The 230,686-nt window shown below is 42.5% G+C and carries 246 protein-coding genes, 4 pseudogenes and 3 riboswitches (1 of these 253 cut by a window edge); of the genes and pseudogenes, 222 read left to right on the top strand and 28 right to left on the bottom strand.

The window, feature by feature from the left end; all coding sequences use genetic code 11:
* Positions 1-307: the 3' portion of a response regulator transcription factor gene (locus tag DEAC_RS08825; protein ID WP_242847108.1), read on the top strand. Its footprint begins 14 nt before the window's first position; the window shows 307 of its 321 coding nt (coding positions 15-321); its start codon lies off the left edge, out of view; it ends in the stop codon at positions 305-307.
* A 293-nt stretch (positions 308-600) separates the two neighbouring features.
* On the opposite strand, the gene istB is transcribed toward DEAC_RS08825, so the two are convergent.
* Both istB and istA read right to left on the bottom strand, forming a co-directional pair.
* A complete protein-coding gene (gene istB / locus DEAC_RS08820; RefSeq protein ID WP_047809665.1) occupies positions 601-1,368 on the bottom strand; it encodes an IS21-like element helper ATPase IstB in 768 nt (255 codons plus the stop codon).
* On the bottom strand, positions 1,352-2,155 hold the full coding sequence (istA, locus tag DEAC_RS08815) for an IS21 family transposase (protein ID WP_282434442.1): 804 nt from the start codon (positions 2,153-2,155) through the stop codon (positions 1,352-1,354). The genes istB and istA overlap by 17 nt, the downstream gene beginning before the upstream one ends.
* 145 nt (positions 2,156-2,300) lie before the next feature.
* Between istA and DEAC_RS08810 the strand changes: the two genes are divergently transcribed.
* From DEAC_RS08810 to DEAC_RS08785, 7 genes are all read left to right on the top strand, one after another.
* Positions 2,301-3,518, top strand: a complete 1,218-nt coding sequence (locus DEAC_RS08810) for a transposase (protein WP_242847107.1) — start codon at positions 2,301-2,303, stop codon at positions 3,516-3,518.
* Between the two features lie 550 nt (positions 3,519-4,068).
* Positions 4,069-5,376, top strand: a complete 1,308-nt coding sequence (locus tag DEAC_RS08805; protein ID WP_047809664.1) for a VTT domain-containing protein — start codon at positions 4,069-4,071, stop codon at positions 5,374-5,376.
* A 47-nt stretch (positions 5,377-5,423) separates the two neighbouring features.
* Positions 5,424-5,846, top strand: a complete 423-nt coding sequence (locus DEAC_RS22160; protein WP_053006347.1) for a hypothetical protein — start codon at positions 5,424-5,426, stop codon at positions 5,844-5,846.
* A 13-nt stretch (positions 5,847-5,859) separates the two neighbouring features.
* Positions 5,860-6,075, top strand: coding sequence for a hypothetical protein (locus DEAC_RS22155; protein ID WP_161796432.1), 216 nt, complete (start codon positions 5,860-5,862; stop codon positions 6,073-6,075).
* A 110-nt stretch (positions 6,076-6,185) separates the two neighbouring features.
* Complete coding sequence (locus DEAC_RS08795; RefSeq protein ID WP_047809663.1) at positions 6,186-7,079, top strand: class I SAM-dependent methyltransferase; 894 nt, start codon at positions 6,186-6,188, stop codon at positions 7,077-7,079.
* 593 nt (positions 7,080-7,672) lie between these two features.
* Positions 7,673-8,881, top strand: a complete 1,209-nt coding sequence (locus DEAC_RS08790) for an efflux RND transporter periplasmic adaptor subunit (protein ID WP_047809662.1) — start codon at positions 7,673-7,675, stop codon at positions 8,879-8,881.
* Positions 8,878-12,012 (top strand): efflux RND transporter permease subunit, encoded by a 3,135-nt coding sequence (locus DEAC_RS08785; RefSeq protein ID WP_047809661.1) that lies wholly within the window; start codon positions 8,878-8,880, stop codon positions 12,010-12,012. The genes DEAC_RS08790 and DEAC_RS08785 overlap by 4 nt, the downstream gene beginning before the upstream one ends.
* A 79-nt stretch (positions 12,013-12,091) precedes the next feature.
* Here the strand turns inward: DEAC_RS08785 and DEAC_RS08780 are convergent, their stop codons facing one another.
* Positions 12,092-13,303 carry an MFS transporter gene (locus DEAC_RS08780; protein WP_047809660.1) on the bottom strand — a complete coding sequence of 404 codons (1,212 nt, stop codon included), beginning with the start codon at positions 13,301-13,303 and terminating at the stop codon, positions 12,092-12,094.
* A 530-nt stretch (positions 13,304-13,833) separates the two neighbouring features.
* Between DEAC_RS08780 and DEAC_RS08775 the strand changes: the two genes are divergently transcribed.
* Positions 13,834-14,397, top strand: a complete 564-nt coding sequence (locus tag DEAC_RS08775; RefSeq protein WP_242847106.1) for a Chromate resistance protein ChrB — start codon at positions 13,834-13,836, stop codon at positions 14,395-14,397.
* Positions 14,398-14,771: 374 nt separating this feature from the next.
* Here DEAC_RS08775 and DEAC_RS24675 read toward each other — a convergent pair whose 3' ends face one another.
* Positions 14,772-15,017 carry a cell wall-binding repeat-containing protein gene (locus tag DEAC_RS24675; protein WP_345788157.1) on the bottom strand — a complete coding sequence of 82 codons (246 nt, stop codon included), beginning with the start codon at positions 15,015-15,017 and terminating at the stop codon, positions 14,772-14,774.
* Between the two features lie 297 nt (positions 15,018-15,314).
* On the opposite strand from DEAC_RS24675, the gene DEAC_RS08770 reads away from it, so the two are divergent.
* The 17 genes and pseudogenes from DEAC_RS08770 to DEAC_RS08690 all read left to right on the top strand — a co-directional run bounded on the left by DEAC_RS08770 (position 15,315) and on the right by DEAC_RS08690 (position 35,652).
* Positions 15,315-16,394, top strand: a complete 1,080-nt coding sequence (locus DEAC_RS08770) for an ABC transporter substrate-binding protein (protein ID WP_047809659.1) — start codon at positions 15,315-15,317, stop codon at positions 16,392-16,394.
* The gene (locus tag DEAC_RS08765; RefSeq protein WP_242847105.1) at positions 16,348-18,159 is read left to right on the top strand and encodes an ABC transporter permease; all 1,812 of its coding nucleotides are present in this window, start codon (positions 16,348-16,350) and stop codon (positions 18,157-18,159) included. Before DEAC_RS08770 ends, DEAC_RS08765 begins: the two co-directional genes overlap by 47 nt.
* Positions 18,156-19,262 carry an ABC transporter ATP-binding protein gene (locus tag DEAC_RS08760; protein ID WP_047809658.1) on the top strand — a complete coding sequence of 369 codons (1,107 nt, stop codon included), beginning with the start codon at positions 18,156-18,158 and terminating at the stop codon, positions 19,260-19,262. The genes DEAC_RS08765 and DEAC_RS08760 overlap by 4 nt, the downstream gene beginning before the upstream one ends.
* Positions 19,263-19,356: 94 nt before the next feature.
* Positions 19,357-20,133, top strand: coding sequence for a COG4280 domain-containing protein (locus DEAC_RS08755; protein ID WP_047809657.1), 777 nt, complete (start codon positions 19,357-19,359; stop codon positions 20,131-20,133).
* Entirely contained in the window at positions 20,133-20,324 is a 192-nt protein-coding gene (locus DEAC_RS08750; RefSeq protein ID WP_047809656.1) for a hypothetical protein, read from the top strand. The genes DEAC_RS08755 and DEAC_RS08750 overlap by 1 nt, the downstream gene beginning before the upstream one ends.
* Positions 20,325-20,799: 475 nt before the next feature.
* A pseudogene (gene sigK / locus DEAC_RS08745) lies at positions 20,800-21,309 on the top strand (RNA polymerase sporulation sigma factor SigK); the annotation flags it as partial.
* A gap of 60 nt (positions 21,310-21,369) precedes the next feature.
* The gene (locus tag DEAC_RS23510) at positions 21,370-21,570 is read left to right on the top strand and encodes a hypothetical protein (protein ID WP_161796431.1); all 201 of its coding nucleotides are present in this window, start codon (positions 21,370-21,372) and stop codon (positions 21,568-21,570) included.
* A gap of 116 nt (positions 21,571-21,686) precedes the next feature.
* A complete protein-coding gene (locus DEAC_RS08735; RefSeq protein WP_047809654.1) occupies positions 21,687-22,139 on the top strand; it encodes a hypothetical protein in 453 nt (150 codons plus the stop codon).
* Positions 22,140-22,331: 192 nt separating this feature from the next.
* The gene (locus tag DEAC_RS08730) at positions 22,332-22,589 is read left to right on the top strand and encodes a type II toxin-antitoxin system prevent-host-death family antitoxin (protein WP_047809653.1); all 258 of its coding nucleotides are present in this window, start codon (positions 22,332-22,334) and stop codon (positions 22,587-22,589) included.
* Positions 22,582-22,917 (top strand): type II toxin-antitoxin system RelE/ParE family toxin, encoded by a 336-nt coding sequence (locus DEAC_RS08725; RefSeq protein ID WP_047809652.1) that lies wholly within the window; start codon positions 22,582-22,584, stop codon positions 22,915-22,917. The genes DEAC_RS08730 and DEAC_RS08725 overlap by 8 nt, the downstream gene beginning before the upstream one ends.
* A 543-nt stretch (positions 22,918-23,460) precedes the next feature.
* Positions 23,461-25,380 (top strand): sensor histidine kinase, encoded by a 1,920-nt coding sequence (locus DEAC_RS08720; protein WP_047809651.1) that lies wholly within the window; start codon positions 23,461-23,463, stop codon positions 25,378-25,380.
* Positions 25,377-26,240 carry a response regulator gene (locus DEAC_RS08715; protein WP_047809650.1) on the top strand — a complete coding sequence of 288 codons (864 nt, stop codon included), beginning with the start codon at positions 25,377-25,379 and terminating at the stop codon, positions 26,238-26,240. Before DEAC_RS08720 ends, DEAC_RS08715 begins: the two co-directional genes overlap by 4 nt.
* Before the next feature lie 164 nt (positions 26,241-26,404).
* On the top strand, positions 26,405-26,767 hold the full coding sequence (locus DEAC_RS08710) for a LytR/AlgR family response regulator transcription factor (RefSeq protein ID WP_047809649.1): 363 nt from the start codon (positions 26,405-26,407) through the stop codon (positions 26,765-26,767).
* Between the two features lie 51 nt (positions 26,768-26,818).
* A complete protein-coding gene (locus DEAC_RS22150; protein ID WP_053006345.1) occupies positions 26,819-32,713 on the top strand; it encodes a cell wall-binding repeat-containing protein in 5,895 nt (1,964 codons plus the stop codon).
* Positions 32,714-32,904: 191 nt separating this feature from the next.
* Entirely contained in the window at positions 32,905-33,138 is a 234-nt protein-coding gene (locus tag DEAC_RS08700; RefSeq protein ID WP_047809648.1) for a hypothetical protein, read from the top strand.
* Positions 33,139-33,581: 443 nt separating this feature from the next.
* Positions 33,582-34,907, top strand: a complete 1,326-nt coding sequence (locus DEAC_RS08695) for a cation:proton antiporter (protein WP_047809647.1) — start codon at positions 33,582-33,584, stop codon at positions 34,905-34,907.
* Between the two features lie 253 nt (positions 34,908-35,160).
* Positions 35,161-35,652 carry a hypothetical protein gene (locus DEAC_RS08690; RefSeq protein WP_047809646.1) on the top strand — a complete coding sequence of 164 codons (492 nt, stop codon included), beginning with the start codon at positions 35,161-35,163 and terminating at the stop codon, positions 35,650-35,652.
* Between the two features lie 17 nt (positions 35,653-35,669).
* On the opposite strand, the gene DEAC_RS08685 is transcribed toward DEAC_RS08690, so the two are convergent.
* A complete protein-coding gene (locus DEAC_RS08685; RefSeq protein ID WP_053006344.1) occupies positions 35,670-36,734 on the bottom strand; it encodes a glycosyl hydrolase family 18 protein in 1,065 nt (354 codons plus the stop codon).
* A 649-nt stretch (positions 36,735-37,383) separates the two neighbouring features.
* Here DEAC_RS08685 and DEAC_RS08680 point away from each other — a divergent pair.
* The 15 genes from DEAC_RS08680 (at position 37,384) to DEAC_RS08610 (ending at position 54,192) form a co-directional block, all read left to right on the top strand.
* Positions 37,384-38,709: a DedA family protein gene (locus DEAC_RS08680; protein ID WP_047809645.1), complete on the top strand. Its 1,326-nt coding sequence runs from the start codon at positions 37,384-37,386 to the stop codon at positions 38,707-38,709.
* Between the two features lie 298 nt (positions 38,710-39,007).
* Positions 39,008-39,802 (top strand): COG4705 family protein, encoded by a 795-nt coding sequence (locus DEAC_RS08675; protein ID WP_047809644.1) that lies wholly within the window; start codon positions 39,008-39,010, stop codon positions 39,800-39,802.
* Positions 39,803-40,184: 382 nt separating this feature from the next.
* Positions 40,185-41,015: a sialate O-acetylesterase gene (locus tag DEAC_RS08670; protein WP_047809773.1), complete on the top strand. Its 831-nt coding sequence runs from the start codon at positions 40,185-40,187 to the stop codon at positions 41,013-41,015.
* A gap of 10 nt (positions 41,016-41,025) precedes the next feature.
* Positions 41,026-41,550, top strand: coding sequence for a PadR family transcriptional regulator (locus DEAC_RS08665; RefSeq protein ID WP_047809643.1), 525 nt, complete (start codon positions 41,026-41,028; stop codon positions 41,548-41,550).
* A gap of 207 nt (positions 41,551-41,757) precedes the next feature.
* Positions 41,758-43,188, top strand: a complete 1,431-nt coding sequence (locus tag DEAC_RS08660; RefSeq protein WP_161796430.1) for a sensor histidine kinase — start codon at positions 41,758-41,760, stop codon at positions 43,186-43,188.
* A gap of 1 nt (position 43,189) precedes the next feature.
* Positions 43,190-43,882: a response regulator transcription factor gene (locus DEAC_RS08655; RefSeq protein WP_047809641.1), complete on the top strand. Its 693-nt coding sequence runs from the start codon at positions 43,190-43,192 to the stop codon at positions 43,880-43,882.
* 230 nt (positions 43,883-44,112) lie between these two features.
* Positions 44,113-44,904, top strand: coding sequence for a COG4705 family protein (locus DEAC_RS08650; RefSeq protein WP_242847104.1), 792 nt, complete (start codon positions 44,113-44,115; stop codon positions 44,902-44,904).
* 163 nt (positions 44,905-45,067) lie between these two features.
* Positions 45,068-45,889: an undecaprenyl-diphosphate phosphatase gene (locus tag DEAC_RS08645; RefSeq protein ID WP_047809640.1), complete on the top strand. Its 822-nt coding sequence runs from the start codon at positions 45,068-45,070 to the stop codon at positions 45,887-45,889.
* Positions 45,890-46,447: 558 nt separating this feature from the next.
* Positions 46,448-48,958, top strand: coding sequence for an ABC transporter permease (locus tag DEAC_RS08640; protein WP_047809639.1), 2,511 nt, complete (start codon positions 46,448-46,450; stop codon positions 48,956-48,958).
* A 47-nt stretch (positions 48,959-49,005) separates the two neighbouring features.
* Positions 49,006-49,695: an ABC transporter ATP-binding protein gene (locus DEAC_RS08635; protein ID WP_047809638.1), complete on the top strand. Its 690-nt coding sequence runs from the start codon at positions 49,006-49,008 to the stop codon at positions 49,693-49,695.
* Positions 49,671-50,690, top strand: a complete 1,020-nt coding sequence (locus DEAC_RS08630; RefSeq protein ID WP_053006343.1) for an HlyD family secretion protein — start codon at positions 49,671-49,673, stop codon at positions 50,688-50,690. The genes DEAC_RS08635 and DEAC_RS08630 overlap by 25 nt, the downstream gene beginning before the upstream one ends.
* Positions 50,691-50,922: 232 nt before the next feature.
* Positions 50,923-51,112, top strand: a riboswitch (cobalamin riboswitch).
* 179 nt (positions 51,113-51,291) lie between these two features.
* The gene (locus tag DEAC_RS08625) at positions 51,292-52,044 is read left to right on the top strand and encodes an energy-coupling factor ABC transporter permease (protein WP_047809637.1); all 753 of its coding nucleotides are present in this window, start codon (positions 51,292-51,294) and stop codon (positions 52,042-52,044) included.
* Positions 52,044-52,370 carry an energy-coupling factor ABC transporter substrate-binding protein gene (locus tag DEAC_RS08620; RefSeq protein ID WP_047809636.1) on the top strand — a complete coding sequence of 109 codons (327 nt, stop codon included), beginning with the start codon at positions 52,044-52,046 and terminating at the stop codon, positions 52,368-52,370. The genes DEAC_RS08625 and DEAC_RS08620 overlap by 1 nt, the downstream gene beginning before the upstream one ends.
* A gap of 12 nt (positions 52,371-52,382) precedes the next feature.
* A complete protein-coding gene (gene cbiQ, locus DEAC_RS08615; protein WP_047809635.1) occupies positions 52,383-53,165 on the top strand; it encodes a cobalt ECF transporter T component CbiQ in 783 nt (260 codons plus the stop codon).
* Positions 53,166-53,337: 172 nt separating this feature from the next.
* The gene (locus DEAC_RS08610; RefSeq protein WP_047809634.1) at positions 53,338-54,192 is read left to right on the top strand and encodes an energy-coupling factor ABC transporter ATP-binding protein; all 855 of its coding nucleotides are present in this window, start codon (positions 53,338-53,340) and stop codon (positions 54,190-54,192) included.
* A gap of 216 nt (positions 54,193-54,408) precedes the next feature.
* Here the strand turns inward: DEAC_RS08610 and DEAC_RS08605 are convergent, their stop codons facing one another.
* Complete coding sequence (locus DEAC_RS08605; protein ID WP_047809633.1) at positions 54,409-54,792, bottom strand: hypothetical protein; 384 nt, start codon at positions 54,790-54,792, stop codon at positions 54,409-54,411.
* A gap of 114 nt (positions 54,793-54,906) precedes the next feature.
* Positions 54,907-55,095: a helix-turn-helix domain-containing protein gene (locus DEAC_RS08600; RefSeq protein ID WP_047809632.1), complete on the bottom strand. Its 189-nt coding sequence runs from the start codon at positions 55,093-55,095 to the stop codon at positions 54,907-54,909.
* A gap of 332 nt (positions 55,096-55,427) precedes the next feature.
* On the opposite strand from DEAC_RS08600, the gene DEAC_RS24520 reads away from it, so the two are divergent.
* From DEAC_RS24520 to DEAC_RS08580, 4 genes are all read left to right on the top strand, one after another.
* Complete coding sequence (locus tag DEAC_RS24520; RefSeq protein WP_282434440.1) at positions 55,428-55,958, top strand: helix-turn-helix domain-containing protein; 531 nt, start codon at positions 55,428-55,430, stop codon at positions 55,956-55,958.
* Positions 55,959-56,143: 185 nt separating this feature from the next.
* Positions 56,144-59,236, top strand: a complete 3,093-nt coding sequence (locus DEAC_RS08590) for an efflux RND transporter permease subunit (RefSeq protein WP_047809630.1) — start codon at positions 56,144-56,146, stop codon at positions 59,234-59,236.
* Positions 59,226-60,455, top strand: a complete 1,230-nt coding sequence (locus DEAC_RS08585) for an efflux RND transporter periplasmic adaptor subunit (protein ID WP_053006342.1) — start codon at positions 59,226-59,228, stop codon at positions 60,453-60,455. Before DEAC_RS08590 ends, DEAC_RS08585 begins: the two co-directional genes overlap by 11 nt.
* 281 nt (positions 60,456-60,736) lie before the next feature.
* The gene (locus tag DEAC_RS08580) at positions 60,737-60,985 is read left to right on the top strand and encodes a hypothetical protein (RefSeq protein WP_047809628.1); all 249 of its coding nucleotides are present in this window, start codon (positions 60,737-60,739) and stop codon (positions 60,983-60,985) included.
* Between the two features lie 71 nt (positions 60,986-61,056).
* On the opposite strand, the gene DEAC_RS08575 is transcribed toward DEAC_RS08580, so the two are convergent.
* A complete protein-coding gene (locus DEAC_RS08575; RefSeq protein ID WP_047809627.1) occupies positions 61,057-61,437 on the bottom strand; it encodes a response regulator in 381 nt (126 codons plus the stop codon).
* 133 nt (positions 61,438-61,570) lie between these two features.
* Positions 61,571-61,658: riboswitch (cyclic di-GMP riboswitch) on the bottom strand.
* A gap of 348 nt (positions 61,659-62,006) precedes the next feature.
* Between DEAC_RS08575 and DEAC_RS08570 the strand changes: the two genes are divergently transcribed.
* The 11 genes from DEAC_RS08570 (at position 62,007) to DEAC_RS08520 (ending at position 70,122) form a co-directional block, all read left to right on the top strand.
* The gene (locus DEAC_RS08570; protein WP_047809626.1) at positions 62,007-62,537 is read left to right on the top strand and encodes a YqeG family HAD IIIA-type phosphatase; all 531 of its coding nucleotides are present in this window, start codon (positions 62,007-62,009) and stop codon (positions 62,535-62,537) included.
* 98 nt (positions 62,538-62,635) lie between these two features.
* On the top strand, positions 62,636-63,469 hold the full coding sequence (gene aroE, locus DEAC_RS08565; RefSeq protein WP_047809625.1) for a shikimate dehydrogenase: 834 nt from the start codon (positions 62,636-62,638) through the stop codon (positions 63,467-63,469).
* A gap of 20 nt (positions 63,470-63,489) precedes the next feature.
* Positions 63,490-63,924 carry a prepilin-type N-terminal cleavage/methylation domain-containing protein gene (locus tag DEAC_RS08560; protein WP_047809624.1) on the top strand — a complete coding sequence of 145 codons (435 nt, stop codon included), beginning with the start codon at positions 63,490-63,492 and terminating at the stop codon, positions 63,922-63,924.
* 167 nt (positions 63,925-64,091) lie between these two features.
* Complete coding sequence (aroC, locus tag DEAC_RS08555; protein ID WP_047809623.1) at positions 64,092-65,240, top strand: chorismate synthase; 1,149 nt, start codon at positions 64,092-64,094, stop codon at positions 65,238-65,240.
* Between the two features lie 27 nt (positions 65,241-65,267).
* Positions 65,268-65,795 (top strand): shikimate kinase, encoded by a 528-nt coding sequence (locus DEAC_RS08550; protein ID WP_047809622.1) that lies wholly within the window; start codon positions 65,268-65,270, stop codon positions 65,793-65,795.
* Complete coding sequence (aroB, locus tag DEAC_RS08545; protein WP_047809621.1) at positions 65,773-66,867, top strand: 3-dehydroquinate synthase; 1,095 nt, start codon at positions 65,773-65,775, stop codon at positions 66,865-66,867. The genes DEAC_RS08550 and aroB overlap by 23 nt, the downstream gene beginning before the upstream one ends.
* A 283-nt stretch (positions 66,868-67,150) precedes the next feature.
* The gene (locus DEAC_RS08540) at positions 67,151-67,510 is read left to right on the top strand and encodes a competence type IV pilus major pilin ComGC (protein ID WP_047809770.1); all 360 of its coding nucleotides are present in this window, start codon (positions 67,151-67,153) and stop codon (positions 67,508-67,510) included.
* A 78-nt stretch (positions 67,511-67,588) separates the two neighbouring features.
* Entirely contained in the window at positions 67,589-68,062 is a 474-nt protein-coding gene (locus tag DEAC_RS08535) for a hypothetical protein (protein WP_345788155.1), read from the top strand.
* Between the two features lies 1 nt (position 68,063).
* Positions 68,064-68,582 carry a PilW family protein gene (locus DEAC_RS08530; RefSeq protein ID WP_242847103.1) on the top strand — a complete coding sequence of 173 codons (519 nt, stop codon included), beginning with the start codon at positions 68,064-68,066 and terminating at the stop codon, positions 68,580-68,582.
* Between the two features lie 80 nt (positions 68,583-68,662).
* Positions 68,663-68,938, top strand: a complete 276-nt coding sequence (locus tag DEAC_RS08525; protein ID WP_083996014.1) for a hypothetical protein — start codon at positions 68,663-68,665, stop codon at positions 68,936-68,938.
* A 2-nt stretch (positions 68,939-68,940) separates the two neighbouring features.
* Positions 68,941-70,122 carry a GspE/PulE family protein gene (locus DEAC_RS08520; protein WP_083995991.1) on the top strand — a complete coding sequence of 394 codons (1,182 nt, stop codon included), beginning with the start codon at positions 68,941-68,943 and terminating at the stop codon, positions 70,120-70,122.
* On the opposite strand, the gene DEAC_RS08515 is transcribed toward DEAC_RS08520, so the two are convergent.
* From DEAC_RS08515 to DEAC_RS08505, 3 genes are read right to left on the bottom strand one after another with little or no spacing between them, the layout of a single operon-like run.
* Positions 70,111-71,700 (bottom strand): recombinase family protein, encoded by a 1,590-nt coding sequence (locus tag DEAC_RS08515; RefSeq protein ID WP_047809619.1) that lies wholly within the window; start codon positions 71,698-71,700, stop codon positions 70,111-70,113. The genes DEAC_RS08520 and DEAC_RS08515 overlap by 12 nt on opposite strands.
* Positions 71,701-71,737: 37 nt before the next feature.
* The gene (locus tag DEAC_RS08510) at positions 71,738-72,394 is read right to left on the bottom strand and encodes an ImmA/IrrE family metallo-endopeptidase (RefSeq protein ID WP_047809618.1); all 657 of its coding nucleotides are present in this window, start codon (positions 72,392-72,394) and stop codon (positions 71,738-71,740) included.
* 22 nt (positions 72,395-72,416) lie between these two features.
* Positions 72,417-72,776 carry a helix-turn-helix domain-containing protein gene (locus DEAC_RS08505; RefSeq protein ID WP_047809617.1) on the bottom strand — a complete coding sequence of 120 codons (360 nt, stop codon included), beginning with the start codon at positions 72,774-72,776 and terminating at the stop codon, positions 72,417-72,419.
* A 122-nt stretch (positions 72,777-72,898) separates the two neighbouring features.
* Here DEAC_RS08505 and DEAC_RS08500 point away from each other — a divergent pair, with 122 nt between their 5' ends.
* From DEAC_RS08500 to DEAC_RS08485, 4 genes are all read left to right on the top strand, one after another.
* Positions 72,899-73,144 (top strand): helix-turn-helix transcriptional regulator, encoded by a 246-nt coding sequence (locus tag DEAC_RS08500; RefSeq protein WP_047809616.1) that lies wholly within the window; start codon positions 72,899-72,901, stop codon positions 73,142-73,144.
* Between the two features lie 129 nt (positions 73,145-73,273).
* Entirely contained in the window at positions 73,274-73,459 is a 186-nt protein-coding gene (locus DEAC_RS08495; protein ID WP_047809615.1) for a hypothetical protein, read from the top strand.
* A gap of 10 nt (positions 73,460-73,469) precedes the next feature.
* Positions 73,470-74,255: an ORF6N domain-containing protein gene (locus tag DEAC_RS08490; protein WP_047809614.1), complete on the top strand. Its 786-nt coding sequence runs from the start codon at positions 73,470-73,472 to the stop codon at positions 74,253-74,255.
* A gap of 43 nt (positions 74,256-74,298) precedes the next feature.
* Positions 74,299-74,541 (top strand): hypothetical protein, encoded by a 243-nt coding sequence (locus tag DEAC_RS08485; RefSeq protein WP_047809613.1) that lies wholly within the window; start codon positions 74,299-74,301, stop codon positions 74,539-74,541.
* A 515-nt stretch (positions 74,542-75,056) separates the two neighbouring features.
* Here the strand turns inward: DEAC_RS08485 and DEAC_RS23505 are convergent.
* Positions 75,057-75,233, bottom strand: coding sequence for a hypothetical protein (locus DEAC_RS23505; RefSeq protein ID WP_161796429.1), 177 nt, complete (start codon positions 75,231-75,233; stop codon positions 75,057-75,059).
* A 249-nt stretch (positions 75,234-75,482) separates the two neighbouring features.
* On the opposite strand from DEAC_RS23505, the gene DEAC_RS08475 reads away from it, so the two are divergent.
* Together DEAC_RS08475 and DEAC_RS08470 are read left to right on the top strand one after the other, a co-directional pair.
* Positions 75,483-75,683, top strand: coding sequence for a hypothetical protein (locus DEAC_RS08475; RefSeq protein ID WP_047809611.1), 201 nt, complete (start codon positions 75,483-75,485; stop codon positions 75,681-75,683).
* Positions 75,684-75,704: 21 nt separating this feature from the next.
* On the top strand, positions 75,705-75,956 hold the full coding sequence (locus DEAC_RS08470) for a hypothetical protein (protein WP_047809610.1): 252 nt from the start codon (positions 75,705-75,707) through the stop codon (positions 75,954-75,956).
* Positions 75,957-76,001: 45 nt separating this feature from the next.
* Here DEAC_RS08470 and DEAC_RS08465 read toward each other — a convergent pair whose 3' ends face one another.
* The gene (locus tag DEAC_RS08465; RefSeq protein WP_047809609.1) at positions 76,002-76,349 is read right to left on the bottom strand and encodes a hypothetical protein; all 348 of its coding nucleotides are present in this window, start codon (positions 76,347-76,349) and stop codon (positions 76,002-76,004) included.
* A 92-nt stretch (positions 76,350-76,441) separates the two neighbouring features.
* Here DEAC_RS08465 and DEAC_RS08460 point away from each other — a divergent pair, with 92 nt between their 5' ends.
* The 8 genes from DEAC_RS08460 to DEAC_RS08425 all read left to right on the top strand — a co-directional run bounded on the left by DEAC_RS08460 (position 76,442) and on the right by DEAC_RS08425 (position 84,022).
* Positions 76,442-77,290: a radical SAM protein gene (locus DEAC_RS08460; protein ID WP_083995989.1), complete on the top strand. Its 849-nt coding sequence runs from the start codon at positions 76,442-76,444 to the stop codon at positions 77,288-77,290.
* Between the two features lie 146 nt (positions 77,291-77,436).
* Complete coding sequence (locus DEAC_RS08455) at positions 77,437-77,676, top strand: hypothetical protein (RefSeq protein WP_047809608.1); 240 nt, start codon at positions 77,437-77,439, stop codon at positions 77,674-77,676.
* A gap of 121 nt (positions 77,677-77,797) precedes the next feature.
* Entirely contained in the window at positions 77,798-78,562 is a 765-nt protein-coding gene (locus tag DEAC_RS08450; RefSeq protein WP_047809607.1) for a DNA cytosine methyltransferase, read from the top strand.
* Positions 78,563-78,761: 199 nt separating this feature from the next.
* Complete coding sequence (locus DEAC_RS08445) at positions 78,762-80,063, top strand: AAA family ATPase (RefSeq protein ID WP_047809765.1); 1,302 nt, start codon at positions 78,762-78,764, stop codon at positions 80,061-80,063.
* 2 nt (positions 80,064-80,065) lie between these two features.
* Complete coding sequence (locus tag DEAC_RS08440) at positions 80,066-80,809, top strand: hypothetical protein (RefSeq protein ID WP_047809606.1); 744 nt, start codon at positions 80,066-80,068, stop codon at positions 80,807-80,809.
* A gap of 12 nt (positions 80,810-80,821) precedes the next feature.
* Positions 80,822-81,934, top strand: coding sequence for an ATP-binding protein (locus DEAC_RS08435; protein ID WP_047809764.1), 1,113 nt, complete (start codon positions 80,822-80,824; stop codon positions 81,932-81,934).
* Positions 81,935-81,977: 43 nt separating this feature from the next.
* Positions 81,978-82,439, top strand: a complete 462-nt coding sequence (locus DEAC_RS08430; protein ID WP_047809605.1) for a hypothetical protein — start codon at positions 81,978-81,980, stop codon at positions 82,437-82,439.
* 2 nt (positions 82,440-82,441) lie between these two features.
* A complete protein-coding gene (locus DEAC_RS08425) occupies positions 82,442-84,022 on the top strand; it encodes a DEAD/DEAH box helicase (protein WP_047809604.1) in 1,581 nt (526 codons plus the stop codon).
* A 106-nt stretch (positions 84,023-84,128) separates the two neighbouring features.
* On the opposite strand, the gene DEAC_RS08420 is transcribed toward DEAC_RS08425, so the two are convergent.
* Positions 84,129-84,479 (bottom strand): hypothetical protein, encoded by a 351-nt coding sequence (locus DEAC_RS08420; protein ID WP_047809603.1) that lies wholly within the window; start codon positions 84,477-84,479, stop codon positions 84,129-84,131.
* A 136-nt stretch (positions 84,480-84,615) separates the two neighbouring features.
* On the opposite strand from DEAC_RS08420, the gene DEAC_RS08415 reads away from it, so the two are divergent.
* The 13 genes from DEAC_RS08415 (at position 84,616) to DEAC_RS23240 (ending at position 95,490) form a co-directional block, all read left to right on the top strand.
* The gene (locus DEAC_RS08415) at positions 84,616-86,838 is read left to right on the top strand and encodes an AAA family ATPase (protein WP_047809602.1); all 2,223 of its coding nucleotides are present in this window, start codon (positions 84,616-84,618) and stop codon (positions 86,836-86,838) included.
* A 372-nt stretch (positions 86,839-87,210) separates the two neighbouring features.
* A complete protein-coding gene (locus tag DEAC_RS08410; protein WP_047809601.1) occupies positions 87,211-87,450 on the top strand; it encodes a hypothetical protein in 240 nt (79 codons plus the stop codon).
* A gap of 16 nt (positions 87,451-87,466) precedes the next feature.
* Positions 87,467-88,021: a putative metallopeptidase gene (locus DEAC_RS08405; RefSeq protein ID WP_047809600.1), complete on the top strand. Its 555-nt coding sequence runs from the start codon at positions 87,467-87,469 to the stop codon at positions 88,019-88,021.
* 25 nt (positions 88,022-88,046) lie between these two features.
* Positions 88,047-88,430 carry a RusA family crossover junction endodeoxyribonuclease gene (locus DEAC_RS08400; protein ID WP_345788154.1) on the top strand — a complete coding sequence of 128 codons (384 nt, stop codon included), beginning with the start codon at positions 88,047-88,049 and terminating at the stop codon, positions 88,428-88,430.
* The gene (locus tag DEAC_RS08395) at positions 88,427-88,774 is read left to right on the top strand and encodes a hypothetical protein (RefSeq protein WP_053006341.1); all 348 of its coding nucleotides are present in this window, start codon (positions 88,427-88,429) and stop codon (positions 88,772-88,774) included. Before DEAC_RS08400 ends, DEAC_RS08395 begins: the two co-directional genes overlap by 4 nt.
* Before the next feature lie 10 nt (positions 88,775-88,784).
* The gene (locus DEAC_RS08390) at positions 88,785-89,186 is read left to right on the top strand and encodes a hypothetical protein (protein ID WP_047809597.1); all 402 of its coding nucleotides are present in this window, start codon (positions 88,785-88,787) and stop codon (positions 89,184-89,186) included.
* A 158-nt stretch (positions 89,187-89,344) separates the two neighbouring features.
* Positions 89,345-89,695 carry a hypothetical protein gene (locus tag DEAC_RS08385; RefSeq protein ID WP_047809596.1) on the top strand — a complete coding sequence of 117 codons (351 nt, stop codon included), beginning with the start codon at positions 89,345-89,347 and terminating at the stop codon, positions 89,693-89,695.
* 370 nt (positions 89,696-90,065) lie between these two features.
* Positions 90,066-90,650 (top strand): terminase small subunit, encoded by a 585-nt coding sequence (locus tag DEAC_RS08375; RefSeq protein WP_047809594.1) that lies wholly within the window; start codon positions 90,066-90,068, stop codon positions 90,648-90,650.
* 287 nt (positions 90,651-90,937) lie between these two features.
* The gene (gene terL, locus DEAC_RS08370; protein WP_083995987.1) at positions 90,938-92,404 is read left to right on the top strand and encodes a phage terminase large subunit; all 1,467 of its coding nucleotides are present in this window, start codon (positions 90,938-90,940) and stop codon (positions 92,402-92,404) included.
* 21 nt (positions 92,405-92,425) lie between these two features.
* Positions 92,426-93,799 carry a phage portal protein family protein gene (locus tag DEAC_RS08365; protein ID WP_242847112.1) on the top strand — a complete coding sequence of 458 codons (1,374 nt, stop codon included), beginning with the start codon at positions 92,426-92,428 and terminating at the stop codon, positions 93,797-93,799.
* A 32-nt stretch (positions 93,800-93,831) separates the two neighbouring features.
* The gene (locus tag DEAC_RS22145) at positions 93,832-94,995 is read left to right on the top strand and encodes a minor capsid protein (RefSeq protein WP_161796428.1); all 1,164 of its coding nucleotides are present in this window, start codon (positions 93,832-93,834) and stop codon (positions 94,993-94,995) included.
* 1 nt (position 94,996) lies between these two features.
* Complete coding sequence (locus tag DEAC_RS08355; RefSeq protein WP_152671371.1) at positions 94,997-95,218, top strand: hypothetical protein; 222 nt, start codon at positions 94,997-94,999, stop codon at positions 95,216-95,218.
* 95 nt (positions 95,219-95,313) lie between these two features.
* Positions 95,314-95,490 (top strand): BC1881 family protein, encoded by a 177-nt coding sequence (locus tag DEAC_RS23240; protein ID WP_161796427.1) that lies wholly within the window; start codon positions 95,314-95,316, stop codon positions 95,488-95,490.
* Here the strand turns inward: DEAC_RS23240 and DEAC_RS08350 are convergent.
* Positions 95,487-95,699 (bottom strand): KTSC domain-containing protein, encoded by a 213-nt coding sequence (locus DEAC_RS08350; RefSeq protein WP_047809592.1) that lies wholly within the window; start codon positions 95,697-95,699, stop codon positions 95,487-95,489. The genes DEAC_RS23240 and DEAC_RS08350 overlap by 4 nt on opposite strands.
* A gap of 74 nt (positions 95,700-95,773) precedes the next feature.
* Here DEAC_RS08350 and DEAC_RS08345 point away from each other — a divergent pair, with 74 nt between their 5' ends.
* The 25 genes from DEAC_RS08345 (at position 95,774) to DEAC_RS22120 (ending at position 114,719) form a co-directional block, all read left to right on the top strand.
* Positions 95,774-97,093, top strand: a complete 1,320-nt coding sequence (locus DEAC_RS08345; RefSeq protein ID WP_053006338.1) for a phage protease — start codon at positions 95,774-95,776, stop codon at positions 97,091-97,093.
* A 20-nt stretch (positions 97,094-97,113) separates the two neighbouring features.
* The gene (locus DEAC_RS08340) at positions 97,114-97,740 is read left to right on the top strand and encodes a hypothetical protein (RefSeq protein WP_047809591.1); all 627 of its coding nucleotides are present in this window, start codon (positions 97,114-97,116) and stop codon (positions 97,738-97,740) included.
* Between the two features lie 13 nt (positions 97,741-97,753).
* Positions 97,754-98,755, top strand: coding sequence for a major capsid protein (locus DEAC_RS08335; protein WP_047809590.1), 1,002 nt, complete (start codon positions 97,754-97,756; stop codon positions 98,753-98,755).
* Positions 98,756-98,766: 11 nt separating this feature from the next.
* Positions 98,767-99,252: a phage protein Gp36 family protein gene (locus tag DEAC_RS22140; RefSeq protein ID WP_053006337.1), complete on the top strand. Its 486-nt coding sequence runs from the start codon at positions 98,767-98,769 to the stop codon at positions 99,250-99,252.
* Positions 99,249-99,878 (top strand): phage virion morphogenesis family protein, encoded by a 630-nt coding sequence (locus DEAC_RS08325; RefSeq protein ID WP_053006336.1) that lies wholly within the window; start codon positions 99,249-99,251, stop codon positions 99,876-99,878. The genes DEAC_RS22140 and DEAC_RS08325 overlap by 4 nt, the downstream gene beginning before the upstream one ends.
* 4 nt (positions 99,879-99,882) lie before the next feature.
* Positions 99,883-100,371, top strand: coding sequence for a hypothetical protein (locus DEAC_RS08320; RefSeq protein WP_047809588.1), 489 nt, complete (start codon positions 99,883-99,885; stop codon positions 100,369-100,371).
* Between the two features lie 4 nt (positions 100,372-100,375).
* Positions 100,376-101,764: a hypothetical protein gene (locus DEAC_RS08315; RefSeq protein WP_047809587.1), complete on the top strand. Its 1,389-nt coding sequence runs from the start codon at positions 100,376-100,378 to the stop codon at positions 101,762-101,764.
* Positions 101,761-102,069 (top strand): 4Fe-4S dicluster domain-containing protein, encoded by a 309-nt coding sequence (locus DEAC_RS08310; RefSeq protein WP_047809586.1) that lies wholly within the window; start codon positions 101,761-101,763, stop codon positions 102,067-102,069. The genes DEAC_RS08315 and DEAC_RS08310 overlap by 4 nt, the downstream gene beginning before the upstream one ends.
* Entirely contained in the window at positions 102,044-102,478 is a 435-nt protein-coding gene (locus DEAC_RS08305; RefSeq protein WP_047809585.1) for a hypothetical protein, read from the top strand. The genes DEAC_RS08310 and DEAC_RS08305 overlap by 26 nt, the downstream gene beginning before the upstream one ends.
* 30 nt (positions 102,479-102,508) lie before the next feature.
* The gene (locus DEAC_RS08300; protein ID WP_047809584.1) at positions 102,509-102,922 is read left to right on the top strand and encodes a hypothetical protein; all 414 of its coding nucleotides are present in this window, start codon (positions 102,509-102,511) and stop codon (positions 102,920-102,922) included.
* Between the two features lie 136 nt (positions 102,923-103,058).
* A complete protein-coding gene (locus DEAC_RS08295; protein WP_047809583.1) occupies positions 103,059-105,569 on the top strand; it encodes a phage tail tape measure protein in 2,511 nt (836 codons plus the stop codon).
* Positions 105,570-105,582: 13 nt separating this feature from the next.
* Positions 105,583-106,341, top strand: a complete 759-nt coding sequence (locus tag DEAC_RS23830) for a LysM peptidoglycan-binding domain-containing protein (RefSeq protein ID WP_053006335.1) — start codon at positions 105,583-105,585, stop codon at positions 106,339-106,341.
* Positions 106,223-107,458: a phage late control D family protein gene (locus DEAC_RS08285; protein ID WP_161796426.1), complete on the top strand. Its 1,236-nt coding sequence runs from the start codon at positions 106,223-106,225 to the stop codon at positions 107,456-107,458. The genes DEAC_RS23830 and DEAC_RS08285 overlap by 119 nt, the downstream gene beginning before the upstream one ends.
* A complete protein-coding gene (locus DEAC_RS08280; protein WP_047809581.1) occupies positions 107,458-107,811 on the top strand; it encodes a PAAR domain-containing protein in 354 nt (117 codons plus the stop codon). The genes DEAC_RS08285 and DEAC_RS08280 overlap by 1 nt, the downstream gene beginning before the upstream one ends.
* Positions 107,812-107,822: 11 nt before the next feature.
* Complete coding sequence (locus tag DEAC_RS08275) at positions 107,823-108,212, top strand: contractile injection system sheath initiator (protein ID WP_047809580.1); 390 nt, start codon at positions 107,823-107,825, stop codon at positions 108,210-108,212.
* Positions 108,199-109,275: a baseplate J/gp47 family protein gene (locus tag DEAC_RS22130; protein ID WP_083995983.1), complete on the top strand. Its 1,077-nt coding sequence runs from the start codon at positions 108,199-108,201 to the stop codon at positions 109,273-109,275. Before DEAC_RS08275 ends, DEAC_RS22130 begins: the two co-directional genes overlap by 14 nt.
* Positions 109,276-109,286: 11 nt before the next feature.
* The gene (locus tag DEAC_RS08265) at positions 109,287-109,847 is read left to right on the top strand and encodes a putative phage tail protein (protein ID WP_047809579.1); all 561 of its coding nucleotides are present in this window, start codon (positions 109,287-109,289) and stop codon (positions 109,845-109,847) included.
* Between the two features lie 16 nt (positions 109,848-109,863).
* Complete coding sequence (locus tag DEAC_RS08260; protein WP_047809578.1) at positions 109,864-110,520, top strand: hypothetical protein; 657 nt, start codon at positions 109,864-109,866, stop codon at positions 110,518-110,520.
* A gap of 3 nt (positions 110,521-110,523) precedes the next feature.
* The gene (locus DEAC_RS08255; RefSeq protein WP_047809577.1) at positions 110,524-111,258 is read left to right on the top strand and encodes a hypothetical protein; all 735 of its coding nucleotides are present in this window, start codon (positions 110,524-110,526) and stop codon (positions 111,256-111,258) included.
* A 13-nt stretch (positions 111,259-111,271) separates the two neighbouring features.
* Positions 111,272-111,913 carry a DUF4376 domain-containing protein gene (locus DEAC_RS22125; RefSeq protein ID WP_053006333.1) on the top strand — a complete coding sequence of 214 codons (642 nt, stop codon included), beginning with the start codon at positions 111,272-111,274 and terminating at the stop codon, positions 111,911-111,913.
* A gap of 44 nt (positions 111,914-111,957) precedes the next feature.
* Positions 111,958-112,455, top strand: coding sequence for a C40 family peptidase (locus DEAC_RS08245; protein WP_047809576.1), 498 nt, complete (start codon positions 111,958-111,960; stop codon positions 112,453-112,455).
* A gap of 15 nt (positions 112,456-112,470) precedes the next feature.
* Positions 112,471-112,722 (top strand): hemolysin XhlA family protein, encoded by a 252-nt coding sequence (locus DEAC_RS08240; RefSeq protein WP_047809575.1) that lies wholly within the window; start codon positions 112,471-112,473, stop codon positions 112,720-112,722.
* A gap of 56 nt (positions 112,723-112,778) precedes the next feature.
* Complete coding sequence (locus tag DEAC_RS08235) at positions 112,779-113,153, top strand: hypothetical protein (protein WP_053006332.1); 375 nt, start codon at positions 112,779-112,781, stop codon at positions 113,151-113,153.
* Positions 113,154-113,212: 59 nt separating this feature from the next.
* A complete protein-coding gene (locus DEAC_RS08230) occupies positions 113,213-114,082 on the top strand; it encodes a DUF1906 domain-containing protein (RefSeq protein WP_053006331.1) in 870 nt (289 codons plus the stop codon).
* A gap of 136 nt (positions 114,083-114,218) precedes the next feature.
* Entirely contained in the window at positions 114,219-114,719 is a 501-nt protein-coding gene (locus DEAC_RS22120; RefSeq protein ID WP_053006330.1) for a hypothetical protein, read from the top strand.
* Positions 114,720-114,795: 76 nt separating this feature from the next.
* Here DEAC_RS22120 and DEAC_RS22115 read toward each other — a convergent pair whose 3' ends face one another.
* Complete coding sequence (locus tag DEAC_RS22115) at positions 114,796-115,869, bottom strand: hypothetical protein (protein ID WP_053006329.1); 1,074 nt, start codon at positions 115,867-115,869, stop codon at positions 114,796-114,798.
* A 183-nt stretch (positions 115,870-116,052) separates the two neighbouring features.
* Positions 116,053-116,247, bottom strand: coding sequence for a helix-turn-helix domain-containing protein (locus tag DEAC_RS24775; protein WP_427846260.1), 195 nt, complete (start codon positions 116,245-116,247; stop codon positions 116,053-116,055).
* 236 nt (positions 116,248-116,483) lie between these two features.
* Between DEAC_RS24775 and DEAC_RS08210 the strand changes: the two genes are divergently transcribed.
* The 61 genes and pseudogenes from DEAC_RS08210 to DEAC_RS07910 all read left to right on the top strand — a co-directional run bounded on the left by DEAC_RS08210 (position 116,484) and on the right by DEAC_RS07910 (position 173,314).
* On the top strand, positions 116,484-116,681 hold the full coding sequence (locus DEAC_RS08210; protein WP_047809573.1) for a helix-turn-helix transcriptional regulator: 198 nt from the start codon (positions 116,484-116,486) through the stop codon (positions 116,679-116,681).
* A gap of 362 nt (positions 116,682-117,043) precedes the next feature.
* Positions 117,044-117,574 carry a GspE/PulE family protein gene (locus tag DEAC_RS24515; protein ID WP_083995981.1) on the top strand — a complete coding sequence of 177 codons (531 nt, stop codon included), beginning with the start codon at positions 117,044-117,046 and terminating at the stop codon, positions 117,572-117,574.
* A 14-nt stretch (positions 117,575-117,588) separates the two neighbouring features.
* On the top strand, positions 117,589-118,638 hold the full coding sequence (locus DEAC_RS08200) for a type IV pilus twitching motility protein PilT (protein ID WP_047809571.1): 1,050 nt from the start codon (positions 117,589-117,591) through the stop codon (positions 118,636-118,638).
* Complete coding sequence (locus tag DEAC_RS08195) at positions 118,635-119,834, top strand: type II secretion system F family protein (RefSeq protein ID WP_047809570.1); 1,200 nt, start codon at positions 118,635-118,637, stop codon at positions 119,832-119,834. The genes DEAC_RS08200 and DEAC_RS08195 overlap by 4 nt, the downstream gene beginning before the upstream one ends.
* Before the next feature lie 82 nt (positions 119,835-119,916).
* On the top strand, positions 119,917-120,429 hold the full coding sequence (locus tag DEAC_RS08190) for a type II secretion system protein (RefSeq protein WP_083996009.1): 513 nt from the start codon (positions 119,917-119,919) through the stop codon (positions 120,427-120,429).
* A gap of 69 nt (positions 120,430-120,498) precedes the next feature.
* The gene (locus DEAC_RS08185; RefSeq protein ID WP_047809750.1) at positions 120,499-121,248 is read left to right on the top strand and encodes a prepilin peptidase; all 750 of its coding nucleotides are present in this window, start codon (positions 120,499-120,501) and stop codon (positions 121,246-121,248) included.
* 15 nt (positions 121,249-121,263) lie between these two features.
* Positions 121,264-122,712: a type IV pilus biogenesis protein PilM gene (locus DEAC_RS08180; protein ID WP_047809569.1), complete on the top strand. Its 1,449-nt coding sequence runs from the start codon at positions 121,264-121,266 to the stop codon at positions 122,710-122,712.
* A 32-nt stretch (positions 122,713-122,744) separates the two neighbouring features.
* Positions 122,745-123,227: a hypothetical protein gene (locus DEAC_RS08175; RefSeq protein WP_047809568.1), complete on the top strand. Its 483-nt coding sequence runs from the start codon at positions 122,745-122,747 to the stop codon at positions 123,225-123,227.
* 78 nt (positions 123,228-123,305) lie between these two features.
* Positions 123,306-123,824, top strand: coding sequence for a LysM peptidoglycan-binding domain-containing protein (locus DEAC_RS08170; protein WP_053006328.1), 519 nt, complete (start codon positions 123,306-123,308; stop codon positions 123,822-123,824).
* 298 nt (positions 123,825-124,122) lie between these two features.
* The gene (gene aroQ / locus DEAC_RS08165) at positions 124,123-124,569 is read left to right on the top strand and encodes a type II 3-dehydroquinate dehydratase (protein ID WP_047809566.1); all 447 of its coding nucleotides are present in this window, start codon (positions 124,123-124,125) and stop codon (positions 124,567-124,569) included.
* A 195-nt stretch (positions 124,570-124,764) separates the two neighbouring features.
* The gene (locus DEAC_RS08160) at positions 124,765-125,826 is read left to right on the top strand and encodes a M24 family metallopeptidase (RefSeq protein ID WP_200903113.1); all 1,062 of its coding nucleotides are present in this window, start codon (positions 124,765-124,767) and stop codon (positions 125,824-125,826) included.
* Between the two features lie 118 nt (positions 125,827-125,944).
* Positions 125,945-126,502, top strand: coding sequence for an elongation factor P (efp, locus tag DEAC_RS08155; RefSeq protein WP_047809565.1), 558 nt, complete (start codon positions 125,945-125,947; stop codon positions 126,500-126,502).
* 79 nt (positions 126,503-126,581) lie between these two features.
* Positions 126,582-128,255, top strand: a complete 1,674-nt coding sequence (locus tag DEAC_RS08150; protein WP_047809564.1) for a ribonuclease J — start codon at positions 126,582-126,584, stop codon at positions 128,253-128,255.
* 172 nt (positions 128,256-128,427) lie between these two features.
* Entirely contained in the window at positions 128,428-129,450 is a 1,023-nt protein-coding gene (spoIIIAA, locus tag DEAC_RS08145) for a stage III sporulation protein AA (RefSeq protein WP_053006327.1), read from the top strand.
* A complete protein-coding gene (locus DEAC_RS08140) occupies positions 129,450-129,959 on the top strand; it encodes a stage III sporulation protein AB (protein WP_047809562.1) in 510 nt (169 codons plus the stop codon). The genes spoIIIAA and DEAC_RS08140 overlap by 1 nt, the downstream gene beginning before the upstream one ends.
* A 20-nt stretch (positions 129,960-129,979) precedes the next feature.
* The gene (gene spoIIIAC, locus DEAC_RS08135) at positions 129,980-130,177 is read left to right on the top strand and encodes a stage III sporulation protein AC (protein WP_047809561.1); all 198 of its coding nucleotides are present in this window, start codon (positions 129,980-129,982) and stop codon (positions 130,175-130,177) included.
* 11 nt (positions 130,178-130,188) lie between these two features.
* Positions 130,189-130,575, top strand: a complete 387-nt coding sequence (gene spoIIIAD, locus DEAC_RS08130) for a stage III sporulation protein AD (protein WP_047809560.1) — start codon at positions 130,189-130,191, stop codon at positions 130,573-130,575.
* Positions 130,576-130,582: 7 nt separating this feature from the next.
* Positions 130,583-131,761: a stage III sporulation protein AE gene (gene spoIIIAE / locus DEAC_RS08125; RefSeq protein WP_047809559.1), complete on the top strand. Its 1,179-nt coding sequence runs from the start codon at positions 130,583-130,585 to the stop codon at positions 131,759-131,761.
* Between the two features lie 12 nt (positions 131,762-131,773).
* Positions 131,774-132,349 carry a stage III sporulation protein AF gene (locus DEAC_RS08120; protein ID WP_047809558.1) on the top strand — a complete coding sequence of 192 codons (576 nt, stop codon included), beginning with the start codon at positions 131,774-131,776 and terminating at the stop codon, positions 132,347-132,349.
* A gap of 29 nt (positions 132,350-132,378) precedes the next feature.
* Positions 132,379-132,942: a stage III sporulation protein AH gene (locus DEAC_RS08115; RefSeq protein ID WP_047809557.1), complete on the top strand. Its 564-nt coding sequence runs from the start codon at positions 132,379-132,381 to the stop codon at positions 132,940-132,942.
* 1 nt (position 132,943) lies between these two features.
* On the top strand, positions 132,944-133,513 hold the full coding sequence (locus DEAC_RS08110) for a SpoIIIAH-like family protein (protein WP_053006326.1): 570 nt from the start codon (positions 132,944-132,946) through the stop codon (positions 133,511-133,513).
* Between the two features lie 124 nt (positions 133,514-133,637).
* Positions 133,638-133,997 (top strand): response regulator, encoded by a 360-nt coding sequence (locus DEAC_RS08105; RefSeq protein WP_047809556.1) that lies wholly within the window; start codon positions 133,638-133,640, stop codon positions 133,995-133,997.
* 355 nt (positions 133,998-134,352) lie between these two features.
* Positions 134,353-136,269: an acetyl-CoA carboxylase biotin carboxyl carrier protein gene (gene accB, locus DEAC_RS08100; protein WP_047809555.1), complete on the top strand. Its 1,917-nt coding sequence runs from the start codon at positions 134,353-134,355 to the stop codon at positions 136,267-136,269.
* 11 nt (positions 136,270-136,280) lie between these two features.
* The gene (accC, locus tag DEAC_RS08095; protein WP_047809554.1) at positions 136,281-137,627 is read left to right on the top strand and encodes an acetyl-CoA carboxylase biotin carboxylase subunit; all 1,347 of its coding nucleotides are present in this window, start codon (positions 136,281-136,283) and stop codon (positions 137,625-137,627) included.
* A gap of 230 nt (positions 137,628-137,857) precedes the next feature.
* Positions 137,858-138,253: an Asp23/Gls24 family envelope stress response protein gene (locus DEAC_RS08090; protein ID WP_047809553.1), complete on the top strand. Its 396-nt coding sequence runs from the start codon at positions 137,858-137,860 to the stop codon at positions 138,251-138,253.
* Positions 138,254-138,304: 51 nt separating this feature from the next.
* Positions 138,305-138,820 (top strand): alkaline shock response membrane anchor protein AmaP, encoded by a 516-nt coding sequence (gene amaP / locus DEAC_RS08085; protein WP_047809552.1) that lies wholly within the window; start codon positions 138,305-138,307, stop codon positions 138,818-138,820.
* Positions 138,817-139,062, top strand: coding sequence for a DUF2273 domain-containing protein (locus DEAC_RS08080; protein WP_047809551.1), 246 nt, complete (start codon positions 138,817-138,819; stop codon positions 139,060-139,062). The genes amaP and DEAC_RS08080 overlap by 4 nt, the downstream gene beginning before the upstream one ends.
* Positions 139,063-139,077: 15 nt before the next feature.
* Positions 139,078-139,584: a transcription antitermination factor NusB gene (gene nusB / locus DEAC_RS08075; RefSeq protein ID WP_047809550.1), complete on the top strand. Its 507-nt coding sequence runs from the start codon at positions 139,078-139,080 to the stop codon at positions 139,582-139,584.
* A gap of 150 nt (positions 139,585-139,734) precedes the next feature.
* Positions 139,735-140,577, top strand: coding sequence for a sulfide/dihydroorotate dehydrogenase-like FAD/NAD-binding protein (locus DEAC_RS08070; RefSeq protein ID WP_047809549.1), 843 nt, complete (start codon positions 139,735-139,737; stop codon positions 140,575-140,577).
* Positions 140,577-141,968, top strand: a complete 1,392-nt coding sequence (gltA, locus tag DEAC_RS08065) for an NADPH-dependent glutamate synthase (protein ID WP_047809548.1) — start codon at positions 140,577-140,579, stop codon at positions 141,966-141,968. The genes DEAC_RS08070 and gltA overlap by 1 nt, the downstream gene beginning before the upstream one ends.
* Before the next feature lie 160 nt (positions 141,969-142,128).
* Positions 142,129-142,980, top strand: a complete 852-nt coding sequence (locus DEAC_RS08060; RefSeq protein ID WP_047809547.1) for a bifunctional 5,10-methylenetetrahydrofolate dehydrogenase/5,10-methenyltetrahydrofolate cyclohydrolase — start codon at positions 142,129-142,131, stop codon at positions 142,978-142,980.
* Positions 142,980-143,615, top strand: a complete 636-nt coding sequence (locus tag DEAC_RS08055; RefSeq protein ID WP_047809546.1) for a cyclodeaminase/cyclohydrolase family protein — start codon at positions 142,980-142,982, stop codon at positions 143,613-143,615. Before DEAC_RS08060 ends, DEAC_RS08055 begins: the two co-directional genes overlap by 1 nt.
* A gap of 298 nt (positions 143,616-143,913) precedes the next feature.
* Entirely contained in the window at positions 143,914-145,119 is a 1,206-nt protein-coding gene (xseA, locus tag DEAC_RS08050) for an exodeoxyribonuclease VII large subunit (protein ID WP_047809545.1), read from the top strand.
* Between the two features lies 1 nt (position 145,120).
* On the top strand, positions 145,121-145,393 hold the full coding sequence (gene xseB / locus DEAC_RS08045) for an exodeoxyribonuclease VII small subunit (RefSeq protein ID WP_047809544.1): 273 nt from the start codon (positions 145,121-145,123) through the stop codon (positions 145,391-145,393).
* 7 nt (positions 145,394-145,400) lie between these two features.
* Positions 145,401-146,267, top strand: a complete 867-nt coding sequence (locus DEAC_RS08040; protein ID WP_047809543.1) for a polyprenyl synthetase family protein — start codon at positions 145,401-145,403, stop codon at positions 146,265-146,267.
* 14 nt (positions 146,268-146,281) lie between these two features.
* Positions 146,282-146,722 carry a divergent PAP2 family protein gene (locus DEAC_RS08035; RefSeq protein ID WP_047809542.1) on the top strand — a complete coding sequence of 147 codons (441 nt, stop codon included), beginning with the start codon at positions 146,282-146,284 and terminating at the stop codon, positions 146,720-146,722.
* A gap of 31 nt (positions 146,723-146,753) precedes the next feature.
* Positions 146,754-147,368: a hypothetical protein gene (locus tag DEAC_RS08030; protein ID WP_047809541.1), complete on the top strand. Its 615-nt coding sequence runs from the start codon at positions 146,754-146,756 to the stop codon at positions 147,366-147,368.
* Positions 147,343-149,253 (top strand): 1-deoxy-D-xylulose-5-phosphate synthase, encoded by a 1,911-nt coding sequence (gene dxs, locus DEAC_RS08025; protein WP_047809540.1) that lies wholly within the window; start codon positions 147,343-147,345, stop codon positions 149,251-149,253. Before DEAC_RS08030 ends, dxs begins: the two co-directional genes overlap by 26 nt.
* 18 nt (positions 149,254-149,271) lie before the next feature.
* Complete coding sequence (locus tag DEAC_RS08020; protein WP_047809539.1) at positions 149,272-150,081, top strand: TlyA family RNA methyltransferase; 810 nt, start codon at positions 149,272-149,274, stop codon at positions 150,079-150,081.
* Positions 150,082-150,084: 3 nt separating this feature from the next.
* Entirely contained in the window at positions 150,085-150,909 is an 825-nt protein-coding gene (locus tag DEAC_RS08015; RefSeq protein WP_047809538.1) for an NAD(+)/NADH kinase, read from the top strand.
* 69 nt (positions 150,910-150,978) lie between these two features.
* Positions 150,979-151,431 (top strand): arginine repressor, encoded by a 453-nt coding sequence (gene argR / locus DEAC_RS08010; RefSeq protein WP_047809537.1) that lies wholly within the window; start codon positions 150,979-150,981, stop codon positions 151,429-151,431.
* A gap of 10 nt (positions 151,432-151,441) precedes the next feature.
* Positions 151,442-153,112: a DNA repair protein RecN gene (gene recN / locus DEAC_RS08005; protein ID WP_047809536.1), complete on the top strand. Its 1,671-nt coding sequence runs from the start codon at positions 151,442-151,444 to the stop codon at positions 153,110-153,112.
* Positions 153,113-153,363: 251 nt separating this feature from the next.
* On the top strand, positions 153,364-154,629 hold the full coding sequence (spoIVB, locus tag DEAC_RS08000) for a SpoIVB peptidase (protein ID WP_047809535.1): 1,266 nt from the start codon (positions 153,364-153,366) through the stop codon (positions 154,627-154,629).
* A gap of 132 nt (positions 154,630-154,761) precedes the next feature.
* On the top strand, positions 154,762-155,586 hold the full coding sequence (spo0A, locus tag DEAC_RS07995; RefSeq protein WP_047809534.1) for a sporulation transcription factor Spo0A: 825 nt from the start codon (positions 154,762-154,764) through the stop codon (positions 155,584-155,586).
* Positions 155,587-156,011: 425 nt separating this feature from the next.
* Positions 156,012-157,412 (top strand): ATP-binding protein, encoded by a 1,401-nt coding sequence (locus DEAC_RS07990; RefSeq protein ID WP_047809533.1) that lies wholly within the window; start codon positions 156,012-156,014, stop codon positions 157,410-157,412.
* A 239-nt stretch (positions 157,413-157,651) separates the two neighbouring features.
* Complete coding sequence (locus DEAC_RS07985; protein ID WP_053006325.1) at positions 157,652-159,382, top strand: sigma-54 interaction domain-containing protein; 1,731 nt, start codon at positions 157,652-157,654, stop codon at positions 159,380-159,382.
* A 271-nt stretch (positions 159,383-159,653) separates the two neighbouring features.
* Positions 159,654-160,721 (top strand): Glu/Leu/Phe/Val family dehydrogenase, encoded by a 1,068-nt coding sequence (locus tag DEAC_RS07980; RefSeq protein ID WP_047809532.1) that lies wholly within the window; start codon positions 159,654-159,656, stop codon positions 160,719-160,721.
* Positions 160,722-160,774: 53 nt separating this feature from the next.
* Positions 160,775-160,996: a 4Fe-4S dicluster domain-containing protein gene (locus tag DEAC_RS07975; protein WP_047809531.1), complete on the top strand. Its 222-nt coding sequence runs from the start codon at positions 160,775-160,777 to the stop codon at positions 160,994-160,996.
* Positions 160,989-162,062: a 3-methyl-2-oxobutanoate dehydrogenase subunit VorB gene (locus tag DEAC_RS07970; RefSeq protein WP_047809530.1), complete on the top strand. Its 1,074-nt coding sequence runs from the start codon at positions 160,989-160,991 to the stop codon at positions 162,060-162,062. The genes DEAC_RS07975 and DEAC_RS07970 overlap by 8 nt, the downstream gene beginning before the upstream one ends.
* Complete coding sequence (locus DEAC_RS07965) at positions 162,059-162,808, top strand: thiamine pyrophosphate-dependent enzyme (protein WP_047809529.1); 750 nt, start codon at positions 162,059-162,061, stop codon at positions 162,806-162,808. Before DEAC_RS07970 ends, DEAC_RS07965 begins: the two co-directional genes overlap by 4 nt.
* Positions 162,808-163,356 carry a 2-oxoacid:ferredoxin oxidoreductase subunit gamma family protein gene (locus DEAC_RS07960; RefSeq protein ID WP_047809528.1) on the top strand — a complete coding sequence of 183 codons (549 nt, stop codon included), beginning with the start codon at positions 162,808-162,810 and terminating at the stop codon, positions 163,354-163,356. Before DEAC_RS07965 ends, DEAC_RS07960 begins: the two co-directional genes overlap by 1 nt.
* A gap of 173 nt (positions 163,357-163,529) precedes the next feature.
* Positions 163,530-164,066 carry an NUDIX domain-containing protein gene (locus DEAC_RS07955; protein ID WP_047809527.1) on the top strand — a complete coding sequence of 179 codons (537 nt, stop codon included), beginning with the start codon at positions 163,530-163,532 and terminating at the stop codon, positions 164,064-164,066.
* Positions 164,066-165,229, top strand: coding sequence for an endonuclease Q family protein (locus DEAC_RS07950; RefSeq protein ID WP_047809526.1), 1,164 nt, complete (start codon positions 164,066-164,068; stop codon positions 165,227-165,229). The genes DEAC_RS07955 and DEAC_RS07950 overlap by 1 nt, the downstream gene beginning before the upstream one ends.
* A 39-nt stretch (positions 165,230-165,268) precedes the next feature.
* Positions 165,269-165,868 (top strand): stage II sporulation protein M, encoded by a 600-nt coding sequence (locus tag DEAC_RS07945; RefSeq protein WP_047809525.1) that lies wholly within the window; start codon positions 165,269-165,271, stop codon positions 165,866-165,868.
* 364 nt (positions 165,869-166,232) lie between these two features.
* Positions 166,233-167,348 (top strand): annotated as a pseudogene (gene ald, locus DEAC_RS07940) (alanine dehydrogenase).
* Positions 167,349-167,519: 171 nt separating this feature from the next.
* Positions 167,520-167,744 carry a hypothetical protein gene (locus tag DEAC_RS07935; RefSeq protein ID WP_047809524.1) on the top strand — a complete coding sequence of 75 codons (225 nt, stop codon included), beginning with the start codon at positions 167,520-167,522 and terminating at the stop codon, positions 167,742-167,744.
* Positions 167,745-167,843: 99 nt separating this feature from the next.
* Complete coding sequence (xerD, locus tag DEAC_RS07930) at positions 167,844-168,752, top strand: site-specific tyrosine recombinase XerD (protein ID WP_047809523.1); 909 nt, start codon at positions 167,844-167,846, stop codon at positions 168,750-168,752.
* Between the two features lie 41 nt (positions 168,753-168,793).
* The gene (locus DEAC_RS07925) at positions 168,794-169,966 is read left to right on the top strand and encodes a phosphopentomutase (protein WP_047809522.1); all 1,173 of its coding nucleotides are present in this window, start codon (positions 168,794-168,796) and stop codon (positions 169,964-169,966) included.
* A gap of 32 nt (positions 169,967-169,998) precedes the next feature.
* On the top strand, positions 169,999-171,300 hold the full coding sequence (locus tag DEAC_RS07920) for a pyrimidine-nucleoside phosphorylase (protein ID WP_047809521.1): 1,302 nt from the start codon (positions 169,999-170,001) through the stop codon (positions 171,298-171,300).
* A gap of 109 nt (positions 171,301-171,409) precedes the next feature.
* A complete protein-coding gene (locus DEAC_RS07915; protein WP_047809520.1) occupies positions 171,410-171,895 on the top strand; it encodes a CoA-binding protein in 486 nt (161 codons plus the stop codon).
* 270 nt (positions 171,896-172,165) lie between these two features.
* Positions 172,166-173,314, top strand: a complete 1,149-nt coding sequence (locus DEAC_RS07910) for a D-alanyl-D-alanine carboxypeptidase family protein (RefSeq protein ID WP_047809519.1) — start codon at positions 172,166-172,168, stop codon at positions 173,312-173,314.
* A gap of 47 nt (positions 173,315-173,361) precedes the next feature.
* Here DEAC_RS07910 and sigF read toward each other — a convergent pair whose 3' ends face one another.
* From sigF to spoIIAA, 3 genes are read right to left on the bottom strand one after another with little or no spacing between them, the layout of a single operon-like run.
* The gene (gene sigF / locus DEAC_RS07905; RefSeq protein WP_047809518.1) at positions 173,362-174,162 is read right to left on the bottom strand and encodes an RNA polymerase sporulation sigma factor SigF; all 801 of its coding nucleotides are present in this window, start codon (positions 174,160-174,162) and stop codon (positions 173,362-173,364) included.
* An 11-nt stretch (positions 174,163-174,173) separates the two neighbouring features.
* Positions 174,174-174,611, bottom strand: a complete 438-nt coding sequence (spoIIAB, locus tag DEAC_RS07900; protein WP_047809517.1) for an anti-sigma F factor — start codon at positions 174,609-174,611, stop codon at positions 174,174-174,176.
* Positions 174,612-174,956 (bottom strand): anti-sigma F factor antagonist, encoded by a 345-nt coding sequence (gene spoIIAA, locus DEAC_RS07895; protein WP_047809516.1) that lies wholly within the window; start codon positions 174,954-174,956, stop codon positions 174,612-174,614. It abuts the gene before it with no gap.
* A 227-nt stretch (positions 174,957-175,183) separates the two neighbouring features.
* Between spoIIAA and spoVAC the strand changes: the two genes are divergently transcribed.
* The 8 genes from spoVAC (at position 175,184) to lysA (ending at position 183,594) form a co-directional block, all read left to right on the top strand.
* Positions 175,184-175,651 carry a stage V sporulation protein AC gene (spoVAC, locus tag DEAC_RS07890; RefSeq protein ID WP_047809515.1) on the top strand — a complete coding sequence of 156 codons (468 nt, stop codon included), beginning with the start codon at positions 175,184-175,186 and terminating at the stop codon, positions 175,649-175,651.
* A 74-nt stretch (positions 175,652-175,725) separates the two neighbouring features.
* Positions 175,726-176,733 carry a stage V sporulation protein AD gene (gene spoVAD / locus DEAC_RS07885; protein WP_047809514.1) on the top strand — a complete coding sequence of 336 codons (1,008 nt, stop codon included), beginning with the start codon at positions 175,726-175,728 and terminating at the stop codon, positions 176,731-176,733.
* Between the two features lie 13 nt (positions 176,734-176,746).
* Positions 176,747-177,109, top strand: coding sequence for a stage V sporulation protein AE (gene spoVAE, locus DEAC_RS07880; protein ID WP_047809513.1), 363 nt, complete (start codon positions 176,747-176,749; stop codon positions 177,107-177,109).
* A gap of 48 nt (positions 177,110-177,157) precedes the next feature.
* Positions 177,158-178,654 (top strand): spore germination protein, encoded by a 1,497-nt coding sequence (locus DEAC_RS07875; protein ID WP_047809512.1) that lies wholly within the window; start codon positions 177,158-177,160, stop codon positions 178,652-178,654.
* A gap of 22 nt (positions 178,655-178,676) precedes the next feature.
* Positions 178,677-179,738: an acyl-CoA dehydratase activase-related protein gene (locus tag DEAC_RS07870; RefSeq protein WP_047809511.1), complete on the top strand. Its 1,062-nt coding sequence runs from the start codon at positions 178,677-178,679 to the stop codon at positions 179,736-179,738.
* Positions 179,680-180,831: an acyl-CoA dehydratase activase-related protein gene (locus DEAC_RS07865; RefSeq protein WP_047809510.1), complete on the top strand. Its 1,152-nt coding sequence runs from the start codon at positions 179,680-179,682 to the stop codon at positions 180,829-180,831. Before DEAC_RS07870 ends, DEAC_RS07865 begins: the two co-directional genes overlap by 59 nt.
* Entirely contained in the window at positions 180,815-181,840 is a 1,026-nt protein-coding gene (locus tag DEAC_RS07860; RefSeq protein WP_047809509.1) for an acyl-CoA dehydratase activase, read from the top strand. Before DEAC_RS07865 ends, DEAC_RS07860 begins: the two co-directional genes overlap by 17 nt.
* A gap of 117 nt (positions 181,841-181,957) precedes the next feature.
* Positions 181,958-182,148: riboswitch (Lysine riboswitch) on the top strand.
* A 111-nt stretch (positions 182,149-182,259) separates the two neighbouring features.
* Positions 182,260-183,594, top strand: a complete 1,335-nt coding sequence (lysA, locus tag DEAC_RS07855) for a diaminopimelate decarboxylase (protein WP_047809508.1) — start codon at positions 182,260-182,262, stop codon at positions 183,592-183,594.
* Positions 183,595-184,099: 505 nt separating this feature from the next.
* Here lysA and DEAC_RS07845 read toward each other — a convergent pair.
* Positions 184,100-184,402: a hypothetical protein gene (locus DEAC_RS07845; protein WP_047809506.1), complete on the bottom strand. Its 303-nt coding sequence runs from the start codon at positions 184,400-184,402 to the stop codon at positions 184,100-184,102.
* A gap of 170 nt (positions 184,403-184,572) precedes the next feature.
* Here DEAC_RS07845 and DEAC_RS07840 point away from each other — a divergent pair, with 170 nt between their 5' ends.
* The 16 genes from DEAC_RS07840 (at position 184,573) to DEAC_RS07765 (ending at position 198,628) form a co-directional block, all read left to right on the top strand.
* A complete protein-coding gene (locus tag DEAC_RS07840) occupies positions 184,573-185,655 on the top strand; it encodes an LCP family protein (protein ID WP_047809505.1) in 1,083 nt (360 codons plus the stop codon).
* Positions 185,656-185,770: 115 nt separating this feature from the next.
* Entirely contained in the window at positions 185,771-186,112 is a 342-nt protein-coding gene (locus DEAC_RS07835) for a hypothetical protein (protein ID WP_047809504.1), read from the top strand.
* Between the two features lie 176 nt (positions 186,113-186,288).
* A complete protein-coding gene (locus tag DEAC_RS07830) occupies positions 186,289-188,838 on the top strand; it encodes a CBS domain-containing protein (RefSeq protein ID WP_047809503.1) in 2,550 nt (849 codons plus the stop codon).
* A gap of 61 nt (positions 188,839-188,899) precedes the next feature.
* A complete protein-coding gene (locus tag DEAC_RS07825) occupies positions 188,900-189,517 on the top strand; it encodes a site-2 protease family protein (protein ID WP_047809746.1) in 618 nt (205 codons plus the stop codon).
* Between the two features lie 43 nt (positions 189,518-189,560).
* On the top strand, positions 189,561-190,535 hold the full coding sequence (trpS, locus tag DEAC_RS07820; RefSeq protein WP_047809502.1) for a tryptophan--tRNA ligase: 975 nt from the start codon (positions 189,561-189,563) through the stop codon (positions 190,533-190,535).
* Entirely contained in the window at positions 190,536-191,303 is a 768-nt protein-coding gene (locus DEAC_RS07815) for a segregation and condensation protein A (protein WP_047809501.1), read from the top strand. It begins immediately after the preceding gene.
* Between the two features lie 5 nt (positions 191,304-191,308).
* Entirely contained in the window at positions 191,309-191,872 is a 564-nt protein-coding gene (gene scpB / locus DEAC_RS07810) for an SMC-Scp complex subunit ScpB (protein ID WP_047809500.1), read from the top strand.
* A 50-nt stretch (positions 191,873-191,922) separates the two neighbouring features.
* On the top strand, positions 191,923-192,465 hold the full coding sequence (gene thpR, locus DEAC_RS07805) for an RNA 2',3'-cyclic phosphodiesterase (RefSeq protein ID WP_047809499.1): 543 nt from the start codon (positions 191,923-191,925) through the stop codon (positions 192,463-192,465).
* A 25-nt stretch (positions 192,466-192,490) separates the two neighbouring features.
* The gene (locus DEAC_RS07800) at positions 192,491-194,332 is read left to right on the top strand and encodes an ABC-F family ATP-binding cassette domain-containing protein (protein WP_047809498.1); all 1,842 of its coding nucleotides are present in this window, start codon (positions 192,491-192,493) and stop codon (positions 194,330-194,332) included.
* A 63-nt stretch (positions 194,333-194,395) separates the two neighbouring features.
* Complete coding sequence (gene ytaF / locus DEAC_RS07795; RefSeq protein ID WP_047809497.1) at positions 194,396-195,055, top strand: sporulation membrane protein YtaF; 660 nt, start codon at positions 194,396-194,398, stop codon at positions 195,053-195,055.
* A gap of 11 nt (positions 195,056-195,066) precedes the next feature.
* Positions 195,067-195,678 carry a dephospho-CoA kinase gene (coaE, locus tag DEAC_RS07790; RefSeq protein ID WP_047809496.1) on the top strand — a complete coding sequence of 204 codons (612 nt, stop codon included), beginning with the start codon at positions 195,067-195,069 and terminating at the stop codon, positions 195,676-195,678.
* Between the two features lie 42 nt (positions 195,679-195,720).
* The gene (locus tag DEAC_RS07785) at positions 195,721-196,299 is read left to right on the top strand and encodes a lytic transglycosylase domain-containing protein (RefSeq protein WP_047809495.1); all 579 of its coding nucleotides are present in this window, start codon (positions 195,721-195,723) and stop codon (positions 196,297-196,299) included.
* Between the two features lie 55 nt (positions 196,300-196,354).
* A complete protein-coding gene (locus DEAC_RS07780; protein ID WP_047809494.1) occupies positions 196,355-196,633 on the top strand; it encodes a metal-sensitive transcriptional regulator in 279 nt (92 codons plus the stop codon).
* Positions 196,634-196,773: 140 nt separating this feature from the next.
* Positions 196,774-197,256 carry a DUF134 domain-containing protein gene (locus DEAC_RS07775; RefSeq protein ID WP_047809493.1) on the top strand — a complete coding sequence of 161 codons (483 nt, stop codon included), beginning with the start codon at positions 196,774-196,776 and terminating at the stop codon, positions 197,254-197,256.
* Between the two features lie 29 nt (positions 197,257-197,285).
* The gene (locus tag DEAC_RS07770) at positions 197,286-197,660 is read left to right on the top strand and encodes a NifB/NifX family molybdenum-iron cluster-binding protein (RefSeq protein WP_047809492.1); all 375 of its coding nucleotides are present in this window, start codon (positions 197,286-197,288) and stop codon (positions 197,658-197,660) included.
* A gap of 113 nt (positions 197,661-197,773) precedes the next feature.
* Positions 197,774-198,628, top strand: a complete 855-nt coding sequence (locus DEAC_RS07765) for an Mrp/NBP35 family ATP-binding protein (RefSeq protein WP_047809745.1) — start codon at positions 197,774-197,776, stop codon at positions 198,626-198,628.
* A gap of 120 nt (positions 198,629-198,748) precedes the next feature.
* Here the strand turns inward: DEAC_RS07765 and DEAC_RS07760 are convergent, their stop codons facing one another.
* Positions 198,749-199,234, bottom strand: a complete 486-nt coding sequence (locus tag DEAC_RS07760; RefSeq protein WP_242847099.1) for an HAD family hydrolase — start codon at positions 199,232-199,234, stop codon at positions 198,749-198,751.
* Between the two features lie 130 nt (positions 199,235-199,364).
* Between DEAC_RS07760 and DEAC_RS07755 the strand changes: the two genes are divergently transcribed.
* Positions 199,365-199,766: an iron-sulfur cluster assembly scaffold protein gene (locus DEAC_RS07755; protein WP_047809490.1), complete on the top strand. Its 402-nt coding sequence runs from the start codon at positions 199,365-199,367 to the stop codon at positions 199,764-199,766.
* 56 nt (positions 199,767-199,822) lie between these two features.
* Positions 199,823-200,251, top strand: coding sequence for a MerR family transcriptional regulator (locus tag DEAC_RS07750; RefSeq protein WP_047809489.1), 429 nt, complete (start codon positions 199,823-199,825; stop codon positions 200,249-200,251).
* A 199-nt stretch (positions 200,252-200,450) separates the two neighbouring features.
* Here DEAC_RS07750 and DEAC_RS07745 read toward each other — a convergent pair whose 3' ends face one another.
* Positions 200,451-200,666 carry a hypothetical protein gene (locus DEAC_RS07745; protein WP_047809488.1) on the bottom strand — a complete coding sequence of 72 codons (216 nt, stop codon included), beginning with the start codon at positions 200,664-200,666 and terminating at the stop codon, positions 200,451-200,453.
* A gap of 337 nt (positions 200,667-201,003) precedes the next feature.
* On the opposite strand from DEAC_RS07745, the gene DEAC_RS07740 reads away from it, so the two are divergent.
* The 10 genes from DEAC_RS07740 to DEAC_RS07695 are packed head-to-tail and all read left to right on the top strand — an operon-like array spanning position 201,004 to position 209,906.
* On the top strand, positions 201,004-201,912 hold the full coding sequence (locus tag DEAC_RS07740; protein ID WP_047809487.1) for a hypothetical protein: 909 nt from the start codon (positions 201,004-201,006) through the stop codon (positions 201,910-201,912).
* Positions 201,913-202,443 carry a YeeE/YedE thiosulfate transporter family protein gene (locus tag DEAC_RS07735; protein ID WP_047809486.1) on the top strand — a complete coding sequence of 177 codons (531 nt, stop codon included), beginning with the start codon at positions 201,913-201,915 and terminating at the stop codon, positions 202,441-202,443.
* Position 202,444: 1 nt separating this feature from the next.
* The gene (locus DEAC_RS07730; protein WP_152671368.1) at positions 202,445-203,035 is read left to right on the top strand and encodes a YeeE/YedE thiosulfate transporter family protein; all 591 of its coding nucleotides are present in this window, start codon (positions 202,445-202,447) and stop codon (positions 203,033-203,035) included.
* 33 nt (positions 203,036-203,068) lie between these two features.
* Positions 203,069-205,288, top strand: a complete 2,220-nt coding sequence (locus tag DEAC_RS07725) for a molybdopterin-containing oxidoreductase family protein (RefSeq protein WP_047809485.1) — start codon at positions 203,069-203,071, stop codon at positions 205,286-205,288.
* An 11-nt stretch (positions 205,289-205,299) separates the two neighbouring features.
* Positions 205,300-205,875, top strand: a complete 576-nt coding sequence (locus DEAC_RS07720) for a 4Fe-4S dicluster domain-containing protein (RefSeq protein ID WP_047809484.1) — start codon at positions 205,300-205,302, stop codon at positions 205,873-205,875.
* Between the two features lie 21 nt (positions 205,876-205,896).
* Complete coding sequence (gene nrfD / locus DEAC_RS07715) at positions 205,897-206,793, top strand: NrfD/PsrC family molybdoenzyme membrane anchor subunit (protein ID WP_047809483.1); 897 nt, start codon at positions 205,897-205,899, stop codon at positions 206,791-206,793.
* 56 nt (positions 206,794-206,849) lie between these two features.
* Complete coding sequence (locus tag DEAC_RS07710) at positions 206,850-207,302, top strand: QcrA and Rieske domain-containing protein (RefSeq protein WP_047809744.1); 453 nt, start codon at positions 206,850-206,852, stop codon at positions 207,300-207,302.
* On the top strand, positions 207,299-208,024 hold the full coding sequence (locus DEAC_RS07705) for a cytochrome b N-terminal domain-containing protein (RefSeq protein ID WP_047809482.1): 726 nt from the start codon (positions 207,299-207,301) through the stop codon (positions 208,022-208,024). The genes DEAC_RS07710 and DEAC_RS07705 overlap by 4 nt, the downstream gene beginning before the upstream one ends.
* Before the next feature lie 14 nt (positions 208,025-208,038).
* On the top strand, positions 208,039-208,410 hold the full coding sequence (locus tag DEAC_RS07700) for a hypothetical protein (protein WP_047809481.1): 372 nt from the start codon (positions 208,039-208,041) through the stop codon (positions 208,408-208,410).
* On the top strand, positions 208,407-209,906 hold the full coding sequence (locus DEAC_RS07695) for a hypothetical protein (RefSeq protein WP_047809480.1): 1,500 nt from the start codon (positions 208,407-208,409) through the stop codon (positions 209,904-209,906). The genes DEAC_RS07700 and DEAC_RS07695 overlap by 4 nt, the downstream gene beginning before the upstream one ends.
* Positions 209,907-209,982: 76 nt before the next feature.
* Here the strand turns inward: DEAC_RS07695 and DEAC_RS07690 are convergent, their stop codons facing one another.
* Positions 209,983-210,873 (bottom strand): helix-turn-helix domain-containing protein, encoded by an 891-nt coding sequence (locus DEAC_RS07690; RefSeq protein ID WP_047809479.1) that lies wholly within the window; start codon positions 210,871-210,873, stop codon positions 209,983-209,985.
* A gap of 376 nt (positions 210,874-211,249) precedes the next feature.
* Between DEAC_RS07690 and DEAC_RS24135 the strand changes: the two are divergent.
* From DEAC_RS24135 to DEAC_RS07665, 5 genes and pseudogenes are all read left to right on the top strand, one after another.
* A pseudogene (locus tag DEAC_RS24135) lies at positions 211,250-211,357 on the top strand (FmdB family zinc ribbon protein); the annotation flags it as partial.
* A gap of 159 nt (positions 211,358-211,516) precedes the next feature.
* A complete protein-coding gene (locus DEAC_RS07680; protein WP_047809477.1) occupies positions 211,517-211,720 on the top strand; it encodes a DUF362 domain-containing protein in 204 nt (67 codons plus the stop codon).
* Complete coding sequence (locus tag DEAC_RS07675; protein WP_152671367.1) at positions 211,710-211,922, top strand: hypothetical protein; 213 nt, start codon at positions 211,710-211,712, stop codon at positions 211,920-211,922. The genes DEAC_RS07680 and DEAC_RS07675 overlap by 11 nt, the downstream gene beginning before the upstream one ends.
* An 83-nt stretch (positions 211,923-212,005) precedes the next feature.
* A complete protein-coding gene (locus tag DEAC_RS07670) occupies positions 212,006-212,392 on the top strand; it encodes a DUF302 domain-containing protein (RefSeq protein ID WP_047809475.1) in 387 nt (128 codons plus the stop codon).
* A 261-nt stretch (positions 212,393-212,653) separates the two neighbouring features.
* The gene (locus tag DEAC_RS07665; protein WP_047809474.1) at positions 212,654-213,547 is read left to right on the top strand and encodes an NAD(P)/FAD-dependent oxidoreductase; all 894 of its coding nucleotides are present in this window, start codon (positions 212,654-212,656) and stop codon (positions 213,545-213,547) included.
* 39 nt (positions 213,548-213,586) lie between these two features.
* Here DEAC_RS07665 and thrB read toward each other — a convergent pair whose 3' ends face one another.
* Entirely contained in the window at positions 213,587-214,483 is an 897-nt protein-coding gene (thrB, locus tag DEAC_RS07660) for a homoserine kinase (protein WP_047809473.1), read from the bottom strand.
* The gene (locus DEAC_RS07655; RefSeq protein WP_047809472.1) at positions 214,480-215,775 is read right to left on the bottom strand and encodes a homoserine dehydrogenase; all 1,296 of its coding nucleotides are present in this window, start codon (positions 215,773-215,775) and stop codon (positions 214,480-214,482) included. The genes thrB and DEAC_RS07655 overlap by 4 nt, the downstream gene beginning before the upstream one ends.
* 364 nt (positions 215,776-216,139) lie before the next feature.
* Between DEAC_RS07655 and ilvE the strand changes: the two genes are divergently transcribed.
* From ilvE to DEAC_RS07615, 8 genes are all read left to right on the top strand, one after another.
* Complete coding sequence (ilvE, locus tag DEAC_RS07650) at positions 216,140-217,039, top strand: branched-chain-amino-acid transaminase (RefSeq protein WP_047809471.1); 900 nt, start codon at positions 216,140-216,142, stop codon at positions 217,037-217,039.
* 17 nt (positions 217,040-217,056) lie between these two features.
* A complete protein-coding gene (gene ilvB, locus DEAC_RS07645) occupies positions 217,057-218,745 on the top strand; it encodes a biosynthetic-type acetolactate synthase large subunit (protein ID WP_047809470.1) in 1,689 nt (562 codons plus the stop codon).
* A 5-nt stretch (positions 218,746-218,750) separates the two neighbouring features.
* Positions 218,751-219,230, top strand: a complete 480-nt coding sequence (ilvN, locus tag DEAC_RS07640) for an acetolactate synthase small subunit (protein WP_047809469.1) — start codon at positions 218,751-218,753, stop codon at positions 219,228-219,230.
* A 69-nt stretch (positions 219,231-219,299) separates the two neighbouring features.
* A complete protein-coding gene (ilvC, locus tag DEAC_RS07635; protein WP_047809468.1) occupies positions 219,300-220,298 on the top strand; it encodes a ketol-acid reductoisomerase in 999 nt (332 codons plus the stop codon).
* A 128-nt stretch (positions 220,299-220,426) separates the two neighbouring features.
* Complete coding sequence (gene leuB / locus DEAC_RS07630; RefSeq protein ID WP_047809467.1) at positions 220,427-221,494, top strand: 3-isopropylmalate dehydrogenase; 1,068 nt, start codon at positions 220,427-220,429, stop codon at positions 221,492-221,494.
* Between the two features lie 510 nt (positions 221,495-222,004).
* Positions 222,005-222,814, top strand: coding sequence for a pyrroline-5-carboxylate reductase (gene proC, locus DEAC_RS07625; protein WP_047809466.1), 810 nt, complete (start codon positions 222,005-222,007; stop codon positions 222,812-222,814).
* Positions 222,811-223,935, top strand: a complete 1,125-nt coding sequence (gene proB / locus DEAC_RS07620) for a glutamate 5-kinase (protein ID WP_047809465.1) — start codon at positions 222,811-222,813, stop codon at positions 223,933-223,935. The genes proC and proB overlap by 4 nt, the downstream gene beginning before the upstream one ends.
* A gap of 28 nt (positions 223,936-223,963) precedes the next feature.
* On the top strand, positions 223,964-225,214 hold the full coding sequence (locus DEAC_RS07615; RefSeq protein ID WP_047809464.1) for a glutamate-5-semialdehyde dehydrogenase: 1,251 nt from the start codon (positions 223,964-223,966) through the stop codon (positions 225,212-225,214).
* Positions 225,215-225,233: 19 nt separating this feature from the next.
* On the opposite strand, the gene DEAC_RS07610 is transcribed toward DEAC_RS07615, so the two are convergent.
* The gene (locus DEAC_RS07610) at positions 225,234-225,584 is read right to left on the bottom strand and encodes a hypothetical protein (protein ID WP_047809463.1); all 351 of its coding nucleotides are present in this window, start codon (positions 225,582-225,584) and stop codon (positions 225,234-225,236) included.
* A 181-nt stretch (positions 225,585-225,765) separates the two neighbouring features.
* Positions 225,766-226,308 (bottom strand): NAD(P)H-dependent oxidoreductase, encoded by a 543-nt coding sequence (locus DEAC_RS07605; RefSeq protein WP_047809462.1) that lies wholly within the window; start codon positions 226,306-226,308, stop codon positions 225,766-225,768.
* 204 nt (positions 226,309-226,512) lie between these two features.
* Between DEAC_RS07605 and DEAC_RS07600 the strand changes: the two genes are divergently transcribed.
* The 4 genes and pseudogenes from DEAC_RS07600 (at position 226,513) to DEAC_RS07590 (ending at position 230,487) form a co-directional block, all read left to right on the top strand.
* Positions 226,513-227,205 (top strand): HlyD family secretion protein, encoded by a 693-nt coding sequence (locus tag DEAC_RS07600; RefSeq protein WP_083995978.1) that lies wholly within the window; start codon positions 226,513-226,515, stop codon positions 227,203-227,205.
* Between the two features lie 13 nt (positions 227,206-227,218).
* Positions 227,219-228,943, top strand: a complete 1,725-nt coding sequence (locus DEAC_RS07595; protein WP_200903111.1) for a DHA2 family efflux MFS transporter permease subunit — start codon at positions 227,219-227,221, stop codon at positions 228,941-228,943.
* A gap of 192 nt (positions 228,944-229,135) precedes the next feature.
* A pseudogene (locus tag DEAC_RS24770) lies at positions 229,136-229,312 on the top strand (zinc ribbon domain-containing protein); the annotation flags it as partial.
* Between the two features lie 5 nt (positions 229,313-229,317).
* On the top strand, positions 229,318-230,487 hold the full coding sequence (locus DEAC_RS07590; protein WP_047809460.1) for an amidohydrolase family protein: 1,170 nt from the start codon (positions 229,318-229,320) through the stop codon (positions 230,485-230,487).
* Positions 230,488-230,686 lie beyond the last annotated feature (199 nt).

Raw genomic sequence — 230,686 nt, 5'->3', positions numbered from 1 at the left:
TCTACTGTTCATCATAAGGAAATTCCCTCCAAGAGCAAACTGGCGGAAAACCGCAGTGGATAATAGCAGGAAACTAAACGACCACGACCTAAAAGGAGTATCGTTCGACAAGAAGGAGCTATCGATCCTTAAAGAAGTTGCCAGAGGTAAGGGTAACAAGGAAATTGCAGATTATTTGTTAATAAGTCAGCGTGCCGTTGAATATAATTTGACTCGGATTTTTGGGAAATTGAATGTTCGATCGAGATCAGAAGCAATATTTGAAGCTAAACAACTTGGGGTTATTCCAAATGAGGACTTCATATAGATAACGTAAAAATATTCAAGAGCCGCGAGGTTCTTTTTAAGTGTAAGCTCTATAAATTCAATTGAGGGATACCGCAAAAATAATTGTGGTATCCCGTAACATTTTTTCGGTGCAAAAGTATTTTGATTATAGTAAAGTAATATTGGCTATAAGGATAAAAATAACAAATATAGTCTAAATTGGGGGGGTGAGTAAGATTTATTTAATCATTTGACAAGTAGTAGTGTCAAGCGAAAAGTTGACCACCGTGACAGCCGAAAAATTGACCACCCCAAGGCGGTTCTTTTCGTTACTTAATTTCCTAGTTCAAGTTTTTCCTTGCTTTCCTTAAACCGATAGGATTCACCGATGAACGGGATAACATGAGCATGATGAGTTATCCGATCTAGTAATGCCACAGTTAAGGCATTATCTCCAAACACTTCCCCCCAACGACCAAATTCTAAATTTGTGGTTATGACAAGGCTGCCATGCTCATAACGCTCCGAGCAGAATTGAAAAAGTAATGGACTGCCCGAACCAAGGTTAATGTAGCCTAATTCATCTAAGATCACGAGGTCAAACTTGTTCCAAGTTTTAAGATAGCGGGGTAATCGGTACTCACTTTCAGCTTTTAATAGTTCCTGGATCAGGTCGCTCACTTTAATGAAACGAACTCTATAACCTTGTTGAATGGCTGAAACACCGATGGCTACGGCTATGTGAGATTTTCCTGTTCCCGATTGACCGACACAAATAAGGTTTTCCCGGCTTCTAACGAATTTGCACTCAGCTAGTGAAATGATCTTGTGCTTAGGGACCTTCGGGATACTTGTAAAGTCGAATCCTTCGATTGTTTTTATCTCGGAGATTCTAGATTGTTTTAATCGAGTTGTTAGTCGTTTCTGGGCTCGTATCTCCACTTCTTTAGCTAATGCTGCTGCTAAAAAGGAGATTGGAGTTTGGTTTTCGGTCATGGCATCTCGGGTCAAGTCTCGAAAATGGGTCTTTAACCCGGGAAGCTTAAGTTGTTTGCAGTAGATGTCCACCACGGCTTCCTTAGCATCAAGCAGCTCCGTCATGTGTCATCCCTCCCATTAGATGGTTGAATTTAGAAGGTGTGTCCACAGGAACATCAAGCGTCGCTAGAGGAGACTCGGAGGACTTCTTTGCTGAAACGTTGGAGATTGAGAGTCGCACATTAAGTAATTGTCGTATCGATTCTTGAGTCGGTGTTTGTTGTTTTAGGCATTCTTCTACCGCTGAGAGAACATCTTCAAAGTTGTATTCCAGGTTGAGCAAGAGTATCTTAGTGACAGCAGTCTTCGGATTGTCATAAACGAGACGTTCCGGAACCCCGCCTAACCATTCAAATGCCCTTTTATGGCCTTCAAGAAAAGCCTCTAGTTTTTCGGTTGGGGCAGCCCATACGAAGGGGACTAGGCTCGCTTTCATCCGGAGGCAAAATAGCGAAACCTCAGTTAACTTGCCATGAAGATAGACTTTGGCTCGTCCCCAATCGACTTGAGCTTGTTCGCCCCAATCGGCACTTAAAGGCATGAACATTTCAAGATGTTGATTCTTTTCTTTCTGGACAAACGATCTAACCGTGGATTCACCACCGGTAAAACCATAGTCATCTCTCAGGCGGCTATAAATTCTCCTTGCCGTGTGACGTTGTTTAGGAGGTGCAGTTTGATCTTGAGTTAACCATTCTCGGATAAGTTCTTTATAGGGCTCTAAAACGGGTGAGGTCCTTTTCTTAGTAAGGTTGTATTGCGGTATATTAGAATCTTTGAGGGCTTTGCGTACAGACTGGCGGGAGACGTCTAAATTTCGACTGATCCTTCGAATTGACCATCCTTCAATATAGTGCTTTTTTCCAGCAGTTTAGCCTCTGCCACAATTAAACTATTGATCTCACTGGTAATATTAAAGATTTCAGAAGTGTATCAAATTCGGACTTTTTCTCTCTCTTGCTTCCTGCTAAAATCAGATTGGAAGAGAGGATGAAATGCGAAAGAATTACTTTGTAAAATTAGTGAGATACATGAAAAATGTTTATCATCTCGAACATGGTTTAAATAAACTTTCTGACGGAAGAGTTAACCCGACTTACAGAACTAGTCAGGTTATTCTACCGGTACTTTTGGGCTTCTTACTCAGGATAAAAAGCTTTAATGAACTGAATTTCATGATAAAGAATAATGAGTTCAGCAAACTGTTTCCCCGGGGGACAAAATTGCCAAAGATTGATGCTATTAGAGATACACTTAAAGTAATGGATATAGATGGACTAAAACAAGTCAATCAGAATATCGTAAAAACAGCCGTTGAGAATAAAGTTTTCGATAATGGAACGATTGATGGATATACTGTGGTTGCCATCGATGGCACAAAATTCTTCGGTAGTAATAAGAAAAGCTGTCCAGAATGCTTGAAAAATACCAAAGGCAATAAGATCCATAGTTTCCATAGTGGCGCTGTCATATCAACAGTAGGTAAAGGTCCCAAACTGGTGATTGGCTTTGAAATGTACAGGCCCGGAGAAGATTCTGCTTCAAAGGATGAGGGTGAGCTGAACGTTGCGAAAAGGCTGCTTTCAAGCATCATGAAAAGCCAAAAACGATTAATGGATGTTGTCGTTTATGATGCCCTTGCCTGTAATTCAGTTTGGATTAACCACTGCAAAAATCTCGGCATCGGTACAATTGTCCGAGCAAAAAACAATAATAATAAGAGTTTGCGGTCAGCAAGAAAGAAGACAAATAAGTCCAAGACAGTTGATGTATGGGAAGATGAAAGAGGATTTGAGAAAGTTGAAGTTTATGAGTCAATATTTACGATGGACAATGTTGAGCAACCCTTGCGCTTTGTAAAATTTGCAATGAAACATAAGGACAAGAAGCGCACACAGATTATGATCGTAACGACATGTAATGATATGGCGCTTAAGACCTTGTTCAAAATAATTAGAGCACGTTGGGATATAGAGAACTCAATCTTTAACAACCTGAAAAGTGAATGTGGCTTAGAGCATTGTTTTGTGCACGATGGGAATGCCGTAGAAGCAGTGCTCAATTTGATCTTTATTTCATCGAATATTACGCAGCTGTTCTTAGTAAGGCGGCTGAGAGATCATTTTACAACTCAACGAGAAATGGTAAGGCTTTTATTAAAAGGCCTATATCTAATGAAGTATAAAGATGAACTGGTTTTTAGCAGCTCATAAAGATTAGGCAATTAGAAATGAAGTGTAATTTTGGGGTAAGGGGAGACGTATCCTCGGAATAGTTAAAATAAGTAAATAGTGTAGATATAATACATACTAAGAGAATACTTCAATTAAGATCGGTTGGAATCCTACAAAAGCTAAATCGCTGGTGTTAGATGGCTTAGTCAAAGCGGGGACGATTAATCAGACTCAGGAAATAGCCGTTTTAGGTTCCTAAGGTCGATGTTTACTCCAAGGGACATTGACACTTACTTTTAGAAATTTGTATTCAATAAAAACGAGGCTATAGCAGCAAATGCTTTGGCCTCGTTTTCTTTATGACTTCATAAGACTGAAATAGTTATGAATAAGGAAATATTATTTTCATGGTCTTTTAATCTTGTTAGGATAAACTAGTGTTATTAATGAGCTTTTTCGTCATATTATGCATGTTCGTGATTATCGGACAAAAAACCATCTTAATAAAAGAGGAGATTTTAAACATAGGGACCGTTGCAAATCTGTAATTTGATAAGGCGCAGAATGTGCCACAAGGAAGGAGTTACCCATGTCTTCGACATTATTAATTCATATCGTTACGCAATATGGTTATTTAGGATTGTTTATAATTCTGTTGGTTTCAATATTAGGCCTGCCGCTTCCAGATGAATTCCTTCTGACATTTATTGGTTATATGAGTTTTTCAGGTAAGATCAATCCACTTTTAGCAATTATTTCATCAGCTATCGGAAGTATAACAGGGATTACTATTGCTTATTTTCTGGGACGATTTTTCGAAGCAAACGTATTGGTATATCTAAGAAAACATGCGGGAAGTCAGCGCTTGGAAAAGGTGCTTAGTTGGTACCATCAACATGGTGGTAAACTTCTGACGGCAGGATATTTTATACCTGGAGTACGTCATCTGTCTGGCTATATTGCCGGTTTAAGCCGCTTAAATTATCGGGATTTTGCACTATATTCCTATATCGGGGCAATTTCCTGGGCAAGCGTATTTATCCTGTTAGGCAGGACTCTGGGCAGTCAATGGAAAACTATTCTTCCGATCATCCATCGTTATTCTATCCTGCTTGGAGTGATTGCAGCTGTTCTCTTTTTAATCTTTTATCGGTTGTATAAGAATCATGAACGATGGGGAGCTTGGCTGTCTGGGGAGTTTTTGCGTCTAACCAGTAATTATCGTTCGTTAGGCAAGCTGCGATTATTTATTATTATAGGTTCTGTAACATTTGTGGGACTTTTTGTCTTTTTAATGAGTCTAATTCAAGATTTTGTGACGAACGACGTTGCTGAATTTGATCAAATGGTCGCTTCCGGCCTGGAACTGGCTTCTCCACTCTGGATGATCCACTTAATGCAGCAAATTAATGCTTTGAGTACTCATATTGTGATATTAAGTGTCTTTTTAGTTGCTTTATTTGGCTTTTGGTATAAAACTAAGCAATGGATTCATGTTCTTCCCCTTAGTCTTGCCTGGGGCGGAGGAACTTTGGTTGATTATTTTTTTCGATTCATTTTCCGGGGTGAGAACGTAAGTATCTTTGAAAACCTCATACCCTTTCAAGCTCCAAATACTGGTTTTTTACTGGGTAGTTTATCATTTTATGCAGTTCTTTGCTATGTTTTAGCACGAAAAATAACCTGGTACCATCGACTTTGGATTCTGATTGCAGGGTTTCTGCTAGTATTTTTCTTAGGACTAAGTCCTGTTTATCTGCGGATTCATACACCAAGCGCCATGGTCACAGCTTTAACAGTCAGCGGCCTGTGGACATATACTTGTATATTCGTTTATGAGTTCCTGCTATATAGGAATATGCCGGGCAATAAAACACGGAAAATTAAATTAAATTAAATTATAGCTTCTTTTACTGAAGAGATTCGATTGAGGAGGTATTTCCTATGAAGAAGCAATATTCGATCCTCATAGGGGGAAGTATGATAATTGCTTTAATTCTGCTTTTACCGCATAAAGAGATTCAAAGCGTTATACCCGTATCGGCTCCAGGTAATACTCAAGCTCCGAAAGTTATAAACAAGATTCAGGTTAACAAATCACTAAAAATAAACGCTTCTGAAGTCTATTTAAATAAAAAACTGTATGACTATCTATCTAAAGAAGCCAATCGGCAGAAAGTAATGAAAAGGGCATTGAAGCTAAACAATGGGCAGTATAGGAATGCATGCGTTTACTTTGTTGCCGAAGCACTGAGGCAAAACGGAGTTAAGTTACCCGACACTACCTGTAATACCAGAGGACTTATTAATCAACTGGAGCTGAGAGGCTGGGCGCGCAGCTCCACATACAAAAATGCAGCCAGGTGACATCTGTTTTACGATGGATCAGAATAATTGCAGCCTGGGTGACCCTGCTCATTCCTACATCTTTATGGGCTGGGTTTTACCGAACAATTATGATTATGCTTATGTTTGTGACAATCAGGCGGATAGATATGGGAAAATATATCACCAAAGAAATGTAGCTAAACTGTCGATCTATAACGGTGAAGAAAAGGAACCCTTTCGCTTCTTTATGAGAATGAAGGGCAGTTGAGCAATGATAACCATTTTTTAACTTTCTTTTAATAAATATATGGTAATCTTAGGATGAGAAGATTCTCTGCGAAAAGAATTCCTGAAATCATTAATATTGGAGTTTTTAGAATGAATACAGTTTGGTCCAAAAATATTTTTGGAATTGAGACATTGATTAAAATTCGCGATTTTCGCTTTAACGTTAGATTTTCAAGATTATATTTAGAAGCCTTGCCAATACGATGTGGCATGAAGTTGCTTGACTTGGGATGCGGTCCAGGTTCATTTACAAGATGTGTCTGCGACTGGTTTGGCGGGGATTTACAGGTTGAAGGAATTGATTTGGACAGTGGTTTTATTGATTTTTGCATTGAAACAGCCGCCAAGAATCACTACAATATTGCCTACAATGTATGTGATGCCTGTAATACGCCATTTCCTGACGAGAGTTTTGATATTACAACTTCATACACAGTCGCACAACATGTAGAAAATACATCTTTCTTTCAAGAACAATATAGACTCTTGAAACATGGCGGATATATTGTCGTTATGGATGTCGGAGAATACGTTGAAAATATTGAGAGTCAGTTAGAAGTGATTCCAATGGCTCAGGAGGAACTTTACATTCTGCTGGCACTTCAAATTATTGACGAGCATAATAAACTAAAGGCCGAGCGATTTAACAAACATAAACATTCTGATGATGAGACGAAGAAACTCTTGAAAGATATTGGTTTTACAGACATTCAACATAGAAAGATTAAAATAAGTGGTAGTCCCGATAATCAACAATCCAATGACTTTTCGAGACTAATTATTGACAACTTTTATTGTAGTTATATTGATTTAGCAATTTCGGTATTGAATAATGATAACAGTGAAGCTATAAAGCAACTAGCGAACCGATATATCGATTTAGTAAACGAGCGGAAAGCAAAACGCATTGAAATGTATGAAAACAATAAAAAAGTATGGGATAGCATCGAAACAGAAGTAAATATCATTGTTGGGAAAAAATAGCAGCGGTGTTTTTGATATTTTCCCCCTTTCCTGACTCATGCAAACTGAAGAGGCAAGAATTTGGGTTGCTTCCAATTTAATTTGGGGAGGGGAGCTTTTCCGAATATGAAGATGGAGGTGTTACCAACTACTTTACGATAGTTTTCAACACCAAATATGTTTCCTTGGACGGTATATTGAGACTGTGGTTCATTTAAGAAAACAGACACCTCTAAACAAGCCTATGGTGCGGGTTATAGGCAGGATTATTCGGAATTGAATCAAAAACAGGTGCAATGTTTTCTTGCTTTGTTCGCAGAAACATGTAGCCTATTTTATTTTACATAATGTAGTGATATGGGTAATAAATAACTGTCACCGTGAAACGGAAAACTTTTTAAAAACCTACCTTGAAAATTCTGTTCGGTTTCTTAACAAGATCTTGACTTAATGATGACACTATTTTCACAAAAGCATTGTAAACTAAAAGTAGTTGCGACCAATTTACTGTTATATTTTGGAAAAGACCTTAAATAGAGTGTTCTCATTTAAGCATATAACACTATCAGACTATTCATTTCTGGAAAATTCAAGTGATGCTAGGAGGAATAAATTTGCTTTCATCTGAAACTATTAAAAGGCATTCTAAGGTATTAATAATTGGGTTGCTCATTACATCTTTAACCGGTTGTGGGACAAAAACCGCTGCTTCGCCAAATTCCCGTGGACAACAGGCGATACCGGTGCAAACGGCACCTGTTCAAACTGGTGATTTAAATAGCATAAACACTCTCACAGGGACGGTAGTATCAAACTTACAAACTAACATTGGCTCAAAGTCTTCCGGACGTGTCCTTTCTGTAGATGTTAATATGGGTCAGGACGTACATAAGGGGCAAGTACTGGCAACATTGGATCCTTCGGATTTGCAAAGACAATTGTCGCAAAACCAAGCCCAGCTTCAGGTAGATCAAGCGCAGTTACCCAGCGATCAAGCTACATATCAACAAGCTCAGTCAGATTTTCAACGTTACCAGACATTATTTAATAATGGAGCGGTTTCAAAGGCAGATCTAGACCAATATCGCCTTAAAATGACTACAGCCAGTGCTAAGATTCAAATGGATGAATCGGTCATAAACAAAGACCAAGCTGCTCTCTCAATAACTCAACAACAAATTGATGAGCTAACCATTACTTCCCCGGTGGATGGGACGGTGTCCACTAAAAACGTAGAAATTGGCGAACAAGTTTCAACGTCTTCAAATCTATTTTCTATTGTTCAACCTAGTTCATTGAATGTATCTGTAAACGTACCGGAGCAAATGATTGGTAGTATCAAACAAGGGACAGCCGCATCAATCACACTCGACGGTCAAAGCTCAAATGCAATTCAAGGGAAAGTAAGTAAAATAAGTCCTGCGATGGATAGCGTAAGTCGGGCCTATCCAGTGCAAATTGATATTGCCAGCCAGAATCAAACTATTAAGCCCGGCATGACTGTTACTGTGCAATTTAACGGTTTAAAGAGTCAACCAGGTATCATTATCCCAGTGCAGGCAGTAGTTGAAACAACACAGGGGAGTGAAGTATTTGCAGTTAATAATAGTGTTGCACACATGCATCTGATCCAACTAGGAGCTGTAAACAGCGATAAGGCTGTTGTAACGAGCGGTTTAAAGGCCGGAGAGAACTTGGTAATTGCCGGGCAAGACTTGCTTTCTGATGGATCTAATGTAAGGGTTGTTCAAAGTGCTGATCAAGCTGGGGTCAATGGACTAATCAATCAGCAGAAGCAATCTGCGCAGGGGGCCAAAAAATGAGAATTGCGAATCTTTCAGTCGATCGACCCGTCCTGATATCTATGCTTATCGTGGTGTTGGTCTTACTGGGTGCAATAACTCTTCCATTATTACCTGTCGATCTGTACCCTAATATGGACATACCAGTCGCCATTGTATCTGTTTCCTGGCCTGGTTATTCTCCTTCAGTTGTTGAGCAGCAGCTTACACAACCTTTAGAGTCTGCTATGAGCACGGTATCCGATGTATCTGAAGTAGACTCCAGATCCCGCAGTGGACAATCTACCGTCATCCTGCATTTCAACTATGGGGCAGATTTGGATCAGGCTGTTGCCAATATGCGTGACAAATTGAATCAGGTTGCCAAGAGGCTGCCTACAGATGCGGGCGTGCCTTCACTCATGAAGGTTGATCCTAATAGCCAGCCAATTATTAGCCTTGCCTTGTCCGGCAAAAATGTCGATGTGGAACAATTAAATCAGCTCGCAAATGACGTAGTATCGCCGGAAGTGCAGCAGGTGAATGGTGTTTCAGCTGTGAACGTAAACGGTGGAAAGACTCGTCAAATTCAGGTTATTGTTGATCCGAACAAATTGTATACTTATAATCTGGCAGCAACTTCGGTTATTTCCGCATTGCAAAACGATAATATGCAATCCGATGCGGGAGTGGTTAATAAGGGGAATCAGACGATTAACCTGCATGTTAACGGTCAATTTATTACTCCTGGAGACGTGCTTAACGTGCCGGTTCACCTTCCTTCGGGCGGCACGATTAAGATTTCGGATGTGGCTCAGGTTAAAGATGCTTATGCAGACGAAACTTCGCAATCTATCTTGAATGGGGTTCCTTGTGTATCCCTCGATGTCATGAAGGTATCGGGAGGTAATACAGTTCAAGTTTCAGATGCTTTACAAAAGGTTTTGCCTGCTATTAATAATAGCCTGCCCATGGGGATAAAACTGACGGTTGTCAGTGATCAGGCTGTTTTTATTAAGCAGTCCATCAATACGGTGATTGACCATACTTTATGGGGAGGATTGTTCGCCCTTGTCATCTTATGGTTGTTTTTGAGAAAGATCCGCACAACTGTTGTAATTGGAATTGTGATTCCGATAGCCGTAGTTTCCACCTTTGCTGCTCTTTATTTTGCCCACCAGACGATCAATACAATATCTCTAGGTGGTTTGTCTGTGGGGTTAGGTTCGTTAGTGGACTTTGCGGTTGTTGTTATTGAGAGTATATTCCGCTATAGGGAGTCTGGCTATGGTCCGAATGAAGCAGCTAAGCTGGGTACGGGGGAAGTAGGTACGGCTGTAATGGCCAGTGCTCTTGCTCAAATCAGTGTTTTCACACCTGTAATTTTTATCCAGGGGTTAGCATCTCAGATGTTTATGCCTATGGCCTTAGCGGTTATTTTCTCTCATATAGCGGCGCTTTTTGGTGCTCTTACCCTAGTACCCATGTTATCAGCCAAGTTGATGAGAGGCAAAGGATTTGCTGTCAACGAGGGGAAAGGAAGTCGATGGAACCCAGCATATGTTTTTTCAGCCAGTATTAATAAGTTGAAACTCGTTTATGCAAGACTATTGCGCTGGTCGCTAAATCATCGTAAAACAGTTTTGATAGCTACAGTTTTACTCCTCGCTGGCAGTCTAGCGATTTATCCCCTTATTGGTTTTGAGTTGACACCAAGTTTAGACCAAGGCATGTATTCTGTTAATATAAATCTGACTCAGGGAACCAACTTGGACGTAACTAACAAGGTAACAAGTCAAGTTGAAAATTCAATTATGAAAATGCCTGAAACAGATACTATGTACACTGTTGTAGGAAGCGGTGGCGGAACTTTTAGTTCGGCATCAACAAATACAGCAAGTATTAAAGTTAACCTCAAGCCACTAGCCCAACGTCAACGCAGTGTCTTTACTATCATCGAAGATTTGCGCAAGCAAGTAGCGAATATCCCAGGAGCTCAAATTTCAATGCGTGCCACTCAACAAACGATTGGTCGGTCAAGCGGTTCAGGCGTCGATATTGATATTAAAGGTAATGATTTAAATGTTTTAAATAAACTTGGGGATTTAGTTGTTAATCAAGTCAGTCAGGTGTCTGGTACAAGAAATGTCTTAAATGGTGCATCAAAGACTTCGCCGGAATATGATATTAACATCGACCGTCAAAAAGCAGGTTATTACGGTATAACAATAGCTCAAATCTTAAATACTCTGCGGGCAGATTATGGCGGAACCAAGGCCACCAGCTATATAGCAGGATCTACGGCCGTTGACGTTGTGGTTCAAATGTCCGAAGGATATACCCGTGATTTCTCCCATGTCAACGATATTATGTTATTGGGTTCAGGAAATCAGCAAGTGCCTCTCACTGCGGTAGCAACGGTAAAGCCGGGCGTCGGCCCTGCAACCATTGAGAGGGTAAACCAGATGAACCAGATAACGGTGTCGGGAGATATTTATGGTCGAACAATTGGGGAAGTGCAAAATGATATTCAAGCTAAATTGGACCAAATAAGCTTTCCCTCTGGTTACAGCTGGTCTTTTGGAGGACAGTCCCTTGATATGGCCTCATCCTTTAAAAGTCTCGGTATGGCAATGCCATTGTCCATCATATTGATGTTCATGGTGATGGCTGGGCAGTTCGAATCCCTTATTAGCCCTTTCATTATTATGTTTTCTCTGCCGCCAACTTTTGTGGGAGTCATGTTAGGTTTACTGGTAATGAAACAAACCCTAAGCATGAACTCCTTGATTGGGATCATTATGTTAATAGGTATAGTAGTAAATAATGCGATTGTCCTCGTTGATTATACCAATCAACTACGCCAAAAAGGGTTATCTGTTAAGGAAGCTCTTTGCGAGGCTGGACCGATTCGTTTGCGCCCGATTTTAATGACTACATGCACTACTGTAATGGCTATGTTACCTGTAATGCTGGGCCATGGCGATGGCGCCGAAGCGCAAGCCCCCATGGCAACTGTTGTTGTCTTTGGGCTGACAATTTCTACTCTGGTTACATTGGTTCTCGTACCGGTCATGTATACAATCATACATGATTTTCGTGAACGTTTACATCGTTTTCCGTACAAAAAGGCTAGCTCCGAAGTGGAGGCAAATCAGATTGTAACAGGTTAAGTAGTAAGTAAAAGTATGTTAATATCGGTTCCGGAGCACGTTGATTTTTACCACTTGTCCTTTTTGAGCAACAGAGGTTTTAACAAAGAAAAGCAACGGACAGGAGAGCTATTAATAGAGAAAAGATACAGACGACAATGATACCGGTCCAAGATGCTTGAATCCAAATAATAGCATTGACAGAAGTTCCTATCCCAGCACCGATATAATAAAAGAATGTGTACAAGGATATTGCTGTTCCTCGGTTTTTGTTGGCCCAATCCCCAATTAATGAAGTAGCCGTAGATTGTATCGAAAAAAGTCCCAAAATTGTCAGGGTGATTCCGAAAAGGATAAGGATTAGGGATGATGAAATCGTTATCCATAGCCCTATGAGCATTAGAGATAGTGCTAAAGCGAGAACGAAACGCCGCCCAATGGAATCGGATAAACGACCGGCTTGCGGAGCTGCGACTGCTCCCAGTAGATAAAGCACATAGACGAGACTTATTTGTGAGGGGTTTAGGCAGTAGGGTGCTCTGCTCAGCCTAAATGGCAAATACGTTAACACACTTATAAAACTGGCATGCATTGCAGCTCCTACTATATAAGCTCCCGCCAAATGCCGGTTACGCAGGTGATCATAAAAGGAGTTAAGAGTAATTTTGAAGTTTTCTTTGGGAGACGAGTCCCTGACAACTAAGGAGACATTTGCTGCTGGATTTATTTCGTTGGGCAAGACTCTGTCAATGAGAATCCACGCTATTAACGTATCGAAAGCGGCACTGAAGAAACCGGCTTTCCAATCTAAGAATTGACTAAACGTACCTATCTCGATTCTCCCGAGCGGTCCCGCTATTGCTGATGCAGCAGCGAAAATCCCCATACCTGCACCCCGTTCCGTTGGCAGAAAAATATCATTGACATATGAAACAACCGTTGTCATATATCCGGGCAATAAAAGCCCCTGCAATGCGCGTAAAAGGAGTAAAACGCTGAAATTTGGAGCTATAGTTAATAGGAGAGTAGGAATGATTAATCCTATAGTACTCCAACGCATAACTGTCCATCGTCCATATCGGTCTGAAATACATCCGTACATAAGAGAAAATAAAGCAATTAAAATTAAGGGCAAAGATATTATCAAACTGACTGTTTGAGGAGTTTGATTATAGACTCGTGTCAAAGAGGGAAGAATTGGCTGTGGACTATAAATATTAGCAAATACAAAGAGGGTTGAAAAGAAGAGTGCTATTTTTTGTTTGGGCGTCAATCCAATCAAATAAGTTTCATCGGAATTTATTAAGTTCAAGAACAATTCCTCCTTGGGTAGTTCAGATGAAGTTAATATGTCCGTCAAATGAGTCACCTATATTAAAGAATGATTAAAAATAAGACATTAAAATGAAACTTTCAAATTTTTAAGTGCTTGAGTTTATCCGGTTTTTATGACCCCCACTTGTATAATTTAAGTGGGGTGGGTCTTTCGTTAACTTCAGGTGTGGTAGAGTCCTCCTTCGCCGCAAAGTATTCGTATTGGGAAAGGCGGCTCGGCAAAAATGTCCACTGGACATTTTTGTATCTGAAGCCCCAATGTTCAGCTTTAGCTGAACAAGTTCACTGATCTATGGATTCCTAAAGGGATATTGGACAGAAATTGAACCCTCTGATAGGATTAAATGATAAAAGGAAATCGGTAAAACTTGTAGAACATTAAGAAAGGCAGAAATGAGCGAAAAGTTACCAGGTGACGAAATGAAACTAATAACGACCGGATGATGAACTATACCGCAGAATTTCTTTTGGTAAAGAAGTGACAAAGCGGTTCAGGAGGGTGATATTTTGCTGAAATGGCTTATCATGAGTTACAATTTGCCGTCAGAGCCATCAAGGTTAAGAGTAGGCACTTGGCGAAGTCTGAAAAAGTTGGGAGCTGTTAATATTCACCAATCGTTATGGCTGCTGCCCTTTAACGATGAGAATTATTCGGCTTTGTCAACGGTAGCTTCAAATATCAGCGAGAATCATGGAGAAGTTCTCTTGATGCAGACCATAGCTATGGAAGAAAGCTATGAAAAGGCTATGATCTCCCGCTTTAATAAAGCAAGAGAAATCGAATATGAGGAAATCATTGATAAATGCAATGATTATTTTGCTGAAATTAATAAAGAACTCGAGCGGAAAAATTTTACCTTTGCCGAAGCCGAAGAGAATGAGGAAGAACTGGAAAAGCTTCTATCATGGTTTGAAAAAGTAAAATTAAGAGATGTATTTTTCTCGCCTTTGCGCGAAGCAACAGAAAAGAAACTTGAAGAATGTCGGAAGTGCTTTGAGGATTTTAGCAGTAAAACCTTTGAAAATGAAAAGAACGACCCGCCGCCAGAGATAAAGATCTTTAAAGACTGAAAATTAATGATGTTATAACGCTGCCTTGTTTTGCAAATTTATAAAAGGCCAAAAGGAGAAAGGACTTTCGGAGTTCATTTTTCTTTTGGCCTTTTCTAACGAGGACAAAAATATACACTGTACTAAAACTGAAGACGAGTCATCAAACAGCCTTGGTCCTTATGAACCAAGGCTGTTTTTCTCAGTGCTTAAGAAAGTGCAGATTATAGATTAACGCATTGCCCCTTGAATACGTCGGGTTAGTTGCTGATTGGGATCTGTATAGTACTGCCGGAAAGGGCATCGGCAAAATCAAAACCATTAGCTAAATAGATCTGCGACGGATTTGGGTGAAATTTATACAAAATCTGTGATAATGTCCCAAAGCGATCCTGTCAGCCAAATCTTTGGATTTGAGCGGTAGGTGCAGTAGTTTGCAGTTCCGTTTGAATGGCATCATGCAAGACAAATGTTCCGTCGACAATATAAATGTTGGATGGTTGATCTGATGTGACGAAATCCTTCACACTCTGAGGCAGCCGGTTCGGTCCGCTTAAAAGGAAAGGCCAGACCTTGCTGGCAGCAATTGAAGCAACACCTAAAGCATCCGGAAAACTATAGGCAGAGGCAAAGCTGAGGATTTACTGAGAATGAACAAAGAAATTTTTAGCAGTGAATTACATTGAGGTATTTACCTAAATTTAACATTCAGTTTACAGAAAATGAATTGTAACGCCTGTCACATTAAACTATAATCCATGTAACTGGTATTACATTTCTAAAAAGCGTTAAAAGAAGGAGTGCCTATGTAACTTATAAATGATTTCTGTGCTTAAAGAATCATTACATAACTATTTATGGACCATGACTAAGAATAGATAATATTAGCCACAATTCAGCGCAATTATTTCATAATAACTGAAAGGAAGGTTAGAACTATGAATCGATATAGTTACAAAAAACTGTCTATCGTACTGATGTCTATTGCGGTATTAGGCAGCGTACTGACAGGCTGTGGTACTTCTTCCAAGGTATCCGCCGGCACTTCGCTTACCAATACAGCATCTGCTTCACCTAAACAACTCGTATTTTACTCGGCCCAGGGTTACGATGATGCTATGGCTAAGGCATTTCAGGCTAAAACCGGCATCAAAGTTCAGCTTGTCGACATGTCGACCGGACCTTTGGCAGCTAAAATTGAAGCGGAGAAGTCCAACTCTCACTGGGATGTAGCCTGGTTCGACGGTGACGCCACCATGCAGGCCTTAGATAACGAGGGTTTGCTTATGCAGGGCTGGGCACCAAAGGATGCTTCTAATTTAACACAGCTTGGGCAATCACTGGTTCCTGCCGATAAAGCTTACTATCCGACAGGTGTCACAGCTGCGGCAGCCATCGGTGTTAATTCAAAGCTGCTGCCTCGTTCAGAGTATCCGAAGGATTGGAACGATCTTCTTAAGCCAACCTTTAAGAATGCTCTGGCTATGAATAACCCCAGTGTTTCAGGACCTACTTTTCCTTATGTCGCGGGTATGCTTAATCTGATGGGCGATACCCAGGGGAAACAGTTTTTCACCTCATTGAAAGGCAACGGCATGAAAGTGGGGGAAACTAATGATGTGGAAATTAAATCGTTATTGAATGGGCAGGTAAAGGCTGTAACAATTCAGGACTCAGCTTTGGTTGCAGCGAAAGCAGATGGCAATCCCATTGATATTATTTATCCCTCTTCCGGAGTGTTCACATTACCCGGCGTCATTGCTATAAACAAAAAAGCTCCCAATGCGCAAACCGCTAAACAATTTGTAGAATTTGTCCTTTCACCCGAAGGACAAAAAGTTATGCTTGATCCTAAGAATGGCGGCGGTGACTCCTATTTTAATCCTATCATAAACGGCGTTGAGGGCAGTTCTCTCCGTCAGAGCGATGGTATCAATTGGCTAAAGGTTGATCCTGTCAAATCTGCGCAGAATGAAAATGATATTAAGAAGTGGTTTAACGATGCAATTATTCACTAAACTTAAGTTTAAAAAGCTGGGAACGTCATTGTACGACATTTTAGGTGTGGCGTTTCTTGCCCTCCTCATTGGTTACCCCATATTAGCTCTCTTATTACAAATTGTTTTTCCAAATCTGTACAGTGTGCATATGAGTTTGGCGCCTTCCCTGGCCTCCTTGAAGGAAGTCTTTACTGACAAGGAAAATCTTAACGCAGTGCTTAACTCTATTTTTATTGGAGCCGCGGGAACCCTGGCAGCTTCAATCATAGGGACCTTAATCGCTTTTGCTGCAGAAGAACAGTCCGGTTTTATGCGCAGCTTTATAGACGCTCTGGTCTGGTTAATTTTCTTCCTGCCTTCCTATATCGTTGCGGAGGGTTGGGTAATGTTTATGCAGGATGGCGGCATTCTTGCCCAGCTGCTGAAGCTGTCTAACGGCTGGTCCTCTTGGTTCTTCTCCCGTTGGGGCGTGATCTTGATTATGGGTTTTAGCTATTTTCCCTATGTCTACTTCAGCATGCAGCAGGGTATCAGAAACGTGAATAGTGATTTAATTAAGGCCGGACGTTTGGCAGGCGGAAGCCGTGTCCAAGTCTTTCGGAAAATTGTTTTGCCCCTGCTGACGCCGTCTTTGCTTGCTGGGGCTTCTATTGCCTTTGCCGAGGCCTTCGGTGATTTCGGACTGCCTGCCGCCCTAATGGACCAGACTCAATTATCTCTGCTTCCTTATCAAATTTATGTTTCACTTGGCCAGTCTCCCGTAAATTATCCGGCAGCGGCCTGTTTGTCCTTTTTGGTTATCATAATTTCGGCAGGAGCGATTCTGCTTCAGTTTTTTTGGATGCGCAGAAAAGACTACAGCACAGTTTTAGCTCGTAAGGATTCGGTTAATTTTGTGAAAAGGAAGAATCTGCTGCTGACTACCGGTTCGTTCTTTATCTTGAGTATTAGTTTGCTCGTCCCCCTTGGAAGCACTGTTATCGCTTCCCTTTGGAAAGTTTGGGCCAATGGACTAAGCTTTGGCAATTGGACCTTCGAAAATTACAGCAAAGCGCTTAAAATCGGCAGTGCAGGGGTAAACGCTCTCGGAAGTTCTCTGGAATATGCCCTTGTCGTGGCCGTTCTGACAATGATTTTAGGTGTAATCTTGGCTTACCAGATGTCCTTTAAAAAGTCCGCTGTCACTTCCTTTCTCAATATTTTAACCATGTCTGTTATCGCTGTTCCCGGTATCGTTCTTGCAGCAGCATTTGTCTTTGCTTGGAACGGTGTCTGGCTTATTCCCTTAAACCTTGTGCTTTATGGAACGCCTATTTGTCTCGGTTTAGCTTTTATGGCAACCTATTTGCCTTACTCGATCAGACTGCAGTTAGGGGCTATGGGTCAGCTGCCGCTCAATCTGATTAAGGCTGCTCGAGTGCAAGGGGCCGGCGAAATCGTTGTCCTGCGTAAAATTATTCTTCCCTTGGTAGCTGGGACAGCTATTTCCACCTTTTTTATGACTTTTACAAAGATTATTTTCGAATTACCGGCATCGATGCTGCTCTATCCGCCTGGGAATCCAACCTTTTCGGTAACCATTCAGCATTACTTTAGTGAATCTCACTGGTCAAAGGGAAGTGCCTTGTCTGTGATTGGTTTAGTCATTCTGTTGGCTGCCTACAGCCTGGGACGCTATTTGATGGAGCATTTCAGCAAAAAAGGTAAAGGGCTGGAAGAAAACCCGGAATTGGAATCGGCCCAGGATCCGGTCCTGCTTAGTAATGGGGAGGTAATCTTATGAACCTAGTGCTTGAAGATGTAACAAAACATTACGGAAGCAAATTAGTCCTTGACAGGCTTTCACTATCAATTTCTGAAGGCAGCTGTGTGGCTTTACTGGGCCCTTCGGGCTGTGGCAAAACCACTCTCTTAAATGCTTTAGCCGGTTTAACAGACATTGATGGCGGCAAAATTCGCTCTGAAGAACTGACATGGTCAGCTAAGGGCTATACGATGGTTCCTGAAGAGCGAAATATCGGCATGGTCTTCCAGGACTTTGCACTTTGGCCGCATATGAATGTTTTCGAAAATATTGCCTTTAGTCTGCGCTTAAAGAAGTATCCCGCTAAAAAGATCAAAGAGCAGGTGACTGAAGTTCTTGAGGCTGTGCAGATGAATGGCTTTGAAAAACGATACCCGAATCAATTGTCAGGAGGTCAGAGGCAGCGGGTGGCAATAGCCCGAGCTTTGGTTATTCATCCGTCGATAATGCTGATGGATGAGCCCTTGTCCAGCTTAGATGCCCAGTTGAGGGAAAAAATGCGCTGGGAAATTATGCGGATTGTACGCGGGGCTGGCATTACAACGGTTTATGTGACCCATGACCAAGCTGAGGCTCTAAGTCTGGCTGATCACGTGGTCCTGTTGAATCAGGGGAGAATTGAACAAGCCGATAGCCCAACTAGGCTCTATCGTGAACCGGCTACGGTTTTTGCTGCCAATTTCCTGGGATGTCCCAATATACTTCGTGGTCGGGTTGTTGAACGATGCGGTGAGCATTCTTTAGTCAACTGTCAGGGACTTAACATTTATACTGTGGGAAAGCTAATTCCGGGGCAAGAGGCTAAAGTCATGATTCGCTCGGGAGATATATTCATCAACTCACAAAGTCAGGGCCCAGGGACTCTTCTCGAGGCTAAAGTTCTTCAGCGATCCTTTCAGGGAGTCACTTGGCAATACAAAGTGGCATTAGAAAATGCACATGATATACAGCTTGAGGTATGGGACACTCAAGAAATTGAAGTTACAGAATCTATCCAACTTTGGCTGCCAGCAGAAGGATGCCGGGTTCTAAGAGATATGTCGGATAATGGGGAGCCGGCCGTTAATTATAGAGTTAGTTAACGAATAAAATAATGTCTTGTTACAGGTGATATGATGTAGTAAGATAGCAATGTAACGAATGTTACATTGCTATCTTACTGAAAGGAGAATGCAAATGTACTGGTCTTCAATTTTACCGTCTTTTCTGGCCTCAATGGTCGAATTTGTTGAAGCTCTTACGATTGTCTTAGTTGTTGGAGTGACTATTAATTGGAGGAGCAGTCTCCTGGGCGCCGGGGCAGCAGCTTTGACCCTGGCAGTTTTGGTGGCTGTTTTCGGTTCAACTTTAGTTATGTTTATTCCCATTGAGGTTTTGAGGCAAGTCATTGGGACCATTCTGATTCTCTTTGGCATGCAATGGCTTAAAAAAGCGTTGCTTCGTTACAGCGGTCTAAAATCCATGCATGATGAAGCAGCGATTTATGAAGAGCAAATGCAAAAACTTCGGGCCCACGGGGAAGCTGAACCTTCGAAGTTTAACGGTTTTGGTTTTCTCACGTCTTATAAAAGTGTTCTTTTGGAGGGGCTGGAAGTTGCTTTTATTGTTATTACCTTTGGGTCTTCTGTATCTGCGGATAAGTTTAGTGGGATTTGGACAGCTGCGGAGGGAGCTTTATTAGCATTAATCATTGTTGTGATCCTGGGATTGTTAATTCGAGGCCCGCTCACAAAGATTCCGGAAAATACCTTAAAATTTTCTGTTGGAATAATGCTGGTTACTTTCGGGACTTTCTGGACCGGAGAAGGTTTAGGAATTCAATGGCCCTATGCTGATTTGATATTATTAGCTTTGATTATTTTCTATTTAGCCTTAAGTTTAATAGTTATTAAATGGCTTACGCCATATGGAATTGAGCAGAAGAGAAAACTCATGGCAGGGGGAAACAGCTGATGAATATATTCAAGAAGATATTTGATTTCTTCTGTGGTGATTGGAGAATTTTCTGGGGTGTTGCTGTCACGATTATCGTTGTCAAACTTTTAGAAAAGTGGGAGGTCCCCAACCTGGTTTCGCTGGTCGTTTTTGTGCTGGGGATTTCGTTTAGTTTAGGATTTTCTCTCAGACGGGAAAGATTATCTTAATATTAATGATAGTCGTAAAATTTCTTTAGCCATGATTAAACTTTAAGAAGTCATAGGATACATAGCAGTACCTGTTAAAGGTGCCGTCGACTTAGACTTATATAGTTCGGAGTTTAACCGCGAGAATAATCGTGATACCGTAACTTTTTCCAAAGAAAGAACATTTACCCCTGAGGTGGATTAATTTTGGCAAATAATAATGTGGGAAACTAAACTCGACCAGCACTTTAGCTTCTGCTATTTTCTATCCATTGGTATCCCTGGCTATATCCTCTTTCTTTCTATTTCAAATGATAAGAAATTCTGTAAGCGGTGGAACAAAAAGTAGTATTAAAATTTGCCCTGACTTTCAGTTGTTGAAAATCGGGGCAAATTTACATGTGAGGTGCAAATTCTAGACATTGGTATTGAATAAAAAGGTACAAGTATGGTAGATTTAAATTTAGATTGAACGGGAGACTCTATTTGCGTTTATTTCGTCAAAAAATTTGACGGAACGGGAGAGGATGGGGATGATCTGATCTCCATTGGAACCATTGGTTTAATTAAAGGCATCAACACCTTTGATCCCGGGAAGGGGACCAAGCTGGCAACTTATGCGGCCCGGTGTATTGAAAACGAAATTTTGATGCATCTGAGATCCTTGAAGAAATCCCGAGGGGAAGTGTCTATATACGATCCTATCGGGATGGATAAAGAGGGAAACGAGATTTCACTCATTGATGTTCTGGGTTCTAATGAAGAGGATATTTCTATTAGAGTTGAAAATGCTTCGGAGCAAAAGGCCTTATTGGAGCTTGTCAAAAAGTTGACCAAAAGAGAGAAAATGGTGCTTCAGTTGCGCTATGGGCTCATGAACAGCCCGAAGCGGACCCAGCGTGAAATTGCTAAAGTTCTTGAGATTTCCCGGTCTTATGTGTCGAGGATTGAAAAGAAGGCGATTCAAAAGCTGATGGAAGAGATGAAGAGGATTGATCCGAAATAATAATATCACTATGATTCACTGGAAATTGAAGAACTGAACTTAATTAACTCTGCATTGATAGTGCGAGCTTTCTTATGGGCAAATGAGCACCTTATTGACTTATTGCCAATGAGGAAGCCTTTAATAGAGGAAGCAAGAATTTGTGCAGGAAGTTCAAAGATAACCGACACCGAACAGCTGGTGCTAAAAGGATATATGGAAGCAAGCGGTATGGCAGGGCTTGAAATATATAACAAAGTCGCGAAAACCGTTGAAATATAAGGCTTTGAGAGAAGTGGCCTATAGGAAAATCATTCCTATAGGCCACTTTTGATTTAGGGTTCATTTAGGGTGATTGTTTTAAGATAAGAAAGATTCTGCGGAGGTGGGAGTTATGCATGAACTATATCATTGCTGATCCGGATAGTCAAAACAGCTTGGAGCTAAAGAAACTGTTGGATGGCTGTGAAATCTTGGATTTTAAGGGAAGTTATCCAACATTCAGCGCAGCGGAAAAAGACAGCTTTGAACATCCGCCCGATATCGCCTTTATCCTGCTGGGCAAAGCGGAGCTGAATGGTTTCAGGCTTGCCGCGGTAATCCGGGAACGAAACCCGCTCTCCCAAGTTATTTTTATCAGCAGTCAGAGAGAAGACGCTGTGGATGCCTTTGAGTACGAGGCTGATGGTTTTTGTCATGATATTACCGTTCTGGTAGGCGTAAATCAACTGGTCTATGCAGCCGGTGGAAACTCCGGCGCGGCAGGTTTCACGTTCAACGCTTATTCTGACGGGGTGCGCATTCGCTTTTGTGGTGGGAGAGGAATTAGTTTGCATGAATGTGTTTGCTAACCTGACTTATCTAGCACCCACAGCACTTTGGCATTACTTCATCGTAAGTTAAGTTAAGTTAGTTTTCATGGACCTCATATTCAGAAATGGATTGCATGTTGGCGTGGACCCGCAAGACTTGTATAATTAATTGCTGTTGAATTCTACGATTAATATGCATATAATAATATCAGCAAAAAGGAGCTGATATTGATGCCGAAAATAAAGCCCGTTTCAGATCTAAGAAATTACAACGAGGTTTTGCGCGATGTTTCCGTGGGCGAGCCAGTTTTTTTAACTAAGAATGGTCGTGGAAGATATGCAATTGTCGATATTGCGGATTTCGAAAAAACACAGGCGACAATTAAGCTGATGAGCGAGCTTACTAAGGGACAAAAGTCTGGCGAGGAAAAAGGGTGGCTTCTGCATGAAGATGTGAAAGCTCGTTTCGCTGGAAAGGTTCATGAATAAACTACTTTATTCAGTCGAGGCACTGAATGATCTTGACAGGATATGGGTTTATATAAATAATGAATTACAAAATCCCGCAGCCGCTAAAAAGATTGTGTTAGAAATATTGGACACCATTGAAAAGTTGCGGAATTTTGCTGAATTAGGGCCTCCTTTGTCTTCAATTATCGAATTTGAAAGTGATTACCGGTTTCTTGTTTGCGGGAAATATATCGCTTTTTACCGCGTCACGGGCATCGAGGTACATATAGACCGCGTGTTGTACGGGAGACGTAATTATTTGTGCGTTTTATTTTATACATTAAAAAATGACGATGATGCAGAATAGCTGCAAACGGAGACTGTTTGCTTTTTTGCAGAGACAGGGTGTTGTTGGGGAATGTAATATTTAGGTAAATTAAAGGGCATCTGCTTAGAGCAGGGTCTATTAATTTTGGCTAAAAATAATTATAATGCATTAAACTAAAGTGGAATATCTTTGAACGTAATTGTCAAATCCTAAGCACTTAAACAAGAAAAAGCCAAATGAAGGCTGATCCCAGTTAACTCCGCATTGATAGAGTAAGCTTCCTTGTGGGCCATAAACAATTTATTGCCCATAAGGAAGCTTCTTTAATTTGGGAAGTAAGAATTTGTGCAGAATGCAGAGGAAGCACGGCTGAGCTTAAATTTTGGCAAAACGTGGTGTATTTTGACGTATTTTTTATATATTGACTACTTTATGCAGGAAATTGGGGATAATGATTGAATTAGATATGAAAGCGCGGGTTGCATCACTTCCATTTTAGCAAAGTGGAAAGGTGTTTCTGCCAACGAGCAAAATGAGTAACAGTTGCCTAAAAAAATAAGTTGAAAGTGAAATGGTTAAATTGTGGATCTGAAAACGGTATGGACAAAAATCAGTTCTAAATATCGGATAATGCTCGTTATAATAGTTCCGGCAATAATGATCTATACCTTGATCAACGTGTTATTATTTAGTTCAGCAATCATTGTGCATGATGGCAAGGCAGATTTATCAGGCATCGATTTTAGTCACAATACATTAGTTGCATTAGATGGGCAGTGGGAGTTCTATTGGAATAAACTGCTGATGCCGGAGGATTTTAAACCCGGACATAGGCCGCAAATGGATTCGTTCATGAAAGTTCCAGGCGTCTGGTCTGATAATGCTGGTACTCATTATGCCTGTCAGGGTATTGCCACCTACAGGTTGTCACTTTATTATCCGTCGACATTGAAAGACCCTGCTCTCCGCATTCAGAGTGTCGCTAATGCTTATAAATTATACGTCAACGGGCAATTAATGGCAAAAGTTGGCAGCGCATTGAACAGCAAGGCGAACTTCAAAAACGATGATGAAATCGTCATTATTGATCTGCCGAAGGATACACAGAAGATTGATCTGGTTTTTCAGGTAGGCAATTTGAATTGCGCCACAGGAGGGCTTCGCTTTGCCCCTGTGTTTGGATCAAAGCAGGTATTGGAACAGCAGAGAATGATGATGTTAATCCTGCAGCTGCTCTTAATGGGCGGTGTCTTAATATTTGGCATTCATTATTTTTTCCTCTTTCTCCTTCAGACCAAAAACAAGACAGCCCTGTTTTTTGCTGTTTTTTGTTTTCTAACAGCTGTGCGGTCCCTGATATGGGGCGAAATACCTCTGGTGATTGTATTTCCCAATGTTTCTCCTAACCTAAAAATGTATATCAACTATTTAACGGGCTATAATTATGTGGCGATGGTAATTTTGTTTGTTTACAGCATCTATCCTTTGGAATTTAATAAAAAAATAATGAGCTTAATCCTCCTTCCCAGTCTTGTTTTTGATGTATTCCTTATGATTGCAATTCCTGAGATTATGTCGTTTTATACGAATTATCTATACATTCTTTTGCTTTTGCAAATGCTTTATATTATGGGTGTACTGATGAAAGCCGTTCTTCGAAAGAGAGACAATGCTGTTTTAATGTTCACCGCCATCTGCATTTTGATTTGGGCTATGAATGAAGATATCGCTAATTTTATATTGATTGGCAGCACCAATTTATCATGTGTGTTCTTATTAGGGAATTTTGTCGTTATTTTGGCGATGTCCTTTGTTCAGGCGAGACAGCAGGCCATGAATCATAAAAAGCTTATTTTGTATAATGAAAAGCTGCTCGAAGCGGACAGACTGAAGGACAAAATAATGGCAACGGAAATGTCGTTTTTGCAAGCTCAGATCAAGCCCCATTTTCTCTACAATGCGCTCAGTGCCATTGCCAATGTGTGTGAAAAAGACGCGAAGCAAGCAGGCAAACTGATTATTGATTTGGCGATCTATTTAAGAGGCAGCCTGGGATTTAACAACCTGGATAAAATGGTGACCATAGAAAAGGAGCTGGAGTTTGTCGATACGTACTTCAATATTGAACAAGCGCGTTTTGGGCAGAAAATACAGCTGTGTAAAAAGATTGAGATATCTCTTGATTTTCAAATGCCGGTGCTTATCCTCCAGCCTTTGGTCGAAAATGCCGTCCGGCATGGCATTTCAAAAAAGCCTGAAGGCGGTACTGTAACTGTGCAAATGATGCAGAAGGATGGCAATATTTACATAAAGATCGAAGATGACGGTGTCGGTATCAACGGTGATAAACTGGCGGCGATATTAAGCGGACATGATAATATCCAAGGTGTTGGATTTCTTAATATACACAACCGGCTCCTCAAATTATACGGGAGAGGTCTTGAAATCAGCAGTGAGCCGGGATATACCTGCGTAAAATTTTCGATACCGGAGGTTGCATGAAATTGAGGGTTGCAGCAGTTGATGATGAAGTACATGTTCTGGAAAGATTTCAAAGGATGGTTTCAGGTATAAAAGAGCTTAATTTATGTGGCTTGTTTGAAACAGGAGAGCAGCTTCTCGGCTACTTAAAGGAGAATCCACTTGACGCTGTTTTTCTAGATATCGAAATGCCGGGAGTGAATGGCCTTCAATTATCAGAGCAAATACAAAATCTCAATGAAACTATCGATATAATTTTTGTCACCGCTTTTAATCAATATGCTGTTGAGGCTTTTGAATTACAGGCTATGGATTACATTATGAAGCCTCTGACGGAGGAAAGGCTGGGTAAAACCATAAGGCGATTATTAAAAGCCGATCGAACAGCGACACGTTCCAAAAAACCATTTATTCAATGTTTCGGCGGCTTTGAGGTGTTTTTAAACGGAAAAGCTATGACATGGAAGAACTCTAAGGCAAAGGAAGTATTAGCGTTTTTGGTACATAAAAATGGAGTGCCGTTGGACTGGGCAAAGATAGCGGATGCTATTTGGCCGGACTTTAATTCTGAAAAGGCGCAAACGAATTTCCATGCCACTACCTATTTGCTGCGGAAAAGATTAGCAGAAGCCGGACTGTCTCAGATCCTTGAAAGTGCACGCGGCAATTATAGAATTGTGACGAACAAAGTCGACTGTGACATTTATCAGCTTGAAGAGATGATTAGAGAAAATCAGATAAAAAGAAAGGAAGACCTCCATCATCTTGAGCAGCTTATGCAAAAAGGATATATGGAAGCCAGTGGATATGACTGGGCCTACCCGAGAGCTGCTGAACTTGATGCTCTGTGCAGGAGTGTCATAACCAGGTTGAAAAAATAAATTTTTTTTGCAAATATAAACAAAAACGCGAAAATCGATGAAATATAAGGCTTTAAGAAAAGTGGCTTATAGGAAAATCATTCCTGTAGGCCACTTTTGATTTAGGGTTCATTTAGGGTGATTGTTTTAAGATAAGAAAGATTCTACGGAGGTGGGAGTTATGCATGAACTATATCATTGCTGATCCGGATAGTCAAAACAGCTTGGAGCTAAAGAAACTGTTGGATGGCTGTGAAATCTTGGATTCTCAGGGAATGTATCCCACATTCAGCGCAGCGGAAAAAGACAGCCTTGAACATCCACCCGATATCGCCTTTATCCGGCTGGGCAAAGCGGAGCTGAATGGTCTCAGGCTTGCTGTGATGATCCGGGAACGAAACCCGCTCTCCCAAGTTATTTTCATCAGCAGTCAGAAAGAGGATGCAGTGGAAGCCTTTGAGTACGAGGCTGATGGTTTTTTATTGATGCCATTTAGCCAGCAGACAATTGGCCAATTGCTGCGACAGGCTTTCGGAAGGAAGAAATGAATCAATGGTATCAGAAGAGGTTTGTAGGGAAAAAGAAAGGAGAATGAATTTGTGAGAAAGAAAAAGTTATTGAGTCTTGCGATGGTTTTTGTCATGATATGTACCATTCTGGTGGGCGTAAATCAACCGGTCTATGCAGGTCCTGGATTATCCAGCGCAGCAGGTTTCACAGTTAACGCTTATCCTGACGGGGTGCGCATAAACATGATGCCCGTGTCCGGCGCTGCAGACTACAAAGTTTATATGAGCACGGACGGGACGCTGACAACTGACTTCAGCTCGGCGTCCTGTCTGTACAGCAGCAGTTCATATCAACCTTACGCCTATTTTACAAACGGAGATATGGACAAGATTAGCACAACTACGGCGGTCACCATTAACCCTGCAACGACGTATTTCTTTTACTATGTAACAAACGGTCCGACAATCACCGCGGAATATGAAGCTCAGACTGAAGCCTCCGGAACAAGCTGGACAAGCAGCGGCAATTACGACACATCCTGGTACACATCGGGAAGCTCGTCTTACACAATTTCCTCGGCAGCTCAGCTGGCCGGGCTTGCGTATCTTGTCAACAGCGGAACTGACTTTACCGGAAAAACAGTTAATCTCGGAGCGTCCGTTGATGTTTCGGCTTATCCGTGGACTGCCATTGGTAATACAAATCTATTTAATGGCATATTCAACGGGCAGAACAACGTTGTGGAAGGAATTTATATCAACTCAGCTGAGGCCTTCCAGGGCTTGTTTGGTCGAACAGGCAGCGGAAGTATCGAAAATCTCGGCGTTGTCAACGGATTTGTTAAAGCCAGCGGTGTTGCTTATTGTGTCGGTGGTGTTGTAGGATATACTAATTCTCTCTTTATTCAAGACTGCTACAACACAGGTTATGTGACAGGTTCGGGGCCTGGCGTAGGTGGTGTTGTGGGGCAGACAAATTCCGGTTCTGTTGAAAATTGCTATAACACCGGCAGCATAACAAGCTCAAATAGCGATGTCGGCGGCGTTGTGGGTTCTGCCGGTACCAATAATGTTAAAAACTGCTATAACACCGGCAGTGTGACGGAGACGGGCGCAAGCAACAATGTTGGTGGCGTTGTGGGTGTTGGTGCTGGTTCTGTACAGAAGTGCTATAACACCGGCAGTGTGACGGCGACGATCACCAGCGCTGCTGTTGGCGGTGTTATAGGTCAAGGTTCTATACAGGACTGCTATAACACTGGCAACGTGACGTGCTTGGGGACTTATGTCGGCGGTGTTGTGGGTGAAAATTATGATACTGTTCAAGACTGCTACAACATGGGCAATGTGACGGGCGGTTCTCATGTCGGCGGTGTTGCAGGCTACGGCACTATTGAAAACTCTTATGCTGATTGCAATGTTAATTCAGCCCTCACGCAAATTTATTACGACTCATCCGATTCTCAACACACATTTACCGGCGTAGCCGATTCTAATTTGTTAACAAACATCGGTGCGGATTTTTGCGCGGCGCCGACGCAATACGCAACCGGCGGGGTATTCAGCAGCACGAACGAGGTAAATAACGGTTATCCTGTCCTGAAGGCCTTTGGCTACACGGGGGACGACACCAGCATTGACAGAGAATTTAACGTAAGCGGTTCGACCTATCCTATTTCCAACGCTTATCAACTGGATTTGGTAAGGAATTATGAAGGCCAAGCAAATAACACGAAAATCTTTCAACTGACCGGAAATATTGACATATCCCCTGCAGAGTATAATCAGCAGATAACGGGCGCTGCAGACGGGGCTGACAGTTGGAAGCCGATCGGCACAGACACAAGTACTACGATGTTTTATGCAACCTTTGACGGTGCTGATTATTCTATCAGTGGGTTATATCTAAATTCTGCCAGTATGGGTCAAGGCTTGTATAATGCTGTCGCAGAACTTGGCGGCAGCGGAGGCGTAATAAAAAATGTCGGCATTAGCGGTACGGTTGTGTCGAGCAGCGGCTATGTTGGCAGCATTGTCGGGGGGACTAATGGCAGTGTTCTTGTTCAAAACTGCTACAATACCGGCAGCGTGACAGCCTCGGGAGATCGTGTCGGCGGCGTTGTGGGTTCTGTTGATTTTGGCAGTTCTGTACAAAACTGCTACAACGCCGGAAATGTGACAGGTGCAGGAAGTTATGTCGGCGGCGTTGTGGGTTCTACTCTTGGCTCTGTACAAAACTGCTACAACATCGGCAGTATGTCTGGCACGGGGTCAGAGTCTTTCGGCGGTATTGTGGGATTTACTGACTTTGGTGCGACTGTACAAAACTGCTACAATACCGGCAGCGTGTCGGATTCAAGGAATGGTAGTGCAATTATCGGCGGTATTACGGGTTATGCCGAGCCCGGATCTTCCGTCCAAAACTGCTATAATACCGGCAGTGTGTCGGATTCAGGGTATAATAGCCGATGCATCGGAGGTCTTGTGGGTTATACTGCCGGTGCTGTTCAATCCTGCTATAATACCGGCAATGTGTCGGATACGGGAAGCGGCGCCACCTATGTCGGCGGTGTTGAAGGCATGGGTGGGTCCGCGGCAACGATTCAAAGCTGCTATTACAGTGGATACAATGGCGGGGTTGGGAATAGCAGCGGTACTACCGCAATCGATACCATGGGGGAAACCACCCCGTTCGCGAAGCTGGCATCGTCATCCATCGCGGCCGGCAGTCAAACCCATGTGATAGAAGATACCGCCGCTGTATTACAGGGGGCTTCGGAACTTGGCGACGCCTTTGCCGTAAGTTTTGGCCCCTATTCATCTTCAGATCCCTCGGCGGCCACTGTTTCAGGCACAACCGTAAACGGCGTCGCAGTGGGTAACACAAATATTACCGGCACAATCACTATAACCCAGAACAATCTTAATATGGCCTCTGCTTCAACGGGCTGGCTCAGCACCACCCAAAGGATCACGGCTCAGGTTTTAATGCCTTTGACCGTTACTCCTTCTTACACAGCAACTATAAACTTGAAAAAAGACGGAAGTGCGTGGGCAGGTTCCGGCAAGACCATAAGCTTACAGCAGGCCAGCGAAACACCAACCCCGACAACCGAAACAAGTGGTGTATTTACGGCCAATGTGGCAAACGGCACATGGAAAATATTAGATGGTGGAGTTGATACCGGCGCGACGGTCGTCATCAATAATGCGGCTGTGTCACAAGACCTCGACTACTACACCGTTCAATTTGCAGTCACTGATGCGGGTACGACAAGCAGCAGCGCTATATCGGCAACCTATAATTCAGCGCCTATAACTTCAGGAACGGCTGTACTTGGCGGACAACAGCTCGTTATCACAGCAGCAGGACAAGGTGCAAACAGTTATACCTATGCCTGGAGCGGAGCTGGTACAAGCGGCGAAACAACTTCTGCGGCCTTGACAATTCCTGCTCTTAGCTCTTCAGTAAACGCTACATGTATTGTAACAGGCAGCGGCGTCAGCACCCCATTTAGTTATTCCGTGAGTATTGCTGCTCTAACAGGGGGGAGTATCACAGCCAACCCGACCTCGGCAACGTCGGGAACAGCCATAAATCTGACCATAACTTCTGATGCAGGGAACCAGTTGACTCCCGGGACACTTGAATACAACGACGGCATCACGAATTACCCGATTACCGGCACGAGTTTCACCATGCCGGCGGCTAACGTCACCGTATCGGCCCAGTTTGAACCGGTACCGGCAAACCATTACACCATCAGTATTGATACCCTGACAGGCGGAACAATTACCGCCAGTCCAACCAGTGCCACCTCCGGTTCAGCGATAAACTTGACCATAACTCCAGACTCAGGGATGCAGCTAAAGCCAGGAACACTGGAATATAACGATGGAAGCGATCACCCCATCACCGGCACGAGTTTCACCATGCCCGCGGCTAATGTGACAGTAAGTGCAGAGTTTGAGGCCATACCGTCTGTTTCCACTCTCACCACCCTCACCTTAAGCGGAACCATTCCGGACCTCACTGCGGGTGAGGCAGCCTATGATCTCAATAATCTTAGCTTGAGCGGAACGGATCAGTATGGTGACGCCTTCAGTCTGAGCGGACAGACCGTACAATGGAATCTGGCTTCAGGGAATTCGTTTGCCGGCTTGTCGGGGAGTACCCTGGCACCTTTGGCTGCCGGTTCCGGTACGGTGACCGCTACGATCTGCGGCGTTACGAGCAACGATCTTGGATTTACCGTTGTTCCAAGCTATTCGGGAGGCGGCGGTGGCGGAGGCGGAGGCGGAGGCGGCAGTGCTTCAAACACTTCATCATCCCCGTCAACCTCACCAACTTCGTCAAACTCAGTGACAGGCAACGTTATAGACGGTGCGACAGGAACCGATATTTCCCAGATTACAGGTACTGTAACGAAGGATGGCAGCGGCAATGATACCGTTTCCCTGACTACAGCACAACTCGCGGTGCAGGGAGAATCGGACGGAACGATGAGTCCCTTCGGCGATCCCGCTCAAGTGAGTATTGCCGATTCGGCAGGAAATCCAGTGCCAATTTCCGCGGACGGGACAGTTCAGGTGGCGAATCTGGCCAAGGGAAGCGACAACAACTACAATATTACCTATGATTTGGGGAACGGCCAAAAGATTGCGATCAGCACTCTGGAAATCAAAATTGACGGCAGTGGGACGGCTAGTCTGACTGAAGTTTTAATCGATCCTTTTGGCTTGATCACGGATGCCGCGACAGGCAAGGCTATTGCCGGAGCAAAGGTCACTTTGTATTATGCCAACACAGAACGCAACAAGGCCAACGGCTTAACTCCGGATACCGTTGTTGCCCTGCCCGGTATATCCGGATTTAAGCCGAATAACAACCAGAACCCACAGACCAGTGATGGGAATGGAGCCTATAGCTTTATGGTCTTCCCGGACAGGGATTACTATATCGCAGCCTCCAAGGACGGGTATGAACCCTATACAAGCCCGACTATTTCTGTAAGTCAAAAAATGATCCACTGGGATTTTAAGATGAATGCAGGTTTAACGGGAGTTAATCGATTGGCGGGCTTGAACCGGGTCGATACTGCTTTAGCTATTGCCCAAGCCAATTATAAAGGAACGCTTTCCAACGTGGTCTTAGCTACAGCTAACAACTATCCGGATGCTTTAGCCGGCAGTGTGCTGGCTTATAAACTCAATGCTCCGATCCTTCTGGTTGGAAGCTCGGAAGTGGATCAAGAAAAAGTTTTGGACTACATGAAGTCGAATCTTGACCCGTCAGGACATGTTTATATTTTAGGCGGAACAGCGGTAGTCAGTGCTGATATGGAAGCCCAAGTCCAAGCCGATGGCTTCAGTCAGATCACCCGGCTTGGCGGAACAGACCGCTATGAAACCGCCGTTAAAATCGCCGATCAATTAAAGGTCGAGAGCGGAACCCCCATAGTGCTGGTCTATGGCGAAAATTATCCGGATGCCTTATCCATCGGCAGTATAGCAGCGGAAATGCAATACCCTATCCTGTTAGTTCAAAAAGACGGGCTCAGTGAAGAAGTCAGGAACGAAATAACGGCCATTAACCCCAGCAAAGTCTATATTATTGGAGGAGAAGGGGTTATCAGCTCAGCGGTGGAAAGTCAAGCAGCACAGTTAACTTCGCTGGAGCCAACCAATATAGTGAGGATTGCCGGCGAAGACTGCTACGCAACATCCCTGGCAATCGCCAAATACTTCAACTTATCCGGACAAAGCGTTTGTATCGCTACCGGCAATGTTTTTCCGGATGCTCTGGTCGGAAGCGTCTATGCGGCGAATCACAATACCTCGATTATTTTGGCAGACAGCAGCTTGTCCGATCAAGTCGTGAATTATCTGGAGAGCAAAAAGTTGACCGGAGCGACTATCTTTGGAGGAGAGGCCGTCGTGAATAAAGGGATCGAACAGCAGCTGGGCCAGTTGATTGGAAAATAGCCAAGATAAGTTTATTGGAACCAGATTAGTAAAGAGGGATTAAATTAAATCACCCCATGTGATTAGACGTTGATCAATCACATGGGGTGGGTATTTCACGAAATTGCGGCGTTAAACGAACGATAAGTAGTTAATGAACAGATTTGAGTGCTGAGCTTTTGAACAAATACTGAGATTGGAGAGACGAGAAAATGGGAATCCCAGAACAGTCTTTATCAGTTTTGATCGAAGAAGGCCTGAACCTTTTATCAGATAAAAGGAAGATAGAAGATAGTCAATCTATTTATTGGTATATAAGAAGTAAAACTGCCTTAGATCGTTTAAGGTTAAGCCAAGATATCTTAGATAAGTTTAGGTATAGTCTGGATATCAAAGTAAGGGTTATGATACTGCAGTCAATTTCTGAATTGGATTTAGAACATTAATGTAATAAACCAGAATAGAATCCATCATATGTCAAACGAGACACTGATTTAATTAGCTTAGCATTGATAGAGCGAGCTTTCTTATTGGCATTGAACTCCTTATTGGACTTATTGCCAATAAGAAAGCTTCTTTAATTGAGGAAACAAGAATTTGTGTAGAAGTATTATGCCAAGCCAGAATTCGTCATTAAGTATGAATCAGACTTCCTCTTATGAGAGAAGTCAATTGTTTTTTTAACAGCAAATGGGATATCAGACAACATTAATTGGGAATATAACGCCCACCTATACGGTTCCTATTTATGTATGTATAATTTACCAGTATTCCTCTGGGTCAAAACAAACTATTTTTAATGAAATTCTAATGATATCGCCTAATCCAAAAACATATATCCTCTAATGAGTATGTTAGATCAAATGAAAAATGGAAAGGAGTCTTTTTAATGTTTAGTTTAGGGGAAGCTGATCTGGCACATTTTTTATTAGGATTAGGTTTACTACTCTGCTTTGCTAATTTGTTGGGGTACTTTGCGGAACGGTTAGCAATTCCAAGAGTCATTGGTGAGGTGTGTGGAGGATTATTTTTAGGCCCCACTTTTTTGGGATTTTTTTATCCGCATGCCTTTCATTGGTTGTATCTTGGCTTTCCGGGGGAAGACAAATTGTTTGGGCTCATTTATCAACTTGGGTTAATTATGCTCATGTTTACCTCAGGCCTGAAGTTCCAAGCAAAATTTAAAAAAGACGATGGAAAAATCGGGATTGCGATTATCATTGGGTCGACGATAATACCCTTTATCATGGGGTGGTTGGCTACTTATATTTTTGATCCGACTCAATTTCTAGGGCCGGAAAATAATATAATCGCTTTAAAAATCGTTATTGCGATCTCTATTGCAGTAACATCAATCCCGGTAATTTCTAAAATCCTTTCTGATCTTGGCATTATGCATTCACGGTTTGCACGAGTTGTGGTAGGTATTGCAGGTGTTCACGATATTATTTTATGGGTTGCCTTGTCAATTGCTTCTGGAATTGTCAGTGCTCATCAAGGTATAAATACTGGAGTTATTCTCAAAAGTCTTACGGTGACATCTGCCTTTTTACTCGGTTGCCTTTTTGTGGTTCCTTGGATACTTAAGCGAATTAACTCCAAACGAGCGAATTTTCTATTCCGGGCGTCGTTTGTCGGTTATTTCTTATTTATTATGGTGATGCTATCGGATATTGCAAGTTACCTTAGAATTGATGTTATGTTCGGCGCTTTGCTAGCAGGCATTGCGACTAAATTAACGTTACCAGAGGGTTTGTTTAAGCGAATGGAAGCTAGTGTTAATGAAATCTCCTTTGCTTTCTTTATTCCACTCTATTTCAGTATTGTAGGGTTGGAACTCAATTTAGCCAAAAACTTTAATGTGGGTTTCTTCGTTCTCTATTTGCTCTTTGCGACGTTAGTCCAAAGTCTTGTCGTATATTTTACTTGTCGTTTCATTAAAATAGATAAATTAACAAGTGCTAATTTTGCAGCTGCGATGAATGCACGTGGAGGGCCTGGCATCGTATTATCAACGGTTGCCTTCTCGCTTGGGATCATTAACCAGAACTTTTTTGCTATTCTTGTCATGCTGGCACTGCTTACATCTTGGATGGCGGGATCATGGCTTCGTTTTATCTTGAAAAAAGGCAAACGGCTTATGCCCGGGGATGAAGACCTTACCATTATCAAACCTCAAGAAGAAGTTGTGCTTTTTTCTGATAAAGCTTGTTGAATTTTTCTATCCGCATTTTACCTTTAAGAATTCAATATTAAACCTCTATGTTAACGTAAATAAATGTCAGTATTTAATTGTAACAAATTCATAATGTCTAAAAACCGAATTGACACCACTATATACAGATTAAAATTCTAGACAGCTACTATATATAGCAATAGATACGTTGAAAAAGCTATTTTTTAAATTGATTCAATTGTAACAAGTTGAAAAACAGACGAGTGGAGGTCGATATTAGGAGGGATTTCGAATGATTTCAGTGGATCTTCCGATCATTGGAAAACGCCATAGTAAAAAAGTAGTTTTTTGCGACAACGATGAAACTACTTTATGTGATAGTAGTTTATTGGGAGAAACTATATCAAGCGCCTTATTTAAAACTAATATAATAAAATACGAACACGAAGAATCGGTTAAAGCCGGAAGGCAAATACTTACCGGACAACTGCAAAAAGGGAAATCTATAATAGCGCTAGATAATCATAAGGGACACAATAACTATGCAATTGTAGTTAGTGGAGGAAAAGCTGTATTGTGTCATCGCTCATATAACCCTGATGGCCATACTTGGTCAACTCCACCGGGAAATAATCAGGCTCAGCATTTTAATCTCTTAGATTCAAGAACGTATATTTTAGATATGGATATTCGTGAAAACTATAGTAAGCTAGATAAGGTATTTTTAATTAATCCTAATCTTAGAAAGCCGATTAATGTGGAGTATACTGTCTCTTGGGTGTGAGATATTTTTAAGTAAGGCTATTTATTTAACCGTGCAATTTCAACGACGGATGGGAATTTCGTATTAATCGCCGTATAAATTTTAGGATCTTCTCCCCCCAAACTCCAAATTGAAATACCGTTTAGGTTATACTTGTTTACTAGGTCGAGAAGAGGTTGGATAGATGATTCGTTTTCAAACCATACCGTATGATCACCTTTTTTGTCTGAGTAAGTATAATGAGGACCGCTATTTGGATCAATGGTAACTTTGCTGTTATAACGAGCGGCTGTATTTACTGCATGCAAATAATTTATTCCTATACCTTTAGAGCCCGACCAATTATAGCCATAGTCGGGAATGCCCAATTCGATTTTATTCGGATTAATAACCGATATCGCATAGGAAATTACATTATTGACCCAATTCACAGGAGCAATCGGACCGGGACTAGAGGTTGACCAAGAGTAATCATAGGCCATAATACGGACTTTATCGGCTGCTTCACCTATAGCTTTATAATCCTGTCCAGGGTGTTCAGTTGCTGTAGTTTTAGAAGTCAGGGTTACATAAAGAAGCTTATTTTTTTCATGAAGTGCATTTGCTAATTTTTGAACAAACAAAGTAAAAGCCTTTTTATCGGATGGTAAAACATTTTCGTAATCAAGGTCAATCCCAGAATAGTTCTGAGATATTACTATGTTGACTATATTTTGGATGTGATTTTGCATCAATACAGGATCATTAACAATGGCGGATATTAAACTTGAGCTAAATTCGTTACTGATTAAGGGCGTGAGAATTAATTTTTTATTCTGCGCGTAATTGATTATTTGAGGATCTTCCGAATTATTAAGTGGTTTAATATCGCCGTTCTTTGATGCGTCATACCAGAAGGGTGAGATCTCATTAAATACTTCCGGATTATTCTTAACAGAGGTAATAGCTGTTGCCTGATTCCAGTAAGGAATCCAACCGTTAATTGAACGACTTCTCTTAGGAGAGGTATTTTTAGAATTAGTAATAAAAAAAACCGCTGCCATTAGTATACAAAGGACTACAGTTGTAGATAAAAACAGTAAACGTTTATTTATTTTATACATAAGAATATACCTTTCTACGAATAAGCTGCATTTATCCAGTTTTTAAGACCCCCACTTCTTAAGTTGGGGCGGGTACTTCGTTAACTTCAGGTGGGGTAGAGTCCTCCTTCGCCGCTAAGTATTCCTATTGGGAAAAGCGGCTCGGCAATAATGTCCACTGGACATTATTGTATCTGAAGCCCCGATGTTCAGCTTTAGCTGAACGAGTTTACTGGCGGATTGCTTATAGGTAATTTACGATTAAAACTGGATAGCATTTCATTTTGGTTTAAGAAAATTATAACATTATAATTTGAAAAAGAATTTAAAAAAAGATTAAAATTGTATGAAATTAGCTATTTGGGTCGAATCCTTTACATTCATTGTTAGCGCTGCTGGTGGTTAAATATAGAACACAAGGATTAATGGCGGATTATTTATTAAACTGAATTACAAAGTAAAATCCTATGTAAAACTTGACTCTTAAAACCAAGAGCGGGTGAAAAAGTCGATTACTAAAACGAGGCTTTAGCTACAAATGCTTTAGCCTCGCTTTTCCATCTGACTTAAAATGGAGTTGAAGAGTTATGAAATAATAATATTTTCATGGTCTTTTAATCTTGTTAGGCTAAACTAGTGTCATTGAAGAGTTTTTTTTCACATATTACTCATGTTTGTGTATATCGTCCTGAAAACTGTTCCAAAAACATTGTTAATTCATATCGTTACGCAATATGGTTATTTAGGATTGTTTATAATTCTGCTGGTTTCAATCTTAGGCTTGCCGCTTCCAGATGAATTCCTTCTGACATTTATAGGTTTTATGAGTTTTTTAGGTCAGCTCAATCCGATATTAGCAATTATTTCATCAGCTATCGGAAGTATAACAGGGATTACTATTGCTTATTTTCTGGGACGATTTTTCGAAGCAAAAGTATTGGTATATCTAAGAAAACATACGGGAAGTCAGCGCCTGGAAAAGGTGCTCAATTGGTACCATCAACATGGTGGTAAACTTCTGACGGCAGGATATTTTATTCCGGGAGTACGTCATCTGTCTGGCTATGTTGCCGGTTTAAGCCGCTTAAGTTATCGGGATTTTGCTCTTTATTCTTATCTTGGGGCCTTTGTTTGGACAAGCGTATTTATCCTGCTGGGCAGGACTCTGGGCAGTCAATGGAAAACTATTCTTCCGATCATCCATCGTTACTCAATCCTGCTGGGACTAATTGCAGCTGTTCTCTTTATAATCTTTTATCTGTTGTATAAGAATCATGAACGATGGGGAGCTAGGCTGTCAGAGGAGTTTTTGCGTCTAACCGGTCATTATCGTTCGTTGGGCAAGCTGCGATTATTAATTATAATAGGTTCTGTAACATTTCTGGGACTTTTTATTTTCTTAATGAGTCTAATTCAAGATCTTGTAACGAACGACGTTGCTGAATTTGATGAAATGGTTTCTTCCAGTCTGGAACTAGCTTCTCCACGCTGGATGATGCACTTAATGCAGCAAATTAATGCTTTGAGTACTCACATTGTGATCTTAATTGTCTTTTTGGTTGTGTTATTTGGCTTTTGGCATAAAACTAAGCTATGGATTCATGTTCTTCCGCTTAGTATTGCTTGGGGCGGAGGAACTTTGGTTGATTATTTTTTCCGATTCATTTTCCGGGGGGAGAACGTCAGTATCTTTGAAAACATCATGCCCTTTCAAACCTCAAACACTGGTTTTTTACTGGGTGGTTTATCATTTTATGCTGTTCTTTGTTATATTTTGGCACGAGAAAAATCTTGGTCCTATCGGCTTTGGATTGTGATCGCAGGGTCACTGCTATTATTTTTCTTAGGACTAAGTCCCGTTTATCTGCGGATTCATACACCAAGCGCCATGGTTACAGCTTTAACAGTCAGCGGCCTGTGGACTTATATTTGTATCTTCCTTTATGAGTTCCTGCTTTACAGGAATATGCCAGGCAACAAAAACGCAGAGAATTAAATTGACTCATTAATATCTGGAGCAAAGAGGCTGGACATGCGGCTCCGTATACAAGAATCTGCAGCCAGGTGACATCTGGTTTACGATGGATCAGAATAATCGCAGCATGGGTGACCTATTTGAACATTGACAACCATTTTTTAAGGTTCTTTTAATAATCATATGTTAATCTTGAGAATGTGGAGATTCTCCAGTCCTCTAACTTCGGAGAAGTTAGAGGCGTCAGGTAGTTTAACAACGCTTTTGGCTTGCAATTTTCAGGGTGACAGAATTTATACGAAGGGAACGAGTAAATCCAATGAATCAATCATCATCCGTTACCAGAAATAGAGAGAAAGAGCTCTTAATAAAAGTTCCAGAAATCACGATATTTTTTTGGATCGTCAAACTGCTGACTACCGCCATGGGCGAAGCGACATCTGATTATCTGGTCAATACTATTAATCCATATTTGGCTGTAATCTTGGGGGCAGTAGGATTCGTTATCGCGCTAATCTTACAATTTTCAGTTCGCAAATATGTGGCGTGGATATATTGGCTTTTCGTGGTCATGGTTGCTATCTTTGGAACCATGGTTGCCGATGTCATACATATTGTTTTAGGTGTTCCGTATTATGCGTCCACCATCGCCTTTGCTATGATTTTGACCGTGGTATTTACGACTTGGTACAAGGTGGAAAAGACGTTATCTATCCATAGCATCTATACACGTCGACGTGAGGTGTTTTATTGGGCAGCAGTGCTTGCTACATTTGCCATGGGGACGGCCACGGGGGATATGACCGCAATGACCTTAAACCTAGGCTACTTAGCTTCTGGAATCTTATTTATAGTATTGTTCGTACTTCCTGCAGTGGGTTATTTTTTGTTTGGTCTGAACGAAATATTTGCTTTCTGGTTTGCCTATATCATGACTCGTCCCCTTGGCGCTTCTTTTGCAGACTGGTTTGGCAAACCCAAGAGCATTACGGGTCTGGGTTATGGCGACGGGATTGTCGTGTCGGTGTTGACGATAATCATCATCATATTGGTCGGTTATTTATCGGTGACACTCAGGGATGTCCAACGTGAGGCAGGTAGACCGCAAAGGTAAGGCAAATAGGTTCGTCGCACCTTTGTCACTCTAAGTTTAGTGGTCCTATTAATACTGGGAGTTTCCGGTTGTGGCAGCACTACCATGGCTTAGGGAACAGGTCAAGATTTTCAAAAACCTTATTGAAGTGATTTTTGGGCACGGCATGTTTTGTCGTTACTCCGGTAAATCAGTCCCTGAAGTCTACAGGGTGAGATCGCTCGAACCAATAAACCAATAAAGTTATATACGAAGTTAGTGCCCTCACTTCCAGTGGGGGTATTTTTTTGTTGACATATAGTCTAATCAGATTATAATGTGTCTATTGGTCTAATTAGACCATGAATTTAAAGATATAGGAATTGGTTACTGATTTTGAGTAACTCTTAGAAAGGAACGTATGATGATTAAATCTTTTTTAATGATTGGGCAATCCAATATGGCCGGTAGAGGCTTTTTGTCTGACGTACCTCCAATTATAAACGAACGAATACAAATGTTGCGCAACGGCAGATGGCAAATGATGATTGAGCCTGTGAACTATGACCGTCCTGTTTCAGGTGTAAGTTTGGCAGCTTCATTTGCAGATGCGTGGTGTTTAAAGTATCCGGAAGATACGATTGGCCTAATACCATGTGCCGAAGGCGGAAGCACGCTAGATGACTGGGCTGTTGATGGCGAACTTTTTCAACATGCTATCAGTGAAGCCAAATTCGCCATGAAACACAGCACCTTAACAGGTATTTTGTGGCATCAAGGTGAAAGTGATAGTTCAGGTGGCAAATACGAAGTGTATTATGACAAGTTATTGGGAATCGTGCAGGCGCTTAGAGATATCCTCAATGTTCCAGAAATACCGTTCATCATTGGCGGCTTAGGAGACTATTTAGGTAAAACAGGATTTGGGCAGTATTGCGTCGAGTATGAGCAGATAAACGATAGCCTTAAACAATTTGCTTTTGAACAAGCACATTGTTATTTTGTGTCTGCGCAAGGATTAACAGGGAATCCTGATGGAATTCATGTAAATTCAATATCTCAAAGATATTTTGGTTTGCGCTACTTTGAAGCCTTCGATAAAAAAACTCATGTTTTAGTACCGTTAAGCCATGAGGTTGAGCTTTTAGATAGACTTATTGCTAGAATGCATACACCAACTGAATTGATGTTTGTGAAACAGATGGACTTTGCACTTGGAAAACTCTCTTATGAAGAATTTATAAACGAACAGTGAGGCACCAATTATGATTCCATTGCTAATTTTAGGACTCTTAATCCAAAATCCAGGGGCCCATGGATATGAGCTTCTGGCAAAAATGGAAGAAAGGCACTACAAGTATATTGTGAATTTTACAAAGGGGTCATTTTACTATAATATTCAACAAATGGAAGAAAAAAACTTAATTAAGCAGGTTATTCAAACGGAACAAAGTCGGGAAAGTCATCATTATGTTATCACTGAACTGGGGAAAGCCGAGTTTCAAACGTTGATGTACCAGTATGGTGCAAAAACGGAGTATGTTAACCTGTCCTTTTATGCAGCTCTTTTATTTGCTAAGGAATACAAAAGAGATAACATGGTCAAGCTTATTAGAATTCAAATTGAGCAGACTGAAGCAAAAATTCTATTATTAAAGGATGCCTTAGAAGGAGACCATCAGCTCCCAATCTATTTTAGAAAGATGTTAGAGAACTCAGTTTCGCACCATTTGGTAAACTTAAAGTGGTTTAATTCGCTCTTAACGGATGCAGAGTGTCTATTAAATTAGTCCTTGTTTTTCATGGTGTGTCACAGATTCAACCAATGCTCCTAACTTTATTCAGGTATACTGTTAATTTCCTAACCCCAATGGAATGTTCTATCTTTTCCCAAGAGTGTTTACTTTGTTATGATAGGCAAGTTATCATAGTAAGATAGTAATCATTAAATCTTAAGGGAGAAGAGTGAATATCAGTTGCTGATTAAAAAACGAATTTTGTTATCCAATATTCTTATGATTATTATTCCTGCTGTATTAATTATGATTGTTACAGGAATTGTATATTTGTCGTACTTGAAAATATCTAAAGGAGCATCCGTTGATGACGCGGAAAAATATATTGCCGCGCAGAGTATGATTGCAGAGTATTCTAATCAGATGCAATACTCACAAACTATTTACGACTTTGATGCGGTACAGTCTGAGCTTCAAAAGCGACTTTTAGCGAGTGGTATATACAGCAAAATAACCCGCGATCATCAAATTGTCGCTTCCAATTTCACCAAGGAAGTTGATAGCCTATCAGCAACCATTGACGGCCCAAATAGTTCAATGCCGAAACCCTACGCAGTACAATCGGGTCATGCGTTGCTGATCAGTTACAGTTTCCCAAAAGATAGTTACCTATTCAAAGTTATAGCTATAGATCCAAACTTTAGGATAAGGTCGAATGAATGGGTGACTCGTATAAAGGTTATGGGCAGTTATATTACCATTACTTTTATAATTTCACTCATTATTATTGCACTGACCAATGGAGTTATTTCTTCAAATATTTTTAAAAACATTATTGTTCCCTTGGATATGCTGAATTATGGAGCGGAACAAATTAAAAACGGTAACCTTGATTTCGAGATAAAGTATGAGCGTATGGACGAATTTGGGGTTGCTATTGCAAATTTTGATGAAATGAGGACTAGACTACGCCAATCAATACAGACGCAGCTTAACTATGAAGAAGAACGTAAGGAACTTGTAGCAGGAATTTCACATGATTTAAGGACGCCTTTGACTGCAATTAAGGGATATGTAAAAGGGCTCAAAGACAATGTTGCCAATACACCGGAAAAGCAACAGCGGTATCATGATATTATATATAAAAAGACATGTGAAATGGATGTATTAGTCGATCGTCTCTTTCTGTTCTCCAAACTCGATACGGGCCATCTTCCATTTTATTTCGAAAAAGTCAAAAGCAAAGAATATTTTGGCGAGTTAGTTCGTCAAATCATTGAGGATTTCGAAGGAAGTGGGCTGAAATTATCCTATAGCAATCGTTGTTCCTCTAATTCAATCGTAACGATTGATCCTGATCAAATGAAACGTGTGTTTACTAATATTGTGGAAAACAGTTTAAAGTATAAGCAGTTAGAGAGTTGCCAGGTGGATTTCATGGTAAGCAGGCAAGGAAATGAGGTTGTAATCGAGATTTGTGATGACGGACAGGGCGTTCCGGAAGAAATTCTGCCAAAATTATTCACTAGTTTTTATCGAGGTGATGCTTCCCGCAACAATCCTACGCAAAGCAGCGGCTTAGGTCTGTCAATAGCCGAACGGATTGTCAAAGCGCATCATGGCAGCATTATCGCTCAAAACAAAAATGGGCTTGCAATAACGATAAAATTACCGGTGGTAGAGGTGGGATAAAGTGAAACATATTTTAATTATTGAAGATGATATAGCAATTGCTGAGCTTGAAAGAGATTATCTTGAAATTAACGGCTTCAAAATTGATATTGCTGTAGATGGTGATGAGGGCCTGAAACTTGCCAGCAGTAAGGATTTTGATTTAATTTTGCTTGATCTAATGTTGCCTGGCAAGAATGGTTTTGAATTATGCCGTGAAATAAGAACAAAGACAGAAATTCCAATTTTGATGGTAACTGCTAAAAAGGAATCCATTGACAAAATAAGGGGGCTGGGATTAGGCGCAGATGATTATATTGTAAAGCCGTTTGATCCAGCAGAGCTCGTAGCACGAGTGAATGCTCATTTATCACGTTATGAAAGGTTGACATCTTCCGATAAGCCAATGTCTCAGGAGGAGATTATTGTCGGTAAACTAAGAATTCTGCCAAAGGCATGGCGTGTTTATGTTGGTGATAAGGAAATAAAACTTACCACTAAGGAGTTTGAATTGCTCTTGTTTTTAGCGACGAATCCTAATATTGTTTTTACAAAGGAGAATTTATTTAGCCGTATTTGGGGTATGAATGCTATGGGGGACGTTGCTACGGTCATTGTACATATTAATCGGTTAAGAGAAAAAATTGAAGGGGATAGTGGTGAGCCCAGATATATTGAAACAATATGGGGCGCAGGATACCGGTTTAAGATCTAATTTTTACATAGAAAAGAAAATCTCATTGTAATTTTGCAATGAGGTTTTCTTTATATTCTAGTTTATTTAAAATTTATTTTTGCTTAACTAAAAGTTTATTTCTTCTTTATTCGAAAGTTATCTCTCTTTTGTACAATACAATTAAGCGTTTAAACAAACAGACTTAAGCATAAAAGGTAAATACTGACATTGTCAAATAGGATAACTATGTTGAATTGGAGTGAATAAATTTGTTTCTGAATAATTCGTTGGTTGGTACTAAGGATTTAGGCAGCAAAATACTTACTAAGGTTCCTGAAATCACGGTATTTTTCTGGATAGTCAAAGTGTTGACAACTGGAATGGGTGAGGTGTTCTCTGACTATCTCTTGACTCATATAAATCCTATAATAGGTATTGCTCTTGGGTTAATTGGTCTGATAGCTTCGTTGGTAATGCAGTTCTCTGCCCGTCGTTATTTACCATGGGTCTACTGGTTAACGGTTGTCATGGTAAGTATATTTGGTACCATGTTTGCTGATGTTTTGCACGTTGGTTTTGGGATTCCATATCAGGTTTCGACTATTTTCTTTTTGGCAGCGATGGCCATAATCTTTGTTGCTTGGTATACAAGTGAAAAGACTCTTGCTATACACAGTATCCACACACGTCGTCGGGAGGCCTTTTATTGGTCAATCGTGCTGGTTACGTTCGCGTTAGGCACTGCAACGGGGGATTTGACGGCGACAACTTTGAATTTAGGCTATTTCACCTCAGGTGTGCTTTTTGCGGTTTTAATTGCTGTCCCAGCGTTAGCTTATTGGTTGTTTGGCTTGAATGAAATTTTTGCCTTCTGGTTTGCCTATATAATGACACGACCGTTAGGCGCCTCGATTGCGGATTGGATGGGGATGCAACGCTTTCGCGGCGGCCTTGGGCTCGGTACAGGTCCAGTAAGTTTGGTTTTAACGATTATAATTATTGCTCTTGTCGGTTACCTGACTGTTACTCGTAGAGATGTTCAGAATGAACACGCCGTTTAAGGATGTTTTTTGTTATTATGCCTAGCTTGATGTATTGAGGTATTTACCGAATTTTAACACAGATTTAACAGAGTTAGACAAGTATTTCTTCATACGTAATATTATAATTAACAGGAAAAGCTAATGGCCTGAACATTAATAGATAGGGAGGCAAGCTCAAGTAATGACTTTATTACAAACGATTATTATTGCTATTGTCCAAGGTATCACTGAGTTGTTTCCGATTAGTAGTGTGGCTCATAATGTGTTTACCCCTTATGTTTTTCACTGGAATCTTAATCCTGAGTTCTTAAAGATGAATTTTTTACCTTTCGTAGTTATGCTTCATCTTGGAACTGCACTGGCCTTATTGATCTTTTTCTGGGACGAATGGATGGGAATAATCCGCTCAATTATTAATTCCAGCAAAGAGGTTTCTTTACGTTTGCTTTTATTACTTTTGGTTGGGACGATTCCGGCAGCTCTGATCGGATTTGTTTTCGAAAAACATATTACCAATATGTTCAGCAATGTAACAGCGGCCGCCATCTTTCTAATTATTAATGGTCTGTTATTATTTTTTGGAGAAAAAATGAAGAAGCGAGGCACGAAAAGTATCAATGACTTATCTTACGGACAGGCAGCAGTCGTCGGCTTATTTCAAGCTTTGGCTTTGGTTCCAGGCTTCTCTCGTTCCGGAGCCAGTATGACAGCAGGATTTTGGATGGGGCTTAAACACGAGGAGTCCGCTCGCTTTTCTATGTTGTTAGCCACTCCTATCATTGCTGGAGCCGGCATACTAGAAGTCCCCAAACTGATTAAACACAGTTCTCATGGCTTGTTTGTTAATTCCCTAATCGGCGGTTTGTTTGCTGGGTTATTTGCCTACATTGCTGTAACAGTTTTAATGCATTGGTTTAAGAGGAAAGAGATTAATGCCATGAAGCCTTTTGCCTATTATTGCTGGATTGTAGGTGCTTTAATTTTGCTATCTCATTTTATTTGAGTGTATAATTCTTAAAAATATTGATGAATCTTGCCCAAAACATAATTTTATTTATTGCCATTAGTGAAGATTAATATATAAAGATAAACTAGGCGCTTTAAGATGAGCGCCTAGTTTTTTTTATAACAAAGTCCGTCGAAAACAATAGATAGGATTTGTTGGTCTCTGGTAAGGAGATCAGTTAATGATGACTGAAAATCCAGCGTCATACTGGACGTTGCCACCTGAAAGCTTATTTATTTTTGGTTTATTTTTGGTTTATTAAAAGTTTATCTCTTCTTTATTAGCAAGTTATTCCTATCCTGTATTATATATTGAGCGGTTAAATTTTGGCATCAAATAGAATGTATCGTCACAGCAAAAACAATTGAAAAAGACTAGGAAGACAGCAAAAGCAGATTAGTAGATACCGAAATGGGCTAAGAAAGTGCTTGAATTTTTAATTTATTGATGGTTTGCATACATTTTTTTTTGCGATCAGTTCGTGGGCTTTTGAGAGGAAAGATAAGATCGTCATTCACAAGAGGCCAACCGCGGCCCAAAATGGGAGGTGAAAACTTGGGTCTGATTTTTAAATTTGTGTTGAAAAATATTAGTGAAAAGAAATCCCGAACGTTATTAATTATCTTATCAATATTGATTTCTTCAGGGCTCTTCTTTTCATCAAATGCTTTTGCTGCATCAATATCTAAAATGTATGATGAAATGCTAAGATTGTCCGTTGGGACATCAGACATAATTGTTAAGGCAACTATGAAATCTCCTTCGCAGTTTTTTAGTCTAAGATACGCTCAAGATTGTAGTGACCAAACCCAGTACGTTATTGGTACTATTAATGAATCTGCTGATTACAAACCAATGATTAATGAACAATCCGTTGCTATCAACCTTGAAGGAATCACTTTGGAAGATCTTCAAACGTGGAACCCTATTTCCTTTTCAGCAACCTATCATTTAAATTCTTTCGTGGGCAACAAAATTATTATCAGCCAAAATACTGCCTCGCAATATGGCTTAAAAGCTGGGGATACCCTGGATTTAACGATCAATTCCAATAAACAGAGGTTTTTAATATGTGGTATTGCAAATCCGGTAGGAATTTTTACTGATGAAAGCAAAGGCCTTAATGCTATTGTACCCAAAGATGTTCTCGGAAAGTTATATTCGGAGGAAGGCAAGGTTAATTGCGCCTACGTCAAAGTAAAAAAATCAGCTGATTTGCCGCAAGTGATTAATTCTCTTTCTCAAGCGTACAACAAATACGACGTTAAGGAAGCATTTTCACCGGAGCAGATCGCCAGTCTGACGAATCAGATCATTACTCCGTTTAAATTAGTTGTTGCCATCGTAACCTTTATGTGCATGTTTATCATCTATTCTTCATTTAAGGTGATCATCGCGGAGAGGCTGCCTGTCATCGGAACTTTACGCAGCGTTGGAGCTACGAGAAGAACAACGAATTTTATCCTTCTTCTCGAAAGCGCCTTATATGGTGCTATTGGAGGATTGCTTGGCTGTGGAGTGGGGATAGGATTACTTTACTTAATGTCATCCGCCATCTCAAGCGGTTTTGCCCAAGGTGCCGGTGTTTCTGTTCAGGTCAATCCGTTATTATTGCTAAGCACCTTAATTTTTGCATTTATCTTATGCCTATTCAGCTCTCTCTTGCCTATCATTCAGGTTTTAAGAATTCCTGTCAAGGATATTGTCTTAAATTCAGTTGAAAAAGTAAAAGACAAGAAGCTAATAAATGTCGTATTAGGCTTGTTTTTCCTTACGACGTCCATCGTTGTGCCAAAGTTCGCCTTCGGGAAAATGGCAATCGTTGCGGATACTGCTTGCCTTGTTATCTCGATAGCCGGAATTTTTTTGCTGGTTCCGTATCTAATCTCATGGTTTATTAAACTAACGGAAGGGATCTATACCTTGGTATTTGGAAATATAGGGACTCTTGCTTTAAAAAACCTGCGGGACAATAAAAGCATGATGACAAGTTTATCCCTTCTGATTATCGGGGGAGCAAGCCTCTTGATGGTCAATACATTTTGCAGTTCTTTAACAAAACAGCTGATGAGTATTTACGTCGATTACCAGAAATTCGATGTATTAATTGAAAAGATGGATAATAATGTGGATAAAAATCTTGAACACTTACTTTATAGTATTGATGGCGTGACCGGTGTGTACAGGTATTTTGAAAAGGACGATATAAAAATTACGAATAAAAATGGAAGTATTGCAACTATCGCTGGAATAGATATCACAAAACATTTAGATTATATGAGAATTGATTCGAACATGAACCTCACAGATGAGCTGAAGCAATTGGAATCGGAAAGAAGCATCCTGCTGACGTATACGTTGCGTGACAAATTTAACCTGAAGATTGGCGACGTACTTAACTTGAAAATGTCCGAAGATAAAGGGCCTATCCCCTATACGGTCATTGGCTTTTATAATACCGCAGAGAGCTTTGGCGATATGGCTTTGGTTTCTGAGAAATACTTTCAAGAGGATACGGGTGGACAATACAATGCAAGGATTCTTGTCAAGACCTCTAAAAATCCACGTGATGTGGAAAATGCCATTAAAAATGACTACGGTCAATATCATTTCAGTATAGAAACAAGACAAGAAGAGCAGGCGGGTATTTTGCATCAGATAAATCCAATTCTTAGCCTATTAATGGGCTTTTTAGTGTTGGCTATGTTTATCGGGCTTATTGGAATTTTCAACAACTTCATTATCGGTTTTATTTCGAGAAGGCGTTCATTGGGAATTTTGCGGTCTGTGGGCATGAATAAACTCCAAATGATGAAAATGATATTGATTGAATCTGCAACAGTGGGGATTTTGGGAGGCATCACAGGAGTCCTTGCTGGAATACTTCTGGCAAATAATATGACGTATATTTTGCAAGCGATCAGTATGAGGATTGTCATGCAATACTCCTTAAGTTATATGGCTGCATCAATTATTGTCAGCTTCGCTGTTGCAGTTATTGCTTCTGTATGCCCTGCTTTAAAGGCTTCCCAAAATAGCATTATTCAGTCTATTAAATTTGAATAGCTATAAGTCAACCTATTAATTTAAATAGCTACATTAGGGAGGGAAAGATGAATCAGGTCATTGTTACGCAGAATTTATTCAAGGCTTATACCATGGGAACTTTAAATGTTGAGATTTTAAAAGACATCAATATTTCTATTAATAAGGGCGAATTCGTATCGATCATGGGGCCTTCAGGTTCAGGCAAAAGCACACTGCTTTATCTGTTAGGCGGACTTGATAGACCCACTTCCGGCAGTATAAAAATTAATGACAAAGAGCTATCAAGCATGTCGGATAAAGCAGAGAGTGCCATGAGACGAAGAGATTTAGGGTTTGTCTTTCAGTTTTACAATTTGGTTCCGAATCTCAGTGTCGAAGAAAATGTATTATTGCCTATCTTATTAGACGGGAAAAAAGCCAAAAAATATCACGAACGTTTAAATGAGCTTCTTGAGTTGATTGGACTTGCCGATAGAAAAAATCACACCCCGAGAGAACTCTCCGGTGGGCAGCAGCAGAGGGTAGCTATAGCCAGAGCTTTAATTAATGATCCTGAGATTATCTTAGCGGATGAACCGATAGGGAACTTGGACAGTAAAACAGGAATAGAAGTTATGAAGCTGCTTAAAAGAATTAATTTAGAAAAGTCTAAGACAATCATTCAGGTTACCCATTCAAGTGAATCAGCGGAATACGGGAATAGAACGATTAATTTGCTCGATGGAAGGGTGTGTCAACAATCAAACGAAGAATAATATTAGCTCTTGTCGTGGCCTTGACTATGTCAGTTTCTGGATGTAGTAGCAATAATTCGGCCAAAAGCGTAACAGTCAATAGCGGAACTGTGAAATCAACGAAAACAGTCGATGGGTTTGGCGTTGTAAAAGCCATGGATATCAAGAATATCACGGTTGATTTTCCTGCGGCTGTAAAAACAATAAATGTTGTAGAGGGGCAAAAGGTGAAGAATCAGGATTCGTTGGTTTCTTTAAATTTGAAAGAGTTTGAAGATCAGATTAAAAGCAAGGAAATGAGCATAAGTTCCGAAAGCCATGATATCGAAGAAATTCAAAATGATTATTTGAGCACTAGTAATGCTCCTGATTTGCAAAAGCTCCTTAACGATTTGAAAAATGCCCAAGATTTATATAATCAAGTTCAGTCGGAATATGCTGCGGAGCAAACGCTTTTCAATTCAGGAGGTATTTCCAAATATGACCTTGATCAATCTAAAAAAACAGTTGATGCGAAGAGAAACGATGTTGAGGATATCAAATCGTCAATTGATACTCTGAAATATGAGAAACAACAGACTGTTGATTCCAAGAAAACAGATCTGGCGATTTTAAAATCAGATTTGGCTGCAATGAAGGACAAACTGAATAAGTCCTATATCAAAGGCAGTGATATTATATCCGATGTCAATCATGGGATCGTTTATGACATAGGATATGTGCCTGGAGATATAGTTAGCCCAGATAAAAAAGTCCTAAGTCTATTAAATTTAGACAGTTTAATTGTCGAAGCAAATATCCCGGAAGAATTCATAAAAAGTGTGAAGATGAGTGCAGATGTAGACATAATTCCTCAGGCAGACAAATCAAAAACAATTAAAGGAAAAGTTATCAGAATTTCAGATAAGGCTGTTGTGAATAACGGCGAGACGGATGTTTCCGTTGATATTTCATTTAACAATAGTGATGGTTTTTTACTGCCAGGGTTCAATGTGGATGTAAAAATCAATCAGTAAGGAATCGAATATTTGACCTCAAATGATATTAATGAGTGGAGCTTAGTTTTGGAAAGGCAGTGTATAGTTTCCGTGGTATCTTAACAAAGTTACCAGCGGTAGAACTAAGAAAAAAGTGGAATTAACTCAGTAAGTCAGGTACTATATGCCGAGCTAGATAGTGATGCACATTCTTTATAGAAGTAGGGCACTAAACTCTATACAAACTCTTTTCTTCTTGGTATAATAATTATAGTTAAATATTGGAATAAGTGATTCCTTCCAGAGGGGAAGGAATTGAAAAGGGAAGTCAGTTTAAGCTGACGCGGTGCCCGCCACTGTAAAAGGGAGCCAATTCACAAATGTCACTGGATATCGCTCCGGGAAGACGTGAGTTGATGATGATCTTAAGTCAGGAGACCTGCTTATTCCGAAGTTGAAACTACCTACGGGATGTTAGGGAGGTGTATACCTGTGTTTTTGGTAATTTTACCTGATACCGGTTGAGCTTTAAACCCTTCTGTTGGTGAAGGGTTTTTTTATTTGGCAGGGTAATTTGAACAAGCAGAAGTCTATTAAGAATAAGGAAGAGGTCTTTTAAGGGTTAGGGGAGGATACAATTATGAATTTAAGGGAAAAGAAAATAGTCAGCCTATTTGCGGTCTTTGCAGGGTTATTCGGAATAACTCCGACAGCTTATGCAATGCATATTATGGAAGGATACCTTCCGCCCAAATACTGTATCGCGTGGGGAGTAATCTGTCTGCCCTTTCTGGCAGCAGGATATTTTGCCATCAAGAAACAAGCAGCACAGAATCGCAAATCCATGACCCTGCTTGCAATGGCTGGTGCCTTCGTCTTCGTATTATCTTCTTTAAAGATTCCATCGGTTACAGGAAGCTGCTCACATATGACAGGTACCGGACTTGCTGCAATTTTATTTGGACCATTCGCAGTAAGCATTTTAGGTATTATCGTACTTATTTTTCAAGCAACTCTACTGGCGCATGGTGGACTTACTACGCTGGGCGCAAATACTTTCTCCATGGCAATTGCCGGCCCGATTTTATCCTATGGTATTTATATATTGTGTAAAAAACTAAAAGTCAATAATAATGCTGGGATTTTTCTGGCAGCTTCAATTGGAGATTTATTTACCTATTGTATTACCAGTTTTGAGCTGGCACTTGCCTATCCGTCAGCGAACGGCGGTGTTGTTGTCTCTGCTCTTAAGTTTCTTGGTGTATTTGCACCAACCCAGGTGCCGTTGGCAATTATTGAGGGTATTTTGACGGTTATTATTGTGATTGGTCTTGAGACGTATGCAAAATCAGAATTGATAGGTATCGGATATATGGATGGAGGCGTTAAATAATGTCGAAATCGAAAAAAACAGTTTTTATTCTCTCATTGATTGCACTATTAATTGCAGTTCTTCCTCTGTTTATGTTAAAAGGAGCAGAGTTTGGCGGCTCTGATGACGCCGGAAGCAAAGTCGTTGCGGAAATCACGGGAACAGACTATAAACCGTGGGTTGAACCGGTTATGAATCGATTAATTGGCGGAGAATTACCGGGCGAAGTAGAAAGTCTATTGTTCTGTGTACAGACCGGTATCGGCGTGGGAGTTGTGTTCTTCTTCCTCGGCAGATTTGTTGAAAGGAGTAAATGGGAAAAAGAAACAGGGAAAAAGTTAGGTTAGGGGGTTGTTTTTCTGAAACATGGAGAAAAATTGGAAATTGATCTTATATCCTACGCTTCGAAAATCAGAGGATGGAATGCCGCGTTCAAGGTTTCGTTTGCTGTATTATTGATGATTCTGTGCATTGGACTGAATAATCCCTATGTATCTGCTGCAGTTATCATTGGAATGGCCTATTTGATCGTGGTAAAAGGAGGCCTTTCAGTTCGGGAATATCTTTTGGTATTGGCGATTCCTATTTCCTTTATTCTCCTAGCAACTATAACAATTGCCGTTGATTTTGCCTGGAAGCCAATTGGACAATATAATTTACATCTTGGCTTTTTCTATATTTTTACTTCCCTGGAGAAGCTCGAAGAGGCAATTTTCATGATCTTAAAAGTGTTTGCTGCAGTTAGTGCCTTACAGATGATGACGTTATCAACACCATCTTCAGAAATTATCTCTGTTATGAGGAAAGCACATATTCCGAAACTTATAATTGAACTGATGAACATGATTTATCGTTATATTTTTATTATTTTAGATGTTTACTCCAAAATAAAGAATTCTGCAGACTCACGACAAGGGTTTTGTGATTTCAAGACATCCTTGCATACCTTTGGAGGAATTGCCAGCAATATGCTTGTTATTTCTGTGAAAAAGGCAAATGGATATTATGATGCGATGGAAGCTCGATGTTATGATGGCGAAATGATATTTCTGGAGGAAGACAAAAAGATTACCATGATCCAGTTTATATCGGCAGCAATGTTTATCTCTGTTTTGTTTCTGATCTGGGGATTTACCAAATGAGATTTCTTTGCCGCTAAAGCGTCCATCAAAGAGTGAACTCGTTCAGCTAAAGCTGAACGTCGGGGCTTCGTTGGGAGTCTCACGATTCGATGAAAACTGGTGAGCCGTAAACACTCCCTGTTGAGGGAGATCTAGAGTTTCTGGTCACTATTTAATTATTTGAGGAGAGTCTATGAAAGAACCAATTTTAAGTATCCGAGATTTATATTATGTCTACGGAAACGGACAAGCAGCATTAGAGGGGGTCAGTATTGATATTAATGAAGGCGAGAAGATTGCAGTTATTGGTTCGAATGGAGCTGGGAAGTCTACATTTTTCCTGAATGTTAATGGTGTTCTAACGTCGAAAAGTGGGGAAATTCGTTATAGGGGCACTATTATCAATAAAAAGAATCTCAAAGAACTGAGGAAAAATATTGGCATTGTTTTTCAGGATGCAGATAATCAGATTATTGCTTCTACGGTTAGAGCAGAAGTAGGATTCGGACCCATGAACTTAAAACTTCCGCAAGAGGAAGTCATTAGAAGGGTCGATGAAGCCCTAGCTTATATGAATATTCTGGATTTTGAAGATCGTCCGCCTCACTATCTAAGTGGTGGGGAAAAGAAAAAGGTCACTATTGCTGACATTATTGCTATGAAGTCTGAAATCATTATTTTTGATGAACCAACGGCTGCCTTGGACCCCTTAAATGCGGAGATGTTAGAAGAGATTTTATCCAAATTGAGTATGGAAGAGAAAACAATTTTGATTTCGACACATGACGTAGATTTTGCTTACCGATGGGCACAAAGAGTTCTTGTTTTTTGTCAAGGAAAGATTATTGCGGACGGAACGCCACTGGAAATATTCCAAGAAGAAGAAGTCCTAAAGAAAGCGAATTTAAAACGGCCAATAATGTTAGCTGTGTATGAAGCGCTGGTGGAGGAGCATCTTCTTGCCAATGAGAAAATATATCCCAAAAGTATCCGGGAGTTTCGAGAAATGCTCTCGAAGATGCGTAGGAGTACGCTTTTAAGTGGTTAAGAAATTCATGGGAGAATCTAGTGAGTAATGTCTTGAAGACAATTGGCAAAATTTGTGTCAAAGTGAAGTTATCCAATTGTTGATACATTGACACCGCTATCCTGTAAATGTTTTCCTCAACTAGAGGTTATCTTGATTGGCTCAGTAACTAATACAAAACGCCGTAAGGGTTAGAAATCCCTAATCGGCGTTTTGTTTGCTCAAAGCAGGATATTTTTAGAAAGCATAGTTCAAGACCAACCTAGGCCACTGGTTTTCCTCTCTGGTAATTATGATTATAAGTACCGATCCAACTTCCTCACTACTGGGCGCAGTAATCATTATTTGCTCTTGTTGTGAAGTGATGATAATTCCCGCCGCCCGAAAATCTATAGTATTGGTTGTGGCCGTAATATTTATCTTGCCATCGACATAGCTGGCAGACTTCACGCGCATAACGAATTCGTAACTGCGATCGTCTTGCGAATCTGAGTTAACATATAAATGCACAGTCATACCAATAAGTCTTTTCATAATCTGATTTAATAATTCTAGGTCTTTAGGGTCAAATAGCCTTTGGTTTAAATGGGCTTTAACCAGGTTATAGAGGTGGTCAAACAAGAATATCACTCCCGCGTTAATCGTTATAAATTGCCATGTATGAGGTAGAAAGCTAAAGTAAGGCAAAGATTTATAACTAATGAGGTAATAATAGATGGGTAAGGGCTCCAATTATTAGAACCTTTCTCCACGTTTTTGCTTTTCAATAAATTCGTTAAGATCTTCTTTTTTTACCCGCCAGCTGCGTCCAACTTTAAAGGCGGGGATTTTGTCTTCCTGAACCAAACGATAGGTGGTAACCTCGCTGATTTGCAGGTATTCTGCCACTTGGCGTAAGGTCATTATTTCTTTGAATTCAGCCATTGGACACACTCCTTAATCTATTTGCCACTAGAAATGATTAATGCTGATTAAAATTGATAACTAAATTATATAATACGTAACTAATGGAGGCAAACTTAAGCAAAAGATAGAATGTTTATCCTAATTGCCATTCATGACTATTTGTGATAATGTACTAAAGGCCCATTTGGGAATTGATGTTAATGAGTTAATCCATTATTATGTAATGGAATAGACAAATTATAGTAATATTGGCTTTTACTATTTGTGAATTATGTGCTATAATTCGGTGAATAGTGAAAAGGGGTTCATTTATGCAATATCTTAAGAATGAAGTTCGCAACAGGATAATTATGGAGGCAATGAAAGAATTTCAAGATAGGGGGTTTTTACATGGGTCAATGAGAACTATAGCTAATAATGCCGGAGTAGCTATAGGCAATGTCTACAGATATTTTAAAAACAAGGAAGATCTGTTCAATGAAATAGTAGAGCCGGTATATCAATGTTTTTTGAGGATGGAAGTACATAAGCAAGAGATATGTTCGTTTGAAGAAATCGTTAATTCTATTATGGAAGTTATGAAAGAGTATAAAATCCAGTTATTAATTATAGTCGATAAAAGCAAAGGGACAAAGTATGCGCGTTTCAAGGAAGAGCTAACTAAGTTCGCAGAAAAAAGTCTAAGAGAAAGTTTATGGCCTGAATTGCAAGAAAAAGGAATTGAAGTTAAAGATCCTTTTATTTTTTATGTTATTGCTTCAACGTTTATCGAAGGTTTATTTTTGATATTTAGAAAAGCTGAGGAGGAAGTGGCAACAAGATACTTGATTCATCAGCTGATGATTCTGTTTTTTGATAACCTAGACAAGCGGTTTGAGTAGTTATAAGTTTTATATAGGGCAGCATTTTCAGGGAATAAATGAAATTTATCACATTCTTTCTAACAAATAAGTATGAAGAGGCAATTTAGCTGTTAAAGCTAGTCGTCGATTATTTTCTTTGTCTATTTTGAAAGAGAGCGTAAACTAGTCAGTTACTAAATTTGAAATGAATAAGGAAGAAAAAAATGAATTTAACAGAGATATCGGTTAAAAAACCAGCGGCGATGTGGATGGTCGTCGTATTATTAGTGGCGTTAGGGATAATTGGTTATACCAATATGGGTGCCAATTTACTGCCTTCGATGAATATTCCGGTTATATCGGTAACAACAACCTACAGCGGCGCAAATGCTGAGGACATCAGGAAGGATATTATCAAGCCGATTGAAGATGCTGTCTCAGGTATAAGCGGGGTAGACACAATAAATTCCACGGCTAAAGAGGGATATGGAACTGTCACAGTTACTTTTAAAATGTCTGCTGACATGAATACCGCTTATTTGGATGTCCAAAAAGCTATTGACGGTATCTCAAATACTCTCCCGGCAAATGCTGATAAACCTGTTTTATTTAAGATGGATACCAACGCAATTCCAATCTTGCTGCTTTCTGTTAAAGGGGATAAGGTCGGCAGCGATGAGCTTTATAACGAATCAGATATTATCAAACAAAAGATAGAGAAAATTCCTGGGGTAGGTAATGTCACGCTCAGCGGCGGAGAAAAGAAAGAATTAATGATTAAACTGGATAAATCCGCCGTGGAGTATTATGGTATAACTGTTAATACCTTAATCAATAAGTTGAATTCCGTAAATATAAACATTCCTGGCGGAGAGCTGAAACAGGATAATGTTGATCAATCCGTCAGAGTTATTGGACAGTTCCAGAATATCGAGGATGCACAAAATTTGATGGTTCCTACGGCAAATGGAGGAACCGTACGTCTGGGCAACATCGCCCAAATTAGTCTTGAAGAACCGGAAGCGACTTCATTGGCACGGTTCAATGGCCATAAAACAATGACAATCATTGTGGGCAAACAAAGTGATGCCAATGTCGTTGAAGTGGCTAATAGTGTTAAAAAAGAATTAGAGTCTATTAAAAAGACCATACCCGCGGGAATACAAATGGACATCGCCTTTGACACGACTACATTTATTACAGACTCATTAACTGAGGTAAAAAACAACCTTATTGAAGGGATTATCGTTACGGCTTTAGTGCTGTTTGCGTTTTTCCGCAGTTTCAGATCCTCCTTGGTAGTTTTGGTTGCCATACCAACCTCTCTGATTGCTACCTTTTTTATGATGTATAAGCTTAATTTTACATTGAATATGATGTCTTTAATGGGACTATCTCTAGTTGTCGGTACCCTGGTTGATGATTCTATCGTTGTTATTGAAAGTATTCAAAGACATCTGACGATGGGTAAAGGGCTGGTTCAAGCGGCAATTGATGGCCGAATGGAAGTCGGAATGGCTGCCATAGCTATCAGTCTATGTGATATTGTTATCTTTGCCCCTATATCCATGATGTCTGGGATGATTGGTCAGTATTTCAAAGAATTTGGCTTGACTATAGTTGTTGCTACCTTATTCTCTCTCTTGGTATCCTTTACGATTACACCAATGCTTTCATCACGGTTATTAAAAACAGAGAAGAAACAAGTGACTCCCGAATATAAAAAGGACAGCATTTTCGGAAAAGTCACCCAGAAGTATCGAGACACACTTGTCTGGGCGCTTGGACATAGAAAAAGAGTACTGATTTTAGGAATTGCAGGCGTAATCCTAAGTATTGCTCTTGTGCCAATGGGAATATTGAAAACGGAATTTGTACCGACTACCGATCAAAGCAGTTTTACAGTCAATATGAAGCTCGCTCCCGGTTCGACTTTGGAGCAGACCAGCAACAAGGTCGCTCAGCTGGAAAACTATTTACACAATACGAAAGAAGTTAAGAGTTATTTTTCAATGATTGGCCAAAGCGGGCAATCGAACACGGACAAATCGGTCGCTCAGATATATGTTAATTTAGTCCCTAAAAACGCTCGCCAAAAAACTCAAAGCCAAGTTGCCGGTGAGGTTCGCAGCTTTGGAAAAAGCATGACCGGAGTGGATTTTGATGTTGAAGAGTCACAGAGCGGAGGCGGAGCATCGAAGCCTATTTCAATCAACATTAAAGGAGATGATCAGGCTACCCTTGCGACTCTGTCCAAACAAGTTGAAAATATCGTGAAATCAGTTCCCGGTGTTATAGATGTTGGTAATAGTGCAGATGTCAAAAGCAGCGAATTAAGAGTAACGATGGACAGTTTAGCTGCCTCACAGGCGGGAATTTCCACCTCGGATGTCGGCAGTACAATCAGGATGGCCTTGCAGGGCACAAAAGTGGGAGTCTACAGGTCCAATGACTCGGAAAATGATATTACACTTAAATTTATGGACGGACAAATAAAAAATGTCGATGATATCAAATCCATAAAGATCACTAATCAGGCAGGAGTACAAATTCCCTTAAGCCAAGTCGCAACAGTTGTGAGAGGAGAGAGTGAACCGTCTCTGTCCAGAGAGGATAAGCAAGATGTTGTTACAGTTGATGCTAATCTTCAGGGAAGAGTTCTTGGTGAGGTCACCCGGGATATTCAAACAAAACTTAGTTCTGTAACCTTGCCTTCAGGATATAGCATAAGCTATGGCGCAAGCCAGAAGAATATGGCAGACTCCTTCAGCTCTCTCGGCTTAGCCTTAGGTGCTTCCTTGGCGCTGGTCTATATGATCTTAGTAGTTCTTTATGAATCGTTTTTGACCCCGGCGATCAGAATGGTTTCTCTTCCCTGTGCTATTATCGGAGCGCTTCCTTTACTGGCCTTAACCGGGCAAACATTAAATATGATGTCTTTTATCGGTTTGATTATGCTGGAAGGGCTGTCTTCCAAAAACGGCACATTGTTAATTGACTATACGAATACCTTAATGCACAAAGGTCTGAGCTTAAAAGAAGCCTTGATTGAATCGGGTACAACAAGACTAAGACCAATTATTATGACGAGTGCGACTATGATTGTTTCCATGCTGCCTGTTGCTCTTTCCATAGGTGAAGGAAGCGAAATGAAAAAGAGTATGGCTATCGTAATCATCGGAGGCATGGTCATGTCTACGCTCCTTTCGCCCATTGTCTTGCCGGTAGTTTATACTTTAATGGACGATTTAAAGCATCGTATTTCAAAGAAAAGAAAAACAATAAATGCCGGGGAGGTTCCACAAATTGAAATTTAATCTTAGTAGAATCAGGCAGATTAAGAAACGAACTATAATTATCGGTCTACTGGTAATAGCTGCTGCCTTAGGTGGGAATTATGCTTTAAAGCATAGAAAAGTTGAAGTTCCAGCAGTTACTGTGAAAAATGTAAAAGCGCAAAAGGTCGCTCTTGGTTCTTTATCGACTATGGTTGACTACGCCAGTAAATTTGATCCTGTCCAGGAAGTACAGGTTTTTCCCAAGACCGGGGGAAGAGTAGCCAGTTTAAATGTTGATATTGGTTCCAAGGTTTCCAGCGGACAGGTTCTCTTTACAATTGATGCGTCTGATCTTCAAGCTCAGCTGCAAATACAACAGCAGTCTTTAGCTGTGGCAGAGGAAAACCTAGCAAAAACACGCTTGAGCTCACAACAAACCTTAGAGAAATCTCAAATCACTTATAACGATGCCCAAAAAGATTATAATAATGAAAAAGCCTTGTATGACGGAGGAGCTGCTTCTAAACAGGATTTAGACAGCGCCAAAACAAAATATGATAATGCTGCTATCGAGTTAAATGCCGCACAAGATGATTTAGCAGTGTCAGCAGCAGAAGCACAAGTCGAACAAGCGAAGGCAAGTGTTAATGCAGCTCAGGTCCAGCTTGATAATCTAACCGTAGTATCCCCTATCTCGGGAGTAGTTTCTGCCAAAGACGTTAAAGTTGGAGGAATGGTCAGCAGCCAATCAGGTTCCGTTACGGTTATTGATTCCAGCAGTATGGTGGCAGAAATTAGTGTTCCGGATCTTGTTATCGGTAAAATTAAGGTTGGCCAAACTGTACCTGTGAGCATAAATGCCCTGAAGGACAAAAAGGTCTCCGGAGTTATTACTACGATTAGTCCTAACTCAGATGCGAAGGACAATTCGTATTTAGTGAAAGTAAAAATTGATAATTCACAAAGTGGTTTAACTGCAGGTATGTTTATTAAAGTATCGCTGCCGGCCGAAAGTGAAAGTAACATATTGCTCGTTCCCAATCAAGCACTCAGCATAGAGAATAATGTAAATTATCTTTATGCAGTTGTTAATGGAAAAGTTAAAAAAATAGCAGTAACGGTTGGTATTTCTGATAATAAAAATACCGAAGTCAAAGGAAATATCACAAAGGGTATGGAGGTAGTTACAGAAGGACAGAGCTTTTTAAATGAGGGAGAAAAGGTGAATATTGTCGAAGGAAGTAGTAAGTCGGAGTGAATAAAGTCTATTGATATTAAAAAAAGGTTTTAGGTGAAATAAAAGGAAGCCCCTAGACATTAGAACTGTGTCTAGGGGTTTCGTCATGCTGGCAGTATTTTCGTTTAATGGTGAGCAAAATTATAGTGACTTTAAGACAGAACTGTGGTATAGTGGCCCTAGTGATAGTATTCACAATCACAAATAATAACTTCAATTGTGAATTATGTGACAAAACTATTTTTCGGTACTTATAAGCTACCAAAACGCTTTTAAGGTATATTTTAAAGGGGGAATTTAAAATGTGTCCATATATTAATGAAGGGATGAATGTTAACGGTTCGTATTATTATTGTGATGCTGCTGCTCTAGGTGTAAAGCTAAGCACAAGGGAATTAGAAGACATTGGCTGTACCGTGGCGCAAAGAAAAACATGCAAGAGTTTAATGGAAATGACTCTTGGGTACGCTTTGCTTCCAGATCCTGTCGAGAAGAATACAAATATAATTCTTAATTTTAACAGAGATAGCAAAAAACTTTGTGCCAAATAGATTTATCTCACTTAGCTCATAGCGTGTATAGCTAAAGCCCTCACAGATGAGGGCTTTAGCTATGACCAACATTACTGATGTTGGTCGTTTAATAATAAGGTATCAACAGCAATGCTGAGCTCTTCCAAATCAAAAGGCTTAGTCATTACATAATCGATAGCACCATTACGAAGTATTTCGTTGATCTCTTGTTGATCCGTGTAAGCGGACATTAAAATGACTCGAATGTTTGGATTATAACGATGTAGTTGTTCTCGAAGCTCTAAGCCGTTCAGGCCTGGCATCTTGATGTCAGATATTATTAAATCGGGCAACTGTGCTTTCGCCAATGACAATGCTTCGATTCCTGAAGTGGCAGTCAATACGGTGTACCCTTTCGAAGAAAAAAGAGCATTCAGGAGACTTCGAATTCCAAGATTGTCATCAACGATTAGTAAAGAACCTTGACTCAAGCAAATCCATCTCTCTTTCCATAGCTTTCCTACATATGTATGGGATTTATGGTATGTATATGACGCAATGTAAGTAAAATAACTGTTTTTGAAACTAAGAAATGTAAGCAACGAAAGCTGCTTACATTTCTTAGTTTGCAGCTAGGCTGTCATATTCCCAATGGAAGTTAGACCCTTTAGCTTTGCGTCTTGTCCTTTCGAACAATTTGCCCTAAATGTATATTATCTTGGTTCCGAGAAAATCAGAATTTTTCTTATATTATAGGATATTATAAGACAAAATATAACAAATTACAACATAATTTATACTTTAAGATAAGAAGCTACAGCCATGGATCTGCTTATGCTCGGAATCCTGTTCTATGATAGCCACTAATGATGATGCTTTTGGAATGTCTTATCTTTAAATTGACCATTCGTTGGCTGATTTTCCATAGGGAATTGGAATTATTGAGAAGTAACTCAAGAAAAGTTAGACACTAATTTAATTTAAATTAATAGCCTGTCGACTTGCTTGAAACGTATTATCTAAGGTATAATTATGAAAAGTTCTATACTTGGAGGGTTCAATGTTTGACTATTTTCGACCAACACTTCAAGCTCCTTCCATAGATCTCATTCTTGTTGAGCAACTTGTTCGAGATGGAATTAAGGGGCTCATTATCGATTTAGACAATACCATGACACCTTGGAATGATGTCGAAGTGGGTCCAAAGGTTAGAGAGTGGTTTATCAAAGTTAAGGCAGCTGGCATCTCTGCCTGTGTCGTGTCAAATAATAAGAAGCGGCAACGCGTGGCAGTTGTTGCGGAACGGTTAGGAATTCCTTTTGTTTTTGGGGCGACAAAGCCGCGCAGAAAGGCTTTCCGTGCGGGCCTGAAAATGTTAGGAACAGGGCAGAATGACACAGCAGTTATAGGCGATCAATTATTCACAGATATTTTAGGCGGGAATCGACTCGGCCTCTATACGATTCTTGTGACCCCCATTAATGATCGCGAATTTATTGGAACGCGGATTATGCGGCGAATGGAAAAGGTCCTTGTTTGGCTGATGAAACATTTTGCCCCTGCTAAACCGTATAGCCCTAAAATACATTAAGAAATATACCAACAAGGGAATGGGTCAGCCATTCCTTTTTCTCTATAGTCGTAACTCATTGTCAACAATATTTTAATCTTTGATAAGGGATGGATGCTATGGAAAAACACTTTGCTGTGATTGGGAATCCTATTGGACATTCTTATTCGCCGGGAATGCATAATGCGGGCTATAAATCTCTGGGTATTGATGCGCAATACCATCGTTTTCAAGTGCCCCCTGATCGCTTGGCAGAGGCTGTCAATGGGTTGTGTGCCTTAGGTTTTAGCGGTTGGAATGTTACACTTCCTCATAAGGAGACTATTATTCCGCATCTCGATACCCTTACGCCTCAGGCAAAGCGAGCTGGTGCCGTGAATACCGTAAAGATTGTCGATGGGGAAAAGATAGGTCATAATACGGATGGGGATGGATTTATCTGTTCCATTGAGAGTGAACTTCAGGAATTTGCGGACAAAAAGGCAGTTGTTCTAGGTGCTGGAGGCGCTTCCAAAGGGATTGCTTTAGCTCTTGCGGCCAAGGGCATGCGCGTACATATTCTTAATCGAACACCTGAAAAAGCATCAGAGCTCGTTAGGATTCTAGATTCTAAAGGTGGTCGAGGAAGTTTTGGCGAATTTAAGCCTGGAGATTGGCTGAAGGACGTTGACCTATTAGTACAAACAACCTCTTTAGGTTTACGAGGTGAACCATTTCCCTTTGCACTGGAAGGTATCTGTCCAAAGGCATTGGCCGTTGATATTATCGTAAACGCTCAAGAAACCTCATTTCTACAAGAAGCAAAAAAGTTAGGTTGTCGTGTTTTAGATGGAACTGGCATGCTTCTCCATCAAGGAGCATTGGCTTGGGAATTTTGGCTAGGCGGACAGGCGCCGATTGAGGTTATGCGTAAAGGCCTCCAAGACCAGATGCAGCAGCGGGAGAGGTTATAAACAATAGAAGGAAGAGAGCCATGTCACAGATAGGGGATAGAGAGTACGGATTTACCCTTCTAGAAATGTTGTTGGTATTGACACTCTTGGCGGGAGCGGGTTTTGCACTGCTCGTTAAGCTTCCCAATCGTTGGGAACAGGACCGGCTTTCCCTTGTGACAACTCAATTATTAGAAGAGATTCGTGATGTCCGCCAGGCTTCTTTGTCTGAAAATGATTGGTATCAGGTTAAGTTTTACACTCAAGGAGAACATCATTATCAGATTTTCAAAGAGGGAACTAGAATTGAAGATATTCCTCTGCTGAAGGGCATTCGATTTCTCGGACAGCCGGATAATCTTTTATTTAATGCTTCTGGCAGAGGTGCAGGTACAACCATTATTTTAACCAACTCTTTTGGAGAGCGTCGAAGTGTCGTCGTTGCTCCTGTAGGAATGAGAATTCGAGAGAAGTGAACTCGTTCAGCTAAAGCTGAACATCGAGACTTCGGCGGGGGACCCACTCCCACTTAAAGAAGTGGGAGTCTTACGATTGGATAAATGAATATAGTCTGTAATTAAGTGACAATTTCTATGAAATTGAGATTTAGCAATTTTTGCTTTAGTAAAGGGAAGGGATTAGAGTGCGCTTTTTAACCGCAGGGGAATCTCACGGCCAAAAGTTGATAGGGATAATTGAAGGACTTCCCTCAGGAATGACGATTTCTAAAGAATTAGTCGATCAGGCCCTAAAAAAACGGCAGCAAGGTCCGGGACGCGGGGGACGGATGGCTATTGAACAGGATCAAGTCCTTTTTATTTCTGGAATGCGGGGCGGATTGAGTACCGGCGCTCCTCTGGCTATGGAAATTTTGAACCGCGATTGGGAAAACTGGGAGAAAATCATGACCTCGGAGGAAAAGGCAGATTTAGAAAGCCGTAAAGTGCTGACCCCGCGTCCAGGTCATGCTGATTTGACAGGGGCTTTAAAATATCATACAGAAGTAAGGAACATCCTGGAAAGGGCGAGCGCTCGCGAGACGGCTATGCGAGTGGCAATCGGGAGTGTTGTAAGGCAAGGCTTGTCCCAATTAGGAGTGGAAATTCGGGGGCGAGTGACCGCTGTTAGTGGTGTTCATGCCAAATTATCGGAAGATGATGGGTATTGGCAGCGTGTTCAGCAATCAGAATGGTCGGTGGGAGACCCTGAGGCCGAACGCCAAATGGGGGAACGTCTTCGGGAAGCTCGTGAGCAAGGAGAATCCTTAGGAGGCCTGTTAGAAGTCCAAGTCCTTCATCTTCCGGCAGGACTTGGTTCACATGTACAATGGGATCGTAAACTTGACGGAAGATTAGCTCAAGCTGTTCTTTCCGTACAGGCTATCAAAGGAGTCTCCTTTGGTATAGGCTTTGATGCCGGAGAAAAAATGGGTTCCTTGGTGCATGATCCAATAGGATATCAGCCGGGTCAAGGCTTTTACAGGGAATCAAATCATGCCGGAGGAATTGAAGGAGGGATGAGCAACGGAGAGGCAATTGTCCTCCATGCTGTCATGAAACCAATTCCTACTCTCTATAAACCGCTAAATTCTGTTCATCTTGAAACAAAGGAAATCGTCAAAGCAAGTGTGGAGCGCTCTGATGTTTGTGCAGTTCCGGCAGCTTTGGTGGTTTTGGAACATGTCGTCGCATGGGTCATTGCAGAAGCAATTTTGGAAAAATTCCCAGCAGATAGTTTTCCGGAGTTAGAAACCGCTTGGCAGACTTATAAAGAATATCTAAAGAATATTTGAAAATACAGGGAGAGAGGAAGAAGCTCCATGAGAAACATCGTTCTCATTGGATTTATGGGAACCGGCAAAAGTACAGTTGGCCGGCGCTTAGCTCAGGCACTGGCATGGAATTTTGTCGATACGGATGCTGAAATCGGAGAAGTAACCGATTTAAGTGTGAGTGAAATCTTTCGGCGTTATGGAGAGACCCGCTTTCGATCCGAAGAAAAGATCGTCGTTGCACGGCTGGCTCAGGAGGAGGCACTTGTTATAGCTACAGGCGGGGGGACAGTATTGAATTCGTCAAATTGGGGGATTCTGGCGGAACACGGAGTTATCGTTAGCCTGCACGCCTCCTTGGACGTGATTTTAAACCGAATTGGCCATAAAAATGACCGCCCGCTTCTCAGAAGTTCTCATGAAGAAATTGAAAGATTATTTCTGGAGCGACAGCCGTTTTACGAAAAGGCCGATTTTACCATAGATACTACATTTAGAACTATTGATGAAGTGGTGGGCGAAATCCTGGCTCACCTGGGAAGGATGGCTATCCATGAATTTACCAGAAGAAATTGAGGTCGCGGCGAAACAGAGTTATCCGGTTTATCTAGGAGCTGCGCTGGAAGAGTTAGGAGATTATTTGCAGTCTCTGCCCGATAAAATCCAACATATTCTTGTCATCTCGCATAAGAAGGTCTCAGATCTTTATCTGGAACGGCTTGTGAAGGGGCTGGAAGATTACCGCGTTGATTTGTTAACCGTACCGGAAGGGGAAGAGGAAAAGTCTTTGGAACGTCTGAGCCGGCTGACAACAGCTGCTCTGGACTGCGGTGCAGATCGCAAAACCTTAGTTATTGCCTTAGGTGGTGGGGTTATCGGAGATTTAGCTGGTTTCTTTGCCAGTGCATTCATGCGAGGCATTCGTTTTCTTCAAGTTCCTACAACGTTATTAGCTCAGGTAGACAGCAGCATTGGTGGTAAAGTTGCCGTCAATCATCCGGCGGGAAAAAATATTCTGGGAGCCTTTTATCCGCCGCTGGCTGTTTGGACAGATTTTTCGACGTTAAATAGTTTGCCTTGGAATGAAGTCGAAAATGGCTTGGCGGAAAGTATTAAACATGCTTTGATAGATGATGAGGATCTTTTTGCTTTTTTTGAGACTCAGGCCGATAGTATCAGGCAGCGAGATCCCGCAATTTGGCGTGAGATGGTAACACGGTCCACTTCAATTAAAATCAGGATTGTATCTCAAGATGAACGGGAACAAGGTATTCGTCGTTTATTGAATTTAGGACATACTTTTGGACATGCTTTAGAAACGGAAATGAATTATCGAGGCGTGACTCATGGTCAAGGAGTCAGCATAGGTATTGTTGCAGCATCTTATCTGGCCAATGCAAAGGGATCTCTCACTTTGACTGAGGTCGAAAGAATTAAACAACTGCTTCAACGTTATGATCTGCCGACGTCGATTCAAAAACAAGATCCTCAAACCTTGCTGCGGCGAATGCAAACGGACAAGAAAAATCAGGGGGGCCGTAAAATCCTTGTTCTTCCCCAAGGAATCGGGCAGGCAGTGGTTTCAGAGGATTGCACGGATGAGGAGATTCTGGCGGCTTGGCATAAAATTATTGTGGAAAACAATTAGACCGTGAAAGTGAACTTGGGAACCACTCCCACTTGTAGAAGTGGGAGGAGATTCGGCTGGGATTTTAATTCCTAGTCGGATCTTTTTGTTTATTCTTGCTAAAATGTGACGCTAAATTGTAGATGTAGTAGGAAAATGAAAAAGAACCATTAATATACATATAATGGATAAAGATGTGTCGGCATCTAAAGGAGATTTAAAATAGATAGAGAAGTTTAAATGAAAATCGAGGTAATTTGAGGTAATCCTCGATCTGAAGGGACGAATAACTTTGAATAGAACTATGACACTAAAAAGAGTGAAGAATGTACAAATGGGTTTTACCCTTTGGGAACTGATGGCTGTTCTTTGTTTAATGGGAGTTCTCCTAGGTGCAGCTGTTCCTCACTTTTATTCGTCTTCAAACTTTGTAAGATCAGAGGCCGATCTGGCTAATCGAGAAGAAATTGAAGGTGCCGTTCAGTTATATCGAATTGATATCGGAACCTTTCCCGTCAGTGTATCTGATTTAGTCAATTTGCCTGATAACATAAAGGGATGGAGAGGGCCATATTTGCCTGAAATTCCCGTAAATCCGTTTGATCCTAAGGTGGACTATCAAATCGACAAACTTGGGCAGGTCGTAACTATCAGTAATTGGTGATAAATAATGAGTGATAATGAAACACGTAAGGTTTTAAGGGATATGATTAATTAGCAGTCGAGTTCGGAAAAAGAGAGTTTGCAGACTATAGGGAGAAGGAAGGTTGATAATGAAGTAACAAGAAAACTAAAGAAGGGAAAATACAAATCACGGGAAGGTGGTAAGACGAGAGATTATCGTTATTTTCAGGGTTATATTTTGTTGGATGTTTTATTGGCAGTATTCCTTTTTTCTTTAGGGTTTGCCACTCTTTATGGATTATATGAAAGAGCCTTAGCCGAAGCGCATCAGTCCTTATCCCTAATGGAAGCCGCAAATTTAGCTCAAATGAAGATGGAGCAGTTAGCGGCTCAAGGCTGGAGAGAAAATATCGACGCACAGCGTTGCCTGCCGGGAAGAACAGTAGAGGGAAATGAAGGAAACTTGCAGTGGCGGATCGATTCCAACTGGGATGATATCCCCCAATTATTGAGAGTTAAGGTGAACGTGCACTGGATCGAAAGAGAAACTTCAGAATACTACCAAATAGAGAGCTTATTTGAGGTTGAATGAAGTGAAAAAAGAAGACGGCTTCACCCTTTTGGAGGTCTTGAGCGGATTGCTGATTGCAGGCATAATTTTAATTACTGCCTTAAATCTTTTGGAAGGTATGTGGAAAGGATCACTTACTCTAAAAGGCCAATTAGAGGCCCAATATGCCCTTATGACAGCCGGTAGAACAGTGAGCGATGAGATTCGGCGGGCAAAAACTGTCCAATGGGACAAAAATGCTTGTGAATTGAAGGTTTTGCCGCCAATAGAGGAGGAGAATCCTTCACAAATTGCCGATTCCTATTTTGTGGCTGATTTGGATTACGACGGAATAAAGGATCTCTATTGGAAACATATGGGTGTACCTCAGCCAATTGCGAGCTTCGTGACCGGTTGGGAAAGCGTGGAGGTGGAACCGGGATTGTGGGAAATAATTCTAAAGGTGACTGTCGACAAGCAGAGTGTCACGTCGAGGCAGGTTATTCGGCAGCGTGTTTATCCCAGCGCATCTTCACAAAGTGCTGCTCCAGAGGCTTTGTAAGTCCACTTGTACTTTTGCTTTTAGTTTCCTTTTCGGGATTGGGAATGGAAGTGTATTTGAAAGCAAATTTAGAAAAGAGAATGGTCAGAAGAGATACCCAGAGCCGACAAGCGCTTTATATGGCTGAAGGAGGAATCGAGTGGGCGAAGGCTCATTTGCTGTCTGATTTCGGACTGCGCCGTGGAGAGGTAGTATTTGACATGGGGCGGGCGGCTATCTCCATCGAGAGCAGCGGAGGTGACTATAAAGTCATTTCCGAAGGGCGTTCAGGTCTAGCCGTTCGTAAAGTTGAGGAAATCCTGCAAGAGAAAACTGGGAAATGGATTGTTAAAAGTTATCAGGAGTTACATCAGTAATTATGAAACAAGCAAAGGAATTCGTTCGATATCTCAGGGGCTCTAGGAAATTCAATGCTTATTCAGCAAACAAAACTAACGATAACAACAATAGTGAAGAGTATCTTCAGAAAAAAGTTCTATCCCAGGAAATATTCAATGATGACTTGCGTCGATATTTGGGTATACCGGAGATTTCAATGACTCAAGTCGTAGTTGACCCTGAGGCTGTTAATTTAATTCCTGAAGAAATAGCACGCCGTTATACCCTTATGCCTTATCAGCTTCTGGAGAAAAGCTTAATGGTCGCAATGGCTGACCCAATGGATGAAGGGGCTCTTCGTACCATTCGTATCATTACCGGCATGGACGTTGCTCCGGTTTATGCTCGAGAAGAAGAGATTAGAGCTGCGATTCGCCAGTATCTTACCGTAGAACAATCTGTGGCTCAATTGACGTATTTAATAGGTCAGACAGATAATGAAGCGATTGCGGAAAAAGGATCAGGAGAATCCAACGGTTGGGAAGAAGATGCCCCAACGCTAAGATTTGTTTACTCAGTGCTTCAAGAGGCGGTGATCGAAGAGGTTAGTGATATTCATTGGGAACCACGTCAGAAGGATTTTGTCGTTCGTTATCGTATTGACGGTAAACTGCTTAAAAAACATGTTCTTTCGGGATCAACAGCGCGCACGATTATATCTTCACTGAAAGTAATGGCCAATATGGATGTTGCAGAACGACGGATTCCCCAAGATGGACGAATGACCTTCAGCGTCGGCACGCGGCGGGTAGATTTGCGCATGTCTTCCCTACCGACGGTCTACGGAGAGAAAATTGTCGTTCGCGTCTTAAATCCTGAAATGGCCCAACGTTCCTTAGAAGATTTGGGCATGCGTCCGGAGGTTAAAGCTGGGGTTCAAGGGTTATTAAAGTATCCCAATGGCCTGATCTTAGTCGTTGGACCGACGGGAAGCGGCAAAACGACAACCCTTTATGCTCTTCTTCGCGAGTTAAATGCGGAGGAGCAAAACATTATTTCTATTGAAGAGCCCGTAGAATATCAACTTCCGGGAATTAATCAAGTTCAGGTAAACCTGCCGGCAGGACTGACTTTTGCCGTCGGTTTGAGGCATATCTTGCGTCAGGATCCAGACGTGATTATGATTGGCGAAATTCGCGACGAAGAATTATCACGTATATGATGACACTGAAGAATATGCTTTTTCCTGTGGGAATTTTGGGAAAATCTTTAATTCAAAATCGTCCTCATGTTGACTCTTTGATTTATTGTAGACCACATAATCCAAAAGCAACTTTAGTAACTCATTTTTCTTAGTTGCATCAGCTGAGGAACAATAAATGTCAATGGCCCGCCTAGCTTCCGGAACAATGTCCTTTGGTAAACTAACTTTACTGCGGTCTTGTTCAAGCTGGCTAGTCAATTTCTCTATTCTAGCGCGTGATTCTTCCAACTTATCTAGTAGTACCCTCGAGCGTTCAAGAAAATCTTCCTTGGTATAGATGCCTTGTTCCAATAAATCATGCAAACTGCTTTTTTGTTTTAATAGTAAGTTGTGTTCCTTATTCAGCTTATCTAATGTTTTTTCAAGAAAGTCTACTTGTTTGGAACGCTTGGCGGTTTCGCTTTGCTGCTTTAATTTTACTTCATATTCTGCCAGCCATTTACTTAACGCGTCCATTACCTTCTCTTCAACATAACGGGTCTTTGCCGCTTTAGTTTGACAACCACGTGTTCTGCATTTCATATACTGATCTCTTTTCCCCTGAGCGGAAACCATAGTCTTACCACATAAGCCACACTTAACTAACCCTGCTAAGGGATTTGTGATGCCGTTGATAAGGTGATACGGCGGATGATGTTTCTTACCAATAAGTTCCTGAGCTATGCGAAATCGCTCAACTGTTACAAGCGGTTCATGTTTTCCAACGACAAAGACTATCTCATCGTCTTTGCGCTGAGTAGATTCTGTTTTAAACCCCGGCTTCGTTGATTTTCGCTTATCCTTTTTCCCCCAGCGCATGAATCCGGCATATGTCGGATTTCTTATTATATCTGATACTCTAGCGCTTGACCACAATTTACCGGTTGCAGATGGATACCCCATATCATTCAGGTAATTGGCAATCTTGCTGGATCCCATACGTTCGCTTAGATCTTCTCTCGTATAGATGTTGAAGATCATGCGCACTACAGCAGCCTGCTCCGAATGCGGAGTAAGGATACGACTACGGTCTATAATTGTAATCGTGTATCCGTAGGGGGGAATTGGGTTAATAAAGTTACCGCTTTCAACAGATGCCCTTCGTCCTCTCTGCATACGACGGGTTATGTATTTTAATTCCTTCGCCGCCATAAATTGCTCAAAATCAAAGAAATCCTCATCCCATTCATTGCAAAGATCATAAACCTTGCGCGGGGTTATGATCTTTGTTTTTGATTTTTTAAAGGTTTCTAAAATAATACCCTGATCTTGCTTATTTCCACGACCTAAGCGATCCACGTCCATGCAAAGAACTGCTGAATAAAGCCCTGCTTCAACCTCCCGGAGTGTTTCCATCATCTTAGGCCGATGTGATAGATGCTCTCCAGATTCTACTTCCCTGCGAATCTCAACAATATTCAATCCTTTTTCGCCGGCGTACTTAAGCAGATAGGCTTCATGCTTAGCAAGCGTCTCTCCCTCACCGCGTGCCTCAGCCTCTAGATCAGCGCGGGATTTACGTAGGTGCAATAGTACACGTTCATTTTGGATGGTCATCGGTCATTACCTCTTTTCGCGTCTGCTCAAAAAAGAACTAGAAACGTCCATTACCAATTACTGCATCCCACTCGAGTTCGTAGTTAAAATCTAGGTAGATGGAAAAATCAGGAATATTAATTCCTAAACGTTCTTGTTGTTTTTTTGATAGAATTCGAAGGTTATTCAATGGAACACCGTGCATATATTGAGTAAGCTCATATGATAAGCTTTTAATCCGAAGTTGAATAACTCTTTGAGTAACATGATATCTTTCCGCAAAATAGGTTAAATAGTCTATATGTAGGCGCTTATTGTTCATAATCCGATAAAATTGACAAACTTCTGGTATGAATTTATAGTACGGAACTAACATCTCAGCCGCGCCCTCATTTGCTTCCCATTCTAGATAAGTATCCCTAGGTATGGATAGGCATGTGTAAGTATTAATTGGGTGTTTCCAGAAATGCATTAATTCGTGCATGCAATCAAAATTTTGTTCACGTTCGTCCCTGCACGAATTAAGCCCTAAAATACTATGTTTTTCACCCTTCATTAAAATCCCACCAATTTTAGAGCTAGAGAAAACAAGCTCTTCGAGGGTAAGTTGATTATAATAACTTGCTATTATCTTCGAGTCAAGAGGATAGGAATCATAAAGATAAAGATTATTTCGTAAATTATTCACAAATGTATATAATTCAACTTTAGTCATGATATCTTCTATTTCCTCCTAGTTAGTCATTAGCTTTTTTAAAACGTTTATACATTTCGAATATAAGCTCCATATCCTCTTCAGGTATTCCCATTTCTTCGGCTTCTTTAGCCATTCGCATATATATGCCAGAAGGAATTTTATCTTGTATTTGATTAATTGAATCGCTTCTTCCCAAAAGATAGTCTGATGAAACACCAAAAATATCAGATAGTTCTTTGATGATATTTCCAGGTGGCATTACTCGCCCAGACTCATAATTAGCAATGTTAGATCGTTTCATATTAAGTTTTTCAGCTAATACATCCTGTGAGAACTGTTTTGCTTCTCTTTGCAATCGTATTCGCTTACCGGTAATTAGCTTTTGTTGTTCTTGATTCACGATTAATCACCCTTTTAAAGAATGTTCATTTTAAATGACGAAACACTATTGACGTTTGTTAAAATGACGTGTATTATAAATGTGTCAAATAAAATGACACTTCATAAAGAGGAGGTGAAAGTATGTCGCCTGAAAGCCGCAGAAGCAATTTCAAAAAACTTCGCAAACAGCTAAATGTATCTCAGAGAAAAGTCTCTATTGATCTTGGTGTCAGCGAAAATCACATTAGAAATATCGAAAGCGGGAGAGGTAACCCTGATATTAAACTCTTATTTAAAATGGCTATGTACTATAGAAAGACTGCCGAGGAACTATTTCCGGACCTTGTAGAAGAAGCAATGTCGCAAACAAAATTGAAAATTGGTTAATTACATTTTTTCCCTAACAGCAATATCATTATATACCGTCATTTAAAATAACGCAATACTAAATGATTATTTTTTTGCATTTTAACGTCATTTTAAATGACGCATCAAGCGATAAAGGAGGCGAATCTCATGTCACCCGAAGGAGCAATCCCTGATATGACGCTTAAAATTGGCAAAACAACGGTTTACGTCTTTGCTCCGGAAGATCAATCCCCAGAGCGGATCGCAAAGGTCAAAGCTGAATTCGAGAGGGCTTGTCAGCCCATCTTGTTGGAAATGGCAGAACGAAGCAATTTAAGTGAAAAAGTTAGTTAGGAGGATTTACATGAGTGATTTAATTCCAGTCGAATATCAAGGTCAAAGGATTTTACTTACATCCCAATTGGCTGAGTCGTATGGGACGGAAACAAGGAGAATTTCTGAAAATTTTAATGCCAATAAAGAACGTTACATCGAGGGGAAGCATTATTTTTTACTCCAGGGTGAGGAGTTAAAAGCATTTGGTAACCAATACGGAAATTCCGTATCAGTCGAAAGAGTATCCAAGCTATACCTTTGGACCGAAAAAGGTGCATGGCTCCATGCCAAATCACTCAACACTGACAAGGCATGGGAAGCTTATGAAATGTTGGTTGATGAGTATTACCGGATTAAGAAAAACCAAGTTAACACATCTATTCAAAACCTTAGCCCTCAACTTCAACTGCTCATCAATATGGAGCTGAAGCAAAAGGAGCTTGAAAAAGCAATCACCTCAACCAAAGAGGAAATCCAAGGAATTCGAGATGTGGTTGCCCTTAGTCCTAATAGCTGGAGGGAAGACAGTAAAAATCTAATCGTTAAAATAGCTCAAAAGCTAGGTGGCAATGAGTATATCAAAGATATTCGCTCAGAAAGTTATGAGCTGCTGAATACCCGCATGGGTGTGAGTGTAGAAGCCCGGTTAACAAATAAGCGTAGGCGCATGGCTGATGAAGGAATCTGTAAATCTAAACGTGACAAACTCAATGCCTTAGATGTAATTGCTGATGATAAGAAATTGATTGAGGGGTATATCGCAATTGTAAAAGAACTGGCAATCAAACACGGGATAACGCTTCAATCAGCTTAGTTTGTGAAAAAGCGGGTTATTCCATTGAGGGGAGGTGAAAAGCATGTATCGATCAGCTCAATTGGCTGGAATGATCATAAGACTACTTCAAAGTGAGAGCGTTTCGGATGCTAAGGAAGCTATAAAAGTTGCTGCTCAGATGATTGACCGATTCGCTCAAATTAACAACGAGGCCATAGAAAAAGGAATAGCCTCTTTGGAAAAAGAGGCCGAAACAAATTACTTATTGCCAAAGGATTTTATTTCTGAATTAGCACTTCACGTACGCGGGGAAGAAGAGTCTTAAAAGTTTCGATTGTTGATTCGTTGATAAGCTGATTTGGAACATTCATGGTCACGCTTGTGGTAGTCCTGATCGTCTGTTTTTGTACGGCTGCAACCGTCAAAATAGCAGCTACCACGGATGACGTGAAATCAATATCTTTTATTCCTTCCATATTATACACCTCCTCTCGTATGAATTGATGACCTTAGCAATCATCTCTTCGACATTTGGGACGAAAACCCTGTAGATAAAAGATGCTTAATAACTTTTTATGGGGTTGTGAAAACATTGATTTATCTCAAAACAAAAAAGCCTTTGCCACAAATGGCAAAAGCTCCAATGAAGGGAAGTGAGAACACGTCGAAATTAAATGCAGATGATCAGGTGCAGGGTGTCGGGATTTCGTGGGCAGGTTATTGGTATCGTCCTCACTGCCTATGCGTTGCACCGTCTGGGTTACACAAGCGAATTCACCCAGTTTGGCTCATAGTTGTCCTGGTGATGCAGGAGTTTCTATGAATTAACCCGATTTGCTACTATTGATTACTCAATAGTGGGGCAGTGCTACCCGATACCGCATGAAGTGCTGAAGTTGCTTTAACGGATTCAAGGATAGGTCCGATATTTTTAACCATATCAAGGGTCGGCTGAATACTCTTGAATAATTTAGCGGAGTCTTGGGCTGTCTTAAGAACTGATTGATTTAGATTCATGCTTGCCAACACTCCTTTGGGTTCTAGAACCGTCTCGCTTTCTGTACTAAGTAGGCCAACTGACTTCAGTGCGCTACTCATTTGTTACCGCACCGGCTTTTTGTCCGATACATCTGCACATTACTGTGCAGTTCAGCATATTTCTTCACCCTGCACCTGATCATCTGCATTTAGAAAAGTTTTCGACATAAAAGAGGGATTTCCTGTAAGTAGTTTGTGAAAACATTGGTATTGAGAGGAGGCGAAGTCTTGCAATTAGCGGCTTTCAAGGCGGTATGTGACATTGAACTTGGAGATAAAGTTAGGTTTGCTAGCACGATAATTGCCGAGGTCATAGACATTCGGACATTGCATTATCTAAGGTCAGGCAAGGTTGAGTTTGAATTTGAGTTGTCTCACATGCCTGGTTACTGGTTTAAGCGAGGAGATTTTGTTTATCCGATTAACTGAAATGGCATTCCGCGAAGGGAGGTGAGAGAGATTAGCAAAGAGTTTTACGGTGAGGTAAGCATCGTTGCAAGAATCCGCTTCGCTATTGAGGCGGAGAACGCTGAAGAAGCCGAGGAGAAACTGTTTAACGCTAACTGCCCAATGAGCTTGGTTGATGATAATAATAATCCTGTTTGCGAAATTTCTGAAATTGAATGGCATATGGTCGACAAAGCGTCGCAAGGAAATGTCCAAGAAAGTGATTTGGATGATTTCTATATCGAGGAAGAGTAATTTGTAAAAACGTTGGTATTGAAAGGCGGGGAAATAAGGTCAGTGTCATTGCAATTTGGTATTGGGATCTTGATAGGAGTTGTTGTCAAATTGATTTTCAATTATGTCAATAGCACACATAAAAGCAAATAGGGAAAGAACAAACAGAATTGTTGTAGAGGCAATAACAGCGACAGATAAAAAAGTTCCTGAGGGTATTTCCTTGCTGATTATTACTAAAAGTAGTGCACACGGAAAGCAGAAATAAAATTCACGTTTGATTTTATCAATTTGTTTCTTCGAATTATCAGATTCAATTTTAATATTATCACTACCTATAAAGATATATTGCAACCATTTGGCAACGTAGGTAGCAATCACACCGGAAATTATTCCAACAATCATATCATTCAAATGTTTATCCTCCCCGTACGAATTGATAGTCTGGACAACTACCAGCTTCGACACCGGAAAGGAAAACCCTGTAAATATATCACGAAAGTGAGGTGAGAGAAATAAAAATAGCGCGTGTATTTCCAAGAATAACAAAAGCAACTCCCACGGATGAACTGGTTTTCTATGGCTGCCCTCCAATGTTCATGCCGGATATAGACGAAGTTCACATTTCAGTGTCCTTCACATACGACATGAAGCAAGCAGAATGGTTAGCCAAACAATGGGAGATGACAGGGTTACCCGTGAAGATTGGTGGACCAGCCTTTGACGCTCCGGGTGGGGATTTCATCCCAGGAATGTATATCAAGCAAGGTTATGTAATTACGTCTCGTGGATGCCCAAATAACTGTTGGTTCTGCAGAGTGCCGGTCCGTGAGGGAGGGCAAATGAGAGAACTCGAAATTCACGAAGGCAATAACGTTCTTGATGACAATCTTCTAGCCTGTTCGGATAACCATATTAAAGCGGTATTTGAAATGTTAAAGCACCAGAAACTTGGTAGGCCAATGTTTACTGGAGGGCTTGAAGCAAAACGCCTTAAAGATTGGCACGTTAAACTCTTAAGAGACCTAAAGCCAAAAGAAATATTTTTTGCCTACGATACTCCGGATGATTACGAACCTCTTTTAGAGGCTGGGAAGAAACTTTTAGCGGCGGGATTTACAACAACCTCACAAACTCTTAGACCTTATGTTCTTATTGGATATCCTGCAGACACCTTTAATAAAGCAGAAGCTCGATTATTGGAAACAATCCGGGCCGGATTCGTGCCCATGGCCATGCTTTATAGAGACAAAGAGGGGAAAGTAAGTAAAGAATGGGAAAAATTTCAGCGGTTTTGGGCTAGGCCTGCAACAGTGAATTTAAAGATCAAGGAAATACAAAATTGTATGGTCTGAGTTGGTATTTCATTGAAAGGAGATGATCACCATGGACAAGCTCGGCATAGACAGCTTTCGCGGCAGTATATCCGATTTCAAACGCTATCTAAGAGCCCAGCGCATTCTCTTGGTAGCCGGAGTCATTGTATAAGGAGGCTTGATCAATGGTAGTTAAACAAGAAATCCCCGTGAAATGCCTGTGTGGACAAGCCTTGGAATTTCCCGATGGCCAGATCAAGTTGAAATGCCAGTGCGGGGTTGTTTGGAAACTTAGCTTAGGAGGTCGTTGGGAGGTTCGTAAAGTACCGTTTGTTACTCTTTTAATTTATTTGAAAAAGCGTGATCTTAACCATTATCAACGATTTATGCGGTGGAGATTAGGAAGGGCAGGATCAAAATGCTGAGAAAACTTCTGGCGATATTCCGCTGTGAAAAACAGAACTGTTTTGCGAAGCTGATGTGTTCAGGGAATACGGTGCGGGTTAATACTCGCAACGTCGTTTGGGGAGGGATAAGTTCAGAGATATGAGTCTAACGCACTTTTCCCTATTCACAGGAATAGGTGATTTGGATCTTGCGGCCGAAATGGCAGGATTCACAACGGTAGGGCAATGTGAGTTTGCAGATTACCCAACAAAAGTATTAGAAAAGCATTGGCCTAATGTACCGAGATGGAGGGACGTAAGAGATGTCACAAGAGATTCTGTTCGCAAACGTACCGGAGGGGATAAAATCACCGTCGTGTCAGGAGGATTCCCCTGTCAACCTTTCAGTATTGCCGGAGAAAAAAGAGGAACTGATGACGAGCGCTATCTCTGGCCGGAAATGTGCAGAATCATATCACAACTCAAGCCAACTTGGGTGCTTGGTGAAAATGTTGCTAACTTCGTCAACATGGCTCTCGAACAAACGTGTATTGACTTGGAAAGTTCGGGTTATGAAGTCCAACCGGTTATTATTCCAGCTTGTGCCGTCAATGCGCCGCACCAAAGAAAAAGAGTCTTTATTATCGGACATATTTCCGACACCGAGTGCAACGGACACCAGGGGCTTGAACGATTACAACAAGACGTTAGAACGATTGAAGAACGGAGAGCGAGCGCACTTAGGGCAGTTACCAAATTATTTGATGATGTTGATTGGAAGAAAAGGGCAGTCGAATCCGGTTTTCTGGGAGGAAATAATGGGATTCTCAATAGGGTGGACAGACTTAAGTGTTTAGGAAATGCAGTAGTTCCTCAGCAAGCCTACCCAATCTTTAAGGCTATAGCAGAGATAGAAAGGAGCTAGGTCTCCAGTTCATAACAGGATTAAGAGTTATGGGCTGAAGGGGATTAAAACAAAGGAGGAAAGAGCGATTGTGTAGTTGTCGAGAATGTAAAGGCGGTCTATGTAAGTGTAAACAGTGTGGGAATAAGGACCAATGCTTTTACTGGTATATCGATGTTTGCCGATGGCCGGAGATAAAGAAAAGACAGGAGGAAAAAGCGTGAGTATTAAGATAAATAAGCTCGAGATCGAAAATGTAAAACGTGTTAAAGCGGTCAAGATTGAACCGACAGCAAATGGTCTGACGGTAATTGGTGGTAAAAATCGGCAAGGTAAAACTTCAGTATTGGATGCTATCGCCTGGGCCCTAGGTGGTAACGCATATAAACCTTCAGAACCTCAGCGAGAAGGATCTGTGATCCCTCCTAATCTTCACATTGTTATGTCTAACGGTTTGATTGTCGAGCGAAAAGGCAAAAACAGCGATTTAAAGGTTATTGATCCTAGTGGTAATAAAGGCGGCCAGCAGCTCCTGAATGAATTTGCGGAAGAACTTGCTTTGAACTTACCAAAATTTATTCAAGCAAGTCCAAAAGAAAAAGCTAACACATTGCTTCAAATCATCGGAGTCGGTGACAAACTTCAAGAATTTGAGCGACAAGAAAAAGAACTTTACAACGAGCGCCAGGCCATCGGCAGGATTGCAGATCAAAAGAAAAAGTTTGCTAAGGAGCAGCCATACTTTCCAGAAGCACCGAAAGAGCTAATATCCGTTTCTGAGCTTATTAAACAACAGCAGGATATCTTAGCTCAGAACGGTGAGAACCAACGAAAACGGCTTAAAGTTGAACAACTTCGCAACGATCATAAATCATTAAGTGAAAGTATTAAGCGATTAGCAGATCAGCTAAGAGAACTTAAACAACAGCAAGACAATATTTACGCTGATCTAGAGATTGCCCAAAAGGACGCTCTTGATCTTCGCGATGAATCCACAGAAAAACTCGAGAGTAACATTGCCAACATTGAAGAGATTAACAGAAAGGTTAGGGCCAATCTCGATAAAGATAAGGCTGAAGAAGATTCCCGGGATTATTCTAACCAATACGACTCTCTCACAACTAAAATTGACGCTGTCAGAAAATCAAGAATTGATCTTCTTCAGAATGCAGACTTACCTCTCCCTGGGCTCTCTATAGTGGATGGAGAACTTACTTACAATGGGCGTAAATGGGATGGAATGTCCGGATCTGATCAACTCAGAGTATCGACTGCTATTGTTCGTAAGCTGAATCCGAATTGCGGATTTGTTTTGCTCGACAAGCTTGAGCAGATGGACCTCGATAGCCTTAATGAATTTGGTCGATGGCTTGAGCAGGAAGGACTTCAGGCGATAGCAACCAGAGTGAGTACCGGTGATGAGTGCAGCATCCTTATTGAAGATGGTTATGTCGTAGGCGCTGAGAAGGTAGCAGAAGAACCGGCTCCGGAAGCCCCAAAATGGAAGGTTGGTGAGTTTTAGAGATGATCGACCTCGATCATAAGGAAGTTATTCTTAGTCTTTTGGGATTTGTTAATAGACCAGGCATTGATAGGTTTATTAATTTTCTAAATGAATCCGATTTCTTTCAAGCACCATGTTCTACAAAGCATCATTTAGCAAAACCCGGTGGATTAGCTGAGCATAGCCTGCATGTTTACAATTTACTCTATGAAAAAATTAATCGCTTTGGATTAGAGGTGCCAAGAGATACGATAACCATTTGTGGCTTGGGACATGATCTATGCAAAGTTAATTATTATCAAGAAGGTGGAGACCCTTGCAGTGATGCTCAATATAACTATTTAAGTAATCTTTGGACTCAAAAGCAAAGTTTTTTTGAAGAAAGTAGCAAGGAAAAATTAGCCTCACTTCTCGATGAAAAAAATTTATTCGCTCGATCTATTCCCTCAGCTAAAGCAACAATTATAATCGATTGGCTTAAAAACAAACCGAATAATCCATTACCTGAATTGCCAGTTGTGTTTTCTGTAGCTGACAAGCTCCCCTTAGGTCATGGCGAAAAATCAGTTAGCATCTTACAAGATTTTATAAAGCTAACTGATAACGAAAAATTAGCAATCCGCTGGCATATGGGGGCTTGGGATCTTAGTGATTATTCCGGAAGATGGTCATTCAACAATGCTAATAAACTTACTCCATTAGTAGCTCTTTTAACTACAGCAGATTTTGAAGCAAGTAATATCCTGGAAAAGGAAGGAGAATAAATCTTGATTGATATGGAGATATCGCGCGGAAAGATTGTTAGTGCTCAAAAAGTTGTTGTTTATGGTCCAGAAGGTATTGGGAAATCAACTTTTGCATCATGCTTCCCGAATTCACTTTTTATCGATACAGAAGGAAGCACAAAGAAATTAGATGTTGCAAGACTTAAAAAGCCTACCAGTTGGTCTATGTTGCTTGAGGAAGTTAAGTTCATCAAAAATAATCCGCATAAATGCAATACTTTAGTTATCGACACTGCTGACTGGGCAGAAATTCTTTGCATCAATGAACTGTGTTCTAAATCTCATAAATCAGGCATTGAAGACTTTGGTTATGGTAAGGGCTATGTTTACCTGGCTGAAGAATACGGGCGCTTACTTAACCTCTTGGAAGAAGTCATTGAGGCTGGAGTTAATGTAGTATTCACAGCTCACGCTCAAATGCGGAAGTTCGAACAGCCAGACGAGATGGGAGCTTATGACCGATGGGAAATGAAGCTGCAAAAGAAAACAGCTCCCTTACTCCGTGAATGGGCTGATACAGTACTCTTCGCAAATTATAAAACTTACGTGGTTAATGTAGATGGTCAAGGAGTTCAGAGCGGTAAAAACAAAGCACAGGGCGGTAAACGTGTCATGTACACAACCCACCATAACTGTTGGGATGCTAAGAATCGCGACAATCTGAAGGATGAGCTATCATTTAGCTTTGATGAAATAGCTCATATTATCCCCGCGGGAGCAGCGATACAGAGTCCTAAACCTGCATTCGAAACACTACCTCCTAAGGACGAACCGGTTCAAGAACAACTCAAGGTTGATACTCCGCCAGTCGAGCCTCCAAAGCAGGATCCACCGAAAGAAGATCCTCCAAAACCAACCGAGCAGCCTAAAAACGATAAGCCGCAAATTGACCTAACTGGTGTTCCTAAGCCACTGGCTGACTTGATGGCTGCCAATAAGGTTACAGTCGAGGAAATCCAGCAGGCCGTATCTAGCAAGGGGTATTACCCACAAAATACACCGATCTCGAATTATGATCCTGAATTCATCAGTGGTGTTCTTGTGGGGGCCTGGCCTCAAGTGTTTAATATGATTGAAGCAATTAGGGATGATATTCCTTTTTAATTAACCAAATATCTTTCTAAACCAAAAAAGGAGCGAGAAACTAATGAATGAAGAACGCGAATTAGGATGGGACGATCAAATAGAACACGACGGTCCGGAGTTTGTAACATTGCCTGAGGGCGACTATGATTTCGAAGTTATTGAATTTGAAAGGGCTCGTCATGGGGGAAGTGATAAGCTGCCTCCTTGCAACAAAGCAGTTATTCATATCAAGATTCAAGGTCCGGAAGGCGTTGCAGTAATTAAGCATCAATTATTCTTACACTCAAAAACTGAAGGAATGCTCTGCGCTTTCTTCACGGCGATCGGCCAACGCAAAAAAGGTGAAAAAGTTAGCATGAATTGGAATGCCGTTGTGGGATACGGAGGAAGGGCGAAGGTCGGAATTAGAACCTGGAAAAAAGATGATGGCTCTGAAATGACTTTCAATGAAATCAAGAAGTTTTATGAGCCGCCTGAAGGTCCTCAGAATAGCCAAAAGGGATTTAAGGCAGGGAGCTTTTAGATATGGAAGATCGATTATATCAAACGGAAGCCATAGATGCTGTATTCGGGGAGTGGAATAGAGGTATACAAAAAACTCTCTTGGTAATGGTTACGGGTGGCGGAAAAACGATTGTCTTTGCAAAGATCACTGAGGGTTGCGTTCGTGAAGGTGAGCGAGTTTTGATACTCGCCCACCGGGGCGAACTCCTCGATCAGGCAGCAGACAAGATGAAGAAAGCTACAGGGCTAGGTTGTGCTGTTGAGAAAGCCGAAAACTCATGTCTTGAAAGTTGGTACCGGGTTGTCGTTGGATCCGTGCAAACCCTTATGAGAGAAAGCCGACTCAAGCAATTCCCGCCTGACTTCTTCGACAAGATTATCGTTGATGAAGCGCATCACTGTTTATCGGATAGCTATCAAAGAATCCTCAACTATTTTAATAAGGCCAAGGTGCTCGGAGTTACCGCAACTCCTGACAGAGGTGATATGCGGAACCTTGGGCAGTATTTTGAAACCTTGGCCTATGAATACACGCTGCCAAGAGCAATTAAAGAAGGCTATCTTTGCCCGATTAAGGCCCAGACCATACCTCTTAAACTTGATCTCTCCGGAGTAAGCCAACAGGCAGGAGACTTTAAATCCTCAGACTTAGGAAATGCCCTTGATCCATATCTTTATCAAATCGCTGAAGAGATGGCGAAGTGCTGCATGGATCGAAAAACTGTAGTTTTCCTGCCATTAATCAAAACTAGTCAAAAATTCCGAGATATCCTTAACTCCAAAGGTTTTAGCGCGGCGGAAGTTAACGGCAATAGTGATGACCGCGAGAAAGTACTTAAAGACTTCGAAGATGGTAAATACAATGTTCTCTGCAACTCCATGTTACTTACGGAAGGTTGGGATTGCCCTTCTGTGGATTGCATCGTCGTATTAAGGCCAACAAAGATTCGAAGTCTTTATGTTCAAATGGTCGGGCGAGGCACCCGTCTATTCGATGGCAAAGATTATTTATTGCTCTTAGACTTCCTATGGCATACAGAACGCCACGAACTTTGTCATCCAGCCCACTTGATCTGCGAATCTCAAGAAGTCGCTGAAATTATGACTAAGAACATCGAAGAAGCCGGTTGCCCGATTGATATACAAGAAGCTGAAGTGAAAGCCACAGAGGACGCGGTGGCCGCCAGGGAAGAAGCCTTGGCTAAACAGCTCCAAGAAATGAAGAACCGTAAGCGTAAGCTCGTGGATCCGCTGCAGTTCGAAATGAGTATTCAAGCTGAAGACCTCGTTGGTTATGTACCGGCATTTGGATGGGAATTAGGTCCACCTACAGAGAAGCAAATTCAGACCCTTGAGAAATTAGGCATTTTTCCAGATCAGATTGAGTCGGCAGGGAAGGCTGCAAAGCTTCTTGACAGGCTAGATAAACGTCGCAATGAAGGCTTAACAACACCAAAACAAATTCGATTCCTTGAGGGCAGGGGCTTTGAACACGTTGGAACCTGGCAATTTGAAGCAGCCAAAAAGCTTATTGACCGAATCGCTGCCAATGGCTGGCGAGTACCGCACGATATTTCACCACATGAGTATAAACCAGAATAATAAACCAATTTTCAATTCTGGAGGGACATTAACATAAAAACGACTTGCCCAATAATTTTAAGAGCAAGTCATTCTTAGTCGATTGATTTAGTCTAGATTACTTCCGTCAATAGCCACCGTGCTGCATAAAAAACTGCTTATATATATCTTCATATTTCTTAGAATCATTTTGCTTTAATTCTTCTAAACTTTGTCCTGTAGTTGAGGATAAATAGAGATCCAAATTTTGATTAAAGGAACGCATTTCATTGTTATCTAAAAAAAGAATATCCCAACCATCACTGTCGCTTAAGCATCTTCGATAAGAAACAACGGTTTGTCTAAGGTCATTAAATGCATGCATAGAAAAAGGAGATTCACAATTTGGACAACATAAACTCTTTTTAGTAAGCAAATTATGGACTTCCATTTGAAAAGTAGTTAGGCATTTTGGACATTTAAAACTTATTACCCGCATATATACCCTCCTAATTTTTTTAGTAATTCCTAATACTTCCATATATATAATAATAATTCCTTCAATACTTTAGATTTTCGGAGGATTAATATGTCGACCAAAACTAACTTTAGAACAAAGGTATTGGAGTCAAGCTATGAATACCAATAAGCAATATGATTTGCAAGAGATATTGCACCACATTGATCCCTCTTTACTTAATTATCAAGAATGGACAAGCGTCGGAATGGCCCTAAAAGAAGCAGGTCATACTGCTGCTGATTGGGATGCCTGGAGCAAGAGAGACATTAAACGTTATCACGCCGGAGAATGTTTTCGTAAGTGGGACAGCTTTCACGGAACAACTAAGCCGGTCACGGGTGGCACAATCGTTCAATTGGCAAAAGACCAAGGTTGGAGACCTGAGCGAAATACAGAAAGCTATGAACTTGAATGGAACGCTATTATTGGCAACAAAGATGAACTCGTGGTTATCAACAAAAACTGGATTGAAGGTCGAGAGATCAATGAACCCTATTCATGGAACCCAGTTGAAGAATTAATTAAATATCTCTCAATTTTATTTGAAGCATCTGAAAATGTTGGATACGTCACAGAAAGCTGGGAGAAGGATGGAAAATACTTACCTACAAAGGGATGCTGGGATCGTACAGCCGGGGAGCTAATCCAGCAACTAAACCAGTGTAACGGTGATATCGGTTCAGTTATTGGAGACTGCAAGCCAGAAGTTGGCGCCTGGATCCGGTTTAATCCTCTAGATGGAAGTGGAGTTAAAAATGAAAATGTCACAGAGTTTCGATATGCCTTAGTTGAATCGGATGACATGGAAATCGATAAACAAAATGCCATTATCCGGGAGCTTGAATTGCCGGTAGCCTGCCTTGTTCATAGTGGGAAGAAAAGCCTTCATGCCATCGTGAAGATTGAGGCTGCCAACTATGACGAATATCGGAAACGTGTCGATTACCTATATTCAGTCCTAAAGAAAAACGGACTAAATGTGGATACCCAGAACCGAAATCCTTCCAGACTTTCACGGATGCCCGGGGTTATGCGTAACGGTCAAAAGCAGTTTCTTGTTGATACCAACATAGGCAAAGAGAGCTGGAAAGACTGGCAAGAATGGATTGAAGGTATTAATGATGATTTACCGGAGCCCGAGAGCTTAGAAAGTGTGTGGGATGATCTTCCCAAGCTTTCTGATGAACTAATCGAAGGACTTCTTCGGCAAGGTCATAAAATGCTTATCGCTGGCCCTTCAAAAGCAGCTAAATCATTCTCGCTTATAGAATTATGCTGTGCTATTGCCGAGGGCAAGAAGTGGTTAAATTGGGCTTGTGCTCAAGGAAAGATCATGTATGTAAACTTAGAACTTGACCGGCCCAGTTGCCTTCATCGATTTAAGGATGTTTATCAAGCTCTGGGATGGGAACCTAAGAACCTAGGAAACATTGATATTTGGAATTTGCGCGGGAAGTCAGTTCCTATGGATAAACTAGCGCCTAAGCTTATCCGGAGAGCTACCAAGAAAAATTATATTGCTATCATCATTGACCCAATTTATAAGGTCATTACGGGCGATGAAAACAGTGCTGATCAGATGGCAAACTTCTGTAATCAGTTTGATAGGGTATGTACGGAGCTGGGAGCTGCCGTGATCTATTGCCACCATCACTCAAAAGGAAGCCAGGGTAACAAGCGAAGCATGGACCGTGCATCAGGCTCTGGAGTATTTGCCCGGGATCCGGATGCACTTATGGACCTCATTGAGCTTGAGCTTAATGAAGATATTCTCAAACAGGAAGAGAACAAAGCTGTCTGTAAGGTTTGTGAGTCATGGCTCAGGAAACATGTTCAACACTGGGAAAATGAAGTCTCTCAGGATGATTTATGCAGTGAAAAGGCCATGCTTGAGGTCTGTAAAAAGCTTTTAAATGCAGAGCTATATAAAGCCATGGAGAAGGAAGTAAGCTGCACCAGAAGGTCAGTTAAGCAGCGGACAGCATGGCGTATCGACGGAACATTGAGGGAGTTTCCAAAGTTCAATCCCGTCAATTTGTGGTTTGATTATCCAATTCATTATGTTGATGAGGTTGGTAGCCTCAAAGATGTCGATGCTGATGGTTCAGGTCCAGCATGGAAACGTGCCATAGGTAAACGAAAGTCAAGAGAAAGCAAATCAAATGACCGCAAAAGAGCTGTTGAAGTTGCCTATGAAGCATGTAGTTTTGGGGGACAAGTTACCATTCAGGCTATGGCTGAGTACATGGGTGTGACAGAAAAGACCGTTAGAAATCGAATCAAGGAACACGGAAGCTTTGTTATTGATGAAAGTAACGTAGGGAAGAAAAAAACGTAATTTACGTTATTTTCCCTAAAACTTTCCCTAGGGAAACGAGGGAAAAAATACGTTATTTCCCCTTTCTCTCATAGGGAAAAAATCAAGGAAAAAAACGCTATTACGTATTTTTCCCGATAAATTTTCCTAAGGCAGTTTGAGGGAAAAAATTGAGGGAAAAAAACACAAAACACGTTTTTTTCCGTAGGGAAAAAAAACAGGGAAAAAAACGTATATAAATATACATTTCTTTCTTTCCCTCACGCGGTCACGGGGGAAAGTAGTCGTCCGCCACATGCGCGGGCGACGACCTCCTTCCCCTGTCCGTGACTAAAAAGAATTTTCCTTAGAGTGACGACAGAAAAGTAAAAAAATGCAAGAAGGTTTTGTGGCATGGAAAATCCTAAAGTCAGTTCTAAATTGATGTGCGCGAAGCAAATGCCAGAATTGAAACATAGAGTTGGTGATGGTGAATTCGATATTACAAAAAGTGAAGTTTGTAAATGGTTAATGAGCCAGCCGGATATCATTGATTATATCTTTGATAAAATTCGTGGTAATAAATATCGAGAACCTTTGATTGTTTATGATCCGGAACGTGGGACATATCGGGGTGCCGAATTTAAGATTTAAGGGAGGTTCAAGGAAGATGGATGCTAATACAAAATTAATTGCCGTTGAAGAGTTCAATGGCAAATTCAAAATAAACGAAGATTACAGACCAATTGCTGAAGCGTTGCATGCGAAGTTTAAGGAGCTCGAATATGTGCCGGTCAAAAATATTCTATTCATCGAGAACATGGAGGATAAGCGAAAGAAAAATAATTCAGTGGTTTATGCTCAGATAAGCAAAATGCCGCCAAAGTTCGAAGAGATTATTTATCAGGTCACTGGGAAGTATTTCGAGTACATGCTGGAGATCTTCAAGGAAAACACCTACGCAATGAGTCGAGAACAGATTGTGGCATTGATCTATCACGAACTTAGGCATATCCAGCTGGTACAAAAGAAGGACGGTCCGGAAATTGATATTGTTGCCCATGAGGTTGAAGAATGGATTAATATGGTCGAAAAGCTTGGCCTTAATTGGCAAGGAACTATGAGTCAAATACCTAATCTGTTAGCTGATGGAGTCAACTGGGAAACCATCGAAGGACCAATGAATCTCTTTCCAGCTGAAACATCTTTGAAGCTGGTGAAGTAAGATGCGGACCGAGTTCTTCATGTCGATGATTCCTCCGACCGAAACGCATCAAGAGAAAAAAGTAAATATCAAAGCAAGTACCAAAAAAGGGAAACCAATATTTTATAACCCAACTGAGCTTAAGGCTGCCAGAGCTAAACTTGAAGCAAACCTCGCGGGACATAAGCCTGAGAAAAAATACACTGGTCCAATCAGGTTGATGGTGAAGTGGTGTTTCCCGATGACGGGTAAGCATCAGGACGGTGAATACAAAACAACAAAGCCCGATACTGATAACCTCCAGAAAATGCTTAAGGACGTTATGACAGACCTTGGTTTCTGGACCGATGACGCTTTGGTAGCCAGTGAAATAGTTGAAAAGTTTTGGGCAAAGATCCCGGGTATTTATGTCGTCATCGAGAGTCTTTGAAAGCTGGTGGGAAGATGCTGAAAGAATCTAAGCATCCAAGGGATCCAAGGCCAGACTTAGTAAGGGATCATCGGCTTTGGGAAATCGTGCTTTATAACTGCTGGCATCTTAAGGAAAACGATTTGTACTTTTTGCTTCATGGTATCAGGTGTGGTGGGGCTGAGATTACAAAAACTCAAACAAGCTACACATTGATGCCTGGTGAATGGAGTGATACAGAGTGGGACGAGATCAAGCGAAATAATTTAAGCCCGCTGAAGATTGATCTAATGCTTGTTTTCAAGCTTACTAGGGTTGGTAAGGTAACGGATGAGAAGCCGCCAGAGGAGTTTTTGAGAAAGTGAGGGAGAAATAATGCATTTCGAAGTAACGGGTGATGGTGCAAAAATAGTTTCCGACGTTTGCACAGAACTTCAAAAAACCATGACAAAATGGCCTTTGTTTAATTCACGACATGAGGGATACGGAGTCATCCTTGAGGAACTTGATGAGCTTTGGGATGAAGTGAAGAAACGTAACCCGGACGTTAAAAATATGCGATCCGAGGCGGTGCAAGTAGCTGCTATGGCGATGAAGTTTATTATGTCGATGGAGAATGAGTGGGAGCTGAAGGTACAAGAAATTGATCCCACTTTGATGGTTTGCGAAAACTGCAACAATAGGCCACTAGGAAACGATATTCCTGAGATATGTGAGAGATGTGAAGATAACGAATGGGGAAGACCGAGTAATTTTGTTCGGAGGAGAAAATCATGAGCGATAACAACACCTGCCAATGTTGCGGCAATAAATTGATCCACGAATCAGGATGCGTTCATTGCCCAGTGTGTGGATGGAGTGCTTGTGGATAAACTGCTGATAACTCTGTGGACAACCTGTGAGTTTAAGTGTGGATAAGTAAGAGGTGATAGAACATGGATTGCCCTAATGACTGGACAGATTGTAAACTTTGTGCCTATTGGGATGATCGAGATAAAATTTGCGCCTATGTTCCAGAAGAAGAACTATCTGAAAGTGAACTAGCAAAGGATCTTGGCATAAATATCCCATCCATCAGAGAAACGTGGTTTGAACGATTCTCGCGAATGAACGAGGATGAGCGATGGGAGGAGTATTATAAACATCATTCAGATGATCTTATTTCGAAAGAGCCGTATAAGGCGATGGCAGGAGCCGTGGAGCATGGTGGCGGGAGCAAGTCGGGGAAAAAACATAAGAAACCTAAAAAGGATTTACCAGAATATCTTAAATCATTTGGGCAATAACCTGTGTAATCACTTGCATAAAGTTGATAAAATATGCTATACTTGACGTATACAGTACGCCCTTCTGTGGGAAATCAGAAGGGCTATTTTCATGTCTATTTATAGGCGTTCCGAAAGGAGCGCCTTTTCTATTTGTTAAGGCGGGTGATTGCAGGATGGGCGAACAGGCTTTTTCGTGCGTGGGTTTTACGCCAAAGAGAAAAGGGGCTGCCGTTAATTGCGGTAACTGTGAAAACTGGAAGAATGCGAGTTGCTCGGTCCGGGCAATACTGGATGAGCTGTACGAGGAGAGCCCAAAGTTTAGGGCTTATGATATGATGATGCGAACAAATAGAGGAATTAATTATAGTTCGAGTTGAGGTGATGGGGTATGGAAAAAAATGAAGTACAGCAAGTCGAGAGTACGACTAAGCTTAGACCATTAACCCCAAAGCAACAACGTTTTGTCGAAGAATATTTGATTGATTTGAACGCGACTGCTGCGGCGATTAGGGCTGGGTATTCACCGGACACAGCAAAGGAAATTGGTTGCGAGAACTTATCGAAACTTAACGTTCGTGCGTACGTAGATATTGCCCTTGCAGAACGATCCAAACGCACAGGCGTTAATGCTGAGGTAGTAGTAAGGGAACTAGCTAGAATAGCCTTAGCGAACCCTGCAAGAGTTGTGGCTGAAGATGGGAGCATCATAGATGGAGCATCAGAAGATGACCTTGCAGCAATTCAAGCAATAAAAGTTAAGACTAAACAAACAAAAGCTGGCGTAGAAGTAGAAAGAGAAATACGCTTTAGCGATAAAAACAAAGCCTTAGAGCTACTTGGTAAGCATCTTGGCATGTTTATCGAACGAAAAGAACTTACCGGCAAAGATGGTGGGCCAATACAGCTTGAGGCCATGACAACCGAGCAGCGAGAGCAACGAATCAAGGAGCTAATAGACAAGCGTGAGGAATAAAAAATGTATTTCCTGCGTGGACTTTAAGCCTTAAATGTCTTCAAATAGGCAGTCAAGAAGTAGAGTAAAATAGAGTAATTCAGAGGTAACATGAGATCGCTTATGCTTGCCGAAACACTTAAAACTGGCTGTTATTTTAACTTATCAAAAACACTAAAACCGTCCAATTTGAAGGAATACGGCCTTAGATCAGGATTCGATGATTACGCTACTTTACATAGTGGCCATTATCGGACCCAAGTAAATTACTTGGGTTTATTTTGTTGCCAGAGTTTGAGGTGTCATAAATGGCATTATCATCACAAGAAGAAACCGAATTACTCCAATTGCTTGAGCTTAGCGAGCAGGAAAAAGAGAAAGAAAATAAATTCAAACCGCAACCCGGTCCGCAGGAGATGTTCTTGAACACGACTGCGGACATTGCTTTATATGGCGGGGCTGCAGGCGGCGGTAAGACGTATGCCTTACTGCTTGAGAATCTGCGCCATACTGATAATCCGCGTTTTGGTTCAGTGATATTCCGGAGGAATTCAAACCAGATCATGACTGAAGGTGGCCTGTGGGATAATGCTTGCGAGCTTTACCCGTTAAAGGGCGCTGAACCAAAGCTAACACCAAGGCCTGTCATGGTCTTCCCGACAGGCGCTAAAGTGTCTTTTGCTCACTTGCAGTACGAGGCAGATATTCACGGATGGCAAGGCAGTCAGGTCCCCCTTTTGTGCTTCGATGAATTAACTCACTTTACAAAAAAGCAGTTTTTTTACATGCTTTCTCGGAACCGTTCAACCTGCGGTGTTAAGCCTTATATAAGGGCTACAACAAACCCTGAAGCGGATTCATGGGTTGGTGAGTTCATTGATTGGTGGATTGATGATAATGGTTATCCGATACCGGAGCGCTCAGGCGTTATCCGGTATTTTATTGTCATTAACGATGAAGTCTTATGGGCAGATAGACGCGAAGAGTTAGCAGAGAACTATGGCGTAAGAGTTGAAGATACAAAGTCTTTCACGTTCATAGCTTCTTCGATCCATGACAACAAGATCTTACTCGAACAGGATCCCGGATACTTGGCAAATCTTAACGCTTTGTCTTCCGTGGAAAAAGGCCGATTGCTGTTTGGTAACTGGAAGATCAAGCCTTCAGCAGGTATGTATTTCAAGCGTGAGCAGGCTACAATAGTTACTTCCGTTCCTGGAAGAATCGTAAGAATATGCCGAGCTTGGGACTTAGCAGCCAGTATACCAACTCCAGAAAATCCTTCGCCAGATGCCACGGCTGGCGTTCTGATAGGGCGATTGGATGATGGAAGATATATTGTGCTTGATGTGATTAACGGCCGCTGGAAGTCCAATGACGTGCGCAAAAAGGTAAAAGATACTGCCGGTGCCGATTACTTTAGATATCCGGGTACTAAAATTCGATTGCCTCAGGATCCTGGGCAAGCAGGGAAAGAACAGGCAGAATCATACGTTAGTTTTCTAGCGGGCTATTCAGTAAAAGCAAAACCTGTCTCTGGTGACAAAATAACCCGCGCAGAGCCGTTTTCATCACAATGGCAAGCTGGAAACGTCTTAATCTTAGCAGGACCATGGAATGAGGCCTATTTTACCGAGTTAGAATCATTCCCCGATGGTGCTCACGATGATGACGTGGACGCTTCGTCGGATGCATTCTCAGCGGTAGCACCTAACGGTATCAGTCTAGTAGCCCGTGTTGTTGGTCAATCAGCGGCCAGTCAGATTAATTGGTAAAGGAGGCGATGGATATTGGCAGTGCCAAGTAAGATAGTCGGGCAGATCGGCTCACAGCTTTATACAACGTTTATTCTGTTTGACAAGGCCATCGCTAACCCAGACAGCGCAAATGTAGTTGAATACGAGAGGATGCTTGACTCGGATGAAACCGTTGCCGCAGGTATCGAGTTTATGATCTTATCGACACTGAATAAGCTCGATATGTACAGGAATGAGTCAAACCCGCAAATAGAAACGTTCATCAATGAGTCTTTTGAGGGTATGCGAGGAACGCTCGTTGAGACAGTTGCCGATATTCTTAGTGCTATTTGGGCTGGTTACAGCGGTTCAGAGATCGTGTATAAACCTGATGGGGCTAAAATGCGCTGGGATTACATTGCCACATATCATCCCCGAACAGTGTTTTTCAATATCGACAAAGAAACAGGTCGCTTGGATCAAGATGAACCGATAACCCAGTTTCGCTGGTTTGCGGGTTCTCCAGTCAAGATTCCCAAAAATAAGTGTATTGTTTATAGCCATAACATGAGGTTCGGCAATTGGTATGGGACTTCTCAGCTGAGAGCAGCACGGAAGAATTGGCTCTTAAAGGACCCGGTGCTTAAAATGTGGGTGAATGCGGTCGATAAATTTGGTACACCGCTAATTGCGGCTATGGTCCCGAACGATGATATTCGGGATCCAGATAAACCGTATAACGATGACGGATCTGAAAACCGCATTCAGCAGATTGACTATATGGCTCGGCTGCTTACGAATATTCAAAGCGGTACTGGTTTAGCTATGGGAAGCGGAACTGGCGACCAGAAGGTTGACATTAAAACGTTAACCGGAACCGGGGCAGGCGTTGGCGAGGCATTTACCGGGATTATTAGTTATCTTAACCGAGCTATTTTTCGTTCAATGCTTGTGCCATCACTTTTGTTCGAAGAAGGCCAGAATTCCGGTTCCTATGCTCTTGGCCAAGCACACTTTGACATGTATGGTATGATGCTCGACAGCATTTATAAACGGTTAACTGAAACACTCTTGGAATGGCTTGTGCGGCCACTCATTGAGATGAACTTTGGACCTCAGAAAAATTACGGTGAATTTCCCGAACGTGAAATGAGCGAAACAGACCGAAACGTGATCGCTGGTATTTTTATGCAGATGACTAATGCGGGCTACTTGGATGCTACTCACCAAGAAGATTTTGACCACGTTCGCGGATCTCTCGGCTTTCCGGAACGTAAGTTAGACCCTAAGCCAGATCCGAGTAAAGCGGCTGCACTCATGGGACAGTACAATCATTACGCACGCGGGGAACCAGGGCAAGACAAAACTGCCGGTTCTGCTAAGCCTCAGCCGGATATTCCAGAACTCGGAGCTGTTCAGGGGGCGCCGGTATGAACGAATGGGAACGCAACATCAAACAGCGCTTGATGGATAGCGAATATCATTTTTTGAGTGATTATGATCGCTGGTTGCATACAGCATTCACTCAGATCTCGATGGGGGGTGATGAACATGTTATTCACGGATTTCACATTACGGGCGTTGGTCAGCGCTTGTCGTCAATTCTTGCTAAGCATTCAGCGATGTCTTTCGCGATGGGCCAAGCTGATGCGGACGAAGATTGCAAACGCCTTAAAGTCCGCAAGTTGGCAGACCTTCCGAGGATTATCTTCTCGGCGGGGAAGGACTTTACCCCCCAGGACGCTATTAAGGTGTTACAAAATCGCTCCATTGCGCTTGCCGGTGACGTCGAAAGCAGTATTGTTTCCCAGGTCAAGGCGGTATTGCTAGGGCACCTAACAGGAGAGCTTACCAGGCCACAGGCTGAACAACAAATAGCTGACCTGTTACAGACCAATATGAACCGTGCTAGCCTTATTGTTACGACGGAAACGACGTATGCTTACAACCATGGCCGGCTGATGCAGTATCGAGGTAATGGTGTGGACTACGTTCAGTATCGAGCCGTTATGGACGGGCGAACCTGTAGCATATGTTCTAGCCGCAATGGGCTGATAGCGCCTATAGATGAGATAGGGGCCGATACTCCTCCAGTTCATGGGCGATGTCGCTGTGTATTATCTCCAGTGTTCAGCTCACTTCAGCCACAGCTAATGACTCCAGAGGCTTTGGATTGGTCAAATGTTGCGCCGCTGCCTAAAGGATGGGTTTCTGACGATGTGTCTAAGGCATCTGGTAGGGTATTTGATGCTGTAAAGCCCCACAATGCAAATGCGCTAATCAACTATGACAAAGTTATTATTGACCGTAACAAAATTACTGGATATACTTTAAATAAATTACATCCAGTAGGTACACATAAGGCTTTATTAATTGATCGTTTGTTAGGATATAACGAGAGTAATAGCGATGATTTTATTAGATTTATACGAAAACAATTGCCCAATTTTCCGGCGAAAGAAAAGTCATCGAATACTTATGGGACTATGTATGAGGTAGTTATGGTCGTACCCGATCTTAAAGGGCGTCCGGTTAAACTAGTTACAGCTTGGAATGTCGATAGCGGGGCAGATCCACGATTTAAGTATACCGGAGTACCTCGTTATATATCGGCGTATATTAAGAAATGAGGTGAGCAGAGTGGGTATCCGGGAGTTTGATGTGGTGGAAATTACAAAAGACGTAGTTGTGAAAAGCGATGGTGTAGTCATTACATATGCACCTGGAACACGCGCTGCTGTTCTCGAAGTTTTTCAGCCACCCCTACGGTATTTGATTGAGTTTGTTTCATCTGATGGCAGTGATGTAAATCAAGCGCTTGTTGGGCCATTGGATGTGAAACTTGTTCAATAATAAATTGCATATTTGATTAAGAAGAGTCGCCAAAAGGCGGCTCTTTTAATTTGCCAGAAAAGATGGGCATCATAAGTAAAGAGGTGGTGATAATTATGCCGGATTTAAGTAAAATATCAACAAAATCCTTGGTCGATGAACTGCGTAATCGTGAAGCAGTCCAAGAAATAACAGCAGAGCCCTATCAAGAATTTGAGGTCAGAGTTGAGTCTGAGAGAATTGATAGTATCCCTAAAAGTGGCCCTGCTGTTATTTTAGTTATTTGGGATTAGCGAATTTTTGTTGTCGGATATTTATTTTTAATATTAGCGTGAAAGAACTTTCCATGAGACGATGCTGTCATCAGTAATTGGTAAGTGGCGCTTGATACTCCTGTATATTGATATACGCCGCCAGAATTGAATTCGATTTCAAGTGTTGTGTATAACGTGTCGTACCCTATAGAACGAATATCTGTGGAATTTACGTATTGACGTTGCACTGTGCTCACCTCCTTTTGTGGTTAATAATTCCATAGAAGGAGGACAAAACCTTTCGAAAGGAGTTGAAATTCGATTGTTATGGTCAAAAGAATATGTAGACAAGCTGCCTGATTCGTCATTTGCCCATATCTCACCTGGCGGGAAGAAGGATTCTGAAGGGAAGACCACGCCGCGAAGTTTAAGACATCTACCATACAAAGATTCAGATGGAAAGCCCAATGAAGCTCATGTGAAAGATGCTCTTGCACGATTAGATCAGACTCAAATACCGGCGTCCGCTAAGGAAGAAGCTTTCGGAAAGCTTAAAGGTGCTGCGAAAGAGCTGGGAGTTGGCGTCGATACTACTCGGAAATTCAGCGATATGCGGCCGATGAAAATACCAGTCGGGCGAATCGGAGAATGGAAGCATCCCAAATATGGAGTACTTAAGATGTCACAGCAAACGTTTGACGATATGGTTCGAAACTTTAAAGACAAAACAATTGGTCGAGATCCGTTTGTGAGAATTGGTCACAACAAAGGAACCGGCGATACTTGGGGTGACGTTCCGTCCGAGGGATGGATTCAAGATCTCCAACAAGAAGGAGACGTGCTGTACGCTCTGGCAGATCCGACAAACCCGCAAGTCGTAGAAGCAGTCCGGAATGGACGCTTTAAGTACGCAAGCCCCGAATACGAAGAAAATTATCAAAGTAAAGAAGATGGCTCATTCAAAGGCGCAGTGCTTTTAGCATTAGCTCTCACGAATGAGCCTTTTCTAACCCATTTACCCGAGGCACGGGCTCTGGCAGATCCGCCAGACACATTCTATCTTGATTATGAGGAGGTAAAGCCAAAAATGGGAGAAGAGATGAAAGATTTACTGGATCAACAAAAAGAAACCAATGGTTTTTTACGAAAGCTTGCTGACTTTTTTACAGGTAAAAAGCCGGAAGATGTTACGCCCCCCGCTGGAGGAATTCCTGCGGCCGCGACGCCACCTACGCAAACGGCTGAGCAAGTTAAATTAGCAGAAATGCAGTTTCAACTTGCTACTACGCAATTCCAGCTTCGGACAGCAGAAGTGGAGCGCAGGTTGGCTGAGTATACAGCAAAGGGTATTCCCCCCGCTGTGCTGGAACAATATCGCCTCATCTTGTTATCTGATAACGGCGAAAAGGTTATCAAGCTGGCGGATGAAAAAGGGGCAGAGAAGACAGTTTCTGTTTCCGAACAGATCTATGCCTCTCTGGATGCGTTTCCAGAAGCCAGTCGCATTAAGTTGTCCCAAGTAGGAGAGCAGACCACGCCGCCCCCGGCTGATTCCCCTGAGGCTGTAAAGAAGCTGGCAGACGAAACCATGACTGAGCTTGGGTACTCGGTTGATGAAAAAGGCCACTATAAACTGGCCTAATCTTGAAGGAGGTATAACAAATGAGTTGGACAGAAAATTGGAATCCAGCGGTTCCTGGAGAAGTCGACGGCCTGCAGTATTCGGATAAGCAGATTATCCTTAATGCAGATCATCACATCAAAGATCGAATTACGGTGACGATTGCCCCCAATACCGGCGATCTAGACAAAGGAACTATCCTTGGAGCGGGTACCGCAGATGGATTATTCCGCCCGGTTCTTCGTACGACTGTTCCCGCAGCGGTTGCTCCTGCAAATCCTCAGGTCATTGCTGTAGCGGTTAACACCGGTAGCAAATTTAAATTAGGACAAACAGTTTCTGCAATGAGCTCAACAACGGGAGCAGTACAGGCCCTTGGGACAATTACTGCGATTAACGGCGATAATATCACTGTACAAACCGAATTGACTGCGGCTCTGGCTGCAAACGATTGGCTTTATGTTTCTGACGGATCTCAAAAAGCGCTTGCGATCCTGGCCGATGTGGTCATGGATGCGGCTGCTAATAAGATTTCCAACGCTTATGTAGCCGGGAAGTTTATTCAATCGCAGCTTGTCGGAGTTGATTCGATTGCCCTAAGCGATCTCAAGGCTCGGTCCATTCCCTACACCATCGGCGGTGTCGCGGATAACATTTTAGTGGTATAAGGAGGGGTAAACAATGCCAAACTTGACGTTCCCAACAACTCAGGAAATTAACCATATCGTCCGTAACATCATTACAGATCCGACAAAATACCGAGGCATGGAATTCTGCCCGGTTGTTTCGGCTTATGCTGCACGCATTCAGGTCGACGTAATCAACGCAACCTACGGCATCACACCGCCGCACGCTTTGAACGCCGAGCCGAAGGTGGCAACGCTAACCGGCCAGTCCGTCCGCGACTATGCGACAGGATACTGGCGTGAGACCTATCGCCTCAATGAGGAAGAATTACTCTATGCTCGACAAGAAGGTACGTACAACGAGCGTGCCGGACGGCTTCGTGTGATGCGACGTGCTACAGAGCTTAATACTCGGCTGGATACTCGCGTTGAGCAACTGCGCTGGTCTGCTTTGGTGAATGGTAAAGTCCAGGTCAACGACAATGGCGTAAACTACACCGTGGATATGAAGATCCCCAATAGCAACAAAGTCACACTGCCATGGATTAGTAACCCTGAACAAAACATAGCCCAGGATATCGCGGCACTTCAAGAGCTCTTTTTCGGTACGGGTGCTGTTCTTGATACCATCTATCTAAGCCATCAAGTGGCTAAAGCCCTTGCTCTCAACGCAACCTTAATGGACATGTTGAAGCAAAGTGTCTATGCGACTAACCTGTCTGCTTCTAATATTTCTAAAGCACTCCATCTTTTGTTCCCAGAGGTGAATTTTGAGGTATACGCTGAAGGGTATAGCCCGGATGGTAAAGCGTTCACTCAATTCTTACCGGCGGGTAGTTTTGTTGGCGTTGGCAAAGGCAATGAGGTCGGTATGGACTTCTGTACAACTCTTGCGCTTCAGAATGGTGGCATGGATAATCCTCAGCCGGGTAAGTTCTCAGCTATTGAAGACAAATCCGCAAATGAGAAAAATCCTTTCGTGGATGTTACTGTCGGCATCAATGGTTTGCCTCGTGTTCATCACCCGAACTGGTACATTAGCGGTACAGCTAGCTAGGAGGGGTAAATATGCCCTATTGTGTACCTTCAGACGTAACGGCTCTGAATAAGCTCTTTCAAGCATCACCAACGATATTTACAGATTCGTACGTTCAAACCTTTATCGATAAGGCTGTAGCAAGACTAAACAACTTGTTGCAGCCTCATTATGTTGTACCTTTGGAAGATCCGGTACCGCCGATCATTAACTCAATTGCGGCAGATATGGCCGCTGCGCTTCTTTGTCAGACGCATTTTTCTGGCGTGAATTACAGAGAAAATACGCCGATGGCTGAAGTCTATCGCAAGCGCGCGGAGTCGGACCTGGAGTATGTTCTGGAAAATTCCACCCTGGATGATTTTGAAAATGTAGTAAAACAGCAGCCGGATGCTCCTGAAATGCGTCGGGCGATTGCTTCGACAACACCTCATCCCAACCAACGCGTTCAAGGGCGTTTAAAACAGTTTGACTGGGCTACTCAATCGCCCCTCTCGAATGTGAGGGAATGGCCGTGAGTAATGTTGAGATCAAGATTGAGGCAAAAGGCATTGACACGGTTCAAAACGTTTTGGAGTCAATGGCCGTCCGTGGCGTTCGTCTAAGTCCGCTTATGGGTCGTATTGGAATTGCTTTAATTGCTTCGGTTCATGAGAACTTTGCAATGGAAGGTCGACCAAAATGGAAGCCGCTTAGTGCAAAGACGGCTGCGTCTTATCAAGCTTCGGCTGTTCAAAAAGCACAGAGTACGAAGAGATGGCAGAGTGCGAAAAAGGAATCAACAAAGCGGAGCATTGAGTCTTCAAGAGTAGAGAAGGACGTAGGCGGCCACAAGATACTGGTCCAGAGCGGAGAGCTGCGTCAGAGCATTGTTCTTGGAGAGGTAACAGACTCCAGTGTTGTGATTGGTTCCTCTCTCCCTTATGCCCGCATTCATCAGCTCGGGGGCACGATTGGGCCGATTACGATTAAGCCGAAGGATAAGCAAGCGCTAGTGATCCCAACGGCAAACGGTACTATTATCCGGCGCTCTGCGAATATTCCCGAACGCAAAATTCCAGCTCGCCCGTACCTCGCAATTCAACTTGAAGATATTGCCGTGATCGAGCGCTTAACGATGGCCTATATCCGAGAAGGAACGTGATTAAATGCTTGATGATATTCTTAATGCGATCACAGCGGCTATCCAAGCGGATACGTTGTTGCCTGAGCCTATAATAACCTTTCATAAGGTCGAGGGTATGATTCCTGGTCTCGAAACGACATGTAGTGTTTGGGTTCCCAAACAAAACTTCAAACCCTATACCAATGACGATGACGAAGTGGACGCTAAAATTCATATTGGTATTGGCCTTCAGGATATGGACCCTGAGAATGGAGAAGCCCGCATTCGCGCCTTGGCCGAGGAAATACGATTACTTCTTACGGCAGACACCCCAAGATTAGGAGGACTGCTTGACGATAGCTTTCTTTCTGAATGGGAGTTCGCGACAGTCAATGCGAGCCAAACTGAGGTTCTTCATCTTGGTGAAGCCGTATGGGAAGTAACGTATTATGGACCTCGTACACGATCCATTACGCCGTCTGAGCCGATGGAAGAACTTGATTTTACTGAAATTATGACGATAGGAGGTTAAGCCAATGCAAGAACCACAATATGTGGTGCCTCGAATAGATCTTATCGAGAAACCGCAAGCAACGAACCAGCAGCCGAATGTAAGCATGGGAAGCATCGGTCTGGTTGGGACGTTTAGCTGGGGACCTGTAGGGGTACCTATTCGAGCTTATGCTGAACAGTCATTCAAAGATATTTTTGGCGGTTATACAGCAGGATTAACCGGCTGGCTTTCATTACATGGAATTTATAAACAAAACAAGAGTGCAGATGTGACCGTAATACGTATCGCTGGAGCTTCCGCAGCGAAAGCGTCGTTAACGACGAACGACTCAACCAGTAAGCCTTCGGTTGTTGTTACTGCGTTGTACCCTGGGACTAAACCAATCTCAGTGTCATGGCAGGCAGGAACAGCTCCGAGTACGGTTAAGTTAATTGTCATTGCAGACGGCACTTCGCAGATCTATGACAATCTTACGCTAACCAACTTAAATACGGTTGTTGACTCGAATGTAAGTGTAGCTGCGGCATCAGGAGCAAATGCATTGCCGGTACCCATTAGCGCGACACCGTTAACTGGCGGGGATGACGGAGCCACTACGCAAGATTCGGATTATGTCACTGGCCTTAATGCCCTCTCGAATGTGCCGGTGCACATTGTTTTGTGTGCGCAACAGTCCAGTGCAACGATACAGGCTGCTCTTCTTGCGATGGGAGCCAACACAAACGTCGCAAATGGTCTGTGTTTCCCAGTTCTTAATATGCCAAGCGGTCAGGCCAAGATAGCTACAGTTACAGCCATGGCAAGCCTTCAGGGATTACGTGGGATTATGGCATCGCCTTGGGGGACGTTTGACGATTTGTCGGGTGTAGTGGTTGCTACGGACGGCCATTATGCCGGTGTGCTTTCGAATATCCTGGCGTGTGAAAGCCCATCGAATCAAGTTGTTCAAGGATTATCCAGTTTGGAGATTGCATATGACGATGACGACGTTTTCGATCTTACGAAGGCACGAGTAAGCCCGATTACGCTCGATCTGCTAACCGGTGATTTTGTTATCCGAAATGGCGTGAATATGTTTGTGATGCCGACGGATGGCAGCAGTGACGATTGGTCGCAGATCAACGTTCGCCGTGAATTCGATAAGCTTGAAACTGAAATTTATATTGGAACTCAGTGGGCAAAATCGAGCACGGATCCAAAGTTACCTCAGCAGTTAGCAACATGGATTGATAATCACCTCTTGACGGCCAAGACGAAAAATGAAGAGATTACTGATTATCAGCCAACGACGGCTTATCGCGATTCAAATAATCAGCGCCGGGTTGTTACTTCAATAAGCGTTCAACCGTTATTTGCGGCTGACTTTATTGATAACTACATTGCGCAGTGGAGCGGGGCGAGTTCATCATGAGCGTAACTATTCTTAAGCACTGTCCAGGCTGTGGGAAATGCGTCCGTCCTGGCGTTTGCCCGACAAACGCAATTGCAATTAATGATGGTAAAGCTGTTATCGGAGAAGGCTGTATTGAGTGCGGACTTTGTATTTCTGCTTGCCCGATAGGATTAATTAAAGCCGAAAAAAAGCCTGCGGAAGTTAAAAAATCTGATGGGCTTAAGGAGCCTGAGGAAATTAAAGAACCTAAATATCAAGAAGATTTAAGTACCGAACAGAACAGAGAGGAGGAACAGCATGAACAGACCAGTACAGGGTCATGACGTTTCTGCTAGTGTAATGGGTCCTAATGGCCCAGAGCTTGCCGGTGAGTGGCAAGAGGTTGATATTAACATTGCTAATGCAGTGGAGACCTATCAAACCCTCAACAGTCGGATGCCTATCTTATTGGATGGCGATATCACTCTTGATGGGACGCTTAAACGAGGCTGGTTGGATATGAACATCGTAGCGGCCACTGTGGGAACTGGCAATTTGCAGCCAGGACAGAACATCCCGGCGAGTCCCCGGTTTGTAATTACAACCACTATTAACGCGCCAGACAAAGGATTGAACGGGACATATCAGCTCACAGGTGTCATTATTGATAAAACCGCCCTTTCTATCAAGCAAGGTAAAGGCGTAGTGGAGAGCAACCTTTCGTTTAAAGCGGAAGGGCTTATTGAAGCGTAACTATTAAACAAAACCAAGGAGGAAAAGATCATGTCGCAAGTTTATGGACCCTTAACATTACCATCAGGGAAAGTTATTAAATTTCGAAATCCAACAGGTTTAGACCGGATGAATGTCACTCAGATGGTTCCAATGGATCAGGATAACGTTGTTACAGGTAGCTTACTGATTAATCTCTACGTTCAGGCGAAAGTCGTAACGGAGGTTGATGGGAAAGTTCCAGATCCCAACTATAAAAATCTGTTTAACGAATGGAACGATATGGATGTTCAGTACTATCAAGCTGTTCATTCTGAAATGTTCGGTATGACAGAAGCAAAAATGGCGGATGCAAAGGAGAAAGCAGCTTTTTTGCTCGGGAACTCGACCTCTACAGATGGGTTCAGCTCGCAAAGCCTTGCCAGTGCTCCATCGACCGATGGCTCAGCCTCAACAGCGATCTAAAAGAGGCTATGTGGGAGTCATTTGTTTGGTTGCAAGATGAGTTAAACAAAGATTAAGACGTACCTAGAAGTAAAGCTGCTCTCTATATGAGGGCGGTTTTGTTGTGGATACATCTGGAAGGTGAGGAGGGGTGATAATGGCCGGTGCGGATTTTACAGTATCTATGGTAATTAGGGCCGTAAACGAGATGGCTCCAGCTATCCAGCAGGCTGCAAGACAAGTTGAGACATTACAGACACAAATAAACACGATGAATGCCGCATCAAATAGAGGCTCTTGGTTTGATGGTGCTATTTCGGGACTTGATAAAGTCAGTGGCAAATTAAAATCTGCACAGGACGCTATGGATAAGCTGGTCAAATCCGGTACCCATGATCTGATAACTGGCGCCATCATGGCAGCTCCTCTTGTTGGGGCTGTCAAGGCGGCGGCGGGTGTGCAGGATACACAGATGCAGCTTAAGCTTACCGGGATGACAGATGGGCAAGTGAATAACCTTACTAGCCAAGCTCAGAACACAATGCGAAATACGAGGTTTAACACTGGACAAATACTCGGCATTGATCAGGCATTAACTCAGGCAGGGATGGATTATAACAAAATTCAGAATGTCGGAACAACTGCTACTTACCTTTCAGAGCTTGAGACAAACCGTAACGGTGCCGATCCGCAGACGACAGCAAAACAGTTCGCGCAGATGACGGAGCAGTTGCAAATTGCTATGGACCCCGCAAAAGTAAAACAATTGGCGGAGCAGGTTAACCGTATCGCAACCGTTACAAATTCGAATGTCGGGACGTTATCGGACAGTTCGCGATATTTTAATATGGTTGGAACTATTCAGGGCTTAACGCCGTCAGATATTATGCTTACCCAGGGGCTTGCAGCTCGTTATGGGCTGGAGGGTTCGATGGGGGGGACGAATCTTAAGGACTTCTTCCAGCGATTAAATCCAATGAGCCATATGGGTACGATGATGGGTAAACCTATTGTAAATGCTTTTGCGCAAATGGGTTGGCTTAAGGGGGCTACGTACGACAAAAAGGGGAATGTCGCGGGCATAACAGGCGACGTCTTTCACGACTCGAAAGGGAATCTAGTTGGTGCTAGCCAGATCTTTAGCGTTCTAGGACAAACCTATCAGAAGATGGGAAATAAAGAGCAGTTCAATGCATTAATGACGCGTGTCTTTGGCCAACAGGGTCAGGCTATCGCTTCAGCTGTAGCGCAAAACCCACAATACTTTGCTCAGATGCAACAGCAAATGGCGAAAGTTCCAACTATTGATCAGAGTGTTGATATAAACAAAGGGAAGGTCAGCCAACAATTCACGACATTCATTTCTACTCTCGAAGACTTTGGCCGTCAAGTAGGAACTATGCTTCTCCCGTCCCTTACAAACGATTTTGCTGCTCTAAACAAGGAACTCCCGAAATTCCAGAGTTTTATTGATAAGCATAAAGGACTCGTTGAAACTTTGGCTAAGATATGGGGAGGCTTAGCGGCTTTTAAGATTGGAAGCGGCATTGCTAAGATTGCTGTTGGTGCACCTCTCAGAGAATTATTCGGAGCTGGCCGTGGAATAGCGGGTGTTGTAAAAGGCGGTTTAAAGATCGGTAAGGGAATCTCTAATACGGGAAAAGTTTACTCTGAATTTCGCCAGCTTGGAGCAGGAAGGTTAACATCTTTATTTGCGGGTCTTGAGGATTCATCCCCATTAATTAAACGCATAGGAGGAATTGCCGGTAAGGGCTGGGGGGGTATTAAAAAAGGCGCTGGAATAGTTGGCGGAGGCATTAAAAGCTTAGGTACGATGGTCGGAAGCAAAGGCTTATCCACTCTAAAAACTGCAGGTGGTGCTATGAAGACCTTTGGCTCGAATGCCTTGAGTGCAGCAAAATCAGTTGGCCAGCTTGCGCTAGGTATCGGTAAATCAACTCTTGCAATGGCGGCCAATGCGGTTAAAACTGTAGCAGTAAAAGCGGCTCAGTTAGCAGTCGCAGCCGCGAGTAAAACATGGGCGGCAGTGCAATGGCTCGTAAATGCAGCTATGACAGCCAATCCAATCGGAATTGTCATTGTGGTCATCGCGGCGCTTGTTGCGGGTATTATACTTATGATTACTCACTGGAAGCAAGTAAGCGCCGTAATAGGCGTAGTGTGGAACTGGATGAAACAGTTTGCGTCAAATATTGGCAACACGTTTTCAAACCTTTGGCATCAAGCGGTTGATTGGGGCGGCAATATAGTAAAAGGACTTTGGCAAGGGATTACTAACTTCGCGGGTTGGATCGGAGGCCGAATAAGTAATTTTGCTAGTAAGTATATTGCCGGTCCATTCAAGTCTTTCCTTGGCATTCATTCGCCATCCGTTGTCTTTGCCGGTTATGGGATGAATATTGTCCAAGGCCTTGCGAACGGAATTGATAATAATTCTTCGAGAGCCGAAGCCGCGGCTAAGAGGATGTCTGGACGTACTGCGTCAGTCGGTTCATTTGGCAGTAGAGGCCACGGAGGAAACGCGCCGACTCAGATCATTCATAATTACAATGTTTCTTCGACGAATCCTAAAGGGGCAGCGAGGGAGATCAGAAATACACAGGATAAGTATTATCGATCAGCACTTCCTTTACAACCAACGAGATGAGGAGGCGAGATGATTGGCTTTGGTTAGTTTAGCGATAGGTAGCTATATATTCGCCTTGTCTCCTAAAGAGAGTTTAGACTTCGATTTCGTACGAAAGATTAACAAGATTGAAACGTCCGATACGCCGACATATCAGGATTTAGGAATCGATGAAAAGAAGCTATCGTTTTCCGGGTCCATCGTTACCAGTGATGCATGGACACAAGCGGAAACTATTGAATCCTTGATGGACCAAGGGTTGCCACAAACTCTCCTCTACGGACCTATTCAGAGAGAAGTAAGGATTGATTCTTTTCAGCCTAAATATATCCGTGATGATCGCGTTGACTATACCATTGATCTTATTATTATCCCGCCAAAGTCCGGATATAACGCTCCACAGCAACAAACGACAACGACAACTCTCCCTGCTCAAACTCCTCCAGCGACTACGAGCACAGAATCCATTGCTCAATACATGGATCAAACCTACACGGTTAAACAGGGAGATACGCTTTGGGGGATTGCTCAGAGGACTTTGGGAAGTAGTGCTTCGGCCAACGATATAGCGACAATGGTTAATACTATTGCGAAGGCTAATCAATTGTCAAACCCTAATGTTATCAACGTGGGGCAAGTATTAAACATTCCGTCTACGTCAACAAATCAGCAGAGTGCTAATTCCGCTTATACAACTCGTCAGACAGCCACTGTCACGGCTGCCGGAATTAATTATTTACAGTCCCAGGAAAATGCTGCTCGATTCGCTGCTGGAGGCGCTATTCCGGTTTAATTGGAGGTGCTTTGTAATGGGTGAACCACGCTGCATTGTAGAAGTAGATGGTCAAATTGTCATGCCGGAGGATATTAATGAGAGTGACGTGGATAACACGCTTTATATGGCAGCTGACACCTTTAACGTCACGATTACTAACGATGATTTAAAATCAGACTGGTTCCGGAAGAAACAGCAGGTCAAGGTCTATTACGGTTATGTCGACAATCCAGCCAAATGGTATCTTAGCGATTTAACTCATGTTCACACTGGCATGATTGATGGAGTACAACCTAAGTGGGGAAGGCAGAACGGTAAAATTGTGGAGATTATTGGCCGCGATTATTCGGCTCCGATGATTGACACCCAAAATAGCTATGCTTTTACAAACTGGGTTTCAAGCGATATTGCCAATTATTTTGCGGAAAAGTACAATCTTAAGCCTATAATTACTCCCACGAGCACTCCGGTAACAAGCGACGTGTATCAATCCAAGCAGGAGTGGGAGGCGCTTCAAACCTGCGCGGCACGTGAGGGCTTCGTTTGCTATGTTACGAAGGATCTTGAGCTGTACTTTGGTCCGCGGCAAGAGAGCGATGACAATATCGTTGATACGCTTTCCGTGATCGGTTTAGGATTATCCACAGATGATATGTCTTTCGATGATAGTGGTGTTGGCGTATATAACAAGGTAACCGTCCTCCATTATTATAAGAAGCAACTTATTCAGGGCAGTGCGCAAAATGATCAATTGATTAGTTCTATGGGCGGTCAAATCGTTGAAAAGGTAATGACTGATTCTAAGGCAACGACACCCGCCATAGCAAATCAATTGGCGGCTAACTTCCTGCATGAATATTCACGGCAGGCCATTACCTGCACCTTTAACAACCTCCCAGGTAATCCTCTGTACATAGCAGAGAAAAAGATTCAGGTTGTTGATGCTGGTCGCTTCTCTAGCCCGTATTATATTGAGGAAGCTAAACACACTTACGGAAAGCAAAGCGGGTATACGGTGTCAATTTCGGGAACCAATATCCGCCCGGATGACGCAGATCAGTACAAGCAGGATCTTTACAATAAAGATAAGTACGATGTGACTAGCGGAAGTTATGTACCAAAGGGGACGATTTAATGAGAATAGACCCGTTTCAATATTATCCACAGCGTGGGGTAGTAACGACGCTCAGTGGAAATTATCAGGCGAAAGTGAATCTACCTGAGGCACGTTTTGAGACAACGTTGGCAGATTCTTGCGTATATCTACCAGCAGAGGGTGTTGAGGTTTTAGTTATTTTCATTAATGGAGATCTTAACCGTCCGGTGATTACGAATCGCTTTCCGATGCCTGAGGAAGAAGGTGGCCCTCTCGTCGAGCTGGCCGGTAGTGGTGCTGCAGTGGCTCGTGTTGGAGATGCCGTTCAAGTGAACATACAAACCGGCCAAGGAACTATTACAAGCGGTTCAAGTAAGGTCACTTCTGGATAGGAGGGATAAGATTGGCAGACATATTTGGAACTGATATCGCTCAAACGACGAATCAGGACTGGCAGGTCACAGCGACAAGTGACGTTGCCACAGTGTCAGGATTAGAAAATTTACAGCAAGCCTTAGAACGCCGATGGGGTACCCGAATGGGTGCTCTTTTTTATGACCCGAGTTATGGAAATACGGTCTTCGACATGCTTTCTAAGCCAGTGAATCAAAACTGGATAAGCCAGGCAACGGTAGCAGCTAGAACATGCCTAATGGGTGATAGTCGTATTGCGGATGTTCAAGTCACAGTTACACCAAACCCGGCAACTCGCTCTGTACTGTTCGCAATGCTTTGGACAGCAAATGATGGTACCACGGGGATTTTGCAAAAAGAGGTGAATGTCGGTGTATAAGACTTATGACCAGATCGTTCAAGAACTTCAAGCCGACATGGTTGCTAATGGTTCTGTCGCTACAGACTTTTCAAGTGGATCACAGATTCAAACAATGATCAATGTAGCAGCGCGAGGTTATTATACACATTGGTACATGCTTGAATTATTAGTCGAGCTGTTCTTTGTGGCTTCCAGCGAGGGTCCTTTCCTGGATTTGAGGGTTGGAGAGCGAGGGATAACACGAAAGTTAGGTTCAGCAGCGACAGGATCTATCTCTTTTACACGGACTACGCCTTGTCCGGTTAATACGGATATTCTAGATGGTACAACTTTTTCAACGCTAGACGGAAGCGTTTCGGTTACGACGAACGCCGATACACCTTTAGCCTCTGGATGGACCTCGGGAAGTGTAGAAGTTACCTGTACAAAAGTTGGTGTTGCAGGAAACTTGGCCGCGGGAACACAGCTTCGGATTGTCGGTCCGACGCCTTCTGGATTACAAACGATCACCGTAGGTGCTGGGGGTTTAACCGGAGGAGTCGATGAAGAGACAGATGATCAGTTGCGCGCAAGGTATCTCTATACGATACAAAATCCTGCAGATGGAGGAACTCCCGGAGACTATCAAGTTTGGGCTAGTCAAGTTACGGGAGTTACGAACGAGCAGGTATTCCCATTGGCGAGAGGCAACGGAACCGTAGATGTAGTCATAGCCTCAAACGGTATTCCTTCGGCGGATTTAGTGGCTCAAGTACAGTCGGTCATTAGCGCGAATCGTCCGATCGGCGCAGACGCCCAAGTCAAGGCACCAACAGCAAATACGACGGATGTTACCGGAACGATAACACCCGCAACGGGTTATACATTTGCTACCTTGCAGCCTGTGGTATTCGAAGCCATAACAAACCACCTTAATTCCGTGTCGATAGGTGATGTGGTGCGCGTTTCAGGAATTACTAAAGCCATTATGAGCGTGCAAGGCGTGTTAGATTATTCTCTTTCAGCGCCAGCGGCAAATATCGTACTTACCCAGGAGCAAATGGCTGTTCCCGGTACAATAACAATCACGCAGGGCAATTAAGGAGGGAAGGTATGGCTTGGTATGATACTATGGCTGGTTGGTTGCCCCCATCGTTTTTTGGCGCCGATGCGGTCACTATGCGAGCATTCCTGAAAGCCCTTGGCCGTCAATCTGATGATCTCGACGCCGCGATCCAGGACGTACAAAATCAGCTATTCATGCAGTTGACAACATGGGCGATACCGACTTATGAATCTGAGTTTGCCATAAGGCTTGTTGACGGTGCAACAGATCAAGCACGACGCAATAATGTTATGGCGAAAAATAGAGCAGGCCAGGGCGCGACGCCTGCTGCCCTAAAAAATATTCTCTCAGCTTATGGCTATTCAACGGAAATTGATGAGGACTTTCCCAATTACCAATTCACGATTAAATTCACGGACTTTAAAGGCATCCCGCCAAATATGGGCGACCTGCAAACATTACTTACGTCCGTAACACCAGCCCATTTAAAAATGCTAATCGCTTATATGTATTATGTCTACTCGGATATTACAGGTAAATACACCTATGCTCAGCTCGCAAGCAGCGGGTTAACGTATGGCGATTTACCGACAAAATTACCTACTTAAGGGGTGAAAATTATAAATGAAGAGCACTCCTAATTATGGCCTTCAACAACCTGAGCCCAATGACACGATTGATCTTGTAACTTTGGAAACAAACAATATGAATGTTATTGATGCTCAAATGAAAGCAAACGCCAATGCTGTTGTAGCAGCACAGACTGCAGCTAATGGCTCTGTACCTCAGTCTAAACTTGGAGCCGCTGGCGGAGTAGCCACTTTGGACTCTAACGGTAATGTTCCGGTTTCTCAGCTTGGAAATGTGCCATTGCCTGCAAATGCAACGTCATCCGCTACAGGCTTAGTCGAAGTGGCCGCAGCGCCAGTAAGCGGCGCTCCGGTAGCGTCATCCCAGGTAGCAAGCGCAAAGGAGATGCAAATCACAAGCACTTCGGCACAAACAATAGCAAGCTATACTCCTGCAGCAAATGGAAACTTTGAAGCAAGAGTGTCTTTTCGGGTAGTTATAGCGGCAACAAACGTTACTATAACAATCGGATATACGAGTGTAGGGGGAGCACAAACTTATACAGCCTTAAATGCTCAAGCTTGTCCTGTTGGAGAATATTCCATTGTTCCATTTAGTTTTAATGCTATTGCAGGTCAGCCTATTACGATTAAAGTTACAGCCAGTGTCGCCAATCAAATTTATGCTTCCGGCGGCATAACGGGGGTGTAGTTTATGTCTCAATTAATTCTGCCCGGCACAGCAGGTCCGGGAGACGTTTCCAACCTAAAAACTTTTAGTAGCGGTATTTACTACAATGCGCAGGGCCAATTAGTTGATAGAAGAGGAACAGGCGTAGTCATAACTCCAGGTCCTTCAGATATCCCGATTACAGCCGGAATCTACGGCGGAGTCGTTGCTGACGGAAAAGTAGCCGCCGTTCCCGTTAACCCCGCGCATGTTCTTGCAGGCGATACCATAGCAGGAACAGCCGGAACAATGCCTAATCATACGTTTGCAACTAATAATAATAATTACACTTCAGCCGTTGGGCATCTGACTGATGGAAGCGGGAATTTATGCCTTGTGCCTCCAACAGGATATTATTTGAATGAAACGAATGGGGGAGGATTCGGAGAATTACTAATAAATGATCCTAATTTCATAGCATCAAATATTCCAAATTGGTTATCTATTTTTGGATTACAAGGTACCGGAGCATTTAAGCATTATGCAACTGGCTCAGGAACAACAAATAGTAGTGGTATTTATCAAGTCTCCGGTTTGGGGTTTAACCCCACGTTATGTTATTTTAGCAAAGGCGGATCGTGGTTCGCTGGAGGTATAACAGGAGCTAATTCAACGCAAGTTGGGGGCACAACCTTTTGTAGCTTTGAATTTTTAACAGGAGGTCTTTATTTCGGACCAACAGCAAGTAGTACCGCAATCACATGGTATGCTTTCGGATAAAGGGGGTTTATATATGCAAATTGGTAGACGCATTTATTATGAGATTGCAACAGGCAATGTCATAGTAGACACAGGAGAACGACAAGGGGATGTTGTTGAAACTACTGAAGATCAGGATTTTCAAATGTATGCACAATTACAGAAATATCAACAAAGTTCTGTAGGAGTTATACAGTGTGATTATGGATATCAATTAAGTAACTTTCAATCTTATCCTTTTCATGTCGATGTAACGAAAAACCCTATTGACCAAACAGCAATTGTTTGGGACACGTCTAACCCATTAGGAGCAACACTGGCGCAAGTTCAGCAAGCTAAAATTGATCAAATCAACGACCTTTACAACCAGAAGCTTACAGCCGGTTTCCCATCCTCGGCAACAGGAACAGCTTATACCTTCGGCTATGGCGCAACGGACCAGATGAAATTTATGCAATTAGCGATTATGGTCCTGAATACCATAGCTGTATGGCCTGTAAGCGTTCCTGCAAAAGATGGTACCCTAGTTTCTCACACTCAAGACCAATATAATCAACTCGTTAAAGACATTGCCGCATTCGCCCAGCCCCTTAACGACAAACAACACTCTTATATTAACCAGGTCAACGCCTGCACCACAATAGATCAAGTCAACGCCATAACAGTCCAGTTCTAAACGCCGAGAATGGCGTTATCTTTATACATAAAGGAGGAAGGAATATGAAACCTGGAAATTTTATTCTAGTTCAAGGTTCAGGCCCGATATCCGATGGGATTGCCTTTTTTGAGCGCAGCGGATTTACACACGCTGCGCTCGTTTCGGGAGAAAGTACCATACTTGAAGCGACGCCTAACGGAATAGAAGAAAATCCCATAAGCTACGAACGTTACGCTGTTTTTGAATTCATTGACGCAACTGACGAACAGCTTAAGGGAATGGTCGATTTTGGCCGGAGTCGATTAGGTGAAGGTTATAGCTATCGGCAGGATGCAGGCTTTGCGGTCAACGGAATTTTAGAGGAAATGGGATTCGAGCGAATACCTGGGCTATTGGCAGAGAAAAAGAAAATCGTCTGCTCTGCATTCGTTGACCTTTGCGCCAGGAGCCAAAGACTTGTTGCTCGGCCGGATCGGAAGCCTGGTGATGTCACGCCTCCCGGACTGAGTTATTCATCGAAAGTAAGATTTACAGAAAATCACAACCTTTGGGAACTGTAGAGATGAGGTGCATTAATGAGCGGCGAACATGAAGATGTACTTATTGATATACGAGAGCGCTTAGTTAGGGTTGAGACTAAAATTGACACTCAAAATGACCTTAGGAAAAAAGTCGATGATACCGAAGCAAAAGCAATTGATACTGAAGCCCGTTCAAAATCAAACACGAAGCGCCTCGATAAGCTCGAAGCCAATAACACTTGGCTCTGGCGCACAGTCGTTGCCGCTATTATTAGTGCAGTTGTATTAATGTACTTCAAGAAATAAGAATGAGATATTGTTATTCGTTCTGCTATAATGAGGTGAGAAAGGATGATTAAGTAATGAATATAAGGAAAATCAATGATTTTCTCGCTGAAAAAGCAACACTAGTATTCGGTACGATGTGGATGTTTTACGCATTCTTTATCTATGGATTATTACCTCTTATTCCAACGTTAGCTCCTTACCAAAATCAAATTTTTTACTGGTCGGGTTGGGTGCAGCTTTGGGCGCTGCCTTTACTTATGGTCGGGCAGAATGTTCTTGGCAGGGCAGGAGAAAAAAGAGATCAAGAGACACATGATGCGGTTATGCAAGAATTATCATTTGTTAAAGAGGAGTTGGCACTAGCCAGAGATGAGCGTGAGGAACTTAAAATGCTCTTGGCGCATTTACATGTAAAAATACCTGACGTAATACGACAATGTGATCTATAAAGAGTCACCTGACGGGCGGCTCTTTTCTTTTACCCATTTAATATGAAAGGAGAAAGCAAATGTACGGAATTGATTGCTCTACAAAAATAACAGCCCCAAACGCGATAGTCCTTAAAACCGCTGGCGTACTTGCTGTAGGGCGTTATCTCGGTAGAGGTCTTTGGAATGGTTTAACTTTGGATGAAGTCTCAGCTATCCATGACGCGGGATTACTATTATGGCTTATCCTGGAGCTGTCACCCACGGAAGAAAGTTATTTTACTTTTGCCAAAGGTATTTCGGACGCTCAGTACGCATTAGCCGAAGCCCAAGCTTTAGGCGCTCCAAAAGGATGCGCTATTTATTTTGCTGTCGATTATGACGCACAGCCTGGAGATATGGCAGCCATCAAAGAGTATTTTCATGGTGTACAAACAGTGTTAACGGGCAAATTCTTGGTTGGTGCCTATGGCTCTTATGCTGTTATGAATGCGCTCAAGGGCGCAGATTATCCTCCGGACTGTTACTTCCAAACCTATGCCTGGAGCTATGGCAAGCAGGCACCTAATCACATCTACCAGTACAGTAACGAAGTTCATGTGGCAGGAGTTGCCGTTGACCAGGATTACGTCAACGATGATGCTGGGCTTTGGGCGGCTGATGGCCTATATCAAGTAGAAGTTGTAAAGGGGAGCGAAGAAGATATGTTAAATGTGGCAGTTTTACTGGACACTAAAGATGACTTTTGGGCGGGGGCTGATGTGGCCGCAAAGAATGGCAACTGTGCCTTGTTTGTTCGGGGAGCTAATAACTCTATCCCGGCGGATGCTATGAGCTCTAAGCAGCTGATTGTCGTTGGCGGATCAAAGACAGGACACCCAAATGAGGTTCTTCTCAGTGGCAACGACAAATACGACACAGCCGCCGCAGTGAAAAAATATCTCGGGTAATTGTAAGCTTCCGTCGGCCAAGAAAAGTTTACATTAAAAAGTAATTCTTCCTGTCCCGGTAGACAGGATATATAAACTGAGCAGGTCAGAAATGGCCTGCTTTCCTATTGCCAAAAATTTTGAGGAGGTAATACTCATGGATTTTCAATCAGTTATTTATAATCCGCAATTCTTGCAAATTTCTATCGTTGTAATAGTGGTGGTCTTCGGGCTGATCAGCTATGTTTTGCACAATAAAGGTAAAATGATTACTATTGTACAGGGGCTTATGCTCCAAGCGGAAAAAGCAGCCGATCAATTTGTTCTGACCAACGGACCAACGACATTTAACTTTGTCGTTTCTCAGGCTTATCCGTTACTGCCGGCCATTTTTAGGGTATTCTTAACGTTTGAGGCATTTAAAAAGTACGCTCAAAAATTATATGACTTAGGTGTATTTTATTTCAATAAAGGAATTGCTCAAAGCCCTCCGAACGTGCTAACGACTCAAGTGTCAGTACCAGAGCAGGCAGTTTCTCCTTCAGCTGACGCAAGCACAAATACACCGGCAGTGGATACGACTGCACAACCAGCTCCACAAGTTCAACCTGTTCAGCCAGATCAGCAAGCTCAAGCTCCTGTACAACAACCTGCATAATAAAAGCGACGGTGCCGGCCGTCGCTGAAGATGACGAAGCCCTGGTTTAATCGCCAGGGCTTTTTTGTTATTTAAGTTAATTGTCCATAGGGTCGCTTGCACCAAATGTCAATCCTGTTACGTCACTTTGGGAGATGTTATATTTCACATTATTACGAATTACCGATTTATTAATCCCTTTCAGTGAGTTTGTAGAGTCCATAATGCCCAAATCTTGAAGGATTGATCCGCGCTGATCGGGAGTAAGATCGGGATTTGTTGCTTGTATAAGTAGTCCCCATGAAATAATTACCCCGGCTGCTTTTGAAGTGTCTGCTAAATCTTTTCCAGCGGCCAAAATCATAACATCTCTTATCGTACCGTCACTTTTATTTACCGTGCCCATTATCCCGTGACTATCGTTAAACATATAGGTGAAAGTATCCTGGACAGAACCGCTCTCAATTTTTAGATTGTTAATTTTTAAAGGAAAACTATCCGCATTGACTAATGCTTGATTCCATCTATCTGTAAACTCTTCAGGGGTAATACCTAAACTACCCGGTGTTTTTTGCGGTGTAGGAGCTGGCGCGGGAGCGGATGACGCGGCTGAAGCAGAAGTTTGAGTTGATGCTTGATCAGGTGCAGTCTGTGTGGGAGGTTTTTTTGCTTGCTCAGAAGTAGAAACGGGGGCACTTGTCGATGTAGTAGATCCATTACTACCGAAAGTCCCTACAACTTTACCAATCAAGAAAAGATAAACAACGATCGCGACTGCCATTTTCCATTTCGTTTTAGATCTAAAGCCAAGAATTTTTCCCCACCAAGGTCTAGGGAGAATGGTTATTTTCAGCTCCGTATTTGATTGTAACAGAGGTATTAAATCTTTACCTTTTTCCATTATATTAAGGGTTGTAGTGTGATTTTCGCCCTTGAAGATTATTGCCGTCTTTGCAAAAAAGTTATCAATAGTTGCTTCAGTGAAGTTTCCCCAGATATGATTTTGAGTAAGAACAGGCTTTGCCTTCTCTAACTTATAAATATTTATTCCTTCTGAGTGAAATGCTCCATAAAGGACTCCTGGGGAGCCTTCCATTTTTGCAACAAACCAGGCTTCAATTCCTGAATCTTTGCAAAAATTTTTTATGAGTTCTTCTTTCGAGTTGCCCATCGTTTGTGTCACCCTTCTTTCTAAGTCAAAAATATTTTTCTTAAAATTCTATAATCGTTTTTACTTTCCTGCTTTCCGACATTCTTAATGGTTCTGCGACAAATATGTAAGAAATAGTAAGACCCCGGCAGGAGTGCTGGAGTCAAAGTTTTGTCAGAACTGTTAGACAAAATAAAATAGACCCTAGCTTGGTCGCCATGGTCTATCATTATGAAAGTAATCAGGCCAAAGGTAATCTACTTTTTCACCCAGGGCAAGAGCTATATCTTGGGCGGTTGATAAGTAACAATCTTTTCCATTTAGTATCTGAGATAAATGAGATTTAGAATAGCCGGTTATTCCCTCTAAGTCTTTTAATCGCATACCCTTTTTAACCATAATGTCATAAGCCTTGCAATGCTTGTGTTGCTTCAAAATTATCACCGAAAGCTTATGTTCAACATAAATGACCGGCTTCCTTCGAAAAATGTGGCTTTCAGATAAGTTTATACTTAAGTTAAAAAATTGTGTCGACTTTATAGAAAATTTATCGTAAACTATGTAGTTATTAGAGGAGTAATTATTACATATTTCGACACAGAATTAGGTTTAAGCTTATAGGTAGCATCAAGGGAATGACATGGGTGATCGGGGAAAGAATAGCGCAGATCAGAAAGGAGAAGGGCTGGACGCAAAAGGATCTAGCTCAAGCCACGAGGCTAAGCAGGGGATATACTGCAGCTATTGAGGAGGGCAATCAACAACCAAAGATCAAAACATTAGCTTTGATTGCCAGTGCACTAGGGGTAACAATAGAAGAGTTATTGAGGTGAGTAAAAAAGGAAAGAGGTAACGAGAGATGAATGGATTAGAAAACGATGATTATATCAGTGAATTTATTACGGAAATGACAAAAGAAGTTAGGAAAGAATATCCCCAGGCAAATTGCACTGATGCGCTATTAAAAAAATAAGCCTAAAATCAATTGACATGGGATGGAAATGTTGCGCAGAAGCAATTATGGATTTGATTTCAAGAAGTATTTCTTAGCGAACTATTCTCCTATTAAAAAAGGAATTTGCTTTGATATTTTTTATTATAGGCGGGGATGAAGTGGAGGTTGATATAGTTTATAATGTAGCTTAAGATTTAGATTCCTGCTTTTCGACTATTCTTTTTTGCTTTGTAAAAAAGAATACAGTGTCATCATATACGCGATGAAGAAACCGCTCGTATAGCGATTACGGCTTCCCTTACGGGCCACTTAGTGTTAACTACACTGCATACGAATACGGCGGCCGAGGCTTTAGAACGCCTTTTGGACATGGGGATTGAGCCTTATCTTTTAGCGTCTGCTGTAAGAGGAATCTTATCTCAACGCTTGGTGAGGCGCTTATGTAACTCTTGCAAAAAGGTCTATGACATTTCTGAGACTGAAAAAAGAGTCCTCCGTTTACCGACGTCAATTAATCAATTATATCGCTCTCAAGGCTGTGCCCAATGCTTTGACATAGGGTTTAAGGGAAGGATCGGAATTCATGAGTTCTTGCTCTATAATCAGGAAATTAAGGAATTAGTACTTACGCGGCACAATTCCAGAGATATTGAACGACAAGCAATACTTTCAGGGATGTTAACGATTTATGAAGATGGTCTTTTGAAAGTCACCCAAGGTTTAACCACTATCGAAGAGGTGCTTTTTACAACGTCTGAGATAGAACGCTAAGAGGAGGGAACAAGATGCTTTCGATGGAAGAATTATTTCTCAATGCTGCAGAAAAGAAAGCTTCGGACATCCATTTAACAATCGAGAGTCCTCCTGTCCTCAGAGTGGATGGTTCATTAGTACCTTTGCTTATGGACAAGCTGTCTCAGTTCGATTTGGAAACTTTTGCCCTCTCTCTGATGAATGAGATTCAGAAAAAACGATTTACTGAATTCGGAGAATTGGATTTATCCTACAGTTTATCGCATGTTGGGCGATATCGAGTCAACATCTTTCGCCAAAGAGGATCTATGGGGGTCGTTATTCGCTTAATCCCCCACGATATTCCTACTCCGGAAAGCCTTGGCCTCCCGGCCGTAAGTCTTGCTTTAGCTAGGCTGACCAAAGGTCTGGTGCTTGTGACAGGTCCTACCGGGAGTGGAAAATCCACAACCCTTGCTTCATTGATTGATTATATTAACCGGACGAGAGCTTGTCACATTATGACTATTGAAGATCCGATTGAGTATCTGCATAAACACCAATTAAGTTTAGTGAATCAGCGTGAGATTGGCTGCGATACAAATTCTTTTGCTAATGCTCTGCGGTCAGTTCTGCGACAAGATCCCGATGTGATTTTAGTGGGTGAAATGAGAGATCTTGAAACAATCGCCACGGCTGTGACAGCAGCCGAAACAGGACATTTAGTTTTTAGCACATTGCATACCAATGATGCTACACAATCGGTAGATCGGATGATTGATGTCTTCCCCTCCTATCAACAGCAACAGATCCGAGTGCAGTTAGCGGCCGTATTACAGGGAATCCTGTCTCAACAGTTATTTCCAAGGGCAGATCATCAAGGGAGAATTGCAGCAATTGAGGTTATGCTCGCGACTCCTGCTGTTCGAAGTCTAATTCGGGAGGGGAAAACTCATCAACTACCTACAGTAATTCAAGTAAATAGCAAATTGGGTATGCAAACAATGGATAAAGCCATTCTTGACCTCGTTCAAAAAGGATGGGTAAGCTATGAAGTCGCTCAGGAAAAACTGCAAACAACAACTGACAATCTCCGCAGATGAGTAAACGCTGGTTTAAATGGAAAGCGGCGGATGCTCAAGGAACTTTGCAAAGCGGACGCTGCTTGGGAAACGACTCTTTGGAGGTTCAAACACTGCTGAAAAAAGAGGGATATTTACCGGTCAAGATTAAGAAACAATGGAATTGGTCCGCAGAGTTCCTCGTTCGTCCAAACGCTCAATGGGGTCATTTTGCAAACCGCTTGAGTTCATTATTAGAGGCCGGAATTCCTCTGCTTCAAGCTTTGGAGATCATGACCCAGTCTCGAGGGAATTTAACCTTTGAACAAAGTCAATGGTCAAGTGTCAAAAATTCTATATCTGCGGGATGTGATTTGTGGGAAGCACTTCTCCAACTTAAATCGCCTCCGAACGCTTATGTATTGTCGATGATCAAAGCGGGAGAGTATTCAGGAAACTTAGCGAAGGTTTTGAGTGAAGTGGCCGCAGAATTAGAGCAAGAAGGTAACTTCCGACAGAAAATGAAGGCTGCCTTAGCTTATCCAATCCTTTTACTGCTGGCTGTTTTTGTTGTTCTTTGTAGTCTATCTATAGGTGTGCTTCCCATGTATGAGAGGCTCTTTGAAAGCATGAACATTGAATTGCCCAAATTGACTCAAGTCATTTTTGCTGTCGGGCGAAAATTCCCTCTGACGTTACAAATACTAGGAGGACTAGCAGCGGCGATGGTGCTAATCTGCGTAATTTGGAAACCGAAGGATTGGCAGAGCTACCTCAACAACAAGATTAGACACTTGCCTTATCTTGGCAGGATTTATCGTCTCAGGGATTTGATTCAATTTACCAGTATCTTGGGTTACCTCTTAATGACGGGAATTCCCTTGCTAGAAGGGCTGCGTCTAACGGCTGGAACGCTGCAAACTATGGAAATGTTGGCCTTGACAGAGCGGCTTATTCAGAGTGTTAAACAAGGAAATCCCATGGCTGATTTGTTGTTTGAAAGCGAAATTTTTCCTAAAGAAGGGGCAGAGATGATCGCTGTCGCCGAAGAAAGCGGGAACTTAGATAAAATGTTCTTGCAAATTGCGTTCTCGCTTCACAAGGACTTGGAATTTAAACTCGATCAATTTACGCGTATGCTTGGACCGGCCTTAATTCTTATTATGGCTGGGCTGGTTGGTTTAGTAGCCGGAGGAGTAATGATTCCTATTTTTGATCTTAGTTCTCAGCTGAAGTAAGGCTTTCAGATGGGAACTAAGGAAGGGAAGCTTCAAGATGAGAAAGGAAATATCCGAGTAGGAGGATGAAACAATGAAACCGATGAAACCGATGAATGATTTTCAGCGGGAGAATGGATTTACACTCATCGAAGTTATGGCAGTCATCATAATAATGGGTATTATAGCTGCTGTGATCATTCCCAAAATGACGTCAAGTACGGCTTTGGCACGAAAAAAGGCCGACGTGGCGACTGCGCATCAGGTTAAAGCGGCTCTCGACCGTTTTCAAGTTGAAAATGGAGTGTATCCGAAACCTGGAGAACTAACGGCGGATACTAATGGCGAAGTGACATGCAGTGAGCTGATTCCCAAATATATCGGAAAATTGGATAAAACAACAACTCAACAAACAGTGGCAGATGGCAACAAAGGTTTTGGTGTAGCCCAATTGACAGCGGATGATTCCGATAAAAGCCATTATTCGATTCCAGAACCGGGAGATAAAGGTGACATTAAAACAATCATGATCTATTTGTCCTCTGACGGTCTGGCGGCAGAAGTTCGGGCCTATGATGACGATTTAAAGACTGTTCTTTGGACATCATCAAATTAACTATCTAAATTATTAACTCAAGTCGGTAAACTCGGAAAAGAGGAGACTTTTTTGTTAGGTATTAATTTGATGATAGGTGTTTTAGGCGTTATTATCGGCAGCTTCTTAAATGTTGTCATCTATCGTGTACCGAAAGAGGAATCCATCGTTTCACCGGGCTCGCATTGTCCTAAATGCGGGCAGGCTCTTCGCGCTTGGGAACTTATTCCCATTATTAGCTATTTAATTCAAAGAGGCCGATGCCGAAGCTGCCGGGCTAAGGTTTCTTGGCGCTATCCCATGGTCGAACTTCTTACGGGTTGTTTTTTTTACTTAGCGGGTACATTAGGTTTCTTAATGGGGCTTCACCCGGCCCGAGTTTTGTTAAATCTGGTCTTTATATCTTTTTTGATTGCTTTATCGTTTATCGATTTAGACACATACCGTTTACCGGATGTCTTGACGATTCCCCTATGGGGTCTGGGTTTGTTGGGGGCTTTTTTAATACCGGGGAGTCCGTCAGGATGGGAGAGTATTTTAAGTTCCCTGGGGGCTGGAGGCTTTTTTGGGCTGATAGCCAAATTCTATCCACAAGGTCTGGGCCTGGGAGATGTCAAATTGGTTGCTGCTTTAGGGGCCTTTTTGGGTTTTCATGGGATCTTTTTGGCAGTCTTTTCCGGAAGCCTTCTGGGAGCAATTGTTGGTTTAGTGTTTCTTGGGACGGGTCAGAAGGGCTTTCGCCAACAAATTCCTTTTGGCCCTTATCTTTCTTTAGGTGCTGTCCTGGCTTTATTGTGGGGAACGAGGATCTTTGATTGGTATTGGGCATGGGTTAAATAGCCCAGGAGGTGACGGATGCGCAAGAAACTAGTCGTATTTGAAATAACCGACAGTGAACTACGGGTCTTTAAAGCTTCTCTTCCCCTGATTTCGAAACTCAAACAAAGTCATAGCTCTGCGGCGGTCAAGTTTGACCGAATTCAAATTACGGGCGTAATTGAACAGGGGATTGTCCGTGATAAGGACGCCCTGCTTGACTGTTTAATGGATTATCAAAGGGAGAGCCCATGTGACGGACACTTGGCCTTTTTAGCAATGCCCATGCAAACAGGATTTGTTCGTTCCTATAAACTTCCCTGGCTTGCGAGATCTTATAGAGATTCCGCCATTGCTCTTTTAGTGGCTGAAGAAGTACCGAGCAGTGCAGATCTCCTTTACGATTACGTGATCCTTGGGGAAGAAAAGCATAAGAGTCTCACCATTTTGCTGGGGGCTTCCCGCCGTGAAGTCTTAGAACAGTATGCAGCTATTTTTAAACAAGCTGGACTAAGGGTGAGTGGGATTAATTTCTCATGGGCTGTAATAGGTCAGGGGTTAGAACTAAATCCTGATGAGGATACCCTCTATGTTCGTGAAGAGACCGATGGATTTCACTTCGCACTTTTTCGAGGGTTGATCCCTGAAAGAGTACGAACTCTGTTCGTCCAAGAAACAAACGTGGCTCTTGGTGACGCTGAGATTTGCAGTCAAGATATTAGGGGATATTCTAAGGAATGGGAAAATGAAATTCAGAGCTTTCTCTTGTATCTTAAGGCGCAAAATCCAGATTTGAGTCTAAAATGTCTTCTTTGGAGCGGCGGTTTATCTCTTGAATCCTTGGTCAAGCGTGTAACACTACCTGATCACATCACGGTTGCTCAAGCTGAATTCAAGTCAGTTCCTGACACCTGGTTATGGGTTCTTGGAGAAAATAGAGGTTTGGCAGAGGCTGCTATGGCCTATGGACTGGTCCTTCTGAAAAAGTCTGCGTCCCTTAATCTTTGGAGACAACCCAGCAAGGCAGGGAAGATGCGGAAAAGGTATCAAATAATAGGTGCTGCGTTACTTTCTTTCTTACTGCTTGGAAACGGCAGCTGGGTGTTCCTGAGGCAAGAGACATCAGCTCTGAAGAATGAGGTTCAGCAGCTTTTACATCAAGGTGCTGAACTTGAAACCCAATTAAGACAACAAAAGGACTTGACGAGATCTTGGAAAATGACACAAGCCCGTTCTGAAAAAGTAGCCGACATTTTGTGGCAAGTGCAGAACTTACTGGACTCGCAGCTAACGATCAAGAAATTGGTTTATAGGCAAGGCACTCTTTCTCTAACCGGCAGCGCAGGAGACGTCAAATCGATTCAAGCCTTGATCCAGGGACTTCGCAAATTAGGTTGGTACCGGCCTGTCTTGACAGGCTATTCCTCGACGTCATCTGAGCAAATTGAATTTTCTATAAGCGCGAAACGAAAAGATGTCAACAATTGACCGCGTTCAATTTTGAAATGGAGGGATAGGCTTTGGCATTTTTTAAGAAGAATATCAGAGCTTGTCTAGTCGCATTTGCATTTTTAAATCTTTTGGAGTTTTGCATATTCTGGAATCCGGCCTATCGAAACCTTCGGAATCTGCAAAAGGAAATAAAATACTGGAAAACAATGTCGAAGACAAGCTTAGACATAGCTATTCCCAAGGTTCCTACAAGAGATCAATTTCTGGATATCGTGGAAGGATGCCGAGCTGATTTTCTTCAAGCCGGGGTTAAGGTAACTGATCTGAAAGTCGAAGGATTTGGAATGCAGGAAAACCGGGCGATTTCCCGAGGAGCAGCCATTGATTATGCTTTGCTGCGTTTGCATTTGCAGGGGAATTGGGAAACTATCATTTCACAGCTTGAAGGACTTGAAGATTCTCATGAAGAGATTTATATTCAGGAAATTATGTTAGATCCCACGGGTGGAGAGGGCGTGCTGCGGATTTATTATTATTCGCCAAATGAGTAACGTATCTGCTGATTTTACGGAATAATCTGGAACAATACTTCCCTTCTCCAGCATATGTTAGCGAGAGGAGGGATTTCTGTGGTCAAAGATTACGTCCTTCAGCCTGGAGATAATTTTCATCGTCTGGCACAGCGCCTGGGATGCGCCTGCGACGATTTTATGCGGGTAAATCCAAATCTGGACCCTTGGAAACTTCAAATTGGACAAAAAATTGTTCTTCCCGAATTGAAAGCTAATTTGAAAGGAAAAGAACAATTTGCGGATATAGGGATTGATCGTGGTCAAGAATTTGCAGGGGATTATCTTGATGATGTAGAAATGGAAGTTGAAGGAGTCCAATTCCGTCTCAAACGAATTGGCGAGCCTAAAATTCCCCATGAAATTCACTTTATTCTTCCCCGAACTGAGATTCGTAAAGTTCAGCCCGCCGGCGAAGGCGGGCCCACTGAGGTGCAGATTATGATCAGTAACTTGGATATTGTCCTTTCTCCGCGTCTCGTCAGCGGCGACAGCGCCGAACAGATTAAAGCTACGCCTCAAACCACGGTTCAGATGAAAGAACAGCAAAGTCCTCAACCCTTTCAATCGTCTCCTTAGATGCAGGAGCGGCTTGGAACACTATCAAATAGATAACTATTAAACAACTATTAAATAAAAAAACAAATGCGTAAAATGGTAAATTTTGCCTCCGTATAGCGGAGGTTTTTGTTTGGAATAGTAACTTGTAGTGTTCCCATACTTGCTTTGGGGGAGAGTCCATCCTTCAGCGCGATCGCATTTGTTTTTCGTCATCGAAGCCTCGGTGTTCAGCTTTAGCTGAACGAGTTCATTTAAATACTTTGCTACGGTGCTAAATTATGATAATATTTTCAGTGAGGAATAAGGAAGTGATGAATTGGCAAGTATTTATGTGTTTCATGGTCCTAATTTAAACTTATTAGGGACACGTGAGCCGCAGCATTACGGCATGCGTACTTTAGCAGAGATAAATCAAGAGGTGCAAGGGCTTGCTGAACAAGCAGGACTTAATGTCGAATGCCGGCAGACGAATCATGAGGGAGATTTGCTTGATTGGATACAAGCGTTAATGACTGAGGATTTTCTGATTCTTAATCCTGGGGCATGGACTCATACAAGTTACGCCATTCGCGATGCCATAAGCGGTGTTAAGGTACCCACTGTAGAGGTTCATCTTTCCAATATTCATGCTCGGGAATCCTTTCGGGAAACGTCTCTGATCGCACCGGTTTGTCTTGGCCAAATATCAGGATTGGGTTCTGAGGGTTACAATTTGGCAATGCGCTTTGCCATTGATTATCAAATTAGACGGACAAAAGAGTGAACTCGTTCAGCTGAAGCCGAACATCGGGTTTTCGGTGACGAAAGTTTCCTGTGGACACTTTCGCCGAAAGCGCCTAGCCCATAACAAATGCGATCGCGCTGAAGGGTGGACTCTGCCCCCACCGAAGCAAGGTATGGGAACCACTCCCACTTATAGAAGTGGGAGTCTAACGATTGAACAGAGGGGGTTGAATCATTGACACGATTAGAACGGATGCGCCAGCGAATGCAGGAAGAAACCATTGATACCTATGTGGTTCTTCGTCCTGAGAACGGAAGGTATTTAAGCGGCTTTACCGGGGGCGAAGCGACACTGGTCATTACCTTGGAAAGGTCCTTTTTGTTGACAGATTTTCGATACATAGAACAGGCTAAAGAACAATCACCTGATTTCGAAATTGTTAAAACGGGACATGATCATTTTTTAGCCATGGGTGATATGGGCCTTCAATCGAAACGAGTGGGTTTTGAGGGAGACTTTATTACTTATGCGGATTACGAAAAGCTGAGGCAGTCTTTTGTCCAAAGTGAGCTGCTCTCTCTGCCGAGTCTTGTCAATAATCTTCGTTCAGTTAAAGATGAACAGGAGATACCTTTAATCCGGCAAGCTGTTCAAATTGCCGATAAGGCTTTTGCTGAAGTCTTAAAAGCCATTGAAGCTGGGCAGACAGAAGAGGAAATTGGACTGAATTTGGAGTTTTCCATGCGCCATCTAGGAGCCAGCGGAGGTTCTTTTGAATTTATCGTGGCTTCAGGACTTCGAGGTGCTATGCCTCACGGCACGGCTAGTTCGAAGAAGGTAGAAAAGGGAGAGTTTCTCACCATGGACTTCGGCGCAATTTATCAAGGATATTGTTCTGATATAACGAGAACAGTTTTCTTAGGAGAACCCGCTGAGAAACATCGAGAACTATATGCACTTGTTTTGGCGGCTCAACGGGCCGGTATCGCTGCCGTGGCACCGGGACGAACTGGCAGAGAGATAGATGCTGCGGCTCGTAATATTATTGAAGATGCTGGCTTTGGTGAATACTTTGGACATGGCTTAGGACATTCTGTTGGTTTGGCGATTCATGAGGGTCCATACTTTAATCAGCGGGAAGAATGTGTTATCGAACCCGGAATGGTTCTTACGGTTGAACCTGGTATTTATATTCCTGATTGGGGCGGTATCCGCATTGAAGATATGGTTCTGGTGACAGAAGATGGCTGTGAAGTCTTGACCCAGGCCCCTAAAGAATTAATTCTCTTAACTTAAATTCGAGCCGATTTTTTTACTTCCTGACCTTTAAGTTATAAGAACTAGTTGCACTCGGGCTATCCGGAAGGTATACTTTCGTTGGTACAAAAGAATATATAGGAGGAACGATTAATTTATGATTTCTTCGAACGACTTTAAGACAGGCCTCACCATCGAAATTGATGGAGACGTTTTTTCGGTGGTTGAGTTCCAACATGTTAAGCCGGGTAAAGGGGCTGCCTTTGTTCGCACGAAACTAAAAAACGTTAAAACAGGCGGGGTTGTTGAACGTAAGTTTAATGCCGGCGAAAAAGTTAATACGGCTCATGTTGAACGGCACGAAATGCAGTATCTTTACAAAGATGGAGATCATTACGTGGTTATGGATAATGAGACTTATGAGCAAGTTTCTTTAACAGAAGGACAAATTGGTGACGGCGTGAAATGGCTCAAAGAAAATATGAACTTAGGGGTTCTTTTCTTTGATACGGAGGTTATTGGTGTTGATGTGCCGAACTCAGTGCAACTCCTTGTGACAGCTACGGAACCGGGAGTGAAAGGTGATACGGCTACCGGGGGAACGAAACCTGCGACCTTGGAAACTGGTGCCATTGTGCAAGTTCCTTTCTTTGTCAATGAAGGAGACGTGCTTATTATTGATACCAGAACAGGAAACTATGTTCAAAGGGCGTAATTAAGTATAATCAAACATGTAATCACCTTCTATGGGACAAACTAAGAGTACTTAGTTGTTCTATAGGAGGTGTTTTTGTTTGTCTTCCAAAACTTCAAAACTTAGTGTAATTCCTCTTGGAGGAACCGGAGAAATAGGGAAAAACATAATTGCCTTTGAATATGAAGATTCAATTATTGTCATTGACGGAGGCGTGAAGTTTCCCGATGAGGAGTTGTTGGGGATTGATCTTGTCATCCCTGACATCGCCTATTTAGAAAAAAACCGTGAACGGATTAAAGGACTCTTTATCACCCATGGCCATGAAGATCATATTGGGGGCCTGCCCTTTATTTTGCCACAATTAAATATACCGATTTACGGAACAAAGTTAACTATTGGCTTGGTGATGGCGAAGTTTCAAGAGCGCGCCCCTTATCCGGAATCGCTGGTTCACACTATTGAACCTGGTGAACTTATCCAGGCTGGGGCGTTTCAGGTGGAAGCCTTTCGAGTGACCCACAGTATTCCGGATGCTGTGGGGTATTCCTTGCTTACTCCTATCGGCAGAGTAGTCTATACTGGCGATTTTAAAGTCGACTATACACCCATTGATGGGCAGAATATGGAACTGGGGAAACTAGCCGGTTGGGGAGAAGAAGGAATTCTGGCTCTGATTTGTGATTCAACGAATGCCGAACGGCCAGGGGTTACTATGTCGGAAAGGGTTGTTGGAAAAACCTTGCGGGAATGGTTTGAACGGGCAGAAGGAAAAATTATTTTGGCTTCCTTTGCCTCCAACGTGCATCGGATTCAACAAGCCATCGATGCTGCCGATGATATCGGCCGTAAAGTTTGTGTTGTCGGCAGGAGCATGGAAAGTGTTGTTCGGACAGCCATTGAGATGGGATATCTAAAAATGCCTGCTCAGGAGATCTTAATAGAAAGTTCGGAGGTAGATAAAATTCCTCGCTCAGGCTTACTGGTGCTTACTACCGGGAGTCAGGGAGAACCTCTGGCAGCTTTGACCAGAATGGCGACGGGGAGTCATCGTCAAATTAAAGTCGAGACCGGTGATATGGTGATTATCGCGGCAACGCCGATACCCGGAAATGAGAAACTCGTTGGCAAGACAATCAATCATCTCTATCAAATTGGGGCCGAAGTTGTTACCAAAGAGATGGGCCAGGTCCATGTATCTGGGCATGCCAATCAAGAGGAGCTCAAGCTAGTTATTCGGCTTGCCCGACCTCGTTTTTTGATACCTCATCATGGAGAAGTCCGGCATCAAGTAGCCCTGCGCAGAATAGGGCATATGCTGGGTTATGAGGATAAGGATATTGCCTTAACTCAACTTGGATCAAGAGTTGAGCTTTCGGCAGATCGGATGGAATTTGGAGCAAGTGTAGAAGCCGGGAGCGTAAATATCGATGGCTTGGGCGTGGGAGACGTGGGGCAGATTGTGCTTCGTGATCGTCAACAACTTGCTCAAGATGGTGTCGTTATTGTCGTGGCAGCTATTTCCAAAGCAAAACCCTGCACGCTCATATCCGGACCGGACATTATTTCCCGAGGGTTTACTTTTATGAAAGATGCAGCCGAATTGATTGAGGGAGCTCAAAAAGTAGGTAATAGTGCATTAACGGTTCAGCTGGAAAAGGATCAAATAGAGTGGGTGACGTTAAAAGGCGCTCTTCGAGATAGTCTCGGAAATTATTTTTGGGAGAAGACTCACCGCCGCCCAATGATTTTGCCAGTATTGGTTTCAATTTAAGAGCGCTTCGAGTTTTACTCACTTTGGAGCACAAAAACGGGGGTGTTGTAAAACGAACTACTTAAGTTCGTTTTACAACACCTCCGTTTTTATAAAGATAAATACTTTTTCCCTTTTGAACATGTCTAAAATTGCCTGAGAGGACATACCTTCAATTAAGGGGGGCAAAGGCGTGTCGCTGCATTATCAGTTATCTGTCATCCAAGCAAAAAACGTATCGCCTTCACGGTCTGAGCAAAAGTCAACGGGTTGGGGAGATATGGCGAGATGGTTTGGTGAAACAGTTTGCTCGATTTTTCATAAAATTCAAGGTTTTGAGTTCCTGGAGGCTGAAGAAATACGATTACGAGTTGGTCAACCCTTAATGCTCAGAACGTCGGATAAAGACCTGTTTCTTAACTGCGAAGGACAAACTACATCGCCGGACAAAGCCTATTGTATTACCATGGCCGATTTGACAGCGGCTTTGGAGAAGATGACTCAAAGTTCCGTTTATGCAGTAGAAGAAGATTTGCGGCAGGGCTTTTTAACCCTGCCGGGAGGAAATCGGGTTGGAGTCACGGGAGAGGCGGTCCTGCAAAAAGGTAAACTACTCAAGCTAAAGCATATTTCCTCTTTGAATATTCGCCTTGCCCGTGATATTCAAGGACAAGGGCTGAGGATTTTGCCCAAACTATGCCGTAAGGACGGCTTCATCTATCATACCTTGGTAATTTCTCCGCCGCGGGCCGGAAAAACAACTCTTCTGCGTGACCTTATTCGGTTAATAAGCAATGGGGTCCCCCACCTGGGACTTGAGGGGAAGAACGTGGGAGTTATCGATGAACGGGGGGAGCTTGCCGGAATGAATCAGGGGGCAGCCTCATACAATCTTGGTTATCGTACGGACGTACTCGACGGCTGCCCCAAGGCATACGGTTTATCAATGTTGATTCGTTCTATGGCTCCCCAAGTTGTCGTTATGGATGAGTTGGGGCATCTTGATGAGGTTGAAGCCTTAAAAGATGCCTTGCGTACAGGGGTGCGAATTTTATGTACGGCTCATGCGAGTTCTCTTGAAGAAGCTAAAACAAGACCAACCTTAGCTCAATTACTTGAGGAAGGAGTGTTTGAACGATTGGTTGTGCTGAATAGACAAACCGGACCGGGTACTATTGCAGGAGTTTATGACCTTAAAACGGGGAGGAGCCTTTAATGATCGTGTTCGGATGTATTGTCCTTATTGCCGGCTGTGGATCTATGGGACTCTGGCTTGCTCAGCGAGTTCGACGCAGACCGGAAGAACTTAGAGGATTTTTAGTCGCTCTTACTCTTTTGGAGACAGAAATTGTTTGGGGGTCAACCCCTTTACCTGAGGCATTTTGTGTCTTAAAGGAACGAACGAGTCCGCCATGGCAAGATTTTTTCTCTGCCCTTCAGCTGCGTTTAGAGAGGGGAGAATCGGCAGGAAAAGCCTGGAATGAAGAGATATCTCTGCAAAGATCCCGGTTTTGTTTAAAAGAAGAAGATTGGCGGGTGATTCGAGATATTGGCAGAGGATTAGGACGATCTGACAGTCAAGAACAGCAGAAGCAATTGCAGCTTGTCTTGCGCCAGCTTTCAATGCTGAAAGATCAAGTAGGATTATGGTCAGAAAAGCAAGCCAAAATGTGGTCCTATTTAGGGTTCCTTTGCGGAGTTGCAGGAGTGCTCATTTTAATATAACCAAGAGAGGAGTCGAAAGAATGAGCTTCAATTTAATTATTACAGTAGCTGGGATTGGGATTTTAGTTGGGGTTTTGGCTTCCGTTTTAAATCAATCCGGAAGAGGGGAAATGGCTCAAGGTGTAACCATTATCGGCGTGATTGTGGTTCTCTATATAGTGGTACAATCCATCGCAGAATTATTTACCTTAGTAAAAAGCGTTTTTAACCTATATTAGGGGGACAAGATGTGGAAATATGGCAAATCGTCGGACTAGCCCTTATTGTCACCATCATAAGTGTTGTTTTAAAACAGTTCCGTCCTGAAATAGCGTTACAACTTTCTATTCTCGCCGGTGCCACTATATTTATCCTGATTTTGAGCAAAATCAAAGTCATTATTGACCTGCTGCAAACGTTGGCGGATCAAGCCAATATAAGTTCTTATTATTTAATGATTGTCTTAAAAATTGTGGGTGTGGCCTATTTGGCCGAGTTTGGAGCCCAAATTTGTCGAGATGCAGGCGAAGGAGCCTTGGCGACAAAAATTGAGATTGCTGCCAAAGTTGGGGTTATAGTTTTAGCGTTGCCAATTATTGTTGCCATAACAGAATCCTTAGTGAGACTTGTTCCGTGAGGTGGTGATGCATTTGAGGGTAGCTATAATTAAAGTGATTCTTTTCCTTATTGTCTTATTGAGTGGGACAACTCCTAGCGTGTTTGCCGCTGAAATCCCCTCACAGCAGCTGCCTAAGGTGGAACTTTCCCGACAGATTGATTTAAGTCAACTGCGGGGCTTTCTGGACCAACTGGATCGGGATGCCCAAAGTGGAACCGGTTTTTCCTTAAGTCAAATGTTTGAGGATTTAAAGAGCGGAACATTAAACTTATCACCTGAGAAATTTGGTCAGTTACTGCTTGGAATTTTAGCTCGCCAAATATCTGCTAATGTTCCTTTAATTGGAAAACTGCTCGTGCTCGCAGCCTTAGGAGGAATTTTAAATCAACTCCAAACTGCCTTCAGCGGAAATGTTGGCAAAACAGCTCAAGTTATGACATATCTTGTTCTTCTGAGTATAGCGCTTACCTCTTTTCGTGAGGCCTTGACTATTGCATCGGGTGTTATTGATCAAATGGTAGGGTTAATGCAAACCTTGTTTCCGGTGATGATGACGTTATTAATTACTATGGGAAATCTCACCAGTGCAGCGCTCTTTAAACCGCTTATCTTGGGGAGTTTGACTGTCTTAGCAACAATTATTAAAACGGTTATTTTACCGCTCTTTTTTCTGGCTGCCGTATTAAAGCTTTTTAATCAAATCTCTAAGGAGTTCAAACTCAGTAAGCTGGCAGGACTCTTTGAATTTGTAGGAAAAATTTCCTTAGGTGTGATCCTGACAATATTTATCGGCATTATGACTGTTCAGGGAGTCACGGGAGGAGTAGCCGACAGTGTCGCATTTAGAACAGCCAAATATTCGGCTGATCTTGTTCCGGTGGTAGGGAAGTTTTTTAAGGATGCCGTAGAATTAGTCATAACTTCAGGGCTGTTGTTAAAAAATGCAGTGGGAATTGTTGCCTTGCTGGCAATTATCGTAATTTGCCTAGGTCCCCTGCTTCGGCTTTTAACCATGATCCTTGTGTTTCGAATTTCTGCTGCTTTAATAGAACCGCTTGGGGAAAAGGCCTTGGCAGACAGTCTTCAGGATATGTCTAAAAGTTTAATCTTTGTTTTGGTAACTGTTGCTTCGGTGGGAATTATGTTTTTTATGACAATTGCGGTGGTAATCGGAACAGGAACATTATCTGTAATGTTGCATTGAGGAGGAGATAGGGTGCAGACGCTGCAAAACCTGGTGCGGAATTTAGCGTTGATCTTGCTTATGGCAACCTTTCTGGAAATGCTTTTACCGAATAAATCCATGCGGGGATTTGTGCAAATGGTTATGGGGTTGTTTGTAATTTCAGCAGTACTTTCTCCTATTACGACCTTTTTACATACCCCGCTGGCAATGGGAGTGCCTGCTTGGAGTGCTTCAGTACCCCAAGACCTGCCAACAATCGCCGAAGGACAGGAGATGAATGTCGGGCGGGATGCTGTGCAGGGACAATACCAGCAAATTCTCGAAAACCAGATAAAAGCATTGGCCCTTGGGACAAAAGACGTTAAATCTGCCGTCGTGGTTATAAAATTTGCAGAGGGTGGAGGGGGTATGACCGATCAGCCAAAGATTTCGAACATTAATGTAACGTTATCGTTAGATAAAGCTGGAATACAACCCGTTCAACCCATAGAAATAGGATCACAGCCTGATGTCAAATCGCAATCTTCTCGATGTGAAGAAGTACGAGATAAAATTTCGGCCTTAATGAGCTTGCCGAAAGACCTAATTCATGTTCGAGAAACTTAAAATGTTAGTTTGGAAGGAGGCAGCAATTTGTGAATCTGACAAAATATATTTCTTCGGAAAAAACTTTAGTGGGGTTAGTAGCACTCGTCGCTATAGGCATGTCCTTTATCTATTTGGGCAAAGGTCCGGAAAATCCTATGTCCAAAACGCAAGCCGTGCCTACAAGCTCGTCGATAGCAGCCTCAGGTTCGAAAATCACTGCTTTGGAAAAAGAATTAGAGAACAAACTTCAAGCGAATTTATCATTAATGGATGGTGTAGGTAAAGTTCAGGTATCCGTAAGTTTAGCAACGGGACTGAAGACCGAATATGCCCGCAATCAAAATGTCACGAAGAACACATCTAAAGAGACGGATAAAACAGGAGGAACTCGAGAAACTACACAGGTTACGGAGAACAATCAAGTAGTTATGCCCAATGGTTCCTCTCAGCCGGTTATGGTGATGGAAGACCGTCCTGAGGTAGCTGGAGTACTAGTAATTGCCGAGGGGGCTCGTGATCCTAAGGTAAGGGAAGCGATTCATACGTCAGTTCAAACTCTCTTGAGTATTCCCAGCGCTAAAATTACTGTGGTTCCAATGGGGGGAGAATAATGTGAAGAGTAAACTGCGCAAGCCTCTAATTATCATAAATAATTTTCTGCAATTATGGAGAGTATTGGGATTGGCTGTTTGTTTAATCATAATTTTTGGGGCGTTATGGGTTTGGATTAATAGCCCACGGCATGTGGCTGCAGCGAAGCCGACAACCAAATCTTCTTCATCGCTTGTTGATTCGTCAATTAAAATCCAATATGAGACCATTCAGCCGAATGGAACCGGAGAAAACTATTTTGTAAATTATCGTTTAAAGAGAGATCAGTTTCGGCAGGAAACGAAATCAATGATCTCAGAATTGCTGGATTCAACGGTGGAAAAAACTAAAATTCAAGCTCAGGAACAATGGCTGGCACTTAGTTCGAAGATTGAAAAAGAAGATGAAATCGAAAATCTCTTAAAGATCAAGGGATTTAAAGATCTGGTTACAGATGTCTGCCCAGATAATGTAACAGTGATTGTTTATTCTTCAGGTTTAACGCCTAACGAAATCAGTCTTATTCAAGAGGTTGTTGTGCGAGTTACAAAAGTAAGTTTGGATAAGATTATGATATCAACAAAACAGTGAGTGAATAAATCCCTCAATAAAAATTCAAACTCATGAGCAGGAAAATCAACATTGAGCACGAATCTACTATAGATTGGGCTGAAGTCTCGGGGCTAAAGTCCTGGTTAAAGGAGAGAAACTCCGAATGAAAAGAATCTTAATTGCGGATGATGCTAGCTTTATGCGCTTAATGATCGGCGAAATTCTAGCACGTAAAGGTCTTCCCGAAACTTTGGAAGCTGAAAACGGTTTGCAAGCTGTTGAGCTCTTTAGAACTTATAGACCCATTTTAACGATTTTGGATATCACTATGCCGGAACTTGACGGTCTGGCTGCACTTGAGGAAATATTAAAGATTGATCCCTCAGCCAAAGTAATCATTTGTAGTGCCGTAGCCAGTGAAGCTACGGTATCTGATGCTTTACAGCGGGGAGCGGCAGATTTTATTTCAAAACCTTTCCGCCCAGATGAACTGTTGCGAATTGTGAAGAAGTACCTTGAGTGAATTTGTTCAGCCAAAGCTGAACATCGGGACTTCACTGGCGAAAGTGTCCTCTGGACTCTACCCCCCACTGAAGCAAGGTATGGGAACCACTTCCCCTTGTAGAAGTGGGAGTTTTACGATTGAATGAAAAAGTTTAAGCATTAAAAAGCTGCCACTGGCGTGACAGCTTTTTAATGCTGGATCATGCTGATATATAGCAACTGAATTTTTCCGTAGGGAAGTAAAATACAATATACTTTACATTCTTGCGTTGAAAATAGCAACGCTGCCCCATATAATAAGAGATATGTTTTACTTAGGTAAAGTATCGTCTTAAATAAGATAAAAAAAACAACTTAAGAGAGGGGCAACGGCAGTGAAACCGATTAAAATTACAGATACGACACTAAGGGACGCTCATCAAAGCCTTTGGGCTACTCGTATGCGTACAGAGGATATGCTGCCGATTTTAGAAGAGCTGGACGAGGCAGGGTATTTTTCTCTGGAAGTATGGGGAGGAGCCACCTTTGATGTTTGTCTGCGATTTTTAGGTGAAGATCCCTGGGAACGCCTGCGGGAGATTAAACGTCGGGTTCGTAAGACTCCTTTACAAATGCTGCTTAGGGGGCAGTCCCTAGTAGGTTATCAGCACTATCCCGATGATGTGGTACGAGAGTTTGTCTCTCTCAGCGTAAAAAACGGCATTGATATTATTCGGATTTTTGATGCACTCAATGATGTGAGAAATATGGTTGTTCCCATGGAAGCGGCTAAAAAGGCAGGAGCTCATGTTCAAGCATCTGTTGTTTATACCATGAGTCCTGTACACACCATTGATCATTATCTGGAAACTGCCACAGCCCTTGCGGAACTGGGCGCAGATTCCATTTGTATAAAGGATATGGCTGGACTTCTGACACCCTTTAAAGCTTACGAGTTAGTTTCCCTCCTGAAAAAGAAACTGGGAATTATGGTTCATCTGCACAGTCATTATATTGGCGGAATGGCTGTTGGAGCATATTTAAAGGCCGCAGAAGCCGGTGTTGATGTTATCGATACGGCGAGTGTTCCTTTAGCGTTTGGAGCAAGCCAGCCGCCAGTGGAAACAGTAGTTCGAGCTTTTCAAGATTCCGACTACGACAGCGGTTTGAATCTTAGACATTTGTTCCATATTTCGAAGTACTTTGAAGCTTTGCGCAAAAGCCGCGGTTTTGAACGTGGGATCACACGAATTACAGATATGAGGGTTTTCGAACATCAAGTTCCTGGAGGAATGATTTCGAATTTAGTCTCTCAATTGGAAGAGCAAAGGGCTCTTGACCGTATTCATGACGTGTTGGAGGAAATTCCTAAGGTTCGGGCAGAGTTGGGCTATCCGCCTCTGGTCACTCCTACAAGTCAAATTGTTGGAACTCAGGCTGTATTAAATGTTCTAAGCGGGGCAAGATATAAATTAGTGCCTGGTGAAGTAAAGGCTTATGTTCGCGGTTTGTATGGCCGTCCGCCGGCTCCAATGAATCTTGATATACAAAGAAAAATCATTGGTGACGAGGAGCCTATGACTATACGTCCGGCAGATAGTTTAGAACCGGGGATGGAGAAAGCCGAACGGGATAGTTTAGGGTTAGCTAATTCCCCCGAGGATGTTATGAATTTTGCTATGTTTCCTCAAATTGCTAAGAAGTTTTTTGAAGATAGAAAAAAGGGCATTCTTCCTAACAGGGAAATTCAAACTGGCACCAATGTGCCTAAGGATACAAAGGCTGCGAGTGAAATGTGGAAGATGGGATTATCTAAGGAGGATTTAAAAATGAACTTGAAGGAAATTAAAGAATTAATTAAGATAATCGACGATACGGAGATAAGTGAGTTAAATCTGGAAAGTGATGGGGTGAAAATAGCTATTCGCAAGGGGACAAACTCGCAATCTTGTGTCCCGGTTGCCGCACCTGTCCGGCAGGAAGTTAAAACAAGTGTTGCGGTGACCCCCAATGTCCAGGCTGAGGTAAGCAGCGAAGAACCTCTTGTTTCTTCAGATATAGCGAAGCGGGAAAATATCGAAACCATAACTGCTCCCATGGTAGGAACCTTTTATCATGCTTCAGCGCCGGATGCGGATCCTTTTGTTGAAGTAGGACAGCAAATCAGCATCGGGCAGCCTGTTTGTATTATTGAAGCTATGAAATTGATGAATGAAATCGAATCGGATGTAGAAGGAAAGTTAATTGAAATTCTTGTCGAGAACGGGCAACCGGTAGAATATGGTCAGCCGCTGTTTATCATCGAAAAATAAGGAGTAGAGGCATGTTTAAAAAAATCCTGGTTGCAAATCGAGGAGAAATTGCCCTTCGTGTCATTAGGGCCTGTCATGAATTGGATATTGAAACTGTCGCCGTGTTTTCTGAAGGAGATCGAGAAGCTTTACACGTGAAGGCCGCAGATGAGGCGGTGTGTGTTGGACCGGTTGCAAGCTCTAAAAGCTATTTGAATATTCCTAATATCATTAGTGCGGCCGAATTAACAGGTGTTGATGCGATTCATCCCGGTTATGGATTTTTATCTGAAAACGCTCGTTTTGCTGAGATTTGTGAGTCTTGCGGAATAACCTTTATTGGACCATCCTCGCAAGCCATAGAGATGATGGGCGATAAGGCCATAGCCCGAAAAACGATGATTGATTCAGGAGTACCGGTTGTTCCGGGATCAAAGGACATTATTAAAGACCTGCACACGGCCGAAACAGTTGCTGAAAGTATCGGTTATCCAGTTTTAATAAAAGCCTCAGCAGGAGGCGGGGGTAAAGGAATGCGAGTTGCTCAGAATGTTAAGGAGCTGAGTAAAGCAATTCAAGCTGCTCAAACAGAGGCTCAGGCGGCTTTTGGCAACTCCGATGTTTATCTGGAAAAATATGTCGAAGAACCCAGGCATATTGAAATTCAAATCCTGGGGGATAAATATGGTGAAGTTGTACATCTGGGAGAAAGAGATTGCTCTCTGCAGCGCCGTCACCAGAAGCTCTTGGAAGAATCACCGTCCAGCGCCTTAACTCCTGAATTGAGGGCTAAAATGGGTGCTGTTGCCGTGAAAGCTGCCAAATCGGCAAATTACTCCAATGCCGGGACCATTGAGTTTTTGCTTGATCGCCATGGGAATTTTTATTTTATCGAAATGAACACCAGGATCCAGGTTGAGCATCCGGTCACAGAACTTGTAACAGGTCTTGATTTGGTGAAAGAACAAATTCGTTTAGCGGCAGGAGAACCATTAGGCTATACGCAGGCGGATATTGAAATTCGCGGCTGGGCCATTGAGTGCCGAATTAATGCTGAGAATCCAGACAAAAATTTCATGCCTTCACCGGGTACGCTGAAACTGTATCATGCTCCCGGAGGGCCGGGAGTCCGAGTGGACAGCGCTGCTTATCAAGGTTATGCGGTCTCCCCTTACTACGATTCTATGGTTGGAAAGCTGATCGTTTGGGGGGCTACCAGACAGGAAGCTATCCAGAGGATGAAACGTGCCCTTGAGGAATTTGTAATTGAAGGAATTCATACCACCATACCATTCCATTTAAAAGTTTTAGAGAACGCCTTTTATCGGCGCGGGGAAGTTTATACGAATTTTATTCAGCGTCGTATTCTTGGAGAATAGGTCTAATGGATTTTACAAGCACAGATAAAACTTAATTATTGATTCTTAATCGAGGGTATCTTCAAAGATGTAAACAATAATCTTTGCCAGAATGCCCTTGATTTGTTATAATAGCAACGATTAGAGGATACTTGGGTTTATCTTTTTGCTGATCTGATCGAGGTCTTGGGTTAACTCTAACTCGGATTTGAACTTATATGAATATTGATTTGCAGCGGGAGGTGTAAATAGTGGAAAGTCTTGAAACGGAGAACTCCTTGGGGTCCATCCGTATTGCCGATGAGGTTGTGGAGGTCATTGCTGGATTAGCAGCTTCAGAAGTTGAGGGTGTCGTTGGTATGAGCGGAGGATTTGTAGGGGACCTTGCGCAAATGTTAGGGCGAAATAAAAATTTATCCAAAGGGGTTAAAGTCGAGGTTGGCGAACACGAGGTTGCCGTAGATCTTTTTATTGTTGTGGAGTATGGAGTATCGATTCCGGAAGTGGCTTATAAGGTTCAAGAGGCCGTTAAGGATGCCATTGAAAGTATGACCGGACTGAGGGTTGTGGAAGCAAATGTACATGTACAAGGGGTTAACTTCAAATCGGTATCGGAAAGCAAAGAAGAAGACTTCCGTCTGAAGTAAAAAAGGCCCCCCCTGGAATTCCAGGGGGGGTTTCTGAAAGGAGGACGACACTTGTTAGCCTTTATTTTGGGAGTTCTCATGGTTCTGGGGGCACTTTGGATATTTGCCATGGCCACTGGGTGGGGACTCCCTTATATGTTATTGCTTCAGGGACTCCACTGGCTTAAATGGAATCCTTGGGAGAGTTTAGCGGCGGCCGCTTTCTTGCTTTTAGGGGGATTGCTCCTGCTCCTAAAACCGCATGATAACTCTAATCGCACCTTCCAAACACCTTCAAGCGGAGGGGAGGTTCGAATTTCCCAGGAAGCACTTGAAGAGATTATTGCCCGCAGTGCGAAAGCGCTTACTGGTGTCATGGAGATTCAATCAAAGTTCAGGGAGCGTGATGCAGGTCTTCAAATTACTGTCTCATGCCAATATGAGCAAGGAGTTTTAATACCTCAGCTGTCAAAAGAGCTGAAAGAAAAAGTAAAAGAGGATGTTGAACTTTATACTGGAATCAGAGTAACAGAGGTGAAAGTGCTGGTGCGGCGCTTGGAAAAAGTGCACACGGCACGTGTTCGATGAGTAATTTTTGGCAAAGCATAGGAGAGAAAATCTCTGGGTTTGTCATGTGGGCCTTAGAACATCATCCTGGTAAATTTATTGGAACTGTTAGTGGCTTTGCGTTGGGGCTATTGATGGTGACTCTAGGTTTTTGGCGCACAGTGGTACTTGTATTTTTTGTTATTCTGGGATTTATAATAGGTAAACGCCAAGATGATCATCAGGATATTATGACTTGGCTGGAAAAAACAATAAACAAGTAGTAGGAGGAATAATCCTTGAGCCGTAGATTAGCTCGTGAAACGGCATTACAGGTGCTGTTTCAAAAAGACCTGACAAAAGAAGCTCTGAAAACTTCAGCAGAAGTTGAGCGCTGGGCGGAAGAATTTAAAGTACCGGAGATCAGTAAGATTTTTGCGCAAGAACTTGTCGATGATACAATTGCTCATTTAGAGGAGATTGATAAAACCATTGCTGCCTTTGCTCAAGGCTGGGCAATTGGGAGAATGGCCAATGTTGACCGCAATGTCATACGTCTAGCTACCTGCGAGATCCTTTTTCGATCCGATATACCAGGCAGAGTGAGTCTTAATGAAGCCATAGAATTAGCCAAATCCTTTGGAGGGGAAGAATCGGCGAAATTTGTCAACGGAATCCTTGATCGAATAGTAGACAGCGTGGCGAAAGGAAATGCTAAAGCGACTGATGGTGGATTGTCGATGCCAAAAAAATCCATGGACTCAATTGCTAATTCGAAGGATTTTAAATCACCGAGTGGCAGCTAATTATATTAATTTTCTTATGAGTTTAAATACTTTAATAAATGATTTTTTTATATACATTTTATTAAACTATTTTTGAAGGATATTGACCTGAAGATATCGAATAAATAACTAAATATAAGTTAATTACTATGGACATTGAGGAGGAGTCAAATGTACCGTATTGTTAAAAAAAGACTTTTGGCTCAAGGTATAGCCTTGCTGGAAGTTGAAGCTGCGGCTGTAGCTGCTAAGGTTGAGCCCGGACAATTCGTAATTGTCCGGGTTGATGAGGTTGGCGAGCGAATTCCGCTGACTGTCATGGATTATAATCGTGAAAAAGGAACAATTACTATTGTTGTTCAAGATGTGGGATACTCCTCGGCGATCATTACTACGATGAATGAAGGCGATGCGTTCCAAGATTTCGTCGGCCCCTTGGGAGTTGCTTCTGAAATTGAAAACTATGGTACAGTTGTATGTATCGGCGGAGGCCTGGGGATCGCTCCGATTCATCCCATTGCTAGGGGATTAAAGGCTGCCGGCAATCATGTAATTTCGGTGTTGGGTTCCAGGAGCGCAGATCTCTTGATTTTGGAAGAAGAAATGCGCGCCGTGAGCAATGAAGTAGTCATTGCTACCAATGATGGCAGTGCCGGTGTAAAAGGATTTGTGACCGATGGTTTAGCAAAAGTCTTAAGCGAAGGGCACAAAATTGCTGCTATTTGGGCAATTGGCCCAATGGTAATGATGAAGGCGGTTGTAGAGTATACTCGGCCTTTAGGTATAAAAACTATTGTCAGCATGAATCCAATTATGGTTGATGGAACTGGTATGTGTGGTGCTTGCCGTATCAGCGTTGGCAATGAGACAAAATTCGCTTGTGTCGACGGTCCTGAGTTTGATGGTCATTTGGTTGATTTTGATTTGGCTATGAAGCGCCTCGCCTTTTACAAAGATGAAGAAAATCGAGCTAAGGCTCGTTTAGAATGTCATCACGAAGGAGGGCATCATTAATGGCCGCGAACAAAATACCCCGTCACGAAATGCCCTGCCAAGATTCAAAGGCCAGAGCGCATAACTTTGAAGAGGTTGCTCTGGGCTATACTAAAGAGATGGCTGTCGAGGAAGCTCAGCGCTGCCTGCAGTGTAAAAAACCGTTATGCCGCACTGGCTGCCCGGTGGAAGTGCTAATTCCAGATTTTATTAAACAAATTGCTGAGGAAAACTTTGAGGAAGCTTCTAAAGTTTTAAAAATCAAGAATTCCTTACCTGCAATATGTGGCCGAGTTTGTCCTCAAGAAAGTCAATGTGAGAGTAAATGTATTCTGGGCATAAAAGGGGAGCCTGTAGCTATCGGACGTCTTGAACGTTTTGCAGCAGATTATGGTATGAAATCGAAAAAAGCTGAGATGGAAAAAACTGAACCGAGCGGAAAACGAGTTGCAATTATTGGTGCAGGACCAGCAGGCTTAGCCTGCGCCGGCGATTTAGCGAAAGCTGGACATGCTGTTACGATTTTTGAAGCGCTGCACGTTGCCGGAGGCGTTCTGATGTATGGTATTCCTCAGTTTCGTCTTCCTAAAGACATTGTGCAAACGGAAATTGATACCTTAAAACAAATGGGAGTTGAAATCCTCACCAATCAAGTTGTGGGAAAAGTAACTTCTGTAGATGAACTAATGGCAAACGGCTATGATGCCGTATTCATCGGCACAGGTGCAGGCTTGCCCTATTTTATGAATATCCCTGGAGAAAATCTCAATGGTGTATATTCAGCTAATGAATTTCTGACCAGAACGAATTTAATGAAGGGATATAAATTCCCGGACTATGCAACCCCTGTTAAAGTCGGAAAGAATGTGGCAGTTCTCGGCGCCGGAAACGTGGCCATGGATTCAGCGCGTACAGCGCTGCGTTTGGGTGCTGAAAATGTTTATATCATTTACCGTCGCTCACGTGACGAAATGCCGGCTCGGAAAGAAGAGCTTGAACATGCTGAGGAAGAAGGAATTCAATTCCGTCTTTTGACGAATCCTGTTTCCATTGAAGGGGATGAACGGGGCTGGGTGAAAAGTTTAACTTGCCTACGTTATGAACTGGGAGAACCGGATGCATCCGGACGACGCGCCCCGGTACCTATTGCTGGTTCGGAATTTGAGATTGAAATGGATACTGTCGTCGTAGCGATTGGACAAGGACCTAATCCGTTAGTAACGACATCGACACCTGGCTTAGAATTAAATAAGCGCGGTAATATTGTCGCAGATCCAGAGACACTAATGACTTCGAAATCTGGCGTTTTCGCCGGCGGAGACATTGTTACAGGTGCAGCGACAGTTATTCTGGCCATGGGTGCCGGTAAAAAGGCTGCTGCCGGTATTGATGCTTACCTAAAAACGAAATAATACTAAATTTTTAGGCTGAATTTTGTTTGTCAAACGAATTCAGCCTAAATTCGATTAAAAGATTTCAGTCTTTTTATAATATTACAACTAATAGGCCCGAATTAACTTGTGATGGGTGGTATACAAGGTATAGCCGAAATTAATGAGGGGAGTGTGTCAATTGGCGCAACTACTAGATGGAAAGGCAGTAGCAAAAGTTCTGAAAGAAGAAATTCGTGAGGAGATCGTTCAGTGGAAAGAAAAAGGTATCCGACCAAAGCTCGCAGTAATCTTGGTTGGAGATGATCCGGCATCCGTAGTTTATGCTCGGTCAAAGCAAAAAGTCAGTGAAAGTCTGGGCATGGCCTTCGAATTGTTTGTTATGTCTGGAAGTACGCCTGAAGCTGAAGTTCTGGCTCAAATCGAAAAACTTAACCAAGATCAGAATGTCCATGGGATAATGATTGAGCTCCCTCTTCCCAAAGGTATTGCCAAAGAAAAAATCATGGCAGCTGTTCGCCCGGATAAAGATGTTGACGGGGTACACCCGATTAATCGAGGTTATATTTTAAGCGGTGAGGAAGGATTGTTCCCGGCTACTCCACAGAGTTGTATTGAGCTGCTTATTCGTTCAGGTGTACAAATTGCGGGCAAGCATGTCGTCATCGTTGGCCGTGGAGAAACGGTTGGTAAGCCGTTAGTATTCTTAATTCTAAAACATAACGCAACCGTAACCATTTGCCATTCTAAAACACCGGATCTTGGTGCCTTTACTCGCCAGGCAGATATCGTCATCGCTGCAGTCGGACGTGCCAAATTAATTAAGAAGGATATGATTAAACAAGGTGCCATTGTTGTTGATGCAGGAATTAATGAAACACCGGAAGGAATTTGCGGAGACGTGGATTTTGAGGCCGTCAAAGAGGTAGCTGACCTGATTTCTCCTGTTCCCGGCGGAGTTGGCTCTTTAACAACAGCTTTGATCATGCGCAATGTTCTTAAAGGAATTGTCTTGCAAGGAGGTAAGCGATAATGGACTTGAATCAAATCTGGCAATGGACAACAGAGGAATTTTTAACGGTATCCGCCAGTTCTTCGCCAACGCCGGGTGGAGGAAGCGTTTCTGCGTATGTTGGCGCTCTTGCTGCTTCAATGACATGTATGGTCGCTAATCTTACCATTGGCAAGGAGAAATATAAAGAGGTTGAGCCAAAGGTAAAAGAGATTTTAGTACAGGCGGAAATGGTTCTGGACCTCTTAAAAAAAGGACTCAGTCAAGATATAGCCGAGTTCTCGAATTTTATGGCGGTATTAAAATTACCAAAGGGTACTGAAGAAGAAAAAGTTATGAGGGCTAATAAGCTGCAGGAAGTATTGGTTTCGGCTACCAATACCCCGCTGGGAATTGCCCAAAATTGTTTTAAAGTTTTACAATTGGCTCAAGAATTAGCGCCAATTGGAAATAAGGGCGCCATTAGTGATGTAGGAGTCGCTGCTTATTTGGCAGAAAACGCTCTGAAATCGGCGATGCTTAGTGTCGATATTAATCTGCCTCAGATAAAAGATCAGGAATACCAAGAAAGAGTTAAGGCCGAACGGACTCGGTTATTTGAACAGGCTGCTGCAATTTGTGCAGAAACTGTTGCCGTGGTACAAAGCAGACTTTAAGAGCGAAAATAAGTTAAAGGCACTACAGGTATTGATTTTCATATCTGACGCTTATGACTGACCAATAATGATTAATAAACAAAGCCATGCATTTAAGTGGATGATTTAAGCCACTATTTATGCATGGTTTTGTTTTGAGAGGGCGCTTAATGCATTTTGCAACGGCCGCTTTGTTTGTGGTAAGACCCAACAAATACGAAGTCATTCAGGTTTGAACTAATCTGTTGTTTTTAGTGAGGTCCGGAAAGCTTGACTCGATCCGCTTTTCTAATGGTATAATGATTTTGAGGTGAAGGTTGTGCCCAAAATATGGTCGGTATCTGAACTTGTGGGTCAAATCGGTCAAGTTCTTCAGGAACAAAAAGATTTTCAAAATTGTTGGATCAGCGGGGAGCTTTCGAACTTTAAGAATCATCGTGCCTCCGGGCATTGGTATTTCACCTTGAAGGACGAGTTTTCCAGTTTAAAAGCCGTTATGTTTAAAAGTCGTTCAGAAAGAGTTCGTTTTGCCCCGTCTGATGGATTGAAAGTCCTGGTACGCGGCAATCTGCGCATTTATGATCGTGAGGGAACGGTACAATTTTATGTTGAGGAAATGGAACCAAGTGGTCTAGGACAACTCTACTTAGCCTTTGAGCAGCTAAAAAAAAAGCTGGCCGCAGAGGGATTATTTGACCCTGCGCGAAAAAAAAAGATTCCTGCTTATCCTCGCAGTATTGGGATTGTAACCAGCCCAACAGGAGCAGTTATTCGAGATATAATAAATGTTATGGGGCGACGTCATCCAAAGCTTTCATGGGTTTTGGCACCTGCTGCTGTACAAGGTGAATTGGCTCCGCAAGAAATTGCCCAGGCAATTGATCGTTTAAACCGTTCAGAAGCAGTTGACGTTATTATTATCGGACGAGGCGGCGGCTCTCTCGAGGAATTGTGGGCCTTCAACACGGAAATTGTTGCAAGGTCAATAGCGGCCTCCCGAATACCCATTATCTCGGCAGTTGGACATGAGACTGATGTAACTATATCTGATTACGTGGCAGATTTGAGAGCTCCAACTCCCTCGGCAGCGGCTGAACTCGCTGTTCCCATACTGGTTGATTTGCAGCTGCAAGTCGAGCAATTGCGGACTCGTTTGAAGAATGGTTTAGAAGCGCAAATTGAGCGTAAACGCCAACAGCTTGCGGGGATCGCTAATAAGGGCCCGCTTAAGGATCCGTTTTGGAGAATAGACCAGAATCGCCAGCGTTTGGATAGCCTTCACATGCGTCTTCAGGAAGGCATGACTAGATTTGTCAATGATAAAAATGGTATACTAAATTTATTGGCGGCAAAACTGGATTTACTAAGTCCGTTGGCGATCTTAGGCCGAGGTTATTCTTTGGCCTATAATGAAGAAGGAAAACTTCTTCGTTCGGCTGCAAATGTCGAGTTACTGGAACAGATTCGCGTTCAGTTAAGTGAGGGACGGTTGGTCTGCAAGGTAACAGAGAAGGAGATTGAATAATATGGATGAGGAGCTTCTCAATTTTGATATATCAGAAGAAAGAGATGCTATTTCTTTGGAAACTGGATTTGAACGATTAGAATCCCTTGTTAAGGCCCTTGAACAGAAAGACCTTCCTTTGGAAAATGCTTTGAACTATTTTAAAGTTGGTGTTGCTCTCGTCCAACATTGTTCTAGGGTGCTAAATCAGGCGGAGAAACAAATGCAGGTTTTACTTGAAGATCCTGATGGACAACTTCAGATTCAGCCCATTAGTTTCGATGTGAAAGGATGAGAGAGAAGTGTTCCAGGAAACCTTTCAACAGTATCTAGCTGTGATTGAGAAGTATCTTGCTCAAATGCCCTGGGGCAAGGATAAACTAAGTGAAAGCATGTCCTATTCTCTGGTTGGAGGAGGTAAGCGTATCCGGCCAGTTTTAGCTTTAGCTTCGGCGAAAGCAGTGGGGGGAGATCCGGAAAAAATTTTACCCGCCGCTATAGCTCTGGAGTTAATTCATACGTATTCTCTAATTCATGATGATCTGCCGGCAATGGATAATGATGACTATAGAAGGGGAAGATTATCTAATCATAAGGTTTTTGGAGAGGCCAATGCAATTTTGGCAGGGGATGGGTTGTTAACCTATGCTTTTGAATTTCTCGCCGATCCAGTTCTTTGTCAACCCGAAAGGCAGCTTCGAGTTATCCGTGAAGTGGCTGTTGCGGCGGGAAAAAACGGTATGGTGGGAGGACAAGTTTTAGATATTGCTGGGGAAGGAAAAAAACTTTCTTTGGCAGAGATCGAAGAAATACATAAAGCGAAGACGGGTGCTTTATTGACAGTTTCTGCTCGTCTTGGCGGGATATTAGCGGGAGGCAGCGAGGAGCAGATTGAGGCTTTAACCAAGTATGCTCAAGCTTTAGGGCTGGCCTTTCAAATAAAAGACGATATTTTAGATGTAATCGGAGACAGCGAGACCCTTGGTAAACCCGCAGGCAGTGATCAACGTCAAGAGAAAGCAACTTACGTCTCGATATTGGGCCTTGAAGAAGCGAAACGCGTGCTGCATGCTCAAATTCAAGGAGCTCAATCCGCCTTAAAGCTGCTGGATAACCGCGCTGAGTTTCTTGGCGATCTCGCTGTTTATATCGAACAACGCCAGCATTGAAAGAGGGTGCTACCATGCCCATTTTTCCAGGAATTTTCTATAACGCGATACTTGTTTCGGCAGTAACGGCTTGGCTTGCTGCCCAACTTTTGAAAGTTGTTATAAACTTAATTGTGGCCGGTAAATTCAACCTTCAACTTATATTAAGTTCTGGAGGATTTCCAAGTTCTCATTCTGCTACGGTCAGTGCCTTAGCTTTGGGGATCGGGAAATATTATGGATGGAATTCTCCAATTTTTGCGGTCTCTGCTGTTTATGGTATGGTTGTTTTATATGATGCTGCGGGAGTCAGGCGAGCAGCTGGCAAACAAGCAGAAGTCCTTAATCAACTGGTTGAGCGATTGTCCCAAGGGTCAGATCTGTCCCAAGCCCGTTTAAAAGAATTAATCGGACACACGCCATTAGAGGTGTTTGGCGGTGTTCTCGTAGGGATTATTGTGGGGCTTTTAATCTGATCAGATATATATTGAGGAGGTTTACGGAACGTTGGCAGTTCGCAAACGTAAAAGCTTGAAGCATCTAAGCTTTGTCTTCATTGGAAGCTTTCTTATTGCAGCCGTTGTTGGGGTCAGTTCAGAGTTATTAATTCGCAAAACCTCATCCTTATGGGTTGCAGCTTTCTTGCTTTTAACCGTAATTGGAGTGCATATTGTTTTCGATATTATAGGGATAGCTGCCACCGCTGCTCAGGAAGCTCCTCACCATGCCAGAGCTGCCAACCGTGTCCAGGGTGCACGTCAAACGGTGTTCCTTGTACGGCATGCAGATTTGGTAGCCAATATGGCGAATGATGTTGTGGGAGATGTTACAGGAACTTTAAGCGGAGTATTGGCAGCGGCAATTGTTATAGATATAGTCCGGTTATATCCGAACTTTGGAACGAAAGAAATTTGGTTAACGACGATTATCTTGGCCTTGGTGGCGTCAATAACTGTCACCGGTAAAGCAATAGGTAAGTCACTGGCTATTCAAGAAGCAAATACAATTATTGCCTGGGTCGGGAGTGTTATTGCTGCTTTCGAACAAATTACGGGTTGGAATCTGACCGGAGCGAATAAACGAGGGGGCAAAAAGGATGGGACTACTCGAAAAAATCCATGAGCCAAATGACTTGGGTTCGTTGGATTTGGCCGAGCTTAACACTCTGGCTCAAGAGATTCGGAAACATATGATTGATGTGATCTCTAAAAATGGCGGACATTTAGCGCCTAACCTTGGAGTCGTCGAATTGACAATAGCACTGCATAGGGTATTTGACAGTCCTAAGGACAAGATTGTCTGGGATGTTGGTCATCAAACCTATGTTCATAAATTATTAACGGGTCGTTTTGACAGATTTTCTACAATACGTCAATATCATGGTATCTCTGGCTTTCCCAAACGCTCTGAAAGTGTACACGATTGCTTTGAAACAGGTCATTCCAGTACTTCTATCTCGGCAGCGGTTGGCTTTGCTAAGGCCCGTGATATTCTGGGTGAAGATCATCATGTGGTCGCAGTAATCGGAGATGGAGCTATGACCGGTGGGATGGCTTATGAGGCTTTAAATCATGCCGGCCATAATGAAACAAATATTATTGTCGTTCTCAATGACAATGAAATGTCCATTTCACCTAATGTCGGAGCAATGTCTTCCTATCTCAATCGTTTAAGAACAGACCCGCTTTATGACAAGCGTAAGGAAGAAATTGAGGAGTTATTGAAACGTATTCCTAAAATAGGTTCGAAAGTTGCTAAAATGGTTGCCAAAGCAAAAGACAGCTTGAAATATTTGTTGGTTCCCGGCTTGCTTTTTGAGGAATTAGGGTTTACCTACTTGGGCCCAATTGAGGGGCATGATCAGGCTCTATTAGAAGAAGTTCTCGATCAGGCTAAGCATAAAAAGGGACCTGTCCTTGTACATGTAGTGACATGTAAAGGAAAAGGATTTAAACCTGCTGAAGAAAACCCTGATGTATTTCATGGGGTGGCTCCCTTTGATCCAGAAACAGGCAAGATTATAAAAAAATCGTCACCACCAACCTATACCGCAATTTTTGGGGATACTCTCTGCCGATTAGCGAAGGATGATCCTAAAATCGTTGCTATAAGTGCTGCCATGCCAAGTGGGACAGGGCTAAAGACTTTTGCGGAAATATTTCCGGAACGTTTTTTTGACGTAGGGATTGCGGAACAACATGCTGTAACGTTTGCCGCTGGTCTAGCTTTTGGAGGACTTAAACCGGTTGTTGCCATTTATTCGACATTCTATCAACGAGCTTATGATCAGGTTCTCCATGATGTTTGTCTGCAAAATGCTCCTGTTGTCTTAGCTATTGACCGGGCAGGAGTCGTAGGCGATGATGGACCAACTCATCACGGTGTTTTTGATATTTCCTTTTTAAGGATTATACCTAATCTTGTTCTTATGGCTCCTAAGGATGAGGATGAATTACGCCATATGATTTTAACGGCCTTGAAGTATGATGGTCCAGTTGCTTTGCGTTACCCGAGATCGGCGGGTCAAGGTGTTTCCCTGACAGAACCCTTGCATGAGATTTCCATTGGCAAGGGGGAAGTGTTGCGAGATGGTAAAGATGTAACGTTGATCGGAATTGGTCCTACGGTACAAATTTGTCTTTCAGCTGCGCAAGAATTGCGTCATAGGGGCATCGAGGCTGCAGTAATCAACTTGCGCTTTATTAATCCGCTTGACCGAGAATTGATCTTATCCTATGCGCAAAAAACCGAAAATTTCGTGACAATTGAGGATCATGTCTTAAAAGGTGGTATGGGCAGCGCTATTCTTGAACTTTTAGAAGAAGAAGGAATTCAGGGAGTTAACGTTGAACGTCTTGGATATACTGGTTTTGTGGAACAGGGATCAATTTCCCAGCTGCATATGGCTCAAGGATTATCTGTTAAGGGAATTATTCAAGCCATTGAGCGTTTGAAAATAGTCGGATCCATCACCCAATCTCCGGATAGAGTGTCTACCGGCAAATGAAGGGACGAAAAGAAACTATTGTCTAAAGGAAAAGAACGTATTGACATTTTAATGGTGAAAAATAATTTGGCAGCTAGTCGGGAGAAGGCTAAAGCCATGATTATGGCCGGAATCGTCTTTGTAGACGGGCAGCGTGTCGATAAACCCGGAGCAGAATTGGCGAATAATTCTCGAATTGAAATAAAAGGAGAAATCTTGCCTTATGTTTCAAGAGGAGGATTAAAATTAGCCAAAGCTGTAGAAACCTTTTCACTTCAATTTACTGACCAAGTCATTGTCGATATAGGAGCTTCCACTGGAGGGTTCACAGATTGTGTCTTGCAAAATGGAGCCAAACGCGTTTACGCTGTAGACGTAGGCTATGGACAGTTAGATTGGAAACTGCGTACTGATCCTCGAGTAATCTCCATGGAACGAGTGAATGCTCGATATTTAACTAAGGATTCTTTGCCGGAACGAGTGGATTGGGTCGTTTCCGACGTGGCTTTTATTTCGATAACCAAGATTTTTACAGCAATGAAAGAAATCTTAAAGGAACAGGGCCAAGTACTCACTCTGATTAAGCCTCAATTTGAAGCCGGAAGAGAATTTGTGGGCAAAAAGGGTGTTGTCAAAGATATTATGGTCCATAAACAAGTTATTATGGATGTTCTCAGTCAAGCGGAAGTTTCAGGTTTCCGCATATTGGGCCTTGAATACTCGCCGATCCGTGGCCCGGAAGGAAATATAGAATATCTTGCTTGGTTAAAACTAGGGGCCTCGTCAGGAATCGATTGGAAGAATGAGCTGGAGTTTGTTGTTGAACATGCTCAGAAAGAGACGGAATAACAAATGGAAAGAGCCGTGGGTTTATGGCTTAATAAGAGCAAACCAGAAGCAACTGTATTGGCTCAGGAGATAAATGACTGGTTTCGGAAACGTTGCTGGGTCGTTTTATCGCAATGGGAAGATATAATTAAACATAAAACGGACTTTTTGATCTCTTTAGGCGGGGATGGTACCCTGCTGGAGGCAGCTCGGGAAGGTGCACCTCACGGAATTCCGGTTATGGGAGTTAATTTCGGGCGACTGGGTTTTTTATGTGAAATCGAGAAAATTGATGTATTTCAGGCTTTAGAAAAGATACTTAACCGGGACTATCAAATTCAGGAACGACTTATGTTAAGGGCTGTGGTTAAACGAAACGACGTTGAAGCATATACACAGCTTGCTCTGAACGATGTGGTTTTTTCACGTGAGAGTCCTGAAGGAATTATCACACTACAAGCTAATTTATCCGGTGAACCCTCTGTTAGCTATCCCGCAGATGGTCTGATTGTGTCAACACCGACAGGCTCTACTGCCTATTCCCTATCGGCAGGCGGTCCAATTCTTAGTCCAAACGTTCAAGCCGTTCTTCTTACACCTTTGGCTGCTCATGCCTTGTCCGCCAGGCCGATGGTTGTCTCGGATCAGGAGGAAATCGAAATTTTTTTGTCCAATGGGGAGCAATGCCTCGTTAGTTTTGATGGTAGAAATAGTATTAAACTTCGTTCGGGTGAATCTGTCATTATTCAAAAAGCTTCTATTCGGGCAAAACTTATTCGCTTAGGTAATCGGAGTTTTCCCCAAGTAGTTCGAGAGAAGTTAAGGGATCGTTGGCACGAAAAGACCTGAGTTGAGAGGTGCGGCAAAATAACGCGGCTCTATATTCTTGAATTGTGTAATGAAACAGGAGGCAAATTGATGAAAGCTCGTCGCCAGATGAAAATTCAAGAAATTATTACTAAGGAGATTATTCGGACGCAGGAAGACCTTGCTGATAAATTACATCAAGCTGGTTTTGAAGTGACTCAGGCAACCGTCTCTCGGGATATTAAGGAAATGGGTTTGACTAAGATTCCTACTGCCGATGATGATTATCGTTATGCGATTCCCACCGAAGTTCATCCGACTAATCTCCAAGACCGTCTTAAACGTTTATTACGAGAAACGGTAATCTCTATCAATGATACAGAAAGCCTGATTGTGATTCGAACGATACCAGGAAATGCACATGCTCTGGCGGCAGTTATGGATAATATGAGTTGGGAAGAAGTTATTGGAACGGTTGCGGGAGATGATACAATACTTCTTGTGATCAAGCCTAAAGAAGTTGTACCAGTAGTTTTGAAACGGCTGACGGACTTGCTCGGTTAGGAGGGATATTATGCTCGAGGAGCTGCATGTCGAAAATTTTGGTTTGATGGAAGATGTCCGTTTATCCTTTCAACAAGGTTTAACGGTATTTACCGGGGAAACTGGGGCCGGAAAATCTATGGTGATTGATGCTTTGGGGGTACTCTTGGGCGGGCGTGCGAGTTCAGATCTTTTGAGGCATGGTGAGAAACAGGCGAAAATTGAAGGGGTGTTCAGCGACTTAGCCCAGGAATGCCTTTTAAGACTGGAGGATGCCGGTTATTCGGCGGAAGATGGTCAACTGTTTCTGTACCGCGAAATCAATTCTTCAGGAAAGAATATTTGTCGTATTCAGGGTCGGACGATTCCCCTTACTCTATATCGCTCACTTTGTGAAGGACTTGTAGATATCCATGGGCAAATCGAAAATTTATCCCTCTTTAACTCCGACAATCACCGTAAACTTTTGGATGCCTTAGGCGGCCTTCAAGATGACGTCCGTCTTGTGAAAAATGCTGCAAGATCGTATCTGGCTGTCCTGCGTGAAGAAAGAGAATTGTCTGTTTCTGAAGCAGATCGGGCCAGCAGGGAAGAAATGCTGCAATATCAGATTGAAGAAATTAATACCATTAATCCCCAGCCTGGTGAGGAAGAAGAACTGGTTCAAGAGAAAAAGCGTTTGAATAATGCTGAACGTATTACGAGCCTGATTTCTGAAGTTTATTCCTTGCTATACGAAGGTTCTGCGGGAAAACCGGCTGCGATTGATTTATTGGCAAGCTCTTTGAAAGCCCTCCAGGAGTTAAAGCGTTGGGATGAGGAACTAAATCTTTCAGAAGTGATGGAGACCATCTATTATGCGGCAGAAGATTTAGCCCATCAAGTCCGCAGCTATAAGGACAACTTGGAATTTGAACCCGGCAGGTTGGACCAGATTGAGGAACGGCTTATTCAACTCTCCAAGTTAAGAAAGTATGGTGCAACCATTGATGAAATCGTAGCCAAGCGAGAAGAGTTGCTCGCAGAACTAGAGCAGATAACTCACTCTCATGAAAAGCAGGTACAAATTCAGGAAGAGAAGGAAAAAGCACGCCAAGCTTATGAGACCTTCGCTGGGAAGCTCAGTGCCAAGAGACGGGACATGGCAGAACTGATTGAAAAAGGTTTGATCGTGGAACTTTCGGATTTGGGTTTAGAAAGAAGTGCTTTCGAGGTGCGCTTTACAGCAATTGAAGAGCCCACCTTAGAGGGAGCGGAAACTCTTGAATTTTACTTTTCTGCTAATCCTGGAGAACCTCCTAAACCACTGAACAAAGTTGCTTCAGGGGGAGAAATGTCTCGTCTGATGCTGGCCTTAAAAAGTATGCTGGCCAAAGTAGAATCAGTAGGTACCTTTATCTTTGATGAAGTGGACAGCGGAGTTGGCGGGAGAACCATTTATAAAGTTGGTGAAAAGTTAGCGAAAATAGCTCAGGATAAACAAGTGTTTTGTATTACGCATGCAGCACAGGTAGCTGCTTTCGCCGAAGTTCATTATGGTATCGTGAAAGAGGTAGACAGCGAAAGAACTCGCACGAGGGTTAGCGTTTTATCAGAAACTGAAAGACTTAAAGAATTGGCCCGCATGCTTGGAGGGGACGAGGAAGATATTACACGCCAGCATGCACAGGAATTGTTTGAACGTTGCCGGAAACAGTCTTAATTTTTCAGTCAAATTAAGTAAAAGCGAGACAAAATGTTAGTGAAAAAAATAAAACAGACTACATAAAGTGGTCTGTTTTTAATTTTGTTGTCTAAGTTACCAATGTTTAAAAATATGGCACGAAATTTACAGGATGAAACATGAGCAATTTGGATAATTTAAGATTGGAATTCACTTCAAATCATTAAAACACTCTAAAACGAGGAAAAAGGAAGAAAATTGGGGAGACTAGAGTGGAGGGTGATAAGTGAGTGAGAAAAGCGAGGATTCTTGTTTTATTCAGTCTCATGTTCTGCACCTTCCTATGTCTGAATCCAGAGTTTCAACAGTTGGTGGAGTTTCCTGAGCAAAATCTTACTCTGAATTTACAAACAGAGCCTCAGTTTCGAGGGTTTTGGTCCAAAATCGTCAAAGAAGAAAAAGAAGTTGTTTCAAATCCAACAATTTCAGTTTCATCTGGTGGGTTAGATTCAAAGATATCGGAAAAAATCGAAGTCGTTTATAAACTGTTTGGGATTTTTCCGATACGATCCGGAGAAATAGAAGTTATGCCTCCTATGAAATTGATTCCAGGCGGTCAATCCATTGGTGTTTCATTACAGACAAAAGGGGTTTTAGTAGTAGGACAAGCAGCCATTGAAGACAAAAATGGTCAAAAAGTGTACCCTGCAAAAGAGGCGGGAATTGAAGTCGGCGATACACTCTTAAAGATTAACAATCAAGAGGTTCGTACAGATCAGGATGTATCTGATGCCGTTAATTTAGCAGGACAACAAAATGGTGTAGCACATGTATTGTTTAAACACCAAGGACAAATTTTAGAAAAACTAATAAAACCTGTTTTTTGTGTGGAAACTGGGCGTTATAGAGTAGGCTTATTTGTTCGGGACGAAGCAGCAGGCGTTGGAACACTTTCTTTTATTGATCCAGCAACAAATCAGTATGGAGCATTAGGGCATGTAATTACGGATGCTGATACTAATCAAAAAATTGAAGTTTATAATGGTAAAATCATGGCTTCAACGATTTATTCAATTCAAAAAGGTAAACGTGGTCATCCCGGCGAAAAGATTGGTTCCTTTGTAACGAATTCACCTTTTTCCGGTACAATTGAGAAAAATACGTTAACTGGAATATTTGGAAAATTGAGAGGCCAAATTGTGAATCCTTTTTATAAAGAGCCAATCCCAGTGGGGTGGGAATCTGAAGTAAAAGTAGGGCCGGCTAAAATTTACACTGTAATTCAAGGGGAAAAAGTTGAGGAATTTAGCATCAATATAGATCGCGTTATGCATAATCGTACCGATAGTAAAAACATGATTGTTCGTGTAACAGACCCACGGCTTCTAGAAGCAACAGGGGGCATTATTCAAGGCATGAGCGGCAGCCCAATAATTCAAAATGGCAAAATTGTCGGAGCAGTTACGCATGTTTTTGTTAATGATGCGCAACGTGGTTACGGAGTGTTTATTCAGAACATGATCAATGAAGGAATCAATAATAAAGTAGCTGCATAGTTCATCACTAGTAAAGAAGTGGCCAGACAGTCACTTCTTTTTTTCTATATTTATCATAATAAAGAAGGAGTCTAGAAAACAATTGTCGAAATTATAGTTACATAATTTATCGAGAATGAGGAGGATCCTGGGATGCAAAGGCCTATACGAGTCTTACTAGCAGATGACAACCGGGAATTTGTTGAAATTGTTAAAGAATTTATTGAACGACAAGAAGATATGACTCTTGTTGGAGTAGCTTATCATGGAAATGAGGCCCTTGAATTAATTGCTCGTGAAGAACCCCATGTAGTACTTTTAGATATTATAATGCCTCATTTAGACGGCTTAGGAGTTTTGGAAAAACTTCAGGTTCAAACTCCCAGACCGAAAATCATTATCTTAACTGCCTTTGGTCAGGAATCTATGACTCAAAGAGCGGTTAGTTTAGGAGCTAACTATTACATACTTAAGCCTTTTGATTTGGAAACCTTAGGAAAGCGCATTCGCCAATTGCAAGATGATTTTCCGGATACTCTTAGTTCTGCCCAACTTTTAAATCCGACTTCAAATAATAAAGTTGTTAGTACTTCCCAAATCTCCCCGAGTATCCTTCCGCCGACCTCCAAAAATCTTGAAGTGGAAGTTACTCGCATGATACATCAAATGGGCGTTCCAGCTCATGTTAAGGGTTATCAATATTTAAGAGATGCAATTGTGAGTGTGGTACAAGAAGTTTCATTACTTGGAGCTGTTACCAAAGAACTTTATCCGATGATTGCCGAGAAATACCAAACGACTCCCAGTCGTGTGGAAAGAGCAATCCGTCATGCCATTGAACTGGCTTGGGATCGGGGAAATGTAGATTTTATGAATCGCTTTTTTGGCTATACCATTAACATTGACCGTGGCAAGCCAACGAATTCCGAGTTCGTAGCGATGGTTGCTGATAAGCTCCGTATGTCGATGATGTATTAGAAGTTGCTTGTGGTAAGGGTTACAGGGTTTAATGTTGCGACAAACTTATTTAAATAGTTATAGAAATGGTTTGTAAACCTACAAACTAGTATAGTTTATTGCAATAAATTTTTTGTCCGCAAACATCTCTAGTTAATATTAATAACTTGGAGGTGTTTTTTGCATATAAAATTATATCAATTGGATTTAGTACTGAAGAACGTTTTGTGCTTTCCATTCTTAAAAACTGAATTAATGTATTATCTATTATTATTATAGGAATTTTTATGGGATCTTTTGATGCAATTTTCCTCGCCAACGAGTTAGAAAACTCGGCAAACCGTATCATTATCCAGGAGTTTATCTCCCATTCTCTTGTTTTAAAATAATTGCTTCTTTTATTAAAGAGGTAAACTCATAATTTGCGTTGAATATTCAGTTTGTAGATGGAGAAGAGGGAGCTGCAGCGTAATGGGGTTTTTAAATTGCAAACTATAAACGAACACTACAAGGATTCAATTGAAAGAGAAGTAACTTATAATAATTATAATCGTATAGGGAAGTTATCGTTAATCTTGTTTTTGGGAAGTTTTGTTCTTGTACTTATAGACCGAATCAATTGGGCTAAGGGTCTCTGGATAATTACAAATGGTTATAGGTATCTTTTTTTTGCTCATGTCGTTTTCGGTTTAGTATCACTCTTTTATTTTTTAGTTTTCTACAAAATTAAGATTCGTTTCCCCAATGAGGTAACTTATTTCCATGAATTTTATGGAGTATCGTTTGCTTTTATTATGCTAAGTCTTACCGCTGTAATATCGGGCTTTATTGACCAACAAATTCATGGAGAAATCACAGTTTATATCCTTGGATGTCTTACCATTGCTGTAATGTTTAATTATAACCTAAAGGTAACCTCAAGTTTGTACGGATTATCCTGGGTAATGGTGATGGCTTTTCTAACTATTAGTCAGAAGGACCTAAATATCCGTCAAGGGAATTATATAAATGCATCCTCAATTATTATAATAGCATTCTTTTTAGCAACAACTCTTTATAAATTCAAACGTTGTGAATTAATACATAATTACTATTTAGAGACGTTAGTTGCAGAGCGAACAAAGGAATTGCAAACGGCAAATGAATTACTTTCACAAGAAATTACCGAACGCAAACGAGCTGAGGTAGAGATGGTCCGGATGGATAGGTTAAACTTAATTGGTCAAATGGCAGCTAGTATTAGTCATGAAGTTCGAAACCCGATGACGACAGTAAAAGGATTTTTGCAATTGCTTAAATCTAAACAAGAGCTAAAAGATCAGGAATACTTTGATCTCATGATAGAAGAGTTGGACCGCGCAAATTCTATCCTTTCAGAATTCCTATCTATTAGTAAAACTAAGTCGAAGACGTTGGAAAGGTGTAATATAAATGATATTGTTAATTATACCTTGCCGCTAATTCAAGCTGACGCTCAATATAACGATAAGTTATTGATTTTAGAACTGAATAATGTGCCGTATTTACAACTTGACGCTCAGGAAATACGGCAACTTCTATTAAACCTTGTGCGTAATGGATTTGAAGCTATGGAATCTGGGGGGCAATTGAAAATAATTACTTATTCAGCCAACGATGAAGTAGTTCTGGCTGTAACAGATGAAGGTAAAGGAATCGAGCAGTCTGTACTTGAAAAGTTGGGTACTCCATTTTTTACGACGAAAGAACAAGGCACAGGTTTGGGATTAGCGGTGTGTCACGGTATAGTATCACGGAATAACGGAAGGATAAGTGTTGAAACTAGCCCTAAAGGTACTACATTTTACGTGTATTTTAAATCGAGTTAATATAAATGGCGTGTAATATAATATTTTTGAATTAAATAGCTTTTTAGTTAGTAAATCTGATTATACAAACATCTCTATGTTAAAGACTTAGAGGTGTTTTTTATTTGCTATTGTCTGCAACAACCTGCTAAGCAGGATTTTGCAGACAATTATCGAATATTTCAACAGTTACCAAGATACTGTTTTCTCTGATAAATAGCGCTGAAATTGCTGGTGGAAGGATTAAAAGGAGGTAGGGTATGTTCAGACGTCGTGAGCTTGAGAAAATGGCTGCCGAAATGAAACAAGCAATTATAGGAATAAACTTATTAAATGAAATTGTTATCTGTAATTCCCAAGCAGCCAACTTTTTAGGGTTTACCCCTGAAGAGATTATAGGTAAAGATTTATGGCAGATACTACCCGATGATCCTTTGCCTTCGATCAGAGATTCTCAGAGGATGGAGTTTAATAGATTTAGCCGGATGGGAAGCAAAATGTTTATAGCTAGTCGGGCCCCTTTTAAAGACGAGCAGGGAAGAGTTACCGGCGCTGTTGCTTTTTTGCAAGACATGACTGAACATGAAATTCTCAAGGCGAAGGTTCATTCTTTGCAGGAACTTAAGATTCTTTTGACTGCAATTATTGATTCTACGCAAGATGCTATTTCAGTCGTTGACGAAAATGGATTGGGATTTTTAATAAATCAAGCATATACTCGATTAACCGGATTTACCGCCGAAGAGATCGTAGGCAAACCTCCGACTGTTGATATTGCTGAGGGAGAAAGTATGCATCTTAAGGTAGCCAAAACTCGCCAGCCTGTCAAGGGAGTAATTATGAAAGTAGGCCCTAAGCGAAAAGAAGTAATTGTTAATGTTGCCCCAATTATGATATCGGGACAATTTCGAGGTACTGTGGGAGTTCTCCACGATATTTCCGAAATTCATAAACTCTCCGAAGAACTAGAGAGAGCAAAACGGATTATCCGGCATTTAGAAGCCAAGTATACCTTCACTGATATTGTTGGAGACAGCGAAGCCATTAGGGCGACGATTGCTCAGGCAGAACGTGCTGCTGCAACGCCGGCGACAGTGCTGCTGCGAGGAGAGAGCGGAACTGGGAAAGAATTGTTTGCTCATGCGATTCATCGTTCAAGTGACAGGCAGAAAGGTCAATTTATTCGTGTCAACTGCGCAGCTTTGGCGGACAACTTACTCGAAAGTGAGTTGTTTGGTTATGTCGAAGGCGCCTTTACCGGTGCTAAACGGGGCGGAAAAATAGGGCTGTTTGAAGAAGCTAATGGAGGAACTATTTTTCTGGATGAAATTGGGGAGATTAGTCTTAATCTGCAAGCTAAGCTGCTGAGAGTACTCCAGGAGCGTGAAATTGTCAGAGTCGGAGACAATCGGGCCTTTCATGTTGATGTCCGTGTTATTGCAGCGACTAACGCTAATCTTGAAGCCGAACTAAGAATTGGGAGATTCCGCGAAGATTTATACTACCGTTTAAATGTTGTTCCAGTTATTATTCCCCCTTTGCGACAGCGTAAGGATGACATTCCCTTGTTAGTTCATCATTTGATTGCCAGCTTTAATCAGGAATATGGCCGATGTGTTGAAAGAATCGGTGATGATGCCCTGCAAATTTTGTTAAATTATCATTGGCCGGGTAATATTCGCGAATTGGAAAATATTTTAGGACGTGCAATTATCAATATGAGGATCAATGAAACTGTTATTGAATTGTTGCATTTGCCGGTTTTGCCGCTTCCCAATAGCAATATCATGGATCTAAAGATGCTTGAGGTTCAAGATATTACAGTTGGGGAAGAAGATATAGGATTTGAGGCTTTGCAGAGACAGTGGGAACGAAATTTACTTCTGGCGACGTTGCAAAGAACCGGTGGAAATAAAACAAAAGCCGCTAAACTGTTGCAAATGTCAATTCGAAACTTTTATTATAAGTTAGAACGACATGCTCTGATTTAGAATATTGAAAAATATTGCAAAATATAGTTGAAGAAACATGCTTGCATATAGTTGCAAGCATGAATTTTTTTGCAGTCATTGGTTCTTGCCATGGGAAACTAATGTGCCTTAATCATAAGCATTCATGCGGTGTAATCCGTATCAATACTGAGTTTAAAAAAGATGTAAAATTAATTTAAAAATTTAAAATATTAACGCAGTTGTGGCATTTCTATTGCAAATCATTTAATCAGGTGTTTGAATGCGAAATGACATAAAGGAGGAAAAGACATTGGATATTTTTCGATATTTAGAAACGTATGATTATGAACAATTAATCGTTTGTCAGGATCGAACTTCGGGACTTAAAGCAATTATTTGTATTCATGATACGACCTTAGGCCCCGCACTTGGGGGAACAAGAATGTGGAATTATGCCAGCGAAGAGGAGGCAATCCTTGATGCTTTGAGACTCGCCCGAGGGATGACATACAAAAATGCTGCTGCCGGACTTAATCTTGGCGGCGGTAAAACCGTTATTATTGGGGATTCTCGCACTCAAAAAAGTGAAGAACTCTTTCGGGCCTTTGGACGATATGTACAATCTTTAAACGGCCGATATATCACGGCAGAAGATGTGGGTACAACAGTTCGAGATATGGATTGGGTACATCTTGAAACGGATTTCGTAACAGGGGTGTCCGCTTCAGGAGCATCGGGTGATCCGTCCCCGATGACAGCAAGGGGAGTATGGAGAGGGATGAAAGCCGCGGCGAAAGAGAAGTTTGGTAACAATTCACTTCAAGGGAAAAAGGTAGCTATCCAAGGGCTGGGGCATGTTGGGTACTATTTGGCCAAGCATTTACAGGACGAAGGGGCCAAACTCATAGTGACGGATATCCATGAGGATGCAATTAAACGAGTACTCAATGAGCTGGAAGCGACCGTCGTAGGGCCCGATGAAATTTTTGGCGTTGAGGCTGATATATTTGCCCCTTGCGCTATGGGTGCTGTTGTTAACGATGAAACAATACCTCGTTTTAAATTCGCAATTATTGCCGGGGCCGCAAACAACGTGCTTTTGGAAGAACGCCATGGCGATAAGCTTCACGAATTAGGGATTCTCTATGCGCCGGATTATGTCATTAATTCTGGTGGAGTCATAAACGTAGCTGATGAGTTAGAAGGATATAATCCTGAAAGGGCTTTGCAGAAGGTGGATATGGTTTACGATAATGTAGAAAAAGTTTTAAAAATAGCTAAGGAAATGAATATTCCAACCTATAAAGCCGCCGATCATTTGGCCGAAGAAAGAATACGGCGTTTAGGACAAATTCGTTCTACTTATTTAAGACAATAGGTAGATGTTTTGGATTACCAACCTCCCTTGAGGTTTCGTAAAGGAGGGAAACTATGCTTAAAGTTGAGTTCGATGAGGATCGTTGTAAGGGGTGCGAACTTTGTCTGGAGGCCTGTCCCAAACATATTGTGAGTATGGCGGGGCATCTGAACGCTATGGGTTTTCATCCTGCCACGGTACTTGATCAGGAAAAGTGTATTTCCTGTGGGTTCTGCGCCAGAATGTGTCCGGATGTTGTAATCACGGTACGGAAGGAGGAAAAGGAGAATGGTTAAAGTCCTTATGAAAGGGAATGAAGCCTTGGCTGAAGCGGCGGTTCGTGCCGGCTGCCGGTACTTTTTTGGCTATCCAATTACCCCACAAAATGAAATTCCTCATTATTTAGCCAAGCGGCTTCCTGAGGTAGGCGGGGTTTTTGTTCAAGCAGAATCTGAAATTGCGGCCATTAATATGGTTTATGGTGCCGCAGGGAGCGGGGCACGGGTTATGACTTCTTCTTCAGGACCGGGGATAAGTCTTAAACAAGAAGGAATATCCTACATTGCCGGAGCTGAACTTCCTTGCGTTATCGTCAATATGCAACGGGGCGGGCCGGGGCTGGGTGGTATTCAACCGGCTCAATCGGACTATTTTCAAGCAGTCAAAGGCGGCGGACATGGAGATTATCGCTTGCTGGTCTTAGCTCCGGCGACAATTCAAGAAATGGTAGATTTGATGGGCAAGGCCTTTGACTTAGCCGATGAATATCGCAATCCGGTAATGATTTTAGGAGATGGGATTCTTGGTCAAATGATGGAAGCTGTTGAATTACCGTCTGAAGATCTAAGCTTAAAAATACCTTCTAAGCCTTGGGCGACTACGGGAGCAAAGGGCAGAACCCCTAATATTATTAATTCACTTTATCTGGATCCGTTGGAATTAGAGAAACATAATCTGCATCTCCGCAACAAATATGAACAGATGCGTCAAGAATCTATGGGAGAAACTTATAAAACAGAGGATGCAGAATTAGTCCTTGTTGGTTATGGATCTGCTGCACGCGTGGCTAAAGCGGTTGTAGATCAAGGAAGAGCGAGGGGGTTAAAAGTCGGGTTGTTCCGACCGATTACGTTATTTCCATTTCCTAAAGATGATCTGCAAAAGGCCTGCCGCCAAGCCAATGATGTTATAACCGTCGAGATGAGTTTGGGGCAGCTTATCGAGGACGTTCGCTATAACTTGGAATTTAAAGTACCTGTTCATTATTGCGGACGTGTCGGAGGCATGATTCCGACAACCCGTGATATTTTAGCAAAAATTGAAGTCCTGGCGAACCTTCAAGGGGAGGGTGAAAAGGTATGATTACCGTTTTCGAACGACCGAAATCACTAACCTCTGCAAAGACTCATTATTGCCCAGGATGCACTCATGGGATTATTCATCGCCTCGTTGCCGAAGTTATCGACGAGCTTGGAGTACGTGAAAAAACCATTGGAGTATCTCCTGTTGGATGCTCGGTTTTGGCTTACAACTACTTTAATCTGGATATGCAGCAAGCCGCACATGGCAGGGCCCCTGCCGTTGCTACTGGAATAAAACGAGTCAATCGTGATAAGGTAGTTTTTACCTATCAGGGCGATGGCGATCTGGCTTCTATCGGAACTGCTGAAATAATCCATGCCGCCGCCAGAGGGGAAAATTTTACGACAATTTTTGTTAATAATGCGATTTACGGGATGACAGGAGGACAGATGGCCCCGACGACGTTGTTAGAACAGGTAAGCCAGACCTCTCCCCAAGGGAGAGATCCTTCGCTTCAGGGATATCCTATACGGATGTCAGAAATGCTTGCGACCATTGATGGGGCTGTCTTCATTGCCCGAGTTTCCGTGCATAACCCGCAAGAGGTCAGCAAAGCCAAAAAAGCTATTAAAAAGGCCTTCGAACTTCAGCAGGCAGGACGTGGGTTTACCTTGATAGAAGTTTTGTCAACCTGTCCTACCAACTGGGGTTTGAGTCCAAGAGAAGCGTTAAAATGGTTAGCTGATAAAATGATTCCTGTTTATCCTCTCGGTGTTAAAAAAACGCCTGAGGAGGGAGAAATCTAATGCTGCAAGAAATTATCCTAGCGGGTTTCGGTGGGCAAGGGGTTATGTCGATGGGACAATTGCTGGCCTATGCCGGGCTTGAAGAAAACAAATATGTCAGCTGGATTCCTTCATACGGACCGGAAATGAGAGGAGGAACGGCAAATTGCTCGGTTACAATATCTGATAAAGAAGTCAGCTCTCCGATCATTACAGAACCGAATACCCTCATCGTTCTCAATCGTCCATCCCTAGAAAAATTTGAAAAAGATATGCAGCCTGGAGGGTGGCTGCTTCTCAATTCTTCGCTTATTGACCTGGAACCACAACGACAAGATGTTAATGTTTTCAAGATCCCCTCCGTCGACATCGCCAGCGAAAAACTTAACAATTCTCGGGTGGCGAACATGATAATACTTGGGGCATATATTCAGTTAATAGGTGCTGTGAGCTTAGAATCAGTCGTTAAAGCCCTTAAAAAGGTCCTGCCGGAGTATCGGCATGATCTTCTTCCCCTTAACCGACAAGCCTTAGAATTGGGAATTGAGCTGGCTCGGAAAGTTTTATAAAGAAAAAGAGATGCCGTTGTGCAACGAACTATCAGTTCTTTCTGCAGCGGCATCTATTTATATCATTTTAACACTATAAATTTATAGAGTTGTGGATGTGTTGCCGTGTTGTTTTGTATTCCCTGCTGAGATGGCATAAAATAGTGTCAGATGAGCTGAAAGAAGGGTTAATTATGAACGATAAGCAAAAATTATCTGAAACACGTATCGCGGGAGAGGTGATCTTTGAGGGGCGTATGCTTCGCTTGGAACGAGATAGAGTTCTTTTGCCCAATGGAAGTGAGACATATCGAGAGGTTGTTAGGCACCCCGGAGCTGTTGCTGTTATCGCTTTACAGGATCAAGAAATCCTTATGGTTCGTCAATATCGATATCCTATTGCCCGTGAAACGTTAGAAATACCCGCCGGAAAAATTGATCCCCAAGAATCTCCTTTGAACTGCGCGATTCGCGAACTGCGTGAAGAAACCGGTTATAAGGGAACCATGGAATTAATGGGTACCTTTTATACAACGCCGGGCTTTACGGATGAGGTGATGCACATTTTTTTAGCTCGAGATTTGGTTTGGGATCCTTTGCCGACGGATGATGACGAGTTTTTAATGGTGGAGAAAATTCCCTGGAGTGAAGCATTAAGACGTGCTTGCCAAAATGAGTTTAGTGATGCCAAAACAATACTTGGAATCATGCTTGTCCAGGAGCATATATAATGATTTATGCGGATTTACATATTCATATCGGACAAAGTCTTGATAATAAGCTGGTAAAAGTCACAGCCTCAAAGTCTTTAACTCTTCCCAATATTCTGGAGGTTGCCCGGGATATCAAAGGCCTGAATATGATCGGTATTGTAGATGCCCATTCGGAGGGTGTGCGCAACGATTTCAGAACCTTGCTCACTTCGGGGGAGATCCATTCTCTGGCTGAAGGTGGATATGCTGCCAAGGGTTTAACAATTATTCCCGGACATGAAATCGAATTGCAAATTGGAGAAGGGAACGCACATTTTTTAGCCTATTTTCCTTCTCTCGGCCACATGGAAGACTATGTCCGGGAAATAAGAGCTGCTACAAAAAATTGGCAGTTGAGTACCCAGAAAGGCCATCTTCAAATTGAACAGTGGCTGGAGGCTGTCAGAAAAGCTGAAGGAATTTGGCTTCCAGCTCATGCTTTTACTCCCCATAAAGGAATCTATGGGAACTGCTGTCGCCGCTTGGCCGATGTCTTGCCCATTCTCCCACGGGGACTGGAAATTGGTTTAAGTGCGGATAGAGCTATGGCTAAAAGTATCAGTGAACTGGAGAATGTGGTTTTATTCAGCAATTCAGATGCTCACTCTTTAACTAATATCGCACGGGAATATAATCTGCTGGAGGGCGTCGAATCTTCTTTTCAAGGATTAGATGATTTATTGTTAATAAATTCCAAAGGAAGTGTGCGAAATTTTGGTTTGCCGCCGAAAGTTGGCAAGTATCATCGGACATACTGCTTGCATTGCGAACGGGTTGCTTTAACGTCTCCGCCCCAATTATCCTGTCCCGTTTGCGGAAGCCATCACATAGTGACAGGAGTTTTGGATCGTGTAGTAAGCATTGCCGACAAGACCTTAAATGATAATGATCCTTCACATTATGTATATCAGGTGCCCCTACAAAGGCTCCCGGGAATTGGACCTAAAATGTATCAGCGGCTGCTAAATCATTTCAAAACTGAAATGGCTGTTTTGCATGAAGTTTCTGAAGAAGAACTAATCCCGGTAGCCGGTGAGAAAATAACAGCTTGGATATTAAAAGCTCGGCGCAATGACTTAAAATTTATCTCTGGCGGCGGGGGTGTATTTGGTAAAGTTTTGGACATACTTTCCTTCGAATAGGAATAAAATTCCATATAGAAAGGGAGAGGGAGATTTTCTATGTGGAAAAAGCTAGGCCAACATATTTGTAAATACTGGGTTATCTATCTGACGCTTTCGAGCGTTTATTTGGCTGGTGTCGTGTTTGGCGCTTTGGGAGTCAAAGCTTTAGGAGCTTCGGCTTCCTCCCAATTGGGGGATTTTCTCAATACGCTTCTAAAAAATCAACCAGTTGATTTAAACCCGGTATTTCTCGGACAATTGGCGAGAGATGTATTTATAATCATGGCCGGAATATGGATTCTAGGACTTACCATCATTGGGGCCCCGTTAATTTATCTCATTGTTTTTACGCGAGGTTTTATTCTGGGCTTTACAGTTAGTTTTATTATTAGCTTTAAAGGGATGCTGGGCCTTGGCTTAATCCTTGTAACTGTTTTAGTACCTGCACTTATGGGGATCCCTTTATTGTTATTAGGGGCCGGCTTGGCAACTATATTTTCCTTTTTATTATTAAGGGGTAAAGCTAGAGGAGAATCGCTGCGCCGAGAGTTTTTGTATTATACTGTGGCTGCGGCGTTTGTTTCTCTTGGTGCAGTATTTGTAGGAGTTTCCCAAGGGTATTTTTCAGTGTTAGGTTCTCGAGTTTTGGGGTTGTAAGTTTAAAAACGTTGTAGATTACCTGCAAAAATTTGCATTGCAAAAATAAGCACGCAAAATAATGCAGGTTATTTACAGCAGCTAATTGTCATAAACATTTTAAAATTCAAACATTACAATCAGCGAACTCGTTCAGCTAAAGCTGAACATCGGGGCATCGGCAGGGGACTCTACCCCCACTGAAGCAAGGTATGGGAACTACTCCCACTTGTAGAAGTGGGAGTCTAACGATTGGATAAAGACAGCAAAGAAAGCTATTGAGAGAGTTAAAGCTTTTGCTATTTGGATCCGGCTTGCTTCTGGCATGATAATTGCATTATAATTAGCAAAGTTAGGAATAATGATTAAAATGGAGGTTTGCATTATGCTGATTGGAGTACCAAAAGAGATTAAAAACAATGAGAACCGTGTTGCCATTACTCCTGCGGGTGTCCATGCTTTTACTCTGACCGGACATCAGGTCGTTGTGGAAAAATCTGCTGGAGAAGGTAGTGGAATTACCGACGAAGAGTATGTCAAGGCCGGTGCCCAAATCTTAGATTCTGCAGCCGACGTTTGGAATGCGGATATGATTATCAAGGTTAAGGAACCGATAGAACCCGAATACGACTTTTTTAAACCGTGACAAATTTTATTCACTTATTTGCATCTTGCTAATGAACCGGAATTGACTAGGGTACTTATGGAAAAACACGTTGTTGGGATAGCCTATGAAACAATTCAGTTAGATAATGGCTCTCTGCCTCTGCTCGTTCCTATGAGCGAAGTGGCCGGGCGAATGTCAATTCAAATCGGAGCCCAATTTTTAGAGAAACATTATGGCGGAAAAGGAATGTTGTTAGGTGGGGTTCCTGGTGTGTCGCCGGCTAAAGTTACGATTATCGGCGGAGGAATTGTGGGTACAAATGCGGCTAAAATGGCTGTTGGAATGGGTGCCAATGTCATTCTAATTGAAAAAAGCGCTCAACGGCTTCGCGAAATTGATGATCTTTTTAACGGGCGAGTTAAAACTCTTATGTCGAACCCTTATAATATTGCTGCCAGTGTCGCTCGGGCCGATCTGCTTGTCGGAGCTGTGCTTATTCCTGGTGCACGTGCACCCCACTTGGTTACGGAAGAAATGGTAAAAACCATGACTCCCGGAAGTGTTATCGTTGACGTGGCTATTGACCAAGGAGGCAGCATAGAAACCATCGATCGAGTCACTACCCATAGTGATCCGGTCTATATTAAACACGGTGTGGTACACTATTCGGTCGCTAATATGCCTGGAGCAGTCGCCCGAACTTCGACTTTTGCGCTGACCAATGTTACTTTAGGTTATGCCTTGGATATTGCAAATAAAGGATATTTTAAGGCACTCCAAGAAAATCGCTCGCTGCGCAAAGGAATAAATGTTATTAACGGTAAATTAACTTACAAAGCTGTTGCTGAATCATTAAATATTATGTATACGCCTTTAGAAGAAGCTTTGCTCTAGCAGGTGTCAAGAACGGCATTGTTAAAGCAGACTATTCTGAGAAGTGACTTCGAGTGAAATCGTGATATGATTTCACTCTTTTTTTTAGGACCGACTAAAACACGGTCCTGATTTTTTGGGGGATAAGGACAATCGTGAGTTGCATAAGCTTTAAAGATAGGAGGTAGAGTCATGCCAAAAAAACATTGGGGAGACTTTTTCTTATATTTGGGACGGGTATTTCTCCTCCTGATTTTACTTGCGGTGTTGCTCCCGAAACTTGCAGTTGTCTGTAATATTTGGGTTTCATCATTGCTTCATAATGAAGATAAGCCTATGGGAAATCCGATGAAAGTTGAAGCGCCCGGATGGACAAAGTCTGTTTTGCAATTATTCCCTATCTCTCAGAAAGAGTAATAATTTTCCTCAAAATTCAGAGTAAACAAGGAAAAGTGCTTATCTATGTAGAATTTAGTAGAATTTAAATGCATTTTTGACTTTAAAAGGGGGGATTATATGATCTCCACAGAACAGCTTTTACAGCAATATATTACGTTTCTGAATGTCGAACGAGGGCTTTCCTTGAATACTCGTCAGGCTTACGAACGTGATTTGCGCCAGCTTGTTGTGTTCCTTGAGCAGAGGGAAACCGATCTTTTGAGATGCGAGCCTAATGATCTCTTCTTATTTCTGCTTTACTGGAAAGAACAGGGTAAATCACCTCGAAGTATTGCCAGGTGCAATGCGACCTTGCGAGGTTTTTTTGCCTTTTTAATGGAGGAAGGGAAACGAAGTGACAATCCCAGCACATATCTTGTTACTCCGAAGCTGAATCAATCTCTTCCCAAAGTGTTGTCTGAAGGAACAATGGCCAAACTATTAGAAACGAATGAGACAACGGATGCTGCTTCACGAGATTTGGCAATCTTGGAAATTCTCTATGGAAGCGGTTTACGCGTCTCAGAGTTAATTAATCTCCGCGTCGGAGATGTATCCTTGGATGTAGGGTATATACGCTGCCTGGGAAAGGGGAATAAGGAACGGATCGTGCCATTGGGAGAACCAGCGATACGGGCTATTACTCGTTATATAAACGGTGCAAGAAAGCGTATGTGCGGAAAGACCGCGAGTGATTTCTTATTCGTAAATGCGCATGGTCATACTCTAACTCGTCAAGGAGTAACCTTCATTCTGCAAAAATGGGGAGCGTCTCATGCTCTCGAGAAAAGGATTTCGCCTCATATGTTTAGGCATAGTTTTGCAACTCACTTGTTGGATCACGGTGCAGATCTGCGTTCCGTACAAGAGTTATTAGGCCACACTGATATTTCTACAACTCAGATCTATACGCATTTAACAAGAAAACGCTTGTTAGATGTTTTTAATAAGTCCCATCCGCGTGCTGAACGAAAAAATGATGAATAACAATGTTTGAAATTATTTAAAGTGTAGATGGAGGCCGAATTATGAAGCGCAGTATTATTATTGTCTTAGACAGTGTCGGTATCGGAGAAATGCCTGATGCCTGTAATTATGGAGACGCAGGAAGCAATACGTTGCATAATATTGCCGAAGCTGTGGGGGGGCTGGAACTCCCTAATCTGGAATCGCTGGGACTAGGAAATATTTACCGGATTAAAGGTGTGCATGCCCAATCAAACCCCAAAGGATGTTATGGCAAAATGGCAGAGGCTTCTCGAGGCAAGGATACCACCAGCGGCCATTGGGAAATGGCGGGAGTTATTTTAGAGAACGCGCTCCCAACCTTTCCTCAGGGGTTCCCGCAGGAGTTCATTGCTCGTTACGAGAAGGCAATCGGTCGCGGTGTACTCGGCAACGAAGTTGCTTCAGGAACAGAAATTATCCAGCGCTTGGGTGAAGAACATCTGAGAACGGGAAAACCTATTGTCTATACTTCTGCGGATTCAGTATTTCAGGTTGCGGCCCATGAAGAAGTTGTTCCCTTGCCGGAATTAATGCATTTTTGTAAGCTTGCTCGTGAAATGTTAACTGGTGATTTACAAGTAGGGAGGGTTATTGCTCGTCCATTTCTCGGACAAGTCGGCGAATTTTATCGAACTTCGCATCGGCACGATTTTGCCTTGGAACCACCTCGTAAAACGTTATTAGAATACATTTCAGAACAGGGTCTCGCAGTCAATGCTGTTGGAAAAATTCGCGACATTTACGCGGGTAAGGGGATTACCGATTTTTGTTCAACGAAGAGCAATATGGATGGCGTTGATAATACTTTGGCCTATATGACTAAGACGAACGTCGGTTTGATAATGACAAACCTCGTAGACTTTGATATGGTGTATGGCCACAGGAATAATGTGGAGGGTTATGTTCAAGCTTTGAAGGATTTCGACCAACGTTTGCCGGAACTAGTGGCGCTTCTGCGCCCGGAGGATTTGCTGGTCATAACGGCTGATCATGGCTGCGATCCAACATTCCCGGGAACTGATCATACAAGAGAATATGTTCCGCTGCTGGTTTATGGGCAAAGCGTCAAACATGGAGTGAATCTGGGAGTGAGATCAACGTTTGCCGATCTGGGGGCGACTGTCGCTGAGTATTTAGGCCTTGATCCTCTTCCAGTAGGAAAAAGTTTCTTGGCTGAAATTAGAAATGATTGAGAAACGGCAGTAAATGAGGTGATTTGATTTTTATGAGAATGGTTGATTTGATACAAAAGAAAAAACGTGGCGAAGCTTTAAATACCAACGAAATTTCCTATATAGTTCAGGGATATGTTAACAACGAAATTCCTGATTATCAAATGTCAGCATTTCTCATGGCTGTTTACTTTAAAGGAATGAATAAACGAGAAATCGCCGACCTGACGTTATCATTTGTGGATTCTGGAGATAGAAACGATTTATCGGCAATTCAGGGGATTAAAGTTGATAAACATTCTTCGGGAGGCGTAGGTGATAAGCTTAGTTTGGTTATTATCCCGCTTGTTGCATCTGCGGGAGTACCCGTTGCTAAAATGTCTGGAAGAGGATTAGGACATACAGGCGGTACTATAGACAAATTAGAGTCTATACAAGGCTTTAAGACAGAGCTGGATAGAGAGACGTTTGTAAATAATGTCAATAAATATAATATGGCCATTGTCGGGCAGAGTTCCAATTTGACGCCCGCGGATAAGAAGATCTATGCCCTTCGTGATGTGACGGCAACTGTTGACAGCATACCATTGATCGCCAGCAGCATTATGAGCAAAAAAATAGCCTCTGGTGCTGATTGCATAGTGCTGGATGTCAAAGTTGGTTCCGGGGCCTTTATGAAATCCGTTCCCGAGGCGATTGAATTAGCTGAGACGATGGTGGAAATCGGGAAATCGCTGAATAGAAAAACAATTGCCGTTGTTACAGATATGAGTCAGCCTCTTGGTCATGAAGTGGGAAATGCTAATGAGGTAAAAGAAGCTATTGAAATCTTGAAGGGACAAGGAGCAGACGATGAAACGACTATTGCGCTGACTCTGGCATCTTATATGACTGTTTTAGGAGGTGCCTTCAAGGATTTTGATGCCGCTTATTCGGAACTTAGTCATGTCATTAATTCCGGCAGAGCCGTTGAAACGTTCAAAGAGTTGATAGAAATTCAAGGCGGAAATTCAAAGGTTGTTGACGAACCCATGTTACTTCCCCAAAGCGGCTGCCATATTGAAGTTAAAGCCCCAGGTAAGGGATATGTTTCAGCCATTGATGCTGAAAAGATTGGTGTTACTGCTATGCTGCTCGGCGCAGGACGAAAGAAGAAAGAAGATGTCATAGATTTTTCGGCAGGAGTTACCATGGTGAAGAAAGTCGGGGATAAGGTTAGTTCGGAGGATACGATTTGCATTTTGCATACAAATCTGAAGGATTATCAAGAAGCTGTGGAAATGGTGAAACAGGCATATTCCTTCAGCAATATAAAACCGAAGCCCAGTAAGTACGTTTATGAAGTTATTCAATAAGAATTAGCTTGTTTTCCAATAGCGATGAGAATGAACGGCTTCAGGTGCATAATCATAAATTTCTCTTCCCGGCGTATATGATAGAGAGGGTATCGGGAGGGGGAATTTTATGGCTCGAGAGAAAACAATTTTTTCATTTCTCGAAGGTCTGACCACGGAGGATACATTTGCGGTTTTAGGGAATGCCCAAAAATTTAAAACTCACAAACATGCCTGGAAAGCTTGGCGGGCACTAAAAGAATTTGGCTGTTCAGCTTATCCTGTCGCTGAAGATTTGCAGCGAATTGATGGGAGCAAAGTATATTCGAGTGTCCAAGAACTAAAGGATAAAATAACGGTCATCGTACCTTGTTTGTTACCAGAAGAAATGCCATCACTACTCACGGAGGCCTCGTTTGCCGGAGTAAAAAAGATTTGGTTTCAAGAGCAGACATGGAGTCAAGGTTTTAAAGAGGGATGCGAGAAAATGGGAATTCAAGTCTTCCGAGGATGTGTCCTGCGGCATAAAAAATATCCTGCACTGAGTCTTTGTTATTTGAATCCTTGTTACTGGCATGGTTTAAAGGATTCGAAAGTTCCTTCGAAACGTTATTAAAATAGTGAACTCGTTCAACTAAAGCTGAGGAACCAATCCCCTCTGCAGAAGCGGGAGTCCTACGATTGGATAAACAAAAATAATAAACAGGAATTTTTAAAGCCTTTGGGATATCAAGCCTAAAGGCTTTTGCCATTTTGTGCGTCATTAGCCTTTGCAAGCTTTTTAGGTTTTTAGTAATACATATTTTAATGCTGCTTTCCATTCTCATTACAATATAATTTCTCTTTTCGGGAATAATAACATCAAATTTAATGAGGAGGAGTCAAGATGAGAAAAGGATTAGCAGTTGTTCTTGCTTTCATGCTTGTACTAGGTAATATAGCCTTTGCTAATGTTCCTTCTGTAATGGGAGCGGAAATTGAAACGGAGGCCGCGAGTGCTGTATTGATGGATGCTGCATCAGGACGAGTTCTTTATGAAAAAGATATGCATAAAGAATTGCCTCCGGCAAGCGTCACCAAGCTAATGACCTTGTTAGTGGCTGCAGAGGCTGTCGAATCTGGGAAGGTTAAACTAACGGATAAAGTTACGGCAAGCGAGAATGCCTGTAAGCTAGGCGGGTCACAAATTTATCTTGAACCTGGAGAGACCTTTACCTTGGAACAAATGTTAATTGCCATTGCTGTTGGTTCAGCAAATGACGGTTGTGTCGCTGTAGCAGAACATATTGACGGAACTCATGAAGCCTTCGTTGAGGAGATGAATCGCAAAGCTCAAGCATTAGGTTTGAAAAACACTCATTTCGCCAATGCCTATGGATTACCCGCTGAAGGTCATTATACCAGTGCCTATGATTTAGCCGTAATTGCCAGAGAAACTCTTAAATATCCTTTGATTCGAAAATTAACAAGTATCAAAGAATATGATTTGCGTGATGGAAAATTTAAATTATGGAATACGAATAAACTTCTCTGGTGGTATCCAGGAACGGATGGCTTTAAAACCGGTTGGACCAATGAAGCCAAATATTGTCTGGCGTCCACGGTTGAGAGAGATGGGCTGCGCTTAATTTGTGTCGTAATGGGGGTGCCTCAGGTTAGGGGGCATTTCGCGGAATCAATGAAAATCTATAATTATGGCTTTGCCAAATATCAATTTAAAACCTTTGCTCCAACGGGTCAAAAAGAGGGAGTTGTTAAAGTTGCCAAAGGAAAAGAAGATACTGTAAATGCAGTCACAGAGAAGGCCTTTGGCGCTACTATTGAAAAAGGAAATGATAAAAATTTCTGGGTCGAAACGAAGCTCAACCCAGAAATAAGTGCTCCTATTAAAAAAGGACAAAAACTTGGCGAAATTCTCTTATATCGGAATGATGTTTTACAAAGCAGCGTAAATCTTATCGCCGATCATTCTGTGGAAAAAGCAAGCTTAGCCGAACAGATAACACGTACTCTTAAAGGTGTTATCGGATATTAGCCTGGGTTCTTCTGGGCTCCTTTTTCGAAGCTGTTTCTCAGTCTGAATCAAGGGCAAGGGGTATGGTCAGAGCGTTCATCAATTTTGGATAATTCGCGGATTCTCATGAGGGCCGCTCTCTCAATTCTGGAGATTTGAACTTGTGAGAGATTCAGGATCGCAGCGATTTGACTTTGAGTTTTATCTTCAAAAAATCGCATTAAAAGAACATTTTTTTCTCGTTCAGGCAGTTTATCCAAAACCTCATTCAAGGCAATTTTATCAAACCAACCAGGGTCTGCACCTTTTTCTGTTGAAAGTTGATCAAGCACATAGATGGGATCGGAATCATCCTGGTAAAGTGTATCATAGATGGATGTAGGGCTTTGTATAGCCTCCAAAGCCGCAACAATCTCCTCTCGATCAACTCCGATATTGGCGGCAATTTCTCCGATTGTCGCCTCCCGGCCTAAGCCGGAAGAAAGTTCATCCCGCGCACGATTAACTTTATAGACCAATTCTTTGTAAGACCGAGGAACTTTTAAAGGATGATCATCGCGAAGAAAACGTCTGATTTCTCCAATAATCATTGGCACCGCGTAGGTAGAGAATTTGACACCATAGGAAAAGTCAAATTTATCAATTGCTTTAATTAGACCAATGGTACCAATTTGAAAAAGATCTTCAAGTTCGTAACCTCTATGGGCAAAACGCTGAACAAGGTTAAATATAAGTTTCAAGTTGCAATTGATTAACCGTTCTCTTGCTTCCGTATCTCCGTCCTTAGCAGCATGAAGATTCTCCATCATCTCTTCATCAGAGAGAAGGGGAAAATGAGGAAGATTCATATCCGTTAGTCGTTGAATCATGTCCGGCCCCCCTAATGAGAAGCATTGGAGGTTTGTTTCAGCTGCTTCTTCATGGTTACAGTAGTTCCGATGTCAACAGTTGAGTCAACCTGCAGGTCATCCATAAATGACTGCATAAAGACGAAGCCCAGCCCCATGCGTTCCGGATCAGTGCTAAAGGCGGGCTGCATGGCTTGCTCAACATTAGAAATCCCACAGCCTTCGTCCTTAACAACAATCTTAAGGGCGTCATCCATTATTTCTAATTCGAGAAAGACAATATGATTAGCTTTGTTGCGGTAACCATGGATGATGGCATTGGAAACTGCTTCAGAAACTGCGACTTTAAGTTCTTCAATGTCATTAAGAGGCAGATCTAATTGAGCTCCGACAGAAGCTATGAGCAACCGCGCAATTCCTACATTTTCAGCGATGCTCGAAAATGAAAGGGCTAATTGATTTGATTTCATTTATGCTCTCCTTCCTTCCTCATAGGCATGGGTCTCATCATCATAAAAGTTAATAATTTTCGGTAAGCCTGAAAGTTCCATGATTTTATAAACATTCGGAGGTACATTGGTAATTTTTAGTTTTCCACCTAAGGAGAGTAACTTTTTATATCGGCCTAAAATAACACCTAATCCGGAACTATCGATGAATTGAACGTTTTGAAGATTGAGAATTACTGTACGAATCCCCCTTTTCTCAATTTCTATGTCTATGGCTTGCCTTACAAGATCTGATGTGTGCATATCCAGTTCTCCGTCTAAACGTAAGAACAGGGTAAGGCGCTCTATCTTTTTTTCAAGGTTCAAGACCATCCCCCCTAAAATGTGTTCAAAAGGCACAAGCCTCATTGGGAAACTATAGTGAAATTAAAGGTGAAGTATGTTTTCGCTTAATAACCATAATTTTCCTGCATGCTTTTTAAAGAATTCTTGGCAAGCTCTGTCGAAATATCTGCATAAAAATGGAAATAATAAGTATAATTTATACTGTTTTCATTAATAATACAAATTAGTCTATAAAGGGAGGGAGCTGAATGCCTAATCAAACGCTGCGCAAACCCGCCATTTCAATCTCACCTGAAGAATACAAAGCACTAGCGCAAAAATACACTCCTAAACCAACGCTTACTAAGAATATTTTAAGGGCTTTTTTGGTTGGCGGTCTGATTTGTGCTTTGGGACAAGTGATTATAAATATTTTTTCCGGGATTGGGTTAACTCCAAAAGAGGCCTCAAATGCTGCCACTGCTGCGATGATTTTCTTAGGTTCCCTGCTCACTGGGCTTGGAGTTTATGATGAGATTGGAAAATTTGGGGGAGCCGGCTCAATTATTCCTGTCACAGGTTTTGCCAATTCCATTGTTTCACCGGCGATGGAATTCAAACGCGAAGGATACGTTCAGGGAGTGGGGGCGAAGTTGTTTACCGTTGCAGGTCCTGTCCTCGTATATGGTATTGCCGCCTCCATCATTATTGGCGTTCTAGCTTATTTCTTGCATTAAGACAAGAGGATTAATTGCTCTACGAAGATTTGGGATTATGGACATGAGTGAATGAATGGGGATGAACATATGACATGGGTTTAAAAAGAGCGGGTAATCAGACGGTGCTGTTTGACAATCCGCCGGTTATTTTATCGTCTTATGCCGTCGTTGGGCCGAAAGAAGGAAAAGGCCCCCTTGGCAAAACCTTTAACTCAATTTGGCAGGATCAACTGAACGGTGAAAAAACTTGGGAATTAGCAGAGAGCAAGATGCTTCAAGAAGCCTTGCAAGGGAGCATCAGTCAAGCAGGGATAGGAAAAGAACAAATTGACTTTATGTTGGCCGGCGACTTACTGAATCAGATTGTTTCTTCGAATTTTGCTGCTCGGCTAATGGCCTTACCCTTCATTGGAGTTTATGGAGCATGTTCTACCATGGCCTTAAGTTTGGCCTTGGGCAGTATGATGATTGATGGCGGATTTGCCGAGCACGTGCTTGTGGGAGTCTCAAGTCATCATGACACGGCAGAGCGCCAATTTCGTGCCCCAACTGAACAGGGGACACAAAGGGCCATGAGTGCTCAATGGACCGTTACCGGAGCGGGAAGTGTTCTCCTGGGCAAAAAGGGAGCTGGACCAAAAATCACTTCAGCAACGATTGGAAGAGTTATTGATTATGGAGAGACCGATGCCAGCAATATGGGTTCCGCAATGGCTCCGGCAGTCGCTGATACGATTCTTAATCATTTTCATGATTTGCAGTGTACAGGGCAGGATTATGATCACATAGCTTCCGGGGATTTAGGAACCGTTGGTCTAGCTCTGGCCAGTGAGGTTCTCAAACAAAGCGGTGTTGATACGGGGACGGAATTTACAGATTGCGGCGTCAGGATTTTTGATTCCACTCAGGATGTCCATGCCGGCGGCAGCGGATGTGCTTGTTCTGCCGTTGTTTTTGCCGGTGATTTAATGCAGAAGTTAAGGGCTAGAGCCTTGAAACGTGTTTTGCTTATAGGAAGCGGGGCTTTACACAGTCCCACTTCAGCGCTGCAGGGCGAATCGATCCCAGGGATAGGTCATGCCGTTGCTATTGAAGCATGAAAGGAGTCTTCTGATGTTTCATTTGATATTTCCAGCCTTTATCGTTGGCGGACTGATCTGTGTTATCGGGCAGTTAATGATGGATTTAACGAAACCATCTTTTACACCTGCTCATGTCTTGGTATCGTTTGTCACAGGGGGAGCTGTCTTGGGAGCTTTAGGTGTATATGAACCTCTCGTTAAGTTTGCCGGAGCCGGGGCGACGATCCCTTTATCTGGCTTTGGCTATAGTTTAGCTCAAGGCGCTATTGAGGGTGTAGGCAAACGGGGTCTGTTAGGAGCTTTGTCAGGCGGCGTCGAGGCAACGGCGGTCGGAATCGCTGCTGCAGTATTTTTCGGTTATTTGATGTCTGTGACCTTTAACCCCAAGGGATAAGCCCTTGTCTTTTGGCCTAGAAAAATATCCGGATAAAGGGAGGTTAGCATGAGCAATAATTCAAGTGAAAAAAACGTTCCTGTCAGTAAAAATTACCAGGAAAATGTAGATTACTTAAATAAGGAATTAGGAGTACCGGATAGTTTTGACGTTGTTGTTCGGGAAATGTCGATTGGCGGTAAAAAAATAGCGATTTATTCCATTAACGGTATGGTTGACACTCACGTTGCTAGTTATATTCTGGATGCCTTAATTGACTTGGAACGCTCTGATCTTATCGTTAATGCCCTGGACAAATTGGTGAAAGGCCGAATTGTTGATTTACAAGTTACAGAAGTTGAAACAATGGACAAGGTGTTCTATTTTGTTTTGTCGGGTCCCATGGCAATTTTTGTTGAAGGACAAGAAAAGGCAATTATCGTAGATTTGAGGACTTATCCTGCCCGTCAGCCCCAGGAACCGGATATCGAACGTGTTACTCGAGGATCACGTGATGGATTTGTTGAGACACTGGTGATGAACACTGCCTTAATTCGCAGGCGTTTGCGTGACCCCAAACTGCGCATGAAATTGGTGCAGGTTGGAGGAAGATCAAAAACCGATGTCTGCATTGCCTATATCGAGGATATTACCAATCCGGAGATGGTTCGAAAAATCCAAGAAGATCTGCAGGCAATTAAAATTGATGGGATTCCTATGGCCGAAAAAAGCGTTGAAGAATTTATTCTCGGGAGTAAGTTCTGGAATCCTTATCCCCGGGTCAGATATACAGAACGCCCGGATGTGGCAGCTATTCATTTACTGGAAGGGCACGTTGTTATTCTTGTCGATACGTCTCCATCGGTTATTATGGCGCCAGCAACTTTTTGGAGTCATCTCCAGCATGCAGAAGAATATCGCCAAGAACCCATTGTAGGTGCCTATCTTCGCTGGATACGATTTGCCGGGATATTTGCAGCTTTATTTCTCCTACCGCTTTGGCTGGGAGCAGCTCTAAACCCTCAATTACTTCCCAAAGGACTTCAGTTTATAGGAGTTTCTAAGCCGGCAAAAATTGGTCTATTTCCCCAAGTGTTATTTGCCGAATTTGGCGTGGATCTTTTGCGGATGGCCGCTGTGCACACTCCGGCTCCCTTAGCGACGGCCTTAGGATTGATTGCCGCCTTTATGCTTGGAGATATTGCTGTTAAAGTGGGGATGTTTTCTCCGGAGGTAATTCTCTACGTTGCCGTAGCGACAGTGGCTACTTTTGCAACTCCGAGTTTCGAGCTGGGTTTAGCCAATCGGTTGGCGCGTTTATTCATTATTGTTCTGACAGGTCTCTTTAATTTTTGGGGTTTTTTGGCCGGAACAATACTTGTTATCTTTCTCCTCTGGAGAACCAGATCCTTCGGTGTCCCTTATCTCTGGCCTCTGCTGCCCTTGAATTTCAAAGCTATGGGCACCGTTTTGGTTCGGTCGCCGGTTCCTATTAAGAACACACGTCCAAGTATCTTAAAACCTCAGGATCCAATCAGGCAGCCGGAGGGTAAAACAAAAAAATGATTAGAGAAAGGATGCCAAGAGAGTGAAAATTGGGTTTCCGCGTGCTCTTTTTTATTTTGATTATTTTCCTTTTTGGGCTGGCTTTTTTTATCATCTTGGCATAGAGGTGGAAACATCGCCTCCGACTCATCGTCAAATTATGGAGGACGGCCTTAAGAAAACCAGCGACGAAACGTGTTTGCCGCTAAAGCTTTTAGCTGGGCATATTCAGGCCCTAAAGGATGTTGATGCCATTTTTCTGCCTCGAATGGTGAGCATGGAAGAAAATACTTACAACTGCCCCAAGTTTCTTGGAATTCCTGAAAGTCTTCTTTCTGCAGTTCCCCCCGAGATTCCTGTTTTAAGCGCAGTGATCAATTGGCGAAAGGGTCAGCGTCAAGTTCTTAAAGATTTGCGAGTTTTGGGAATGCAGCTTGGCAAAAGCGGGGCAGAGATCCATAGAGCGTTTCTGGAGGGGCATGAATGGCAGCAGCATTACCAGGACTCCCGAGGGCGAAAATGGGATTTTGAAGAAAAAATGCGGGAAATAGAGTATGTAACGAGACAGACACAAAAAATAAAACCTGAAAATTTCTCGATGCAGGTCAGCGAAAACCATCAGAATTGCCAAAAGGACTTAAAAATCACCTTAATTGGCCATTCCTATCTTGTCCAGGAATGCTATGCCAATCTAAATCTTCTCCAACGTCTGAGAGAACATGCGGAAGTAAATCTTATCCAACATGTTGAACGAGAAGACGTTGAAGCGCATCTTTCGGGATTACGTAAGAAGCTTTTTTGGAGCCATGCTAAACAAATTTATGGTGCAGGGAATAAATTTGTCGAAGATCCTACGATTGACGGGATTATTTATTTAACTTGCTTCGGCTGTGGTACCGATTCGATGGTCCAAGAATTGCTAGCCCAAAAAGTTAGGAAGCACCATAAGCCTTATATGGTGATAACCCTTGATGAACATACCGGTGAAGCGGGATTAGTAACTCGCCTGGAAGCCTTTCTGGATATGGTTGAAAGGAGGAAGGTTCGTGAAGGTTACGTTTCCGCATATGGGGAATGCTTGGATAGTCATTCAAACACTCTTTGAATCTCTAAACATTGAGGTTGTTGTCCCTCCTCAGAACAGCAAACAGACTTTAACCTTAGGCTCAAAATTAGCCCCCGAAGCTGCCTGCCTGCCTTTGAAATTAAATCTCGGCAATTATATTGAAGCAGTTCGAGAGGGCGCCGATACCATTGTTATTACCGGGGGAATTGGCCCTTGCCGCTTTGGCTATTATGGAGAGATTGAACGGCAAATCCTCAGAGAAGCGGGGTATCATTTTGATGTCGTGACCCTAGAGCCGCCGGATGGCAGTCTAAGGGGACTGGCGCAGCGAATTCGCTATTTAGCCGGAAAGAAAAATTCTTGGGCTTCAATCCTTAAAGCTCTGCGCTTTGCTTACCTTAAATGTGTTGCTCTGGATCAAGTTGAGGATATGATCCATGCCGCTAGACCAAGGCTGTCTGATTCTCATGAAACGGAAAGGCTTTATGAGGAAGGTAAAAATCGCTTGGCTCAGGCTATGACCGTTAAAGGAATTCGAGATTCGGTATGTTCAATACGCCAAAGTTTGCGTGATCATCAAATGGCTGGTATTAAGAATGCCGATAAGTTTCATAAGCCTTTGCGTATTGGAATTATCGGAGAAATATACACGATTTTAGATCCCTTTACCTCCGTGGGAATAGAGGCAGAATTAGGACGTCTGGGAGTAGAAGTAGATCGGTCAATTTATCTTTCAGGGTGGGTAGGAAATCATATTTTTCAAGGACTTGCTCCTGGTTACCGTTCAATTCGTTCCTATCCAAGTCATGCTAAACCTTTTTTGTCTCATTTTGTTGGAGGGCATGGGCAAGAGACTGTCGGAGCTGCAGTAAAATTCGCGAGGGAAGGTTTTGACGGGATTATTCAGATTTTTCCTCTTTCATGTATGCCTGAGATCGTGGCAGCCAGCGTATTGCCAAGAGTCCAAGAAACCTATCAAGTCCCCATTATGACGCTTATCGTTGACGAGCATACTGGGCACGCTGGAATACAAACACGTTTGGAGGCCTTTGTGGATTTATTGGAAAGACCCAGCCTCAAAGGCATTTCAGAAACTTCTAGGGAGGGTGTGTCGCTTGTTGGGGAACGATAACTATTATTTAGGCGCTGATGTAGGATCGGTCAGTACAAATTTAGTGTTACTCAGTGAAAAAAATGAAGTGGCTTTAACTCTATATCTGCGAACTCAAGGACGGCCTATGCAAACTATTCAGGAAGGAATTAAGGTTTTGAGGTCAAAGATTGGAAAATCTGCCAAAATAATCGGGGTAGGGACAACTGGCAGTGCTCGTCAGCTAGCGGCAACGTTATTGGGCGCGGATGTCATTAAAAATGAAATTACTGCTCACGCAGTAGCCGCTTCCAGAGTTAATCCTTCAGTTCAGACCATTCTGGAAATCGGAGGTCAAGATTCTAAAATTATTATCCTTCGTGATGGGGTTGTTTCTGATTTTGCCATGAATACGGTCTGTGCTGCAGGAACCGGATCATTTCTTGATCAGCAAGCAGCCAGACTTGGTATACCCATAGAGGAGTTTGGTCATCTAGCCCTTGAAGCCGCAAGTCCCGTCAAAATTGCTGGAAGGTGTTCAGTCTTTGCAGAATCGGATATGATTCACAAACAGCAGCTGGGACATGCACTGCCGGATATTTTGGCCGGACTCTGCCAAGCGATGGTTCGCAATTATTTAAATAATGTTGGCAAGAACAAGGATATACGAGGCCCAATTTTCTTCCAAGGAGGTGTGGCTGCCAATCCTGGTATTCGCAAAGCCTTTGAAGAGGAGCTTGGCCAACCCATTATAGTTCCTGAACATTTTGGTGTGATGGGCGCTCTGGGTGCTGCTTATTTAGCTCAGGAAAAGGTAGGAAGGCAATCAGAATTACGGACAAGGTTCCGAGGGTTACAATTGGGTGATATCCAGTTTAATGCTCGAAGTTTTGAATGTTCCGGTTGTGCCAATCGCTGTGAAGTTGTTGAGATTCTGCAAGAAGGATCAATCTTGGCACGATGGGGAGATCGCTGCGGAAAATGGGCCAACGCCGTTGGCAAGGGTACCTACAAGGGCAAATCACAAGAAGGTGAGCAACAAGGAGCATAAAAGAAAAGAATCGGAATATTTCTGGGAAAAAATTCCCAGAGGAAAAAATAATTTTTGACCATTTCCCATTAGAAGTTTGGTATACTAAAAAAAATTTCATATGCCTCATCTCTTTGGAGGTGTGGTAGAGGCGCGAATGACATAAGTACTATGGAGAAGGTTGCGGCAACTGATGAGACCATAGAAAAGGGGATTTCGCCGAAGCACAAAAAGCAGCGTAATTTTTGTTGCTGGTCCTATAGTCAACAACTGTGGGACTGTCATACGATAGTTTTATTAAAACTATCGTATGGAGAACTACTCCCAACAGGAGAAGAGGGTCAATGTTTACGTGCAGTCGTACGGCAACAGAGGACCTCCTTCTGTTGCCGTTTATATTTTATTAAGTAGAGAAGGTAAAGTAATAGGAGGAAGAGAATATGAGACTGCACGGTACACAACGAGTTAATGAACAGGGGCATTTGGAAATTGGTGGGTGTGACACCGTTTCATTGGCACAGGAATTTGGCACACCTCTTTATATTATGGATGAGGCCCATATTAGGGAAATATGCAGACAATATTATCTATCCTTTATCCAAGGGATGAAAAATGCCGAGGTGATATATGCTTCTAAAGCGTTTTCCACTCTGGCTATGTGTCGAATCGTCAACCAAGAGGGATTGGGGCTGGATGTTGTCTCAGGCGGAGAACTGCATACTGCTCTGCAGGCGAAATTCCCTGCTGAGCGTATCTACTTTCATGGTAATAACAAATCGGCAGAGGAATTGGCAATGGCCATTAAGGCCGGCGTTGGGCGTATTGTTGTCGATAATTTTTATGAAATGAGTCTTCTCAACGAATTGGCTGAAGAAATGCATGAATCGGTCAGCATACTTCTGCGCGTGACCCCTGGCATTGAAGCCCATACCCATGAATACATTCAGACAGGACAAATCGACTCCAAGTTTGGCTTCACCCTTGTGAACGGAACCGCTGATCGAGCTTTGGATTTGGCATTATCCTCTTCGAACCTTGTTGTCAAAGGAATCCATGCCCATATTGGGTCGCAAATATTTGAATTGGAGTCCTTTAGTCACGAAGTTCACATAATGATTCAGTACATGGCAGATATTCACAAACGGACGGGATACCTGTTAGAGGAGTTAAACTTAGGCGGAGGATTTGGAATTTACTACGCTTCAGGTGATGAACCTGCCCGGATTGAGGACTATGCCAAAACCGTGCAAAATGCTCTTGAAAATGCCTGTCAAAATTATCAATTTCCAACTCCTAAAATTATCATTGAACCCGGACGTTCTATTGTCGGAACGGCGGGTACTACCCTCTATACGGTTGGGTCAATTAAAGAAATTCCCGGAATACGTAAATATGTTGCTGTTGACGGAGGAATGGCTGATAACCCGCGTCCCGCTCTCTATCAGGCACGCTATGAAGCTGTCTTGGCTAATCGTGCCGGTGAAGAGACTGCTGAGGAGGTTTCAATCACAGGGAAGTGTTGTGAATCCGGCGATATGTTAATTTGGGATATTAATCTGCCTAAAGTTGAATCAGGTGACCTATTAGCGGTATCTTGTACCGGAGCTTATAATTACTCGATGTCTTCCAATTACAATCGCCTTGCCCGCCCTGCTGTTGTTTTAGTTGAAGGCGGCAAGGGTGATGTGATTGTAAAACGTGAAACATATAGTGATTTGTTGAGAAATGATGTTCTCCCTGAACGTTTAACCCACTTGCCTATAGCCAGCCGCTAGGATTGAAGAAAGGATCCGTGTACGTTAATTCGTATCCGGGTCCTTATTTATTAATATCTCTTTTGAGGTCGGACTAGAGTTAAATCAAGGGCAACTAAAATAAGAATGGCAATTAAAATTAGGGTCAGACCGTTGGGAGAAACGCGCCTTGAGTAAATGTTGTCAGGAATTAGAACCGGGGGATAGCCTAAAGGTAATGGCGGTATGCTTCCTAGTATAGGAGGCCTGTAAGGATAAGATTGATAGTAAGAGGGTGAAGATGTTGGAAGGGGGAAAGCGGGTTGGGTGTTGATGGAATAAGGTGAATAATTTTGTTGACCCAAATAGTGGTTACGATTTAAGATGAGATTGTTTTGATGAAAGAGTAAGGGGGCCCTTGTTACAGGTCCATAGATACGGGCGTTGCCAGGGTTCAATTCTGTTCCCCCTTTCCGATAAATTCACCCGTTGTGATTGTTTTTAATCAGGTATGCTGGGGTGTGACATGAAGTGTCACACCCCTCTTTTATTCTTGGGATTGCGAAGGGGTAAGATTATTTTGGTCTTCAAAATGATGGCTGCCTTTATGGAAAAGTCGAACCGATTCATGTTCTGGAGACCAAGCTTCATTTTCGTAGAGGAACTCCGGAGGTGCTGACTGAACGTGTAACAATTTACTCATAACACTCCCTGATGCTTTTGACTGATAATCATTGGCTTGTGGTTCTTCTTCCAATGTTGTATTTGCGGGCATCTCCGGTGAAGCACTCTCGTCTGAAGCTGAAGCAGAAGAAAGGGATCTGAAAAATAGTCGTTTTAGAATTACCATAACTATACACCTCTCAATGGCATTATATGTATTTGTTTGGTTAATGTACCAAGGGTACTGGGTTTAATTCTATAAATTTCTAAATATTACATTTTACTTAAAGAATATTTCCAAGGAGTTTGTTTGATCCTAGGAAGTAGAATATATAATGTTTTGTGAGGTGGACTCGGGTGCAGAGAAAAACATTCGGATTATTATTCCGAGTCTGCAAAGGATATTGCCTGCTTTTTTTGTTTGGAATAGTTCTCGGAGCAAGTTTTGTTTTAGGTCCGTTATTTTTTAGTCATATTTCTAATGAACAACGGCCTCTGCAGGCAGCAGAACCCAAAGAAAGCAATTCCTTGTTAGAAAAAAACAATCAAGATTTTATCCCACAAGACGCTCAAGATCAGCCAGATTCGAAGTCTACATCGGATTTAAGTCCCAATTTTAACCCTGACTTAAACTCTTCACCTCAGGTATCGTCCTCTCTAACCGGTAACCGGATGACGATCCTTTTAGTGGGAGTGGATCGCCGTCCTAATGAAAAATCGTTAAGTAATACGGATACTCTCATTGTAGCCAGCGTCGATATACAGAACGGGAAAGTTGCTCTCGTTTCGATACCTCGCGATACCCAAGTCGTTATCCCAGGCCACGGTATGAATAAGATTAACGCAGCGGCTCGAATCGGCAATGGACTTAAGACAACGTCAAATATCATTGAGAAGTTAATTGCCCAAAGAATTGATGGTTATGTACTGACGAATTTCACGGGATTTAAGGATATTATAAATACTTTGGGAGGCATCACAGTCAATGTTGAAAAGGATATGTATTATGTAACTGGGGACAAAACAGATGGACTTATTAATCTCAAGAAGGGGATTCAGCGCTTAAATGGGAACCAGGCTTTACAATATGCCAGGTTTCGTCAGGATGCTTTAGCCGATATTTCAAGGACCTCGCGTCAACAGACTGTCTTGAAAGCATTAGGGAAGGAATTCTTTCAAGTTCAGACAATTCCCAAGTTACCTCAGTTAATCCCTCAACTTATGAAATCAGTGGAAACCAATCTCTCTATCAGCCAAATATGGGCTTTATCCAATGTTCTACTTCGTACCGGAACCCCAAAAATATCTTCACAGACTTTACCGGGAGACTTTTTAACAGAAGATGGAATTAGCTATTGGAAAGTTGATCCCCAGAGAGCCCAGGCTGTTATTCGACGCTTATTTATAGAAGGAAAGACATCCTCCGTATTTTTTAAATAAGGAGGGATGTTGATTAATTATTGAAAAGAGCCGACTAAGGAAAATCTTGTGATTTTCGCCGAATGGAGATATACTATTTAAGTTATTAGAAGGCGAATAATTTGGAGGGTGAACATTGGAGAAGCTATTTGATAAGTTGAAAGAATACTTACACATGGATACAGAAATATCTTTTGAAGAATTTACGGAGTATTATCGGAATTTGATCGCCGAACTAAATCAAACCTTTAACGACCTGGACAAGGATAATCGTCTTAAAGCACTTTATATTTGTTCTATAGTTCAGTCCAATGCTGATGCAAGGACTAAAACAAATAAATCAAATGCGAAAGTTTATAAAAAAATTAGTGCTAAATGTGCCTTTTGGGCTGATGCGATAAAATTCCATTTGGGCAAAGACGGACTTTCTGCCGAAGAAATTGAGAAAGCTACTGAAGAAATTAATAACAGCATTTAAGGAAATTATAATTTCAAGTATTAAAAAACTCCGCATTCCTTACGACTGCGGAGTTTTTTTATCTATTATTGCCATTGGGGCTTAAGCCTATGAATTAAGCAACAAGTTGCTGTTAGTAGTCCATAGATGATATAATTTAATATGAAACTCAAAAATAAAGGATTTAGGGTGTCGATATGGATATCATTTTGGCTCATCGTCAAATCGATTTTGATGCTTTAGCATCAATGGTAGCCGCTCAAAAGCTATATCCAAGCAGTGTTTTGGTTCTGGACGGAAAGCCAAACGTTTATGTTCAGGACTTTTTAGCGTTATCCAAGGATCAGCTGAGGTTTCTTAAATCACAGGAGGTCGACATTAACGACGTTTCTAAGGTTGTTCTGGTGGATACCCATGAATTAAAAAGAGCCGGTATGCTCGGTGAGAAAATATCTAAAACTCCCGGTATAGAAGTGGAAATTTATGATCATCATCCCTACAATGGCCCCATAAAGACTGGGATGTTTATTGATCATGTCGGATCATGTGCAACATTGCTGGTTGAAAAGTTGGCAGGATTTGGCTTACCGTTAAGTGCCTTTGAAGCAACATTAATTGCTATTGGGATTTATGATGATACTGGAAGCTTATTATTTGATAGTACGACGGTACGCGATGTTCGCGCTGTAGCTTATTTGCTTGAACAAGGTGCTAATCTTGGGGTTATCGCTGAATATCTGCGTAAACCTCTTACTGAAGAACAAAAAGAACTTCTTCAGCAATTGCTTGATCACGGCCAGACGGAATTTTTTGATGGCTTGCCTGTTTATCTGGCCTATGCAGAAACGGAAGAATATGTTGGTGGACTTGCCTTGTTGGCTCATCGGGTGGGAGAACTTGAAGGCGCAGATACTTGGTTTCTGTTGGTCAGAATGGATGACAGGGTCTATATTGTTGGCCGTTCCAGAGGCAGAGGACTGCCGGTCAACCGTTTGGTAGAGCCATTTGGGGGAGCAGGACATGATAGAGCTGCTTCGGCAACTATTAAAGACGGTGACCTTGAGTCAATTCTAAAAAAACTGCGCCTTGCCATAAAAAGCCGTGCAACTCGTCCTCATTTAGTGCGGGATATGATGAGTTATCCGGTTAAAACGGTTTCTCAGGACACTCGTTTAGGTGAGGTTGAAAAAATTCTTCTGCGTTATGGTCATACAGGGGTTCCTGTGACTGAGGATAAGACCTTGGTAGGAATCATTTCGCGGCGTGACGTGGAAAAAGCGGTTAGACATGGACTTCAACATGCGCCTGTTAAAGGATTTATGACGAGAAATGTTGTGACTGTGGATTCAAATGCAACTTTAGATGAAGTTCAAAGAGTGATGGTGCAGCATGATATTGGACGGCTGCCGGTTGTTGAAGACGGCGAATTAGTTGGAATTGTTTCCAGATCCGATGTATTGCGTTTAGTGCATGGCGGGGCAGTTCCCTTCGAAACCCAACTCGTGCGCGAACGCAGCATTGCCATGCGCCAGGACATCTTAGATTTGATAGGACGATTGCCCGTTAATGTGCAAGAAATCCTTGAAGCTGTGCGGGATACAGCTCAAGAGGAAGAATGTGCTGTTTATCTTGTAGGAGGGTTTGTCAGAGATTTACTGTTATCAGTTCCTACCCAGGATTTAGACTTTGTCGTTGAGGGTAACGGAGGTCAATTTGCTCAAGTTTTAGTAAAACGTTTGTCAGAAGGAAAACTAACTCAGCACGTGCAATTTGGTACAGCTCAAATTTCCTTTCCTGACGGGGGCCATTTAGATGTGGCAAGTACGCGAGTAGAGTACTATTCTTTTCCTGGTGCCCTTCCTCAAGTGGAAGAGTCCTGCTTGCGTGATGATTTGTTTCGACGCGACTTTACAATCAATTCCATGGCGATCTGTTTGAATTCTGAACGTTTTGGAGAACTCGTTGATTATTATGGCGGCAAGCGGGATTTACAACAAGGAAAAGTCCGTTTTCTACACAATTTGAGTTTTATAGAGGATCCTACCCGAATGCTGCGAGCCATTCGTTTTGCCCGACGTTATAACTTTAAATTAGCCAAAGAAACATTGGAAGCATTATTTACGGCCATCGAGACGGGAGTTCTTTTGAAGCTCAGCGTGGAGCGCTTTACGGAAGAACTGTTTATTATCTTTCACGAGGATAACTATCTGTCAATGTGTCAGACTCTCATACGAAGCGGTTTGTTTCAAGCATGGTTTAGAGAAGATTATAGTTGGAACTTTAATAACGATGATGGGCAGGAGAGTCTTAACTGGCCCATAAACATAAGATGGTTAAGCGGCATTTCTAAAATGAGGCTTGAGGATATTGAGAAAATAATCAGCCGCTTGAGCTTGAGCAAAACGCTGCGTGAAGAAACCCTGATGCTTGTTCATTTGCAAAGAACGCTGCAGGAGACACTGACGTTGAGGGAATTAGATCAAGTATTGAGCAAAGCTCCTAACGGGGTTATCACTGTTTTAGAGCGTGATGAGCGTTTTCATCGATTGATTAAGGACTATCAGGAAGCGGAACATCGGATTCGCATGACCCTTGACGGAAAGGCTCTCTTACAGATGGGGTTCAAAGAAGGACCGGAAATTGGGGGAATTTTAGAGCGGGTACGAACAGCTTGGCTGGAAGGTCAAATTCATTCGCCTGAAGAAGAACAGGAAATTGTTCAACGGTGGATTGAATCCCTACGCTAGAGGAGGTAATTCTTTGTTTGGATTTGATATAACAACAATCATAGCCAATATTCCGGCCTTAATGATTGGGTTTGCTTTTCATGAGTATGCTCATGCCTGGGTAGCAGACCGTCTTGGAGATCCCACACCTCAGAGCCAAGGGCGGTTAACTATGAATCCGCTGGTACATCTTGATCTTTTCGGAACCTTGATGGCTCTTTTATACCAATTTGGCTGGGCCAAGCCGGTTATGATCAACCCCCATTATTTTAAAGGCAATAAACGCAGGGGAAGAATGTTAGTTGCCTTAGCGGGGCCGGCTGCGAATATGATTATTGCCTTTCTCGCCTTGTTGACTTGGTATATCAGCATGCACTGGCTTCATGGCACAGAATGGAGCTATGACATTCAAATGGTGTTAAAATCCATTGTCTTTATGAACTTGGGTCTAGGGATCTTCAATCTCTTGCCAATACCTCCGCTTGATGGATTTTCAATTCTTACCGGTATCTTACCGGAACGGCTGGCCCGACATCTCTATTTACTTGAACAATATGGCCTGATTATTTTGGTAATACTCTTATTTACGGATGTTTTGAATATTGTTTTATACCCGGCAATGAATGGAATTGTTTTAATATACCAAACGATTATTACCATGATCTTAACCCCTATTTTTGGCCATTTATGGTTGATTTAATGTATTCGCAAGGTTACGGAGATTACTAAAGGAGTGTAATGGTATGAAAGGAAGAATATTGAGTGGAATGCGCCCGACAGGGGCGTTGCATATTGGTCACTTAAGTGTAATCCAAAACTGGGTTTCCCTGCAGAAAGATTATGATTGCTATTTTTCTGTTGTTGATCTTCATGCTTTAACTTCGGGGTATGAAGATAAATTAGACTTCACTCGCCTTCGCCGCGACATTGCTCTGGACTGGCTCAGTGTTGGTATTGATCCTGAGAAAAGTGCCGTTTTTATTCAGTCTGAGGTTAAAGAACACTCAGAGCTTCATTTGCTTTTATCGATGTTCACCCCTCTATCCTGGCTGGAGCGTGTCCCTACCTACAAAGATCAAATTCAACAATTAAGTATTCAAGGAAAAGATTTAGGGACCTATGGATTCTTAGGCTACCCTCTTCTAATGGCAGCAGATATCTTAGTTTACAAAGCAAGTGTTGTGCCCGTTGGGGAAGATCAGCTCCCTCATGTTGAACTTTGCCGGGAAATTGCTCGTCGGTTTAATTATCTTTATGGTTCAGTATTTCCTGAACCGAAAGCTCTTGTGGGCAAAGTTCCCTTATTGCCAGGTGTAGATGGCCGCAAGATGAGTAAAAGCTACCATAATGCTATTTCCCTCACAGCCTCTTCTGAAGAGATTAAGACGCGGGTTCAGCAAATGATTACGGACCCGGCACGCCTTCGTAAAGATGACCCTGGTCATCCGGACGTATGTGTCGTCGATAAATTTCATCAGATTTACACGCCGGAAGCAGCAGAAGTCGCAGAAAATTGCCGGGCGGGAAAGATCGGGTGTGTAGCCTGCAAACGTCTTTTAGCTGAGAACTTGGAGAAGTTACTAAGCCCCTTTAGAGAGCGTCGTGTCTATTGGGAGGAACCGGGCCGGGTGGAAAAGGTCCTGGAAGAAGGCGCATTACGTGCTCATGAAGCGGCCGCAGTGACGATGAAAGAAGTTCGTAGTGCCATGGGGCTGTAAATGGAAAGTGGTAAGAACAGTCCTCAAATAGAATTGCCCGTTTATCACGGTCCCTTGGATCTGCTCTTGACCTTAATTCAGCAGGAAAAGGTAGATATTTATGATATACCTATTGCTCGCATTGCTGATCAGTTTGTCGAGGCAGTCCGAGAAATGGAGTCTTTAGATATGGAAGTAACAACTGAGTTCCTTGTTCTGGCAGCTCAGTTACTCTTTATGAAGTCAAGGGAACTTTTGCCAAAGCCTGTAAAGAATGGGCAAGATCAAGCTGAAGATGAAGATCTGCGCCAAGAATTAGCTGAACGACTTGTGGCATACAGAACGTATAAGCAGGCAGCCCAAATGTTGGAAAAAATCGAAATTGCTTCAGGACGTTCCTTTGATCGAGAAATTGATGTGGAGGAATTATTAGGAGACGTCCAGCCGGAGGATCCACTCAAGGGAATTTTCTTCGAGGATCTTTGGCGGGCCTTTTGTAAAGTCATAGAGCGAGCTGAAAAAGGGGAAGAAATTCGGGAAGTTGAGCCAGATGAAATTGCTATCGAGGTTATGCTTGCTGACGTGATGCGGCGAGTGCTTCTCCACCCCAAAGGCCTTCGTTTTACCCACTTATTGCGCAGCAGATCGCGCATGGAAATTGTCGTTTCTTTTCTTGCATTACTGGAACTGTTGAAAGCGGGTAAAGTTCGTGCTGAACAATCCGCGGTCCTTAGTGATATTATGTTATTCCCGACAGAAAAGGCATGGGAATTCATAGAAGAGGAGTAGATAAAATGCTGTTTCGGGAACCGGAAACGGCTGCCTTAGAGGCCTTATTATTTGTTGCTAAAAATCCGCTGACCGTTGATCTGCTGGAGGAAATTCTTGAGTTAGATCATTCAAAGATTGAGGAACTGCTGAATGAACTGCGAAACCGTTATTCTGCTGAGGCGTGCGGCTTAATGCTTTTAGAAATTGAGGGTGGATTTAAATTGGCAACGAAACCGGAAGTTGCCCGCTATATAGAAGCCCTATATAAACAGCCGGCTCAAGCCTTATCGAATGCGGCCTTGGAAGTTCTCTCGATTATTGCCTACAAACAGCCCGTGACTCGCGGGGAGGTTGATTTCATTCGAGGGGTTCAGTCCGATCGAGCCTTAAGTACTTTAGTTGAGAAAGGCCTAGTCAAAGAAGTTGGACGTAAAGATGGTCCAGGACGTCCTATCCTTTATGGAACTACCGAACAGTTCCTCCTACATTTTGGTTTGCATTCAATCGATGATTTGCCCAATCTAGAAGTGTTTACTCTGAGTGAAGGTGAAGCTGCAAGTTCCCTTGAAATAGATGCTGAACTATAAAGTTGCGCAGGTTTTTTACTGACCGGGCATAATAATTAGGAGAACTAAGAATGAGACTATTTATTGGTATTGATATTCCGGCTGAACTAAAACATTTCCTGCTCTCGTTCCAATCAGAACTTAGAGGACTGGGAGTCAATGGTTCCTGGAAATCGACAGATAATTTTCACATAACCTTGGAATTCTTAGGGGAACTTGATCCTAAAGCAGTACCGGTCATTTTCGAAAGTATGTCTTTAGCTGCTGAGAACTGTAAGTCATTTAAAATAGATATTGGAGGTTTGGGCGTCTTTCCCTCATATAAACGACCACACACTCTTTGGACCGGTGTGGGCGGAAACTTGATGGAGTTGAACCAATTGCGGGAGGGGATACATGCTTTACTCGTCAACAAAAGCTTTACGTTGGAAAGCAAAAAATTTAAACCGCATATCACCTTAGCATCTCGCCCAAATCTTAATCGAATTGACTTAAGCAGCCTGATGACCAAAAAATTAGGCGAATTTCAAGTTAAAGAGGTTACTCTTTTTGAAAGCACAGTCCTACAAGGAAAGAGGACTTACAAAAGTTTGAATCATGCAAGGCTGCAGTGATTGGATAAAGGGGCCAATTTAAGAAATGAGTATTTTGTTTTGCCGGGATTGCGGTGTTGATGTTTCTGGAGATCCGTTGTTTAGACAGGTGAGTTTTGCGCTGGAAAATGGAGAAAAGGCGGCTTTAGTAGGTCCCAATGGCGCAGGAAAAACGACATTGATTCGCGCGTGTTTGGGGGAAGTTCGTCTTGAAAGCGGTGAGAGCCAAATTTTCGGCACCTATGGCTACCTTCCTCAAATGCCCATTATCGAGGAGGAAGGGAACGTATTTCAGTGTATGCTCCAAGAAAGAGCTGATTTGCTCGCCATGCAGCAACAACTTCGGGATTTAGAACAAAAAATGGCGCATACCCCTAGTGATAAAATCATGGAACAATACGCCATGCTGACAGAACGTTTTGAACGTCAGGGCGGATATGCTTTAGAAGCCTTAATTCGGAGGATTTTGGCTGGGCTGGGTCTCGAAGGTGAAGCTAATACCCTTGTTCAGTCCTTAAGCGGAGGACAGAAAACGAGATTAGCTTTGTCTAAACTCTTACTTCGCTCTCCGGAACTTTTGATTTTAGATGAACCTACAAATCATCTGGATGTTGCGGCTTTAGAATGGCTGGAAGGGTACTTGCGAGATTATCCAGGGGCCCTTCTTATCGTTTCCCATGATCGGTATTTTTTGGATCGTACTGTCTCTAAGGTTTTATGCCTGGAAAATGGTAAATTAAAGGGTTACAGCGGGAATTATTCCGAATTTGAACTGCAGCGTGCCATAGAAAGCAAAACGATCAGTCGCGAAGCAGAACGGTTGGAAAAAAAGATTGCTAAACTTGAAGAATATGTCCGCAGAAATAAAGCGGGAGTTAATTCCAAGCAAGCCCGCGGACGGGAAAGTCAGCTGAATAAACTAAAGCCTATCTCTGTAGAGCGCTCAGACCATAAACTTTCAATTTCCCTGGGAAATGCAGACCGCAGCGGGGATCGGGTATTGCTTTTGGAAGATGTTATGATTAGTTTTGAGAATCGAACGTTGTTTCAGCACGTTTTATTGGATCTCCGGCGCGGGGACAAAGTTGCTTTATTGGGTAAAAATGGAGTGGGAAAAACTTCGCTTTTGAAAGGAATTCTCCGCCAAATTCCCTATCAAGGAACTATTCGCTTAGGGGCTAATGTTAAAGTGGCTTACTATTCTCAAGAACACGAGAACCTAGGCAACGCCGGGACTGTAATGGACGAAATCCGTACTGTCTCAAATTTAAAGGACCCGGAAATTAGAAATCTTCTGGCTCGATATGGTTTTAGAAACGACGATGTTTTTAAGTTTACAGCTGTACTAAGCGGGGGTGAAAAAAGCCGCTTGGCCTTGTGTAAATTATTCCTGGAACAAGGAAATTTGTTGTTGCTTGACGAGCCAACAAATCACTTGGATATGGATACTCGAGGTTTGTTGGAAGAAGCTTTGCAGGAATATGAAGGAACAGTCCTTGTCGTTTCCCATGACCGTTACTTTTTAGATAAGGTGGTCCAAAAGATTGCGGAATTAACCCCTCAGGGTTTGAGAATATTCGAGGGCGATTATACAAACTATCGGGAATCAAAACAAGAAGAAGACTCCTTCGTTGCTCCAAAGGAAAAAAGTCTTAAGTCCGGCTCTCAAGAGCAGCAAGAAAACCGTAATCTTGCGCGTGAAAAAAAGCGTCTTAAACACTTAGAAAAAGAGATTGAAGAGTTAGAAGAAACGCTTGGGAGGCTGGAAGGTGAACTTGCTTCCGCCGGCAACAATTATGAATTAGCAATGAGCCTTCATGAGGAATATGAAAGGGTGAAAAAACACCGGGATAGTGTACTGGAGGAATGGATCGCAGGGAGCGATTGATTTCACCAATTAACCCTTCTGCCCATATATTATCCTGAAGTCGCAAGGTGGAGGGATACATATATGGGAGTAGCTTTACTTATGGCTGTAGCATTAAGCTTAGATGGCTTTGGGGTTGGTTTGGCATACGGGCTGCGCCGTATTCGCATACCGTTTGCTTCATTAATCGTTATAGCCATGTGTACTGTCTTTGCTATGGGTATATCGATGTTTTTTGGAAGTATCGTTAAACTTTGGCTCACCTTTTTTCCGGCAAGGTTGTTGGGGGCTCTGATTTTATTGACTCTGGGAGTTTTTCAACTGGGCAGAGCAATAATCAATCGTAATCATGAGCAATTGCCTGAGGCAGTTCCAGCGATAGCTGTTATTGAGGAAAAGCCTGCCGCAGAACCAGAGTTTCGCTTCCAATTAGAATTTCTAGGATTCGTGATCCAAGTACTTAAGACACCGCAAATCGCCGATGTAGATGGGTCAGGCGGGATCAGTCTCAAAGAGAGTTTTTTGCTGGGAAGTGCCTTGGCTATGGATGCTTTTGCCAGTGGTATTGGAGCCGCAATGGCAGGAATGACAGCGTCTATCATTGGCGTGGTTGCTTTGACCCAGATTTTTATGTTATGTTTAGGCCAGCAAATGGCCGGTAAAGTCCCCGAGAATTGGATCAGTAAAGCGGAATTTTTGCCGGGGACTGTTTTAATTCTAGTCGGATTGGGTAAATTGATTTGAGGTGAGCTATTTTGTTAACAATCGGCTTGACCGGTGGTATTGGCAGCGGAAAGTCAACAGTTTCTCATTGGTTTGAAACCCAAGGTGTTTCGATCATTGACGCGGATAAAACCGTACACCGTTTGTTGGAATCGGATGTTAACTTAATTTCACAGCTGGTTGAAACGTTTGGCCCTGAAATCACGGAGAAACAAGGGAAAATTGAGCGCAGGAAACTGGGGAAATTGGTATTTGCTGATCAACAAGCTCGAAATAGTCTTGAAAAACTTGTTCACCCCCGAGTACTTGCAGAAATGAAGAGTGAACGAGAAAAACTGGAAAATTTAGGGACAAAGGTCTGCGTGTGGGATGTTCCTTTGCTTTTTGAAACAGAATTTGATCAACATGTTGATCAAATTTGGGTTGTCTGGGTACCTCGGGATATACAGCTTCAACGTGTGCTTAAGCGAGACAATTTGAGCCTTGGTGAGGCAGAAGCCCGGATTTCTGCCCAGGGATCGTTAGATGAAAAACGCCGGCGAGCCCACGTTGTCATTGATAATTCTGGAACTATCCAGGCAACAATAGAACAACTCAGAGAAGCCTGGAAAGAAACAAAAGAAACATATTTAAGAGGAAACTAGGATATATTCATATAACAGTCCTAATCGAGATGAGGAGATGCGATGTTTAAAAAGAAAGAAAGGATCAGAGCAAGCAAAAGGCTTCTTCTGGTCTTAATAGTCGTAATCCTTATAGGCTATGGCCTATTGAACATACCGTCATTTGAAAAAATTCTTTATCCCTACCCGAATCAAAAAATTGTGGAAAAATACGCAGCTGAATATGGTGTTGATCCTTTGCTCGTAGTTGCTATTATTAGGGAGGAAAGCAAGTTTCTTCCTCAATCGCAATCTCATAAAGGCGCTGTAGGCTTAATGCAGCTAATGCCCAGCACTGCCCAATCAATCGCCGAAAGCTTAGGAGATAAAAGTTACTCCAATGAAGATCTTATTAAGCCGGAAAAAAATATTCAGTATGGAACTTGGTATCTAGCCAGCTTGGAGAAGGTCTTTGCCAATAATCTTGTTCTTGTGATCGCCGCTTATAACGGTGGCAGAGGACATGTTCAGGAATGGATAGAATCCGGGCAGATCGATCCCAATAATGTCCAGCAAGAAGAAATTCCCTTTAAGGAAACCAGAGATTATGTAGGCCGTGTCTTGAAAAGTTATCAAAAATATATTAAACTTTACCGTACATAATTTTCTGCAGTTGTTAGGAGATTTCATGACGAGAAGGAAATGAGGAGAAACTACCGTGAAAGATGTGGACCAAACGGATACCAAAAAAATTATTACTCGACTTAAAACGGTGCGGGGTCATATTTCAGGGGTTGAGCGGATGATTGAAGAAGATAAACCCTGTGAGGATATACTATTGCAGCTCGTTGCTATCCGTTCGGCTGTCCAGAAAGTATCAGTGATTGTTGCTCAGCATTATGCTAATTCCTGCCTAGTCGAAGCTCTCGATAAAGGAGAAAATCGTCAAGAGGTTTTAAGTAAAGCCATTGAAACTCTAATGAAATTGAATCAGTAATTTGCGCCAGCAAATTTTGCAGCCACCGGAAGCTTAAGACTTTCGGTGGCTTATTTTTTTAGGCTAAACACTAATACTTGATTATTCCAATGATTGTGGCTATACTGTAATTGAGCATATGCCCAAAAGGAGCTGATACAATGTCAAGACGGCGTTGTTGCGGCCGAATTGATGAAACAATAGTCTGCCAAACGTTTATTCCTCAAGGATATTCACGTTGGCCAGAGGTATCAATCCAGCTTGAGGAACTTGAAGCCGTTCGTCTCAAAGACAAATTAGGTCTGGATCAAATTGAATGTGCAGCATCTATGGGAGTTTCCAGAGCTACGTTTCAGCGAATTCTTGGAGCAGCTAGAGAGAAAATTGCCACTGCCTTGTTAGAAGGCAGGCCTATCATTATTCAAGGGGGTAATTATACTGTAAAAAATAGGGTTTTCGAATGTCTTCATTGCCAACATATCTGGGAGGAAAAGCCATGTTCTGCCGGTGGCAAGCATGGCTATGAAATAGTCTGCCCGAAGTGTGGCAACTTAGAGAAAATGCGTTTAGACAACGGGATCAAACGTCCTTGCGACAGTCATTTAAGAAAGAAAGATGACAGTGCTTGGCGTGAAGAAACTTAAAAAGGTAATAATTAAAGGGGGTTTTTCTTATGGCAAAAAAGATAGCTATTCCGACTGATGGTGAGGTTTTAGATCCCCATTTTGGGCGGGCCGCAGGGTTTACAGTCTTTGAAATTGAGGGGCAAAGCGCTCGCTTGGTTGAAAAACTCAGTGCCACAGGTCTTCAGCACCAGCATGAGGGACTTGCCAATATGTTTAAGAACAAAGGTGTAGACGTTCTCGTTTGTGGCGGAATCGGCGGGGGAATGATCAACGGCCTTAATGCTGTAGGATTAGAAGTCGTCTCAGGAGCTTCAGGGAGAGTTGTAGATGTTGCCCAAGCCTATGCGGAGGGTAAAATTGTAAGCACCGGATCCGTATGCCAACATGACCACGGACATGAACACAATCATACCTGTCACTAAGTTAAGGTTCTGCCATTATTGGACAAACTTGACAAAGCAAGAATCAGGGTAGTAAGATAAATTCGGATTACCCATTTGGAGGGTAATTTATGATAGGAAAGGGAGGCTGTACCGTGAGTGAAGCATGTAATAGCTGTTCTGCAGCAGGAACTTGTACGGGAGAAAGTTGTTCCAATGAACCAAAATTGACAGATGCTCAAAAAGCCAGCCATATTGACAAGATTATTGCTGTTATGAGCGGCAAAGGCGGCGTTGGTAAATCCTCTGTGACGAGCATGTTAGCTGTGAGCCTAATGCGTCAAGGCTACAAAGTCGGGATCTTAGATGCTGATATTACAGGACCGAGTGTCCCGAGAATTTTTGGGGTTACAGGAAGAGCAGGTGTAAGTAAGACAGGAATTCTTGCTCCTCAGAGCCGTGACGGGATTAAACTCATGTCGCTGAATCTTATGATAGAAACAGAAGATGATCCTGTTATTTTAAGAGGACCACTTATCACTCAAATTGTTAATCAGTTTTATACTGAAGTTGTTTGGGGCGACTTGGATTACCTTTTGATTGATTTGCCTCCGGGTACAGGAGATGTTCCTATTACAGTCTTCCAATCATTGCCCGTCGATGGGGTTGTTATGGTAACAAGTCCTCAATCATTAGCAAATATGGTTGTTCGCAAAGCCATTAAAATGGTACGAAACTATAAACCTCCCATTTACGGCTTAATCGAAAATATGGCCTATGTACAATGTTCAGATTGTAATCATCGAATGGAGGTATTTGGGAAGCCTCAAGGCAAGGATGAAGCAGAACGAACGAATATTCCATTTTTAGGTGAGCTTCCTCTTGATCCTACTTTAGCACAATTATCGGATGCAGGTAAGGTTGAAGATTATCAATCACCTGTTTTTGACCAAATAGCGAAACGCTTAGCTGAAGAAATCAAAAAACATAGCGGTGAAAAGTTAGCCTAATATAAAGACAAAGGCCAAGGCTTACCCCAGGACAAGCCTTGGCCTTTGTTTCCCTCTAGCAATGCAGCTAACCTGCCGCTTTTACCAGAGGTGAATATGTTCAGCTTTAGCTGAACGAGTTCACTGCCTGAGAGTAGCTTTCAGCCGCTGAGGTTTTAGAAGCAAACCAAAGGCGTCTTCAATATCCTTGACAATAACGTCGGAGGACAATAAGGCAGACGTACAAGCCCCTTCAAAGCCAATTACGCCAATCCCCAAAAAGGCTTTTTCCAGCATTAACTGATCATTTGCACCGTTTCCGACGGCAACAACATGATCAGGGTTGAAATTTAATACATAGTCTGCCTTTTCTTTGGTATGGTTCGAGCTTGATAAGACGTTTACTTGGACGGGTAAACCTTGGCACTGACGTTTAACGGTTCCGAAGGTATCAGACGTTAGAATATGAATGTCCATTAAGAGAGCTAGACGTCGCAGATGTTCTCTGACCGATTCTAACATGTTGCCATCTAAGGCCAAAGTTCCGTTAAAATCTAAGACCAACACCTCTAAGGCGACGACACCCTTGCCAGGGATCATTAATTTAATCATTCGTTTCACACTCATTTACTAAGTTTATTAAAAGTTTCTTTGAAGACTATAATAATTTAATGTATATTAAATTTCAATAAAATTATTGAAAAGGACTCAATAACACTATATAATGTGATTATATTCATAAAGTGGTGGTGAGACGATGTATTCACAGAAGATTACTGAACTAATAATGAATCCTATTAATCAAGGAAAAATGCCGAATTCGGATGGTGAAGGAACAGTAAAAGATCCGCAAAGCGGGGATGTTTGTACTATTTATATTAAAGTTGAATTTGGTATAATAAAAAGTATCAGTTTTTGGGCCGAGGGAGATGTAGAGACTTTAGCCTGTTGTAGTATGGCCACTATTTTGGCCCACGAAAAACATTTGGCAGAGGCCTTAAGGATAAGCAAACAAGATCTTATGGACGCATTAGAATGGTCCGATGAGGTAAAACATTCTAGTTTAGACCTTGTCATAAATACTCTGGGAAAAACAATTCAAGACTATCTTCTTAAACGAGGAATTTACTATATTCAATATGAAAAACTGGATACCTAAGATCGGGAAACTAAGATTACGTAGGGAAGTTTTTATACAATTTGGAAGTGACAAAAATGCTTGATGAGGATCAAGGATTGTATACGATTGGCACGGTTGCGGAGTTAATTGAAGAACATCCGGAGACTCTAAGAGTTTGGGAACGAAATAACCTTATACATCCGGAAAGAAAAGGAAGACAACGGAGATATTCAAACAATGACATTAAGAGACTGCAATTCATCAAATATTTAATAGATCAAAAAGGGCTGAATATCGCTGGTGCTAGACACATAATTTCTATGTATTCATGTTGGTATAATCGCAATTGTAAAGGGGGCGCTTATCGGAACAGTCCTATATCGGTTAATGAATCAAAAGCATGTTGGAAAATCCAAAACACATTTTGTCTCATTGCAAGTGACAAAGCCGAAATGTGTAATTCTTGTGCTCTTCTCAAGAGTTGCCAAGCGGGTGAGGAGTGTAACATAAAGGATAATGGTTAAAAAAACGACTATAATGTCGTTTTTTTTGACTTTTGAACCAGTTTTTAAGCCCCCCACTTCTTAGTCCTTAGTTAACTTCAGGTGGGGTAGAGTCCTCCTTCGCCGCTAAGTATTCCTATTGGGAAAGGCGGCTCGGCAATAATGTCCACTGGACATTATTGTTTCTGAGGCCCCGACGTTCAGCTTTAGCTGAACGAGTTCACTCGCGTCGAGCTAATTCCTCCTTAATAAGGACAAGAGAATCTTTTAGGATTGATAATTCGGCTTCATATTTTTTGACCGTATGGCCGGGAAGATGAAGCCCAGTTTGTTTTAAGACATAGTCTCTCTCTACTTCCAATTCTTCAAGGTCTTCGGACAAAGATTCTAAACGTTGGATTAGAATCTTTTTTTCTAATAAGGTTAAATCCTCCATAGGTTACCTCTCCTCTTTAGGCAGAATATTACAGTAAACGACATAGGGGTATTGTTTTTCTATATTGACCCTGCGAGATTTTCATTGTATGCTATAAGTAACCAAACGACCCCCTCCCTAGGGGGTGGGACAAAACGAATTTGTAATTATATTACCATGGCTAGCACTTAATCGCTAGACGATTTTTCAAAAGCAGTATTACATATTTCAATTCGATGGTTAAAAAAGTTAATTGTGCTGGCAAACTTAAATCAAGTTTTACCTTGGAGGTGATAAAAAGAGGATATACAGACAGCCTAAAATTATTTGATATTTTGAAATGAGGTGAGGAGTAAACGTGAAGCGGTTAAAAATGTCTATTATTGCCTTAATCTTGGGGATTGGCGGAATAGTTATCTTCGGATTTTCAGGACTGTCAAGTCCCAAAGACGCCCAAGCTGCCTGTGGGGCGTCAACGTCTTCCTGTAAAACGTGTCACGAGGTTCAAGGAGCCGATCCTGTTTCCAAAAAGGGAGATTGGCATACACAGCACTCCTTTGGAGACTTCTGTCAGGCTTGTCACTTGGGTGTGGCAACGGAAACTGATAAGACAAAGGCTCATGCCGGGATTATTGCTAACCCCCTAGCCCAGCCGGATCAATCGTGTGTCTCTTGTCATCCAACGGATGCTCCGGCTAGAGTTGCCAAATACGGAGGATCAGCAACAACGTCCAATGCTTCAGTAAATAGCTCGAAAGGAAGTTCCTCCGCTGCAGGGACGACTTCTTCTGCAGAGACGGGATCCGTCGCTCCTTCTCCGGCAGCAACTCAAGTTCCGCCGAGTTCTAATCCGAATTTTGATGTTCTTGACTTTAATAATAATGGCAAACTATCCTGGCTTGCTTGGTCTATTATAGCAGCCGATATTCTGATCCTTTTGGTTTTGACGATTTTGCTTTGGAAATGGAAAAAAGGTCTATGGCCTTGGGCTTACCTCAAAGGAAGGCAGAGAAACGTTCCCTTTAATACTTTGCCGCCGGAAGTTCAAGACGTATTCAGACAATTGCTTGCCGGGGATATAGAGACGGTTTTGCTGATTAAAAGTATACTAGAAGATCCAAATGGACGGCAAACCTTGCATTTCTTGTCTCAAGTGCCGGAGAATATCCTGATTCACTTGCAAAGGATGGATGAAAAAGAACTTAAACAATTAATATCCTTAGTTGAGGCTGAGACAGAGAAGAATACGGGAAAGGGGGAAGCTTAAGTGTCTTTTATCGAAAAAATGAAAGAAAAAACATGGTCCCCATGGGCCGCGGGTTTCCTCCTGGGAGTAACTGGCATAGCCTCCTATGTTCTGGTTGATAAGACGATCGGTTCTTCAGGAGGTCTCGAAAGCATTGACAGCATGCTTTTAAAGACGTTCCATTCTAGCTTAGCGAACTCTATGTATTTCAAATTTCAAATGCCTCCTGTACTGAGTTTCCAAATTATTCTGTTCATTGGCATGATCCTTGGCGCTCTCGTCTCAAGTTTATGGTCCCGTGATTTTAAAGTTCGCTTGATGCCAGATCAGTTGTGGATCCAAAATTATGGGCCCAGTAAGTTAAAACGGTGGGTATTGATTTTTATCGGCGGCATGATTATTGAATATGCTGCCGGGATTGCGGGCGGATGCACGAGCGGCTTAGCCATATCCGGGACAATGCAGCTTTCACCGGCAGGTTTATTATTTATTGTTGGCTTATTTGTGTCCGGAATTATTACAACTAAACTTTTATATGGGAGGGATTATTAAGATGACTACCTATGTTATTCCTTTAATTATTGGCTTTTTCTTCGCTTTCGCGCTGCAAAAAGCCGGTTTAGGTCATTATCATCGAATTGTCAACCAATTTCGATTTAAGGATAACACCATCATGAAATTTATGATGACGGGGATTTCAGTGGGACTTGTGGGTCTTTATGCCTTGAAAGATCTGGGTTTTATTCAATTGGACCAAATGTCCTCGACCTATATTGTCGGCAATCTCCTGGGTGGACTTCTGTTTGGAGTTGGTATGGCGTTAGCCGGGACATGACCAGGTACTTTGATCACAGGTTGTGGTCAGGGAAATTTGGACTATTTAATTCCTGGAGTTTTAGGTTTTCTTGCCGGCGGTGTTCTCTTTGGGGCTACCTATCAATCAATCTTTTTAAAAATATCTACCATTGGGGTCTATGGGCAGCAATCCCTTGAGGAACTGCTTCATGTGAACCATTGGCTCTTTATCTCGCTCTTTGTTCTCTGTACGCTTGTATTTTATGTTGGCTCCAAGGTTTCCGAAAATTCAAAAGGTGTCTCCGTTGATTCCCCAGTAAAATCAGCTAAGAACCTAAATTTGAACTAAACTTTATGGTTAATGTGGAAAGGAGGTTTGACTATGTCCAAAGTCTATACCTGGGACCAATTGTTCAGCCGCCGGCAATTTATTAAAGGTGCTGCCGCCGGTGCCGCTTTGGGTGTATCGGCTGGCCTGGGGTTCTTAGCGCCGGATAATATGTTTGCTGTGGAGCATTCTGCGTTAAAGACAGCGGCAAATGAGAGTTCTGAGCTCCAGAAGGTTACTACAATCTGTGAGCAGTGTGTCTGGCGCTGCGGCGTTATTGCCAAGGTCGATAACGGCATTGTGAAAAAGTTAGAAGGCAATCCCGATCATCCCAATAATGTCGGCAAACTTTGTCCGCGGGGAAATGCGGGAATTGAGACGTTATACAGCCCTGATCGTATTAAATTTCCTCTTATCCGGGCAGGGGCGCGGGGAAGCGGATTGTGGCGCAGAGCTTCATGGGATGAAGCTCTGACGTATACGGCGGATCAGATGAAAAAAATAAAGGATAAGTATGGGGCAAAAGCCATGATGTTTAACTCCACAGACAATTTGTCCCAGCCTTTTTTCGAGATTTTGCTCAAAGCCTACGGTTCCCCCAATTATGGCACCCAGAGAAGTCTATGTTTCAATGCAATGACCACCGGTTTTTTATATACCTACGGTGTTCCTCAACCAGGAACGGATTATAAGAATTGCAAGTATATGATCTTTGCGGGCAGAAATCTGGCAGAGGGAATCTCCAATAATGAAACTCAGGAAATGATCGAGATGATTGCCAGGGGGACTAAGGTTGTGGTCCTTGATCCGCGTTTCAGTAAAACAGCGTCCAAAGCCACTGAATGGCTGCCAATACGCCCGGGAACGGATTCCGCCTTCTTCTTAGCAATAATTAATATCATTATTAAAGAAAAACTGTTCAAGAAGGACTTTATCACTACCTATACTCAAGGTTTTGATGATTTAGTCCAAGAAGTCAAGGATTACACGCCGAAATGGGCGGAGCAAAAGTGCGAGATTCCTGCAGCGACGATAGAGAGGATCGCCCGTGAGTTTGCTGCAGCTGCTCCTGCCGCTATTGCTCATCCTAACTGGCGTACATCCAATTTTAAAAACTCATTTCAGACCGAGCGGGCAATAGCTGTATTGAATGCTTTGATCGGCAATTGGGCTCAGCCGGGGGGACTTATTCCCGATCAGGAAATCAATACGGCTAAGCTCGGAGTTTTGTCTCATCCCCCCTTCCCCCAGGCCCAGGGAATACGACTTGACGGTGTTCCCTGGCAGTATCCCTTGGTCCCCTTATCGTATGGTGTAATCCAAACTATGCGGGATAATATCTTGTCCGGCAAACCTTATGAGGCTAAAGGGTGGTTAATTTCTCGGCAGAATCCAATTCTTTCGATACCGGAACGACAGAAAACCATCAATGCTTTTATGAAGTTGGATTTTGTCGCTGTCATTGACATTCAAGCAAGTGATACCGCCTATTATGCCGATGTAATTTTGCCCGAATCCAGTTATTTGGAACGTTATGACGGGTTGATCCCTATTGGCAGCAAAATCTTTATCAGACAGCCGGTGATTGAACCTTTATATGATACGAAAAGCAGCTTGATGATTTACAAAGAACTGGCTGACAAATTAGGCCTGGGCGATTTTCTTCCTTATAAGGACGAACGAGATCTTTTGGCCAAACAACTTAAACCCTTCTCAATTACTCTAGATGAGTTAGAGAAGGCTGGGCATTATGTTGTACCAAATTTCAAAAAAGATCATTCCAAAGACTTTGAGTTTCAAACCAGCAGCGGAAAAATTGAAATATCGTCGAGTATTATGGCTCAAATGGGCAAAAAAGCGGTGCCCGCTTGGGATGAGCCGCCTCGTCCTCCGAAAGACCATTATTATCTTTTAACGGGAAAAACGGCTCAACACACTCAGATGTTCACTCAAAACAATCGTTGGTTATTAGAAGTTTTCTCAGAAAATCGGGCCTGGCTGCATACTTCGGTAGCTGCTAAGCTAGGAATCAAGACGGATGATGACGTTGTGCTGGAAAGTGATGTGGGAAAAGTGACAATTAAAGCGAAGGTTACTGAGGGAATCCGGCCGGATTGTATCTTTATGGTCGGAGGATTCGGTCATGTGAGCAAAGGGCTTAAATCGGCTTATAAACTGGGAGCCAGCGATTCTGCTCTTCACAAGACTATTACAGATCCTCTCTCGGGTAGTTCGGCTTTGAGTGAAACCTTTGTAACGGTAAGTAAAGCGTAGGAGGGAACACTATGACAGTTCGCATGGGATTTGTCATTATCACTTCGCGCTGTATCGACTGCGATGCCTGTATGGTCGCGTGCCGCGCAGAAAATGACGTGCCCATCGGTAAGACACGGAATTGGGTCAAAAGCAGCGGTGTACAGGGTGAATTTCCCAAGGTTAAAGAAGTTTTTCAACCCGGAAATTGTATGCATTGTGATCACCCTCCCTGTGTATCCGTATGCCCTACAGGAGCGTCCCAAAAACGTCCCGATGGTATAGTCATTGTTGAAACTAGTAAATGTATCGGGTGTAAATATTGTCTTACTGCTTGTCCTTATGATGCTCGTTTTGCTAATCCGGAGACAGGCAAAGCTGATAAATGCACGTTTTGTCTGCAGCGTTTGGAGCAAGGCTTAAAGCCGGCTTGTGTCCAAACTTGTCTGGGAAAATCACGGCAGGCTGGTGATCTTAATGATCCCGAAAGTGTTGTGGCTAAATTACTCGCCAAATATCCAAGCCGTCAGTTGCTAACGTATGTGGGAACCGGTCCCAATATTTATTATATTGATGATGTGGTTCCGGAAATACCGGAGGGCAATTAAGAGGCGAAGGAGGGGTTTCACGTGGAAATAACTTGGGGCATATTAATTGTTATTTACCTCTTTACTGCCGGCGTGAGCGCAGGAGCCATGATTACCTCGAACCTGGCCTTGCTCTTGGGTGGTAATGATTTTGAAAGGGTTAGCCGCTGGGGGGCATTTATTTCACCCTTTCCAATTTCCTTAGGGCTGGGTGTGCTGCTACTCGATTTAGGAAGCCCTTTTAACTTCTATCGGTTATTTATGACTTTACAGGTAAGGTCCCCCATGTCTTATGGTAGTTGGGCGATTCTTTTGTTCACTCTGCTGAGTGTTGTCTATCTTTATCTTTGGCTACCTCAGAAGTTTCAAATTATAGGAGAAACTAAATCTTTAGAACAATGGAAAAAACGATTGGCCAAAGTAATTCCCTTCTTGTCGGTAGGGGTGGCATCATATACCGGTCTTCTTCTCAATGCTGCAGCACGCCCCTTATGGACAGCCCCCTTGCTTCCGGTGCTCTTTTTAGTATCAGCTTTGTCTACCGGGGCAGCAACGGTGATTTTGTTCTCTGCTCTTAGTCCCTGGCAAAGGGCCAGGCATAGGGAACTACAGTTATTGACGAAGGCCGATGCTTTACTCATCGTTTTAGAATGTTTTATACTATTGGTAATGATTGTAATGGGCAGATTGAGTTCTCTGAGTATTGCTGAGGCTTACGGGAGTATGATCTACGGACAGTTTGCTATGATTTTTTGGTTTTTGATTGTGGGCTTAGGGCTAATTGTGCCCTTTTCCCTGGAGTACTTGGAACTAAAAGAGAAAATATCAGTTCGGTGGACATTGCCAGTAACCATTGGCAGCAGTTTCCTCGTTCTCTTTGGCGGTTTTTTTGTCCGCTATATTATAACCTTCGCTGGGCAGTGGAGTCGTTGGTTTTAGGTGAGGTATGGGAACCGCTCCGACTTGTAGATCTAAGGAAGAAAGGGCTGAGAAGGATGGCTAAGCAAATAGAGTGCTCAAGACGGACAGTATTACGGTTTGCTTGGGCCGGAATGGTTGCGGTGGGTGGGTTAAGTGTCAAACCTCTTGTTGACTATTTGATGAGCAAAGAGGATCAACCGCGCTCGCCCTTAGTGTCTTATGCCAAAAGCCTTGAGGAAAAAACGGATTGGCAGCATGTTCCCAATTCACGTGTTTGGGTTAAGCGGGATGATCAAGGCATTGCCGCTTTGGTTGCGACCTGTACTCATTTGGGCTGCGAAGTGACATATCATCTGGAAAGGAAACAATGGTTGTGTCCCTGCCATGGCAGTATTTACGACACAGAGGGCAGGCCTGTAGCAGGGCCTGCCCCTAAAGCCTTGCCAAGGGCAGCTGTGGAACGGAAGGCGGATGGTTCCTTAATCATTAATACAGAGAAGCAAGTTGGATTGGATGTGCGGCTATGAAGGATTCTAAAGAAACGGAAACTTCGGTTCAAAGGCCAATACTGATGTCTGACCATGATCAAAAAGAGAAACTATCGCCAGTACATAAGTTGGAAGGAAATTCGCGGAATAATTTTATTAATCACGTGCGGCCGAGATTTATCTCTGAGCGAGTACTTTCGGTATTCTATACGTTTTGCCTCGGAGGACTGTCATTTTTGGCATTCCTAATGCTTGGAATTACAGGGATTCTTTTAATGTTTCACTATCAACCCGGTGCAAGTTCAGGCTACAGCAGTGTCCTTACGATCGGGTCGGTAATTCCTTACGGGTATATCATTAGAAATTTGCATTATTGGTCGGCACAAATTATGATTGTAACCGTTAACTTGCATATGGTAAGAGTCGTATGGACTCATTCCTACAAGCCCCCGAGACAGCTTAATTGGCTCGTTGGCGTAGGATTGCTGGTACTTGTCTTGGTTTTAGATTTTACAGGTTACCTGCTGGTTGGTTCCCAAGAAAGCGGTGCGGCGGCAACGGTTGCCGCTAATCTATTGAAGCAGATTCCAGGTTTGGGAACTGCCTTGGCGCAGATCGCCTTAGGCGAACCTTCTGCCTTAAGCGGCAGCACTTTGGTTGTCTATGTCTGGCACTGTGCGGTCTTACCCTTGGCAATGTTATGGCTGCAGCTCTATCATTTTTGGCGGATTCGCCGTGACGGGGGAGTACGCCCTCTCTAAAGGAAGGAGATATAATGGCTCGTTCACCCATTAATAATCTTAAAGAAAATGAAGGAATTGCCGCGTTGATTTTTTTGATCCTTTGTACTTTATTGGCTTTTAAAATTTCTCCAGGTGTGGGAACGAGCAATTTGGCTCCGGCAGTTCCTCATGCAACAGCACCCTGGATTTTTGGGCCATTTCAAGTGCTGCTGCTGTATCTTCCGCCTTGGCTGGGAGCTTTAGCAGTTCCCGCCTTAATTATTATCGGGCTGGCCGGGGTGCCATGGGCTGCTCATTATTGGGGGGACAAATGGGGAATGAGGATTTTCAGCGCTCTTTTTAGCTTGGTCTTGATTCTTCTGTTTTGGTTTATGGTGAAGGAATTGTGGTGGACTCGCCTATGAAAAAAGCTCTGATCTTAGCAAGCCTTTTCTTGAGTCTTGTTATTTTAATTCTTTTTATTCAAGGCAGCACTCCAAATTGGGCTCAATATCAACGAGAGTATTTTAAAGAACAGGCAGTAAGACTGCAGGCTCAATTAAATTCAACCAAAGATACAGCAAAGAGAACTCAACTCCAGCAAGAAATCAAGAGCCTTCAAAATCGCAAGCCTGAGGTCATTGATCTGGTTCTTCCCAACGGGAACGTTGAGCGCTGCAAAACCTGTCACATCGGTATAGAGGAAATCTCCAGCTCTCATCCCAGTAATACGTTTGGCTGTGTCGCTTGCCACGGGGGAAATCCTCTCTCTTTGGACAAAGCGACGGCCCATGATCAAATGTATGGCGGGGGACACCCGGGTTCCTTGAACGCAGTTTCTTTAAGCTGCGGGGGAAAGGCCGAGAATGGGATGTCCTGTCACTCAGGCAACCAGGAAACAGCAAAAAATGAAGTCGATCTCGTGAAAACGTCGATTATGTCCACAAAGGCCGGCGAGCTCAGTGTTGTACGCCGGATGTTCGGATTTGATAAAACGAATGAGGTGCCGGGACTTGTCAAGGGGCAGTCAGCAGCGCTTTATCCCAATCCGCTGCAGGGACAGCCTAATCAGAAGGCGTTTCAGCAGAACTGTTTGAGTCAATGTCATCAAAACGGAGGGGAGATCCCAGCTTTTCCGACTCCTGATAATCATTCTCTCCAGGGCAGCCAAACCGGAGTTAAATCTCAAACAGAGAATAAGATTACAGCGAACGGGTGCGAGGTATGTCATGTTTTAACGAACCCTATGCATACTTATATCGGGACAGATACGACCATGAGATCTGCTGATCTCGGCTGGGGGATGACCCACAGCTTGACAACCCAAATTCCTTATACCCAGTGTAATCAGTGCCACAATCAAGGAAATCATGACCCGCTCAAAATGAGTTTTGCGTTTCGTTCAGATATGACCAAAGTCATTAGTGACTGGAAATCCGGAGATACCAATTATCTGGACCGGGTCAAAGATTATTATTTGCCCGGAGAAATCTTCGCTCAATGTGAAGTCAGCCTGGATTGCATTGATTGTCACACAAGGCAGGATGTCATGGGAGACAACCTACTCCACACCTCTCAATATGATGCAGTTCACCTTCAATGCCAAGATTGTCATGGCACAAAAAACACTCTCCCCAAGACCAAGAAGATTGTCACCCCTAAGGACTTAGCCTTTGAAGAACAATTAACCAATCCTAAATTTCCTGTTCTGAAACTTGGCGATGAGATTCTTGTTACAGGAAAAGGGGAGGAGTTGCCGTTTATTCGCCATGAAGGAAATAGTTGGCTGCAGACCAGTCGTGTCACAGGCAAAACCTTTAATATCCCATTAGTTTATGGAAGCACCTGTCAGCAATCGCTTCTGGAGCAGGGGGCAGACTCCTGTCACAAATGTCATGACCGGAGCGCAGCACATCCCTGAGGAGTTAACTTGTCTGAGGTTATAGTGAACACAGAGGTTATGAATTGTATCTTCAATCCATAACCTCTGTGTTTCATTAGTTGTCCTCTTCAAAGGAAAGGTTCATAGGCTTTTCTGGCAATTCGCTGCTGAGGTCGACATCCGTAGCCGGAACATTTTTGTCAACGATGTCAAAAGAAACGTTATCCATCCATAATTCTCCCGTGCCGTTGAGCAGCATACCGATATTGATGATCGCGCTGTTTTCCGGTACATCAAGCACCACCGAATAATGATTCCAGTCCGTATCGCCCGTTATAGGGCGGTTTTGCATATTATCAATTTTGATCACATTGGCGGTTATGCTGTCAATCCTCATCCAGAGTCCACCCCAGCCTGTCACGTCTCTTGCTTTTAGAAACCCTGATAAACGGACTCTTTTTCCAAGATAGTTTTTGGCTTTAAATTGCTGCATTACCGCATAGTAGTCGCCTGTCTCCAGTTCTGTACTGGTGCTCTTTAAAAGCACTGATTTTGTTCCTTTAAAAAACACTTCGTGGTCAAATGCAGCTTCAAATTTTCCTGGAGCTGTTCCTGTTATAATCCATCCGGGAATCTGCTCATTGGTTTTCATATCGTTCACCTCATTTATAGTTACTAAATGGTTTATGGCACGGCGGTATTTTCCGGGAGGAAGCGCGTAGACCTTCTTAAATGCTCTTGTAAAGGCCTCTTGAGATTCAAAACGGCAATAGAGAGCAATATCCATAATACTAAACTTCGATGACAGAAGAAGTTTTGCTGCCAAAGTTAACCGACGGCTTTGAATATGCTCCTTCAACCCCAAGCCGATCTCGCGCTTAAAAATGCGCACAAAGTGATATTTTGAAAATCCGGAAACTTTTACAATCTCATCCAATGAGAGCCTCTCGCAGAGGTGTTGTTCAATGTATGTGATGGTGTCCTGAATGCTTTGAGAATAGTTCATGAGCGCTCCTCCTAGATGATAGTATAGTACCAATTAGAAGATTTTTTTTGATTTGTATTGCGCAAATTTGTATTGCCTGCAATCCTTGAGTTGGTGTATTACTATAGAAATCAGAGAAAGAAAATTCCAACGGGTTGACAAATCATTGATAAGCGAATATATTGGAATTAATAAAATACCCTAGAGGGGTATAGGGGATAAAGATAACATTTCTGTTTCACTTAGTATACGACAGACTCATCTCCAAAATATCAAGTGTGTGCAGCACAAAAGGAGCTGGGATCCAGGAGTAAGGATCGGGATTCTGAATATGTGGCTGGAGCTGAGCTAAGAAGTTATTATGAACTAAAGAGTTAATTAAGGAGGATTGAAGACGATGCCAAGTTATGATTTAATCTGTCAGACGTGTAATCATAAGTTTTCTGTCTTTTGCAGCATAAGCCAAAAAGACCGGCAAGTATGTCCGGTATGCGGAAGTGACCAAATAAAACAGCGATTTACCACAATTAATGTTATGGGGAAAAGCTCAAGCGGGGGATCTTCCATTGGCTCAAGCTCTGGTCCTCAGCGCTTTGGCTGAGCAGGCTGCTAATGAGGAACCGGGTGTTCCTTTAATGCCGCGGGAATAAGGAGGAGAGTAGGAATGTCAGCGTTTATCTTAGAAAAACTTTGCCGGGGCTGCAAACGCTGTGTCAATACCTGTCCCGAACAGGCTATTGCCATGTTGTCACATTTAGCAGTGGTAGATCCTAAGAAATGTGTGGAATGTGAAGCTTGCATGGAAGCTTGCATGCATGGCGCTATTACCTTTGTAGATGTAGGGGAGATGAATGCTAATGGCGGATGATGGACAAGTGCATGAAAAACCACTGGATCAACAGGAAGTATTACAGCACCTTAAAGAAGTTGAGAAAAAGCTTATTGATCTTAGAGCTCGTTGGCCGTTTCACTCTGTGCAGCCGCGGATGGTAGCGGAACGAGAAGATTTGGAAGAGGAAAGAGACCGTTTATTGGGTATCCTATATGTATTGGGAGTTGTTTCGGATTAATTTGCTTATACTATTAGAATGAAGAAGTCTATCGCGTAAAATCGCCGAGATTGAATTATTATCCGATAAAGCGAGGGAAAGTCATGGATTTAAAGTATGAGGTCAAAACGAATAAACCTTTTGAGACAGCTGTGGAAGATTTCAAGAAAACATTAAGCAACAATAGTTTCGGCGTTTTGTGGGAACTTGATTTTAAAGACAAATTGGCAGAAAAAGGGCTGGATTTTCAAGGTCACTTTAAGGTTTTAGAGGTCTGTAATCCCAAACAAGCAAAAGAAGTATTGGAGCTTCAGGTTGAAGTTGGATATTTTTTGCCTTGTAAGGTGGTCGTATACGAAAAAGAAAAAAGTGTGTATATGGGAATGATGCGTCCGACGTCTTTGATAGGTATGATGGAACACGAACAATTGCTAAGTGTTGCTCAGCAGGTAGAAAGCGTGTTAAAGAAAGCGTTGGATGAGGCGATCTAGATAATTAATCACGGTGAACATCATTTCGGGATATTATTCTAATAATCCTTGGAGCTGTCTAAAAACTTAACTCTAAAAATCTAAAATGGGTGCAAATAATCAAAGGCGTTCTCGCTTCACTAATATAGTGGAGTAAGAACGCCTTTATTTAATGATTACCTTATCAGGATTTCTCAGAGCAATATTAAAAGTTGATAGTTAATTTGGGAAATTTGGGGAACACTTCTGCTATAAAGGAAATGAATCGAGGAGGTTTAAAACGTGTCTGAGGATCTTAATAATATCAAAGATCATTATGAACTTGCAATTATTGGATGCGGTCCGGCAGGGATGGCGGCAGCCCTTAATGCCAAAATAAGGAAACGAGATTTTATTTTGTTGGGTTCGGAATTCTGCAGCCCAAAGCTGTCTAAGGCACCTCAAATCGATAATTGGCTCGGTTTTCCCAAAATAAGTGGTGAGGATTTAAGACAGCGGTTTCTAAATCATCTTAAGGAAAAGGAAATATCTATTATTCCCTTTAAAGTTACAAGTATATATCCGGGCCCTCCTTTCACCATCATGGGCAAGGAGAAATCCCTGGAAGCAGATGCTCTTATTTTGGCGACGGGTGTTTCGGCGAGTAAATTATTTCCTGGTGAAGCCGAATTGCTAGGTATGGGCGTCGGCTATTGTGCTACCTGTGACGGTCCCTTGTATAAAGACAAGAAGGCAGCGATTATTTCTTATAACCATGAAGGTGAGGATGAGGCCAATTTTATGGCCGACATCTGTTCCCAAGTCTATTATATTCCTTATTACAGTGACGTTCCCTCCCTTGATTCCCGGGTTGACGTTAAGAAGAGCAACGTTGCGAGGATTGTGGGGAAAGAAAGGGTAGAACAACTTGACCTTGGGGAGGAACAATTAACCGTTGACGGAGTATTTATCATCAGAGAAAATCTTCCTGCCGAGCAGCTTATTTCAGGTCTGGAAATGGAAGACGGTGCCATTAAGGTAAATCACAAATTAGAGACTAGTTTTCCGGGGTTATTTGCAGCCGGCGATTGCACGGGACAACCCTATCAGTTAATTAAAGCTGCAGGAGAAGGCGGAACTGCGGCTCTTCAGGCGGTGAAGTATTTGGATAGTCAAGAGCGAAGAAAGTATCTTTGAGCGCCAAGTTTTCTTAATTCAGTGTGTCGCAAGAATTCCTTATTCGCCTGAAGAGACGGCACCGCAGTGATCAATATCAAGTATGATGGCCTGGGCCTCAACCCCAAATTGCTTTATCATTGTCAGCATGCTCTGGCAAACTTCGTTCTTTGAAGATTCCGGAATTAAGGCAATTAGTGTCGGGCCTGAACCGCTTAGAGCTGTTCCATAGGCTCCGGCTTGTTCAGCTGCTTTCAGTGTTTCAAACATACCTGGGATAAGAACGGAACGCTGGTTTTGATGAAGCATGTCGCGCATTCCCTCTTTCAGGAGGGGATAATCTTCACGAATAAAGGCGTCAATTAATAATCCTGCATGGGAGATATTAAATACGGCATCTTGACGAGATACTTCGGGAGGTAAAATGCCTCTGGCCTTTTCTGTTTTTAGGCGCAAGTTCGGAATAAGAACCACTGCCTTCAGATTTGCTCCCTGCCCTAAAACTCTGGGCTGAACTCCATCATCTGTAGAAACAGCTAAGGTGATTCCCCCATATAAGGCAGGTGTGACGTTATCAGGATGTCCTTCAAGAGCATTGGCCATCTGCAGCAGCTCTAATTTTGCTAAAGGGGCTCCGGCCAAAATATTGGCTGCTACAAGTCCACCCACGATGGCAGCAGAGCTGCTGCCGAGACCGCGAGCTGGAGGAATATGATTTTCCAATGTCAGGGCAACCGTCGGAATGGGATAATTAAGTTGCTCCCAGAGGCGGCACATGGTTTGCCAGACAAGGTTGCTCTCATCAGTTGATATACCTTCCTGATAGGTTCCTGTTAATGAGATTTGGAAGGGGCGGTTGATGTCGATTTTAATTGAGTTATATAGTTGAAGGGCCAGGCCAAGACAGTCAAAACCGGGTCCGAGATTGGCAGAGGTAGCAGGGATTTTTACGATCATGAGTTCGACTCCTCCCCTTTTTCAAAGCGTATTACGTTGTGAATCATGAGAACTTTACTATACGCCCGAACAGAGTCCAGAGCCTCTTGAAGCGCGCCTTCGCGGCAGGGGTGCGTCACTAGTACGATTTCGGCTTGCTGTTCGCCGCGTGGCTTTTGAATAATAGAAGCAAAGCTGATGTTGGCTTCGGCAAAGAGGAGCGCCAAGGTGGCAAGGACGCGGGGCTCATCTTTCACGAGAAGACGGATATAAAAGGCAGTGAAGAATTCCGAGGAGGCTTTGATTCCGAGATCACGATAACAGGTGCAGTTAATCATCGACGTGGAGTTAGCCTGGATGTTGCGAATGACACGAATGATATCAGAAACTACGGCACTGCCGGTCGGCAGTGATCCTGCCCCTCTGCCGTAAAACATGGTTTCTCCCACGGCATCGCCCACAACATAAATGGCATTATAAACACCGTTTACGGCAGCTAGGGGATGGTTCATGGGCAAAATTGCCGGATGAACACGAACTTCGATGCTTTCTTCGTGATGTTTTGCGATTGCCAGTAATTTGATGGTGCAGCCGAGTTCTGCTGCATAGGCTAAATCTTGGCGAGTGATTTTGGAGATGCCTTCTACAAAAACGTCCTTGAGGGTAACCCGTGAATTAAAGGCAATAGAAGCCAGGATGGACAGCTTTCGTGCTGCATCTAATCCGTCGACATCGGCCGAAGGGTCAGCTTCAGCATAACCCAAGCTTTGAGCTTCAGCCAATACTTCAAAATAATCCCGACCTTGTTCTGCCATAGCAGACAGGATATAGTTGGTCGTTCCGTTAATGATTCCAATTAAAGCCGAAATTCGATTCGCAGCCAAAGCGTGTTTAAGGGCAGCAATGATAGGGATTCCGCCGGCGACACTTGCTTCAAAATAGAGGTCTTTACCTGCCGTATTGGCAGCGTCCAGGAGTTCTTGCCCATGGAGAGCCAATAAGTCCTTATTCGCTGTGACCACATGTTTGCCTTGGCGCAGCGCTTCTAATATATAAGAACGAGCGGGTTCAATCCCTCCTATAACTTCAACAATGATATCAACCTCAGGGTCCTGAAGGATATCATTGGCTTGGTCCGTGAGTTGAAACTTCCCCTGAATATTTCGGGGAAGTTCGGGATTGCGGACTAGAATCTTCTTTATCTGAATTTCACTTTGAGTTCTCGTTTGTATATCTTCGGCATTTTGCTGTAATATGCTGACAACGCCACTACCAACGGTTCCAAGACCTAAAATTCCAATGTTAATAGGCATCTTTGGCAGCTCCTCTCAATAAAAACAAATGTATTTTAATAGTGGACATTATACCGCTAACTATCAAGTTTTGACAAGGGATCCCGTGAATTAATATGAATTTCATGGAAAAAGGGTTGACACTGAGGATTGTATTCTGTATCATATACACAACGTATGCAGTACAAATGTCTTATAACAGAGGAGGAAGTGTATCTAGGGTTCCGGGGGCAACCTGACTGGTCCAAGCGATACAGAATCCAATTACGGATTTACACCGTGGGTAGAAAAAACCCAAGCGGAAAGTTCCACGTTGCTAGGGACTAGGCTTGGGTTTTTAAGTTGTCTGAATTATTGAGGATATTTTATAGAAAGGGGTAAACTAATGGGACTTGTAATTTACTGTAAAGGGGCTTTCGTTTCTGAACAAGAGGCCAAAGTATCAATTTTTGATCATGGCTTTTTATATGGAGATGGAATTTTTGAAGGAATTCGTGCCTATCATGGCCGAGTCTTTAAATTAGATGAGCATTTAAAACGGCTCTATGAATCGGCAAAGTCGATTCATTTATCTATTGGGATAGCGAAGGATGAAATGCAGGAGATTGTCTTGGAAACGTTACGCCGAAATGGATTAAGAGATGCTTATATTCGTTTAGTTGTTTCCCGTGGCAAAGGGGATTTAGGACTTGACCCTAATAACTGTTCTCAAGCTTCGATCTTTTGTATCGCGGATCAAATAAAAATCTTTGAGCCGATTAAATATGAACGAGGATTGGAAGTCAAAACCGCTGCCACCCGAAGAAATAACCCTGATTCCTTAAATCCAAGAATTAAATCTCTTAACTATTTGAATAATATTCTTGCTAAAATCGAAGCCAATCAAGCGGGAGTTGTGGAAGCAATCATGTTGACTCAAGATGGCTACGTTGCCGAAGGAACTTCTGACAATATTTTTATTGTGCGCAACGGAGTACTGATGACACCCCCTTTATCTGCGGGAGTTTTGGAAGGTATAACCAGGAATTCAGTTCTGGAGCTTGCGCGTGAATTGGGGATTAGAACCGCTGAAGAATTATTTACCCGTCACGATCTCTATACTGCCAGTGAGTGCTTTTTAACGGGTACAGCGGCTGAACTTATCCCCGTAGTTAATGTCGATGGCAGGGACATTGACAATGGAGTTCCCGGAGAAGTCTTTAAAAAACTTCTCGCTGCTTTTAGGGCTTTAACTCTTGTCAACGGTCCTGAGATTTATAAAGCGCAAAGCGCAACCGCCAGATAATAGAGGAGGGAAATGAAATGAGTGAGGAAAAGAAGGGATTAAGTGGAGCAAAACTATTATTAGATGCCTTACGAGAGGAAGGTGTGGACATTATCTTTGGCTATCCCGGCGGGGTATTGCTTCCTCTATATGATGCTATGCTGGATTCGCCCATACGCCACGTCTTAGGGCGCCATGAGCAAGGGGTTGTTTTTGCTGCTGATGGTTACGCACGAGTTAGTGGTAAAGTAGGAGTATGTCTGGCGACGTCAGGCCCCGGGGCTACAAATTTGGTAACCGGTATAACTAATGCCTATTCCGATTCCATTCCTCTAGTCGTTTTAACAGGGCAAGTGCCAACAAGCTCCCTTGGATCGGATTCTTTTCAGGAAGTCGATATTATTGGCATTACAATGCCGATAACAAAGCATTCCTATATCGTTAAAGATCCTCGTGATCTTCCCAGAGTAGTTAAAGAAGCCTTCTTTCTTGCCCGAACCGGACGGCCAGGTCCAGTTGTAATTGATCTGCCGAAGGATGTTTTAGCCCAGGAAAATGTTGAGCCTTTTCCCAGCGATATGAAGCTTAAGGGGTATAAAATCTTTGGCAGGGGCAATAACAGTAAAATCGAAGAGGTAGCTCAAGCACTTTCCGAAGCGCGAAAACCTGTTCTTTATGCTGGCGGGGGAGTCGTGACAGCAAACGCCGAGGAAGTTCTGCGTCAATTTGCTGAAAGGGCAAATTTACCTGTTGTTACCACGTTAATGGGGATCGGCAGTCTTCCTTACGGTCATCCTAATCTTTTAGGAATGGTCGGCATGCATGGCACAGTGACTGCCAACTATACAGTGGATGATTGTGACTTACTGATTGCTGTAGGAGTTCGCTTCGATGATCGGGTAACAAGCGGTTTAGGCCATCGATTCGCGACTAAAGCAAAAGTCATTCATATGGATATTGATCCTGTAGAAATTAGTAAAGTTGTAAAAACACACATGCGAATTGTCGGAGACGCTCGTAAAATTCTTGAGGAACTCCTGGAGGTCCTGCCCGGACATTCGCTTCCTGATCTATCCGAATGGTGGGGACAAATTCGTAACTGGCAGAAGGATAATCCCTTAGGCTGTGATTTAGACTCCTTAACTCCTCAATTAGTTGTAAAGACACTTGGTGAACTGGCAGGCGGAGAGGCTGTAATAGCTACTGACGTAGGACAACATCAAATGTGGGTGGCTCAGTTTTATCCGATAGCCCATATGCGCAATTATGCAACAAGCTGCGGTCTAGGAGTCATGGGTTATGGACTGCCGGCTGCAGTTGGGGCTCAATTGGCTCGTCCTCAAGATAATGTATTTTTAATAACCGGAGATGGTTCACTGCAAATGTCTATTCAGGAGCTGGGAACCGTCGCTCAAAACAAACTACCAATTAAAATTATCTTGCTTAATAACGGTGTTCTTGGAATGGTTCGTCAAATGCAAAAGATGTTTTATGACGGACGGTACAACCATATTCAACTTGAAGGAAATCCGGATTTTGTCAAAGTGGCCGAGGCCTATGGAATTCGTGGAATTCACGTTAATTCTGTAGATCAGGTCCGTGGTGCTATTGAGGAAGCGGTTAATTCTTCTGGACCGATATTGCTGGATTTCAAGATTTCTCCTGATGAAAATGTTTTACCGTTAGTCCCTCCAGGAAAAGTTATCACTGAAATGATTGTGAGGTAATGAGTATGTTGCATACACTTGCAGTTCTTGTGGAAAATCACCCTGGTGTTTTGATTAAAGTAGCGGGACTTTTTGCGCGCAGGGCTTACAATATTGAGAGCCTGACTGTTTGTCAGACTGAGGATCCTGAAGTATCAAGGATGACGATTGTTGTAGCCGGTGATGATCAAGTTATCGAACAAGTTAGAAACCAGTTAAGTAAACTTGTTGTGGTTCACTCAGTTGTAGATTTAACTGAGAAGAGCGTAGTGGATAGAGAATTGGCCCTGGTGAGGATTCCTATTAATTCGGAAACGCGCTCTGAAGTCTTTCAAACCGTGGATGTTTTCCGTGGACGGGTTGTTGATATGGGCAGAAGCAATATCACGGTTGAATTGACCGGGGACATAGATAAAATCGATGCCTTTGTTCATGCGCTTCGTCCCTATGGTTTATTAGAATTAGTGCGAACGGGCAAAATTGCTATTATGCGTTCTGAGGCATGAGGTGTATAATAGATGTTGTTTGCAGCTTATTTTAATATAATAGTTTAGAATTAGAGAGGAAGATATTAAATGGCAAAAATGTATTATGAAGTTGATGCAAATCTCGAATTACTCAAAGGAAAAGTTATTGCGGTAATGGGTTATGGCAGTCAAGGACATGCTCAAGCTCAAAACCTTAAAGATTCAGGCCTTAAGGTCTTAATTGGACTTCGCCCCGGCAGTGCACGCTGGAAACGGGCTGAAGAAGCTGGTTTTGAAGTGATGACGGTTTCCGAAGCAGCCGCTCGTGCTGATGTTATACAGATTCTGCTTCCTGATGAAACCCAAAGTAAAGTTTATGAAAATGAAATTAGACAACATTTAACCTCAGGCAAAGCTCTTGTCTTTTCCCATGGCTTTAATATTCACTTTGGACAAATTGTTCCTCCCAGTGATGTTGATGTATTCATGGTTGCACCAAAAAGTCCGGGACATTTGGTTCGCAGAACCTATACTGAAGGCGCAGGAGTACCATCCTTGATTGCAGTTCATCAAGATGCTACAGGTAAAGCCAAAGAGTTGGCTTTAGCTTACGCTAAAGGAATCGGTTCCACTAAAGCCGGAGTATTAGAAACGACCTTCGGCGAAGAAACCGAAACAGATTTATTCGGTGAACAAGCTGTTCTGTGCGGCGGTACTTCTGAGCTTGTTAAAGCCGGATTTGAGACTTTGGTGGCAGCCGGCTATCAACCGGAAATTGCTTACTTCGAATGTATGCATGAATTAAAGCTGATTGTAGACTTAATGTATGAGGGCGGTTTGAGCTGGATGCGCTATTCAGTATCTGATACGGCTCAATATGGCGATATGACTGTAGGAAAACGAATTGTAAATGATGAGACCCGCAAAGAAATGAAAAAGGTACTGACTGAAATTCAAGATGGGACATTTGCTAAGAACTGGTTATTGGAAAATCAGGCTAATCGTCCGGCCTTTAATGCTATGGCTCGTCGTGAAGAAAATCATCTCATCGAGAAAGTTGGAGAACAATTACGAGGTATGATGAGCTGGCTGAAAAAACACGAATAGAAACAGCAGGTAAAATCACCAGTGAATAAAACAACAGGTATGGAGTTTCAGGCCAGATCGTTTCCTCCAATTATGCAGGAGTTGATTCGTACGGGCGAACTGATTCCATATTCGAGGGAGGGAACAGAATGCCTAAAGTCGTTGTTCTTCCGGGAGATGGTATTGGTCAAGAAATTACCCCGGAAGCAATTAAAGTGTTAAACGCTGTCTTAAAAGACAGTGCAGTTAAGATAGAGTTTGAAAATCATTTAATTGGTGGAGCGGCCATTGATGAAGCTGGAAAGGCTCTTCCGGATGCTACTCTCGAGGCAGCATTAGCCGCAGATGCAGTTCTTTTAGGATCAGTAGGCGGACCAAAGTGGGATACCCTGCCCGCCCCGCAGCGCCCAGAGTTAGGCGGTCTTCTTGCAATTCGCAAGGCACTGACTCTGTTTGCCAATATACGTCCCGTTAAAATGCTGCCCATGTTAGTTGAAGCATCAACTCTTCGCCCTGAAGTCGTACAAAATGTTGACCTCGTGGTTTTGCGTGAATTAACGGGCGGGTTATATTTCGGAGAAAAAGGCAGAACCAAGAACCCTCCCAGTGCTTTTGACACCTTGATTTATTCGGAAGAGGAAATTCGTCGGATCGTTGAGCTTGGTTTCCAAATGGCTCGCCAGCGTCGCGGCAAGCTCTGCTCAGTTGATAAGGCCAATGTTTTGGAATCTTCTCGTTTTTGGCGGGAGATCACCCTGGACGTTGCCCAAAAGTATCCTGAAGTTGAATTAACCCATATGTACGTTGATAATGCTGCCATGCAGCTTGTTCGTTACCCAACTCAGTTTGATGTCATCGTGACAGAGAATATGTTTGGTGATATTCTAACGGATTTAGCCTCTATGCTGATGGGTTCTATTGGTATGATTTCTTCAGCAAGCTTAAACGGGAAGAAAGGGCTTTATGAACCTGCTCATGGTTCGGCTCCCGATATTGCCGGTAAAAATATCGCCAATCCTCTGGCTACGATTCTTTCAGGTGCGTTGATGCTGCGTTATTCCTTTGATCTGGAAGAGGAAGCTAAGCTGATTGAGCGTGCCGTGGAAAGAGTGTTAGAAGAGGGATACCGCACGACGGATCTTGCAAAACCTGGGGATAAAGTCCTGGGTACTCGTGAGATGGGGGACGCAGTCGTAGCTGCCCTAGGGAAAAAATAACAAGTCGGTGTGTCTAACCATCGTTTACTGCTGAGAAAAATACTTAATGTTTATGATTTACAAGATTATCAGACTTGCATATTATAACTATATACGCTACAGTATAGTTGAATTGTATATTGAATGAAGTCAAGGATCGACCCAGTATGATCGACGTGGAGTTCAGAGAGGAAAACAAGCGCTGAGAGTTTTTCCTTCTGCGTTGTCAGAAACCCAGTCGTGAGACTCTGATGATGAATCAGACGGTTTCCACCGTTAGAGGGATTGTTTATTGGATTACTCTGATAACATTGAGCTGGCTTTGCAATAAAGGTGGTACCGCGGAAGGCTTCTTTCGTCCTTAAATTATGGACGAAAGAAGTCTTTTTGTTTTGGATTTTAGTCCCAGCAGGTGTTTATCAAGGATTCCAGTTAATAAAAAACTAATGGATAGACAGAATAAGAACAATGATCTGTTGCAGAGGAGCTTTCAAAAATTATTAGTAATATGGTTTAGAAAGGATGTTAACTATGAAACTAACCGTTGGCTTCATTGGCGCTGGTAATATTGCCGAGGCGATGATTAGCGGTTTGACGAAAGTAGACCAATCGATACAAATTAGAGTGACAAACCATGCAAATACTGAGAGGTTACAACAGCTGGCTGTTAGATATAATCTTCTCGCTTCCAACTTGAATGAACTTGTGGAGAACTCCTGTGTCTTAATCATTGCTGTAAAACCCAAAAACGTTAAAGACGTTCTTGAACAACTAAAAACCTTTGATCTTGGTGGTAAACTCATTATAAGTGTCGCAGCGGGTGTTCCCCTCAAATTATTTTATAAGTTTTTGCCGGGAGTTGCTGTTATAAGGGCAATGCCGAATACCTCAACAACGGTGCTTCATTCTATGACGGGATTAGTACGCGGTGAAGATGTTACTTCGGAACAAGCAGAAATGAGCGAACAAATCTTTTCTGCTGTAGGGAAAGTTTTATGGATTCCCGAAGAAAAAATGAATGCCCTTACAGCAATAAGCGGAAGCGGACCTGCGTACTTTTATCTATTTATCGAAAGCTTAATTATGGCTGGAGTTCAATTGGGATTAAGTGAAAAAGAAGCAGAAATGTTAGTCCTTGAAACTTCAATCGGAGCAGGAAAAATGATTGCTGAGAGTGAGAAGTCACCAGGCAGGCTGCGAAAGGAGGTCACCTCTCCCAACGGAACCACCTATGCAGCAATTAATATTTTTATGGAAGAAAAATTAGCCGAAACGGTAGTGAAAGCTGCGAAGGCCTGTGCTCTGCGCTCAGAAGAAATGGAAGGAGAGTATTCGGTGTGACCACATTTTCAGCTCGTCGAATTGTTTTGAAAATTGGAAGCAGCAGTTTGAACCATTCTCGGGGAGGCTTAGATGAAGAAGCTATCGCAGAAGTTGTCGATGTAATTGCCGCTTTGAAGCAGTCAGGGATAGAATGTATTTTAGTAACATCTGGAGCCGTAGCAGCGGGAATGGGAGAATTGAGACTTCATACACGACCACGTGATTTAGCCGGTAAACAAGCGGTAGCAGCAGTTGGACAGGGCGTTCTTATTGAAAAGTACGCTCAAAATTTGGAACGACATGGGTTAGTCGGGGCTCAAATTTTATTATCGCGGATCGATCTTGCAGAAGCATCGCGCTATCATAATGCGCAAAACACTTTGGAGAAACTTTTACGGCTGCAAGTAGTTCCGATCATTAATGAAAATGATACAGTAGCCATTGAAGAACTTTGCTTTGGAGATAATGACAGCCTTTCAGCCCTGGTCGCCGGATTAGTTCATGCAGATTTGTTAGTCATTCTCACAGATGTAGATGGGCTGTATACAGCGAATCCCAAAAAGGACAGTTCAGCTCAACTTATCGAAGAAGTAGCCGATATTTCAGCGGTTGAGATGATGGCTGGAGGTGCAGGAAGTATCCTGGGAACTGGTGGCATGCTGACAAAATTAAGAGCAGCCAAGATTGCTACACGTTTTGGTATTGGGATGCTTTTACTAAATTTTACGCGGATTGGGGAGTTAGTGGAACTGAACGAAGGGCAGGGAGCTAGAGGAACTTATTTTCACCCTGTAAAGCACCGCCTGGCAGGGCGCAAACGCTGGATTGCCTATGCAGGACTGTCGGAGGGAAGTATTCAAATAGATGACGGAGCTGTAAAGGCCTTGGTAAAAGAAGGAAAAAGTTTGCTGGCTAAAGGGATCAAATCTACCGAAGGAACATGGGAACGAAAAGAAATTGTGCGTATCTTGAATCTTGTTGGTGATGAGGTGGCCAGGGGAGTTATAGAATTGAGCAGACACGAAGTAGAACTTGTTAAAGGGTTGCACTCTGAAAAAATGCAGGAACTTATCCCTGATTCTTCCGGGGAAGAAGTTGTTCACCGGGATAACATGACTCTGATGATGGACTCTGTGTAAAAACTATTATGATTGGGAGGAATTTAGTGTGATTCAACAGGAACTTTTGGAGATTGGGAAAAGGGCTAAACAAGCTGCCCGTCAGTTGGCGTACGCGAGTACGGAGTCTAAAAATAAGGCTTTGCTCGCAATGGCTGAGGCACTGCTGGAGAATGAGCAAGAGATACTTCAGGCTAATACCATTGATGTTAAAGCAGCTGAGCATAAGGGTATTAAAAAAAGTCTCATAAATCGGTTGAGACTGACTTCAGAAGGGATTACCAATATTAGTAATGCTTTAAAGGAAGTTATTGTTTTGCGGGACCCAGTTGGAGAAGGGGAGGTTTGGACTAGGCCTAATGGTTTAAGAATTCAACAGACACGCGTCCCTTTAGGGGTTGTGGCGATGATCTATGAGGCAAGGCCTAATGTAACGGTTGATGCGGCGGCCTTATGTCTAAAGTCCGGTAATTCTGTGATTCTAAGAGGAGGATCTGAGGCCTTAGAAAGTAATAAAGTTCTAGCAAAGGTTATTGCCCAAGCCGCTGAAGAGAGCGGCTTGCCCAAAGGATGTATTCAGTTGATAACTGAAACAAATCGAGATTGGGTTCAGCAGCTTATGCGGATGAATAACTTTGTGGATGTTATTATTCCAAGAGGGGGAGCAGGATTAATTCAGACTGTCGTCCAGAATGCAACTGTCCCGGTCATAGAGACAGGAACAGGAATGTGTCATGCTTTTGTTGACCGAGACGCGGATTATGAAAAGGCGATTGCCATTATTATTAATGGTAAAACGCAAAACCCCGGAGTATGTAATGCGTTAGAGACTCTTTTGGTAGATGAACCAATCGCCGAAGATTTTTTGCCAAGAATAGGCGAAGTATTGAAGAAACACCAGGTTGTAATCAAGGGATGCCCACGAACCTGTGAGATTTTGCCCTTCGCTCTTCCCGCGGAAGAAGATGATTGGATTTCAGAGCATTTAGACCTTATTCTCAGCGTAAAAGTTGTACCAAATTTGGATGCAGCTCTCGACCATATCTATCAATACAGTACTAAGCATTCAGAAACAATTATAACTGAGAATTATTCTAAGGCTCAACGTTTTTTGAAAGAGGTTGATGCTGCTGCAGCTTATGTTAATGCTTCAACGCGGTTTACAGATGGCGGACGCTTTGGCTTTGGAGCAGAGATTGGGATCAGCACACAAAAATTGCATGCTCGAGGGCCTATGGGTCTTAAAGAATTAACGACCATCAAGTATATAGTCTATGGAGACGGACAAATTGTGACTTAGAATTAATTCATGACAACCGTTACCCTTTTGGAGACCGCATTGAGCGTAAGGCAGAACGATATTCCTCGTCTCTGCGCTTTACTGAAGGGGTAACTGTCTCTTCCCTTTCACTAAGCGATTGACGTAACGCATTTCTATAGTGTTGATCAGCCATTTGCGATAAACTTTTCTTGTTGAGATTAGGAACGGATTCTTCCGGATTTTGTGGCGAAGCTTCCGGTTCCTTGTTACTTATAACTTCGCTTAAGGAATCTGTTTCGCTTGGAGTTTCTTTTATCGTTGCTGTTCGATTAAAAGCACGTAAATTGTATGTCAATAGAAGAGCAACAGCAATCACAACGACAATTCCGAAAGCAATAAACGAAAGCATTTCTGATCACTCCTTTACGTTTAGCGGCAAAAGAAAAATTTTTTCTCATATAAAATTAATAGCGCTTTGTTCAAAAAAGACTTGGAAGTATGCCAAGTCTTCTTTTTATTCACTATTGCCAGAAGGAATATCTTTTGGTAATTATCTACTGGATTATTAATGGCAATTTATGTCTGGATCTCTAAACTCGGCAAAACTTAAGGGCGATTTCAGCAACTCGTTGACCGAGGGCTTTTCCCAATGCTAAATCTGATTCCGTGGGCATGTTTGGAGGACTATCAGGGCTGCTTTCCACTGGGCATGTAATTCCGGCTCCATAATACGAGCCGAAGAGAGCGTTTTCCGGAATATTCCCGGGTAAACCGACAATGATCATTCCTTGATGAAGCATGGTTGTTATGAGGTTAAGGAGAGTGGATTCAGTTCCGCCGTGAACTGAGGCTGTTGTACAAAAAACGGCGCCAACTTTATTAATTAATTTGCCTTCAGCCCAGATAATCCCGAGATCATCAATCCAGGCTTTCAAATTGGCACTTATCGTTCCAAAATGACCGGGGCATCCCCAAATAATAGCATCCATATCTACTAATTCTTCGGGTCTGCTTTCCGAAACATGTTTTAGATGTACCTTAGTATCCTTAACACTTTCAGCACCTGCGGCAATAGCTTTGGCAAGCATTTCAGTATGACCGCTTTCACTGTCATAAACAACATAGACGTTCATTTTTTTGTTAAGCCTCCTTTAACAACCTCTTTCGTTAGATTACCAATTTTAATAAACTACTATACAAATGTCCTGATTCCTTAGCTTCCTAATATTCCCTGTCATAGCTAATAAGAATATGACACAAATTAGCTGCAGTTTAACGATTAATTGATTATGTCTAGAAATCGCAAATGTACAGGAGTTTAAGGAGGTTATATGAGAATGGCTGATGGACGGGCATCAAATACGAGCCGCATTATTTTAATTAATATTCTTGTTCTGGCGCTGATCATAGGTGGAGGAATTACGGTTTATTATTATTACAATCAATCCTATTATTACGTCACGACAGATAATGCCCGCATTGATGGTCAACAAATTACAATCAGTGCTTTGGGCAATGGTAAAATTACAGATTGGAATGGAGCGATAAACAGTCGATTCACTGCAGGGCAACGCCTAGGCGGGCTTCAAGTGGTCGGGGGAACCACAGCAACCGCTTCTGCAACAACTCCTCCAACAATGGATATAACTATGCCGGTTAATGGTACGATTGTTCAGCAAAACGTTATCCCTAATAGTTTTGTTGCTGCAGGAACTCCTTTAGCTTACGCTTATAACATGGATGGCTTATGGGTAAGCGCTAACATAAATGAAACGAATATCAACAACATACAACAAAATCAGAGTGTGGATGTATACGTCGATGCCTATCCCGGTACTGCTCTTTCAGGTAAAGTAAGCCAAATCGGACTGACAACTGCCGCACAATTCTCACTTCTCCCCCAACAAAATACTACCGCCAATTTTACTAAGGTGACACAGGTTATTCCAGTAATAATAACGCTAGATGGTTATAAAGGGTTGAATCTCGCTCCGGGGATGAGTGTAACAGCACGAATACATATAAGATAAGGGAGTCGAGGCAATGATTATTCTAGCGTTTGTCTACATTTTTTTAGGCTTCGTTTTATTAATGTTTGTTAATCTGGGACTCCTGCGAAAGAAGAAAGACAAAGTAAAAGACGTAGATGATAAGTCTTCTCAAGAGCCGGTTTTAATGACTTCTGGACCTGCTCAACATCCATTTACGAGTCAGACGCGAACACCGGCTGATGCTATAAGCGATACTGGGGTACAAGACTTTAATACTCTTCAAATTCTAATTGTTTTAATGCTGGGTGCCTTTGTTTCCATTTTGAATCAAACTTTGGATAATGTAGCAATACCGCATATGATGCTGGATTTTAATGTTTCGGCAAGTACTATCCAATGGATTGTAACAGGGTATATGCTTGTCAATGGAGTGTTGATTCCTATTACTGCCTACCTTATGGAATCTGTAGGAAGTCGGAAACTGGTTTTTGTGGCAATGATCAGTTTTACGTTGGGTTCACTGGTCTGTGCCATATCTCCGACATTTCCCGTTTTTATGACTGGAAGAATCATTCAAGGAATTGGGGCCGGAATTCTTATGCCCTTATTGACCAATGTGTTTCTTGCTATTTTTCCCCCTCATCAAAGAGGTAAAGCTTTAGGAACTATGGGGATCGTCATGGTTTTTGCGCCAGCTATCGGACCAACTCTTGGTGGGTGGGTAGTTCAGACCTACTCTTGGCGTCTTCTTTTCTCCGCTCTCGTACCAATTGGAGCCTTGGATTTGTTTTTAGCCGTAATCTGGATGAAAGACGTTTTGAAATTAACTTTTCCGAGGTTTGATGTATGGGGAGCAGTGTTTTCGACAATCGGTTTAGGAAGCTTACTTTATGGGGTTAGCGAAGCGGGCAACAAAGGATGGGGTAGTATGGAAGTAATACTTTTTCTAACCGTCGGGATTTTTGCCATACTGCTCTTTATAAGACGCGAATTTACCGTAGATTCTCCGATGCTGAACCTGCGTGTTTACAAATACCGAGCATTTACTCTGACAATAATAATTAATGCTGTCGTTACGACAGTTATGTACGCAGCAATGATGCTGCTGCCAATATACTTGCAAAATATCCGGGGTTTCACGCCTTTACAATCAGGTTTCCTCCTATTACCCGGAGCATTGTTGATGGGAATTATGGGGCCTATTGCCGGCGCAGTATTTGATCTTATTGGCCTTAGGGTTTTAGCGGTAGTGGGAATGACAATTACAGCGATAGCAACCTGGGAATTTACCAAACTCACTAATGCTACTATGTACGACAATATATTATTGCTCTACACGATTCGTTCTCTGGGTGTATCATTAATTATGATGCCGCTGATGACGGCTGGCCTAAATGAATTACCGAGACATTTGAATAGTCATGGTACTGCCATGTTCAATACGATGCGTCAAGTTTCTGGTTCGTTGGGTACAGCTATTTTGGTCACAATAATGTCGACAAGAACTACTATCCATTTTGCCACCTATTCAAGTACAATTACCTCACTCAATCCGTCGATTCTTGTCCAGCTTAACAATTTTATTTCCCATTTAGGTCTTTCACCCCAAACAGGACGTATTCTCGGATTGCAGGAAATATACGGCTTAGTATCTGAACAAGCTACGATTCAGGGGATTAATGATTCTTTTATCGTTGCAACAGTATTGGCGATAATTGGTTTGATCCCGGCGCTTTTTATCAGGAAAGCAGTTGCTTCCAAATCAGATCCCGCCTAATGAAACAAAAATAAATTACTGACTTAAAGGAGCATTGGTTAGAAGCCGTTGCTCCTTTTCAATACAAACTATTCTTTAAATGTTTTCAGAAAACTCGGAGGTTATTCTTTAGAACAGTAGAATAAATACATATAACAATTGTGTGAGCAAAGCTGTAGGTGTTCTTGAGTTCTTAACATATAATCGGGAAGGTGGGATTGCTCCTCGTGCGGCACTCACCACGATAGGGATGTCAACGCCAGTAAAAATCTTCTCAACCCTTGCCTTATAAGTAGAGTACCCTGCGGCACTTCAACGTTCGCAGAACGTAAGTGGTGGGAGCATGTTCGCTCTGTCGATAAAAATCGAAGGGATCTTTTTAAGAGGTGAATTTTTTGAATATTTCATGCAGCGCTGAGAAAAGAGTTTTAGAAATACCTCCTAAGGGCCAGGCAATTATTGGAGGATTCTGGAGTCCGGAAAATGGTTTGAATTCCTTACCTACTGTCCTTCAATGGAAAGATGGCAAAGTTCATAGTCTTGAACCTTTAAGGATTACTGAAAACATTGATGCGGAATGTTATGATTGGAAATCCTATTATCTCCAGCCTGGGTGGCTTGATGCTCATGTCCATTTGGCTTTGGACAGTTTGGATTTTTATCAATGCTTAAAAAACTGGGAAAATCCGAACTTAATTTACAAAAACATTCAAGCTTATCTGCAAACCTATCTTAATCTGGGGATTGTTGCGATCAGGGACGGAGGAGATCAACCTGGGTTTGCTTGGTTTGCCCGGAATCGACTTTATGAGGGTAGTTGGCTTGGACCTAGAGTGATTTCTGTACATGAGGCAGTAAATCGCAAAGGTATGTATGGGCGTTTCTTAGGACGCGGTTTTGATGGAATTTCTGATTGGCAAACGAACATCATTAATTTTTATACTCAAGGCATTGACCAACTTAAAGTCATTGTTTCAGGACTGATACGTTTCGATAATTTTCGGGTTGTTGGACCGACACAATGGACCGTTGAAGAATTGCAAAGGATTGTCCTGACTGCTCACCAGAGAGGTATTTTAGTGATGGCCCATGCCAGTGGTGAAGAAGGGATCTCTGTCGCCATTGACGCCGGGGTTGATTCGATTGAACACGGATATTATATGACGTCTGAACACTTGAATAAGATGAAAAATCAGGGTATTGCCTGGATACCGACGGTTTCTCCCATTGGTAATATTTTAAAATACCCGACAAACCGCTATTCTGCCAAGGAGATTGATACCTTAAAACGAATTCTTGAGACACAACTTGCTGTGATTTATGAAGCCTATCAAAAAAATGTTCGCATTGGAATTGGCACGGATGCCGGTGCCTATCTTGTACCTCATGGCGAGAGCTTGTATGATGAAATGGATTGGCTGATTCAAGCTGGAATTCCAAGGCTAGAAGTGTATTCGATGGCAACTCGAGAAAATGCCCGAATTTTAGGGCAAAACGATTTAGGCCGTTTAACTATCCATACGCCGATGAATCTATTACAGCTTACTGCAAAATACTATGTTTAAACGTTTACATTTTATCCAGTTTACACAGAATTAGGCGGATTGAATAAGAAAATGAAAAAATATGTTGACATAGTTAAGGAAGAAGTGGTATTATAACAAAGCGCTCAAGAACAGCGCTTCTAAATACCTCTCAAACCTGTTGCTTCAAGAAAAAGATGTTGACAGCATAAAGAGAGAGTGTTAAAACGAAATTCCTTGG

This window comes from Desulfosporosinus acididurans, from assembly GCF_001029285.1.
Taxonomy (GTDB): domain Bacteria; phylum Bacillota; class Desulfitobacteriia; order Desulfitobacteriales; family Desulfitobacteriaceae; genus Desulfosporosinus; species Desulfosporosinus acididurans.
Note: the sequence above shows the minus strand (reverse complement) of the source record. Positions and strands in the feature narration are given on the sequence as shown.

Bases quoted from the DNA above. Each gene is read 5' to 3' on its own strand.
- DEAC_RS08455 (WP_047809608.1), top strand. From the start codon at position 77,437: ATGGTAGTTAAACAAGAAATCCCCGTGAAATGCCTGTGTGGACAAGCC.
- DEAC_RS07920 (WP_047809521.1), top strand. From the start codon at position 169,999: ATGAGAATGGTTGATTTGATACAAAAGAAAAAACGTGGCGAAGCTTTA.
- DEAC_RS08765 (WP_242847105.1), top strand. From the start codon at position 16,348: ATGAAAATGATATTAAGAAGTGGTTTAACGATGCAATTATTCACTAAA.
- spoIIAB (WP_047809517.1), bottom strand. From the start codon at position 174,611: ATGAAATCAAATCAATTAGCCCTTTCATTTTCGAGCATCGCTGAAAAT.
- DEAC_RS08645 (WP_047809640.1), top strand. From the start codon at position 45,068: ATGACTTTATTACAAACGATTATTATTGCTATTGTCCAAGGTATCACT.
- DEAC_RS08715 (WP_047809650.1), top strand. From the start codon at position 25,377: ATGAAATTGAGGGTTGCAGCAGTTGATGATGAAGTACATGTTCTGGAA.
- DEAC_RS08055 (WP_047809546.1), top strand. From the start codon at position 142,980: ATGGACTTGAATCAAATCTGGCAATGGACAACAGAGGAATTTTTAACG.
- DEAC_RS08700 (WP_047809648.1), top strand. From the start codon at position 32,905: ATGGGAATCCCAGAACAGTCTTTATCAGTTTTGATCGAAGAAGGCCTG.
- DEAC_RS08200 (WP_047809571.1), top strand. From the start codon at position 117,589: ATGCTTTCGATGGAAGAATTATTTCTCAATGCTGCAGAAAAGAAAGCT.
- DEAC_RS08620 (WP_047809636.1), top strand. From the start codon at position 52,044: ATGTCGAAATCGAAAAAAACAGTTTTTATTCTCTCATTGATTGCACTA.
- DEAC_RS08315 (WP_047809587.1), top strand. From the start codon at position 100,376: ATGCAAGAACCACAATATGTGGTGCCTCGAATAGATCTTATCGAGAAA.
- DEAC_RS08540 (WP_047809770.1), top strand. From the start codon at position 67,151: ATGACACTAAAAAGAGTGAAGAATGTACAAATGGGTTTTACCCTTTGG.
- DEAC_RS07595 (WP_200903111.1), top strand. From the start codon at position 227,219: ATGATTATTCTAGCGTTTGTCTACATTTTTTTAGGCTTCGTTTTATTA.
- DEAC_RS07815 (WP_047809501.1), top strand. From the start codon at position 190,536: ATGGAAAGTGGTAAGAACAGTCCTCAAATAGAATTGCCCGTTTATCAC.
- DEAC_RS08625 (WP_047809637.1), top strand. From the start codon at position 51,292: ATGAATTTAAGGGAAAAGAAAATAGTCAGCCTATTTGCGGTCTTTGCA.
- DEAC_RS07960 (WP_047809528.1), top strand. From the start codon at position 162,808: ATGCTGCAAGAAATTATCCTAGCGGGTTTCGGTGGGCAAGGGGTTATG.
- DEAC_RS07950 (WP_047809526.1), top strand. From the start codon at position 164,066: ATGATTTATGCGGATTTACATATTCATATCGGACAAAGTCTTGATAAT.
- DEAC_RS22140 (WP_053006337.1), top strand. From the start codon at position 98,767: ATGCCCTATTGTGTACCTTCAGACGTAACGGCTCTGAATAAGCTCTTT.
- ilvB (WP_047809470.1), top strand. From the start codon at position 217,057: ATGAGTGAGGAAAAGAAGGGATTAAGTGGAGCAAAACTATTATTAGAT.
- DEAC_RS07655 (WP_047809472.1), bottom strand. From the start codon at position 215,775: ATGCCTATTAACATTGGAATTTTAGGTCTTGGAACCGTTGGTAGTGGC.
- DEAC_RS07770 (WP_047809492.1), top strand. From the start codon at position 197,286: ATGGCAAAAAAGATAGCTATTCCGACTGATGGTGAGGTTTTAGATCCC.
- xseB (WP_047809544.1), top strand. From the start codon at position 145,121: ATGGATGAGGAGCTTCTCAATTTTGATATATCAGAAGAAAGAGATGCT.
- DEAC_RS08515 (WP_047809619.1), bottom strand. From the start codon at position 71,700: ATGACCATCCAAAATGAACGTGTACTATTGCACCTACGTAAATCCCGC.
- DEAC_RS08810 (WP_242847107.1), top strand. From the start codon at position 2,301: ATGCGAAAGAATTACTTTGTAAAATTAGTGAGATACATGAAAAATGTT.
- DEAC_RS08770 (WP_047809659.1), top strand. From the start codon at position 15,315: ATGAATCGATATAGTTACAAAAAACTGTCTATCGTACTGATGTCTATT.
- DEAC_RS07600 (WP_083995978.1), top strand. From the start codon at position 226,513: ATGGCTGATGGACGGGCATCAAATACGAGCCGCATTATTTTAATTAAT.
- DEAC_RS08305 (WP_047809585.1), top strand. From the start codon at position 102,044: ATGAACAGACCAGTACAGGGTCATGACGTTTCTGCTAGTGTAATGGGT.
- DEAC_RS08725 (WP_047809652.1), top strand. From the start codon at position 22,582: ATGAATAAACTACTTTATTCAGTCGAGGCACTGAATGATCTTGACAGG.
- DEAC_RS07910 (WP_047809519.1), top strand. From the start codon at position 172,166: ATGAGAAAAGGATTAGCAGTTGTTCTTGCTTTCATGCTTGTACTAGGT.
- sigF (WP_047809518.1), bottom strand. From the start codon at position 174,162: ATGATTCAACGACTAACGGATATGAATCTTCCTCATTTTCCCCTTCTC.
- DEAC_RS08300 (WP_047809584.1), top strand. From the start codon at position 102,509: ATGTCGCAAGTTTATGGACCCTTAACATTACCATCAGGGAAAGTTATT.
- trpS (WP_047809502.1), top strand. From the start codon at position 189,561: ATGAAAGGAAGAATATTGAGTGGAATGCGCCCGACAGGGGCGTTGCAT.
- DEAC_RS08755 (WP_047809657.1), top strand. From the start codon at position 19,357: ATGTACTGGTCTTCAATTTTACCGTCTTTTCTGGCCTCAATGGTCGAA.
- DEAC_RS23505 (WP_161796429.1), bottom strand. From the start codon at position 75,233: ATGAATCTAAATCAATCAGTTCTTAAGACAGCCCAAGACTCCGCTAAA.
- DEAC_RS23240 (WP_161796427.1), top strand. From the start codon at position 95,314: ATGCCGGATTTAAGTAAAATATCAACAAAATCCTTGGTCGATGAACTG.
- DEAC_RS07775 (WP_047809493.1), top strand. From the start codon at position 196,774: ATGTCAAGACGGCGTTGTTGCGGCCGAATTGATGAAACAATAGTCTGC.
- DEAC_RS07825 (WP_047809746.1), top strand. From the start codon at position 188,900: ATGATTGGGTTTGCTTTTCATGAGTATGCTCATGCCTGGGTAGCAGAC.
- ytaF (WP_047809497.1), top strand. From the start codon at position 194,396: ATGGGAGTAGCTTTACTTATGGCTGTAGCATTAAGCTTAGATGGCTTT.
- DEAC_RS08335 (WP_047809590.1), top strand. From the start codon at position 97,754: ATGCCAAACTTGACGTTCCCAACAACTCAGGAAATTAACCATATCGTC.
- DEAC_RS08390 (WP_047809597.1), top strand. From the start codon at position 88,785: ATGCATTTCGAAGTAACGGGTGATGGTGCAAAAATAGTTTCCGACGTT.
- DEAC_RS08750 (WP_047809656.1), top strand. From the start codon at position 20,133: ATGAATATATTCAAGAAGATATTTGATTTCTTCTGTGGTGATTGGAGA.
- DEAC_RS07755 (WP_047809490.1), top strand. From the start codon at position 199,365: ATGTATTCACAGAAGATTACTGAACTAATAATGAATCCTATTAATCAA.
- DEAC_RS07945 (WP_047809525.1), top strand. From the start codon at position 165,269: ATGTGGAAAAAGCTAGGCCAACATATTTGTAAATACTGGGTTATCTAT.
- DEAC_RS22145 (WP_161796428.1), top strand. From the start codon at position 93,832: ATGGATAGCGAATATCATTTTTTGAGTGATTATGATCGCTGGTTGCAT.
- DEAC_RS07610 (WP_047809463.1), bottom strand. From the start codon at position 225,584: ATGCTTTCGTTTATTGCTTTCGGAATTGTCGTTGTGATTGCTGTTGCT.
- DEAC_RS22130 (WP_083995983.1), top strand. From the start codon at position 108,199: ATGTCGGTGTATAAGACTTATGACCAGATCGTTCAAGAACTTCAAGCC.
- DEAC_RS08635 (WP_047809638.1), top strand. From the start codon at position 49,006: ATGAATCAGGTCATTGTTACGCAGAATTTATTCAAGGCTTATACCATG.
- DEAC_RS08235 (WP_053006332.1), top strand. From the start codon at position 112,779: ATGAATATAAGGAAAATCAATGATTTTCTCGCTGAAAAAGCAACACTA.
- DEAC_RS08320 (WP_047809588.1), top strand. From the start codon at position 99,883: ATGCTTGATGATATTCTTAATGCGATCACAGCGGCTATCCAAGCGGAT.
- proC (WP_047809466.1), top strand. From the start codon at position 222,005: ATGAAACTAACCGTTGGCTTCATTGGCGCTGGTAATATTGCCGAGGCG.
- efp (WP_047809565.1), top strand. From the start codon at position 125,945: ATGATTTCTTCGAACGACTTTAAGACAGGCCTCACCATCGAAATTGAT.
- DEAC_RS08340 (WP_047809591.1), top strand. From the start codon at position 97,114: ATGAGTTGGACAGAAAATTGGAATCCAGCGGTTCCTGGAGAAGTCGAC.
- aroE (WP_047809625.1), top strand. From the start codon at position 62,636: ATGGAAAAACACTTTGCTGTGATTGGGAATCCTATTGGACATTCTTAT.
- DEAC_RS08105 (WP_047809556.1), top strand. From the start codon at position 133,638: ATGAAAAGAATCTTAATTGCGGATGATGCTAGCTTTATGCGCTTAATG.
- DEAC_RS08210 (WP_047809573.1), top strand. From the start codon at position 116,484: ATGACATGGGTGATCGGGGAAAGAATAGCGCAGATCAGAAAGGAGAAG.
- DEAC_RS07690 (WP_047809479.1), bottom strand. From the start codon at position 210,873: ATGAACTATTCTCAAAGCATTCAGGACACCATCACATACATTGAACAA.
- DEAC_RS22160 (WP_053006347.1), top strand. From the start codon at position 5,424: ATGAAGAAGCAATATTCGATCCTCATAGGGGGAAGTATGATAATTGCT.
- DEAC_RS08440 (WP_047809606.1), top strand. From the start codon at position 80,066: ATGATCGACCTCGATCATAAGGAAGTTATTCTTAGTCTTTTGGGATTT.
- DEAC_RS08495 (WP_047809615.1), top strand. From the start codon at position 73,274: ATGTCACCCGAAGGAGCAATCCCTGATATGACGCTTAAAATTGGCAAA.
- DEAC_RS08280 (WP_047809581.1), top strand. From the start codon at position 107,458: ATGAGAATAGACCCGTTTCAATATTATCCACAGCGTGGGGTAGTAACG.
- DEAC_RS08260 (WP_047809578.1), top strand. From the start codon at position 109,864: ATGAAGAGCACTCCTAATTATGGCCTTCAACAACCTGAGCCCAATGAC.
- DEAC_RS08435 (WP_047809764.1), top strand. From the start codon at position 80,822: ATGGAGATATCGCGCGGAAAGATTGTTAGTGCTCAAAAAGTTGTTGTT.
- DEAC_RS08785 (WP_047809661.1), top strand. From the start codon at position 8,878: ATGAGAATTGCGAATCTTTCAGTCGATCGACCCGTCCTGATATCTATG.
- spoIIIAC (WP_047809561.1), top strand. From the start codon at position 129,980: ATGAGCTTCAATTTAATTATTACAGTAGCTGGGATTGGGATTTTAGTT.
- DEAC_RS08600 (WP_047809632.1), bottom strand. From the start codon at position 55,095: ATGGCTGAATTCAAAGAAATAATGACCTTACGCCAAGTGGCAGAATAC.
- DEAC_RS08680 (WP_047809645.1), top strand. From the start codon at position 37,384: ATGTTTGTGTATATCGTCCTGAAAACTGTTCCAAAAACATTGTTAATT.
- DEAC_RS22115 (WP_053006329.1), bottom strand. From the start codon at position 115,869: ATGGGCAACTCGAAAGAAGAACTCATAAAAAATTTTTGCAAAGATTCA.
- DEAC_RS07800 (WP_047809498.1), top strand. From the start codon at position 192,491: ATGAGTATTTTGTTTTGCCGGGATTGCGGTGTTGATGTTTCTGGAGAT.
- DEAC_RS08425 (WP_047809604.1), top strand. From the start codon at position 82,442: ATGGAAGATCGATTATATCAAACGGAAGCCATAGATGCTGTATTCGGG.
- spoVAD (WP_047809514.1), top strand. From the start codon at position 175,726: ATGGGTTTAAAAAGAGCGGGTAATCAGACGGTGCTGTTTGACAATCCG.
- DEAC_RS08405 (WP_047809600.1), top strand. From the start codon at position 87,467: ATGGATGCTAATACAAAATTAATTGCCGTTGAAGAGTTCAATGGCAAA.
- DEAC_RS08710 (WP_047809649.1), top strand. From the start codon at position 26,405: ATGAACTATATCATTGCTGATCCGGATAGTCAAAACAGCTTGGAGCTA.
- DEAC_RS22125 (WP_053006333.1), top strand. From the start codon at position 111,272: ATGCAAATTGGTAGACGCATTTATTATGAGATTGCAACAGGCAATGTC.
- ilvE (WP_047809471.1), top strand. From the start codon at position 216,140: ATGGGACTTGTAATTTACTGTAAAGGGGCTTTCGTTTCTGAACAAGAG.
- thpR (WP_047809499.1), top strand. From the start codon at position 191,923: ATGAGACTATTTATTGGTATTGATATTCCGGCTGAACTAAAACATTTC.
- DEAC_RS07605 (WP_047809462.1), bottom strand. From the start codon at position 226,308: ATGAACGTCTATGTTGTTTATGACAGTGAAAGCGGTCATACTGAAATG.
- DEAC_RS08450 (WP_047809607.1), top strand. From the start codon at position 77,798: ATGAGTCTAACGCACTTTTCCCTATTCACAGGAATAGGTGATTTGGAT.
- spoVAE (WP_047809513.1), top strand. From the start codon at position 176,747: ATGTTTCATTTGATATTTCCAGCCTTTATCGTTGGCGGACTGATCTGT.
- DEAC_RS08070 (WP_047809549.1), top strand. From the start codon at position 139,735: ATGTACCGTATTGTTAAAAAAAGACTTTTGGCTCAAGGTATAGCCTTG.
- DEAC_RS07955 (WP_047809527.1), top strand. From the start codon at position 163,530: ATGAACGATAAGCAAAAATTATCTGAAACACGTATCGCGGGAGAGGTG.
- DEAC_RS08805 (WP_047809664.1), top strand. From the start codon at position 4,069: ATGTCTTCGACATTATTAATTCATATCGTTACGCAATATGGTTATTTA.
- aroB (WP_047809621.1), top strand. From the start codon at position 65,773: ATGAATTTACCAGAAGAAATTGAGGTCGCGGCGAAACAGAGTTATCCG.
- DEAC_RS07970 (WP_047809530.1), top strand. From the start codon at position 160,989: ATGGTTAAAGTCCTTATGAAAGGGAATGAAGCCTTGGCTGAAGCGGCG.
- istB (WP_047809665.1), bottom strand. From the start codon at position 1,368: ATGACGGAGCTGCTTGATGCTAAGGAAGCCGTGGTGGACATCTACTGC.
- DEAC_RS08670 (WP_047809773.1), top strand. From the start codon at position 40,185: ATGATTAAATCTTTTTTAATGATTGGGCAATCCAATATGGCCGGTAGA.
- DEAC_RS07700 (WP_047809481.1), top strand. From the start codon at position 208,039: ATGGCTCGTTCACCCATTAATAATCTTAAAGAAAATGAAGGAATTGCC.
- spoIIIAE (WP_047809559.1), top strand. From the start codon at position 130,583: ATGCATTTGAGGGTAGCTATAATTAAAGTGATTCTTTTCCTTATTGTC.
- DEAC_RS07725 (WP_047809485.1), top strand. From the start codon at position 203,069: ATGTCCAAAGTCTATACCTGGGACCAATTGTTCAGCCGCCGGCAATTT.
- DEAC_RS08265 (WP_047809579.1), top strand. From the start codon at position 109,287: ATGGCTTGGTATGATACTATGGCTGGTTGGTTGCCCCCATCGTTTTTT.
- DEAC_RS22120 (WP_053006330.1), top strand. From the start codon at position 114,219: ATGGATTTTCAATCAGTTATTTATAATCCGCAATTCTTGCAAATTTCT.
- accC (WP_047809554.1), top strand. From the start codon at position 136,281: ATGTTTAAAAAAATCCTGGTTGCAAATCGAGGAGAAATTGCCCTTCGT.
- DEAC_RS08795 (WP_047809663.1), top strand. From the start codon at position 6,186: ATGAATACAGTTTGGTCCAAAAATATTTTTGGAATTGAGACATTGATT.
- gltA (WP_047809548.1), top strand. From the start codon at position 140,577: ATGGCCGCGAACAAAATACCCCGTCACGAAATGCCCTGCCAAGATTCA.
- DEAC_RS07915 (WP_047809520.1), top strand. From the start codon at position 171,410: ATGGCTCGAGAGAAAACAATTTTTTCATTTCTCGAAGGTCTGACCACG.
- DEAC_RS08140 (WP_047809562.1), top strand. From the start codon at position 129,450: ATGATCGTGTTCGGATGTATTGTCCTTATTGCCGGCTGTGGATCTATG.
- DEAC_RS08185 (WP_047809750.1), top strand. From the start codon at position 120,499: ATGATAGGTGTTTTAGGCGTTATTATCGGCAGCTTCTTAAATGTTGTC.
- DEAC_RS08180 (WP_047809569.1), top strand. From the start codon at position 121,264: ATGCGCAAGAAACTAGTCGTATTTGAAATAACCGACAGTGAACTACGG.
- DEAC_RS08570 (WP_047809626.1), top strand. From the start codon at position 62,007: ATGTTTGACTATTTTCGACCAACACTTCAAGCTCCTTCCATAGATCTC.
- DEAC_RS08295 (WP_047809583.1), top strand. From the start codon at position 103,059: ATGGCCGGTGCGGATTTTACAGTATCTATGGTAATTAGGGCCGTAAAC.
- DEAC_RS08590 (WP_047809630.1), top strand. From the start codon at position 56,144: ATGAATTTAACAGAGATATCGGTTAAAAAACCAGCGGCGATGTGGATG.
- DEAC_RS22155 (WP_161796432.1), top strand. From the start codon at position 5,860: ATGGATCAGAATAATTGCAGCCTGGGTGACCCTGCTCATTCCTACATC.
- DEAC_RS07830 (WP_047809503.1), top strand. From the start codon at position 186,289: ATGGATATCATTTTGGCTCATCGTCAAATCGATTTTGATGCTTTAGCA.
- DEAC_RS07760 (WP_242847099.1), bottom strand. From the start codon at position 199,234: ATGAGTGTGAAACGAATGATTAAATTAATGATCCCTGGCAAGGGTGTC.
- ilvN (WP_047809469.1), top strand. From the start codon at position 218,751: ATGTTGCATACACTTGCAGTTCTTGTGGAAAATCACCCTGGTGTTTTG.
- recN (WP_047809536.1), top strand. From the start codon at position 151,442: ATGCTCGAGGAGCTGCATGTCGAAAATTTTGGTTTGATGGAAGATGTC.
- DEAC_RS07845 (WP_047809506.1), bottom strand. From the start codon at position 184,402: ATGGTAATTCTAAAACGACTATTTTTCAGATCCCTTTCTTCTGCTTCA.
- DEAC_RS08665 (WP_047809643.1), top strand. From the start codon at position 41,026: ATGATTCCATTGCTAATTTTAGGACTCTTAATCCAAAATCCAGGGGCC.
- DEAC_RS07680 (WP_047809477.1), top strand. From the start codon at position 211,517: ATGTCAGCGTTTATCTTAGAAAAACTTTGCCGGGGCTGCAAACGCTGT.
- DEAC_RS08190 (WP_083996009.1), top strand. From the start codon at position 119,917: ATGAAACCGATGAATGATTTTCAGCGGGAGAATGGATTTACACTCATC.
- spoVAC (WP_047809515.1), top strand. From the start codon at position 175,184: ATGCCTAATCAAACGCTGCGCAAACCCGCCATTTCAATCTCACCTGAA.
- DEAC_RS08610 (WP_047809634.1), top strand. From the start codon at position 53,338: ATGAAAGAACCAATTTTAAGTATCCGAGATTTATATTATGTCTACGGA.
- DEAC_RS07925 (WP_047809522.1), top strand. From the start codon at position 168,794: ATGAAGCGCAGTATTATTATTGTCTTAGACAGTGTCGGTATCGGAGAA.
- dxs (WP_047809540.1), top strand. From the start codon at position 147,343: ATGGGACTACTCGAAAAAATCCATGAGCCAAATGACTTGGGTTCGTTG.
- DEAC_RS08550 (WP_047809622.1), top strand. From the start codon at position 65,268: ATGAGAAACATCGTTCTCATTGGATTTATGGGAACCGGCAAAAGTACA.
- DEAC_RS08735 (WP_047809654.1), top strand. From the start codon at position 21,687: ATGAACTATATCATTGCTGATCCGGATAGTCAAAACAGCTTGGAGCTA.
- scpB (WP_047809500.1), top strand. From the start codon at position 191,309: ATGCTGTTTCGGGAACCGGAAACGGCTGCCTTAGAGGCCTTATTATTT.
- DEAC_RS08485 (WP_047809613.1), top strand. From the start codon at position 74,299: ATGTATCGATCAGCTCAATTGGCTGGAATGATCATAAGACTACTTCAA.
- DEAC_RS07710 (WP_047809744.1), top strand. From the start codon at position 206,850: ATGGCTAAGCAAATAGAGTGCTCAAGACGGACAGTATTACGGTTTGCT.
- DEAC_RS08760 (WP_047809658.1), top strand. From the start codon at position 18,156: ATGAACCTAGTGCTTGAAGATGTAACAAAACATTACGGAAGCAAATTA.
- terL (WP_083995987.1), top strand. From the start codon at position 90,938: ATGGCATTATCATCACAAGAAGAAACCGAATTACTCCAATTGCTTGAG.
- DEAC_RS08675 (WP_047809644.1), top strand. From the start codon at position 39,008: ATGAATCAATCATCATCCGTTACCAGAAATAGAGAGAAAGAGCTCTTA.
- DEAC_RS08690 (WP_047809646.1), top strand. From the start codon at position 35,161: ATGATTTCAGTGGATCTTCCGATCATTGGAAAACGCCATAGTAAAAAA.
- DEAC_RS07985 (WP_053006325.1), top strand. From the start codon at position 157,652: ATGTTCAGACGTCGTGAGCTTGAGAAAATGGCTGCCGAAATGAAACAA.
- DEAC_RS07785 (WP_047809495.1), top strand. From the start codon at position 195,721: ATGTTTAAAAAGAAAGAAAGGATCAGAGCAAGCAAAAGGCTTCTTCTG.
- DEAC_RS07695 (WP_047809480.1), top strand. From the start codon at position 208,407: ATGAAAAAAGCTCTGATCTTAGCAAGCCTTTTCTTGAGTCTTGTTATT.
- DEAC_RS08245 (WP_047809576.1), top strand. From the start codon at position 111,958: ATGAAACCTGGAAATTTTATTCTAGTTCAAGGTTCAGGCCCGATATCC.
- DEAC_RS08385 (WP_047809596.1), top strand. From the start codon at position 89,345: ATGGATTGCCCTAATGACTGGACAGATTGTAAACTTTGTGCCTATTGG.
- thrB (WP_047809473.1), bottom strand. From the start codon at position 214,483: ATGATCGTAAAAATCCCTGCTACCTCTGCCAATCTCGGACCCGGTTTT.
- DEAC_RS07675 (WP_152671367.1), top strand. From the start codon at position 211,710: ATGGCGGATGATGGACAAGTGCATGAAAAACCACTGGATCAACAGGAA.
- DEAC_RS24520 (WP_282434440.1), top strand. From the start codon at position 55,428: ATGGAGGCAATGAAAGAATTTCAAGATAGGGGGTTTTTACATGGGTCA.
- DEAC_RS07935 (WP_047809524.1), top strand. From the start codon at position 167,520: ATGCCAAAAAAACATTGGGGAGACTTTTTCTTATATTTGGGACGGGTA.
- DEAC_RS08580 (WP_047809628.1), top strand. From the start codon at position 60,737: ATGTGTCCATATATTAATGAAGGGATGAATGTTAACGGTTCGTATTAT.
- DEAC_RS08255 (WP_047809577.1), top strand. From the start codon at position 110,524: ATGTCTCAATTAATTCTGCCCGGCACAGCAGGTCCGGGAGACGTTTCC.
- DEAC_RS07705 (WP_047809482.1), top strand. From the start codon at position 207,299: ATGAAGGATTCTAAAGAAACGGAAACTTCGGTTCAAAGGCCAATACTG.
- DEAC_RS08430 (WP_047809605.1), top strand. From the start codon at position 81,978: ATGAATGAAGAACGCGAATTAGGATGGGACGATCAAATAGAACACGAC.
- DEAC_RS07965 (WP_047809529.1), top strand. From the start codon at position 162,059: ATGATTACCGTTTTCGAACGACCGAAATCACTAACCTCTGCAAAGACT.
- DEAC_RS08420 (WP_047809603.1), bottom strand. From the start codon at position 84,479: ATGCGGGTAATAAGTTTTAAATGTCCAAAATGCCTAACTACTTTTCAA.
- DEAC_RS07750 (WP_047809489.1), top strand. From the start codon at position 199,823: ATGCTTGATGAGGATCAAGGATTGTATACGATTGGCACGGTTGCGGAG.
- DEAC_RS08375 (WP_047809594.1), top strand. From the start codon at position 90,066: ATGGAAAAAAATGAAGTACAGCAAGTCGAGAGTACGACTAAGCTTAGA.
- DEAC_RS08685 (WP_053006344.1), bottom strand. From the start codon at position 36,734: ATGTATAAAATAAATAAACGTTTACTGTTTTTATCTACAACTGTAGTC.
- DEAC_RS08400 (WP_345788154.1), top strand. From the start codon at position 88,047: ATGATTCCTCCGACCGAAACGCATCAAGAGAAAAAAGTAAATATCAAA.
- argR (WP_047809537.1), top strand. From the start codon at position 150,979: ATGAAAGCTCGTCGCCAGATGAAAATTCAAGAAATTATTACTAAGGAG.
- DEAC_RS08230 (WP_053006331.1), top strand. From the start codon at position 113,213: ATGTACGGAATTGATTGCTCTACAAAAATAACAGCCCCAAACGCGATA.
- xerD (WP_047809523.1), top strand. From the start codon at position 167,844: ATGATCTCCACAGAACAGCTTTTACAGCAATATATTACGTTTCTGAAT.
- DEAC_RS08035 (WP_047809542.1), top strand. From the start codon at position 146,282: ATGCCCATTTTTCCAGGAATTTTCTATAACGCGATACTTGTTTCGGCA.
- DEAC_RS07720 (WP_047809484.1), top strand. From the start codon at position 205,300: ATGACAGTTCGCATGGGATTTGTCATTATCACTTCGCGCTGTATCGAC.
- DEAC_RS08080 (WP_047809551.1), top strand. From the start codon at position 138,817: ATGAGTAATTTTTGGCAAAGCATAGGAGAGAAAATCTCTGGGTTTGTC.
- ilvC (WP_047809468.1), top strand. From the start codon at position 219,300: ATGGCAAAAATGTATTATGAAGTTGATGCAAATCTCGAATTACTCAAA.
- DEAC_RS08525 (WP_083996014.1), top strand. From the start codon at position 68,663: ATGGTCAGAAGAGATACCCAGAGCCGACAAGCGCTTTATATGGCTGAA.
- DEAC_RS08695 (WP_047809647.1), top strand. From the start codon at position 33,582: ATGTTTAGTTTAGGGGAAGCTGATCTGGCACATTTTTTATTAGGATTA.
- DEAC_RS24775 (WP_427846260.1), bottom strand. From the start codon at position 116,247: ATGGTTAAAAAGGGTATGCGATTAAAAGACTTAGAGGGAATAACCGGC.
- DEAC_RS07875 (WP_047809512.1), top strand. From the start codon at position 177,158: ATGAGCAATAATTCAAGTGAAAAAAACGTTCCTGTCAGTAAAAATTAC.
- DEAC_RS08240 (WP_047809575.1), top strand. From the start codon at position 112,471: ATGAGCGGCGAACATGAAGATGTACTTATTGATATACGAGAGCGCTTA.
- leuB (WP_047809467.1), top strand. From the start codon at position 220,427: ATGCCTAAAGTCGTTGTTCTTCCGGGAGATGGTATTGGTCAAGAAATT.
- DEAC_RS07975 (WP_047809531.1), top strand. From the start codon at position 160,775: ATGCTTAAAGTTGAGTTCGATGAGGATCGTTGTAAGGGGTGCGAACTT.
- DEAC_RS08415 (WP_047809602.1), top strand. From the start codon at position 84,616: ATGAATACCAATAAGCAATATGATTTGCAAGAGATATTGCACCACATT.
- DEAC_RS08310 (WP_047809586.1), top strand. From the start codon at position 101,761: ATGAGCGTAACTATTCTTAAGCACTGTCCAGGCTGTGGGAAATGCGTC.
- DEAC_RS08195 (WP_047809570.1), top strand. From the start codon at position 118,635: ATGAGTAAACGCTGGTTTAAATGGAAAGCGGCGGATGCTCAAGGAACT.
- DEAC_RS07990 (WP_047809533.1), top strand. From the start codon at position 156,012: ATGGAGAAGAGGGAGCTGCAGCGTAATGGGGTTTTTAAATTGCAAACT.
- DEAC_RS07670 (WP_047809475.1), top strand. From the start codon at position 212,006: ATGGATTTAAAGTATGAGGTCAAAACGAATAAACCTTTTGAGACAGCT.
- DEAC_RS07745 (WP_047809488.1), bottom strand. From the start codon at position 200,666: ATGGAGGATTTAACCTTATTAGAAAAAAAGATTCTAATCCAACGTTTA.
- spo0A (WP_047809534.1), top strand. From the start codon at position 154,762: ATGCAAAGGCCTATACGAGTCTTACTAGCAGATGACAACCGGGAATTT.
- DEAC_RS08560 (WP_047809624.1), top strand. From the start codon at position 63,490: ATGTCACAGATAGGGGATAGAGAGTACGGATTTACCCTTCTAGAAATG.
- DEAC_RS08730 (WP_047809653.1), top strand. From the start codon at position 22,332: ATGCCGAAAATAAAGCCCGTTTCAGATCTAAGAAATTACAACGAGGTT.
- lysA (WP_047809508.1), top strand. From the start codon at position 182,260: ATGAGACTGCACGGTACACAACGAGTTAATGAACAGGGGCATTTGGAA.
- DEAC_RS08490 (WP_047809614.1), top strand. From the start codon at position 73,470: ATGAGTGATTTAATTCCAGTCGAATATCAAGGTCAAAGGATTTTACTT.
- DEAC_RS08510 (WP_047809618.1), bottom strand. From the start codon at position 72,394: ATGACTAAAGTTGAATTATATACATTTGTGAATAATTTACGAAATAAT.
- DEAC_RS08410 (WP_047809601.1), top strand. From the start codon at position 87,211: ATGGAAAATCCTAAAGTCAGTTCTAAATTGATGTGCGCGAAGCAAATG.
- DEAC_RS08500 (WP_047809616.1), top strand. From the start codon at position 72,899: ATGTCGCCTGAAAGCCGCAGAAGCAATTTCAAAAAACTTCGCAAACAG.
- DEAC_RS08520 (WP_083995991.1), top strand. From the start codon at position 68,941: ATGAAACAAGCAAAGGAATTCGTTCGATATCTCAGGGGCTCTAGGAAA.
- DEAC_RS08015 (WP_047809538.1), top strand. From the start codon at position 150,085: ATGGAAAGAGCCGTGGGTTTATGGCTTAATAAGAGCAAACCAGAAGCA.